Origin of the sequence: Okeania sp. KiyG1 (assembly GCF_014132355.1) — a bacterium.
In the GTDB taxonomy this organism is placed as follows: Bacteria; Cyanobacteriota; Cyanobacteriia; order Cyanobacteriales; family Microcoleaceae; genus Okeania.
Genome location: NZ_BLZO01000085.1, coordinates 1 through 201,975, shown reverse-complemented (window position 1 = coordinate 201,975; position 201,975 = coordinate 1). Strand labels below are relative to the sequence as shown.

140 protein-coding genes, 2 tRNA genes and 7 pseudogenes are annotated in these 201,975 nt (G+C 35.1%); 79 read left to right on the top strand and 70 right to left on the bottom strand.

The features are described 5' to 3' along the window. Window positions 1–387 precede the first annotated feature (387 nt). From SAGCYANO_RS19035 to SAGCYANO_RS19020, 3 genes are all read right to left on the bottom strand, one after another. Window positions 388–2,136 carry a diguanylate cyclase gene (locus SAGCYANO_RS19035; RefSeq protein ID WP_237396343.1) on the bottom strand — a complete coding sequence of 583 codons (1,749 nt, stop codon included), beginning with the start codon at window positions 2,134–2,136 and terminating at the stop codon, window positions 388–390. 887 nt (window positions 2,137–3,023) lie between these two features. Beyond that, the gene (locus SAGCYANO_RS19025; protein WP_202221497.1) at window positions 3,024–3,182 is read right to left on the bottom strand and encodes a hypothetical protein; all 159 of its coding nucleotides are present in this window, start codon (window positions 3,180–3,182) and stop codon (window positions 3,024–3,026) included. A gap of 884 nt (window positions 3,183–4,066) precedes the next feature. After that, on the bottom strand, window positions 4,067–4,783 hold the full coding sequence (locus SAGCYANO_RS19020; RefSeq protein ID WP_202221505.1) for a Crp/Fnr family transcriptional regulator: 717 nt from the start codon (window positions 4,781–4,783) through the stop codon (window positions 4,067–4,069). Between the two features lie 89 nt (window positions 4,784–4,872). On the opposite strand from SAGCYANO_RS19020, the gene SAGCYANO_RS19015 reads away from it, so the two are divergent. The 7 genes from SAGCYANO_RS19015 to rnc all read left to right on the top strand — a co-directional run bounded on the left by SAGCYANO_RS19015 (window position 4,873) and on the right by rnc (window position 9,605). After that, entirely contained in the window at window positions 4,873–5,907 is a 1,035-nt protein-coding gene (locus SAGCYANO_RS19015) for a DALR anticodon-binding domain-containing protein (protein WP_202221496.1), read from the top strand. Between the two features lie 46 nt (window positions 5,908–5,953). Further along, complete coding sequence (locus SAGCYANO_RS19010) at window positions 5,954–6,385, top strand: thiol-disulfide oxidoreductase DCC family protein (RefSeq protein ID WP_202221495.1); 432 nt, start codon at window positions 5,954–5,956, stop codon at window positions 6,383–6,385. A gap of 452 nt (window positions 6,386–6,837) precedes the next feature. Beyond that, window positions 6,838–7,074 (top strand): HNH endonuclease, encoded by a 237-nt coding sequence (locus SAGCYANO_RS19005; protein WP_202221494.1) that lies wholly within the window; start codon window positions 6,838–6,840, stop codon window positions 7,072–7,074. A gap of 192 nt (window positions 7,075–7,266) precedes the next feature. Further along, complete coding sequence (locus SAGCYANO_RS19000; protein ID WP_202221493.1) at window positions 7,267–7,908, top strand: Swt1 family HEPN domain-containing protein; 642 nt, start codon at window positions 7,267–7,269, stop codon at window positions 7,906–7,908. Between the two features lie 17 nt (window positions 7,909–7,925). Then, window positions 7,926–8,090: a ribonuclease III domain-containing protein gene (locus SAGCYANO_RS18995; protein WP_202221492.1), complete on the top strand. Its 165-nt coding sequence runs from the start codon at window positions 7,926–7,928 to the stop codon at window positions 8,088–8,090. Window positions 8,091–8,180: 90 nt separating this feature from the next. After that, on the top strand, window positions 8,181–8,492 hold the full coding sequence (locus tag SAGCYANO_RS18990) for a putative dsRNA-binding protein (protein ID WP_202221491.1): 312 nt from the start codon (window positions 8,181–8,183) through the stop codon (window positions 8,490–8,492). Between the two features lie 414 nt (window positions 8,493–8,906). Further along, the gene (gene rnc, locus SAGCYANO_RS18985; protein ID WP_202221490.1) at window positions 8,907–9,605 is read left to right on the top strand and encodes a ribonuclease III; all 699 of its coding nucleotides are present in this window, start codon (window positions 8,907–8,909) and stop codon (window positions 9,603–9,605) included. Window positions 9,606–10,412: 807 nt separating this feature from the next. Here the strand turns inward: rnc and SAGCYANO_RS18980 are convergent. The 7 genes from SAGCYANO_RS18980 to SAGCYANO_RS44945 form a co-directional block, all read right to left on the bottom strand. Continuing rightward, the gene (locus SAGCYANO_RS18980; protein ID WP_202221489.1) at window positions 10,413–12,356 is read right to left on the bottom strand and encodes an SBBP repeat-containing protein; all 1,944 of its coding nucleotides are present in this window, start codon (window positions 12,354–12,356) and stop codon (window positions 10,413–10,415) included. A gap of 889 nt (window positions 12,357–13,245) precedes the next feature. Beyond that, window positions 13,246–14,241: a sulfurtransferase gene (locus SAGCYANO_RS18975; protein WP_202221488.1), complete on the bottom strand. Its 996-nt coding sequence runs from the start codon at window positions 14,239–14,241 to the stop codon at window positions 13,246–13,248. Between the two features lie 571 nt (window positions 14,242–14,812). Beyond that, window positions 14,813–16,366, bottom strand: a complete 1,554-nt coding sequence (crtH, locus tag SAGCYANO_RS18970; RefSeq protein WP_202221487.1) for a carotenoid isomerase — start codon at window positions 16,364–16,366, stop codon at window positions 14,813–14,815. 1,909 nt (window positions 16,367–18,275) lie between these two features. Beyond that, window positions 18,276–19,157 (bottom strand): Ycf66 family protein, encoded by an 882-nt coding sequence (locus SAGCYANO_RS18965; protein ID WP_202221486.1) that lies wholly within the window; start codon window positions 19,155–19,157, stop codon window positions 18,276–18,278. 968 nt (window positions 19,158–20,125) lie between these two features. Next, window positions 20,126–20,245 (bottom strand): photosystem II reaction center X protein, encoded by a 120-nt coding sequence (gene psbX / locus SAGCYANO_RS18960; RefSeq protein WP_124146589.1) that lies wholly within the window; start codon window positions 20,243–20,245, stop codon window positions 20,126–20,128. Between the two features lie 124 nt (window positions 20,246–20,369). Continuing rightward, window positions 20,370–21,002 carry an IS200/IS605 family accessory protein TnpB-related protein gene (locus tag SAGCYANO_RS44950; RefSeq protein WP_237396342.1) on the bottom strand — a complete coding sequence of 211 codons (633 nt, stop codon included), beginning with the start codon at window positions 21,000–21,002 and terminating at the stop codon, window positions 20,370–20,372. After that, window positions 21,003–21,665, bottom strand: coding sequence for a hypothetical protein (locus SAGCYANO_RS44945; protein WP_237396341.1), 663 nt, complete (start codon window positions 21,663–21,665; stop codon window positions 21,003–21,005). Between the two features lie 334 nt (window positions 21,666–21,999). On the opposite strand from SAGCYANO_RS44945, the gene SAGCYANO_RS18950 reads away from it, so the two are divergent. Beyond that, on the top strand, window positions 22,000–22,284 hold the full coding sequence (locus SAGCYANO_RS18950; RefSeq protein ID WP_202221485.1) for a YggT family protein: 285 nt from the start codon (window positions 22,000–22,002) through the stop codon (window positions 22,282–22,284). 314 nt (window positions 22,285–22,598) lie between these two features. Here SAGCYANO_RS18950 and accC read toward each other — a convergent pair whose 3' ends face one another. Next, on the bottom strand, window positions 22,599–23,957 hold the full coding sequence (gene accC, locus SAGCYANO_RS18945; RefSeq protein WP_202221484.1) for an acetyl-CoA carboxylase biotin carboxylase subunit: 1,359 nt from the start codon (window positions 23,955–23,957) through the stop codon (window positions 22,599–22,601). 227 nt (window positions 23,958–24,184) lie between these two features. Here accC and SAGCYANO_RS18940 point away from each other — a divergent pair. Further along, a tRNA-Leu gene (locus SAGCYANO_RS18940) sits at window positions 24,185–24,265 on the top strand. Window positions 24,266–26,044: 1,779 nt separating this feature from the next. Beyond that, window positions 26,045–27,190 (top strand): GTPase, encoded by a 1,146-nt coding sequence (locus SAGCYANO_RS18935; RefSeq protein ID WP_202221483.1) that lies wholly within the window; start codon window positions 26,045–26,047, stop codon window positions 27,188–27,190. A gap of 7 nt (window positions 27,191–27,197) precedes the next feature. Here the strand turns inward: SAGCYANO_RS18935 and SAGCYANO_RS18930 are convergent, their stop codons facing one another. Both SAGCYANO_RS18930 and SAGCYANO_RS18925 read right to left on the bottom strand, forming a co-directional pair. Then, the gene (locus tag SAGCYANO_RS18930) at window positions 27,198–27,551 is read right to left on the bottom strand and encodes a hypothetical protein (protein ID WP_202221482.1); all 354 of its coding nucleotides are present in this window, start codon (window positions 27,549–27,551) and stop codon (window positions 27,198–27,200) included. Window positions 27,552–27,714: 163 nt separating this feature from the next. Beyond that, window positions 27,715–29,349: a hypothetical protein gene (locus SAGCYANO_RS18925; protein ID WP_202221481.1), complete on the bottom strand. Its 1,635-nt coding sequence runs from the start codon at window positions 29,347–29,349 to the stop codon at window positions 27,715–27,717. A gap of 482 nt (window positions 29,350–29,831) precedes the next feature. Here SAGCYANO_RS18925 and SAGCYANO_RS18920 point away from each other — a divergent pair, with 482 nt between their 5' ends. Together SAGCYANO_RS18920 and SAGCYANO_RS18915 are read left to right on the top strand one after the other, a co-directional pair. After that, window positions 29,832–30,458 carry a chorismate lyase gene (locus tag SAGCYANO_RS18920; RefSeq protein ID WP_202221480.1) on the top strand — a complete coding sequence of 209 codons (627 nt, stop codon included), beginning with the start codon at window positions 29,832–29,834 and terminating at the stop codon, window positions 30,456–30,458. Window positions 30,459–30,649: 191 nt separating this feature from the next. Further along, window positions 30,650–30,916: a hypothetical protein gene (locus SAGCYANO_RS18915; protein WP_202221479.1), complete on the top strand. Its 267-nt coding sequence runs from the start codon at window positions 30,650–30,652 to the stop codon at window positions 30,914–30,916. Window positions 30,917–31,241: 325 nt separating this feature from the next. Here SAGCYANO_RS18915 and SAGCYANO_RS18910 read toward each other — a convergent pair whose 3' ends face one another. Both SAGCYANO_RS18910 and SAGCYANO_RS18905 read right to left on the bottom strand, forming a co-directional pair. Next, window positions 31,242–31,424, bottom strand: a complete 183-nt coding sequence (locus SAGCYANO_RS18910; RefSeq protein WP_202221478.1) for a hypothetical protein — start codon at window positions 31,422–31,424, stop codon at window positions 31,242–31,244. A 609-nt stretch (window positions 31,425–32,033) separates the two neighbouring features. Then, entirely contained in the window at window positions 32,034–33,479 is a 1,446-nt protein-coding gene (locus SAGCYANO_RS18905; protein WP_202218496.1) for an NF041680 family putative transposase, read from the bottom strand. A 76-nt stretch (window positions 33,480–33,555) separates the two neighbouring features. Here SAGCYANO_RS18905 and SAGCYANO_RS18900 point away from each other — a divergent pair, with 76 nt between their 5' ends. Continuing rightward, window positions 33,556–33,813: a hypothetical protein gene (locus tag SAGCYANO_RS18900; protein ID WP_202218497.1), complete on the top strand. Its 258-nt coding sequence runs from the start codon at window positions 33,556–33,558 to the stop codon at window positions 33,811–33,813. 41 nt (window positions 33,814–33,854) lie between these two features. Then, window positions 33,855–33,983, top strand: coding sequence for a hypothetical protein (locus tag SAGCYANO_RS47735; protein WP_255502437.1), 129 nt, complete (start codon window positions 33,855–33,857; stop codon window positions 33,981–33,983). Between the two features lie 109 nt (window positions 33,984–34,092). Here SAGCYANO_RS47735 and purF read toward each other — a convergent pair whose 3' ends face one another. Further along, on the bottom strand, window positions 34,093–35,583 hold the full coding sequence (gene purF, locus SAGCYANO_RS18895) for an amidophosphoribosyltransferase (protein ID WP_202221477.1): 1,491 nt from the start codon (window positions 35,581–35,583) through the stop codon (window positions 34,093–34,095). A gap of 1,346 nt (window positions 35,584–36,929) precedes the next feature. Here purF and SAGCYANO_RS18890 point away from each other — a divergent pair. The 5 genes from SAGCYANO_RS18890 to SAGCYANO_RS18870 all read left to right on the top strand — a co-directional run bounded on the left by SAGCYANO_RS18890 (window position 36,930) and on the right by SAGCYANO_RS18870 (window position 44,345). Further along, complete coding sequence (locus SAGCYANO_RS18890) at window positions 36,930–37,466, top strand: cyclic nucleotide-binding domain-containing protein (RefSeq protein ID WP_202221476.1); 537 nt, start codon at window positions 36,930–36,932, stop codon at window positions 37,464–37,466. Between the two features lie 1,488 nt (window positions 37,467–38,954). Next, window positions 38,955–40,067: a bifunctional diaminohydroxyphosphoribosylaminopyrimidine deaminase/5-amino-6-(5-phosphoribosylamino)uracil reductase RibD gene (gene ribD / locus SAGCYANO_RS18885; RefSeq protein WP_202221475.1), complete on the top strand. Its 1,113-nt coding sequence runs from the start codon at window positions 38,955–38,957 to the stop codon at window positions 40,065–40,067. Between the two features lie 1,043 nt (window positions 40,068–41,110). Further along, the gene (locus tag SAGCYANO_RS18880) at window positions 41,111–42,424 is read left to right on the top strand and encodes an AAA-like domain-containing protein (RefSeq protein ID WP_202221474.1); all 1,314 of its coding nucleotides are present in this window, start codon (window positions 41,111–41,113) and stop codon (window positions 42,422–42,424) included. Then, window positions 42,391–42,750, top strand: coding sequence for a diguanylate cyclase domain-containing protein (locus SAGCYANO_RS18875; protein WP_202221473.1), 360 nt, complete (start codon window positions 42,391–42,393; stop codon window positions 42,748–42,750). The genes SAGCYANO_RS18880 and SAGCYANO_RS18875 overlap by 34 nt, the downstream gene beginning before the upstream one ends. 806 nt (window positions 42,751–43,556) lie before the next feature. Then, window positions 43,557–44,345, top strand: a complete 789-nt coding sequence (locus SAGCYANO_RS18870) for a DUF6816 family protein (protein ID WP_202221472.1) — start codon at window positions 43,557–43,559, stop codon at window positions 44,343–44,345. A gap of 1,001 nt (window positions 44,346–45,346) precedes the next feature. On the opposite strand, the gene SAGCYANO_RS18865 is transcribed toward SAGCYANO_RS18870, so the two are convergent. Further along, on the bottom strand, window positions 45,347–45,574 hold the full coding sequence (locus SAGCYANO_RS18865; protein WP_202221471.1) for a hypothetical protein: 228 nt from the start codon (window positions 45,572–45,574) through the stop codon (window positions 45,347–45,349). A gap of 101 nt (window positions 45,575–45,675) precedes the next feature. Here SAGCYANO_RS18865 and SAGCYANO_RS18860 point away from each other — a divergent pair, with 101 nt between their 5' ends. Next, entirely contained in the window at window positions 45,676–45,927 is a 252-nt protein-coding gene (locus SAGCYANO_RS18860) for a hypothetical protein (RefSeq protein WP_202221470.1), read from the top strand. A 272-nt stretch (window positions 45,928–46,199) separates the two neighbouring features. Here the strand turns inward: SAGCYANO_RS18860 and SAGCYANO_RS18855 are convergent, their stop codons facing one another. From SAGCYANO_RS18855 to shc, 5 genes are all read right to left on the bottom strand, one after another. Continuing rightward, complete coding sequence (locus SAGCYANO_RS18855) at window positions 46,200–49,454, bottom strand: pentapeptide repeat-containing protein (RefSeq protein ID WP_202221469.1); 3,255 nt, start codon at window positions 49,452–49,454, stop codon at window positions 46,200–46,202. Window positions 49,455–49,657: 203 nt separating this feature from the next. Next, window positions 49,658–50,749 carry a hypothetical protein gene (locus tag SAGCYANO_RS18850; protein WP_202221468.1) on the bottom strand — a complete coding sequence of 364 codons (1,092 nt, stop codon included), beginning with the start codon at window positions 50,747–50,749 and terminating at the stop codon, window positions 49,658–49,660. A gap of 275 nt (window positions 50,750–51,024) precedes the next feature. Beyond that, entirely contained in the window at window positions 51,025–54,066 is a 3,042-nt protein-coding gene (locus SAGCYANO_RS18845) for a pentapeptide repeat-containing protein (protein WP_237396339.1), read from the bottom strand. A 459-nt stretch (window positions 54,067–54,525) separates the two neighbouring features. Continuing rightward, window positions 54,526–55,668: an RNA-guided endonuclease TnpB family protein gene (locus tag SAGCYANO_RS18835; protein WP_202221465.1), complete on the bottom strand. Its 1,143-nt coding sequence runs from the start codon at window positions 55,666–55,668 to the stop codon at window positions 54,526–54,528. A gap of 77 nt (window positions 55,669–55,745) precedes the next feature. Next, entirely contained in the window at window positions 55,746–57,641 is a 1,896-nt protein-coding gene (gene shc, locus SAGCYANO_RS18830; RefSeq protein ID WP_202221464.1) for a squalene--hopene cyclase, read from the bottom strand. Window positions 57,642–58,469: 828 nt separating this feature from the next. On the opposite strand from shc, the gene SAGCYANO_RS44940 reads away from it, so the two are divergent. Beyond that, window positions 58,470–58,913 (top strand): endonuclease/exonuclease/phosphatase family protein, encoded by a 444-nt coding sequence (locus SAGCYANO_RS44940; RefSeq protein ID WP_237396337.1) that lies wholly within the window; start codon window positions 58,470–58,472, stop codon window positions 58,911–58,913. A gap of 189 nt (window positions 58,914–59,102) precedes the next feature. Continuing rightward, on the top strand, window positions 59,103–59,258 hold the full coding sequence (locus tag SAGCYANO_RS44935; protein WP_237396336.1) for a hypothetical protein: 156 nt from the start codon (window positions 59,103–59,105) through the stop codon (window positions 59,256–59,258). A 1,045-nt stretch (window positions 59,259–60,303) separates the two neighbouring features. On the opposite strand, the gene SAGCYANO_RS18820 is transcribed toward SAGCYANO_RS44935, so the two are convergent. Both SAGCYANO_RS18820 and SAGCYANO_RS18815 read right to left on the bottom strand, forming a co-directional pair. Further along, on the bottom strand, window positions 60,304–60,507 hold the full coding sequence (locus tag SAGCYANO_RS18820) for a hypothetical protein (protein ID WP_202221463.1): 204 nt from the start codon (window positions 60,505–60,507) through the stop codon (window positions 60,304–60,306). Between the two features lie 1,288 nt (window positions 60,508–61,795). Then, a complete protein-coding gene (locus SAGCYANO_RS18815) occupies window positions 61,796–62,329 on the bottom strand; it encodes a Dps family protein (RefSeq protein WP_202221462.1) in 534 nt (177 codons plus the stop codon). 280 nt (window positions 62,330–62,609) lie between these two features. Between SAGCYANO_RS18815 and SAGCYANO_RS18810 the strand changes: the two genes are divergently transcribed. The 16 genes and pseudogenes from SAGCYANO_RS18810 (at window position 62,610) to SAGCYANO_RS18735 (ending at window position 77,915) form a co-directional block, all read left to right on the top strand. Then, complete coding sequence (locus SAGCYANO_RS18810; protein ID WP_202221461.1) at window positions 62,610–62,855, top strand: Asr1405/Asl0597 family protein; 246 nt, start codon at window positions 62,610–62,612, stop codon at window positions 62,853–62,855. A 407-nt stretch (window positions 62,856–63,262) separates the two neighbouring features. Continuing rightward, on the top strand, window positions 63,263–63,937 hold the full coding sequence (locus SAGCYANO_RS18805; protein WP_202221460.1) for a (2Fe-2S) ferredoxin domain-containing protein: 675 nt from the start codon (window positions 63,263–63,265) through the stop codon (window positions 63,935–63,937). Between the two features lie 400 nt (window positions 63,938–64,337). Next, window positions 64,338–64,487: a hypothetical protein gene (locus SAGCYANO_RS18800; RefSeq protein ID WP_202221459.1), complete on the top strand. Its 150-nt coding sequence runs from the start codon at window positions 64,338–64,340 to the stop codon at window positions 64,485–64,487. Between the two features lie 176 nt (window positions 64,488–64,663). After that, complete coding sequence (gene galE / locus SAGCYANO_RS18795; RefSeq protein WP_202221458.1) at window positions 64,664–65,665, top strand: UDP-glucose 4-epimerase GalE; 1,002 nt, start codon at window positions 64,664–64,666, stop codon at window positions 65,663–65,665. A 411-nt stretch (window positions 65,666–66,076) separates the two neighbouring features. Then, window positions 66,077–66,376: a hypothetical protein gene (locus SAGCYANO_RS18790; RefSeq protein ID WP_202221457.1), complete on the top strand. Its 300-nt coding sequence runs from the start codon at window positions 66,077–66,079 to the stop codon at window positions 66,374–66,376. A 312-nt stretch (window positions 66,377–66,688) separates the two neighbouring features. Then, the gene (locus tag SAGCYANO_RS18785; protein WP_202221456.1) at window positions 66,689–67,324 is read left to right on the top strand and encodes a hypothetical protein; all 636 of its coding nucleotides are present in this window, start codon (window positions 66,689–66,691) and stop codon (window positions 67,322–67,324) included. Window positions 67,325–67,491: 167 nt separating this feature from the next. Then, window positions 67,492–69,044 (top strand): annotated as a pseudogene (locus SAGCYANO_RS18780) (asparagine synthetase B family protein). Between the two features lie 1,294 nt (window positions 69,045–70,338). Beyond that, on the top strand, window positions 70,339–70,542 hold the full coding sequence (locus tag SAGCYANO_RS18775) for a hypothetical protein (protein WP_202221455.1): 204 nt from the start codon (window positions 70,339–70,341) through the stop codon (window positions 70,540–70,542). Between the two features lie 298 nt (window positions 70,543–70,840). Further along, entirely contained in the window at window positions 70,841–72,046 is a 1,206-nt protein-coding gene (locus SAGCYANO_RS18770; RefSeq protein ID WP_237396330.1) for a decarboxylase, read from the top strand. An 11-nt stretch (window positions 72,047–72,057) separates the two neighbouring features. Continuing rightward, window positions 72,058–73,374 carry an MFS transporter permease gene (locus SAGCYANO_RS18765; protein ID WP_202221453.1) on the top strand — a complete coding sequence of 439 codons (1,317 nt, stop codon included), beginning with the start codon at window positions 72,058–72,060 and terminating at the stop codon, window positions 73,372–73,374. A 170-nt stretch (window positions 73,375–73,544) separates the two neighbouring features. Beyond that, on the top strand, window positions 73,545–73,835 hold the full coding sequence (locus SAGCYANO_RS18760; protein WP_237396329.1) for a hypothetical protein: 291 nt from the start codon (window positions 73,545–73,547) through the stop codon (window positions 73,833–73,835). 32 nt (window positions 73,836–73,867) lie between these two features. Next, window positions 73,868–74,875 (top strand): MFS transporter permease, encoded by a 1,008-nt coding sequence (locus tag SAGCYANO_RS18755; RefSeq protein WP_202221451.1) that lies wholly within the window; start codon window positions 73,868–73,870, stop codon window positions 74,873–74,875. Window positions 74,876–75,045: 170 nt separating this feature from the next. Beyond that, window positions 75,046–75,336: a hypothetical protein gene (locus tag SAGCYANO_RS18750; protein ID WP_237396329.1), complete on the top strand. Its 291-nt coding sequence runs from the start codon at window positions 75,046–75,048 to the stop codon at window positions 75,334–75,336. A 32-nt stretch (window positions 75,337–75,368) separates the two neighbouring features. Further along, the gene (locus SAGCYANO_RS18745) at window positions 75,369–76,376 is read left to right on the top strand and encodes an MFS transporter permease (RefSeq protein ID WP_202221451.1); all 1,008 of its coding nucleotides are present in this window, start codon (window positions 75,369–75,371) and stop codon (window positions 76,374–76,376) included. 190 nt (window positions 76,377–76,566) lie between these two features. Beyond that, window positions 76,567–76,842, top strand: coding sequence for a hypothetical protein (locus tag SAGCYANO_RS18740; protein ID WP_237396328.1), 276 nt, complete (start codon window positions 76,567–76,569; stop codon window positions 76,840–76,842). Between the two features lie 68 nt (window positions 76,843–76,910). After that, window positions 76,911–77,915 carry an MFS transporter permease gene (locus SAGCYANO_RS18735; protein WP_202221449.1) on the top strand — a complete coding sequence of 335 codons (1,005 nt, stop codon included), beginning with the start codon at window positions 76,911–76,913 and terminating at the stop codon, window positions 77,913–77,915. 2,901 nt (window positions 77,916–80,816) lie between these two features. Here the strand turns inward: SAGCYANO_RS18735 and SAGCYANO_RS18730 are convergent. Continuing rightward, window positions 80,817–82,547 carry an asparagine synthetase B gene (locus SAGCYANO_RS18730; protein WP_202221448.1) on the bottom strand — a complete coding sequence of 577 codons (1,731 nt, stop codon included), beginning with the start codon at window positions 82,545–82,547 and terminating at the stop codon, window positions 80,817–80,819. A 2,135-nt stretch (window positions 82,548–84,682) separates the two neighbouring features. On the opposite strand from SAGCYANO_RS18730, the gene SAGCYANO_RS18725 reads away from it, so the two are divergent. The 5 genes and pseudogenes from SAGCYANO_RS18725 to SAGCYANO_RS18705 all read left to right on the top strand — a co-directional run bounded on the left by SAGCYANO_RS18725 (window position 84,683) and on the right by SAGCYANO_RS18705 (window position 88,245). Next, window positions 84,683–86,086 (top strand): cache domain-containing protein, encoded by a 1,404-nt coding sequence (locus tag SAGCYANO_RS18725; RefSeq protein ID WP_202221447.1) that lies wholly within the window; start codon window positions 84,683–84,685, stop codon window positions 86,084–86,086. After that, window positions 86,011–86,349 (top strand): histidine kinase dimerization/phospho-acceptor domain-containing protein, encoded by a 339-nt coding sequence (locus SAGCYANO_RS18720; RefSeq protein WP_307785928.1) that lies wholly within the window; start codon window positions 86,011–86,013, stop codon window positions 86,347–86,349. The genes SAGCYANO_RS18725 and SAGCYANO_RS18720 overlap by 76 nt, the downstream gene beginning before the upstream one ends. Next, a pseudogene (locus SAGCYANO_RS50470) lies at window positions 86,273–86,677 on the top strand (ATP-binding protein); the annotation flags it as partial. The gene SAGCYANO_RS18720 and the pseudogene SAGCYANO_RS50470, both read left to right, overlap by 77 nt. A 138-nt stretch (window positions 86,678–86,815) precedes the next feature. Continuing rightward, window positions 86,816–88,102, top strand: a complete 1,287-nt coding sequence (locus tag SAGCYANO_RS44925; protein WP_375339959.1) for a response regulator — start codon at window positions 86,816–86,818, stop codon at window positions 88,100–88,102. Continuing rightward, on the top strand, window positions 88,102–88,245 hold the full coding sequence (locus SAGCYANO_RS18705; protein WP_237396327.1) for a hypothetical protein: 144 nt from the start codon (window positions 88,102–88,104) through the stop codon (window positions 88,243–88,245). Before SAGCYANO_RS44925 ends, SAGCYANO_RS18705 begins: the two co-directional genes overlap by 1 nt. Window positions 88,246–88,410: 165 nt before the next feature. Here SAGCYANO_RS18705 and SAGCYANO_RS50465 read toward each other — a convergent pair whose 3' ends face one another. Together SAGCYANO_RS50465 and SAGCYANO_RS50460 are read right to left on the bottom strand one after the other, a co-directional pair. Next, complete coding sequence (locus SAGCYANO_RS50465) at window positions 88,411–89,787, bottom strand: HEAT repeat domain-containing protein (protein WP_375339958.1); 1,377 nt, start codon at window positions 89,785–89,787, stop codon at window positions 88,411–88,413. A gap of 1,149 nt (window positions 89,788–90,936) precedes the next feature. After that, window positions 90,937–92,207 (bottom strand): annotated as a pseudogene (locus SAGCYANO_RS50460) (NACHT domain-containing protein); the annotation flags it as partial. Between the two features lie 943 nt (window positions 92,208–93,150). On the opposite strand from SAGCYANO_RS50460, the gene SAGCYANO_RS18695 reads away from it, so the two are divergent. Continuing rightward, window positions 93,151–94,002, top strand: a complete 852-nt coding sequence (locus SAGCYANO_RS18695; protein WP_202221443.1) for an aspartate/glutamate racemase family protein — start codon at window positions 93,151–93,153, stop codon at window positions 94,000–94,002. Window positions 94,003–94,419: 417 nt separating this feature from the next. On the opposite strand, the gene SAGCYANO_RS18690 is transcribed toward SAGCYANO_RS18695, so the two are convergent. From SAGCYANO_RS18690 to SAGCYANO_RS18670, 6 genes are all read right to left on the bottom strand, one after another. Beyond that, a complete protein-coding gene (locus SAGCYANO_RS18690; protein WP_202221442.1) occupies window positions 94,420–95,751 on the bottom strand; it encodes a dicarboxylate/amino acid:cation symporter in 1,332 nt (443 codons plus the stop codon). Window positions 95,752–96,877: 1,126 nt separating this feature from the next. Continuing rightward, window positions 96,878–97,540, bottom strand: coding sequence for a dicarboxylate/amino acid:cation symporter (locus SAGCYANO_RS47730; RefSeq protein ID WP_255502602.1), 663 nt, complete (start codon window positions 97,538–97,540; stop codon window positions 96,878–96,880). Between the two features lie 26 nt (window positions 97,541–97,566). Beyond that, window positions 97,567–98,157 carry a dicarboxylate/amino acid:cation symporter gene (locus SAGCYANO_RS47725; protein ID WP_255502601.1) on the bottom strand — a complete coding sequence of 197 codons (591 nt, stop codon included), beginning with the start codon at window positions 98,155–98,157 and terminating at the stop codon, window positions 97,567–97,569. Window positions 98,158–98,499: 342 nt separating this feature from the next. After that, entirely contained in the window at window positions 98,500–99,693 is a 1,194-nt protein-coding gene (locus SAGCYANO_RS18680; RefSeq protein ID WP_202221441.1) for a peptidoglycan-binding protein, read from the bottom strand. A 785-nt stretch (window positions 99,694–100,478) separates the two neighbouring features. Further along, window positions 100,479–100,967 (bottom strand): HEAT repeat domain-containing protein, encoded by a 489-nt coding sequence (locus SAGCYANO_RS18675; RefSeq protein ID WP_305081051.1) that lies wholly within the window; start codon window positions 100,965–100,967, stop codon window positions 100,479–100,481. Between the two features lie 2 nt (window positions 100,968–100,969). Next, a complete protein-coding gene (locus tag SAGCYANO_RS18670) occupies window positions 100,970–103,162 on the bottom strand; it encodes a HEAT repeat domain-containing protein (RefSeq protein ID WP_202221439.1) in 2,193 nt (730 codons plus the stop codon). Between the two features lie 1,391 nt (window positions 103,163–104,553). On the opposite strand from SAGCYANO_RS18670, the gene pip reads away from it, so the two are divergent. Then, entirely contained in the window at window positions 104,554–105,501 is a 948-nt protein-coding gene (gene pip / locus SAGCYANO_RS18665) for a prolyl aminopeptidase (protein WP_202221438.1), read from the top strand. 592 nt (window positions 105,502–106,093) lie between these two features. Here pip and SAGCYANO_RS18660 read toward each other — a convergent pair. Next, entirely contained in the window at window positions 106,094–106,882 is a 789-nt protein-coding gene (locus tag SAGCYANO_RS18660) for a class I SAM-dependent methyltransferase (RefSeq protein WP_202221437.1), read from the bottom strand. 276 nt (window positions 106,883–107,158) lie between these two features. Here SAGCYANO_RS18660 and SAGCYANO_RS18655 point away from each other — a divergent pair, with 276 nt between their 5' ends. The 4 genes and pseudogenes from SAGCYANO_RS18655 to SAGCYANO_RS18640 all read left to right on the top strand — a co-directional run bounded on the left by SAGCYANO_RS18655 (window position 107,159) and on the right by SAGCYANO_RS18640 (window position 110,192). After that, window positions 107,159–107,476, top strand: a complete 318-nt coding sequence (locus tag SAGCYANO_RS18655; protein WP_202221436.1) for a hypothetical protein — start codon at window positions 107,159–107,161, stop codon at window positions 107,474–107,476. Between the two features lie 132 nt (window positions 107,477–107,608). Then, entirely contained in the window at window positions 107,609–108,676 is a 1,068-nt protein-coding gene (locus SAGCYANO_RS18650) for an RNA-guided endonuclease TnpB family protein (protein ID WP_202221435.1), read from the top strand. 150 nt (window positions 108,677–108,826) lie between these two features. After that, window positions 108,827–109,753 (top strand): annotated as a pseudogene (locus tag SAGCYANO_RS18645) (adenylate/guanylate cyclase domain-containing protein); the annotation flags it as partial. Between the two features lie 193 nt (window positions 109,754–109,946). Continuing rightward, complete coding sequence (locus tag SAGCYANO_RS18640) at window positions 109,947–110,192, top strand: transposase (protein WP_202221433.1); 246 nt, start codon at window positions 109,947–109,949, stop codon at window positions 110,190–110,192. Here the strand turns inward: SAGCYANO_RS18640 and SAGCYANO_RS18635 are convergent. From SAGCYANO_RS18635 to SAGCYANO_RS18615, 5 genes are all read right to left on the bottom strand, one after another. Continuing rightward, window positions 110,182–110,688: a pentapeptide repeat-containing protein gene (locus SAGCYANO_RS18635; protein ID WP_307785925.1), complete on the bottom strand. Its 507-nt coding sequence runs from the start codon at window positions 110,686–110,688 to the stop codon at window positions 110,182–110,184. The two genes, SAGCYANO_RS18640 and SAGCYANO_RS18635, sit on opposite strands and share 11 nt — an antisense overlap. Window positions 110,689–111,141: 453 nt before the next feature. Then, a complete protein-coding gene (lspA, locus tag SAGCYANO_RS18630) occupies window positions 111,142–111,627 on the bottom strand; it encodes a signal peptidase II (RefSeq protein WP_202221432.1) in 486 nt (161 codons plus the stop codon). Window positions 111,628–111,900: 273 nt separating this feature from the next. Then, on the bottom strand, window positions 111,901–112,485 hold the full coding sequence (locus SAGCYANO_RS18625) for a biotin transporter BioY (RefSeq protein WP_202221431.1): 585 nt from the start codon (window positions 112,483–112,485) through the stop codon (window positions 111,901–111,903). 367 nt (window positions 112,486–112,852) lie between these two features. After that, window positions 112,853–113,944 carry a biotin synthase BioB gene (gene bioB, locus SAGCYANO_RS18620; protein ID WP_202221430.1) on the bottom strand — a complete coding sequence of 364 codons (1,092 nt, stop codon included), beginning with the start codon at window positions 113,942–113,944 and terminating at the stop codon, window positions 112,853–112,855. 69 nt (window positions 113,945–114,013) lie between these two features. After that, on the bottom strand, window positions 114,014–114,340 hold the full coding sequence (locus SAGCYANO_RS18615) for a hypothetical protein (protein WP_202221429.1): 327 nt from the start codon (window positions 114,338–114,340) through the stop codon (window positions 114,014–114,016). A gap of 302 nt (window positions 114,341–114,642) precedes the next feature. Here SAGCYANO_RS18615 and pstS (SAGCYANO_RS18610) point away from each other — a divergent pair, with 302 nt between their 5' ends. The 6 genes from pstS (SAGCYANO_RS18610) (at window position 114,643) to SAGCYANO_RS18585 (ending at window position 122,686) form a co-directional block, all read left to right on the top strand. Beyond that, entirely contained in the window at window positions 114,643–115,728 is a 1,086-nt protein-coding gene (pstS, locus tag SAGCYANO_RS18610; RefSeq protein WP_202221428.1) for a phosphate ABC transporter substrate-binding protein PstS, read from the top strand. Window positions 115,729–117,149: 1,421 nt separating this feature from the next. Continuing rightward, window positions 117,150–118,241 (top strand): phosphate ABC transporter substrate-binding protein PstS, encoded by a 1,092-nt coding sequence (gene pstS / locus SAGCYANO_RS18605; protein ID WP_202221427.1) that lies wholly within the window; start codon window positions 117,150–117,152, stop codon window positions 118,239–118,241. Window positions 118,242–118,938: 697 nt separating this feature from the next. After that, window positions 118,939–119,913 (top strand): phosphate ABC transporter permease subunit PstC, encoded by a 975-nt coding sequence (gene pstC, locus SAGCYANO_RS18600; protein ID WP_202221426.1) that lies wholly within the window; start codon window positions 118,939–118,941, stop codon window positions 119,911–119,913. A 186-nt stretch (window positions 119,914–120,099) separates the two neighbouring features. Next, window positions 120,100–121,062, top strand: coding sequence for a phosphate ABC transporter permease PstA (gene pstA / locus SAGCYANO_RS18595; protein ID WP_202221425.1), 963 nt, complete (start codon window positions 120,100–120,102; stop codon window positions 121,060–121,062). Between the two features lie 619 nt (window positions 121,063–121,681). Continuing rightward, a complete protein-coding gene (pstB, locus tag SAGCYANO_RS18590) occupies window positions 121,682–122,503 on the top strand; it encodes a phosphate ABC transporter ATP-binding protein PstB (protein ID WP_202221424.1) in 822 nt (273 codons plus the stop codon). A 3-nt stretch (window positions 122,504–122,506) separates the two neighbouring features. Beyond that, the gene (locus SAGCYANO_RS18585; RefSeq protein ID WP_202221423.1) at window positions 122,507–122,686 is read left to right on the top strand and encodes a hypothetical protein; all 180 of its coding nucleotides are present in this window, start codon (window positions 122,507–122,509) and stop codon (window positions 122,684–122,686) included. A 390-nt stretch (window positions 122,687–123,076) separates the two neighbouring features. Here SAGCYANO_RS18585 and SAGCYANO_RS18580 read toward each other — a convergent pair whose 3' ends face one another. The 3 genes from SAGCYANO_RS18580 to SAGCYANO_RS18570 form a co-directional block, all read right to left on the bottom strand. Continuing rightward, on the bottom strand, window positions 123,077–123,397 hold the full coding sequence (locus SAGCYANO_RS18580; protein WP_202221422.1) for a MazG nucleotide pyrophosphohydrolase domain-containing protein: 321 nt from the start codon (window positions 123,395–123,397) through the stop codon (window positions 123,077–123,079). Beyond that, a complete protein-coding gene (locus tag SAGCYANO_RS18575; RefSeq protein WP_202221421.1) occupies window positions 123,390–124,871 on the bottom strand; it encodes a response regulator in 1,482 nt (493 codons plus the stop codon). The genes SAGCYANO_RS18580 and SAGCYANO_RS18575 overlap by 8 nt, the downstream gene beginning before the upstream one ends. Window positions 124,872–126,849: 1,978 nt before the next feature. Further along, window positions 126,850–129,048: an ATP-binding protein gene (locus SAGCYANO_RS18570; RefSeq protein ID WP_237396324.1), complete on the bottom strand. Its 2,199-nt coding sequence runs from the start codon at window positions 129,046–129,048 to the stop codon at window positions 126,850–126,852. A gap of 1,122 nt (window positions 129,049–130,170) precedes the next feature. Between SAGCYANO_RS18570 and SAGCYANO_RS18565 the strand changes: the two genes are divergently transcribed. Beyond that, on the top strand, window positions 130,171–130,386 hold the full coding sequence (locus SAGCYANO_RS18565; RefSeq protein ID WP_202221420.1) for a hypothetical protein: 216 nt from the start codon (window positions 130,171–130,173) through the stop codon (window positions 130,384–130,386). 973 nt (window positions 130,387–131,359) lie between these two features. Here SAGCYANO_RS18565 and SAGCYANO_RS18560 read toward each other — a convergent pair. Beyond that, entirely contained in the window at window positions 131,360–131,542 is a 183-nt protein-coding gene (locus SAGCYANO_RS18560; protein WP_202221419.1) for a hypothetical protein, read from the bottom strand. 120 nt (window positions 131,543–131,662) lie between these two features. On the opposite strand from SAGCYANO_RS18560, the gene SAGCYANO_RS18555 reads away from it, so the two are divergent. Both SAGCYANO_RS18555 and SAGCYANO_RS18550 read left to right on the top strand, forming a co-directional pair. Then, window positions 131,663–131,926: a hypothetical protein gene (locus SAGCYANO_RS18555; protein WP_202221418.1), complete on the top strand. Its 264-nt coding sequence runs from the start codon at window positions 131,663–131,665 to the stop codon at window positions 131,924–131,926. A gap of 388 nt (window positions 131,927–132,314) precedes the next feature. Beyond that, window positions 132,315–132,866: a DUF2854 domain-containing protein gene (locus SAGCYANO_RS18550; protein WP_202221417.1), complete on the top strand. Its 552-nt coding sequence runs from the start codon at window positions 132,315–132,317 to the stop codon at window positions 132,864–132,866. Window positions 132,867–134,301: 1,435 nt separating this feature from the next. On the opposite strand, the gene SAGCYANO_RS18545 is transcribed toward SAGCYANO_RS18550, so the two are convergent. Then, on the bottom strand, window positions 134,302–134,559 hold the full coding sequence (locus tag SAGCYANO_RS18545) for a chlororespiratory reduction protein 7 (protein ID WP_202221416.1): 258 nt from the start codon (window positions 134,557–134,559) through the stop codon (window positions 134,302–134,304). A 341-nt stretch (window positions 134,560–134,900) separates the two neighbouring features. Between SAGCYANO_RS18545 and sir the strand changes: the two are divergent. From sir to SAGCYANO_RS18535, 3 genes and pseudogenes are all read left to right on the top strand, one after another. Beyond that, window positions 134,901–136,685 (top strand): annotated as a pseudogene (gene sir / locus SAGCYANO_RS18540) (sulfite reductase, ferredoxin dependent); the annotation flags it as partial. A 2,498-nt stretch (window positions 136,686–139,183) separates the two neighbouring features. Further along, window positions 139,184–139,378 carry an RNA methyltransferase PUA domain-containing protein gene (locus tag SAGCYANO_RS49340; protein WP_307785924.1) on the top strand — a complete coding sequence of 65 codons (195 nt, stop codon included), beginning with the start codon at window positions 139,184–139,186 and terminating at the stop codon, window positions 139,376–139,378. After that, window positions 139,375–139,941: an RsmE family RNA methyltransferase gene (locus SAGCYANO_RS18535; protein ID WP_307785926.1), complete on the top strand. Its 567-nt coding sequence runs from the start codon at window positions 139,375–139,377 to the stop codon at window positions 139,939–139,941. Before SAGCYANO_RS49340 ends, SAGCYANO_RS18535 begins: the two co-directional genes overlap by 4 nt. Before the next feature lie 1,769 nt (window positions 139,942–141,710). Here SAGCYANO_RS18535 and SAGCYANO_RS44915 read toward each other — a convergent pair. Beyond that, window positions 141,711–142,769, bottom strand: a complete 1,059-nt coding sequence (locus SAGCYANO_RS44915) for a transposase (protein WP_237396323.1) — start codon at window positions 142,767–142,769, stop codon at window positions 141,711–141,713. A 996-nt stretch (window positions 142,770–143,765) separates the two neighbouring features. On the opposite strand from SAGCYANO_RS44915, the gene SAGCYANO_RS18525 reads away from it, so the two are divergent. Then, entirely contained in the window at window positions 143,766–144,875 is a 1,110-nt protein-coding gene (locus tag SAGCYANO_RS18525) for a lipopolysaccharide assembly protein LapB (RefSeq protein ID WP_202221415.1), read from the top strand. A 1,002-nt stretch (window positions 144,876–145,877) separates the two neighbouring features. Here the strand turns inward: SAGCYANO_RS18525 and SAGCYANO_RS18515 are convergent. Continuing rightward, the gene (locus tag SAGCYANO_RS18515; RefSeq protein ID WP_202221413.1) at window positions 145,878–146,327 is read right to left on the bottom strand and encodes a hypothetical protein; all 450 of its coding nucleotides are present in this window, start codon (window positions 146,325–146,327) and stop codon (window positions 145,878–145,880) included. A 992-nt stretch (window positions 146,328–147,319) separates the two neighbouring features. Further along, window positions 147,320–148,278, bottom strand: a pseudogene (locus SAGCYANO_RS50455) (IS1 family transposase). A gap of 312 nt (window positions 148,279–148,590) precedes the next feature. Between SAGCYANO_RS50455 and SAGCYANO_RS18505 the strand changes: the two are divergent. Continuing rightward, window positions 148,591–149,220: a triacylglycerol lipase gene (locus SAGCYANO_RS18505; RefSeq protein ID WP_202221412.1), complete on the top strand. Its 630-nt coding sequence runs from the start codon at window positions 148,591–148,593 to the stop codon at window positions 149,218–149,220. A 250-nt stretch (window positions 149,221–149,470) separates the two neighbouring features. Here the strand turns inward: SAGCYANO_RS18505 and SAGCYANO_RS18500 are convergent, their stop codons facing one another. The 3 genes from SAGCYANO_RS18500 to SAGCYANO_RS18490 all read right to left on the bottom strand — a co-directional run bounded on the left by SAGCYANO_RS18500 (window position 149,471) and on the right by SAGCYANO_RS18490 (window position 151,290). Next, entirely contained in the window at window positions 149,471–149,728 is a 258-nt protein-coding gene (locus SAGCYANO_RS18500; protein WP_202221411.1) for a hypothetical protein, read from the bottom strand. 449 nt (window positions 149,729–150,177) lie between these two features. Beyond that, window positions 150,178–150,555: a glyoxalase superfamily protein gene (locus SAGCYANO_RS18495; RefSeq protein ID WP_202221410.1), complete on the bottom strand. Its 378-nt coding sequence runs from the start codon at window positions 150,553–150,555 to the stop codon at window positions 150,178–150,180. Window positions 150,556–150,852: 297 nt separating this feature from the next. After that, entirely contained in the window at window positions 150,853–151,290 is a 438-nt protein-coding gene (locus SAGCYANO_RS18490) for a VOC family protein (protein ID WP_202221409.1), read from the bottom strand. A 488-nt stretch (window positions 151,291–151,778) separates the two neighbouring features. Here SAGCYANO_RS18490 and SAGCYANO_RS18485 point away from each other — a divergent pair, with 488 nt between their 5' ends. The 4 genes from SAGCYANO_RS18485 to SAGCYANO_RS18470 all read left to right on the top strand — a co-directional run bounded on the left by SAGCYANO_RS18485 (window position 151,779) and on the right by SAGCYANO_RS18470 (window position 156,449). Next, complete coding sequence (locus tag SAGCYANO_RS18485; protein ID WP_202221408.1) at window positions 151,779–152,576, top strand: TIGR00297 family protein; 798 nt, start codon at window positions 151,779–151,781, stop codon at window positions 152,574–152,576. A 350-nt stretch (window positions 152,577–152,926) separates the two neighbouring features. Beyond that, complete coding sequence (locus SAGCYANO_RS18480; protein ID WP_202221407.1) at window positions 152,927–153,691, top strand: peptidylprolyl isomerase; 765 nt, start codon at window positions 152,927–152,929, stop codon at window positions 153,689–153,691. Window positions 153,692–154,555: 864 nt separating this feature from the next. Next, window positions 154,556–155,314, top strand: a complete 759-nt coding sequence (locus tag SAGCYANO_RS18475; RefSeq protein WP_202221406.1) for a class I SAM-dependent methyltransferase — start codon at window positions 154,556–154,558, stop codon at window positions 155,312–155,314. Between the two features lie 514 nt (window positions 155,315–155,828). Continuing rightward, complete coding sequence (locus tag SAGCYANO_RS18470) at window positions 155,829–156,449, top strand: hypothetical protein (RefSeq protein ID WP_202221405.1); 621 nt, start codon at window positions 155,829–155,831, stop codon at window positions 156,447–156,449. Window positions 156,450–156,706: 257 nt separating this feature from the next. Here the strand turns inward: SAGCYANO_RS18470 and SAGCYANO_RS18465 are convergent, their stop codons facing one another. From SAGCYANO_RS18465 to SAGCYANO_RS18455, 3 genes are all read right to left on the bottom strand, one after another. Further along, on the bottom strand, window positions 156,707–157,048 hold the full coding sequence (locus tag SAGCYANO_RS18465; protein WP_202221404.1) for a XisI protein: 342 nt from the start codon (window positions 157,046–157,048) through the stop codon (window positions 156,707–156,709). Next, window positions 157,036–157,368 carry an element excision factor XisH family protein gene (locus SAGCYANO_RS18460; protein WP_202221502.1) on the bottom strand — a complete coding sequence of 111 codons (333 nt, stop codon included), beginning with the start codon at window positions 157,366–157,368 and terminating at the stop codon, window positions 157,036–157,038. The genes SAGCYANO_RS18465 and SAGCYANO_RS18460 overlap by 13 nt, the downstream gene beginning before the upstream one ends. 620 nt (window positions 157,369–157,988) lie before the next feature. Further along, the gene (locus tag SAGCYANO_RS18455) at window positions 157,989–158,588 is read right to left on the bottom strand and encodes a nitroreductase family protein (RefSeq protein WP_202221403.1); all 600 of its coding nucleotides are present in this window, start codon (window positions 158,586–158,588) and stop codon (window positions 157,989–157,991) included. Window positions 158,589–162,174: 3,586 nt separating this feature from the next. Here SAGCYANO_RS18455 and SAGCYANO_RS49335 point away from each other — a divergent pair. Next, window positions 162,175–163,647 (top strand): SUMF1/EgtB/PvdO family nonheme iron enzyme, encoded by a 1,473-nt coding sequence (locus SAGCYANO_RS49335; protein WP_202221402.1) that lies wholly within the window; start codon window positions 162,175–162,177, stop codon window positions 163,645–163,647. Between the two features lie 595 nt (window positions 163,648–164,242). Here SAGCYANO_RS49335 and SAGCYANO_RS18445 read toward each other — a convergent pair. From SAGCYANO_RS18445 to SAGCYANO_RS18420, 6 genes are all read right to left on the bottom strand, one after another. Next, entirely contained in the window at window positions 164,243–164,818 is a 576-nt protein-coding gene (locus SAGCYANO_RS18445; RefSeq protein WP_202221501.1) for a Uma2 family endonuclease, read from the bottom strand. A gap of 1,133 nt (window positions 164,819–165,951) precedes the next feature. Continuing rightward, the gene (locus tag SAGCYANO_RS18440) at window positions 165,952–166,836 is read right to left on the bottom strand and encodes an SDR family oxidoreductase (RefSeq protein ID WP_202221401.1); all 885 of its coding nucleotides are present in this window, start codon (window positions 166,834–166,836) and stop codon (window positions 165,952–165,954) included. A gap of 360 nt (window positions 166,837–167,196) precedes the next feature. Continuing rightward, window positions 167,197–167,982 carry an exodeoxyribonuclease III gene (gene xth / locus SAGCYANO_RS18435; RefSeq protein WP_202221400.1) on the bottom strand — a complete coding sequence of 262 codons (786 nt, stop codon included), beginning with the start codon at window positions 167,980–167,982 and terminating at the stop codon, window positions 167,197–167,199. Between the two features lie 659 nt (window positions 167,983–168,641). Beyond that, window positions 168,642–171,086 (bottom strand): GH116 family glycosyl hydrolase, encoded by a 2,445-nt coding sequence (locus SAGCYANO_RS18430; protein ID WP_202221399.1) that lies wholly within the window; start codon window positions 171,084–171,086, stop codon window positions 168,642–168,644. A gap of 487 nt (window positions 171,087–171,573) precedes the next feature. Beyond that, window positions 171,574–172,485, bottom strand: coding sequence for an alpha/beta hydrolase (locus SAGCYANO_RS18425; RefSeq protein ID WP_202221398.1), 912 nt, complete (start codon window positions 172,483–172,485; stop codon window positions 171,574–171,576). Between the two features lie 389 nt (window positions 172,486–172,874). Next, window positions 172,875–173,504, bottom strand: a complete 630-nt coding sequence (locus SAGCYANO_RS18420; protein ID WP_202221397.1) for a hypothetical protein — start codon at window positions 173,502–173,504, stop codon at window positions 172,875–172,877. 409 nt (window positions 173,505–173,913) lie between these two features. Between SAGCYANO_RS18420 and SAGCYANO_RS18415 the strand changes: the two genes are divergently transcribed. From SAGCYANO_RS18415 to SAGCYANO_RS18405, 3 genes and pseudogenes are all read left to right on the top strand, one after another. Continuing rightward, window positions 173,914–174,273: a hypothetical protein gene (locus SAGCYANO_RS18415; protein WP_237396321.1), complete on the top strand. Its 360-nt coding sequence runs from the start codon at window positions 173,914–173,916 to the stop codon at window positions 174,271–174,273. Between the two features lie 119 nt (window positions 174,274–174,392). Further along, a pseudogene (locus SAGCYANO_RS18410) lies at window positions 174,393–174,940 on the top strand (GIY-YIG nuclease family protein). Between the two features lie 447 nt (window positions 174,941–175,387). Further along, the gene (locus tag SAGCYANO_RS18405; protein ID WP_202221395.1) at window positions 175,388–176,332 is read left to right on the top strand and encodes a tetratricopeptide repeat protein; all 945 of its coding nucleotides are present in this window, start codon (window positions 175,388–175,390) and stop codon (window positions 176,330–176,332) included. 642 nt (window positions 176,333–176,974) lie between these two features. On the opposite strand, the gene SAGCYANO_RS18400 is transcribed toward SAGCYANO_RS18405, so the two are convergent. Next, the gene (locus tag SAGCYANO_RS18400; RefSeq protein ID WP_202221394.1) at window positions 176,975–178,087 is read right to left on the bottom strand and encodes a geranylgeranyl reductase family protein; all 1,113 of its coding nucleotides are present in this window, start codon (window positions 178,085–178,087) and stop codon (window positions 176,975–176,977) included. Between the two features lie 580 nt (window positions 178,088–178,667). On the opposite strand from SAGCYANO_RS18400, the gene SAGCYANO_RS18395 reads away from it, so the two are divergent. The 3 genes from SAGCYANO_RS18395 to SAGCYANO_RS18385 all read left to right on the top strand — a co-directional run bounded on the left by SAGCYANO_RS18395 (window position 178,668) and on the right by SAGCYANO_RS18385 (window position 179,580). Further along, window positions 178,668–178,931: a Uma2 family endonuclease gene (locus SAGCYANO_RS18395; protein WP_202221393.1), complete on the top strand. Its 264-nt coding sequence runs from the start codon at window positions 178,668–178,670 to the stop codon at window positions 178,929–178,931. Further along, window positions 178,921–179,061, top strand: coding sequence for a hypothetical protein (locus SAGCYANO_RS18390; protein ID WP_202221392.1), 141 nt, complete (start codon window positions 178,921–178,923; stop codon window positions 179,059–179,061). Before SAGCYANO_RS18395 ends, SAGCYANO_RS18390 begins: the two co-directional genes overlap by 11 nt. 186 nt (window positions 179,062–179,247) lie before the next feature. Then, a complete protein-coding gene (locus tag SAGCYANO_RS18385; protein ID WP_202221391.1) occupies window positions 179,248–179,580 on the top strand; it encodes a Uma2 family endonuclease in 333 nt (110 codons plus the stop codon). A 790-nt stretch (window positions 179,581–180,370) separates the two neighbouring features. Here the strand turns inward: SAGCYANO_RS18385 and SAGCYANO_RS18380 are convergent. The 7 genes from SAGCYANO_RS18380 to SAGCYANO_RS18355 form a co-directional block, all read right to left on the bottom strand. After that, window positions 180,371–184,699 (bottom strand): tetratricopeptide repeat protein, encoded by a 4,329-nt coding sequence (locus tag SAGCYANO_RS18380; RefSeq protein ID WP_237396319.1) that lies wholly within the window; start codon window positions 184,697–184,699, stop codon window positions 180,371–180,373. Between the two features lie 53 nt (window positions 184,700–184,752). Next, window positions 184,753–184,968, bottom strand: coding sequence for a tetratricopeptide repeat protein (locus tag SAGCYANO_RS44895; protein ID WP_237396318.1), 216 nt, complete (start codon window positions 184,966–184,968; stop codon window positions 184,753–184,755). A 2,761-nt stretch (window positions 184,969–187,729) separates the two neighbouring features. Next, window positions 187,730–187,873, bottom strand: a complete 144-nt coding sequence (locus SAGCYANO_RS18375; protein WP_202221390.1) for a hypothetical protein — start codon at window positions 187,871–187,873, stop codon at window positions 187,730–187,732. A gap of 726 nt (window positions 187,874–188,599) precedes the next feature. After that, on the bottom strand, window positions 188,600–188,743 hold the full coding sequence (locus SAGCYANO_RS18370) for a hypothetical protein (RefSeq protein WP_202221390.1): 144 nt from the start codon (window positions 188,741–188,743) through the stop codon (window positions 188,600–188,602). A gap of 577 nt (window positions 188,744–189,320) precedes the next feature. Further along, window positions 189,321–192,236: a tetratricopeptide repeat protein gene (locus SAGCYANO_RS18365; RefSeq protein WP_202221389.1), complete on the bottom strand. Its 2,916-nt coding sequence runs from the start codon at window positions 192,234–192,236 to the stop codon at window positions 189,321–189,323. 760 nt (window positions 192,237–192,996) lie between these two features. Beyond that, window positions 192,997–193,161 carry a hypothetical protein gene (locus tag SAGCYANO_RS18360; RefSeq protein WP_202221388.1) on the bottom strand — a complete coding sequence of 55 codons (165 nt, stop codon included), beginning with the start codon at window positions 193,159–193,161 and terminating at the stop codon, window positions 192,997–192,999. A 121-nt stretch (window positions 193,162–193,282) separates the two neighbouring features. Continuing rightward, the gene (locus SAGCYANO_RS18355; protein WP_202221387.1) at window positions 193,283–194,188 is read right to left on the bottom strand and encodes a calcium-binding protein; all 906 of its coding nucleotides are present in this window, start codon (window positions 194,186–194,188) and stop codon (window positions 193,283–193,285) included. 900 nt (window positions 194,189–195,088) lie between these two features. Between SAGCYANO_RS18355 and SAGCYANO_RS18350 the strand changes: the two genes are divergently transcribed. Beyond that, window positions 195,089–195,178: transfer RNA gene (locus tag SAGCYANO_RS18350), tRNA-Ser, on the top strand. Between the two features lie 373 nt (window positions 195,179–195,551). Here SAGCYANO_RS18350 and SAGCYANO_RS18345 read toward each other — a convergent pair. Together SAGCYANO_RS18345 and SAGCYANO_RS18340 are read right to left on the bottom strand one after the other, a co-directional pair. After that, window positions 195,552–196,799, bottom strand: a complete 1,248-nt coding sequence (locus SAGCYANO_RS18345) for an RRXRR domain-containing protein (RefSeq protein ID WP_237396315.1) — start codon at window positions 196,797–196,799, stop codon at window positions 195,552–195,554. 150 nt (window positions 196,800–196,949) lie between these two features. Then, on the bottom strand, window positions 196,950–197,894 hold the full coding sequence (locus SAGCYANO_RS18340) for a serine hydrolase (RefSeq protein ID WP_202221385.1): 945 nt from the start codon (window positions 197,892–197,894) through the stop codon (window positions 196,950–196,952). An 853-nt stretch (window positions 197,895–198,747) separates the two neighbouring features. Between SAGCYANO_RS18340 and SAGCYANO_RS18335 the strand changes: the two genes are divergently transcribed. From SAGCYANO_RS18335 to SAGCYANO_RS18325, 3 genes are all read left to right on the top strand, one after another. Further along, a complete protein-coding gene (locus tag SAGCYANO_RS18335; RefSeq protein ID WP_202221384.1) occupies window positions 198,748–199,470 on the top strand; it encodes a C40 family peptidase in 723 nt (240 codons plus the stop codon). Next, window positions 199,467–199,682, top strand: a complete 216-nt coding sequence (locus tag SAGCYANO_RS18330; protein ID WP_202221383.1) for a hypothetical protein — start codon at window positions 199,467–199,469, stop codon at window positions 199,680–199,682. Before SAGCYANO_RS18335 ends, SAGCYANO_RS18330 begins: the two co-directional genes overlap by 4 nt. Before the next feature lie 287 nt (window positions 199,683–199,969). Beyond that, a complete protein-coding gene (locus tag SAGCYANO_RS18325) occupies window positions 199,970–200,314 on the top strand; it encodes a hypothetical protein (RefSeq protein ID WP_202221382.1) in 345 nt (114 codons plus the stop codon). Between the two features lie 603 nt (window positions 200,315–200,917). On the opposite strand, the gene SAGCYANO_RS18315 is transcribed toward SAGCYANO_RS18325, so the two are convergent. Continuing rightward, window positions 200,918–201,403, bottom strand: coding sequence for a gluconokinase (locus tag SAGCYANO_RS18315; protein WP_202221381.1), 486 nt, complete (start codon window positions 201,401–201,403; stop codon window positions 200,918–200,920). A 33-nt stretch (window positions 201,404–201,436) separates the two neighbouring features. On the opposite strand from SAGCYANO_RS18315, the gene SAGCYANO_RS18310 reads away from it, so the two are divergent. Beyond that, window positions 201,437–201,904: a CYTH domain-containing protein gene (locus SAGCYANO_RS18310; protein ID WP_202221380.1), complete on the top strand. Its 468-nt coding sequence runs from the start codon at window positions 201,437–201,439 to the stop codon at window positions 201,902–201,904. The last annotated feature ends 71 nt before the right edge of the window (window positions 201,905–201,975 follow it).

Genomic DNA, 201,975 nt, shown 5'->3' with positions numbered 1-201,975 from the left:
AGTGTGGGAAGTGTGGGGAGATCGAGACACCTAGTCTGGCAAGTTTACGAACAAAAATTGATTGGTTTCGGTGGCGAGAGGGAGAATATATTAATTTGCCAATAGACAAACAGGGTATTATTAAAAGCGAAATTTTTCCTGGTTTATGGTGATCGCTTTCTAATTTAATTTCAGGTAATTTACTAGAAGTACAGTCGGAGTTACAAAAAGGTTTAAAAACATCCGAACATCAGGAATTCTTAGCACAGTTATAGCGCTATGGGCAAGTTATAAGTAAAAAGTCAAAAGTCAAAAGTCAAAAGTAATCTCTGATATCAAGTCTGATTAATTAGCCATAATAAAAATGTTTTCTCTGATAAATTATCCCTATTCCCTATTCCCTATTCCCTATTCCCTAAAAATGAATTTCTTGCTTTTGCTCCTAAAATTTATTATACATGAATCATCAATATAAACTTGATTTCTACCAGCATTTTTAGCATCATATAGAGCCATATCTGCTGCTTCTAGTAATATTTTAGGATTAGACTCAGTACAACAGTGACCATTTGCCACCCCTAAACTACTTGTCACCCACTTACTCACTGGCGAAGCTGTATGGGGAATTCTTAAAGCTTCAATTTGTCTTCTAATATCTTCTGCAACCTTCAGCGCTCCTTCTATAGGAGTATTTGGCAGTACAACCACAAACTCTTCACCTCCATATCTAGCAACAAAATCTCCTGCTCGTTTCACTGCTGCACTAATAGTTTGAGCCACCTGTTGCAAACATTTGTCTCCCTGCTGATGACCGTAAGTATCGTTGTACGGTTTAAAATAATCTATATCCACCATAATTATTGACATAGGAGCATTATCCCGTCTTAGTCTTTTCCATTCTTGGTCTAGTTTTTCTTCAAAGTGGCGACGGTTACAAATTCCTGTCAAACCATCAATATAAGCTATTTTCTCTAATTCTTGATTTAGTTTTTCTAAACGATGATAAAGTTGAGCTTGTTGAATAGCGATCGCTATCTGAGTTGCCAAGCGCTTCAATAGATCGGTGTCTGAGATTCGCCATTGTCGTTTATAAGTACATTGATGAGCTACTATTAATCCCCATGCAGTAATTTCCGAACCTTGTTTTTCCCCTTCTTGCTTAATTAAAATTGGCAATACCATACTTGCTTTAACTTGAAACTGTTTGAGTAGATCGACATGGCATTTGTTTACATTTGGATCTTCAACATCTTCTACTATACTAATATAACCTTGTTTATAGCGTTCTATAATATCTGTATTTGGGAAACATGGATCGTCAATAATTTCACCTAAAATTGGATTACTACCTGCTGCTACAGATTCTTTTTCTACGATACCTTTTCCATTTTCCAAAAAACGATAAATTAAGACGCGGTCGCACTCCAAAAAAAACCTTACTGAATCTACTGTAGTCTCTAATATTTCATCCAAATTTAAAGATTGATGAATTCGGTCTAGAATGAGTCCTAATAAACGCTCTTTTTCTCTAAGTTCCTCCACAGCTAACTCTGCTTTTTTACGATCTGTAATATCCAGCACTGTGCCAAATACGCCTATAGGTTCTGAGTTATTATCTACAACTAAAGTAGCCTGAATATAAATATACCTTAATGTACCATCTGGTCGAATGATTTCATATTCACATTCACAACTTTCTGCCTTTTCTAAGATGAAAATCACATTTTGATCCCATAATTGTTGGCTTTCGAGAGTAAACATTTCCAGCCATTCTGAATAAGTTGGTTCTGTTGTGCTATGGTTGAGACCAAAAATGCGAAATACTTCATCTGACCAAGTGATTTTTTGCGTCTTTAAGTCGTATTCCCAGTTTCCTAAATGAGCAATTTTTTGTGCTTCTTGTAGCTTCGCTTTGCTTTCTTTTAAAGCGTTTAAACTTTGACTCTTCTCATGAGTGTAGCGAATTATTCGATTTAATGTATATTCGTTAATTTCTGATTTATTCAAGTAATCTGCTACTCCTTTATTCATTAAATCCATCTCTAATTCTTGATTTTCTGTCTCTGTGAGTAATACAATTGGGGTTTTGCAACCTAGATTAATTGCTGTTTTCACTGTTTCTAATCCTTTTGTTTCTCCCAAATGATAGTCAAACAAACAAATATCATGTTGATTTTTTTCATTACTGTTAATCCTGTTTCATAAGTATTTTCCCAGTCTAGTAATATTTTTGGTGATTCTACCTGTGACAGCAAGTCATAAATCATAACAAAATCGTCTTGATTATCTTCTATTAAAAGGACTTTAATTAAATTTTTATTCATCGAAAAAATTAGTTTTTACAATTTTTTTAACAATATGAGCATTTAAAAGTTAATAAAAAATTATATTTTATCTTGACTAGAAAACTGGAAAAAGTCGCAGCTTGAGTTTCAGTTATATCATCAAGACCAAGTAATATCATGTCCAGTTGAATACTTACACTTTGGAGGAAGGAAGGCAGAAGGGAAGAAAAGATTTGAAGGGAAAAAGTCTTTTTCTCGTTAATTATCCGGACATGATATCAAATCAGATCGGGTTCGGTATAAAAAATTTTTCATCTTCAGTAAATGTACAAATCTTTCGCGCATTCTCTTCCCTCCTGACTCGGTCCTTCCCCTCCCCTCCTGGGAGGGGTTAGGGTGGGTTGGAAGGGGTAGGGGCGAGGGGTGGGTTGACTCCTAAATTAACTATCTAATTATACCGATGCTACCGGATTTGATATGATATAAGCTTGTTGTTGTGGTAGCAAATATGATTTGCTTGAAGTCTTTAATAATCATTGTTTGACTTTTAACTGCCGACTGTACATTTTAGATTATCTACTTTTTTCTAGTTATTATGGTGACTTATGAATGAAGGTACTGGTGATTTTTTGATCCTTATAAAGTGAGTCATTGAACTTTAATAGGGTGAGTGAGTCAACTCACTTCGAGTGAAGTAGATAAGTAAACTGTTGTGATAAGCATCATATTCTTCTCTATCTTGAATATATTTTTTATTTTTTATTTTTTATTTCTCGGCATTGCATAATTGCGAGATGATTTTGTCACCAGAGCAGAAACCATAATACCCGTGTCCGGTGTGTCTCCCTGTCCCCGTGGAGTGCCGAAATCATCCCAGTATTCAGCAACGCCTATTTCTCTAGATGGGGTGATGGGCACTTTCTCTGTGTCAAGTCAAATATTCGGTTCTTTTTGAAAAGAGGGAGTAGGGAGTAGGGAATAGAGAAATATTCGTGCCCTATTTGCGTAGTACTATAGGAGGGAAAAGGCAACAGCAGTAGGCTCTGTGGGGTGAGACAAACGTACTTTCCATAGCATTAATTATTCTATTTGTGTGAATAAAAAATAAATTATTTGGCAAGGAGGATAGGTAGGGAGACTGAGGAGGAGTTTTGATGATGCTTAATCAAAAGGACTTAATATTTCTAATTTAGGTTTGTGGAAGTACCCAAAGTCAAATTCCATCTGCTTGAACGCGATAAATATATTGATTGGAGGTAATAATCATAATGCGATAATTTGCTTAACTTTAGTATGGTCAACTCTTGATACATAATATTCAACTACTTATGTTACCGAAATATTGTGGTTTAAAGCCTCCCATTTTAAGGGGATAATAAATAAAAATTTTCCTGTTCGTCAATCCTCTTCTTTTCAAGGAGAGGTAATTATAAATTCTTAATTATAAATTCTTAATTCTTGAATGTTGCAGTTCTTAATATTTATTTATTATTTATATGCCCCCACTGTAAATACATAAAATTAGCTACAGGCGTTCATAAAAATACTTAATCGCCAGTAGATAATAAAGAAAAGAAAAATTCCAAGCTCTAACAGAAATTAGCATCAGAATAATAGAGTAGTAAGCAATAACAATCAAATTGTTTGATCTGATAATGAATGCTAACTAAATTAAGATTATTAATAGATAGCATTATCTATATTTAGCATAATATTATAATATGCAAAATAGCAATTTATGCTTAGGTATTAATACTATAGTTTGATCGTCACCCAGAACTAACTATCCAAAAATTATTTAACTATTGTGACTGTTCAGACTGTGTTGGTAAACAAATCAGATTATCATTCTGGATAAATATTAAGCCTTGCTGACGTAATTTACCCATTAGACGAGTCACAGTTACGCGGGTTGAACCAATAGCACTACCAATTTGAGCATGGGTCAAAGGCCAAGGTAAAAAATAACCAGTGGTTACTTCTGGTTTGTCTTGGGCGCTCCATGGTTCCCCATATTCTTCAATTAATAGCGTCAGAAATCCGAATAATCTGTCAATAGTGCGACGTTGGCCTAGGGTACTTAGCCACAGAAGTTTCCTTTGATGTTGGTATCTAAAGGCATCTAGGACTTCTCTGCGGAAGTGAGGCCAATTATCTAAGTCATGCCAATACATCCAAAGCACAGTTGTTTGCTCTGCATGAGCATAAGCTTGAAGAGTAAATGGTGACTGAGCTATAAGTTCAAATGGTTGACCTGCACCAACAAATCCCAGGAAAGCTTCGTCTGAAATATTACCTGTTTTTGACTGGCTAGACTTATTGTAACTGGCACTAATGTGGGCATTACCTACTAAACGAATTGACCCTTTTTGTACTAGATACAGTAAACCTGGACGGGCAGGAATACGTTCATCTTTGCTAAAAGCTCTGCTACGGTAGTGTTCTTCTGCCCAATCTATGATTAGTTGCCAAGTAAGAAATGGCCTACTGCTAGGTGCAGAAGTGCTGGTAGGTTGCATATTCAGTGACATTTCTGGTAGGTCTGGATGTGATGATAGTTGCATTGGTACTTTTTTGTAGTAATAATTGGCCTGTGGTTTAAATCATTTTGGTAAAAGGAATAGAAGCAGATTTTTATCTTTCTGCTTATACCAGTTTTATCCTTAGTTTCAGTGTAGCAAAAAATACATCTAATTCTGAATATTCCAGAGAAATTTTATTTTTTGAGGTGGTAATAATATTGACAAAATTATCATTTAGGTGTATATATATACAAATTTTACAAAAAGCTATAAATTTATACCAGGAGCAATTGAAATTATTTTACGGGTATGAAAATACATTAGAAGTTTGGGAAAAGAAGGAAGTAATTCCCATGAATCAAACTATAAATAATAGAGCAATTGTATATAAGTCAGCGATCGCTTTGAAATTAGCTTCGGTTTACCAACAACCAGCGATATATATTGCGACTGATTTGGTTAAATATTGTAGGGAAATAGTCAATACTGATACTAAGAAAGATACAGAAAATTTTGAGTTTGAGGTGATTTCATCTGGCATGATTTATTTTAATTTAACTGATTTGAGTATCGCTAATTGGTTACATTATCTAACTTCTTTTCCCCTGAATTTTGAGCAACAAGAATTACGGGTTGGTGTTGACTATAAATCTTTAGAAACTACAAATTTGTTTCCCATTCAGTATAGTCATGCTCGTTGTTGTTCGTTATTGCGGATGGGTATACGCGATCGCCTAATTAATCTTACTCCCACGGATGGAGATACCAGCGGTCAATTTTGGCAGTGGCAAAGTTCTAAACCTATATCCTGGCAACAACCGAATGGGCAATTACAGTTTTTACATGATGCTGAATACCAATTAATTGCTCAAATTGCTTCTACTCTGGATCGTATCTATTGTGTTTCTAGTAGCAAAAAACCTATAAATTGGCAAAAAGTAGCTGATGCTATTAGTGTAGCTTTTCAAAATTTTTACAGTCATTGTCGTATTTGGGGTGAAGTGAAGGTGAAAAAACCGGAGTTAGCACAAGCTAGGTTAGGTCTAGTTTTGGCAACTCAGTCTATACTTAGATTTTTATTAGAAGAAAGGTTAGGTGTGGAAGCACCTGTAGAGCTTTAATTTTGGTGTTACAATTTTGGTTGTATTTAAAATCAAACTAAGACGTATGAGTTATATTGTAATTTATGACGGCAACTGCAATTTATGTGTAACGTTGGTGCAGGTATTGGAAAGTATAGATAAAGGTGAGCTATTTGAATATATTCCTATGCAAGATTTAGAAAAGCTCAATCAATTTGGTATTACTGCTCAAGATTGCGAAATGGGTATGATTTTGATTGATGGTAATGCACCGGAATGTCGATGGCAAGGTAGTGATGCAGCAGAAGAAATAGGGCGACTTTTGCCTGTGGGGGATGTTTTTGTGGCAGCATATCGGGGTTTACCAGGGGCAAAATGGATGGGCGATCGCTTTTATGAACAGATTCGAGATAATCGTTATACAATATTTGGTAAGCGTTCTACTACTTATAATTCACCTTATCCATTTGGTTGTAAAGCTTCTTTAGACTTGCAGAAATCAGGGAATAGGGAATAGGGAATAGGGAATAGGGAGATGAAGGCTAGTCCAAAAAATAAATCTGAGAACCATTGACAAAAATTTTATTTCTTTGTTATACTACTCCTCAAGATAGCATAGAATATTAGTATCTATAGTCTGTTGTTGGCTGCTGTCTCATCGGTGGTAGATATATATACTCACTATATATATTTACCATTGATGAGACATTAGCTGAAGCTAGTACCACTTATATAGTGCTTATTTAGTTTGAGTAATGCTCATTTTATGAAATCCCCTGTAAAAAAGTATCTCAATATTATTAGTGAGTCAAAAGTGACATTAGTTGTCACTATTAACTCCTATTTTTTGGAAAGCTTCTATCAAGATAAGGGAGTTTTTTTGAGTAACTCACTATTTCACTATTAGTGATAGATATCTGATGTTCCAATGCTGTTGTTTGCAAACAACTTAAAGGAAATATCAGTAAAATGAATCCTAAACAGAAAAGAAAAAAGAAACAGCAACTAATAGAAGATTTTGGCTGTTATTGTTGGTGGTGTGGCAAATGTTTAATGCCAGAAAAGTTAACAATTGAACATTTACTTCCTCGTAGTAAAGGTGGATCTAATTCCAAGGAAAATCTACGACTTAGTTGTTTCAAGTGCAACAATAGTCGTGGTAATAGTCTTTATCCTCCTGGTTGGGAACAAGGAAAATGTTTTTAGGTAAAGTCTAAATATAAAAACCCAGTTTCTTTTCTATCTTAAAAGGGAAATTAACTGGGTTTTTGATAAAATTTATCTATTTATTATGTTTATACTTCAACTTTAATTAAGTACTATTAACCAAAGATTAGTCGAGACAATTAAAAAAATTACTTGATATAATTTTATAAAAAATGTAGGAGTAGACTTGACATGACTATCCATAATAAGCACGAGATAATTGGTAAAGCTTTGAATATTTTGAGTAAGAATTTATATCCATATATAGAAGATGTAATTAAGGAATTTCATCAAGAAAATTGGTTTCAAGTAATACAAGAGACATTAAAGGGTGAAATTAGACAACTCAAAAAGAAGAAAAGTATCGAAAAGGCTTTAATTGAAGATGTATCTCTACAACTTAAATTAATCAAGAAGCAGTGGGATAAAGTATTTAAAATAAAACTGGATAAAGCATTTTTATTAATAGTAGAAGAACTCATAGAAGTCAGAAATGACTGGGCACATGGCTCTCCATTCTCTGTAGATGACACCTATCGATATCTTGACAATATTACTCGGATTCTTAAAATTATCAATGCAGAGGAAGTGGAGGAAGTAGAGAAAGAAAAGCAAGAAGTATTACGACTTTTATCTCAACAACAATTTCGTGGTGAAACTCCTCATAGTTATTCTGTTTCTGAAGAAGAAGAAAGACAAATTAGAGAACAATTAAGCGAATTACTAGAAAAAAATTTCTTTCCAAGATGCTTCTCTTTTACAACTTGCTTTAATCCACCGGACTTATCTTTTTTGAAAATCCTACAGAAGTCAGCGTCGATAATAATCGTTTAGAATTTCTTGGTGATGCTTTGCTCAACTTTCTTAGTGGAGAATATTTATATCGTAAATACCCAAAAATGAAAGAAGGTGACATGACTCAAAAACGTTCCAGTTTAGTGGATAATCAACAATTAGCAAAATTTGCCATAGATTTAAACCTCGGACAATTTATTCTGCTAAGTAAGGGGGAATAATCACAGGGAGGGCGTGAAAATAATTCATTATTAAGTGATGCTTTTGAAGCAATTATTGGTGCTTATTATATTGATTCTGGTATTGAAGCAGTGCGCAATTTTTTAGAACCAATTTTTGCTGAAGCTCTGGAAAAATCTGTTGATTTAGAGCCGGAAAATGAATCTCTTAATATTGAAAATCCTAAAGGTTTATTTCAAGAATTGGTACTAAAAAATGGTACAGATGTGCCAAGATATAAAACTGAAAAATGTGGCGGTTCTGAACATGAACCAAGTTTTATATCTCGGGTATTTGTAGCTAATAGACTGTATGGCGAAGGTCAAGGAGGAAGTAAAAAAGAGGCTGAAAAATGTGCGGCAGAAAACGCACTATCTAAGTTGAGACAAAGAAGATTAATATAGATAAAGCAGTTTTCGAGTCTTGGAGGTACAAAATTTTATTCTTTTAGAGAATAGGGAATACTGGATCTGAGAATAGGTAATAAGAATTATAGATTAATTTTCAACTGTAGCTAACTATCCTAAAATTTGCTTGCTGTAAATACAGCATATTCGGCAATTAATCTGGTACAACTGATGGGGTAAATATTTGTTGCCCTATCCGTTCTTCCCTACTCCCTAAAATCATCAACATAAGTATTTCTAGAGAGTAGTAAACTGCTATTAAGTAGGAGGGTTTAATTATCCATAAAATCGTGATGGAAATTCAAAACTTAGAAAATTTCTGGAAAACTTCTTGCTGGCTTAATTTTCAGATTCTTCGTTTCAACATTTATTTATGCCCACCTAGCTTATCAAGAAATTAAAATTTATAATATGACAAATAAACTACCTGAATTTAAAAATCCTGAACTTCTAAAACAAGCTCTCACTCACCGCTCTTTTTTAAACGAAAATTCTGGAGAAGAAGATAACGAAAGTCTCGAATTTCTGGGCGATGCCGTGTTAGGTTTCCTAGTAGGAGAACTACTCTATAGACGTTATAAAGAAGAATATGATTTAAAGCCTAAAGAACTTACTCGTCTCCGTTCACTTTTAGTAGATGAAAAACAATTGGCAAAATTTGCAACTCAACTAGAAATAGGTGAATTAATGCGCCTTGGTAGAGGAGCAGAAAAAGATGGAGGTCGTCAAAACCCGGCCTTACTGAGTGATACTTTTGAAGCAATAATTGGAGCCTTTTTTTTAGACTCAACTTTGACGAAAGTTCGCCCATTTGTGAAAAAACTTTTTCAACCCGTTGCAGATGAAATTATTTTTCCAGATTCAGAAAGTGATGCACAAACAGATGATTTAGTAGATACTAAAGGTAAATTTCAACAGTGGGCATTGGCAAAATTTGGAGAAAATCCTCAATATGAATCTAATAATGGAGAAGGTCCAGATCATGCCAAAATATTCACTGCTGAAGTTAGAGTTAAGGGAAAGTTATATGGTGTTGGAAAAGGTCATCGTAAACAAGAAGCTGAAAAACGGGCGGCAGAAAAAGCTCTGAGAAAAGTAGGATTAATTTGAAGAAAAAATTAGGGTAAAAAAACAAAATTGGTGGTGGTGTATTGTAATAGACATCTGGCGAAAAAAATAGACTTTTTACAGAAGTAGGCAACAGGGAACAGGCAACAGGGAACAGGGAAGAAAATTTCTGAAAAAAAACACACAAAATGATCTATATGTGTAATTTCCACTCCTATGTCTAATGGTGGTCTATTAAATATCTGGTGAAAAAAATAGATTTTTTGTAGAAGTAGGAAAAAGGGAAGAAAATTTCTGAAAAAGACACAAAAATGATCTATGTGTGTAATTTCCACTCCTATGTCTAATGGTGGTCTATTAAATATCTGGTGAAAAAAATAGATTTTTTGTAGAAGTAGGAAAAAGGGAAGAAAATTTCTGAAAAAAGACACAAAAAATGATCTATGTGTGTAATTTCCACTCCTATGTCTATTGTAATTATTTTCTCAAGGGGAATGGCAGTGGGAGTATCTTGCTCCCTTGCACTTACGTTATTCTTCCCCATCTACCATTACTATGCACGACTATCAAAAAGTTGGCGTTGGTGAAGAGCGTGTATGATATTAATCTTAACTACTTAGGAGTCAGGAGTCAGGAGTCAGGAGTCAGGAGGAAATAAAGAAGAAGAAAGAGAAAGTTTTTTGGTCGCGTAAAGGTCACGGAGTTCTATCGAGTTCTTATCCGGACAGAATATCATACCTCTTTTAACCAACGCCAAAAAATTTACCCCTATCTGTAATTAGACATCTCCAGAAAACAGGGAACAGAGAGAAATAATTGATTTGATTTTTAATTTTCACGCCTATCAAATTAAGCAACCCCTTGACGCCCTTCAGTTTGACCAAACCGAATATAATGTTCTAACCCATTGATAAACAAACCATTTGCCACTGCATCAGCAACTTCTGGGTAAGTAGTCAGATAAAAATCTTCATCAAAAGCAAACTGAGGCGATCGCCCTTCTAAAAATCCAAATTCTAACCAATGTTCAAACCCGTTACTAAATACACCATTTGCCACAGCATCTGCTACAGCGGAATTTTCTAGCAAGTAAAGATTTTCGTTGAAACTGTTAGGAATATTGGGAGAGGGAATATTTGGAGGTTGACTATTAGAGCTTAGTTTGGCAACAAAAATATCGCTCGCTGTACTACTAGCACCTGGAATAAATTCAGGAAAAGCAGTGGAGTTGCTGGAACCGACAATATAAGCGTTGCCAATTTCGTCTACTGCAATGTCATTGCCAAATATACCCAAATTATTGTTGCTCTCAAAGGAAATTGAATATTCTACAGTTCCACCATCATTAGATATTTTTCTGACAAAAGCATCGGCAAAATTATCGTTACCAATAATATAAGTATTGCCGACTGCATCAATATCAATACCCTCAATAGACTCGAAATTTGCTCCACCTAAATAAGTCGCATATCCAACAGAGCGATCGCTATTGACTTTAATCAAAATTCCATCACTTTCACCCCCACCAAAATTATCTTGCAAAGCATTAACAGTGGGAAATTCTCCAACTGGGGGTACTACTGCATCACCTCCAATAATTTGACTACCGGAAGCTCCTCCTACATAAATATTGCCCAATTCATCTACAGCAATGCTATTACCAGTATCTCCATCTACCGCACCATAGTAAGTGGAAAAAATTAGGTTGCTACCGTCACTATTAAGTTGGGTAATGAATATATCTCGGTCTCCACCTAAAGAATTTTGTACTGCACTTTCAGTGGGAAAGTCCACGGAGCGAGTATCACCAGTTATATAAGCATTGCCACTACTATCTATAGTAATATCGTTACTTACTTCCGTATCATTTCCACCCAATAAAGTTGAGTAAATTAACTGACTACCATCAGTAGATATTTTACTGACAAAAGCATCACGATTAAATTCATTAATTAAAGTATTTTGTAGTGCATTCTCTGTAGTAGGAAAGTCGCCAATACCAGTAAGAGGGACGATGGGAAAACGGAGTAAAGCACCCGTATCTCCTGTTATATAAACATTGCCATTATCATCTAAAGCAATACCGCTACTAAAATCGTTATCTTGCCCACCTAAATAAGTAGAATACTCAATATTACTACCATCATCAGATAGTTTAACCACAAAAGCATCCCCTGAAAATTCACCGCCACCATAAGTATTTTGCAAAGCATTTACTGTCGGAAAATCAACAGAATTAGTATTACCTGTGACATAGATATCTCCACTTTCATCTACTTCAATATCTGTACCAAAATCATCACCACTCCCGCCTAGATATGTAGCATAAATCAGAGTTCCATCAGGAGAATATTTAGCCACAAAAGCATCGCCAGAACCAAATTCATTACCTCCAGCAAAACTATTTTGTACAGAATTTGCAGTTACTGGAAAATCTATAGAGTTAGTACTACCTGTAATGTAAATATTGCCTTCTTCGTCAGTAGTTATGCCTCGTCCATCTTCAAAACTACTACCTCCTAAAAGGTCAGAAAATTCTATATTTGGGTTATTATTTGAGGGAATTTGGGAATCGAAATTTAACCCTTGATTACTAATCAAAACTATATCATTAGTTTCTGGAAAATTTTCCACTGGAGTAATTACATCTGGAGAAACTTCTGATGGTGGTGGTGGAAAATCTATGTTTGCTGATATTATCTCTGGAGAAACTTCTAATGGTGGTGGCGGTAGAAAATCTGGATCTGTTAATGTTGTCTGCGACTGTTCAGTTATCAAGTTTAATTCATCCATAATTAGCACCAAATTAAATTCAAAATTTACTGGGAAATTATTTTTGTTATTATACAGCAATATGATTTTAGTTGTGAGATATTGGAGACTTTTGTTCTAGGGAATAGGGAATAGGGAATAGGGAATAAATGAATATATAAGAATAAGAAAACTGCTATATTCTATGCTTTAAAGGAACACTTCAATTCTCACATCTGATTCCTGATTGCTGTACCGCAATAATTGCTTAATACATGGTTATTTAGTCAGTATTATTGCCTATTTTTTTATCTAAATATTAGATATAACAATTCTCAAAAAGCGTGAGGTACAAAATTCCTTTGTTTTAGGGAGTAGGGAGTAGGGAATAGAAAAGAAGAAAAACAACTGTACCCCAGTAACTTGAGAAACCCTATACTATTCAATTTCATCTCTAAGCACTTAAGCACTAATCATTAATTTTTTTCTTTTGAACCTATCCCACTATTTTTAACAAGTTTATTTGTTTAAGTAAAATGTGTTTGAAAAGCTGAATTTTTCGTTTTTAGCTCTCAAAATATTTAGGGTTTTTAGCAAAAATTTTATTACAGCGGTTTTCATTTCAGTAGACCACAGTAGGGACGTTGCATGCAACATCCCTACAGGGTTTTGGTTATGGCGATGTGGTTCATCAAGAGCGAAAAGCGCTGTAGTAGGATAGGTTTTTTTTCTTTTGGATTTAATAGCAATTCTCAAAAGTAATGCTATACTTAGGTGGCACTTCAGTTATTAAATAATTAATACAGACAAAGTCCCTTTTTGTTAATTAGCAGCTCAGTTAATGTTAATTATTCTTATGTTTATTTCTCCCCTACTCCCCTACTCCTCTACTCCCTCACTCCCCTACTCCCTACTCCCTACTCCCTACTCCCTACTCCCTATCCAAAGGATAAATATCTGCACTACTCGCCGACCATTCCCACATAGAACCAGAATAATTTTTTACCTTAAATCCCAAATCTGTCAATACAGAAGTAGACCAAGCAGAACGTACACCACCCGTACAATAAGTCACAATAATTTTATCTTTTGTAATTCCCTTTTCTGTCAACATTTCTAAAATTTTCTCCCGCGATAATAACATCCCATTATTATCTAACCAATACTTAAAATAGATATGAATTGCTCCAGGAATATGACCGCCACGTTGTTCTCCATAGGGTGTTTTTCCAGCATATTCTTGTGGCTGTCTAGTGTCAATAATTACTAAGTTATCTTTTTCTAAACTTGTTTTTAATTCATTCTGACTCATAAGCCAATTTTTATTCCGATTAACAACAAAATCTCCTCTAAGTGGAGAATTATTTTTCGTAAACTTAACTGTAGGAAAACCCGCTTTAACTAAAGCAGCAAAACCTCCATCGACTAAAAAGGATTTTTGATGACCTAAAGTGCGTAACATCCAAACTATTCTGCCATCTTCTCCCCAACCATTTATGGTATTGCCAAATACTATTACTGGTTTGTTATAAAAAATGCCTATAGATTGTAATTTGTCTGTCAAAATTTTGTCATCTGTAAGTAATTTTCCTTTAAATGGAGATTGAGACTGAGAAAATTCTTTCCAACTTATACAAGTTGCATTTAACAAACTTTGAGCATTCAATATTTTACAAGAACGAGCATCTAAAATTGTTGCTCCTTGTGCAACTAATTCCTGAGCTTGAGCAGAGCTAATTATCCATTGATTATTTAAGATTTTTTGAGAAGATTGATTAAGAACAAATTGAGAATTAATAGATTGATTCTTAACAATTTTGGCAGTTTTAATATAATTAGCGATCGCTAGTGTAGAAATTAATCCAAATATCATCAATCCTGCCACTGCAATAATTTTAAGTGTACTTAAATTAAGGCGATTAAACATACAAAAATTTCCTCGTCGAGCGGGTACATTTTGGCAGTAGAAACCAGGGAAAAAATAGTAGGGAATAAGGAGTAGATATTATAGAACTTTTCACCCTTGGTAGACCATAGAAGTTCTATGAAAGTACAAGGATTTTTCTTCTTATACTAATTATCAAAAATCACGCTATACCTGGGTGAAACTTCAATTATTAAATAATTAATAGACATCTCCGGAAAAGAAGGAGTAAGAGGAAATAACTGATAATTTCTGTGCGATAATTGATTTTATTTTTGATTATAGGAGATGTCTAATACAGACTGAATTACCTTTTTGATAATTAGGGTTGGCTGAATAAATATAAAACCATTGACAGATAAAGGTTTTAGCATTTTTGGGTCTAAAAAAGTGCCAGCTTTTCAGCAAACCCTAATTATTCTGATGTTTACCGAATAATTTAGGTTTAAAGCCTCTCCTTTAAAGGAGAAAAAAGCGGTCGTTAGTGAAGCTTCCCGTAAAGTGGCGCGTCAATCCTCTTCTTTTCAAGGAGAGGTAATTATTAATTATTAATTATTAATTGTTGAAAACTCCCCTACTCCCCTTTTTTTAATCCTAAATCAACAGCAACTTTATGAGCGCAGGCAAAACCAGAAAAAGCCACAGCATTTAAACCTTGACCAGGAAATGTACTATCTCCAACACAATATAAACCAGGTATTGCAGTACGATTAAATGGCATTGCTAATAGACCTTGTAATTTATGACTAGGAATAGGTCCATAAGTGCCATCTTCACGATTTAAAAATCTTTTATGGGAACGAGCTGTTCCTACTTCCATATAATCTAAACCAGCATCTAAACCAGGAAAAATCTTTTCTAATCTATCAATAACTCGCCCCGCAGCTTCTTCTTTTTTTGCTTCATATTCTTTGATTGTTAATCCTTGCCAATCTTCTATATAACTAGGTGTAAAACTATGAACTATATGATAACCTTTTGGCGCTAAATCTGAGTCTAAAAGTGTAGGAATAGAGACAAAAATAGTACCTTCTGATTCTTCCATTTTCTCCCAATTTTCTAAGAGAATATGATGACATTCTGTACCTTCTGGAAATACAGAAGCTTCCACTCCTAAATGTAAACTTAAAAAACTTGGTGACTTTTGATAATTACTGCGCCATTTTTTCTCACTTGACGGTATATTTTCTGCTGGAATTAACTTGCCAAAAGTATCCCATCTCGTCGCATTAGAAATAACCCGTTTACCTCGATAAACCTTTCCATTAGTTAACTTCACTCCTACCGCTTTTCCCTTTTCGATAATAATTTCTTGAACGCGAGACTTATATCTAATTTCTCCCCCTGTTTTCTCCAAACCTTCTACCAATTTTTGAGAAATTTTACCCACACCACCTTTAGGATAATTAATACCACCATAATGGCGATCCGAAAACACCATTCCTGCATTAATCATTGGTGTCAAATCTGCTGGCACTACTGACCAACAATAACATTCCATATCAATAAACTTTAATAATTTTTTATCGCTAATATATCGACGTGCAACATCACCTACATTTTGAGGCAAATACTTCAATAAACCCAGACAAGAACCAGGATTTTGAAAAAATGATTTGGAGAGATATTTTAACTCTTCTAGAGATAATAACTCCATAGAATTGAGATAATTAAACACTGTCCAACATTCATCATAAAATTGACGAATTCCTTTTTTTTCATGGGGAAATATTTGAATTAATTCTTGGATAAACTTTTCATATTCTTGGTGAACTTTTAACTCTAAATTATCTGGTAGATGATAATGTATTTGCACGGGGTCAGGGATTGTTTCTATGCTAACATTTACCGCATCTAAAGCACGAGTCAGTAAATTTGTTGTACCCTTCTTACCAAAACCAAATATCATTGATGCACCAACATCAAATGTGTATCCCTCCCTTTCAAAATAACCAGAGCTACCACCAGGAATAGTATAACTTTCTAATACTATAACTTTGCCTCCTTTAGCTGCAAGTTGAGTAGCTGTAACTAAACCACCAATACCAGAACCGATAACTATTGCATCATATTCAAGTATTGGAGGAAATTTGTCAGTTAATGACTGAGATGCAGGAGAAATTGTCATCGTAAAACCCTTGAAAATTTGCTAGATTTTAGTGTAGCGCTTATGATGTTAATAGTGTTTAATTTTAGTCAATCAAATTTAGGGCATTCCTCAATCAAGGGATGAATCTTTACACATCTCTAGAAAAGAGGGAGTAGGGAGTAGGGAGTAGGGAGTAGGGGGAAAGAATTGATAAATAAGAGTGGGATAATTGATTTGATTTTTTATTATTGGAGATGTCTTTTGGGGCAAAGGTAAATCTCATCTTTAATACTTCCCCTTTCTCCGAAACTAGAATTTATCCCTCAAATATGCAACGCCAAATTTAGTAGATATATATATAGTGTTTTTATTTGAGATATAAGTATAGATTGAGTTTTTTTATTAGAAAAAAAGCGCCCTTATCCATCCCCCTATCTCCGTAGCGATCGCTACTATTTAATGCTGTTTTCCCTCCTTTACTATTTTCTATTGCCTCTTTCATAGCATCTGGTTTTCACATCCCAGATCAATCAGTCGTCTTCTAATAACTATTAGCACAAGACTTAAAATTGATAGTACATTGAATTTCTCTATATTATTGTATTTGGAATTGGCTTTCAAATATTCTCTATATTAGCTTCACGCAAGCTTTGTAGATAAAATTATTAATAACAAGACTTACGCATAACCACTACAAATAGTAGGGGTTAACGGCCGTCAACCCCTACAAATGGTCTATAATTTCCTATGGGTGCTTCATTAATGGATAATTGATAATGGATAATTGATAATTACCTCTGGTTTTAACAGAAACGGAATTGAATATAAGGAAATATTATTTCTTCTCTTGGTCTTATGGGTATGGCGCAGGTTTCCTAGCCATCCCACCCAACGGGTGCGCTCCGCTACGACCGCTGTCTTGGTCTCATGGATATGGCGCAGGTTTCCTAGCCATCCCATCCTACGGACTGCTTTCCTTACGGAATGCTATCGCAAACGCAAACGACCGCTTTTTCCCCTTAAAAGGGGAGGCAACAGAGGCGCGAATTATTTAATTATTAATTAGTTAATTATTCGGTAAGTCCTAAAAATCATAGCAATAAGACTTTTGACTTGAGTAAAATAAATAACTTTTACTACTAGAATAAGTACCTTCTAATTTGAGGCTAATGTATGTGTATTCTGTATTCTTTACTAAATTGAAAACTTCTAAAATGTATACAATTGCATAGCAAATTAAACAATACATTTAATCAATTAGAGTTTCATTTTATAGCAGTCGAAGGAATTAATATAGACTTTAAAGCAGACTTTGGTAGTAAGTATAAATTATGCTTCAATTAGTAAAACTGTAAGCATTCAGCTATCAGCTTTTTAATAGACATCTCCTCCATGCATAGGGAGTAGGGAACCCAACCCTCGCCCCTCCCCTCCCAGGAGGGGAAGAATTGATAATTGCTGTGCAATAATTGATTTGATTTTTTATTATTGGAGATGTCTAATGAATAAAACAAGCATTCATTTAATTTCTACTACATTCTTAACCAGATATTCGTACTCTGAAGCTTTGATAAAATTGCTTTTTTATCCTTTAAAGGTAATAAAGCTGTTTGCGCAGCATTCCGTAGGAATAGTTGATAGCTAACTGCTGTTTGCGCAGCATTCCGCAGGAAATGCTTACGTAAAACTTTGATCTCAAACTAAAAACAATAGTTGTTTGCGTAGCATCCCCCAGGGAAGCGCTGAAGGCTGAATGCTTACCGAATAATTAAGGTTTAAAGCCTCTCCTTTAAAGGAGAAAAAGCGGTCGAGGGATGGCGAGGAAACCTTGCCATATCCATGAGACCAAGAGAAGAAAAAATTTTCGTTAATCCTCTTCTTTTCAAGGAGAGGTAATTATTAATTATTAATTATTAATTATTAATTGTTGAATATCTGCCTTCTTAAATTAACCATTAACATCACTATCAGCAGAATCCATAGGAGTATACTCTACATAATTTTCTGATGTTGCTCCTCCATCAGTAGATGATGCTTCTGGTGGACGACGTTTTCTAGTTCTAGGAGATGTTTCTTCCGAGTAGCTTGCTTCAGGACTAGGGCGACGAGTACGGTTATTGGGTGGCCTTTCTTCAGTAGTAGAAGTCTCCCAACTATCTCGACTACGAGGGCGAGGTAGTCTATCTTCTGGCCTATTAGTATCACTGACATTACCTCGACTGCGAGAAGTAGGTCTCTTATCTTCTAAATCTACAGAAGTTTCCCAATACTCAGAAGACGCTCTAGTAGAATAATCTTCTGAACGAGGACTACGCTTGCGCGGTCTTGGGGTTGTTTCCCCTGCTCTATCATAACTACTTCTGCGATTAGGAGGACGACGGCGGTAGTCATCCTCAAAATTATCTGGCCTAGAAGAACGATAATCTTGAGAACCTCTGATACGACGGTTAGCGGGATATTCTTCATAAGGTTCTAACTCATCTAAGTCTGATTCTGCATAACCATAAACAGGGCTTACCGGTCTTTCTTCATCTACAATAGGGGTACGTTCTCTAGCTTGCTTAGTTGTAAGACCTCTCATTCTGATAGATTCTGCTGCAAAAAATATGGCACTACCAGTTAACAAAAACTGACCGAAAGCTAAAATAGGGTCTAGTCTCCAGCCTTGGAATATAAGAATACCTCCACATAGTAAGCCAATTGCTGCAAAGAAAATATCGTGGTCTCTTGCTAGTTTTGGACGCCATGTGCGGAGGAAGTATAGTCCTGCTCCTGCTACGGCCAGGATTATTCCCAGCAAACTACTCCAATTTAATCCTAAGTTGACCATTATAAATCTCCTAAGTTAAGTAATAAATTAGTAATTCAAGTTTAAAATCTCTACCCTGACTTGGTATCTAGACTTGAAGTTACTTGGTAGATATAAAAGATATAAAGCTTATTTAATAGACATCTCCAGAAAAGAGGGAGTAGGTAGTAGGCAGTAGGGACGTTCCATGCAACGTCCGTACAGAAAAAGAATTGATAATTTCTATGTGATAATTGATTTTATTTTGGATTTTTGGAGATGTCTAATAGAGTTGTTGGATATTGTATAGCAGTCGCCATTACTATATTTGATATATAGCATTTCTTATAAAGATGAGGTACATTTACGATCCCCCATTATCCCCCTTAAAAAGCTATGCTTTATAAATATCTTTCTTAACATAAAACTTGACAAAAAGACAAGTTATTTGTAAGTCTGGGAGCGGCTTTTTCTGGAGAAAATTGTATTGAAAAATACACTATGAGTGAGGACTGTAGACAAAATTCTTACTTCCCACACCCCCCACCCTTCCACAAGGGTTTCAGGAGTTCCTTATAAGGGATAGCTTAAAAAGGGGGACGCGTGAAGGTTCCCCCCTTATTAAGGGGGGTTAGGGGGGATCTAAAACTGTATCTGACCAATTTGAGAAACGTTATATCAAAAGCTAAAAGCTCAGACAACGCCATATTTTTCCTTTTGCCTTCTGCTATATCATCAATTTAACAAAGAAAAACCTCAGCTTGTTAGGTTTGGACAATTATATCACTGTCTCCCCTATTCTATAGTCTGAGGCTTTCACTTTGTCTTTGTCGAAAAAATTAGCTGAAACTTAAACCAAAAATAGTTTGCTTTTCGGCTCTTCACATAACTGTTAAGTTATTGCAGAAAAAAGTTTATTCCTAAGAAGAATTCGTGATTGTTAGACTTCTAGGAAATGGTATTCTGACTTAACCTTTGCTCCAAAAAGGAAAATGTTTATTATTTAGGGTCTAGGAACGAGTAACTTTATCCTTTTGGCTGACGAATATCAGAAAAATTGTAGCAGGAATAACTACAATTAGAGTTCCCGCCAGTAGACTTAATAAGAAGTTTGATAAAGAAGGAGTCATGGATTATTGCCCTTTGCCACAAAATTTAATTTACTTTAATTTTAAATATTATAGCGGTTTGCGATTTTTTTCAGTACAAATTTTGTTAGTATTGACTACTCCCCGGACTTAAGTCACGCGGATTCTAAGCAGATACTACGCAACAGGATAAATCCGTGTTGCTCCGTTTCTTCTTAGCTGACCAAAGATACATTCTCTGGGGACAAGTCAAAGTGTCCCTACACAGTCGGCTTAAGTTTAACCCTAGCTTTCTGCTTACTTTTGTGATGATATTTGCAGCCCCATTACAGTCTGCATTCACACACCAATTATTGCCTGTTCTATACAAACCACGCTTGATTCTTTTTCCTGATGGTTTCCAATCATTGGGTTTCTCACCATAAATAGGCAGATTGTCACCATCTAAAAACGAAGCAATACTTGTATAGCTTTCTTCTGTTTCTATAAATATAATCCCATACTCATCACATAATTGAGCTATTCTTTTTTTCAATCTAGCTGTAGGAATTGGTACAAACTCAGAATTACTTTTCTTTCCTAATTCTATTTGATTTTTCTGACCTTTATTCCAACCAAAAACAATTGTACCAATAGATTTTTTTAAACAATGATTAATGACTATTCTGGCTGCTTTATTAATACCGTCACGAATTTGACGGTTACGCTTTTCTGTAATGGCAGCTAGTTTATTTGACCAAAATCCAGTCGGTTTATTTTCTTTAAGAGTTGATACTTGTTTGTTGTACCAACGATTCATTTATTTTATCTGTTTCCCATCTACAATTAAGCTTGTTCCTACATTAGATATACAGGTCAACCAATTATTTAAACCGTGGTCTATTCCTAAGACATTGTCTCGATCTAATTGAGGTTTAACTACTTCTTTTTCATAGATAAATTCCCAATAAAAACATTTGTTTCTTGGTAATAGCCTCAGTTCTTTGAGAGTAGAAAATGCTAGATTACTAGGCTTATGAATTAAAAAGCAATCCAAACCAAACCAGCGTTTACAGGTATTGCCTAATGGTACTCTGATTTGATTGCCTTTAAGTTTTAATGCTTGAGCAGGATAACTAACTGCAGCCATTCCCCCTTTTTTTCTGTAGTTAGGAATCCTTGGTCTGTCTGAGATTTTTCCTTCTCTGTAGGCTTGAATTAGACTATAATAAGACCTAAATGATTCCGCTACAGTTCTCAATATTTGTTGTGCTGCTTGGGAATATAAAACTTTGTAATGATAGTTGTGTTTATAAACTTTTTCCAAGTCAAACTTGCCCAGAGTTTTGTGAGACTTAAAAAATAATTGCCGACCATAATATATTCCCATGTTAGTAAGCTTGTGAGACTGTTCGCACAAGAACGTTAAAATGGGAATTAATTCGGGATTTTTACCTACTAAAACTTGCTGACAAGAGTACATTTGAAACGGGCGGAATGAAAAGTTATTGTCGATTATAGTAACAGAGGACAACTAAAGTTGTCTAGTCTCAACGATTCCCTTGTTTTTATCCCCACAGTTCAAACACGGGGGCCTTCAACGTTGCTTTTCGGTAGAATAAAATACATCGGATTAAAAATCCGACTCCTCGCCTTTCATCCATCGCTTAAAAGACGATGGCTTTCATGCTCCCGTTTTATTTAGGTAAATAAGTGAGGATGGAAAGCGCGGGTCTTTAACCAACGTTGAGATAATTTGAAATACAATCAATTAAAGCTAATTTTTACTTGACTAAATTTAATTTTTTTATTGTCTTATGGACTATCTGACATTAGCTAATTGGACTCTAGGCATTATCCTGGGGTTAATGACTTTCTTATTTATCTTCCGAATAGTTCTCACATGGTACCCCCAGGTAAATATTAATCAACTTCCATTTAATTTGATTTTTTGGCCGACAGAACCATTTTTAGCCCCCACTAGGAAAATTGTGCCTCCTCTAGGTGGAGTAGATATTAGTCCGATTATTTGGGTAGGTATTTTCAGCTTATTACGAGAGTTGCTTTTGGGCCAGCAAGGTTTATTGAGAATGATGCTGTAGCTAATGAAGGCAGGAGGCAGAAGGCAGAAGGCAGAAGGGAAGAGGTTTTAGATCCACTTTACTTTTTGTTACATACTTAGTTTTTTTTGCGTCAACTTACTTAGGGCTTGCGCTCAAAAGTCTGATGGTGATGATAGGGAACACTTAACTGGGAACAGTTTAGACTATCTACTACGGCCAAATTTTCTGATACTCAGGGGAAAAATATGAGCATTTTGAGACTAATTGAGCCAAAAACCTTACACCCCCTCAGCAATCTTTAACCCTGGAAGCCTTTACAGGTATTGATTACACTTTTATTCAGCAAGCCCTACTTATTTACTACTCTCAGGTTTCATCACAGTCTCAACAAAGTTTGTATATACTTGCCCCTCCAGAAATTCCGGAGTCTCTAAAATTCTTTGATGAAAGCTGATAGTTGTGGGAACTCCTGTCACAGCACATTCCCTGAGAGCGCGTTTCATCCTCTGAATGGCAGTAGGACGGTCTTGTCCCCAAACTATTAATTTACCAATCAAAGAATCATAATAAGGTGGAATCTCATAGTCTGTATAAACATGAGAGTCCATTCTCACTCCTAAACCTCCCGGTGGTAGATAACCACTAATGCGACCAGGATGGGGGCGAAAATTATGGTCTGGGTCTTCAGCGTTAATTCGGCATTCTATTGCATGGCCATTAAAATTTACCTGCTTTTGGGTTAGTCGCAGTTTCTCTCCTTGGGCAATTCTAATTTGCTCGGCAATTAAGTCAAGTCCTGTAATTAGTTCTGTGACTGGATGTTCTACTTGAATCCTAGTATTCATTTCCATAAAGTAGAATTCACCAGACTGGTCTAGGAGAAATTCTACAGTGCCAGCACCTATATAATTGATGGACTTGGCTGCTTTTACCGCAGCTTCTCCCATTTTATGACGTAGTTTAGGACTTAATGCTGGACTGGGAGCTTCTTCTAGTAACTTTTGATGGCGACGCTGAATCGAACAGTCTCTTTCTCCCAGGTGAATAACGTTTCCGTGACTATCGGCTAGAATTTGAAATTCAATGTGACGTGGACGTTCAATGAATTTTTCTATGTAGACTCCAGAGTTACCAAAAGCTGCTTCTGCTTCTCCTTGAGCTGCCTGAAGCAGTTTGGACAGTTCGTTTTCTTGGCGAACCAGTCTCATTCCTCGTCCCCCTCCTCCAGCAGTGGCTTTGATCATCAGGGGAACGCCGATTTTTTTAGCGATCGCTTCTGCTTCTTTTTCATCTGTGAGAATACCATCACTTCCTGGAACTGTTGGAACTCCAGCTTTTTGCATGGTTTCTTTGGCTGTAGATTTGTCCCCCATCGCCCTAATCCCTGCTGGTGAAGGGCCAATAAAGGCAATGTCGTGGTCAGCACAAATTTCTGCAAATCGGGCATTTTCTGCTAGAAAGCCATAGCCTGGATGGATGGCAGAGGCATCCCGAGTTAAGGCTGCTGAAATGATATTGGGAATGTTGAGATAGCTTTTGCTGCTGGTGGGTTCACCAATGCAAACTGCTTCGTCCGCCATTTGCACATGGAGAGCATGGCGGTCTATTGTTGAGTGGACGGCGATGGTTGCTATGCCCATTTCTTCGCAGGTGCGGAGAATGCGTAGGGCTATTTCGCCTCGGTTGGCTATTAAGATTTTAGTGAACCGCATTTTCTGCTTTTCGCTAGATATTCAGCTAGGATAAGACTTTTTGGCTTTTTAGGGAAGATGAAATGAAGAAGGTTGTAGGTTGTAAGTAGGTGAAAAAAGATATTTGCAAATCTGTTGTAGAAAATTCATGATTTTGTGCTACTATTATATTTTGTTAGGTAATATTCTCGAATCTAATGAATATTTTTAGGTTTGATTTAGTTTCTGGGATATTAATACTAATTTAAGCGGATGTGGCGGAATTGGTATACGCGCACGTTTGAGGGACGTGTGGCTTTGCCTTGCGAGTTCGAGTCTCGCCATCCGCATTGGAAAATGGTCGGGGGTTATTAGCTTAACCTCTGATTTTCTCTTTTTTGGACTCAGGAATTAATGTTAGATATGGAGAATTAAAACTATAGTGCTATAGCTTTAATGTTTGACCAGGCGAAATACCTCAAGTTGTCTTTTTGGGATGGGGCGATCGCCTAGCAAATTTTTCTGGCTAGATAATCGAAAATTATTCTAGTCAGGACTAAGGGATTTTTTCCGAGAAAACCACTATATGTACCATAGTGCTATAGTTTTTATCTACTATATATAGTACTTTGACCTAAGTCCTGTCTAATGAATAACTATAGTGCTATGTTGGTAACGCTCAGAATGATTGACTGGGGAGTGGAAGTATCTTAACTATAACGTTATAGTTTTTTCATAGCAGTCAGTTACATTTTGTGAGCCTCCAATTATTATGGGTAAAGGGGAGATTTTTTGCTACTCACCTACCTCACTCTCCATTTTTTGGTGGCGCTCAGAATGATTAACTGGGGAGTGGAAGTGTCTCAACTATAACGTTATAGTTTTTTCATAGCAGTCAGTTACATTTTGTGAGCCTCCAATTATTATGGGTAAAGGGGAGATTTTTTGCTACTCACCTACCTCACTCTCCATTTTTGGTGGCGCTCAGAATGATTAACTGGGGAGTGGAAGTGTCTCAACTATAACGTTATAGTTTTCTCATAGCAGTCAGCCACATTTTGTGGGCCTCCAAATATTGTGGGTGAAGGGAAGATTTTTTGCTCTCCACCTACCTCACTCTCCATTTTTTGGTAGCGTTCAGAATGATTAACTGGGGAGTGGAAGTGTCTCAACTATAACGTTATAGTTTTTTCATAGCAGTCAGTTACATTTTGTGAGCCTCCAATTATTATGGGTAAAGGGGAGATTTTTTGCTACTCACCTACCTCACTCTCCATTTTTTGGTGGCGCTCAGAATGATTAACTGGGGAGTGGAAGTGTCTCAACTATAACGTTATAGTTTTCTCATAGCAGTCAGCCACATTTTGTGGGCCTCCAAATATTGTGGGTGAAGGGAAGATTTTTTGCTCTCCACCTACCTCACTCTCCATTTTTTGGTAGCGTTCAGAATGATTAACTGGGGAGTGGAAGTGTCTCAACTATAACGTTATAGTTTTTTCATAGCAGTCAGTTACATTTTGTGAGCCTCCAATTATTATGGGTAAAGGGGAGATTTTTTGCTACTCACCTACCTCACTCTCCATTTTTTGGTGGCGTTCAGAATGATTAACTGGGGAGTGGAAGTGTCTCAACTATAACGTTATAGTTTTCTCATGGCAGTCAGTCACATTTTGTGAGCTTCCAATCAAAAACTATAGTGCTATAGCTGTTCTAATGTTTGAGCTGTAGAAATACCTCAAGGTGTGTTTTTGGGATGGGGCGATAGCTTATTTTTTGGGGATAGTCAGAAGATAAAAACTATGTTTTATGAAGATTAGAGCAGTTTTAACAATAACTTTTTTGCAAGCTGTCTTTCAAACATAAAAAATTGTTGAACTAAATAATTTAACACTTTAGCTTATTAGCATGATTGATGTTTAATGGGTTTACGAAAAAACCAGATTTTCGGAATCCCCTCCGTAAGTTATGATAGTAAAATTATTACACTTTTAACTTTTTCATTTGGATGTATTATGGATGAAAAATTGACATTTAACAGGTCAATATTTTCAAAAAGCCTGTAATAATTTAAACTTCGTACTTCTCACTGTTTTGATAATACTTAGAATATTAACTTAGGATATTAATATATGAACGGAAGCTATAGCTCTGAGAATCTTAAGGATTTTTTGGAAAAGTATTTTAAAGAAAAAGAAAAACAAGCTGTACCTAATATACTTGTTTGTGGTTATACGGGAACTGGAAAGACTTCAATAATTCAGAGTTTATTTGGAAAAGATACTGTAGATGATAAGTTAATTGGTCATGGTAAACCAATGACTCAAGGGTTTGAAAAATATAAAAATCCTAATATTAACGTTTGGGATTCTAAAGGTTTTGAACATGATAAAGCTCAAAGTGAGCTAACAGAAGAAACTAAAAAATGGATAAAAGCAAAAGAAAATAATCCTGATAGTTCTATTCATATGATTTGGTATACTATTCATGGGCCGTTGGCAAGAGTAACAGAGTCAGATACTGATTTTATTAAGAGTTTTAAAAATATCATTACTATTATTACTCAAGTAGACAGAACGAGTAAAAAACAACTTGAAGAGATGATTAAAACATTGACAGATGCAAATATTTCAAAAGAAAAAATTATTCCAGTTTTTGTTTATATACCAGAACCTTATGAGGCATTAGACTTTCTAAATGATGATGATGATGATAGTTTAAAATCTACCACTTCTGGCTATTCAGAGGCTATAGAAAGTGAAAAAAAGAAACAAAGCCAAAAGCAACTCAAAAAATTACTAAATCTAACTATAAAAATGATGCCTGATGCCTATAAGGAAGCTATTATGAATGCACAATTAATTGATTTAGAATCCAAACAGGGAAAGGCCCAAACTATCATTCATACAGCAGCAGTAGCTGCAGCAGTAGCTGCTGCTGATCCTATTCCACTTAGCGATTCTTTATGGATTACAGGAATTCAGTATGGAATGATAGCATCTTTAACTGTATTGTACGGTTTTACTGAAGAAGGAGTAAAAGCTTATTTTGCTCCTATGATTTCTCAAGTAGCAGGTACAATGCTTGCAACAAGTTTGACTAAATTAATTCCAGGGTTGGGTACGGTTATTCAATCTGGATTAGCGTTTAGTTTGACTGAAGCAGTTGGAAATTTAGTCAATGATTACCTAATTAAGTGTGCTAAGGCTCGGCGTGAAGGTGAGCCTATTCCGACATTTGCAGTAGATCCCTCTTATTTCAAAGGCTTTGCTGACTAGGTACAGCCTAAACTCTCAAACGCAAGCTGAAGTCATTATAAACAGGCCATCTGTAACACACTGTAATCTCATAACCCCTTTGAATTATTGAAGGGGGTTTATCGATAAAAAATTTCTTAATAACTAACTTCATAACTATTAATTGTCCCGTTCCGTATCTATTTCCTACTTCTAATTGCTCTAATCTAGCAGCATGAAATATCAACCTTTCCCCCTCTAAGCATATCGGCCATAAATAATTATTTGAAACAGGAAAATTCAGACTATTAACATCATCAACTTTCTTTAAACTCTCAAACACATATACTTCATCTGCTACCTGTAGAGAATTTAATTTATCTAAAATTTGCTCATCTTTCAATGTAACTATTTTTGTTTTTGTAGACGCTTTTACTCCCTTACTTACTCTAATTTTTTCGATTAAAATTTATACTTTTCCACTACTGCCATCTCTGTAAATATAACCTTGATAATCTTGGATAATAAATACAGAATCATCTAATTTTAAAACCCTATACTGTTGATTAATTTGAACTATACAATTTAGTTTCCAATTCTTGCAAAATTTGCTTTTTATCCTGACTACCTTTGAACATTCCGAAAATATCTAATTTCTGCTCTAATTTTCTTTCTCCACCATCACCAATTATCCAACTAACTTGATTAATAGCATTCATAATTCCACTATAAGCAACCTCCCCAGAAAAATTTCCCTCCTCAGTAATTCCTAATTTAATTTTCTCCTGAGTACTCATTTCTAAAGTTGAGGCGATCGCTGCTAAACCTACGGCCCCAATTAAAGCTTCTCCTCCTTTTAATACTTTTACTCCTGCTAATACTCCAACACCACCACTAACTACTGCATCATCTGCTTCCTCGATTAACATTCCTTTCTGAATGGCAATATTCCCGAAACTATTTGTAGTTTTGATTGGATTTTCTGCCTGTTTGACAAACTGTTCTACTTTCTTGAATTTGCTAAAAACTGAATAAAATTCTTTCCTGTCTAGCCTTTCTAATTCTATTTCTATTTCAAAATATCTTTCTCTTAGAAGTTGATATACAATCTTGCATATTCTCGGAATTTTTGCCTGAATAATTATCGCGTCTAAACTTTTTGAAATAAAATTATCTGCCACTTTTGCACCTTCTTTAATCTGTTGATAGAACGATAAATATTTCCGACGCTGATTATCATTTATTTCTGGGCTATTGTAAATCAAATCTACAATTAACATATCTATCCTTAACCCAGTTGATGTAGCACTTGCCAATAAATATTTATTTTTTAGTTCAGAAGCGATCGCTGAATTTAAAATCATTGCATTTAACTGTTGAAAATCATCTAATTTAGGCAAAGGATCTGCTGCTTTAATATATTGATAAATACTCTTGATTTGGTATTTTTTAGCTTCGCTTAAATTGGCAAACTCTAAAACTTCTGCCAAACTTTTATCAATACCTATCCACCGCGAATTTTCACTGGCAATTGTATAGCGTAAACCAATTAAAGAATCTATATTTGAAGAGTTAACAAGAAAATCTAATAGATTGAGTGCTGCTAAATCATAAACATATAAACCAGCATTAATTCTGTTATAAGCTTCTAAACATCTAGTTTTGCTTCTTTCATAAATTGATGAATTAATTATCAAATTATTCATCCGACGGTCTAGGTTAAATTCAGGATTATAAAAAGTATGTAAAACTAAAAAGGCATCATTTCCTTGTAAACCGCATTTTTTTAATCGTAAAGTAGAACCTTCAGTACTATTAGTGCGAATTTTCACATTATAGCTTTTACCTGATTTAAGAGTTACTTTTTGAGTACCTCCCTGACTAGCAACCTGATAAGCAACAAAGATATGATATATTTCTTCTTGTTCTAAATCATTTTCTATTTCTGGCGATGATTCAGAATTAGTTTGCTGTTTTCCCAAGGTAGATTCTTTAACAGTTTCTCTAAAAAAGTTATCAACATTTGATGTTTTATTACTGATAATTTCTTCCATTTCTGAAGCTTTACTTTTAGCAGTTTTGGCAGCTTTTTCACCGATCGACTTTCCCGCTTTAGATACTTTTTTACCAATATTTTCTCTGACTGTTGATGCCTTGTCAGTCATTGATTTCCATAAGGATGATGGTTGTTTTTTATTCATGATTTTGTATAAATTATCTCTCTTGTCTCATACTTAATGTCTGAGAATTAATAGTACAGGGGTTAGCACTAAGCTATACTCAAAATATCTGTAAAATTTTAGGGCTTAATACCTGTCAGTCTTGATTTTAATTTAATTGGTATTACTTCGTTTAATTAGGGCTTACTGATTAAATCTAAAAGCATTTATATATTAAAGATATTAGTCAAGGCGTTTACTAAAAAAGTGCAAGGTTTTTGCTCCCTTAAGTTGAAAATATAAGGATTTTGAGCAGACAAGGGCAGAAAAATTGAGGAACAATTATTCCTACTACATCCTCTGTAATTCCTCATTCCTCCTGAATTCTGACTCGGTCCTCCTGACTCCTACCCTCACCCATAAGACTTCCATCAGCAAACCCTAATTATTTTGATGCTAGTAGAAAGAATTGAGTAGGGACGCTATGATCGAAATCAATAAGTTAAGTTTTGTAAAGAAAAAAATTGACTGCTATTTCACCCAAAAGTCCTATTATACAACCCAAGCCTTGGTACTCCCTAGATCCGTTATGGCAAGGAGGAGAAAAAGTAGTTCGCCAAGGTCTACCCCACTCCCAACTTTCACCTGCATGGCAAATATTACTACTTGGAGATGGCTCTCCCACTCGTCACTTACAACTTTTGACAACTGAACCGACAGAAGTTGATGTAATTGATATGTCTCCCATTGGTATGAATCTTGATAATGCCCCTGACTTAATTAATGCTGTACCTGGTCCTAGACTGCGACGGCAGGTATGGTTAAGAACAACTTCAGGACAAAGACTAGCTTATGCTGCTTCTTGGTGGGAAGCGAGTCATGTGGATGAGTATTTGCAAAATCGGTCTTTGCCTATTTGGGCTAGTTTGGCTCGTTTGCGGACTGAATTGTATCGAGATGTCCAGGGAATTTATTATGGTCATTCTAGAGAATTAGAGTTAGCTTTTGAAGAGTTAGGACCATTTTGGGGACGACATTACTTATTTTGGCATCATGGCCAGCCACTGACATTAATTTATGAGGTATTTTCACCTTATCTTAGGAAATATTTAGGACCAACAAAGGTTACTGATGGGGATTTTACAAAGTAATATTTGTTATCATATTTAACTTTCAAATATTTTACAAATAGTTTCATACCTAGGTTATGTGAAATAATCGTTAGTATTAAGAAATTATCAAAAGTATAAAACTGTAAAAGTTGTATGAAATAATTTAGTAAGGCATTGATTAGAAAGGTTAAACTTCAAGTCTATAATTAACATAAAAATGGAGGAAAAATATGAGTAATCAAGAAGATAGAGAAAAATTTCAAGAGTTAATCAAGCAAGCCAAGGAGGCTAATAAAGACGATAATATTTCTGATAGTGAAGTCAGAAAAGAAGTTTATGATAATCTTGAAAATAAGAGTTTAAGGTATTTCCTGACAATTTTTGGTAAAGACGATTATGATGTTGATGATGATGAAATGGGGTTATTAGATTGGCTAATGAATGATTTATTTAAAACAGAAAATAAGGATGAATATAAAAAAGAATTGATAATATGAGCAAGTAATATAGCAATTTTCATATTGGTGAGGTAAAAAAATCGTTTGTTTTAGGGAGTAGGGAGTAGGGAGTAGGGAGTAGGGAGTAGGGAGTAGTAATTCGAGAAACAGGGGATAGAAAAAAAGAAAAACAACTGCATCTCACGCTTTTTGAGAAACGCTATATCATCTTCGGTTGAATACTTATAAATAACTGTTGTGAGGAGTCAGATGTCAGGAGGGAATAAAGGAGGAATGCTTATTAAATATTGGAGAAAAGTAAAGATAATTTCAGTATTTCTTTGGTACTGTAGGTACTGTCAGTCCTTAAATTTTATTTATAAAATCATGTCCGAACGTAATCGTTTGTGTAAACCCAAGGGTGAATATCTACAGGAAATTTAGCATTTTTTTCTTGCGAGGGTAGCCTTCCTCCCTCTTCTTCCCTCTTCCCTCTTCCCTCTTCCCTCTTCCCTCTTCCTTCTTCCTTACCTTTGCTATATAATACCGATGCTACCGGACATGACATAACTGATTATCCGAACATGATATAAATATTACTTTGGATTGAAAAAACCACTGCATAATCTGAAAAGAGGTGTAGTTTTTTTTCAGCAGATAAGGGCGGAAAAATCTAGGGACAAATATATCCGACTACCTCCTCTATAATTCCCATTTATCAAAATCATAAGGGTAACGCAACCCCGCCTTTTAGAGCTGATTTGTAAACTGAGTTGAAACACCTTTCTACTATGGGTTTGCGGAAAATTATGCCCTGGGGGCTTAGATAGTGTCGAACCCTTACACTGTAAAGCATTTATCCTCTTATTAATATTTACTTTATAAATCAGCTCTTAAGGCGCAATATTTTTGGAGCGAAGCTCAAATCCCCGTTACAAAAATGACTTATGTAGGGGCGAATGGCCACTTCTGACTTCGTTAACCTGACTCCTAACCTCGCTCATAGGACTTTTTCAGCAAACCCTAATTAACCAGACATAATACTATTTATTGGACTTTGGACAAAAAGAAAACAGTTAGCGTAATATTTACGCTAACTATATTAGAGAAATATTTCTCTGTCTCCAGTGAATTTAATCACTGAAAAATGGCAATAATTAAGAGTTGTCGCCCACTACTAAGAAACTTTTCGTTGTTTTTTGGATTTTTTTTTGCCTTTGATGATAACTTGATGACGAGTTCGTGGTGTTGTTTTATATCCTTTAATCCGTCCGGTAGAATAACCTCGACGTTTAGGAGATGTCGTCATTGTACCCAAAGTCGAAATTATTCGATAAAAATCTCTTTGAACTAAACTGGGAGTGATTTTAACTGATTTATTAGTCTTCAAATAATGTTCCCAAGGACGGGGTAAAACAATGGCTAAATTCCTAGCAGCCCATAAATTAACATAAGCAATTAATGTTAATTTGAACCAATTTTCTTCATGTTCAACATCAGGGGTTGAATAAGCTGTCATTAATAATCTTTGTTTACCAAATCGGAACAGATGTTCTATGTCATAACGTTGCCGATAAGATTCATAGCAATCAATCAAACTTAACTCTTGACGTCGAGAACCAATAACAATTAACCACATCGGTTTCCCAATCTGATTACCTACTTCATCAGTAATATTAATTTGTAGTAAAGTAAAAGGATAACGATTCATTTTATAGTTCTGAGTTCCTTTCATTAACATCTGGTTCCAACCCGAAATTGTTACTGTCAATTGACGACCTTTTCTAGTAGTAAAAATGGATTGACTAACCTCCGTAGGTTCATGCCAAGTATTCTCATCTTTCAGGTCAAATTTATCTCCATACCAACGGGGATGTCCTGAAGTAATTGCTTGGTGTTCTTTCCTGATAAATTGACGGTAAAAGACTCGATTGCTTCTCACTCGTGTCACGGTAATTAAGTTTTTATGCTTGACTTGTTCTCCAATAAAATTTCTTTGGCTGTAGAAACTGTCAGCAACTAAAACTGATAACTTCTCTCCAGAGAAAGAAGCAGTTTTAAAGATTTTTTCCAGTTGTTTATTACCAATGTTAGTAGCCTTTTCTGACGAGGGAACCCTTTCTCCTAATAAGGGAACAGCCCAAGGTACATTACCTGTTGCTATTCTCTCTGGTAAAGCGCATATAACTGAATAATAATGGCCAATACTAATGGGTTTATTTCCTTTAATTGGATTGGGATAATTGATAAAAGTTTTGTCGGCCAATGTAGCTGAAAAAGGACGTGGACAAGGAGTTGTATCAATTCCAAATAAATGAAAATGTCGGGAAACTGGAGTAGGAATTGTTTGAGACGCAGCCTCTAATAAGTAATTAACTTGTTGTGAGTAATTATCATCATTTTTATCAGGTAAAAATTCTTGAATTCCTTTATATAAACTGTTATAATTTCGTCGAAATAAAGGATGTTCAGACAATTCTACTACCGAACTTGCGATGGAGTTTGATGAAAGGGCATCTACTAATTCTATAATAGTTTCAATTCTTGCATTAACTCCATGATAAAGGTTTTGCCTCCAGGATAAGAACTCCTTGATTGATTGACTGTTTTCTTGATTTTCCATGGTTGTGAATAATACACCTCTGAATGTTAGTGTATATTTTACGCCAACATAAATCCTTTCTTAACTATTCAGTCTCATGTCTACACCGAAATCCAAGCAAACCACTCAACCTGCAGCCATTAGAGGGAAACAAATTCAGGGTTTAATCCGTCAGATGAAGCAGAAAATTAAGAAAATTGAACGAGAAGGAGAGGTGATTCCTCGTGAAGTTCATATCATCCGTTATCAAGTCAATAGAAATCAGAAACTTTACTATTATTATAAATTACAATCTGCTTCACCGATTTTTCCTATGGCTACTGATAGTCAGAAAAAACTAAATATAAATATTTAGGCAAAGCGGGTAGTGAAGCTCATATTGATGCAGTTGAAAAAATGAGTCGAAGGAATCTTATTGATGAGTTGGAGAGAGTTGTTCATTCCCTTCAAGAAAGTTATTTAGATATTTGTTTTGGTGGAGAAATTGAACCAGACCCATCCTATGATCTTCGGGATGATAAATAATGTCAAAAACAAAGATAATTCCAGTATGAATTCGGTCTTTAAACCTTAATTTTGGTAGTTAGTGTAACTATTACGCTAACTACTTTTTTTTGTCCAAAGTCCAAACTATTTAAACTTGAACTGGATTTTCTAGCATTAATTTTGAACGCTTCAATTTTTCTGGTAAAGGAATAGGATAGTCACCAGTAAAACAGGCAGAACAAAAAGTCTTAGGATCTTCATCCGTTGTTCTTAACATCCCCTCCCAACTCAAGTATGCTAGAGAGTCAACACCTATTTGTTTGGCAATTTCTGCAACTGATTTTGTGGCTCCAATTAATTGCTCCTGGTTATCTGTATCAATGCCATAAAAACAGGGATGAGTTACTGGTGGAGAAGAAATTCTCATGTGAACTTCTGTTGCGCCAGAATCTCGCAAAGCTTTAACGATTTTTTTACTGGTGTTGCCACGCACAATGGAATCATCAACTATAATCAATCGCTTACCTTCTAATACATCTCTAAGAGGGTTAAGTTTCATTCGGATACCTGATTCTCTCATATGTTGAGTTGGTTGAATAAAGGTACGACCAACGTAGCGATTTTTGATTAATCCTTCAGCATAGGGAATGCCTGATTCTTGAGAAAAACCTATGGCTGCTGGAATACCAGAATCAGGAACGCCTATTACCATATCTGCCTCTACTAAAGATTCTCTTGCTAACTGGCGTCCTATTTTTAGTCTGTAGCTGTATAAACTACCACCTTCCATCAAGCTGTCAGGACGGGCAAAATAAATCATTTCAAAAATACATAGCTTCCTTTGTGGTTTCTGATTCCAGTGGAACGAAGCCATACCTTCTTCTGTAATCCAAACTAATTCTCCAGGTTCAACATCTCGGAGATATTCTGCTCCAATAATATCTAAAGCACAGGTTTCTGAGGCGAGGACATATCTTTTTGGGTTGGTATCTTCTAAAGTACCAATCACGAGGGGCCGTATACCGTGGGGGTCGCGTACTCCCATCAGACCTTCTGGAGTACCAATTGTTAAACTGAAAGCTCCTTTACATAAATGAAAAGCACTAATAGCAGCTTCTAGCCAGCTTTTACCAGTTTTAACTTCTGTGGCGATCGCTAATGCAATCATTTCTGAATCTGTGGTGCTTTTAAAGTTACATCCACGGTTGATTAGTTCTTTTTTTAATGCTTGTGTATTGACAAGATTGCCATTATGTGCTATCGCCAAAGGTCCAAGAGGAGTCTCAACAAGAGCAGGTTGAGCATTAATAATCTGGCTAGATCCTGTAGTGGAATAACGAGTATGACCAATTCCTATATTACCAGGCAACTGCTGTAAGATGGACTCATTAAATACTTGAGATACTAGCCCCATTCCTTTATGTATGTAAACTTTATTGTCTTGAAAAGTAGCAATTCCTGCAGACTCTTGACCTCGATGCTGTAATGCATATAAGCCAAAATAGGTGAGTTTAGTTACATCTTCTTCTGGGGCGTAAATTCCGAAAACACCACAAGCTTCTTCTGGTTTATCTGGTTTATCTATCTCAAGATAATTTTCTAAATTTTTCTCAGTAGTTGAAGGGTAATTGTAAGTCATGGTTATATTTTAACTCCTTATCAGGATTATTAGTTTTTATAACTCTTTTCAAAGTGGTAAATTATCTGGTCTATGGATAGACTAGGAAAAAGTTAACCTCATCTTAAACTATAGTAACTAACTTCGTGAAGTATTGTAAACTAAATATCTAAAATATTAAGCTCATCAGGGCGATCAATAATTTATCAAGCCCTTCGATTTACAAAATTACCGAATAATTAATAATTAACAATTATTAATTAAATAATTCAGGTTAAAAGCCTCCTCTTGGCTACGCCGCGAGCTGTCGCTCTAAAAGGGTAAAAAAGCGGTCGTTCGCGACAGCGGAACGGAGTTCTATCTTCGGAGCTTTCCGTAGGGTGGGATGGCTCCGAAACCTGCGCCATATCCATGAGACCAAGAGAAGAAATAATATTTCCTTATATTCAATCGAGGACGGTTTTAACCAGAGTTCAAGAATTAAGAATTTAGAATTACCGAATTATTAATAATTAATAATTAAATAATTCGCGCCTTGAAGCCTCACCTTGATCGGGGAAATAAAGAAATAATATTTCCTTATATTCAATTCCGTAACGGTTAAAACCCGAGGTAATTATCCATTATCCATTATCAATTATCAATTAATGAACTCTCCTTTAAAACGGATAGGATTGACTCAAAAGAATTTTTTCTTTTTATCCCCTTAAAAGGGGAGGCTTTATACCACAATTTTTCGGTAATTATCCATTATCCATTATCCATTATCCATTAATGAATAGGAATGGTGGTGGCATTCTACTGGAGCGTGGTAAAGGCAAAAAAGTTTTCCTAGTAGTTATTTAGTACTAATTGTTGGCTTAAACAATTTCGTAAAAAGGTAAGGGAGAAAAAAGAAGAAAAATGAATGATAGAGATGAGTTCAAGAATTTAGAATTAAGAATTAATAATTTAGAATTAAGAATTACCTCTCCTTGAAAAGAAGAGGATTGACGAACAGGAAAATTTTTATTTATTATCCCCTTAAAAGGGGAGGCTTTAAACCACAATATTTCGGTAAGAAATATGACGATCGGCCTCTTAGTAGGCATAAAATTCCAAATTCCTTTTTATAGTATCATTTTCGATCATTGGTATTAATATTGGTAAAATCTGTATAGTAAGAATAAATCGCCGTTTCAGGTTTAATGTATTATGTCCAGTTAAATATTTAAGTTCAGTCATTAGACATCTCCAGAAAAGAGGCAACAGGCAACAGGCAACAGGCAACAGGGGGAAATAATTGATAATTTATGGATAAGAATTGATTCTATTTTTGATTTTTGGAGATGTCTATTGAGAAATATGTATTATTAAACAAATATCCTATGAGTAAAGTGTTAGCTATTTTAGGGGAATTAAGCAATGGTGACATTGATTGGATGATTGCTAATGGTAGTAAGGAAAAAATTACTACTAACACTGTATTAATCCATGAAGGTCAACCAATTGATGCTCTTTATATTGTACTTGATGGCACAATGAAAGCTTATGTAGCTGGTGTGGGAAATCAAGAAATAGGTATTATTACTTCTGGTGAAATTTTGGGAGAGATGTCTTTTGTAGATGGTCGATTACCATCTGCTACTGTAAAGGCGATAGAAAATACTTTAATTCTGTCTATCCCTAAACAAAAATTAAATGAAAAGTTAGAGCAAGATGTATTATTTTCTCTAAGATTTTATCGAGCAATTACTAAATTTTTATCGACTCGATTACGAGGTACTGTAACTCGCTTTAGCGAACATCAAGATTTGCTTTATCAAGATAATTATAGGAATGATAATACTGAAAAATTAACAGACAATAGTGCAGTAGCTAAGTCTAGATTTGAAGCATTAATGGAGCGTCTTAAAAATAGTTAAAGAAGCACTTCAGCAGTCAGCTTTTCCTGGGGAATGCTGCGCAAACAGCAATCAGCAGATTTTTTTTGAGACACCCTCCCTTACGCAATAATTAAGGTCTGCTGAAAAAATTGGTTGGCGGGGGTAGGACAGGGGGACGCACCAGACGCGGGGACGGGTCGATTTGTGAGGAACAGGAAATGGTTTCGGCAATTTTATGTGAAGAAATTTTCTTGAATTTCAGCAGAAAATTTCAGTAAATTAATGCCAAAGTAGCCAATAACTTAGGAGATAAATTGAATATAAAAAGCTTCATTACTTTAGCTATCCTGACTTTTAGATTTATGAGCGCAAGCCCTAATTAAGGTTTGCTGAAAAAGTCTTTTTTAAGGAGTAGGGGACCCACCCTCGCCCCTCCCCTCCCAGGAGGGGAAAAGGGGAGTAGGGGAGTAGGGTAGGGACGTTGCATAAGGGCGTCCGTACGGGAGTATTTTTTTGCCCAACTCTGGCCCAAAATACGCTCTTTCTTTGAGCATGAAGGGCTGAAAATCAGGTACAATTTCTAGACCTAAAAAGTCTAAAACCTTTACCTGTAAATGCTTTGAGATTTATTCAGCAAGCCCTAATTAAGGTAAAATGCTTCTCCTTTAAAGAAGAAACAAGCGGCCGTTTTGCTTCGCATAACTACGTTAACGGCTGTCGCCGACATGTTTGCGCAGCATGACAAACGGAAAAAGCGGAGCTTCCCGTAGGGTGGGATGGCGCAATTCGGAGCGGCTCTGTCAAGAGCTGGTCTCCTCGTCATATCCAATCGACCAAGAGAAGAAAAAATTTTCATTATTAGTCAATCCTATCGTAAGCATTCAGCTATTAGCAGTCAGCTATCAGCTATCATGATGAGGTTTTAATGAATATAGACTGTTTCAGCCAGCTTTTATAGTTAAGTATAAATTCTGCCTAAATTAGTAAAGCTTTTATCTAAAACTAAAAGCTTTATTAATTGTCTTACTACAAAAGTTGGCTCCCTAGCTCTTAAAGTCTATTTTAATTTAAACACTGTCCCATAAGAAAGAGTCTTGTTGCTGAAGTCCGCAGTTCCGACCCAGGAGGCTAGCTGACAGCTAATAGCTGTTTGCGCAGCATTCCGCAGGAAATGCTTAGTTGACATATAAAAACAAGTGCCTTTTTGGGGCCTTTAAAAAGTGCACCTGTTTCAGTCTAAAACGCTCAAAAAGTTAGTATTTTAGACGCATAGTTGAACAGAAAAATCAAGGGAAAATTCTTACTTATACCTCCTCGCTAATTCCCATTTATCCTGTCTCCTGTCTCCTTTCTCCTGCCTCATAACACGACTAAAAGACTTTTTCAGCAAACCATAATTATTAATTATTAATTATTAATTATTAATTGTTGAAGAAGCATTCCGGAACGGAAAGGAGATTTCAACTCCATTCCCTGACTTTTGCAAGAAGTCTATTTAATTTGTACTTTGAAGCTAAAAATTTGAAGATGTCAGAATTAGATCGAAGTGAAAATCAACAAAAATTTGACCAGGTAATCATGGGTTATTGTCTAGAGCTGGCCCAACGTGCTTTAGGTAAAACTGCCCCTAATCCCATGGTAGGTTGTGCGGTCGTTCAAAATGGCCAAATTGTGGGAAAAGGGTTTCATCCTGGCGCAGGTCATCCTCATGCAGAAGTTTTTGCTCTCAAGGAGGCAGGTGAAAAGGCAAAAGGAGCTACTGTCTATGTAACTTTAGAACCATGTAATCATTATGGACGCACGCCACCTTGTACGGAAGCTTTAATTGCAGCAGGTGTGGCAAAGGTTGTGGTTGGAACGATCGATCCGAACCCTTTAGTTGCAGGTAGTGGTATCGCCAAATTACGAGAAGCTGGTATTCAAGTGGTGGTTGGAGTGTTAGAAGCTGAATGTCGTCAACTCAATGAAGCTTTTATTCACCGAATACTCCACCAAAAACCTTTTGGAATTTTGAAATATGCTATGACTCTTGATGGCAAAATTGCTACTACTACAGGTCATAGTGCATGGGTGACATCACCCGCAGCGCGGAGTGAAGTACATAAGTTACGGGTTGCTTGTGATGCTGTGATTGTTGGAGGTAATACGGTGCGTCGAGATAATCCACTTTTGACGAGTCGCAGCAGTCAAACTGATAATCCTTTGCGGGTGGTGATGAGTCGCAGTCTAGATTTACCTACAGAGGCTAATTTATGGGATGTTGATGAAGCTAATACTTTAGTGTTTACAGAAGTAGGGTCTAATCGAGAATTTCAGCAATATTTGAGGCAAAAAGGGGTTGAAGTAGTAGAAGTTTCATTATTGACTCCGACAAAGGTGATGGAAAATCTCTACAATCGCGGATTTCTTTCTGTACTTTGGGAATGCGGGGGGACTTTGGCAGCAAGGGCGATCGCTGATGGTGCGGTGCAGAAAATATGGACTTTTATTGCTCCTAAAATTATTGGTGGGAAAGGAGCACCTTCACCTGTGGGAGATTTAGGATTAATTAATATGACGGAAGCTATTGAGTTAGAAAATGTTAGTATTCGTGCTGTTGGTTGTGACTATTTATTGACCGGTTATATTTTGTTCGACTGAATACTAATAATTTGATGGCAGCAAGACAGGAGGAAAGAGTGGAAGGTAGAAAATAGTTTGTTCATTATAGATTTTTATTAGACATCTCCAATAATAAAAAATCAAATCAATTATCGTACATAAATTATCAATTTTTCCCCTCCTAGGAGGGGTTAGGGTGGGTTCCTTTTTCCCCTCCTAGTAGGGGTTAGGGGTGGGTCCCTACTCCCTACTCCCTCTTTTCTGGAGATTTTTATACCATTTTCAAAAAATATTGCTACATTGGTTGATTTCTAGATGTTAGGTGTTAGGTGGTAGAAATGAAAGAGAACAAGTGTAAATGTTCCTATGCTTTTGCACGGGACTTTACTGTAACAATCTTTCTTGAATTTGGTATTATTCAAAATGTTTGAATAATCGATCTTAAAATATATAAATCTAAGCATTCAGGCGTCAGTTATCAGCCATCAGCCAGCCTCCTGCGGAGGAACTACGGACTTCAGCTATTGCTTTTTTTTAGTTCTAGATAAAAGCTTTACTAATTGAGTCTGAATTAAATTCTACTATAAAAGCTGGCTGAAACAGTCTATATTAATTAAATTCGCCTCATGAGAGCTGAGAGCTGACAGCTAATAGCTGTTTGCGCAGCATTCCGCAGGAAATGCTTACATATAAATTATCAATTTTCCGGTAGTATTAGTATTATTAAGTATTTAGTAATAAAGACAAATATAAAATTAGATATTGAGTTAAATTGAGAATGTAAATACGAAATCAAATAGTATGAGATTTATACAAATAAAATCAGCCTTAGATTTGGAACTGTTAGAGAATATCCATATAATTTAGGAACTATAAAGCAAGGGTAGGAATTACAAAAAATTCACCTATTTTTGAGTTTTTCACGATTCATTTAAACTAGCTATATCTGAATATAAATTAGAGCAGTTTTCAGGAAGATAGAATACTCAGTAAAAACTATAATCCTTGTAGAGAGCTGATATAGAACTGTAGTCTAATAAAGCTAAAATTGCTATAAATGTATACAAAATCTTTTAAATCTGATGACATATATTCCTCACTCAGAAAGTATAGCTCCTAGGCCAGATCGTCCCGGAGCACCTATAGCACTTAACTCCAGATTTTATATTGAGCGATCGCCTTGCGAAGAACATGCATATCAAGAAATTGCTACTCCAGGTAGTTTGATTAGGATTAGAGGGCCGAGGCAAGTAGGAAAAACTTCTTTCCTACTACGATTGATTAACTATACTAAAACTTTAGATTACCGAATCATCACTATAGATTTTTTAGAGACTGATACAGCAGTTTTTGAGAGTACAGAAAAATTTTTACGTTGGTTTTGTATTAATCTTACTAGACAGATAAAATCTACTTATAATATAGATGATTATTGGGACGAAGATATAGGATATAAAGTATGTTGTACGATTTTTGTTGAAGAATTATTACATGAAATTGATACTCCTGTAGTGTTGATTTTTAAAGAAGTTAATTGCGTCTTTAAATATACTAAAATTACTCAGGATTTTTTACCATTATTACGATTTTGGCATGAACAAGCTCGGATAGTAGAAATTTGGAAAAAACTACGATTAGTGTTAGTTCATACTACTGAAATATATGTTTCATTAAGTGTGAATCAATCGCCATTTAATCTTGGTTTAGCCATTAAATTATCTGAATTTACACAAGAACAAGTTAAAGATTTTGCTCAACGTTATGGACTGAAGTTGCAGGAAGAACAAATACAAGAACTGATGAATTTAGTAGGCGGACATCCCTATTTAGTACATCTAGCTTTAGATAATTTATATCATCACAATTTAACTTTTGAAGAATTATTAAGAGATGCTCCTACTCAAAGAGGAATTTATAGTGATTATTTACGCAGTTTATGGATGGTATTGCAAAAACAATCAGCACTGGCAGCTACATTTACACAGCTAATTACAGAACCAACAAATATTCAATTGGAACCGATTATTACTTATCAACTAGAAAATTTAGGATTAGTCAAAATAGATGGAAATATTTGTGTTCCTTGCTGTAAGTTATATTCTCTCTATTTTCAAGGGCAAAAATTAGGGGTTACAAGCGGTAGAACTGTGACAGAAAAAAACAAAAATCAAGACGATCTACATCCACAAGTTTTTACAAATATTAATTCTGTAAAAATGAGTAATCATGATTTTTTTAACTTCTACACTAAGATAGAATGGGATAATATAGTCGCTGAAAATTATCCTATTGCTTTGATTTTAGGTGAAATAGATAATTATACAGTTTATCAAAATCAATATGGAACTAAATTTAGTCAGAATTGTTTACAAATTATATCAAAAAAATTTCTCTAATTTTACAGGATATTAAAAATATACATTTCAACAAAGAAAACGAACAGTTTATAATAATTTTGCCGAAAATAGATGGCGTAAAAGCAATTTCTATTGCTGAAATAATTATTCGGGAAATCAAAGAACTAACTTTATCTCCTGATAGAGATATATTGACTAATTTACCTAATTCTATAGTAACTATGAGTATGGGAATTGCTTGTACAATTCCTAGCGAAAATGAACCTAGTAGTCTGTTTTTAGCAGCAGAAGAAGCCTTATTTGAATCTCAAGAACAAGGAGATTGTGTTACTTTAAGTTCATTTTTAAATTATCAAGATACTTGAATATAATTAGGTGGTAGGTGGTAGGTATTGAGTGGTAGGTATTGAGTGGTAGGTTTAGGTATTATATCAATTTAATAAATAACTGTTTTGAGTCCTCAGGAGTCAGGAGGAATGAGTCATTTCAGTTATCAGTTATCAGTTATCAGTTAGCCTCTTCCGGAGGAGCTACGCTGTTCAGTCGCGGAGCGTTAACGGAGTTGTGCAGTAGCAAAACAGTACCTCTGTAATAAGGAGCTTGACATAAGGAATAGTCTCTTTTCTCTTGGTCCATGGTCGGCCAGTGAGGAGACCTCGCCATATCCAATCGACCAAGAGATAAAAAATTTTCATCTCTTTGTCAATCCTCTTGTTTTCAAGGAGAGGTAATTATTAATTAGGGCTTGCTGATTAAATCTAAAAGCATTTACAGATAAAGCTTTTAGCCTTTTTGGGTCTATAAATTGTGCGCCTGTTTTAGCTCTTCATGCTGAAAAAGTGAGGATTTTGGGGTGAGGGGGGCAGAAAAATCACTCTTGCTATCATTAACGATCACCTTCTCTATAACTCCCCGTTCCTCCTGACTCTTAACTATTCCCTATTCCCTATTCCCTATTCCCTGCCTCAGCAAAAAGACTTTTGAGCGCAAACCCTAATTATTAATTATTAATTATTAATTGTTGAACCCTACTCCCTCTTTTCCGGAGATGTCTAATAAAAATGGTACACTAGGAAATTATTCAAAAAATAATCTCGACTATAATAATGCAAAAATCTAGAAAAATCATCAAAAATTATGGCAAGTAATTTGGAGTTTATGTTTAACTACAATGATTTTGCTGAGGGCTAATAATGCAATAGCAGAAACGCTTACTTCCAGAATTAATGATTTTCCTCACTGGGAAAATAAACCATCAATTAGCATTGCTAAAGAAGACTTAATTTATCCAGACTGGATGGCAGGAAATTGGAATGTTAAAAGTACTTTAATAGATATGGTTGCACCGTTAGCCCCAGAAATTGTTACGCCAGGCTTTGAAAATAATCGTAAATATTTGCATAAATCAGTAAATTTTCAAGTTCGATTTCTTAAGTTCGAGCCAAACTTGAATATCGAAGAAATATCCCCAAAAAAATTAATTAATTTGCCCATATATTGGTCTACTGAAAAATCAGACTTACCCCCAGAAGCAGTTATTGCAGATCGAGAATTTAACGGATTAAATATTGGCAAAGCACTTTTGGGCGACGATGCAATTTTATCTGTAAAAATTGACCAAAATAATCCTAATCGTCAGACAACTATTTTGCGAGATAATCTAGAGTTAGTTTCAGTTATTACCAATAGGGCAAGGGAACAATTAAACCTAGATAATTTTATTACCTGCGAAATAACTCAGCAACTATTTCAGGGTGAGACTATGATTTACTTAAATGAGGTAGAAACAACTACAGATTATCATCACATTCTCGATGAAAATCAAGGAGAAATAATTGAGGCAAATCAGATAACTGCTATTTATTTATCACCTCAAGACCCTGATTATTTTGTAGCAGGTAATCATCCCGTAGCCTTGTATCGTTATCAGTTAGAATTATTCCCTTTGGTAGAAGAATAATATCATGTCTGCTTGAATACTTATAAATAATGGAGTAGGGAGTAGGGAATAAGGAGCGAGAATAGGGATTTGCAACTTAATAAAGTACCGATTATTAGTGTATAAAAAGTTCCGTGGCTGTCCGAATCGAGGCGGTAACATGAGACTCAATCTCAATCGGAAATAGTCAAGCCAGCCGAAGCAATCTCTACTCTATCAATTAGCTGGTAGTCTATTTTTTTGCTAGTCCCATAATAGGGATATTTGCCCTGTATAATGAAGTATAGGTTTTTTCATCACTAAGATATAATTCAGAATTTAGGAATCAAAAGATTTGAAAGAATTTTTTTACTGCTTTTTATAGAATTGATGTCTCTAGGGGTTAAAACACCCTAGATTCTAAGTTGATTCCACCCAAAAACTACTGTACCCATTTGATGCTAAATGAAGCAGTTGATAACAAATCTGGCTGCTTTGTTCACATTATCCCGCATAGGTTTGAGTTTTGTTAGACCATAGTAGAGACTTTCCATAGAGGGTCTCTACAAAAATTGCAGTTCTTAGTCTGTGTTTCATTGTTATGAAAACCACTATAATTTTGCGCGATCGCCTCTTGAAGTTGAGATTAAAAATTTTGATTGGCGATCGCTCTAAGAACAAAATTATAGATCGAGCATTATCTGGACATTTCTGACATATTTTATCTTGAAGTAAAATTTTTTTTTACCCTATAAAAAGAAATCTGTCAATGGCTATAATTGCTTAAGCACTAATACCTATTCAAAATTTGTTTTTTTGAGATTTATTCAACCGTGGAGAAAGTATAAATTTTTGCACTCTATATTTACGAAAAATAGAAGGTTGTAGCTTTTTTTAGACAAAATTTCTTATTTTTAAATACAACATTGGCACAATAAGCTATGTATCAGTATGATACCAAATTGCTGAAATAACGCAAGTTCGTGAAATATTTTGTAATGATTTGGGAAAAATCAGGACTTGTTTAATAAGAATAAACAATTTTAATAGCTTACTTGATAAGTTAAACCTATACTTTTCTTCTTGTCTAATTTTTGCTTTAAAGCTACTTTTTGATAATTAGCGATCGCTTTCCTGAGAAGAAAGTGAAAATTTTGGTAGCAGTTGTGAAAGGTTAGAGATTTTGGTTGGCGATCGCTAAATTTAGTAGGCATTGCATAAATGCGGGATGATTTTAGTAGTTTTGTGGAAACAGTGTCACGACACCTCATTGAAAAGCCACATAAATATATAGAGGGATTAAAAGTAAGTCTGAAGTTAGTAGGAACTCTCTCTAAAAAATACATTTATTTAACCACGAGGTAAGTATTTTATGAAGCAAAAGTTTCCGGTCTGGCAACTGACCTTACCACTTTGCGGAGTTCTCATTTTTTCTATTGGAGCTTTAACCACAATTCACATGATTAACGGTCGATATCTTTTTCATCTTGAAGTAACTCCTAAAGGATTGAAAATTACGACCGATGTAGATAAAAGAAATAGTGATAGTGATTCTGTTAAGGAAATTAAGGTTGATATTCAGGAAGAAGTTAAGGAGGAGGGTAAAGCCACAGTTCTTGAGTAATTAAATGAGTTTTGTTTATTGGTTAGCTCTCTCAAGATTCTGGGAGAGTATTTTATCCAGAAGTTCGGTAATTTTGGAATTGATTTAGAAATTACTTTCTTTTGCTTCTGATTATCAAGTCTGCTAGATATCTAATCAGAAAAATAGTTTCTTGTATATTTAGTTGAAAAACTTAGATTGCTTCCCAAAGATTAACTCAACAAATATATTTTTTGTTGAGCTAAACCTAATTTGTCTAGCTACAACATCATTCCGCAGGAAATGCTTACATCTTAATCAACAAAAAATTCTTTACCCCTTGTTTTTTGCTTCTCATAATAGTCAAGCTTTTCTTCAGTAAATAAACCTAAATCCTCATAAACTAAGCGATCTATTTTTTCAATCCAATAATTTAGTAAATCGTCTGATTCTGCTCTTTCAAGTATTTTTTCCATTTGTTCGGCTTCATGTTTAGATAACTCTGAGAGATTTGTCAATTCATAATAATGTTGAAGTAGACTTTTTTGCTTTGAAGCGAGGCGTTTAAACTTTTCAGTTTCAATAGACGATAATAATTTGGTCAAACCACCCTCAAAATTGGCATGAGAAATTTGTAAACTTTGCCAACTAGGAGGTATTTCTGCGGAATTTTGACAAATAACTGGCAACCAACTCGCACCAGGAAATTTATCTTCTATTACTTGTAATTTTTCCCTCGCTTGTCGCACAGAAATATATAGAGATTTTCCACTAGCAAATAACTCTAGAAAATCCTGTAAAAATTTATGGGTAACTATATCTGGCCCTTTCTCTCTCATAACAATAATTGCCGGAATATGTAACCTAGCAAGTTGTCGAGCTAAACCTAATCCATCGCAAGAATTAAAAATCGCTAATTGTAAACCTTTACTAATAGCTGTTGCCAGGGATTGTTCTAATTCTTCAATTGTCATTTTTGTTTCATTTCCTAAATAAAAACATCCGGTACTGCCATCAGCTTTACTTTCACTATGACCAGAAAAACAAATAATATCCCAACCTTTTTCATCCCATAATTTTTGGTCTAGTTCTTGGCGACTTGGTTTAACTAGAGAAACAATTTCTGCTTCTCTGGATAAACTAGATAAATATTGTTTATCTGCTTCAATATTTATCCCTTTGTCATCTCCAAAAATTGCTAAGATGCGGATTATTCCCCTAGCAACATTAAACTTTTCGACTCGGTTAGCTTCTGGCAAACCTATAGCAGTTTCAGCAAATAGATAATCTGAGAAAAAGTTCCATAAGTGCCAGGGAAGACGCTGAATTAAAATATCTTCAGATTGGATAATTAACCTTACTTTGTCTGAGGGATTAAATTTAGTTCGTAGCTCCTTTTCTATGCGGTTAAAATTTGGATCGTTCAACCAGTTATTAAGGAGCGATCGCCACTCTTTCTCTAATTCCCGAATCTGACTAATTATTTTCTGAGCTTTCTTCTCTATATCTTTTTTGGAAAAATTTGTTGTCTGTTCCTTCTTCATTTTAATTCTAGGAAGCAAGCCTAAATGACTATGTAATTCTGTTAATTGTTCATATTTTTCTCTCCAGTCTTGATATAGCTGAGGAATTTCTAATTTGGGGGTTAGGTTACCCCTAAAAGAAATTGGTAAAGGATGAGAGTCTGACCAAATATTTGCTCTAATAACTGGAAAACCTGTTTCAAAATTTCCCGCTTCAAAATTGAGAGTCACCAAATAATTAGAAGATGTTGATTTTTGAAATATCTGGTCAACCAAAGACATCATGTAATTCTTTTGCTCTTCTGAACGAACATTTTGTTTCTTTATTTCTGCCAACTCTATCTGATATTTTCTCTCTATTTCTGCCAACTCTATCTGATATTTTCTCTCACCTTCCTGAATATTTTGATTTATCTGTCGTTTGATTTCTTGCAATTCTTTCTGATATTTTTCCTCTAGCACTCTCAAATTTTCATCATATAATTGCAGAAACTCCCGATGTATTTTTTCTTTCTCCGTTTCTGGGGGGACATCAATTCTAATTACCACTACTCCATCACCTTTATTTTCCATACTTTGAATTCTCATCGGTATGCCCTCTTTTTCCACTTGTATCTGTTGGAAAGATGACACAAAAGCTTTAGCATCCACCCCATTTCGGAAAATTAAATCCACAGTATTCAAGACTTCTGTGAATAATTTTGTAAAGTCTCCCGGTTGAAAATATCCACTACTAGGGCGACGCTCTCTATCGCAAGTTTCTGGTAATGGTTCCTCTAATAAATAGATATATTTTGATTCAATATAATCGAGGATAGTAGTGTAGTCAATATTCCAAGCTTCTAAGCAAGTTCCTGACATTTGAGCGTTGGTAAAATTAGTGCCTATTGCTGATACTTCTGTTAAATTTGCATTGTTTAAACAAGCAGCTTTTAGGGAAGCTTCCCCTAAGTTTGCTAGTTTTAAATTGGCGTTACTCAGATCGGCACACATGAGGTTTGCCCCTCTTAAGTTTGCTCCTATATATTGTTGGCCTCTTCCATATCCAGTTATTAATAATTCTCTGACTTTTATATCTACTAATATAGTTGCTTCGACTCTGGCAAATTTTAAATATTTGGTTTCTCGCCAGAATGTTCTAGTAGTATTAGCAAATCGAAAATTTGTGCTTTTGAGAATGGCATGACTAAAGTCGGCATCGGTTAAATTAGCATTTTCAAAATTGGTGCTTCCTATAGTTCCAATGGCAACAGCTAATTGTCGGATAAAAATATTTTTTTCGTCTTCGGCTAATATCTTTTTTGCCAGATATTGAGCTATTAATATAAAAGTTAAGGAGATACCTACAGATAGGATAATAGCTACCCACCAAAGAGTCATATTATCTCGGTCATAGTCGTGCAAAATTTTAGTAATAATTCCTCCAATAGACAGAGTAACTGTTCCAATAAACACTATATTTGCCAACCACTTACCAGAAATAATTTCAGCTAAAGCTACTGCTAAACTAAGACTAAAAATTAATACAAAAATTCCTAAAAAGCTTAAACATCCTCCAAAAAAAATCAACCATTCCATAACTTGATATTCAGGCACGCCAAATACTGCCAATATTGGAATTGTTATTATCATTAGAGAAATTACAGGAAATAAATATCCTATAGCTCTTTGAACTCCTTGACGAATTGCGACTACTAATAAGCCAATACTTCCAAGTTCTTGCAGAATTAAAAGAACTAAACTGATATAAATAGGAATTGATTGGTTTATTTGATTAAGAATAAATTTGATCGGAATATAACCAGCAACATATACAGCCATAGCTGCAACTATAGATAGGATAACTACCAAAATAAAAATAAGTCTAGTCTGAGGTTTTGTTAATCCTGCTAAAGCATAGTTGAACTTAGCATCCCTAAGATTTGCCCCAGTAAAATCTGCTCCTCTAATATCTGCATAAGAGAAATCTGCACCTCTCAAATCTTGATTTTTAAACGAACGACTAGAAAGATTTCTGCGTGGTTGTTGAAATGAATGATTTAGCATTGGATTAACTCCTATTTCTTTCGTCTCAATAATTTCTCTATCCCCCCCAATATTTTTTCAGACTAACTAAACCTTAGCTTTTCTCAATCACCACCACCAAATTCTTTAGAGATAGAAGAATATCTTAACTGTATACAATATTTATTTTAACTAATCCCCTTTAACCTTCCGTATAATTAATTGAGTTGTACTAATAATTTTCTCTAAAACGAATCTCGTAATTTTTGTAAAGCTCTTCTTCCTTTTTGTCGAACCCTATCGACCAACTTTTTCTCATCATCTAAATCCTTAATAATTAATTCCTCAAAATCAGCAATGCTTTTTGCCACTTCTTTCCATGAATATTCTTCAACCTCTCTCAACCACAAAATAACTTTTTCTACTTCACTTAACTTTTCCCAACCCTTACCTAATAATTTCAGGTTAGGCTCTGTTGCATATATTAAATCTTCTTTTGGGTTAGTTAGACTGCTTTTGTTTTTTAGTTTAGATTCAGCGAATTTTCCAGATTTTGTCTTTTTGGCAAAATTTCTAATGACGTTAAAACAGATTTTTCTGAACCAAGCATCAAAATTTTCAACAACTATTTTCCCAGGTATAATTTTTCCTAAAGCAATTTCACGAGCTTTTAAAACTACGTCCATCAAGTCATAATAAAAATCTAGCCTATATTGCTTGAGCTTGTGGTCAATAAATGCCAGAAAATATTCAGACTTTAGCATCCTGTATATCTCGCGGTTGACTTCTTTAGTTTTATTTTCTACGAACTTTTGAGACTTTGTTTTTTTGGCAAGATTTCTAATAACGTTAAAACAGATTCTCCTGAACCAAGCATCAAAATTTTCAACTATTTCTCCAGATATAATTTTTTCTAAAGCAATTTCACGAGCTTCGACAACTATATCCATCAAGTCATAATAAAAATCTAGCCTATGTTGCTTGAGCTTGTGGTCAATAAATGCCAGAAAATATTCAGACTCTAGCATCCCGTATATCTTACTGTTTACTTCTTGATTGAAGTCATTAGTTTTATTTTCTACTAATTTTTCAGACTCTGTTTTTTCCTCAAGATTTTTAATAACACTCAAACAAATTCTCTTTAAGCAAGCATCAAGCATTTCTCCAGATACAATTTTTTCTAAAGCAATTTCACGGGTTTTGACAACTATATAAATTGCATCATAATAAGAATGTAATCTAAATTGCTTAAGCTTTTTATCAATAAATGCCAGAAAATATTTAGAATCTAGCATCCTGCCTATCTTACTGTTTAGTTCGTGATTTAAGTCATCCATTTCTAATGCTTTTTTGGTAAAGGTCTGGGTTTTGTAGATTATTTTACTGTAAGCACCTTTTTGAAATTTGGTGTTGCAGTACTATACTTTCTAGTCTGACTAAATTTTCATAATAGAAATGACTTAGCGCTCCACAGTACCTCTACCTATATTTGTGTCTAACAATAGTAAAAGTGTGACAATATTATTGACTCTTTATAGTCCTATCAAATTTGGGCAATTAGTTATTATCTGATTTAATTGATAAGCACCTACTGATAATTAATAAAGGTACATTACTGGCGGGCAAGATGCCCGCACTGGAATGACGGAGATATTTCTGCAGAATTTTGACAAATGACTGGCAACCAACTCGCACCAGGAAATTTATCTTCCATTACTTGTAATTTTTCCCTCGCTTCTCGCACAGAAATATATAGAGATTTACCACTAGCAAATAACTCCAGAAAATCCTGTAAAAATTTCTGGGCAACTACATCTGCTACTTCTTCTCGCATCACAATAATTGCTGGAATATGTAACTTAGCAAGTTGTCTGGCTAAACCTAATCCATCGCAAGAATTGAAAATTGCTAACTGTAGACCTTTCCTAATAGTTTTTGCCAGAGAATTTTCTAATTCCTCTATTGTTATTTTTGTTTGATTTCCTAAATAGAAGTATCCGGTACTCCCATCAGGCTTACTTTCACTATGACCAGAAAAACAAATAATATCCCAACCTTTTTCATCCCATAATTTTTGGTCTAGTTCTTGGCGACTTGGTTTAACTAAAGGGAGAATTTCTGCTTCTGTGGAGAAACTAGACAAATATTCTTTATCTGCTTCAACATTTATTCCTTTGTCGTCTCCAAAAATTGCTAAGATGCGGATTTTTTCCCTGGCAGTATTTAACTTTTCTACTCGGTTAGCTTCTGGCAGACCTATGGCAGTTTCAGCAGATTTATAATCTGAGAAAAAATTCCATAAATGCCAGGGAATGTGCTGGATTAAATTATCTTCAGATTGGATAATTAGTCGGACTTTATCTGAGGGGTTAAATTTAGTCCGTAGTTCCTTTTCTATGTGATTAAAATCTGAATTGTTTAACCAGTTGTTGAGGAGAAGCTGCCATTCTTTCTCTAATTCCCGAATCTGAATAATTATTTTCTGAGCTTTCTTCTCTATATCTTTTTTGGAAAAATTTTTTGTCTGCTCTTCCTTCATTTTGATTCTAGGAAGGAAGCCTAAAATTCGATAGTATTCTCTTAATTGTTCATATTTTTGGCCCCAGTATTGATAGAGTTGAGGAATTTTTAAGTTTGGGGGTAAGTTACTGGCAAAAGAAGTTGGTAAAGGATGACCGTCTGACCAAATATTTGCTCTAATTACTGGAAAACCTGTTTGAAAATTTCCTCCTTCAAAATTGAGGGTAACTAAATAATTGGCAGAGGTTGATTTTTGAAATATCTGATTAACTAAAGACATCATGTATTTATTTTGTTCTTCTGAGCGAGCATTTTGTTTTTTGATTTCTGCCCACTCTATCTGATGTTTTATTTCACTGTCCTGAAGATTTTGATTTATCTGTCGTTTGGTTTCTTGTAATTCTTTTTGATATTTTTCATCTAGTACTCTGAGATTTTCATCATAGAATTGGAAAAACTGCTGATGGATTTTTTCTTTATCTGTTTCTGGGGGTACATCAATGGTAATTACTACTACTCCATCCCCTTTATTTTCCATACCTCTAATTTTCATGGGGATGTCTTGGTTTTCCCCTTGTACTTCTTGGAAAGATGACATAAATGCTTTGGCATCTACTCCATTTCGGAATATTAAATCTACAGTATTTAAGACTTCTGTGAATAATTTTGTAAAGTCTCCTTTTTGGAAATATCCACTACTGGGACGACGTTCTCTATCGTCTGTTTCTGGTTTTGGTTCTTCTAATAAATAGATGTATTTTGATTCAATATGATCGAGGATAGTAGTGTGGTCAATATTCCAACCTTCTAAACAAGTTCCTGACATTTGAGCGGTGGTAAAGTTAGTGCCTATTGCTAATGTTTCGGTTAAATTTGCGTTGTTTAAGTTGGCAGTTTTGAGGGAAGCTTCTCCTAAGTCTGCTAGTTTGAAATTGGCGTTACCCAAGTCGGCACTCATGAGGTTTGCTCCTCTTAAGTTGGCACTTATATATTGTTGGTCTTTTCCATATCCGGTTATTAATAATTCTCTGACTTTTATATCTTCTAATATAGTTGCTTCGACTCTGGCAAATTTTAAATATTTGGTTTGTCGCCAGAATGTTCTAGTAGTATTAGCAAATCGAAAATTTGTGCTTTTAAGGATGGCATGACTAAAGTCGGCATCGGTTAAATTTGCATTTTTAAAACAAGTGCCTCCTAGAGTTCCAATGGCAACAGCTAATCGTCGGAGAAAAATATTATTTTGGTCTTCAGCTAATATCTTTTTTGCCAGATGTTTAGCTATTAATATTAGAGCTGAAGAAAAAGCTATATATACGATAATAATAATCCATGAACGAGGACGACTTCTAAAATAATTTGAAACAGTAGATACTCCAGAAATTACTGCTAATATTCCTACTACTGCTGTATTTTTCAACCATTTTTCAGCAATAATTTCAGCTAAAACCACTGCTAAACTGAAGGTGAAAATCAATACAAATATGGCCGCTATAGAGATAATCATAGTGACAATTGTATCCACAACCGGACTTACATCTCTATTACTATTTAACAGATCATTTGCACTTCTGATAATACTGCTGCTACTTCTGAACACTGTTAATTTTCCTGTTAATGAAACAACCCAATCTGGTGCTTCTGAAATTCCGAAAAAACGGAAAACTCTATCAACTTTTTCCTCCTTCATCCCCAACTGTGTAAGTATTGGAATTGTTAGTATAATTAGAGAAATCAGGTAAAAGAAATATTTTATTGTTTCTGAAATTCCTTTGCGAATAGTAATTACTAATAAACTAATATTGACAAATACTCGAAGTGTTAAAATGACTGCAACAATAGAATTTATTTCATCTGATTTATCAGGGAAAAAATGTGAGGAAACATAGACGGCAATAAATGCTGCAATACCCGCAGTTAGAAATAGGATAGCTGTAATAATAAATAGTCTAATAACCTGAGATTTTGTTAATCCTGCTAAAGCATAATTGAACTTAGCATTCGTGAGATTTGCTCCAGTAAAATCTGCTCCTCTTATATCTGCATAAGAGAAATCTACACCTCTCAAATCTTGATTTTTAAAAGAACGGCCTTGATAATTTTTGCGTTGTTGTTTAGATGAATGAATTAGCATTGGATTTGCTCCCTGAAAGTTTAAATGATTCTTTTTCATCCGCCAAGAAATTCATTTATTAGCCCACAGCAGAGGTCATCTAAAGATGGCTAATAACTATTAACTGATAACTGATAACTGTTAACTGTTATTAAACCATGCTGATAATTTAATTTTGTCGATTTTCGACAAGGTGTAAAAATTTTGTTGTCGATATTACCTAAATTAATGCTGAATATATTGCTGTACAATGATTTTGGAATTTGTCAAAAAATGTCGATCTTTATTGTCGATCATCGACAAGATGTACAAATGAGGAAAGCGTTTGAGTATCAGAAAGCATATTTTTGTAATAGAAAAGTTTCGCAAGACAAACCTTTGAATGTCTGACTCAATTTTCTCAAAAGAGTTACTTAGCACTTGAGAGTACCTGCTTCATAAAACCGATATAAAACGTCATAATTAGTGACATTTTAATGTTTACTTCCTGCTTCCACCGGAACTGTCGGCAGCACTCCGTCCACAGGCATTCACGGTCAAGCCGACCGCATTTCTTAAATTAATTGAGGCGTTCAAGTCTCGGTCAATTGATAGGCCACATTCTGGGCAGTCATAAGTTCTGATATTCAAAGGCATATCCTGTACATGACCACAACTAGAGCAAGTCTTAGAAGATGGAAAAAATCTGTCTACTACTACTAATTCACCGCCATAACATTGACACTTGTATTCTAGCTGTCTTCTAAACTCGTAAAATCCTTGGTCGGCTATAGACTTAGCTAGCTTATGGTTAGCTAACATTCCAGATACATTCAAATCCTCAATCACAACAATGCCGTGGTTTTTGGCTAAATATGTTGTCAATTTATTAAGTGCATCTCTACGGATATTAGCTACTCGTCTATGTTGTTTGGCTAGCTTGACTACTGCTTTGTACCAATTGCTTGAATGCTTAACTTTCCTACTTAGTTGTCGTTGTAATTTAGCTAATCTGTTTTGCGCTTTTTTGTAAGGCTTAACACTCTCGAAGACTTCACCTGTACTTAGTGTTGCTAGTGTCTTAATTCCTAAATCTACACCTACAACTTCTGTAGTTTTTGGTGTTGAAGTCGGAGTAAATTCATTCGTAGGGGCGAACGGCCGTTCGCCCCTACAACTTAAATACCAATCACCAGCTTGTCTGCTGATAGTTATTTTTTGAGTTGTTGCTTCAATGGGTTCATAAGTTTTCACAATACCAATAAAAGGTAATTTGTGACTCCATCCGTTTAATTCTATTGGTTTTCCACAATTATCAATTGTGAATGAATCAGACTTACCTTTCTTCTTAAACCGTGGGCGTTTACCTAGACCTTGAAAAAACCTTTTAAATGCTTCACCCAAGTTAATAAAAGCATATTGATAAACTTTAGACGATAAGTTTTTCATCCAGGGGTAGAGGGGTTTTGTGTGATTGGTAAAAACCTTTCTGAGCTTACGGGCGTTTGGCTTATAACCATCTTTGTAAGCAGCATTCCACAAACTTAAACCCCAGTTATAACACCAGCGTGAATAGCCAGCGTGTTGAGCCATCAGAGTTTTCTGTTTATTATTAAGTTTCAGCTTTGTTCTAATGGATTTCATTCCTGAGTGAGTGCAGCCTGTCTAAAAGTATGCTTAAATAACTATTGTATCATTATTCTCTGATTAAGTCAATGCTCCTAACTCAATAAATTCTCATACTTCCCTAAAGCCATCAAAGGAAAATATTGCGGATAAAAATGATATTTAATATAAAAATGACAGGGAAAACCAGTACCAGTAAATTCCGACTCCGCCCAACTCCCATCATCATTCTGAGTCAAAACCAAAAAATCAATTCCCCTATCAATAATATCCCTAGCAAAATTACCAGTCACCTCCCCCGCAGCCAATAACCCTATCAACGCCCAAGCAGTCTGAGAGGCCGTACTTTTCCCCATCCCCTTCAACGAAGGATCGTTATAACTCCAACAACTCTCTCCCCATCCCCCATCCGAATTTTGACAACCAACCAACCAAGTTGCCCCCATCTCAATAAAACCTCGGTGACTTTCCCCTGCCACAACAGCCAAAGCCGAAATTACTCCACTCGTACCATATATATAGTTAACTCCCCACCGACCAAACCAACAACCTTCCCCTTCCTGCTCCCTTTCCAAATAAGCGATCGCCCGTTTCACCCGCCAACTATCCATAGACAATCCACAACAACCAACCATTTCCAACACCCGCGCCGTCACATCCGCCGTATTCGGATCTATCATGGCCTTTAAATCTCCGTAGGGGATACCATTCAACCAGTCTTGATTATTATCCACATCAAAAGCTGCCCAACCCCCAGGTTCACATTGCATCGAAGCTACCCATTCCATAGCAAGAGCGATCGCCCGACTTTTCAATTCCTCATCCGGCAACTCCACAGCATCCAAAGCCATAACCACCACTGCCGTATCATCTATATCTGGATAAAAACGATTGATAAATTCAAACGCCCAACCCCCCGGTTTACCCAATTTATTCTTAACCGCCCAGTCACCATAATCCAAAATTTGTTGTTCCAATAACCATTCCCCAGCTTTAACCACTGCGGGATGACTAGGAGGAATACCAGAATCAACCAACGAACGTATTACCCAAGCAGTATCCCAAACTGGAGAAACACAAGGTTGTACCCAATAACTATCCTCAGTTTTTATACCAAACCTATCTATAGCCTCCAACCCCCGCACCACCACAGGGTCTGCCACATCATATCCTAAGCACCGCAATGCCAACATAGAATTTAACATCGCCGGAATAATACCTCCCCAGTCACCCGTAACTTCTTGCCTTGACAAAATCCATTTTTCTGCTGCTTTTAATCCTTCTTCCCGCAAAGGCATTAAATTAAAATTTTCTGCAAATTTAAAAGCTTTATCTAACCCCAAAAATAAATCCGTCATATCGTATTGACGAGGTAATTCAAAAGTAGCATTGTTAATTCCTTCGGCATAAAGTTCATCCAGATTAATTGTGGGGTTGATGGAAAAAATCGGCTTTTTATCAAACACAATTAAAAGTGGAACAGTGCTACTTCTTGCCCAACTTGACATTTCATAAATAGTAAATGGAAAATCTTCAGGAAGTAGCATTATGCCAGGAGGAATAGAAGGAATACCCTGCCAATTGTAGCATCCAATTAAAGCCAGATGTAATTTAGTAAAAATTCGACTACAACTAATACCTCCTTTTTTAATAATAAATTCTTGTGCTTTAAGCATGATTGGATCTGCTTTTGCAACACCTAATAATCTCAAAGCCATATAAGCTTCAATAGAAGTGCTTAAGTCTCCCCCATCCCCATAAAATAATTCCCAACCTCCATGTTCTCGTTGTTGGGAAATTAGATAATTTTTTGCTTTATCAAAAGGTCTTTTATTATCAGTTTGCCAAATTTTATGTAGTAAAACTATTTCTGCTGTTATTGTTACATTTGACTCTAATTCACCCCACCAGTACCCTTCTGTTTTTTGCAGATTCAATAGATATTTTTGACTAGCTAAAATTGATTGTTGAATTTTGTTTTTTGCTATCATTTTCCCAAAAACTCAAAATACTTATTACTATCTTTAAAGTCATAATTCACTAAATAAATTATGCCTATTTATTTTCGATTATATTTAAGCATTTTGATAGAATATAAATGAAAATTTAAGAAATTTGAGTAGTTAGGGAACCTTACCTAAAATTTATTGTCAGAAGATAACTAGATTCTGTATAGATAGATCGGCCTCACAGTGTTGCTATTGCTCTCTGAGAGGCTTTCCTTTAATAATTAATAATTAATAATTAATAATTAATAATTAATAACTAATAATTAATAAATAGACAGTGCAAAGTTCTTGGAATAACTATTGCTAGCTAAGGCTTTCAGTGATCTAAGGGTTAAAAACTCTTTATTCAAAGCTGTAAGTACTGTAAGCTTTTTCCAGTCCTTGGAGACTAATTCCTCCTTTGGTGTGATAATGGGCTAATAACTCATAGCTGATAGCTGATAGCTGACCGCTAAATACTTACCGAATAATTAATAATTAATAATTAATAATTAAATAATTCTGGTTTAAAGCCTACCCTTTTAAGGGGAAAAAAATAAATATAGCAATCCTATTTTATTCGTGTCAAAAATCTTACTGCTTTTTAGGGAACAGCGGTCAGACCCCGCGTCGCCGTTAGCTCGCTTGCGGAATGCTGACCAAGAGAGGGAACAGGGAACAGGTAAGAGTTTCAGTTTTTTTATCTACTTTTTGATTTGTCGCAACCTATTTAGGATTGCTATAATATTTCCTTATATTCAATTCTGTAACGGTTTTAACCAGAGGTAATTATCAATTATCCATTATCAATTATCAATTAATGAAAAAACCATGGGAATCAAAATTATTACTTTTAATATTCGATATGATAAACCCGACCCTGGAAATTATCGATGGGAGGTCAGAAAAAATGCTGTAGCTAGCCTAATTTATGAATATGCTCCAGATATAATTGGCACTCAAGAAGTTAAAGTAAATCAGTTATTAGATTTACAGAAATTATTGCCTAATTATTACAGTCTTGGAGGTGATAGAAGAGGTACGGGTGATGATGAACACTGTGCAATATTTTATAAGAAAGATAGATTAAATTGTCTTGACCATGGAGATTTTTGGCTGAGTGAAACACCAAATGTACCAGCTAGTATTACTTCTAGTTGGGGAAATCATTTACCTAGAATAGCTAGTTGGGCAAGATTTAATATTGTTGAAGATAATCGGCAAATAGTTATTATTAATACGCACTTGGATTATGACAGTAAAAAAGCTAGATAATTGGGTGCTAAATTAATCTTTGATTTCCTACAAACAGAAAAATTAAATCCTGACAAAGAATCATTTATTTTTGTCACAGCAGATTTTAATGACCAACCAGGATCGACCGCACGAAATACTTTTTTAAATCCTTTGAAAAATGCATTGTATTTATGAGATGTTTTATCTGATTTAAAATTAAATAAGCAGATGACCTATAATGATTTTACAGACAAAGCTTTTCTGCCTATTGATACTATTTATTATGACAGTAGATTAAATTTGCACAGTGTAAAAGTAGAGAATAAAAAATATGATGGAATACTTCCTTCAGACCATTTTCCAGTAGTAGTAGAATTTGATTAATTTAGATGTCAATATAAATATTAATTTGTTTTATTAAAACTTAAATCCCACATTCCGCACTTCAAGAGCGTAACATAAAAATTAGTATAAAATCCGTAGCTTGCTTAGATATTTATACTGTATAAATTATCTTCATTTACCTCAATCGAGAGTCAAATTCTCAGATTACTTATGCCAGCATAAACACTTACCGAATAATTAATAATTAATAATTAATAATTAAATAATTCGCGCCTTGAAGCCTCCCCTTGATCGGGGAAATAAAGAAATAATATTTCCTTATATTCAATTCCGTAACGGTTAAAACCCGAGGTAATTATCAATTATCAATTAATGAATGAATCCTTGACTCCTATTGACCACTATAATTTACTTCTTACTTCTTACTTCTTACTTCTTACTTCCTTCTTAATGCATGACTTTTGACTTATTTTTTATACTACATTTTGTGGTGCGGAATGTGGGTTAAATATATGTTAGGTGGGTTACAGCGGACAGTTAAGATTTTGGGGAGCGGCTCATAAGTATTGTCGCCTTTTAATGTTGTGCGATTCTTAACCAACCCTACTGGACTGTTTCATCTAAAATAGTGCGTTAAATGGGGAGGGTGGGAAGTGTGGGGAGTGTGGGGAGAAAAAGACATCTATAAACAAAAATAAGAGTGCATAGTTTTAGCTGTGGAGCGTCTACCACACCTGGATTTAACATTCCTTTTACAACAGTCTCTTGGACCGAATCTCATTAATTAGACATAATAAAAAAGCTCTTCTAAATTCTCTCCATCGTCTCCTTCCCCTACTCCCTACTCTGGTCTCCCTCACAACTTTTTTGATTTGTGAGTATTGATTAAGATACATAATATTTATTGCAAATTCATAATTGATAATTAATTAATCAATATTTAAAGCGTATTCTTTTCATAAGAAAAAGTTAACAATTTCTTCGGCTATATCAATTTTCTTCCTTTTAGACAAAAGTAATTATTAATTATTCACGTTTTAATTATCAATTGTTGAACCTTTCTTACTTATTGAATACTAAAATGCTAGTCAACAAGTTTTATCCAACCACGGCGGAGGTTATAAAATAACCTATTAATGATGGCATACTCATCATCATTCAGATAACCAGCTAATAAGATGTTCTGAATTTGCTGGCGTTCATGGGGAGTAATAACACTGGAACACATTATTTGAGTAAATAATTCTTCAAGCGCTTTTTGTTTGGATGATATATTGAGTAATTTCATACAAATTAATTAACTAATGACTAACTAAAGCTTTCATTGCTTTCATTTTTATTATTAGATGTTTGACAATTAAATAAAGTGATTCAAGTAATGTTTAGTTTATAATTGTTGTCAACTCAATTTGTAGTTAATATCATCTCAAAATGTGAGTATATTTTTGTGTTTTTGTGATTTGTGTCACTTAGAGCTGATTTATAGCGCTATAAGACTTTTAGTTATTGAACACCTCCTGCAATTTGTAAATATGCCAGCGCACATTGCTATATCAAGTAAATATTAAAACGCTGAATAGCTTGCTATACTTAGGTTTGATGATCAATTGTCCATTCAACCCCAAATTACTAACAGCTAGGTAATATAAGACTTTTAGCGAAGTTTACAAATCAGCTATTTATCAAAATAATATGGGTCTAAAACCCAAATATCCTCTCAGAGCAAAAAGGACGCTTATTGGCTGAAAAATCGGCCTTCCTTCTTCCTTCTTCCTTATCTTCTCTATGCAATATCGATGCTACCGGACATGATATAACTTAATATTCTCTGACGACAAAGAATTAGCCCTGCCTCCCAGGAGGGGAAGTCAATCCACCCCTAGCCCCTCCCAGGAGGGGAAGGACCGAGTCAGGAGGAGAGAGAATCACTTTGATGAGCATAGTTATGACAATTGAAGATTTTTTTATGTCCAATTAAAAGGATTTGATATGACTCCTAATTTTTCATACTATATTTTGAAGTTCGGAATGTATAATAGAAGCTCTTAAGGTTTTTTTGTCACTAATTATCCGGAAATAATATATAGCAGTCGAAACAAAGGTTAGGGCAGATCGAGAAGCTCTAAAACTCAGACAAGGTAATACTTTTCCTTCTTCCTTCTTGCTTCTTTCTTCTTCCCTCTGCTATAATTCATAATTCAAAAATCAGTAACTAATTTTACAAAAATTAAATTTTATTCAGGGTAGTTGCAAAAATTTTGCAACAGGGGTATACTTTGAATTAGTGAGTAACTACTTATCTAGCAAAAAAAAATTTGACAGAGAAGATGGGTGTATCTCTCTGCCAACTATATTCTCGTGTTCTATATCTATCTAAGTGAAAGTTTTGTAGGCAATTAAAGTTTAAGAAGTTGAATTTCTCAAGCTTTGCTTGCAAATACCTACTAAAATAGAGTTTTTTGCTAGTGTATTAAAGATTGTAAGACAACAAAAGTTTAGGTGTTGCATCTACCAGCTTCTTTTGTATAGTTCATTTTCCCAGAAATGCTTGAATTGCTACCTATAAGTATTGAAATCTAGTTCAAAACTACTAATGTATCTGGAGCAAGGAAATGGTCTAAGTGATATGCACGCTCTTCAGTTTTGAGTAAAATTTGCTCATAGAGGTAGCGAGTAGCGCGATCGCCTAAACTTTCAGCTTGTCCAGCAAGACGACGTAATAACTTAATTACTTCCTGTTCTGCTCCTAGATCGTGTTCGACCATAGCTCTAGAGCCAAAACTTCCATCTTCTTCAGGAGTAAAGCAGCACATTTCAGCCAACTTAGCAAAGCTAGCAACTGGAACGCCACCTAGACCATTTAAGCGTTCTGCCAAGTCATGGACATGACCTCTGACATCATCATAACTTTCTTGAAAGAACTCATGGAGTTGATAGAAATCAGATCCTTCCACAACAAAATGATGTTTCTCATATTGGAGATATAAAGCTTGGAAACTGGCCAAGGCAGCGTTCATACCTTCACATACTGGTGTTGTCACCTCTTTTTCTAATCCAACTGGATTATCCTTAACTTCACCAAATGCTTGTACTGGAGTAGCTGTAGTCATTTTAATGTATTCTCCTTTCAATTAACTTAATTTATTGCTAGTTATCTAGCTTGATTTATTGCTAACAGTTTTAAGTCTATCACAGTTAATAGGAGAGTCAACCTGAGCCAAGACCGCAGATAGAAGATATTCTAAGTTAGCAAATTTTTTCTATTGAACTATTGAGAAAATTTGGCAGCTACTGTATAGTCAAAAATATAGGTACTCTGGTAGAGACACATCAGGACTACTAGAATCCTTAAGAGTAAATTTAGTGCTAATATATTGCAATTGTAAAAAAATGAGTACATTTAATCTAAGGCCAGACACTAGAGAAATTTTACAAATAAGCTCGGTAGACCGATGGGAAGTCTATAAACGCTTACAAGAGTTAGATATTCATTGTTGGTGTGAAGCAGAAAAGCCATTGCGGGTACAGCTCAAAAACACAAATGAAGCTACCCAATTAGAGAGTGTTTTAAAACAATTCACTGCTAATCGTTGCGAATTGGTGCAATTGTTACAACGCTGTTGGCAGGTTAGCTAATATGCTGATTAATACCATAAGTTAGAGAGGGGCAAAAGTAATGTATTTATCAGTAGAAATACAAAACTTTTAGTAATACCATTTCAGTTATCAGTTATCAGTTATCAGTACCTCTGCCTGTTTGCGCAGCATTCCGCAGGAAAGTAAAGTGAATTGAAATATTGAACTTTATTTTTTTTCATCCCCTGCCTTAAAAGGGGGAGGCGCATACCCACAATTTTTCGGTAACTGATGAAGTCAAATAATAAGCTGAAATTACTGTAGAGTAGAGGTTTTAAGTACTTAAAATATAACTTCTTACTTTTGACTTTTGAATGCATGACTTTTGACTTTAGTGAAACGGTAGTAAGTATTTAAACCGACCCCTAGCCGCATCGATGACCATAACCAAGCAAAAATAACCAACAATGTCTAAATCCAAGAAGCAAATGACAAAATTTATCTTAGAAGGACAAATACAAGAAGTTACCGTTAAAGACGGCTACAAACTGAAATACATTAATGTAGAAACACCAGGGGGTAATAATTATACCGTTAAACTTGCCAAACCTTTACGGAAGATTTTTGCCTCAGTATTAATACCTGGTTTAGGAGTAAAAGTAACTGGAGAAAGAACAGTTTATCGGAAAACTGGTGAAGAAGAACTAAAGGCTTTAAAGATTATACCAGATTTTAGCAAAAATGCAACAACACCATGTCAGAATCATAGTGTGGGATTAGTTGAAACTTTATCTAGCCAACTAAAAGAGCAGAAGTTGTCTGAAACTAAACATAGTTGTAGTAAATCTCCACAAGAAATCACTGGAAGTAATTCTAAATGTGCAGCGAAAAAAGCTCAGATTTTGGTATGCCAAAAATCAGATTGCCAAAAAAGGGGTGCAGGCAAAGTTTGTCAAGCATTATCAGAAGCATTAAGTGATCGCGGCTTACAAGACCATGTGACCATTAAGAAGACTGGATGTCTCAAAAAGTGTAAAGCAGGACCTAATCTAGTAATTATGCCTAACAAAGCCCGTTATAGCCGGATTAGTTCATCAGAAATTCCTGATGTGATTGAAAAACATTTTAGTTTAGAAGCATAACATATAAAGATTGCTAATTTGTAGTAAGTTTCTCTAGTTCCAATCTCTTGTTGGGGATTGGAAATATTCTGCTGTTTATTTGTAATATAGAAGCTATAGTCATTCTGGTTTAGATTGAGACGAGTTTTTCTTGCTGTGAAAGGGTTTGAGCTGAAAAAGTGCCCCATTCTTATTCAGAATAACTATATTTGGAATATTGGCAAAGGTAGGAGTTTTTGACAAAAAAATCAGGGGTCAGGATATCGATATTTAAGTAAATAAATAGAATTTTCCAATAATAAAAAATCAAATTAATAATCATAACTCTTATTCATTAATTCTTTCCGCCTACTATGTACGGACGTTGTATGCAACGTCCCTACTCCCTCTTCTCTAAAAATGCCTAATACCAATTTGATAAGTGTTTGTTACAAATAGTAGAAGTAAGAAAGAAGGAAGAAGGAAGAAGGAAGAAGGAAGAAGGAGGAAGAAGGAAATATTGAAAAAAGGTAAAAACGATATAAATAACTATCTAAAATCCACGATGGCCACTATTTTTAAGCATATCTGATAGAGTGGCACTTTTCATAGCATTCTTTTTTCAAATTGGTATAACAGCTCCCAAATGAGTTCTATAAGGACTAAAATAGTCTAGGGTGAAGACAAAAAAGTTATTTTAAGCCTACCGAAGATTAATTTGAGGACGGCTAATAACTAAATTAATAGCAATTAAGGAAGACTAAAAAAGTGTCACAAACTAAGCCAACTATTTTAGTGACTGGGGGAGCGGGATATATTGGCTCTCATGCAGTGCAGGCCCTACAAACTGCAGGTTATGAAGTCGTAATTCTGGATAATCTTGTCTATGGACATCGGGATATAGTAGAAAATGTCCTGAAAGTAGAGATGATTGTCGGAGATACAAGCGATCGCTCTCTATTAGACAAAATTTTTGCCACTCACAATATAGCAGCAGTAATGCATTTTGCTGCATATATTTTTGTTGGAGAGTCAGTTAAGGACCCCCAAAAATATTATCATAATAATGTAGTAGGTACGCTGACATTATTAGAAGCAATGTTGGCAGCATCTGTGAAAAAATTTGTATTTTCTTCTACTGCTGCTATTTATGGGGAACCACAGAGTAGTCCTATTCCTGAAGACCATCCCAAAAATCCGATCAACCCTTATGGGGCGAGTAAATTGATGGTAGAGCAAATACTTTCGGACTTTGAGGTTGCTTATGATTTTAAGTCTGTTTGTTTTCGCTACTTTAATGCAGCAGGGGCGCATCCTAATGGTTTAACTGGAGAAGATCATAATCCGGAAACTCATCTAATTCCACTGGTTTTATTGGCAGCATTAGGTAAGCGAGATGCTATATCAATTTTTGGTACAGATTATTCTACCCATGATGGGACTTGTATTCGGGATTATATTCATGTATGTGATTTGGCGGATGCTCATGTTTTGGGGCTAGAATATTTATTGAATGGTGGTGATAGTGAAGTATTTAATCTGGGTAATGGTAATGGGTTTTCTGTCAGGGAAGTGATAGAAACGGTTAAGGATGTAACTGGGAAAGATTTTAAAGTAATAGAATGCGATCGCCGACCAGGAGATGCACCTGTTTTGGTAGGAAGTAGCGACAAGGTAAGGAAAGTATTGGGTTGGTCTCCTAAATATCCAGAGGTTAAAGAAATTGTTAGCCATGCTTGGCAATGGCATCAGCAGCGACATGGGAAATGAAAGTTAAAAGAATGAAAGTCAAAAGTCAAAAGTCAAAAGAATGAAAGTTAAAAGTTAAAAGTCAAAAGGCAAAAGTTAAGAATAAATGCTTGGGAAATGAAAGTTAAAAGTCAAAAGTCAAAAGAATGAAAGTTAAAAGTCAAAAGTCAAGAGGCACAAGTTAAGAATAATGCTTGGGAAATGAAAGTTAAAAGTCATATAGTCGTGGTTACAATTCATCTTTATGATGGAGGTTATTTGTCTGCCCTTATATATAGCTTTGTATCAGAAAGCTGATTTTTTACCTAAATAAAAGTCGTTGTTGCGCTTTAGCTCTCCCAGATATATTTAGGGGGCATCCAGCGCAACTATAAACAAATAAATTTTTGATAATTCAATTGCTGCATATTTGAATTGAGAAAAATAAAATCAATGGTTATTCCAGAAATTCCTGATGCTTGGAAATATGTTATTAGCTCGTTAGTTGGTGGAGGCATCGCGATATTTGTCACTTTCTTAAATAATCGTTATCAATTGAAGAAAGATAGCAAGAGTTGGGAAAAAGAAAAATTGTGGGAAGGTTATCAAAAGTGTATTTCTAATTTAAACTTAATTGATGGTTTATTGACTGATTTGAGTGCAGGAAGTGGAGTAAATCATGTTTTTAAAATAGGAGACAGAGAAAAAAATTTACCCTATATTCAGAAATATTCCCTTATTTATATTGGATAATATATAATTATCTAAATCCCCAATCAGAAGAAATAAAAGCATTGAAATAAATAATTGAGGAAGAGAAAATAAAAACAACTAAATTGATGAAAAAACTAAATTTTTTAATTTCTAATCCTAAACTTTTAAATCCTATGAAACAAGAGCTTACTAAGTTAATGGTTAATGACCCTAGAGTTTCAAAATTATAAGTAATATTTAAAACTTTTTCCACATAATTAATATAGTTTAACTATTGAAAACTAAACTTTACTTATAAATAGTTATTTTGCTTATTTTTCTGCGCGTTATAATTTTTCTAACTTAATATTTATGACAGAAGAACGACTGACACAAGTACAATTTACTCAACTGGTGGCAGAAGTTGAGCAATTATCTAGACAGCGCGACGAAGAAATTGAGCGAGAGCAGATGCAGCAGATTTTACAAGAGCTAAATCTCCCGACTGATTTAGTAGATGAGGTAATAATGCAGTTGCGAAGGCGAGAAGCACTGGCAGTAGAGAAAAAGCGGAATAAATTGATTACTGTGGGGGTGTTTTCTGGGTTGCTAGTAGTTATAGCTGCTAGTTTCTTATGGTTTGAAACTCAAAAACAAGTATTAAATAATGTCTATACTAATTCAGGACAAAGTCAGTTGACATTTGAAACAAATAGTGGTAGAAAAAGTTTGACTATAGTAGATAGTCAACAAAATCCAGAAGTATTTTATTGGGTAACTCTACAAGATGCACCAGTAGGAAAAAAACTTTCTTTAGGGTGCAACTGGATTAATTCTAATGGTGACATTAGTCATCAAAATAGTTACCAAACTAAGCAAATTAATAAAGCAGTTTGGCTGACTTATTGTAAGTATAAATTTCATTCTGGTTCACCTGTGGGAAATTGGCAGGTGGAGATGTATTTAGGCGATCGCTTTCTTAGTAAAACTGAGTTTACAGTTAAGTAAAATTTTGTGATTAAGTGCAATATCAATTTATTGGTTATTGGGGATTTGGTTCCCCATCAGAATTAAATACTATTCTCACCAAGATAACTGATGAAAAAAAGACAAAAGTGTTTAATTTTCATCAGGGAATAACTGTTGGTGGAATTAGTTATATTGGTGGGGAAGAAATGGAATTAGCCAGGGGTGAGACTTTAATTGCTTCTTTATCTGCTTCTGGTTTATCTGATAGTATTGATGCTTGGGTTAAACAAGAAAATAATCAATTAATTTTAGGTAGGGAACCTTTTGGAAGAGTGCCTTTATATTGGGCAAAAATAGAAAAAGTTATTTGGTTTGCTTCTCAATTCAAGTTATTGTTACCTATTATTTATGAGCCATCTATTAGTATTCCTGGATTTTATGGTTATACTTGTTTTTCTTATGTACCAACTCCACTCACTCCAGTGGAGAATATTTTTGCAGTACCAGCAGGAACAGAACAAATTTTTTTGGAGCCAGAAATACAAATTCAACGTCATTATGACTGGCGAGAAAATCTCATACAAGTTGAAGATAAAAATAATGCAATTACACAGTTACAAACCCTACTTAAAAATGCGATTAATCGGCAAATTATTGACTTAAATTCTGAACCGGTAGGAGTTTTTCTTTCAGGAGGTTTAGATTCTTCAATAGTTGCAGCTTTATTAGTACAAGAGGGAATAAAAGTGCGTGCATATACTCTAGATTTTGGGAAAAATAGTTTTTCAGAATGGGAATATGCAGAAAAAGTTGCTCAACATTTAGATATACCTTTAATGAAGGTATCTGTAACTCCAAAGCTAATTAAAGGTGCTTTATTAGATACAGTTAAGGCTTTAGATTTACCTTTTGGTGATGGGGTGACAGTACCTTTATATTTATTGTGTCAAACTGCAGCTCAAGAAGTTTCTGTAATTTTCAATGGGGAAGGAGGAGATCAATTATTTGGTGGGTGGACGAATAAACCAATTATTGCTGCTGCTGTTTACAATAAACAAGAAAATTTCATTCAACAATATTTGCAGACTTTTCACAAATTATGGGGTTATGAAGAGAAAGTTTTTCAACAAAAAATTTATGAAAAAGTACAATATATTTCAGCAGAAAAGTGGGTGGAATTTGCTTTAGATGAAACTTTTTGTACGGGATTAATTCATAAATTACGTCGCGCTAGTTTGATTTTAAAAGGGGCACAAAATATTCATCCCAGGGCGACAAATTTGGCATTTAGTAATGGGTTAGTTGTGCGATCGCCTTTTTGTGATTTAGAGCTAACTGAATGGACTTTTCAAATACCAGGAGAATTTAATTTAAAAGGTTCAAATGAAAAATATATATTGAAAAAGCAGTAGAGTCTTGGTTACCACCGGAAGTTGTTTGGCGAGAAAAAAGGGGGATGGGAGTACCTTTAAGTTATTGGTGTTTAAATGAATTATGGTCAGAAATTAGGCAATGGTTAAACCCAGAAGTTTTACAAGCAGAAGGTAGATTTATTTCGGATTTAGCTATTACGATAATTCAAGGAAAATTAGGGGGAAAAATTAGGAGTAGACGGGTGGGTGAAATTCTCTGGTTATTGATGATTTGGGAAATTTGGCGAGTAACAATTTTAGGAGAATCTACTATTAGTAATTCTGGGTATAATCCTTTATTATTACCGCCTTGGTGGTGGAGGTGGGTTGAGCAAGTTAAAAGTTAAATTTGATCTGATAAAAATTTTCAAGAATTTAGAATTTAGAATTTATAATTTAGAATTACCGAATTATTAATTATTAATAATTAAATAATTCTGGTTGAAAGCCTCCCCTTTTAAGGGGAAAAAAGCGGTCGAGGGATGGCGTTTGCTATCGCAAAGCTGCGCTAAAAGCGGAGCGGCTCTGATAAGAGCGGTCTCCTCGCCATATCCAATCGACCAAGAGAAGAAATAATATTTCCTTATATTCAATTCCGTAGCGGTTTTAACCAGAGGTAATTATCAATTATCAATTATCAATTATCAATTAATGAACTCTCCTTGAAAAGAAGAGGATTGGGTTAAAAGGAGTTTTGTTCTTTTTTCTCCATGAATGGAGAGGCTTTATACCTTAATTTTTCGGTAAGTACTTAAGCAAAATTAATTACTTAATTTGTAAGCATTTCCTAGGTCATGCTGCGCAAACAGCTATTAGCTGTCAGCTATCAGCAATAAGACCCTGTGCTTAAGGACAGAGTTTAAATGAATATAGACTTTGGAGTTAACTTTTGTAGTCAGATTTTTCGTTTCTCAATTAATAAAACTTTTATCACCTACTAAAAGAAATAGCTGATAGCTGATAGCTGACGGCTGAATGCTTACCTTAATTTTATTCTCTGTAATTTTTACAACATAAACTTTAGAGCTTTAGAGTATGTGTAATTATAGTAGTTGCCATTACTGTATTTGACATATAAACAGCTTAAAACTCAGACAACGAAAATTTTTATTTTTTCCTTCTTCCTTCTTCCTTATTTCTTATTCTTTGAATAAATTATGATTAAAAACAAAATTTATTTTAGAGAAGAATATTTATACAGCCATAATTTACTTGAAACTGAGTACATAAAACGACATAAAGAAGAATATTTAGACCACAGAAATAATGATTTCCCAATTAACCCATATTGAAACTATTTAAAAATTCTTAAATACTTCCAATAAATTAATCAATATAATCTCAGCCATGCAGCTTCTTTTACAAAAAGAATAAAAGCTCAACAGAAGGAATGGAAATATTGCGAAGCTGTCATATCTGAAATGATTATTTACCACAAATATCTTCCACTAATTAGAGAGAAATTGGTCAAATATTTATCATTATAAACTGATGAATTTGATGTTATAGTTGAGCGTTGTGATATCTCTAAATATTACCTCGAAGTTTTTTGTATAATGCCATTTTAAAGAAGATGAGGATGGAGTAATAAACATTCAAACTCATACACAAGAAGCATTTTTATCGGTCATAAAAAAACTCTTGAATAAGGCTGATAAACAAAGACAATTTTCAACAGAAAGAGAGAATTTTGCAGTTATAGAATTAAATGACAGACGTATAGCTAGTGATTTTACAATTTTGTCTTCTTTATCTGATGGCTACAAAATAAAAATTGATATAGACAAAGTGACAAATGTTGATGAAGGTTATGACTGGGAAACTTCAATATTTGAATCCCCATAAACTCGTTTTATTAAGGGAATAATGTGGTTTCACTTGGGAAATTACCAGGATAGAAAAATATTGATAAATCCTTTCTATAAATAATGATAAAAAGAGGAGTAATAAATCTCTTTATATAAACTAGAATTGGTATAACGAACTATCGCTGCTTGACATATGGATAAATTATAAGCTACTTCTTCAAACCAGATTTAGTATGATTAGTTGATACTAAAATATTAGCCAATGGCATACTCTCTACTGATAACATAGATTATAATCTAGACTGTTACTCGTTTAGTTAACTATGGTAGAAAATATGCCAAATTTTGTTACTCTTTTTTCTCTGGGATTTGCCTACGAATTACTAGAAAATTATGGTTCTCCTCTCTATGTTTATGATAGTGAGATTCTGATAAAAACGATAAATCATATTACTGAATCTATTCCCTATCCCCACACAGAATTTCATTTTGCCAGCGTAACTAATGGCAATGTATCTTTATTACAAATTTTTCAAAAGTATCAATGGGGTCTTCATGCTAATACACCGGGGGATGTTTTTCTGGGATTAAAAGCTGGTTTTTCCCCTGAGAAAATTGTCTATAGCGGGAGTAATTTAAACGCTCAAGAATTTTCACGACTATTAAATTGGGGTGTAACTACTTTTAATTTAGATAGTGTGAGTCAACTACAGTTATTTTGCGATATATATATAGATAAATTTGCCAAAGAAATTACGCCAAAATTAGGCTTGAGACTGAATTTACCAGAACTAACGGGAGAAGGTCGAATTGGTGTTCGACCAGAGGAATTTTCCCGGGCAATTCAAATTACAAAGTCAGTGGGTTTAAAGTTGAGTGGTTTACATTTTTATCGAGGTACTGGCACAAATGCTACGAAAGCTTTTACTCAAGTAATTGAACCAATATTAGCAACTGGTAAATTTTTAGCCGACTGGGAATATTTAGATTTTGGTGGTGGTTTTGGTTATCCTTATAATCACAATGGGATAGCTTTTGACTGGCAAACTTTTGGCGCGGAGTTAACAGCAGTGATAGAAAAAGTAGGCAGAAAAATTAAATTAATTATTGAACCTGGTCGAGCTGCTATTGCTGGTTCAGGTCAAATTTTAACTAAAGTTATTTCTGTGAAATGGCAGGGAGATAAACAAATAGTTGGAGTTGACACAACTGTGGCTAATTTATCTGTGCCATCCGTCCATGGGGGTTATCGAGAAATTGTTAGTTTTCGGGAAGTAAATAAGTCAGATTTATATTTGACGGATGTTTGTGGCAATACAACTTATTCCCGTGATTATTTGGGTAAAAATTGTCAGTTACCTACTTTAGAAAAAGGAGATATTTTAGCTATTTTGGATACGGGTGCTTATGGTTATGCAATGTCTTCTCATTTTTTACATAGACCTCGCCCTGCTGAAGTTTTGTTAGAAGAAGGTAAGCATAGATTAATTCGTCAGAGAGAAGATTATAATATTTTATTGAATGGTCAAATTTTTAGTTAAGGAGTAAATAGATGAAATGTGTAATATGTGGAATGGATAGTAATTTAAAAGAAAGAACAAAAGCTGGAGGTAGATGTAGAAGTTGTCATCATCGTTTTGTTTTTGACCCACAATTAGGCAGTAGATTTACAGATATATTTTTCAACAATTCTATTAAGACTATTTCCTCTGAAAATACCTTGTTTTTTACCCCTAAACAGTTGTGGTATTTCTTAGAAAAGTGTTTGGTGAGTAAAAGTACTTCATGGGGAACTTTAGGTGTTTTAATTATTGTGAGTACATTGACAATTTTTATATCCCCTGTTGTTACTCTTATTATAATTACGCTCGTTATATCTACAAGTAAATCTACAAGTAAATCGGAAAGTCCTAAAATCAGAAGAGATTTTGCCAGAGCTATGCAAATTCTTGGAGGATTAATTATAGTTGCTGTTTTAGTTTGGTTTTTTAAATTCTCCACCGTGACAAATACAGCATTTTTCTTATTTTTGTTAGGTATTGGTTTAGGAATATTCTTAATTTATTTTGGTACGCGACAACTAAGTATTCAATATAAAATACCCCAGTCACTTCAGTTTAAGCAAAGTGAAATTACCCAATGGTTGAGTCGTTGGGAAGAAATTAATGGTGAGGTGACAAATGTTTTAGCTCCCTCCAAAGAAATGAGCGAACCTATGCAAATTAATTCTGAAGTTACAGCTTATAGTTTTGACCGAGTTATTGTGTGTGACACTGCCGAAATTGCTCAGTTTTTAATAGCTAATAATTTCCACTTTGAATATAATTGCGCTGTACTAAGTATTGGTGGATATCCCGAGAATATTTTTAGTACAGTAATGCAAATGTTAAAACAAAATCCAGACTTAAAAATTTATGCTTTTCATAGTGCTACCCCCCGTGGAGTTACGATGATTAATGAACTGCGAAATAGTCCTAATTGGTTTGGCGGAAATAATCTAATTATTTATGATTTAGGATTATTGCCACGTCATGTATTTGCTAGTAAGAATATGTGGATTTTAAAATCAGATGTATCAGCAGGACGAGGGCGAAAAATACCTACAGCAGTTAAGTCAACTTTATCAAAAGATGAACTAGAGTGGTTAGAGTCAGGATTTTATGTAGAATTAGAGTCTTTTTCTCCTCGTAAATTACTACAAGTAGTTTCTCAAGGTATTGCTAAAACTCAAGCAGTTACTAATGGTTATACTTCTGCTTCAGATAATAGTTTAGATTCTGGTGATAGTAGTAATGATGGGATAATTTTGATTGGTATTGATGATAATAATCGAAATGTAGGTTTTTTTGCATCTGATAGTTTTGGTTGATACAAGTTTCATCTAGTTAAGCTAGAACTAATTAGGATTGGAGTAGTCAGAAATCAACAGTTTGAAGGCAAAGAAGTAGGAATATTGATATATAAGATTATTTTAGAAGTATTGAAGAATATTTTTTTGATTAAATCAACTTTTAACTGAGGAGTAAATAGATGAAATGCGTGAAATGTAACACAGATAATAATTTAAAAGAAAGAACAGAAGCTGGGGGTAGATGCAAAAATTGTAATCATCCTTTTGCTTTTGACCCAAAAGCAGGAAGTAAATTTACAGATATATTTTTCAACAATTCTATTCAGACTATTTCCTCTGAAAATACCTTGTTTTTTACCCCTAAGCAGTTGTGGTATTTTATAGAAAAGCGTTTGGTGAATAAAAACAATATTAACCCATTTGGATGTTCAGTTTTTCTCATTATTTTCTTAGGATTTTTAGTTTGGGTTTTCAATTAGAAATAAGAATATATTTATCTATAGTATTTTTAGTGTTAATATTACTTTTTACTTCTGGTAGTCAATCACAGGATTATCAACCTAAAACCAGAAGAAGTTTTGCCAGAGCTATGCAAATTCTTGGAGGATTAATTCTAGTTGCTGTTTTAGTTTGGTTTTTTAAATTCTCCACCGTGACAAATACAGCATTTTTCTTATTTTTGTTAGGTATTGGTTTAGGAATATTCTTAATTTATTTTGGTACGCGACAACTAAGTATTCAATATAAAATACCCCAGTCACTTCAGTTTAAGCAAAGTGAAATTACCCAATGGTTGAGTCGTTGGGAAGAAATTAATGGTGAGGTGACAAATGTTTTAGCTCCCTCCAAAGAAATGAGCGAACCTATGCAAATTAATTCTGAAGTTACAGCTTATAGTTTTGACCGAGTTATTGTGTGTGACACTGCCGAAATTGCTCAGTTTTTAATAGCTAATAATTTCCACTTTGAACATAATTGCGCTGTACTAAGTATTGATGGATATCCCGAGAATATTTTTAGTACCGTAATGCAAATGTTAAAACAAAATCCAGATTTAAAAGTTTATGCTTTTCATAGTGCTACCCCCCGTGGAGTTACGACGATCAATGAACTGCGAAATAGTCCTAATTGGTTTGGCGGAAATAATCTAATTATTTATGATTTAGGATTATTGCCACGTCATGTATTTGCTAGTAAGAATATGTGGATTTTAAAATCAGATGTATCAGCAGGACGAGGGCGAAAAATACCTACAGCAGTTAAGTCAACTTTATCAACAGATGAATTAGCATGGTTAGAGGCAGGATTTTATGTAGAATTAGAGTCTTTTTCTCCTCGTAAATTACTACAAGTAGTTTCTCAAGGTATTGCTAAAACTCAAGCAGTTACTAATGGTTATACTTCTGCTTCAGATAATAGTTTAGATTCTGGTGATAGTAGTAATGATGGGATAATTTTGATTGGTATTGATGATAATAATCGAAATGTAGGTTTTTTTGCATCTGATAGTTTTGGTTGATACAAGTTTCATCTAGTTAAGCTAGAACTAATTAGGATTGGAGTAGTCAGAAATCAACAGTTTGAAGGCAAAGAAGTAGGAATATTGATATATAAGATTATTTTAGAAGTATTGAAGAATATTTTTTTGATTAAATCAACTTTTAACTGAGGAGTAAATAGATGAAATGCGTGAAATGTAACACAGATAATAATTTAAAAGAAAGAACAGAAGCTGGGGGTAGATGCAAAAATTGTAATCATCCTTTTGCTTTTGACCCAAAAGCAGGAAGTAAATTTACAGATATATTTTTCAACAATTCTATTCAGACTATTTCCTCTGAAAATACCTTGTTTTTTACCCCTAAGCAGTTGTGGTATTTTATAGAAAAGCGTTTGGTGAATAAAAACAATATTAACCCATTTGGATGTTCAGTTTTTCTCATTATTTTCTTAGGATTTTTAGTTTGGGTTTTCAATTAGAAATAAGAATATATTTATCTATAGTATTTTTAGTGTTAATATTACTTTTTACTTCTGGTAGTCAATCACAGGATTATCAACCTAAAACCAGAAGAAGTTTTGCCAGAGCTATGCAAATTCTTGGAGGATTAATTCTAGTTGCTGTTTTAGTTTGGTTTTTTAAATTCTCCACCGTGACAAATACAGCATTTTTCTTATTTTTGTTAGGTATTGGTTTAGGAATATTCTTAATTTATTTTGGTACGCGACAACTAAGTATTCAATATAAAATACCCCAGTCACTTCAGTTTAAGCAAAGTGAAATTACCCAATGGTTGAGTCGTTGGGAAGAAATTAATGGTGAGGTGACAAATGTTTTAGCTCCCTCCAAAGAAATGAGCGAACCTATGCAAATTAATTCTGAAGTTACAGCTTATAGTTTTGACCGAGTTATTGTGTGTGACACTGCCGAAATTGCTCAGTTTTTAATAGCTAATAATTTCCACTTTGAACATAATTGCGCTGTACTAAGTATTGATGGATATCCCGAGAATATTTTTAGTACCGTAATGCAAATGTTAAAACAAAATCCAGATTTAAAAGTTTATGCTTTTCATAGTGCTACCCCCCGTGGAGTTACGACGATCAATGAACTGCGAAATAGTCCTAATTGGTTTGGCGGAAATAATCTAATTATTTATGATTTAGGATTATTGCCACGTCATGTATTTGCTAGTAAGAATATGTGGATTTTAAAATCAGATGTATCAGCAGGACGAGGGCGAAAAATACCTACAGCAGTTAAGTCAACTTTATCAACAGATGAATTAGCATGGTTAGAGGCAGGATTTTATGTAGAATTAGAGTCTTTTTCTCCTCGTAAATTACTACAAGTAGTTTCTCAAGGTATTGCTAAAACTCAAGCAGTTACTAATGGTTATACTTCTGCTTCAGATAATAGTTTAGATTCTGGTGATAGTAGTAATGATGGGATAATTTTGATTGGTATTGATGATAATAATCGAAATGTAGGTTTTTTTGCATCTGATAGTTTTGGTTAATAGCAGTTTCATCTAGTTAAGCTACAAATAATTAGAGTTGGAGTAGTTATTTCAGTTATCAGTTGTCAGTAATCAACAGTTTGAGGGCAAAAAAGTAGGAATATTGATATATAAGATTATTTTAGAAGTATTGAAGAATATTTTCCTTGATTAAATCAACTTTTAACTGAGGAGTAAATAGATGAAATGCGTGAAATGTAACACAGATAATAATTTAAAAGAAAGAACAGAAGCTGGAGGTAGATGTAAAAATTGTAATCATCCTTTTGCTTTTGACCCACAAGCAGGAAGTAGATTTACAGATATATTTTTCAACAATTCTATTCAGACTATTTCCTCTGAAAATACCTTGTTTTTTACCCCTAAGCAGTTGTGGTATTTCTTAGAGAAGCGTTTGGCGAAAAAAGGAGATATTGGTCCAGCAGTTGTTTCCTTATTTTTCTCATTTTTTTATTACAATTTATAATTCCTGTTAGTGTAGCAATACAGTTACATCTTTTATCACCTATTATAATAATTATCATATTTGTACCCGTGATTTTATACTTTATTTGGGCAAGTAAATCTAATAATTATCAACCTAAAACCAGAATGATTTTTGCCAGAGCTATGCAAATTCTTGGAGGATTAATTCTAGTTGCTGTTTTAGTTTGGTTTTTTAAATTCTCCACTGTGACAAATACAGCATTTTTCTTATTTTTGCTAGGTATTGGTTTAGGAATATTCTTAATTTATTTGGGTAAGCGACAACTAACTCTTCAACATAAAATACCTCAACGACTTCGGTTTTATCAAAGTGAAATTATCCGATGGTTGAGATGTTGGCAAGAAATTAATGGTGAGGTGACAAATATTTTGCCTCCTTCCAGAGAAATGAGCGAACCTATGCAAATTAATTCTGAAGTTACAGCTTATAGTTTTGACAGAGTTATTGTGTGTGACACTGCCGAAATTGCTCAGTTTTTAATAGCTAATAATTTCCACTTTGAACATAATTGCGCTGTACTAAGTATTGATGGATATCCCGAGAATATTTTTAGTACCGTAATGCAAATGTTAAAACAAAATCCAGATTTAAAAGTTTATGCTTTTCATAGTGCTACCCCCCGTGGAGTTACGACGATCAATGAACTGCGAAATAGTCCTAATTGGTTTGTGGGAAATAATCTAATTATTTATGATTTAGGATTATTGCCACGTCATGTATTTGCTAGTAAGAATATGTGGATTTTAAAATCAGATGACTCAGCAGGACAAGGGCGAAAAATACCAACAGAAGTCAAGGAAACTTTATCAAAAGATGAACTAGAATGGTTAGAGGCAGGATTTTATGTAGAATTAGAATCTTTTTCTCCTCGTAAATTACTACAAGTAGTTTCTCAAGGTATTGCTAAAACTCAAGCAGTTGCTAATGGTTATACTTCAGCTTCAGATAATAATTTAGATTCTGGTGATAGTAGTAACGATGGGATAATTTTTATTGGTATTGATGATGATAATCGAAATGTAGGTTTTTTCATATCTGATAGTTTTGGTTAAATATTGTAGGTTGGGTTAAGTGAAGCGCAATCCAACAAAAAATATATATCTATATCTATAATTGTGAGGTTTTTCCTGTGGATAAGCTAATACTATTTGACTAAAGTAGGTTTTTCGCATCTGATAGTTTTGGTTAAATATTGTAGGTTGGGTTAAGTGAAGCGCAATCCAACAAAAAATATATATCTATATCTATAATTGTGAGGTTTTTCCTGTGGATAAGCTAATACTATTTGACTAAAGTAGGTTTTTTCGCATCTGATAGTTTTGGTTAAATATTGTAGGTTGGGTTAAGTGAAGCGCAATCCAACAAAAACATATATATCTATATCTATAATTGTGAGGTTTTTCCTGTGGATAAGCTAATACTATTTGACTAAAGTAGGTTTTTTCACATCTGATAGTTTTGGTTAATGTAGGTTGGGTTAAGTGAAGCGCAATCCAACAAAAAATATATATCTATATCTATAATTGTGAGGTTTTTCCTGTGGATAAGCTAATACTATTTGACTAAAGTAGGTTTTTTCGCATCTGATAGTTTTGGTTAAATATTGTAGGTTGGGTTAAGTGAAGCGCAATCCAACAAAAACATATATATCTATATCTATAATTGTGAGGTTTTTCCTGTGGATAAACTAATACTATTTGACTAAAGTAGGTTTTTTCATATCTGATAGTTTTGGTTAAATATTGTAGGTTGGGTTAAGTGAAGCGCAATCCAACAAAAACATATATATCTATATCTATAATTGTGAGGTTTTTCCTGTGGATAAACTAATACTATTTGACTAAAGTAGGTTTTTTCATACCTGATAGTTTTGGTTAAATATTGTAGGTTGGGTTAAGTGAAGCGCAACTCAACAAAAAAATATATATAGCAATATGATTTGAGTTGTGAGATATTGGAGACTTTTGTTCTAGGTATGGAGGGAATAGGGAATAGGTATGGAGGGAAGAAACGAATACATAAGAATAAAAAAACTGCTATATTCTATGCTTTAAAAAACACCTCAATTCTCACATCTGATTCCTGATTGCTATATCTATATCTATATCTATAATTGTGAGGTTTTTCCTGTGGATAAGCTAATACTATTTGACTAAAGTAGGTTTTTTCGCATCTGATAGTTTTGGTTAAATATTGTAGGTTGGGTTAAGTGAAGCGCAATCCAACAAAAACATATATATCTATATCTATAATTGTGAGGTTTTTCCTGTGGATAAACTAATACTATTTGACTAAAGTAGGTTTTTTCGCATCTGATAGTTTTGGTTAAATATTGTAGGTTGGGTTAAGTGAAGCGCAATCCAACAAAAAAAATATATATCTATATCTATAATTGTGAGGTTTTTCCTGTGGATAAGCTACCATAATACCGTTTCACTAAAGTAGGTTTTTTCATACCTGATAGTTTTGGTTAAATATTGTAGGTTGGGTTAAGTGAAGCGCAACTCAACAAAAAATATATATAGCAATATGATTTGAGTTGTGAGATATTGGAGACTTTTGTTCTAGGTATGGAGGGAATAGGGAATAGGTATGGAGGGAAGAAACGAATACATAAGAATAAAAAAACTGCTATATTCTATGCTTTAAAAAACACCTCAATTCTCACATCTGATTCCTGATTGCTATATCTATATCTATATCTATAATTGTGAGGTTTTTCCTGTGGATAAGCTAATACTATTTGACTAAAGTAGGTTTTTTCGCATCTGATAGTTTTGGTTAAATATTGTAGGTTGGGTTAAGTGAAGCGCAATCCAACAAAAACATATATATCTATATCTATAATTGTGAGGTTTTTCCTGTGGATAAACTAATACTATTTGACTAAAGTAGGTTTTTTCGCATCTGATAGTTTTGGTTAAATATTGTAGGTTGGGTTAAGTGAAGCGCAACTCAACAAAAAAATATATATAGCAATATGATTTGAGTTGTGAGATATTGGAGAATTTTGTTCTAGGTATGGAGGGAATAGGGAATAGGTATGGAGGGAAGAAACGAATACATAAGAATAAAAAAACTGCTATATTCTATGCTTTAAAAAAACACCTCAATTCTCACATCTGATTCCTGATTGCTATATCTATATCTATATCTATAATTGTGAGTTTTTTCCTGTGGATAAGCTAATACTATTTGACTAAAGTAGGTTTTTTCGCATCTGATAGTTTTGGTTAAATATTGTAGGTTGGGTTAAGTGAAGCGCAATCCAACAAAAACATATATATCTATATCTATAATTGTGAGGTTTTTCCTGTGGATAAACTAATACTATTTGACTAAAGTAGGTTTTTTCGCATCTGATAGTTTTGGTTAAATATTGTAGGTTGGGTTAAGTGAAGCGCAATCCAACAAAAACATATATATCTATATCTATAATTGTGAGGTTTTTCCTGTGGATAAACTAATACTATTTGACTAAAGTAGGTTTTTTCATACCTGATAGTTTTGGTTAATGTAGGTTGGGTTAAGTGAAGCGCAATCCAACAAAAATATATATCTAATATCAAATTCAAAAAAGGTCGTTACAGTAAAAAAGAGGGTAGGGAGTAGGAAGTAGAATAGCCTTTTGTCCCTACTGATGATAGAAATTATATTAGGACTTGCTGATTAAATATCAAAGCATTAACAGATAAAAGTTTTAGCCTTTTCAGAGTGAAAAAAAGTGCAATTTTTTCAGCTTGAGAGACCAAAAAGTTAGGATTAAAGGCTAACTATGGCAGAAAAATCGAGGGATAAAATATCCGACTACCTCCTCTAAATTTCCCGTTGCTCCTGACTTCTGACTCCTGACTCCTAACTCCTGACTCCTACCTCTATCATAGATACTTTTTCAGCAAACCCTATTTATAAGAATAGGTAATTCTAAATTCTTAATTCTTAATTCTAAATTCTTAAAGATTAACTTGTAGCCAAATTTCTAAACTTACTAATAACCATAATTTAATACCATAACGCTGCCAAGTATCCCCACGATAATTTAACCAATCTTTGATTAAATCTTGATTGAAGTAAGGAGCGATCGCTGCTTTTTTACTTAATAATAAATTCCTGGTTCGACGTTGCCATATTTGTCGAAACCAAAAGTTAACAGGTACCATCATTCCACTTTTTGGACGAGTTAATATTGTCTCTGGTAATAAGTCTGCCACTGCTCGTTTTAAGACTGCTTTTTCATCAGCACCAGATAATTTATATTCTGATGGAATTTCTAAACTTAGTTCCACAATTCTTTGGTCAAATAATGGGGAAAGTCCGATTAAGCTAGTCGCCCTAGTCATATTATTTACCTTAGTTAAAATATGGTCTGCTCCCTTAAATTTAATATTGAGTAACATCAAGCGGTTCAAATAATCAGCATCAGAATTTAAGTCAGATTCAAATATATAAGGTTCTGTTTTTACAGCTTCCCAAATATCGGGTTTTAACAGCTTAGGTAAAAAGTCAAAACATTTATGGAAAGAACTCAGATAAGACGAAACAATATCTGGCTTTCCTGACTGCAAACCACCATAAATATTATTTAATAACATCGGTTTATTTTTCGGTCCGCCAAAACAAGGGTCTCCACCTTCACCATTCAGAATAACCCCCACATTTTCTGCTGCTAAATTTCCTAAAAGATAGTTAGGAACTGTTAAAGGGTCGCCAATAGGGTAATCTAAATTTGCCATAGTAATTGGCAGATTATTCCACATATCATCCGGTGTAATTTCTAGGATGTGATGTTGAGTTTGACAATGTTGAGCAACTAAACTAGAAAATTCTAATTCATTGGGTAATTCTGCACCAAAATGTATTGAATAAGTATGTACTGGATAATCATGATTTTTTGCTGCTAATGCCACAATACAACTCGAATCTAAACCACCCGATAAGTAAGCTCCCACTGGTTGATTATTTGGTAAATATTCAGGAATAATTTTATCTAGAAGAGAACGTAATTTTTCACCGTGATATTCTAAAGGTCGGTCGGCATTTTTAACCTGTACTTGTGGTTGCCAATAAGACATTGGTGATGGAATTTTCAAATCATTAGTAAAATGGATAAAACTTCCCGGTCTTAATTCTTTTACTTCCTGCCAAAGAGTACGTTCCCCAGGCAAAAAAGCACAACAAAGATAATCCCGTAAAGCAATTAAATCTAAATCATTAGAATGATAGGGAGAAAGAATTTTTAATCTAGGAGAAATCCAAATAGTTGAGTCAGTAGTAGTGTAATATAAAGTCCGTCCACCCACGCGATCGCGTCCAATCCATAATTCTTTTTCTTCTCTATCCCAAACAGCTAAAGCAAAAATTCCTTCTAACAACAAAAAAGTTTTTACCCCATAACTTTGCCATAATTCAGCAACTATTTGAGTAGCAGTAAGAGAAGCAGAAATATCTAAATTTTTTTGTAATTGTGACAGATTAGTTAAACAAATATCCCCCACAACAACAAACCTTTCATTAGAGCTAAAAGTAGGTTGAACTTGGTGAATAAAAAAGTGGCGATCGCTCCAAGAAATATCTGTCTTTATCTGGTCTATTTTTCCCCAAGCAAGATACCAATTAGGGCTAACTAAAATTTTGTTTGTAGGAACGGATGATTGTTTATTTAATGATAAAAAATTAAACTTCATATCTACTAATAAGGTAAGGAAGAGGGAAGAAGGAAGAAGGAAGAGGGAAGAGAGAAGAAGGCTTAAAAGCTTGAAATAACGTAAATTTTCTGTATAACTTTTTTGATTATTAGTAACCCAGTTATTGTTAATTATTCTAAGGAAGAGGGAAGAAGGAAGAAGGAAGAGGGAAGAGGGAAGAGAGAAGAAGGCTTAAAAGCTTGAAATAACGTAAATTTTCTGTATAACTTTTTTGATAATTAATACCCCAGTTATTGTTAATTATTCTAAGGAAGAGGGAAGAAGGAAGAAGGAAGAGGGAAGAGGGAAGAGGGAAGAGAGAAGAAGGCTTAAAAGCTTGAAATAACGTAAATTTTCTGTATAACTTTTTTGATTATTAGTACCCCAGTTATTGTTAATTATTCTAAGGAAGAGGGAAGAAGGAAGAAGGAAGAGGGAAGAGGGAAGAGAGAAGAAGGCTTAAAAGCTTGAAATAACGTAAATTTTCTGTATAACTTTTTTGATTATTAGTACCCCAGTTATTGTTAATTATTCTGATGTTTACCGAATAATTAATAATTAATAATTAAATAATTCGCGCCTTGAAGCCTCCCTTTTTAAAGGGAAAAAAAGCGGTCGTTTTGCTGGCGCATAACTACGTTAACGCTACGCGACATGTTTGGGGAGCATTCCATAGGAAAAAGCGGAGCGCACCCGTTGGGTGGGATGGATGGGTTTCCTAAGCATATCCAATCGACCAAGAGAATAAATAATATTTCCTTATATTCAATCAAGGACGGTTTTAACCAGAGGTAATTATCAATTATCCATTATCAATTATCAGTTAATGAATTCTCCCCTACTCCCCTACTCCTCCACTCCCCCACTCAAGATAATATACTGGAATTTGAGCAGAAAACCTATAGCTTAATTCCAGATGAATTTTTTGAAGAATAAGTGGCATATTTTTTTGACTTTTAATAGACATCCCCAATAATAAAAAATAAAATCAATTATCCCACAGAAATTATCAATTTTTTTCCCCTACTCCCTACTCCCTACTCCCTCTTTTATAGAGATGTCTAATATAGGAATCCTAAATTGGTTGTGACAATTTTTATAATAGTTAACTTGAACTGAAAAACTTTAAAATTATGACTCCTTAATCCTGACTCCTGACTCCTAACTCCCACCAAAATATTACAATTTAAATAGGATTGATATATTAAATTTCATTGTCAAAATTTTTTTATGACCATTGATTACATCTGTTTTTAATTAGTAGATAACATTTCTCAATAACATGAGGTAAAGTAGTCTTTTCCCTCACTTTTGTCTATTGCCTATTCCTCAAAACCTAGAATTTTGTAGCTGATGCTTTTTGGGAATTGCTATAATCTAAAATACAGCAGATTTACGACTAATGTAGTAAAGCTGATGGGGTAAATATTTTATGCTTGTTCACTACCCTAATTCCCATCTTCCCTACTCCCTAAAAATCAGTATATGTACCTCTTAACAAAGTCAGAAGTCAGAAGTCAGAAGCGAGTGTGTAATTCTGAGGTCCCCTCAGCAATGTAAGACACACATCTGACAGTCAGAAGTGATTTTTGTAATGGGGATTTGAGCAACTCTCCAAAAATATTGCGCCTTAAAAGGCGGGGTTTTAGACCCACATTATTTTGATAACTTCGGAAACTGCTGTATGTAGATAAAATTGAGTCTAATAAACATCTCCAAAAATTCAAAATAAAATCAATTATTATCCATAAATTATCAATTATACCAATTCCTAAAAGTAATGCTATACTTGGGTAAGACTTCAGTTATTAATTAATCAAAACAGGTATAATCGCTTTTTTGCTAAAAATAGCCTAGTTAATGTTAATTATTCTTACTTTTTACTTCTCCCCTACTCCCCCACTCCCTTACTCCCAGGCTCAACAAAATGTAGAAAAGTTTTTGAGAAATGGTATTATTTCTCCCTATTCCCTATTCCCGAAAAATTATGGTTTAAAGCCTCCCCTTTTCAGGGGATAATAAAGAAAAATTTTCATGATTAGTCAATCCTCTTCTTTTAAAGGAGAGGTAATTATTAATTATTAATTATTAATTATTAATTATTAATTATTAATTGTTCCCTATATTTAAAGACTATGGCATCTAAAAATCAATATTTATCAATCGAGAATACTAGAAAAAGTTCCCTGCGCAACGTGTTTATCGTCCCTTTTATTTTACAAATATTAACAACATTTGCATTAATTGGTTATCTCTCTTTTAGAAATGGAGAAAAAGCAGTTAATCGATTAGCAAGTCAATGGGAACATGAAGTTACAAACCGTGTTGAAGACCACCTAAATCATTATCTAGAATATCCTCATATTATTGTTCAAAGTAATATCAATGCTATTCAACTCGAACAACTAAATACCAGAAATATTGATACCTTAGCCTTTCATTTCATTAAACAAATTCAATTGTATAAATTTGTTTCTGCTATTTATTTTACAGGTGACTATGAAAATGGAGAATATGCTCAAGGCAGACGAAATATAGATGGTACTCTAAATATAAAAGTATATGAAGATTTTCCCAATCGTGTTGATTACCTCGTAAATAAAGAAGGTCAACGTATTAAAAAACTGCAAACTAGAGACTTTTATCCCCAAACAAGACCTTGGTATCAAGCTGCAATAAAAGCACAGAAACCAACCTGGAGTGAAATTTATAACTTTGTTGGCCCTGGTGAACTAGGCATTACATTTTCTGCACCTGTGTTAGACAAAACCGGGCAATTCAGGGGAGTAATTGCTGTAGATTTGATTCTGAGTGATATTAGTGATTTTCTCAGAAAACTAGAAGTTCCCCTTAATAGTCAAGTTTTTCTGTTAGAAACTTCTGGAGATTTGATTGCTAGTTCCACATCAGAAAATCCCTATTTTTTATCAGAAGAAAATCAAATTCCACAGAGGATAAAAGCAGTAGCTAGTCAAAATAAATTAACTCAAGCAGCTGCCAAATATTTGAGCCTAAAAATAGACAACCTTTCCGAAATTAAAACAATTCAAGAATTTAAATTTAAAGTTAATGGCCAAGCTCATTTTCTTCATATTGCTCCACTCGAACTTCAGCAAGGTTTAGACTGGATACTTGTAATAACTGTCCCGACTTCTGATGTAATGGGAGAAATTCATGCTAATACACGCACCACCATATTACTTTGTATTGGAGCTTTAACTGTAGCAATTGTAGTAGTAATTATGACAGTAAGTTTAGTTACCGCACCTATTCTCAAACTTAATTCTGCTGCCAAAAAAATTACTCAAGGTAAATGGGACACTCAACTCAATATTAACCGTAACGATGAAGTGGGAGAACTGACTCACTCTTTCAATTGTATGGCAAACCAACTGAAAAATTCCTTTAAATCTCTAGAAGCAAACAATCAACAACTCAAGCAACTCGATCGCCTCAAAGACGAATTTTTAGCCAACACTTCTCACGAACTACGAACCCCCCCCTCAATGGTATTATCGGTATCGGTGAATTCCTTCTAGAAAGCAATACAGAAAAATTAAATTCAGTCACCACTGGCAACTTAACAATGATAGTTTCTAGCGCTCGTCGTCTCTCCAACCTTGTCAACGACATTCTTGACTTTTCCAAAATCAAACACCACACACTAGCATTAGACTTTAAACCTGTTGATGTTTATGGAGTAGTAGAAGCAGTAGTCATCTTAAATCTTTTACTCAGCAAAAAAGAAAAATCTCAAACTAATAAATGCTATTCCTACAAATTTACCCCCTGTCTATGCTGATGAAAACCGTCTACAACAAATTCTATATAACTTAATCGGTAATGCTATTAAATTTACTGAGTCTGGTCAAGTCAAAATCTCAGCAGAATTAGTTGACAATCATAAGACAAACTCCGCTCGACAACCCTGCACCCAAGACCGAGATATAGATAAATCTAAACAACTGATAATAGTCGTCTCCGATACTGGTATCGGTATTCCCGCTGATAAACTAGAGCGCATCTTTGAATCATTTGAGCAAGGAGAAGGTTCCACAGTTAGAAAATATGGAGGTACAGGTTTAGGGTTAGCAGTCACAAAACAATTAGTTGAACTCCATAACGGTCAGATATGGGTTGAGTCTGAGGTCGGTGTCGGTTCTCATTTTTGCTTTACCCTACCCATTTCTCAAAAACCTGTAACTGACTCCCCATCTCTTCCTACTCATAAAATCAACAGTATTCGTCATTCGGTCGAGCAAGTAGAAATACCTGTAGAAACTGAACACAAGGAATGTTATTTAGCTGATGGTGATTTCCACATTTTAATTGTTGATGATGAACCAATAAATATTCAAGTTCTCAAAAATCACTTAACAGCAAATAACTACAAAGTTACCCAAGCATTAAATGGAAAAAGTGCTTTAGCTGCTTTAGATAAAGAAGAAAATATAGACTTAATTTTGCTAGATGTAATGATGCCTAATATGTCTGGTTATGAAGTTTGCGCTAAAATTCGGGAAAAATATCCTGCCCAAACTTTGCCAATTTTAATGTTAACAGCTAAAAATCAAGTAGCTGATTTAGTCATGGGTTTTCAATTTGGTGCCAATGATTATTTGACTAAACCTTTTGCCAAAGATGAATTATTAACTAGACTTAAAACTCATCTTCAATTATCAAAAATTACTAATGCTTACGGACGTTTTGTCCCCCACGAATATGTAAAATTACTTTCTAAAGAAAATATTATTGATGTTAATTTAGGCGATCGAGTTTGTAAAGAAATGGCAATTTTCTTTTCTGATATTCGTTCTTTTACTACCCTATCTGAGAAGATGACAGCTCAAGAAACTTTTGCTTTTGTTAACGGTTATTTACAACAAGTTGCCCCAGAAATTCGCGATCGCAATGGTTTGATTATTAAGTTTATGGGAGATGGCATTATGGCAGTATTTCCGAATGGTGTTGATGATGCTCTACAATCAACTATTTCTCAGCTTCATAAATTACATAAATATAATCAAACTCTACAAGATCAAGGTTTATTTCCCATTAAAATTGGGGTAGGTATTCATTGGGGTCACATGATGGTGGGTATAGTGGGAGAGAAAACTCGGATGTCGGGAGACGCACTTTCTGATAATGTCAATTTGACAGCTCGTTTGGAAGGCTTAACTAAATATTATGGAGTTTCTTTGTTAATTTCTGAATCAGCTTTTCAGGGTTTAAAAAATCCAGAAAAATATCAAATTAGGTTTTTAGACCGAGCATCTGTTAAAGGTAGAGATGAACCAATTAATGTTTATGAAGTGATGGATGGTGAAATTGATGAAGTGCGAGAATTAAAGTTAATAACTCAAGCAGATTTTGAAAGTGCTACAAAATATTTTTGCTCTGGAGATTTTGTTTCAGCTAAACTTTATTTTGACAAAGTATTAGCGGTAAATTCTTCAGACCAAACAGCTAAACTTTATTTAGATAGAATTGATAAATTAATATCTACTGGTATTCCAGAAAACTGGAATGGAGTTTGGGCATTTACTCAGAAGTAATGAAGAAGGAAGAAGGAAGAAGGAAGAAGGAAGAGGGAAGAAGGAAGAAGGAAGAGGGAAGTAGTGGCGTGACACGCTTAAAATGGTGCAATAGTAGGGGCGGGTTTAGCGTTAAATTAACGGTATTACAAATAATCTTATGAACCCGCCCCCAGCCCAAGGATATAATGAACTATTTTAGCTGTGTCAGTCCAGTAGGTTGGGTTAAGCGACAGCGCAACCCAACAAAAGCGAAAAATCTGACCAAAAAATATAGACAGAGGTACTGATAACTGATAACTGATAACTGATAACTGAAATGACCTGGACTAATTCTCTAATCGTCGCAATTTCTTTTTTGCCCACTCCCGCAGTTGTTCGTCTGCGTCATTTTCTGCTCTGTCTTGTAATAGTGGGAGGGTTTGCGGATGGTCTGGGTAATGTTTGACTATTGCCTCTAGTGCTGTTTGTCGAGGGTTATCTTGATACTTATGTTCACGTTGAAAGGAGTCATTGAGGGCGGTGTGATAAAACAATTCAAAAATTCCCGACTCATTTTTCCAACCAGTAGCAATTTGTCTGAGCGCTTCACTTCGCACATCCGAATTCTCATCAGACACAACCCTTTGTTTGAGTAATTCAAAAATTCCCGACTCATTTTTCCAACCAGTAGCAATTTGTCTGAGCGCTTCACGTCGCACATCCGAATTCTCATCAGACACAACCCTTTGTTTGAGTAATTCAAAAATTCCCGACTCATTTTTCCAACCAGTAGCAATTTGTCTGAGCGCTTCACGTCGCACATCCGAATTCTCATCAGACACAACCCTTTGTTTGAGTAAATCTAAAATTCCCTCTTCATTTTTCCAACCAGTAGCAATTTGTCTGAGCGCTTCACGTCGCACATCCGAATTCTCATCAGACTCTAACCTTTGCTTGAGTAAATCTAAAATTCCCTCTTCATTTTTCCAACCAGTAGCAATTTGTCTGAGCGCTTCACTTCGCACATCCGAATTCTCATCAGACTCTAACCTTTGCTTGAGTAATTCTAAAATTCCCTCTTCATTTTTCCAACCAGTAGCAATTTGTCTGAGCGCTTCACTTCGCACATCCGAATTCTCATCAGACTCTAACCTTTGCTTGAGTAATTCTAAAATTCCCTCCTCATCTTTCCAACCAGTAGCAATTTGTTGCACCGCTTCACTTCGCACATCCGAATCATCATCAGACACAACCCTTTGTTTGAGTAATTCCAGAATTCCCTCTTCATTTTTCCAACCAGTAGCAATTTGTTGCACCGCTTCACTTCGCACCAACCCATGCTCATCAGACACAAGCAATTGTTTGAGTAATTCCAAAATTCCGGGTTTGTGTTTCCAAAAAATACCAATTTGTCCCACCGCTTCACGTCGCACATACCAATCATCATCAGACACAACCAATTGTTTGAGTAATTCTAAAATTCCGGGTTTGTGTTTCCAAAAAATACCAATTAGTCGCAGCGTTACACGTCGCACCTCCTCATTATCATTAGACACAACCCATTGTTTGAGTAATTCTAAAATTCCGGGTTCGTGTTTCCAAAAAGTAACAATTAGTTGCACCACTTGAATTCGCACAATCAAATTCTCATCAGACACAACCAATTGTTTGAATAATTCAAAAATTCCCGGTTCATGTTTCCAACCAGTAGCAATTTCTTGCATCGCTGTAGCTCGCACATGCTGACTATAATCAGACTTTACCCATTGTTTGAGTAATTCTAAAATTCCGGGTTCGTGTTTCCAACCAGTAGCAATTTGTCGCACCGCTTCACATCCCACATACCAATCATCATCAGACTCTACCCTTTGTTTGAGCCATTTATACGTTAAAGGGTCATCCCTCCAAGTTGTAGCCACCACTTCCACCGCTTGAGTACGAATTTCACGAACTAGCTTTGCTTCATCGCGATAAGATTCATAATAATAACCAAGATCATACCCAGTCAAATCTTTTAACCTATTTAATAACCGATACCTCACATCACCAATACTATGACGACTCCTAACTTCAAACAAACACTTACCAGCCAAAAATAAATTCAGAAACTTTTCCTCTTCCCCATCTTGTTCCATCAAATAACTAATAACCTCCCCCACAAACTTCGCATCAATCATCCCAGAAATTAACCGCAACACCTCATGCCATTTTTCATCCCGCCAATGCTTACCAAAAACATCCTCAATTAACTCTTTTTTAGAAATTTTCTGTTCCTTTTCAAACTGCAAAACAAACTCCCTAGCACAAAAATATTCCAAAAAAGTTCGATGCACAAAAGCATAATATTCAGCTCCAACAAAACATAAAATAAAATTCCGACTCCGCAACTGTTCCATCAACGCCCTAGCTAGAGTTCTCACATCATTAATATCTACACTTTTTAGATACTCAGAAATAATCCTTTCTAAATTATCTCCCAAAATCAAATTCCCAGCTAAACCAGCAGTATTCCCCTGCATAAAAAAAGCTACCCGACGCAAAATTGCCTGCTTATCCTTATAATCAATAGTAATTGGGTCAATCTTGGCATCAACTAACGCTCTTTCCATATCCCATTGATGTAATAAAACCCGCGAAGCTTGATTATAAAGTTCGGCTCTATCTCTCGGCAATTCTTGATTCCGATTTAGAATAGCCATCATAGTTAATAACAGAGGATTTCCCGACAATTCTTTAATAGCTGGAGAATCCTTAATTGCCCGTTTTAACCTTTCCCTTTTTCTCTCTTTTTCCCCCTCATCCAGATAAGTCAAATTATGCCAACGTTGAATAAAATCCTCAATTTGTTCCGCTGACAAATCTTGCAACATAAAATGATAAAACTCAGCATCCCGGAGTTTTTGTGGCTTATAACCAATCACCCGCGAAGTAACAATAACCCGCAGATTTTTATAGACATTAGTAAACCGATGAATATCAGTAATTATTTCCTCTCGTTTAGCAGGCTCGAAAACTTCATCCAATCCATCAAACATCACAATAGCATCGCCATTTTGTAATTTTGCATGGAGTTCCTGTTGAGGTAATTGACAAGTTATTCCGCTACCTTTTTCCAAAAAATCCAGAAAGTTTTGGCATTTATTAGCATCATTGTTCCGAACATAAGTCCGTAGTTCAATTAATATAGGAATAGGCTGTAAAGGTAAATCTTTCAGAGGTAACTCTGCCCATTGGAGAGCGATATATTGTAATAAAGTAGACTTGCCAGAACCGGGGTCGCCCAGAATCACTAAATATTGATAATTGCTATTTTCAATTAACTCTAAAACCGAGCGAATCTGCTGTTCAAAATATCTCCGTCTGAAACCTTCCAATTGTTCTTGAGAAAAATCTTCTCCAAACTGCCCAGTCTCCTTTAATCGCTGCCGATATTCTTTAGGAATTTCATGTACTTGAGGCAGAAATTCCTGAGATTCCCGGACATTTTGAGGAATAAACATTCGCCATAATTTCAATTGATTATAAGCATAACCACTCGTATCTAAACTCTCTAATTTCAGATTCCCATATTGTTCAACAATTCCTTCTCGATATCTTTTGAAGTCAAAATCTGGCTTAATTTCAGTTTGATTTGCCCAATTATCCAGATTTTCTGAATCCAATATTTTCCGTAATTCATCCCACTCTCGAATAATCTTTTTCACCCTTCTCTGATATTGCTTGGCAACTAATTCCCAGTCAAAATCATCTGGTAAAGGTGGATTAATTTCGTTCCAGGTAATAGCTAATTTATTAGTATATAAAATTTTTATATCATTATCAAAAGCACTAATCAAAACTTCTAAAATAGACTGATTTTTAATAAACTTTTTAAGGGTTTAGTATATTCCTTTAATTCACTTTCACTTAGTTCAGCACTTTCTAACTCTTGCTTTACCAAATATAAAAAATCTTTAATTGCTTGTGCCGTAGCTTTTTGTAAAATTTGGCCATTTCTTATCCCACCAATAGCATCAGAAATACCTTGTGTTAAAGATTTTTTAACATAGTTTTCAGCGACTTCCTTACCTAATTCTCCAATAACTTCCTGAGCAATAAATTTAACCGCTTCACTACTCCCCCAAGCAATTAACCATTCAATCATAATTATTTCATCTGTTATGTATTAGTTATTTTGTAAGCATTCAGCTATTAGCCATCAGCTATCAGCAATAAGACCCTGTGCTTAAGGACGAGGTCTAAATGAATATAGACTTTGGAGCTGACTTTTATAGCAAGATTTTTCTAGCTCAATTAAATATTACTTTCATCACTCACTAAAAGCAATAGCTGATAGCTGACAGCTGTTTGCGCAGCATTCCGGAGGAAATGCTTACTATTTGGTAATGGTTGAAGATGGAACATTTTTTGATACCGAATTAAACAGATTTGATATCACTTTTGACTTTTGACTTTTTCAATCTCCCCAACTCCCTTACCGAAAAATTGTTGTTTAAAGCCTCCCCTTTTAAGGGGATAATAAAGAAAAATTTTTATTATTAGTCAATCCTCTTCTTTTCAAGGAGAGGTAATTATTAATTATCCATTATCAATTATCAATTAATGAACCCCTTACCTGATGAAAATCACTCAAATTTCATTTTTAGATCGCCACCACCAGAAATTAGGAACATGATTAAAGTATAATAGTTATAGCACTGTGCGCAAGCAACAGCTCATCTGACAACAGGGGGAATAAAAAACTGATAATATAAGACTTTTTGCTATTAGACATCTCCAAAAATCAAAAATAAAATCAATTCTCACACAGAAATTATCAATTCTTTCTTCCTACTGCTTACCGAAAAAATGTGGGTATGCGCCTCCCCTTTTAAGGGGATAAAAAAGAATATATTCCATATTTGAAGCCTCTTGCTTTCCTGCGGAATGCTGCGCAAACAGCTAGAGGTACTGATAACTGATAACTGATAACTGATAACTGAAATGACTCCCTCTTTTCTGGAGATGTCTATTGGACAGTTATTGTAATTTGTAAATATGCCAGCGCACATTGCTATAGATAAAAAAATACGAAAAACCAAATCATTATGAAACAGGCAATTCAGCAAAAAGCAATTCCAGGAATTATTGGCGGGTTGGGGCCACTTGCTCATATTGAATTTGAACGTCGGTTAATTGCCTTCAATGCTGAACGAGGTATTTCTTGCGATCGCGACCATCCCGTTTGGATTTTAATTAATGCTACAGATGTTCCCGACCGTACTCAAAGCTTGCTGGGAAATGCGCCAAGTTGTACTCCTTCCCTAGTGAAATACGGGAAAATGCTACAAATGGCAGGAGCAGATTTTTTGGTGGTTACTTGTAACACCGCTCATGGATTTTACCAAGCAGTGCAATCTCAATTAGATATTCCCTGGATTCATCTGATGGATGTAACGGCAGCATTTATTCAAAGTAGTTATCCTGAAAGTTCTAAGGTTGGTGTTTTAGCAACCACAGGAACGTTGCAAGCTAAACTGTATCATCATAGTTTAAGTGCTTTAGGGTTTACTGTGATTGCACCTTCCTTAGAAGATCAATTGCAACAGGATATTATGAATGCAATTTACCATCCCGTTTGGGGAATTAAAGCTACAGGAATCGAAATGTCTCCCACCCCTATTGCAATTTTAGACAATGCTATGACATGGTTAGAAAAGCAAGGAACAGAAATAGTCATTGCTGGTTGTACAGAAATATCAGTAGTCTTGAAGCAACTGAAATACAATTCTATAGTTGATATTGACCCCCTTGATATTCTTGCTCATCAGACTTTAGATTTAGCATTTGGTCATCAAGACATTCCGATTATTAGACATCTCCAGAAAAGAGGGAACAGGGAACAGGGAACAGGGAACAGGGAACCCACCCCTCGCCCCTCCCAGGAGGGGAGTAATTGATAATTTATGGATAGTAATTGATTTTATTTTTCATTTTTGGAGACGTCTATTATATAGAATCCGCTTGAATACTTATTATATGAGATGGGGGATGGGGAGATGGGGAGATGGGGAGATGGGGAGATTGAAGGCGAGAAAGTGTGGATAGAATTATATACATATACTGTATAACCGGATTCTATATTAGACCCAAATAATACCATTTATCAAAAACTTTTCTACATTTTGTTGAGCAGGGGAGTGGGTAGGGACGTTGCATGCAACGTCCGTACAGGGAGAAGCAAACATAAGAATAATTAACATTAACTTAGCTAAAATTAGCAAAAAAGTAATTTGGCTTGTGCTGATTAGTTGACAACTGAAGTATTGCCCAAGTATAGCACTAATGCATGGGAATTGGTATAATCTGGTTCAAAATTAGACTTCTAATCTTTGAGATTCAGAGGCAAATGTTGGTGATTGTTTGGAATTGGAATCAGCGATCGCTGCTGTAGCAGCAATTGAGGTGTGAACAATTCCTAAAGTTCGGAAGGGATCGATAATTGGGTCAATGGCAATCAATAGTAACAATACAGCTTCTAGTGGTAAACCCAAGGGTTTTAACACTAAGTCCAACACAGTTAAAGTCACAATTCCTGTTGCTCCTGCTGTTGCCATTCCCGCTAAAATTGAAGCAATGATAATAATTAGGCAACTAGATAAGTTTAATTGATTATGATAAAGTTGACCTACAAAAATAGAAGTTGCTGCAAAATAAGCAACTGAACCAAATCGACAAACTGTCATAGTTAAAGGAACTACTAGATTAACTGTTTGTGTATTAAAGTTTAGGGATTCAGCTAAAGCAGAAATAGAAGAAGGTAAGCAAGTAAAACTACTTCTAGTTACCAAAGCTAAAATTGTCGGTTTTTTTAAACTAATCAAAACTTGCCATAAAGAACAACCCGCTCTTTGCCAAATAACAAATGTACTAACTAGATAAATAATAAAAAATATTAAAATTGTCACGATTACAAAATTTTTCATAGCAACTAAAACATCAAAACCAGTAGTTGCTATTTGGCTAGCTAAAAGAAAGCACAAACCTATGGGCAAGAATAAAATTATCCAATCAATTAATTTGTTAGATGTTTTAAATACAACTTCTAAAATATTAAATACATCCTCTTTATTAGATTCTTCGAGATTTCCCATTGCTGCACCAAAAACAATGGCAAAAAAAAGCGTTGCTAGAGCATTACCCTCACTTAAAGACACAAAAATATTTTCTGGAACTAAATTGAATAAAAAAGATATTAAAATTTCTTGTTGATTCATAACATCCCCATTAGGAGATATATCCAAATCTAATTCTGATTTGTTCACAACTAGACCCAAAGTTGTTAAGGTTGAATCATCGAAACTTCCTCCAGGATTAGTTAATGCTGTAACTATCTCTCCAATTATACTTACACCAACCAATCCAATTAAAAATACAATTAAAATACGTTTGATGTACTTATTAGCCTCATTACTACTCATCAGTCTGCCTACACTCATAGTTATTGCTGAAAACAATAATGGTAAAACACACATTTTCAATAACCTAAGATACAAATCTCCATAAGGAGTTAAAGCCTGACTAAGATTCTTTTCATAAATTCCTAAATATAATCCTAGTAAAATTCCAGGAACAATAGACCATGGATTACCCAATACCTTGATTAATGAATAAAAATTAAATCCATTAAATACTTCGTTTTTAATCATAATCAAAATGAATTTTTTTGATTTTAATTCATAAATAGTTTGCAGAATATTCTATTTTGATAAAACTTTATCAGAAGAACAACAATTCCGAAAACAACCAGGTTCAATAATTGATAATTGATAATTGATAATTACCTCTCCCTAGAAGGAAGAGGATTGAATAAAAGGAAAAAATTTATTCTCTTGGTCGATTGGATATGGCTAGGAAACCCATCCATCCCTCGACCGCTTTTTTCCCCTTGAAAGGGGAGGCTTTAAACCTGAATTATTTAATTATTTAATTATTTAATTATTTAATTATTAATTCTTCGGTAAATTTTATAATTAGATGTTTTTTTAAAGAATTAGTAACCATTCAGCAGTCAGCTATCAGCTATTCCGTTTGTCATGCTGCGCAAACAACTTTATTACCTTTAAAGGAGAAAAAAGCAATTTTATCAAAGCTTCAGAGTAGGAATCTCTGGTTGAGAATATAGTAGAAATGTAAGCATTCATCCATGAGATTCTTCGCCTCCACAGGCCAGAGTAGATTTCCAGACATCATCTTAATATCATAAACAACTGATTTTGTCAATTGTGCAGACAAAATTTTTGACATTTTAGATAATCACTAACAATAGATTGTACTGAATCTGGCGATCGCTAATACCAATTTGATAAATGTTTGCTACATTTTCTTAAGTGGGGGAGTAGGGGAGAAGTCATTTCAGTTATCAGTTATCAGTTATCAGTTATCAGTACCTCTAGCTGTTTGCGCAGCATGACCCAGGAATGCAAGAGGCTTGATATAAGGAATAGTCTCTTTTTTTATCCCTTTAAAAAGGGAGGCGCATACCCACAATTTTTCGGTAAAAACAAGAATAATTAATAATAACTAGCTAATAATTATTAAAAAGTTATTCAGTTATGAGATGAGAGAGTCTTGTTGCTATTAGCTATTAGCTAATAACTGAATGCTTACAGTTCTATTTTGTCAATTTTTATGTTAAGAAAGATGTTTATAAAGCATAGCCTTTTAAGGGGATAATAAAGAAAAAATTTCATGATTAGTCAATCCTCTTCTTTTCAAGGCGAGGTAATTATTAATTATTAATTATTAATTATTAATTATTAATTATTGCTGGTATTAGACTTCTAGTTGAGCTTGAGAGCTCAATGCTGGCGATCGCTTATAATCAGCAACTGCTGCTGTAGCTGCAATTGCGGTGTGAACAATTCCCAAAGTTCGGAACGGATCGATAATTGAGTCTACCGCAATCAATAACACCAGTATTGCTTCTAGTGGTAATCCCAAAGGTTGCAGTACTAAATCTAATAATGTTAAAGTTAAAATTCCCGTTGCTCCTGCTGTTGCCATCCCTGCTAAAATGGAAGCAACAATAATAATTACAAAACTAGATAAGTTTAATTGATGCTGATAAAGTTGGGCTACAAATACGGAAGTTGTGGCAAAATAAGCCACGGGACCGAATCTACAAACAGTAATTGCCAGAGGAATCACTAAATTAACTGTTTGTTTATCAAATTTCAGAAGTTCAGTTAAAGCAGAAATAGAAGACGGTAAACAGGTAAAACTACTCCTAGTTGCCAAAGCTAAAATTGTTGGTTCTTTTAAACTAATTAAAACTTCCCACAAAGAACAATTTGCCTTTTGCCAAACAACAAGTGTACTAACTATATAGATAATAAAAAATATTAAAATTGTCACGATTACAAAATTTTTCATAGCAGCTAAAATACCAAAACCTGTCGTCGCTATTTGGCTAGCTAAAAGACAACATAAACCCATAGGCAAGAATAAAATTATCCAATCAATTAACTTTTTGAAGCTTTAAATATAGTTTCTAAAATATTAAACACTTCTTCCTTATAAGATTCTTTGAGATATCCCATTGCTACGCCAAAAACAATAGCAAAAAAAAGTATTTCCAGAGCATTACCCTCACTTAAAGATGCAAAAATATTCTCAGGAACTAAATTAAATAAAAAAGATATTAAATTTATTTCTGGCTCCACCACTTCTTCAATAATTTCACCAGTAAGAGATACCTCTAAATCTAATTGGGATTTGTTAACAATTATACCCAAAGCTGTTAAACTTGAATCGTCTAAATTCCCTCCAGGATTAGTGAGTAACGTAACAATTACTCCAATTAAACTTACGCCAATAAGTCCCATTGAAAATACAATTAAAATACGTTTGACATATTTATTAGCATCCTGACTACCTATTAGCCTGCCTACACTCATTGTTATTGCCGAAAATAACAAAGGTAAAACACACATTTTCAAAAGCTCAAGATAAAGATTTCCAAAAGGAGTTAAAATCGCAGCTATATCTTTTTGAAAAATTCCGATATATAATCCTAGTAAAATTCCAGGTACAATATACCATGGATTACGCAAGACTTTAATTAATGAATAAAAGTTGAATTCTTTATTTTTTTCATCATAAATAATTATAAATTTTTTTATCTTTTTCTTTTGGGTTTAATACCTCACCATCTACACGGTGTTTACAATTGGTTAGGATTTGAGTTACCCATCCACTTTTTTCTTCTTCGTTCTTCCTTCTTACCTAATAATTAATAATTAATAATTAAATAATTAAATAATTCTGGTTTAAAGCCTCCCCTTTTAAAAGGAAAAAAGAAATAATATTTCCTTATATTAAATCAAGAACGGTTTTAACCAGAGCTAATTATCAATTATCCATTATAAATTATCAATTAATGAATTCTTCCTTCTTCAATTAAATTTATCTGCACTAGATGTTTCTAATAACTCAGAATACTCATCCAACAAAGTATTAACACTATAATGATTATTAGTAATTTGTAGATATAAATTAACAAATTCTAACAAGTGATTACTAGACCATGGCAGAGCAATTGCTATAGGATCTTGAGTATCTTTCAGAGCAACAGTTTTAAAATTCAAAGCCACATTTGGTTGATTTATAACAATCTTTTTTACTTCTAATTCATCCCGGTATGCTGCTAATATATCTCCTCGAATAGCACCTTTCACTACCTCTTCCCAACTCGTATATCTCACAATTGTAGCCTTAGGAAATTTCTGTTTGGCAAATCCTTCATAGGAAGAACCATCAATTACTCCAATCTTCCCTTCAAAATCCTTCAAAAATTCTACTGTCTCTTTATTTTTAGCTGCCTTAGTTAATTGTACTCGGTTGAGTAATAAACCCTGGCGCATGGTCAAATAAGGATGAGAAAAAGAAATTATTTTAGCTCTATTCAAAGTTTGACTAAGTTTAGAAATAGCTAAATCTGCTTGACCTAGATCGACAATTTCAACCACTTCATTAAAAGTTTTAGCACTACGATTAATCCGAAGTTCAACCCCCAAAGCTTCAGCCAAACCTCTGGCAATTTTAATATCTAATCCTTCCAATTCACCCCTTTTATTTTCAACAAAAAAAGGTGAATTATCATACTCTGTCATCACAACAATTAACTCACCTCGGTCAACAATTTTTTGTATATCCGGAGAGAGCAACTGTACTGAGGAAGATTTTTGGGGGAAGCTGTTAGTATTTCCTTGAAGCAAAGTCCAAGTTTTTTCATCAACTATTGCCGTTGCTTCTAACCCCAGACTAATTTGAAAGTTATAAACAGCCTCCTCAGTTTGTTCTCCATAAATTCCATCTATAGCTCCGGGATAATAACCTTTTTGTTTTAATCTAGTTTGTACCTGAATAACATCATATTCTTCACTATTTTCAGTTACTTGTGAATCTAAAGTATTAACATACTGGATACCTTTTGTATTTCTAATTTCAGCAATTTTTTCAGCTGCTTCGATGGAAACAGAATTGGCAGAATATTCTGTTTTAATAAAAGTTGTACAAATAACAATTATTCCGAAAGCAACCAGGGTTAATTTGACAATTAAATATATTCTTTTAGAGAATTTATTCATGGAATCTTTACCTGACAAAAAATAGGGTCTCAAACCTCTAAGTCTCTCCTTTCAAGGGGATGAAAAAAGTAAACTTAAGTATTCCAAGCCTCTAGTTTTCCTACGGAATGCTACGCAAACAGCGGTCAGTACTGATAACGAAGTTCCGACCATAGGAGGCTAACTGATCACTGATAACTGATCACTGAAATGGCTCCTAACAATATTTAGTAATACCAGAATTTTTGATATCTTCTAATACTAACCTTCATAGGTAAGCATAGATTTTCAGACATTATAATCTGGCACTACCCATCATAAACAAGTGAACTTGTCAACTTTCCGGAAAAAAGTTTTATAGCGCGTAGCGCCAGGGAATAGGGAATAGGGAATAGGGAACAGGGAACTGTCACAGGACTTACGCAGTGCCGCTACATATAGTGTATAATTTGGTCATTATTGCGGATTTAACCACTATAATTAGTGCCGTTGCGTAAGTCCTGTGTAAAAGAGTTTTAGGATTGAAAAATGTCCTAACCAATTCTTGTAGTGCTATAGGTGAGGTATTTTATATGAAATACTAAAATTTTTGCTACAAATACTTAGGCTGTTTCTTAGGAGTCAGTTTTTTAGGAGTTAGGAGTCAGCAGGAATAGCCTATATATCATTTATAGGACTTACACATAAGCGCTATTGGTAGTGGAGTGGCACACCTAAAATGTTGCAATTGTAGGGGCGGGTTTCGCGCTATTGTTAATTGCTCAACATTAAATTTAGATGAACCCGCTCCCTCTTGCTTAGATTCGCTAAAATCCTTTTAAAATTTTCAGAGCAAACTTTTGTACTTGCTCATCTAAATCATTTTCAGTTCGATCGCTCAATATCTGAAAAATCTGAGTATTTCCTTGATATTGTTCGATAATTGCCTCTAAAGCAGTTTGGCGCGGGTTATCCTCCCATTCTTCCTCCCGTACAAATGGATCGCAATAGGCTCGATCGCAGAAAAATTCAAACATCTCTGGTTCATCATGCCAACCTAAAGCTAACTGCTGTATTGCCGAACGTCGTACATAAAAATTATCATCAGACTCAGCTAATTTTTTGAGCATAATAACCGCACAAGGATCGTTTTTTCCCAGCAGAGCAAATAATTCTAAAGCAGTTTGTCGCACATAAAAACTACGATCGCTCATAGCTACTTTTTTGATAATTGCTATTGTCTCAGGGTCATGTTGCCAACAAATACCCAACTCAACCACTGCTGTTTGTCGGATGCACACATCCTCATCAGAAATAGCTAATTTTTAAATAACCCTAATATCTCAGGGTCATCTTTCCAACCGAGAGCTAATTGCTGCATTGCTGCTTGTCGTACTTCTCGTTCATCTGTAGACTCAACCGTTTGTTTGAGAATAGTCAAAGTATCGGGGTCATCTTTCCATCCGAGAGCTAATTGTTGCATTGCTAGCTGTTGTAAATCTGGGCATTGAGCCGATACTGCTAGCTTTTTGAGAGCAGATATGGTCTCAGGATCATCCTTCCAGGTAGTAGCTAATTGTAGGACTGCTGACTGTTGTAGCTCAGAACAATTGCCAGACACAACCAGTTTTTTGATAATATCTAGAGTGTCGGGATCGTCTTTCCAGTCTGTAGCTAACTGCTCCATAGTTGCTTGTTGCACATCAGAAGAGCGATCGTCAACTGCTTGTTGTTTCAACCAAGCTAAGATATTAGGGTCATCCTTACCATCATTGCCTAATTTAACGACCGCTGCTACTCGCACATCAGAACATTGATCGGATACAGCAATTTGTTGCAGAGTTGCCAAAGTATCATGGTTATTTTTCCAAGTAGTAGCTAACAATTCCATTGCTGCTATGCGTACTTCTGAAAAATTATCGGACAATGCTGCTTGTTTAATAGTAGCGATCGCCTCTGGGTCATCTTTCCAACCTGTGACTAACATCTCCATTGCCACAATTTGTACATCGTGGCGATCGTCAGACAAAGCAACTTTTTTGATAACTGTCAAGGTATCAGGATCGTCATGCCAAGTAGTAGCTAGTTGTTCAACTGCTAACTTCCTAGCGTGCCAACAATCATCATTGAAAACGACTTGTTTGAGAATACTCAAAGTATCAGGGTCATCTTTCCAACCGATAGATAATTCTCGTATTGCTGCCACTCGTGCATCGGAGTTAGACAGAGCCAATTTTTTCAGCAGAGCTAAAACACTAGGGTCATCTTTCCACCCAACAGTTAATTGTGCTACGGCGATCTCTCCCACTACCCAACATTCAGGAGACTCCACTTGTTGTTTGAGAAAAGTCAACACATCTGGGTCATGTTGCCAAAATGCGCCCAACTGTACCACTGCCAGTTCTCGCATCCGCCAACATTCATCTGACTGCACAACCTGTTTCAGAATAGCTACTGTATCAGAATCTTTTTGCCAGTTTTCGATCAAGTAACCCATTGCTGCTTTTCGCACTTCTGAAGCTGTGTCTGATATAGCCAACTTTTTCATAATAGCTACTGTATCAGAATTTTTCTTCCAATCTGTTATTAACTGTTCCACTGCTGCCAGTCGGACATGAGAACATTGGTCAAATTCTGCCAGTTGTTTGAGGGTTGATAACGTATCTGGATCGTTTCCCAAATTTTCTGCTAGTTGACTCATCGCAGCTCGTCGTACCTCTGAAGCTTCAGCAGACAAAGCCAACTGTTTCAGAATAGTTCCAGTATCAATGTCATCTTTTGCCAGTTTGGCTAACTTGAATACTGCTTCTGAAGCCACATAAGGGCTTGGATCGGACATTGCCATTCCTTTGAGCCAAGCTAAAGTCTTATGGTCGTACTTCCCATCTTGATTTAATTTTTCTATGATGATTAAACGTACTCCCCAATGTTTATCTGATTCCGCTCTTTGTCTTAGCCAGGTGAGAGTATCTATATCTTGCCAACCTTCAGCTAAAAGCTCTACTGCTGTTTCCCGCAAAGCTTCATCAACATCGGAGACAGCTCGTTGTTTCAAGAATGCTAGTGTATCTGGCTCATTTTGCCAGTTTTGGGCTAACTGTTTGAGTGCTGCATAACGTACATTTGAGGAACGATATTGGTCTGCCAAAATCAGTTGTTTCAGGAAAGCGATCGTATTTGGATCGTCACGCCAACCTGTAGTTAATTTTGTAAGTATGGCTTCTTGCACCCACCAATATTCGTTGTTAGATACTACAAATTGTTTGAGAAAAGGTAAAATATTAGGATCGTTTTGCCAACCTTGGACAAGATATTCTGTTGCAGCTCTCCGCACATCTGGACATCCATCGGATATAGCTAATTGTTTAAGAATAGCTACAGTATCCGGGTTATTTTTCCATTCTATGGCTAGCTCTTCCAATGCTGCTATTCGCTGTTCTGGGTCTTCGTCAAACACTACTTGACGTTTGAGGGAAGATAAAGTTTGAGAGTCATTTTTGAGCATTATCATAGTGGCCTATTGTAAGTTAATAATTTTTTTAGCTTTATCTGTATACTGGATACTTGTAGGGAAAGTTTCACAGACTGAATCTATTATAAGTCAAATTACTTATAAATTAAATTGAAGAGAATTGCATCCTGAATAGATTTTGTATAGACTAATAATTGTACAGGTTATGTCTAGGTAAATTCCTGAAATTCTAGAATTCACAAAGATATGTCCAGCTAGTTGCCTATACATCAATTTTGCCTATAGGTTAAACAGGAAAGATATTACTTAGTATAAACACCTCTAGAAAAGAGGGAGTGGAGTAGGGAATCAGGAGTAGGGAGTAGGGAGTATGCGGAAAGAATTAATCACAGGACTTACGCAAATTTACCTTAAAAACGCCAGATGTAGGGGCGAATGACATTTGCGTTCCGCAAAGCTCCGCTTTATATGTTGCGGAGCAAAACGCCCTCACTTAATTTAGTGTCTGTGCGTAAGTCCTGAATGATTTATTTACGAAAATTAATTTTATTTTTTATTATTGGAGATTTCTACTAATGACATCAGGAAATTTATAAGTAAGTGATAGGTATCACTCCTTGAAAAAATCAAAATATAAGTATCGTATGCTATTCTGTGAATAATTGCAGAAACGCGATCGCCGATCTAAGGCAGGGGAGACATCTACTAACGACGCTTTAGTCGCTAACACTTTTAGGACTTACGCAGTATAACCTATTTTCGTCATTGGGAGCCACAGGTAAGCCACCTCAAATCCTAGTTTTTCCTGCTTCATGTGTAAGTCCCGACTCTGTTTTTGAGTTATAAATTCTTGATTTTTTGACTTTCCCGATATGAATCTAGGGTTGTTTCAAAAATCTTTAATTTATTGCTGAAACTTTAGTAATTTTAGAGAGTGTTTGTCAAATAAATATTATATCCCATAATAGGGTTTCAAGCTTGTTACCGAAGAATTAATAATTAAATAATTAAATAATTAAATAGTTCAGGTTTAAAGCCTCCCCTTTCAAGGGGAAAAAAGCGGTCGAGGGATGGCTCCGAAACCTGCGCCATATCCAATCGACCAAGAGAATAAATTTTTTCCTTTTATTCAATCCTCTTCCTTTTAGGGAGAGGTAATTATCAATTATCCATTATCAATTATCAATTATTGAAATAACCCACGTCTCCCAAAGGAAGGAGAACGAAGTTCTATCCTTAATTCCAGAAATAGTAAGTGTGCCATTACACCTTACTTAATCTGAAACTTTAGTAATTTATTAGGACTATTCACCATAATATATTACTTTTTTCATACTAAAAATTATTTTAATTAATAATTAACAGTTGAAATAAATATTATTTATCCTAAATTTTTCCTAAAATATCAATATAAATCTTTAAATATAACCATGCGAGAACTTTATCCACCCATTCAACCCCATCAAACAGGCAATCTCAAAGTTTCCGATATTCACACTATTTATTATGAAGAATGTGGCAACCCCCAAGGTAAACCAGTAGTCTTTTTACATGGTGGACCAGGTGGTGGAATTATACCTGTTTATCGTCAATATTTTGACCCCAAAAAATGGCGAATTATTCTATTTGACCAAAGAGGTTGTGGTCGTAGTACTCCCCATGCTGAACTATCTCAAAATACTACCTGGGATTTAGTCAGCGATATAGAAAAACTACGAGTTCATCTCAGTATTGAAAAATGGGTTGTATTTGGAGGTAGTTGGGGATGTACTCTAGCATTAGCTTATAGTCAAACTCATCCAGAAAATTGTATAGGTTTAATTTTACGAGGTATTTTTATGGTACGCCCGAAAGAAATTTCTTGGTTTTATCAAGAGGGTGCAAGTAATATTTTTCCTGATGCTTGGGAAGAATATTTAAAACCTATTCCTATAGAAGAAAGAAGTGATTTAGTTAAGGCTTATTATCAAAGATTAACCAGTGATGATGAAAAAGTTCGATTAGAAGCAGCACGCGCTTGGTCAATTTGGGAAGGAAGTACCAGTAAATTAATTCCAAATTCAAACGTATCACAACAATTTGGGGATAGTTATTTTGCTTTAGCTTTTGCTAGAATAGAATGTCATTATTTCATTAATAAATGCTTTTTTGAACATGAAGAACAGTTATTAAAAAATGTCGATAAAATCCGCAATATTCCTGGAGTAATCGTACAAGGAAGATATGATGTTATTTGTCCGATGGTCTCAGCTTGGGAACTACATAAAGCTTGGCCGGAAGCTGAATTTATTGTAGTGCCAGATGCCGGACATTCAGTTTCTGAACCAGGTATTATAAATGCTTTAATTAGCGCAACTGATAAGCTGGCAATTCTATAAAAAAATAGGGGCAGTTTATTTGATAATTGCCAGTATTTATCCCTGTTAAACTCTAAAACTCCTAGGTTTTAAGTGGTGGGTTCATTTCAGTTATCAGTTATCAGTAAGCTTTTTTCACCCAAAGCCTAAAACCTTATTAAATTTAACTTTCACAGGACTTACCGAAAAATTGTGGTTTAAAGCCTCCCCTTTTAAGGGGATAATAAGCGGTCGTTTGCGGAGCAGTCCGTTAGGATGGGATGGATGGGTTTCCTAACCATATCCAATCGACCAAGAGAAGAAAAATTTTCATCTCTTTGTCAATCCTCTTCTTTTCAAGGAGAGGTAATTATTAATTATTCATTATTCATTATTAATTGTTGAAGCACGCATATCAAATAATACACAATTTGTAAGAGGTTAACGGCCGTTAAACCCTACTAGATGTGGTAGTTATGCGTAATTCCTGTTTCAATAATTCAAATCATTGCTGAAAATCTCTACTTTTATTCTGAAACATTATAATATTATTGGTAATAAAAAATTGGGCATGATTTTGTAGTTTATTTCCTTATCAGTATATTAATAAATGATATTAAACACAGAAATCATTCTAAACAAAACCACCAAATACTGCCAATTTATAATATTTCCAAGGTACAGCTACAGGTACAAAATTGGCAGTTGTTAACATCTCCAAATGAGCAGACAAACTAGCTAATTGGTCTTGATTAGAAGAATAACCATGAGGGTTGCTAGTACCCATTTGGGCACGAACCTCTGCTAAAGTAGTTCCTTGACTTATTGCCCACTCCTGCTGTATCTCTTTAAACACCTCTGCTAATTCTGTAGTTGCAGGCAAAACAGGATCGGCATTCCAAAAACAGCCTCCATAATTTAAGCTTTTGTTAATCTTTTGAAATAACTTTAATTTCATACTATCACTCAGATGATGAATAGCCAGAGATGATACACAAGCATTAAAACCATCACTAATAGGGGATAATAAATCAGCGTTATTTGCCCACTCACCAAAATCCATTTCTATTTCAGTCCACCTATTTGTATACCCAGCAGCATCAATCTTAGTTTTGGCAAATTCTAGCATTCGTGGAGAATAATCCACCGCTACTATCTGTGCATTAGGATATTTATGTAATAGCTTTAAACTTAGTTCCCCAGTACCACAACCAAGTTCCAAAATGCGATCGCAATTTTTTGGTACACAACGCACTATGACATCCAACATTTCATCATATCGTGGTAATAAATGTCGAATACCAGTATCAAAATTAACAGGATGACTGAATACCTCTCCTGGAAAAATATTTTGCTTTTCTAAAGGTAAATCTTGAGAGTCGAAAAAATTTCTCAAGTTGCTTTCTGGATTAAGACTTTCCATCAGGATTAATTAATATGAGACTATAGCTTTAGATATCTTAACAAATTCTGTTTTCTAGCTATAATTGATTAAAAACATTTAAGTGTATTTAATACTAATTCAATAAAATAATGTTACAAATTAATGACTGGAAATTCTTGTCAGGTATAGACCTTTCCATAGCAGTAATTTTGAAAATTGGTATAACAGGTTTTTAAATTAGATGAGGTACACCAGCGTCAATAAGTGCGAGGATGTCATCTCATAATGTATAAAACCTTAAGCATTTTGGCTGATATGGCGCAACGAATTTTTTTTAGTTTGGGTATTATGTGTAAACTCATTCATAGAGTAAAAACTTTATTCATCCAACAACTCTACAAACGTACAGCATTAGTGTTAAGCATAATGTTCTGCATAGGTATTGTTGCTGGTCTGTGGAATACACATCTTCTCTCATCTAAGCTAATTAAATCAAAGGTACTGCAAAATGCCAGCCACTATGCCCAGACTATCCAAGCAGCTCGTACACTTTATTCAGAAGTAGCAACTCGTGCTAAAACAGTTGAAGGTATTACTATCACTCACGACTATAAAAATATAGAAGGGGGCTAACTACTGAAGCAGAATAACTTGACAAAGTTAGACAAATGTTAATAAATATTTAAAATATGCTGATTGTATGCTATCATATATTAAAGTTTGACTGTATTATCAAAGACTTTCTTTCATAGCTTACCAGTTCAAATGAAATCAATTAAGACCAAGTTAAAAGTTAACAATTACCAAAAAACCATACTTGCCAAACACGCAGGTGTGGCTCGTCATGCTTATAATTGGGGATTAGCTACTTGTATTACTGAGTACGAAGCCACCAAAAAACGCCCTAGTGCTATCACTTTGCATAAGCGTTTAATTGCTGAAGTCAAAAGTGAGAATCCTTGGTATTACGAAGTATCTAAATGTGCCCCTCAACAAGCCTTAAGAGATTTAGAAAGGGCATTTAAAAACTTTTTAACTATTCCCAAACGTGGGTTTCCTAAGTTTAAGAAAAAAGGGAAAAAAGATAGTTTCTATCTAGAAGGAAGTATCAAAATCCAGAAAGGAAACTACATAAAACTACCAAGAATAGGAATAGTAAAAACTTATGAAGTCTTACCTTCTGTGCCAGTGAAAAACGTGATAATCTCAAAACGTGCGGGTAATTGGTATATAAGTTTTAAATATGATCATCAATCAAATCCTACTACAAAAGAACGAGATATTATCGGTGTAGATGTGGGTATAAACGCCCTAGCAACCTGTAGCGATGGAACAAAATTTGCTAACGTTAAAGCCTACAAACAAAGTCAAAAACGACTAACTCGTTATCAACGCCGTGTCAGCAAAAAAAAGCGAGGCTCCAAAAACCGAATTAAAGCCATCAAAAAACTAGCAAGACTGCACAAAAAAGTGGCTGACATCAGAGCTGACACACTCCATAAACTCACAACATGGTTAGCTAAAAACCACAGCACCATAGTGATAGAAGATTTGAATGTAAGTGGAATGCTCAAAAACCATAAACTAGCAAGTGCTATAGCAGACTGTGGGTTTTATGAGTTTAAGCGTCAGCTTATATACAAGTGTGAATGGTACGGCACTGAGTTAGTAATAGCAGATAGATTTTACCCAAGTTCTCAAATATGTTCTCATTGTGGGCATCAACAGAAAATGCCTTTACATGAGAGAACTTATAATTGTGCTAACTGTGGATTTCAAGCTGACAGAGACTTTAATGCTGCTGTTAACCTAGAAAGCTATGTGAATAAGTAGGTGAAGTTCTCACCGATTTTAAGCCTGTGGAGAAGATAAGTTACAGACTGCGGTCAGTGGTCTTCTGTGAAACAGGAAGCTAGCTCCAAAGCTCATGCAATCATTCATGGGTAAGTTTGGGTAAGTTTAGTAGAACGGCGTCCTTCATTTCGATATGCTCAAGCAGATATTATGAAACCAAGTTGCGTTAGTTGTCATAATAACCACCCAGATAGTCCTAAAAAGGATTGGAAAGTCGGAGATGTTAGAGGTGTTTTGGAAATTACTCAACCACTCGATCGCATCATTAAGACAACTAATGCGGGATTACGAGATACATTTTTGACCTTAGCAGGATTGTCTGTATTAGGAATTATTGGCTTGACTTTAGTAATTAGCAAACTTCGACAGACTTCAAAAGAATTGGAGAAACGCGTAATTGAACGCACAGCAGAATTAGCAACAGAAAAAGAAAAATCAGAATCTCTACTACTAAATATTTTACCAGAACAAATAGCGCAAAGACTAAAGCAAGGACATCATCAAATTGCTGACGGATTTGCAGAAGTGACAATCCTATTTGCTGATATTGTTGGTTTTACTCAACTGTCAGAAAAAGTTCTACCAGAAGATTTGGTAATGTTGCTCAATAAAATTTTTTCAGAATTTGATAAGTTGAGCGATCGCCACGGGTTAGAAAAAATTAAAACTATCGGAGATGCTTATATGGTTGCTAGTGGTCTACCTATTCCACGATCAGACCACGCCGAAGCTGCCGCAGAAATGGCTCTTGATATGCAGCAAGAAATCAGCAAATTTAATTTACAGCATAATTTTGAACTCTGTATCCGCATTGGTATTAACACCGGACCTGTTGTTGCTGGGGTCATTGGCACGAAAAAGTATATTTACGACCTCTGGGGTGATGCAGTGAATACTGCCAGTCGTATGGAATCTCATGGAATTCCCGGCACGATTCAAGTTTCTACAAAAACTTACGATCTTTTACATAATCGGTATATCTTTCAGGAACGTGGTGCCATAGCAGTTAAAGGCAAGGGTGAAATGAAAACCTATTTATTGATTGGCAGAAAATAATTAGGGTTTGCTGAAAAAGTCTTATGGTGATTATAGGGAACAGGGAAGAGGGAACAGGGAAAAGTTTAGACTATCTACTACGGCCAAATTTTCTGATACTCAGGGGAAAGATATGAGGATTTTGAGACTAATTGAGCCAAAAACCTTATACTTTTTCAGCAATCTTTAACCCTGGAAGCCTGAAATTGAAGTTGTGTATGAAAAAACAAATCACTCACAAATACATTCAACATCTGTAGCCGGAATAGACTTAGCGATTGACAGTAAGGTAGCTCTATCTACAAATAAGCCTGGTATCAAACCACTGCTGATTAACGGGAAGCCACTAAAAAGCGTCAATCAACTATATAACAAGCGTAAAGCTAGGTACCAAAGTCACCTCAGGAGAAATAGGAGATTAAAAAAGAACCTCAATGTCTCAAAATTAATTAGAGTTTAGGAGGACACCCCAAACTATCGCGGGTACCTACTCCTGTAATAGGATTAATTCCTGAAGCATTTTTACACATTAATTTTACCTGATAGCGGTCTACTATTGCTCCAGAAAAATCTGCTCCTGTCACCACTGCATTACCGAAGGTGCTACCACTCAACATGGCATCTGTAAAAATAGCATTAGTTAAGTCAGTCTGATCGAAAGTGACTCGATCTGCAAAAGTATCAGTAAAATCTGCTTCACTTAAGTTTGCCCGAAGAAAGTCTCCTTTAGTGATAATTGTTCGTTGCATATTTGCTCCTTGAAAATTTGCACCCCGCATTTCTGCACCTGCAAAGGAAGTACCATGCAAATCTTTATTAGAAAAATCTCGATAGTTTAAATCTGTGAGAGTATAGTTTACGGTATTTTCCTGTGCTTGGGCTGAATCAATATGAATCGGCAAAATACCTACGACAGCCAATATTAAGACCAATACTAAAAATCCTGTTTTCACCACTACAATTACTCCTCCCAAAGTTGAGTATAACTAAACAATTAATATACCAAATTAGAGACAATCTTAACGAAGTCAGAAGTTAGAAGTTAGAAGTCAGATAGGCGTAAGGGAAGCGGTTAACGAAGTCAGAAGTCAGAAGTTATATCATGTCCGGATAATTAGTGATAAAAAAACTTTCTCCTTATTTTCTTCTTTCTTCCCTTCTGTTTGCGGAGCATTCCGTAGGAAATTCTGAGTAGTTTATTTATAACTGTTCAACCGGACATGATATTAGAAGTCAGAAGTGGGAAGACTTTGTAGAGGCGATCGCGCCCTTTAGAATTTAACCGTATAAAAGTCAATTTACAGCAGTCGCCATTACTACATTTGATATATCAAACGCCAAATTTTTAGTTATCTAGGAGAGAAGGAAAAATTTCTTCCTTCTTACTTCTTCTTTCTTACTTCCTTCTACTATTGCGGTCTACGTTTTGGTCTTCCACTAAAAAATGTAGCAATGAGTAAACAAACAATACCAATATTAATCGAAACATCTGCCACATTGAACACGGGAAAATCTATGAGGCGAAAGTGTATAAAATCTACAACATAACCCAAAATGAACCGATCAATACCATTGCCCAGTGCCCCTCCTAAAATTAAACCGTAGCCCAGTTGTTCCCATTTCTCAAATCTCGGCCCAAATAAAGCCCAGGCCATGAGGCCAAGACTAACAATCAAAGACAACCATCGCAGCCAATATACTCCACCATTGCTAAATAAACTAAAAGCTGCTCCGGTATTAGTAACATAGGTAAAGTGAAATACACCAGGCCACAAAGCCAGACTTTCTCCCAGTTGAAAATTTTGTACCACCCAAAATTTAGTCAAGTGGTCTAGCAAAATGCTAATAATAGCAGCTATCCAGAATAAAAGATTTTTCTGAAAACGTAATTTCAAGGTTAACGATTACTATATTTATTTTAATTTCCCTGACAATTTAGCAAGAACTTTTTAAGTCAGCATTGATATTATAAATTTATTTTTGGTAAAAGGGAACATATATAAATATTTTTGTAGTGGAAAAAAATTTAATCTTTTTGATTTTATAATGCTACATATTTAATAGACATCTTCAATAATCAAAAAGAAAATCAATTATTGCACATAAACTATCAATTCTTTCCTCCTACTCCCTACTCCCTACTCCCTACTCCCTCTTTTCTGAAAATTCTAATAAAATAGTAAACGTCGTAGTAAATAAGCCATCACTGCTACAGCACATATAATTCCTAGTTGTCCTGGTAAAGGAAAAATAGAAAATCTATAGATAGCTTCAAATAAAGATAATGAACCTGCATCTTTCCAGCCGAAAATACTGCTAATAATTAGATAAGTTAATCCAGTTACATGAATACTTAACAAACCAAGTAAACAACTAAAAGTTAATGACTCTAGCTTGGGATATATTTGAAAAGCTAAATTTCCACATATCCATGCTCCAGGAATAAAACCCAATAAATAACCAAAACTAGGTTCTCTCAAATAGCCTATACCACCGCCTTGACTAAAGACGGGTAATAAAGTTAGACCTAAAAATATATAAGCAATTTGAGAAATAACAGCAGCATTTTTTCCACCCAAACAACCGACAAACAAAACAGCACCAACTTGGTAAGTTACTCCTAACGAAAAAGTTTTAACTTCTTGTTGTTCCCAAATCCAAGTTGGACTTGCAAAAGAGGCAGGTAAAAATGTTGCAGCAATTGTCAAGAGTAAACCTGTAATTGCCCAAAGTAATTGAACTGTAATTGTCACGGCAATTAACAATTATTTCTTAAATATAAATAATTATTCTACCAGATACATCAAGCCCGGAAATTCTTGGTAAAACCAGGTAAAACCGTTCATAGCAACGTGACGGTGCGAAGCCATCAACGCAGGCGGTATCTCGCAATGCTTTGAGGAAAATCCCCAAAGCGCTATTTTTTGACCTATTTATGGCCTACTCACATGAGTATTTATTTTGCGCTTTCTTTTTCAAGACTTGGCAACCATTAGGGATGACTCAAAGTCGGGATCGAAATAAGGCGATACTCAGTTGTCAGTTATTTTCTAACTTCTATCATCACACCATTTTAAGGAAATTGCCAGGGATTCTAAAATCTAGTAATGCACCTCAAACCTAATTAGTAGGAATAGGAGCTTCCCCACCTTTCAGTCCTAGAGATTCAAGCATGGCTTGGTCTGTTTCTGGAGGTTGGCCAAGAGTTGTCAAATAATGGCCAATCAACATAGCATTAATACCAGCCTTTAAGCCCAAGGCTTGCAATTCTCCCATCACAGCCTCCCGGCCGCCAGCATAGCGAATAATTTGCTCTGGTAAAATCAGACGGAAAATAGCGATCGCCTTCAAAGCATCGTAGGGGTCTAATCTAGGCAGTTCACCTAAAGGTGTACCTTCACGAGGGTTTAATAAATTTAAGGGTACAGACTCAACCTGCAACTCTCGCAATGCCAAGGCCAAGTCTATCCTGTCTTCCCAAGTTTCTCCCATACCAATAATACCTCCCGTACAAGCCTGAATACCTGCTGCTTTGAGGTTTTTCACTGTTTCTACTCGGTCATTCCAGCTATGAGTAGTTACTATTTCGGGGTAAAACTGTTCGGAGGCTTCCAAATTATGGTTATAGCGAGTTACTCCTGCCTCTGCTAATGCTTGAGCTTGTTCTGGTGTTACTTCTCCCAAAGCACAACAAGGCTTAATATTTGTCTCTGCAATAATTTGCCGTACTGTAGCCAAAATTTGCTCAAATTCTGTAGATTTAGGACTGTTATATTTAATACCTCTACCCTGAGATACTAAGCAAAATCTTTTAGCCCCACCAGCTTCTGCTGCCTTTGCTTGAGCTAATATTTCTTCTGTGGATTTGAGGCCATAAACTGGGGAAGCTTCTCCAGGATGATGAGCTGACTGGGAACAGAAGCTACAGTTTTCTGAACAGCCTCCTGATTTGACATTAATGATGCTACATAGGTCTACAACGTTACCACAGCAGGCTTTACGGACTCGATCCGCTGCTTCACAAAGTAGGAGTATATCTTCTTGTCCTGCAATCTGGGTCAGGGTAATGGCCTCTTCTCGGTTAAGACGATACCCAGAAATAATTTTATCGGCCAAGTTTTGTAGCCATGTCTCTAGATGCTGTTTCGTATCTGGTAAAGATAGGAAATTAGTATTAGTTTCTGTATTAGTTGATAGGGGTGCTTGAACCACAGCTAGCCTTATTAATTACAATATTTTTAATTCTGCGCTATTTTACCATCTTTTCTAATTTCTACGCCATTATATTGACTGCAACAAATTTATATAGCAGGGAAAAGGGAACATTGGCAAAAGCTTTTCTTTACCCCTACGTTGATGAGCCTTAGAAGTACGTATTGATTTGACTTGACCAGTTATTGAATCTAATTCTTTTAGCGCACCACATCCAAGTAATTCATCACCCTCCCAAGCAGACCATAAAGTAATTTCAGGCGAGCATAATGCCTCTAAATAATAATCAAAATCGTGAAAAATTATAGAAGGTATAATTTCTTTAATTTCTTCAAGATGTTCCCGGAGAAAGTCAGTAATCTTTTGACCTGTCAGGTCGTCTTCGCGAATTTCCAATCAATTGTTCTCCTTGAAAATTTACTTCTATTTCTGAGGTGAAGTATGGAGCAACTAAAAGTAAGTTAATCAGGAATTATGCAAAGGCACTATTTATAGAGTTCAGTAACTATTGGACAATAGTATTGAACACTATATATAGCTTATCTGCGTAAGTCCTATTAATTTTAACTTGGTATCTTCACTAATAAAATTTGTTAACTTTTATTTAACCTATTTTTTACCTATTTTTTACCTTTATATGTTCAACTTGCATTAATGTTATGTCTTGTGTTTAAAGTCAATATCACAAATTAATAGTTATGCCATCTAGTATCAATTTTAGTCAAATAATTCGTAATACTTCCAAAGTATCCTTAGTAGCTCTAACAATTGGTCTAGCTACTACAATTACAGGAATCAAATATGGCCTTGCTCAACAAAAAGTTTCCCTAGTTGGTGCTGGTGCGTCTTTCCCAGCTCCCCTATATCAGCGCTGGTTTGCCGATATGAGAGATAGTCGTTCGGATCTTCAAGTAGATTATCAATCAGTAGGTAGTGGAGCTGGTGTCGAGAGATTTACTAAAGAATTGGTAGATTTCGGTGCTTCTGATGTCGCAATGAAAGATGATGAAATTGCTAAAGTCAGTAGAGGGGTAATTATGTTACCTATGACAGCAGGTAGCGTTGTTTTGGCTTACAATGTACCAGGCGTATCCGACTTAAAATTATCCAGGGAAGCTTATGTAGATATCCTTTTGGGTAAAATTACAAAGTGGAATGACCCCAAAATTGCTTCTGCAAATTCTGGTGTGAGTCTACCAGACCTACCAATTACTGTAGTTCATCGTTCTGATGGTAGTGGTACAACCGGAGTTTTTACTAAGCATCTGAGTGCTATTAGTCCAGAGTGGAAACAGAAAGTAGGCGAAGGAAAAACAGTTCAGTGGCCTACAGGTGTTGGTGGTGCCAAAAATGATGGTGTAGCTGCTTTAATTCGTCAAACAGAGGGTGGCATAGGTTATGTAGAATTTGGCTTTGCGAAGAATGCTGGTCTCTCTACTGCAGCTTTGGAAAATAAATCTGGCAGTTATATAAAAGCTTCTTTGGAGTCTGCTAAGTCTACTCTATCCGCAGTGAAATTACCAGGAAATCTCCGGGCTTTTATTAGCGATCCAGAAGGTAGTGGTTCTTACCCTATTGTTACTTACACTTGGATGCTAATTTATGGCCAGTATGATGATGCGGCTAAAGCTCAGGGTATTGAGAAAATGATTGAGTATGGCTTAAATGAGGGTCAAAAGGTAAGTGCTGATTTAGGTTATATTCCACTCCCTGACAATGTTCGTCAGACAGTTGCATCAGCAGCGGATAAAATTAGCTCAGGTTACAAAATAAGTCTCAAGTAATTCCATAGCAGGGAAAGGGGAACAGGGAACAAGCAAAGGTGGGAAAAGTATTTCTCTCTTCGTAAGCATTCAGCTGTCAGCTATTAGCCAGCCTCCTAGGTCGGAACTGCGAACTTCAGCTATTGCTTTTAGTTTTAGATAAAAGCTTTACTAATTTAGGCAGAATTTATACTTAAGGAGCCATGATTGAATAAGTTGTACAAATTTTATCTGGGATAAATTGTGAAATATAGCTTCCATTAAAAAAACTGTTCAAGTTATTTTTACACGACTACTAACTATAAAAGCTGGCGCTCAACAGTCTATATTCATTAAAACCTCATCATGATAGCTGATAGCTGATAGCTGACTGCTAATAGCTGTTAGCTCCGCATTCCGCAGGAAATGCTTACCTCTCTTCTAAGAGTAAAATTGAAAATACTTGCCACTAAATACCCGAAATATCCCTTGGCAAATAATTGCTAATTTTTCAATTATTCAACCCTTATTGAAGATTTATAAGGGTTTATTTTCCCTAAAATAAACAGCCCCACATCTTAACGAAGTCAGAAGTCAGAAGTTATTTTTTTCAATAATTGATAATTGATAATGGATAATTGATAATTACCTCTCCCTAAAAGGAAGAGGATTGAATCAAAGGAAAATTTTTTCTTGTTTCTCCTTAAAAGGAGAGGCTTTAAACCTTAATTATTCGGTAACGAGGAAGTGATAGTTCAATTATTAAGTAATTAACACCCTAAGTCAATTACTTTTTTGATAATTAGCACCCTAATTATTGTTAATTATTTTTACTTCTCCCTTACCAAAAAATAGGGTCTAAAGCCTCCCCTTTTAAGGAAAAAAATATTTGATTCAGTATTTTCAAGCCTCTGGCTTTCCTGGGTAATGCTGCGCAAACAGACAGAGGTACTGATAACTAATGACTGAAATGACTCCCCCGCCCAATAAAATGTAGCAAGCATTATATCAAATTGGTATTAATATCAAATCCGGTTAATTGCACATAAAAAAATTCTCCAATCATCATAAGTAGGCTCATCTTTGTAATTCTCTCTCCTCCTGAGTTAAGCATTCTATAACTGTTTAACCGAACTTGATATAATTTAGGCTAGATGACCTACTACCATCACAACTTAATATTAACTATTTCCTATTTTTTAGCCAATTATTATCAATAATAGCCCTACGCATTTAGGTGTTTGATATGAATAAAAGCAGCAAATTCTTTTGTCTTTATCTGTTGCCTATTGCCTCACAGGAGTGCGCATTCCCTCTCTTGGTCAGCATTCCGCAAGCGAGCTGTCGCCTGTTGCCTTGTGCGTAGCGCTATATTAAAAACTATTAACCTTTTCTTAACCTGAGTAGGTTAAGCTTTCATCTATTCCTTTTAACGTATAGAGAAATATAGAAACCTGATAGTTATGCAATGTAATCTAAATCTTTTTGGAATAACTCGTATTATTGCTAAAATCTCTGCAGTAGCTTTGACAATTGGTTTAGCTGCTTGCGGTGGTGGCGGTGACACTGATGGTACAGGTGGAGGTGTTCAAGTAAACCTCGTTGGAGCAGGAGCTTCTTTTCCAGCACCTATCTATCAACGTTGGTTTCAAGACCTGAGTAATAGTGACCCTAACCTACAGGTAGATTATCAGTCGGTAGGTAGTGGTGCTGGTGTTGAGAGATTTACTCAAGAATTAGTAGATTTCGGCGCTAGTGATGTGGCAATGACAGATGAAGAAATAGCCCAAATAGGTCGGGGTGTCATTTTGCTACCGATGACTGCTGGTAGTATTGTATTAGCTTACAATTTGCCAGATGTTTCTGGTCTGAAGCTTTCTAGGGAAGTTTATGTAAATATATTGTTGGGTAATATTACTAACTGGAATGACCCTCAGATAGCTGCAATTAATCCCGATATAACTTTGCCAGACCAAACAATTACGGTTGTATATCGTTCTGATGGTAGTGGTACAACCGGAGTTTTTACCAAGCATTTGAGTGCTATTAGTCCAGAATGGAAAGAGAAAGTTGGGGAAGGTAAAACTGTTCAATGGCCAGTAGGTATTGGTGGTGCCAAGAATGATGGTGTAACTGCTAGCATCCGTCAAACTGAGGGAGCAATAGGTTATGTTGAGTATGGGTTTGCTAAGAATGCTGGTCTGAATATGGCTTCCCTGGAAAATAGTTCTGGTAATTATATAGAAGCTACTGCTAAATCAGCAACTGCAACTTTAGAAGCAGTAGTATTACCTGAAAATCTACGAGCTTTTATTACCGACCCAGAAGGAGATAATTCTTATCCAATTGTGACTTATACTTGGATGCTTATTTATGGTCAATATGATGATGCAGGTCAAGCTCAGGGAATAGAAAAAATGATTGAATTTGGCTTAAATGAAGGTCAAAAAATTAGTGGTGAAATAGGTTATATTCCTCTACCTAATAATGTACGTCAAAAAGTTTTAGAAACTGCCGATAAAATTAGCCCAGATTACAACATGACTCTCAAGTAGCATCAAATGAATTAAGGTGTTAGGTGTTAGGTAGGGGCAGGTTCCAAGCTATTCTTAATTGCTCAACATTAAATTTAGACGAACCCGTCCCTCCCCCCTAAAATTTGATGGGTTTTAAACCTCACTCATCGAGCAAGTGTTCTACACCTATCACCTGTGACGTTCTCCCTCATTAAGCTAGCGCTATAACGAGGGGTTCCCTCCCTCACAGAAAAGGGCTTCCTGCTTCCAAGGTTGAGTATCCTCTTAACCTCCACAGGCAGCAACGATGAGACCCACCGCCGTTTTGTACTTTCCAGTTATGTACTCACCTAGCTACCTTACTGTGATTTTATCAACTAATCGGAAATTACTAGGACTTCTGAGTTGAACCCCATATCTTGAGTTTCTCAGTCCTGAAGTCAGGTGCGTATTACCGCTACTCCTGATGGCATTAGTTATAGCATAATTTTTGTTACTTTACTCTAGAGGTGAGTTTTTTTGCAGGTCGCGATTCCCCTCCCATTAAATGGCTCGATTATAACGGGAGACCTAGAGCGACATTTAGTTGGATAATTCAGAATTATAAATTTAGTTCATTGCACTAATTTTGAGATAATATAACATCAAAATTGGTCTGATAAAGTCCCTGAAGTTGACTCAATAATTCCTTGAAAATGTATATACCTATTTGAGGTAGATAGAGGTAAAGAATTTTATGGTTGCACAATCTCAAGTTAAAAAATATAGTCGTTCTCGGACTAATACAGAAAGAAAGTTTGATGATGGTTTTATTACTGTTACTAAAGTTTTTGCCTGGAGTATTGCAGCTATTTTAATATTGATAGCTTTAACAGTAGCTTCGCAAGCTATACCAGCTATTAATGAATTTGGCTTTAGCTTTCTATTTAAAAGTGTTTGGAACCCTGTTGCTAATGATGGAAAAGGAGATTATGGCGCATGGCCAATGATTGTGGGAACTTTAATTAGTTCATTTCTCGCCTTATTTATTGCAGTTCCCCTTGGTCTAGGTACAGCGATATTTTTAAGTGAAGGATTTCTGCCTCCAAAAATTAGTACTCCTTTAACTTTTATGGTGGAATTATTAGCAGCTATTCCTAGTGTAGTTTATGGTTTATGGGGTATTTATGTTTTACTTCCTTTTATCAAACCAATTGAGGCTTTTCTAGGTAATTATTTAGGCTGGATTTTTATTTTTTCTCTTCCTAAAGGTGTAAGTGCAGGGGGTCCGGGAATGTTCCCGGCAGCGATCGTTTTATCCATTATGATTTTACCTATTATTACAGCAATTTCTCGTGATTCTCTTGCTAGTCTTCCTCCCGATCTACGACAAGCTTCTATGGGTATAGGAGCTACTCGTTGGGGTACTATTATTAGGGTATTAATTCCAGCAGCTTTTTCGGGAATTGTTGGTGGAATAATGTTAGGTTTGGGTCGAGCTATGGGAGAAACTATGGCTGTAACAATGTTAATTGGTAATGCTAACTCGATTAAACCTACTCTTTTTGCTCCGGCTAATACTATTGCTTCTTTGATGGCTAACCAATTTGCTGAAGCTTCTGGTTTACAACTTTCTGCTCTGATGTATACAGGGATAATTCTATTTATTTTAACCCTACTGGTAAATATATTAGCTAATTGGATTGTTAATAAAATTAAGGCAAAGTATTAATTACTGCTACATGAATACAAATTGATTTGAATCTGAATTAATAACTACTTTTATTACCGAAATATTGTGGTTTAAAGCTTCCCCTTTTAAGGGGATGATAAATAAAAATTTTCCTTTGAGTCAATCCTCTTCTTTTAAAAGAGAGGTAATTCTAAATTCTAAATTCTTGAATACCTTGAATTAATCATGGCAGACATTACCTATAACCAACAAAACTCTGAATCTATTGTTGTGAGTTTGAAAAGAAACCCAAGCAGACCAAGGGAAATATTCAATAAAGTGATGACTGTACTATCCAGTGCTTGTATTTGCATCACTCTTATTCCTCTATTTGCTGTATTAATTTACGTTTTTATTAAAGGAGTATCTCGTTTAAATTTAGATTTGTTTACTAAGTTACCACCTGCTGCTGGTCAAACTTCTGGTGGTATTGGTAATGCAATTTTAGGCACAATTATGGTAGTAGCAATTGCTAGTTTAATTGCTGTACCTTTTGGTGTTTTAGCAGCAGTTTATTTATCAGAATTTAGTGATGAGAAAACTGCCAGTCCAATTCGATTTGCTACTAATGTTTTGAGTGGTGTACCATCAATTATTGCTGGGGTATTTGCCTATAGTTTACTGGTACTATCTATGGGGCAATTTTCAGCATTTGCAGGTGGAGTTGCTTTAGCGGTTTTAATGTTACCGACGATTATTAGGACTACTGATGAGGCTTTACAAATAGTTCCTAGGGATATTAGATGGGCATCGGTGGGAGTTGGTGCTTCTAATTATCAAACTGTTTTACAAATAGTTTTACCGGCTGCTTTACCGGGTATTATTACAGGTATTACTCTTGCTATTGCTCGTGCTGCTGGAGAAACTGCTCCATTACTTTTTACTGTTGTTTATTCCAATAATTGGCCTCCCATTCTTAGTATTGAATGGGTTTCTTTAGTACCATTTTTGGATTTTCTGAAAGTACCATTACCATCTTTTGTATTTTCTCAAACAGTACCATCTTTGGCTTATTTAGTATATGAGTTTGCTCGTAGTTTTGATGTTGTTTTACAGGAGTTTGCTTGGGCGGGTTCTTTAGTTCTGGTTTTATTGGTTTTGATTACCAGTATTCTTTCTCGTTGGGCAACGAGTCAGAAAAAGTTTTGATTGAAGAAGGAAGAAGGAAGAAGGAAAAAGGAAGAAGGAAGAAGGAAGAAGGTCTAATTGCTTATGGACTCAAACCTTAAATAATATTCAATAAGGCAGAAGGCAGAAGGCAGAAGGTCTAATTGCATGGGTATTCAACACCCTAAACAATTTTAAGCACCGTGTAGTACGTTTGGGTACTAAACCTACCATAGAAAAGATAAATAATAGTGACTAATTAATGATGCTTTATTTATTATGCTTTTTGTCTATAACACGGAAGAGTGAAAAAATGTTTCTCCTTATTCGATTCATTATTATTCTATGTCCTAACCAATTAAATATTTGATATCGTAATATTACTTCTTTTGGTTAATTCATGAAATTAAATTATGCATTTCTAAAAAGCGTAAATTTTGTACCTCAATTTAATTAATTAAGGCGATGTTCAGCAATTAATAATTAATAATTAATAATTAATAATTAATAATTAATTATTACCTATCCTTGAAAAGAAGAGGATTGATGCAAAAGGGAAAATTTTTTATTTTTTATCCTTTAAATGATTGAGGTGAAGCTGATAGTTATAAGTAACAAATACACAAATAATTTTTAGACTAAATTTAGGAGGTAATATCTAATGCCAGAACTTCAAAAAAATGTTTCTAAACAAAAATCTGCCCCTGCTCTTTCAGCAGAAAATGTCAGCATTTTTTACGGAGATTTTAAAGCAGTTAAAGATGTTTCTATGGAAATTCCCAAGAATAAAGTAACTGCTTTTATTGGACCTTCAGGTTGCGGTAAAAGTACATTATTACGATGTTTTAATCGTCTAAATGATTTGATTAGTATTTTTCATTTAGAAGGTCGTATTCTTTATCATAATCAGAATATCTATGATTCAGATATTGACCCTGTAGAAGTACGCCGACGTATTGGTATGGTATTTCAAAAGCCTAATCCTTTTCCTAAGTCAATCTACGATAATATTGCTTATGGGGTGAGAATTAATGGTCTGGCTAAGTCTAAAGAAGAAATGGATGAGATAGTAGAGCGATCGCTACGACAAGCTGTTCTCTGGGATGAGGTTAAGGATAAATTGGGACAAAGTGGTTTTGCTCTTTCTGGGGGTCAGCAACAACGTTTATGTATTGCTCGTGCGGTTGCTATTAGTCCGGATGTGGTTTTGATGGATGAACCTTGTGCTTCTCTTGACCCTATTTCTACTATTAAGGTTGAGGAGTTAATTAATGAGCTTAAGGAAAATTACACTATTATTATTGTGACTCATAATATGCAGCAGGCGACTAGGGTAGCGGATGTAACTGCCTTTTTTAATGCTAAAGCTGCTGAGGGTGGTAAACGTTTTGGTTATTTGGTTGAATTTGACGAAACTCACAATATTTTCCAGAACCCAAAGGAAGAAGCTACTCAACAATATGTAAGTGGTCGTTTTGGCTAAATATTGAAGAAGGAAGAAGGAAGAAGGAAGAAGGAAGAAGGAAGAAGGAAGAAGGAAGAAGGAAGAAGGAAGAAGGAAGAAGGAAGAAGGAAGAAGGAAGAAAAAATGGATGGGGACTCAAACCTCAACCAATTGTCAACACTGTGTAGATGGTGGGGTATTAAACCCAAAATAAAAAGATAAATTTTTATCATTATTTTTTCTGGATTTGATACTCATCAAGTCCGGTTTTTTTATTAATCTCATGTTCGGTAGAACAGTTATAATTAGGCTCGTAGTTGGGCTTTAACCCTAATAGCTAATACCAATTTTATATGAGGTTGCATAGAATGATGAAATTCATTAAATCGATCTATCTTTATCTACGCTTACTTATGGTCAATTCTGCTTGAAATATTATTCTATGCAGCTTCATTTCAATTTGGTATAAGTATTGTAAAGGCTAAAGCCCAACTACAAACAAACATTTTATTATAAGTAATTATCCGCAATTCGTAGCTCCCCCCGGAGGGAGAACATGATATAACAAACTTTTTGAGGTAATTCTAAATTCTAAATTCTAAATTCTAAATTCTAAATTCTTGAATCCTCTGTTTTAGTAAAGCGTTTCTGCATTTTATCCAAAGAAGTTTCTACGATGAAATCCAAATCAATTTTATAGTATGAAGCAATCATACTGATGCAAAGTAATACGTCACCTAATTCCTCAGATAATTTATCTACAGTTTCTTCATCAGATTGAGAATTAAAAATCAGGTTTTTTTTAATTTCTTTCTCAACCTCTCCAGTCTCTTCAGCTAATGCAATTGCCCAATGCAATCTCTTAATTAATAGTGTTTTTTCAGCATGAAGATTATCAAAAATTTGGAATTGATTAGATTGATATTTATTCATCAAATTTCATTAAATTTAGGTTTTTTTCTTGCTCAATTACCTTCCTCCCTCTTCCTTCTTCCTTACCAAGTTTTTCCCGGCAACGTTCAACATATAAACTGGCAATACTATCAGTATAATTTTGCCTTGTCACTTGTTGAAAATATTCTAAAGCTGCTGCAAATTTACCTGCCTGCCAACCCTTAACTCCTTTCTTGAATATTGATAAGTTTGAAATTTTTTCTGCTTCTATAATATTATTTTCACTCCCCAATAATTCATAAATATTTATAGCTTTCTGCTTTCCACGAAGCGTCACTCGATCGATCCATCTATAATAAATTTTCTCAGAATATAAATTATTATTATTCTGTAACTTAGTGTCTGAATATTCTTCTTTATTAATTCTGCTACATTTATCTTCTATATATTCCCCTGTTTGACAGTTATTTTTACATATTTCTATCTCTGAAATTACTGGTTCACTTACAATAATTGAGCAACCATAAGTCTTCGTTAAATTTTCTAAACGTGATGCAGTATTTACCACATCTCCAATGACTGTAGAATCCATTCTTTTTTCAGAACCCAAAGTACCAATAACCCCCATACCTGTATGAATACCAATACCAATTTTTACAGGTTCTTTAAGATTGTATTTTTCATAATTAGCATTAAATTCTTTTAAATTTTCCTGCATCATCACAGCAGCTTTTAACGCATTAAAACTATGGCATTTATGTTTGTCAAATACTGCCATAATTGCATCGCCTAAGAATTTATCTATAAATCCTTGATGGGTAGAAACACAAGCACTCATTTGTTGAAAAAAAGAATTTAACCATTTAAAAGTATCTCGTGCATTTTGTGATTCAGCTATTGCAGTAAACCCTCTAATATCACAAAATAAAACTGTTAATTCTTCTTCTGTCGCATCTCCAAGCTGAATAGAATCTAATCCTTGAGGCGCTATTCTTGATAAAAATTGCTCTGGTACAAAAAGTTTAAATTTTTCCGAAATATGCTGATAAATTTTTTCTGATGCTAATAATTGAAGATTACTTTGTCGATTTGTCTGTTGAGTATTTTGAGATTTATTAGCTTGATAACGTATTTGATTTAGCTGCAAAATATTAGCGACTTTTGCCAGAAGTAAACGACTATTGAATGGTTTTGTAATATAGTCATCTCCCATCAATTCTAATCCTTTCAATTTGGAATTTTCATCATCCAATGCCGTTAAAAAAATGATGGGAATTGTTTCTAGTTGCGGGCTTTGACGTAGACGGTTACAAACTTCAAATCCATCAATTTCAGGCATCATTACATCAAGTAAAATTAAATCAGGATGAGAATTGCTGGCAGCTTCTAATGCTTCTTTTCCACCATTTGCTGATATAGTGACATAGCCTGCTGATGTTAATAGTTCTTCTAATAGAGTGACATTATCTGGCTCATCATCAACTACTAGAATAGATGACTGTTTGTTTGACATATAATTTAGTTAAATTGATTAGATTTGATGATCTAAAATTTTTGGATTTAATTTTTTATTTTGAAAGTATTTTGAAAGTAATCTGATAATATTCTGGGATTCAAGAATGCGCGAATTTAGAATGCGTGAATGCGCGAATTACCTCTCCTTTAAAACGGAATTGATTGACTAATCATGAAATTTTTTCTTCTCTTGGTCTCATGGATATGGCGTTTGCTACCGCAAAGCTTCGCTAACCGCGAAGCGTCCCGGAGGGAACGGAGACCCGCTCTTATCAGAGCCACTCCGAATTGCGCCATCCCACCCTACGGGAAGCTCCGCTACGACCGCTTTTTATCCCCTTAAAAGGGGAGGCTTTATACCACAATTTTTGGGTAAAATTTCGCAAGTGTAATGTAATTGAAAATTTATAAGTTGGATATTTTTATTTAGAACACTTGTTATCTAGTACTGAATAAATTTTTGAGATGCTCTAAGGAAAAATCTATGCTTTTAATAATTTTACTTTTGTGCAAAATATATAGCAATTCCCAAGAAGCGTGAGGTACAAAATTCGCAATTTTTAGGGAGTAGGGAGTAGGAATTTGGGAAACAGGGATTAAAGAAGTCAGAAGTCAGAAGTCAGAAGTCAGAAGTTAACCCACCCCCAACCCCTCCGAACCCACCCCTAACCCCTCCGGTGGAGGGGAGGGGAAGTAGGGGATGCGTGAGCAACTCTCCAAAAATATTTCGCCTTAAAAGGCAGGGTTTTAGACCCAATTATTTTGATAAAAAATAAGAAAAACAACTGTACCTCAGTAACTTGAAAAACGCTATATAATGTGACTAAATATTTACTATTTTTAGTTTAGCTTTTTTAACTAAATTCTCATATATTCAAAAAATGGTAATTAATTCTAGATATAATTTCTGATTTTTTTACAAAAGCATCTTTTTATGGTATTTAGATATAAGTTTTACTGAATATTTGGATTTGAGATTAATTGAACTTACACAAAACTGAGAGAATAGCAAAAAATCAATTATCTAATTCTTGGACTCCCCTTATACCATTTCTCACGCAAGAATGCTATGTATGATTGGGTGGGGAAGTGTGGGAAGTGTTGGAGGTGGGGGAGGGTTTAAAAGTAGGAAAAATAATTACTAACCGACTAATAATTGTCAAAAAAAGACTTTGAATCTTGGTAAATATTTGACTGTTGAAGTATAACTGAAGTATAGCATTACTTTTGAGAATTGGTATTACTCCCTACTGGACTGACACAGCTAAAACTGTGCAATAGATTGTTATTTCTATGTGTCTTTATCTCCACACCCTCCCCACACCGTGACTTGAGTCCGGGGATTAGTAAATTACAGCAGCTTCCATCAGGCGTGAGTTACGCCCATAGCAGTCAAGATATTCCTATTGCAGGCAAGAGGCCCACACTGTAGAAATTCCTTTGTTAATATCTGTACTTCATATACGACCGAATCTGCTGTAAAATTCTCTAAGCGATTAAGATATCCTCAAACCTATACAGGGAAATTTGTTGAGTTCAAAAATGGCTTCAGCTATTTTTGAGGTAATCGATATTTTATTCTTAATACTAATAATTGTTGTCAAGAGAATTCTTTAAACTTCCAACTAATTAATTATCTTGAAGTATAAATATTTTAAGACCAAATTGTAGGGGTTTTCAAATAAGCCAAAATATTCTCCTACTCCCTACTGCCTACTCCCTACTCCCTAACCCAAAATTATTTTGATAAAAATTACCGAAGAATTAATAATTAAATAATTAAATAATTAAATAGTTCAGGTTTAAAGCCTCCCCTTTCAAGGGGAAAAAAGCGGTCGAGGGATGGCGAGGAAACCTGCGCCATATCCAATCGACCAAGAGAATAAATTTTTTCCTTTTATTCAATCCTCTTCCTTTTAGGGAGAGGTAATTATCAATTATCCATTATCAATTATCAATTATTGAACTCATCTTTACTAAGTAGTCAGTAAAGATTTAACAGTAGAAATCATCTTTTCAATATTCAAAGGCTTACTAAGATAAGCCGATGCACCAGCATTAATACATATTTCTCGATCGCCAGTCATTGCCATAGCAGTTACAGCAACTACTGGTACAGACCCCCATGTGGGATGAGCTTTTATTGTCCTAATTAATTTCAACCCATCAACTTCTGGTAACTGAATATCCATCAAGATTAAATTAGGTAAATTTGGAGGAGTAACTAGAGAAGAATTAATTGTATTCAACATAGTTTTACCATCACTAATCAACTCAACAGTATAACCCTCTAACTCCAATACTTCAGAAATTAAAAGTTGATTATAAGGTTGATCTTCAACAATCAAAATCCTAGCAAGTCTTTCAGATTCTAGTTCTTTTTCCTCAATATTTTCAACCAATACTTGAGAACTTTCTTCAGTTTCAAAATTAACAATTAACTCCTGGCGCATCTCTGTTAATGGCAACCAAACACGAAAAACACTACCTTTACTAACCTGAGAACTTAAAGAAACAGTACCCCCATGTAATTCAGCCAATTTTTTCGTCAAAACCAAACCCAAACCCGTACCTTCATGTCTCCTAGATAAAGAAGAATCAACCTGTTGAAAAGGACTAAATAACATATTCCATCTATCTTCAGGAATACCAATTCCAGAATCTTTTACCTCCAAACATAAATAAGGAGTGCTAGGATTAATTGGAGAACAATCAGGTCGATAATCACCTTGAATTTGACTACCATAAGCTAAACGTCCACTAAGTTTAACTTGCCCTCCCTCTGGTGTAAACTTAACAGCATTAGACAATAAATTAATAATTATTTGCCTTACCCGACGTTGGTCTAGAAAAACTTGAGATAAACGATAATCTAATTCTAGAGATAAAGCTAACCTTTTTTTATCAGCTCGTGGCTGAATCATTTTCAAACAGTCAGTACAAAGTTCGTGAATATTTACTGACTCTAAATTTAGCTCTGTTTTTCCAGCTTCAATTTTGGATAAATCGAGAATATCATTAATTAACTGTAGTAAATGCTGACCACTTTTTTGTATTAGTCGAACTTGGTTAAGTTGGCGATCGCTTAACTGCCCAGATGTTTGTCGCTGTAGTAAATCAGAAAACCCTAAAATACTATTCAGTGGAGTTCTCAACTCGTGGGACATAGAAGCGAGGAACTCTGACTTTAATTGAGAAGAACGCTCTAATTCCTCATTTATTTGACGTAGATGTTCTTGAGACTGCGCCCTTTCTATGGCCACTCCTAGAGTGCGACAAGCTGCAAACAACATATCTTCTTGAGGAGCTTCTTGTAGTTTTTGCAGATTACGAGATTCTAGAGTTAAAACACCAATAATTGTCCCATCTGTGGCAGGAATGGGAAAAATTCCTAATTGACCAATGGCGGGATTACAAAATCCGGGTATAGCTTGAGGGTGAGAAGCATAATCTTCAACATACATAGGTTCACCACTTTCAACTACTTGCCACAAAAGTCCTTGGCCATAAGGAATGCCCTGTTTCAACAAACCTTCCATTTCCATTACTGCAGGTTCACCATAAGTGGCAATAAATTGAGAAGTAATTTGATTAGATATTGGCCCTGCTTGGCGATTTTCTCCTTCTCCGCTAATAACTTTGACATCTCCAAAAGCAGCATTCATTACCTCTACCAAATAATTGAGGGCAAATTGGGCAATTTCTCTTAAACTGTCCGAGTATTGCAGTCGTTCGTTGAGACCCAAGAGAAATCTTAATCTCCTCAATTCAGCATTCAGGCTATTTTGGGACTTTTGATGAGCAGTCACATCTCGAAAAGTTAATAAATGACCCCCATCTGATGTGAGAGTGCAGTCCACATTGAGACAAATATCGTTAGCTTGTTCTATATCTAGGAATAGATTTTCTGTTTCTGTGTTGAGTAGACAGTCTTTTAGTTGTTGACATTGTTTTGTTGACCAATAGCCTTGAGCAACTATTTCGGCAAATATAGTATCACAATGAGGCTTTTGAGCAAGCCACTCTGGCAATAGTCCCCAAATTTCAGCTAGTTTTTGATTAAATAAAATTAAGTGATGGGATTTATTAAATAGGGCAATGGCATTATCTATTTGGTTAAGGATAAGTTCTTGTTCTTGTTTTAACCTCTGTAAATCTATTTCAAAATTCTCCATTTTTATGACTTATTATTTTTTCCATTGCTAATTAGACAAGAAGGTCATTTCAGTTATCAGCTATCAGTACCTCTTTCAATAAGGAGGCTTTAAATCTGAAATATTCTCTTTTTTATCTCCTTAAAAGGGGAGGCTTTCGACCATAATTTTTCGGTAAGTTGAAGTTTCTTTACATAAGCTTACAAATATTTCTACTATTGAATAGTGATAGTGATTAGATTGTATGTGTGATTCTAAGCACACTCAAATAATTTTTAAATTGGTTGCTAAAATAAATATTAATAATATATAACTAGGGAAAGCTTGATTAAATAAAATATGAAACTAACTTGTCGCTGCCATGACTACTAAAATCAAACTTCAACCTTTAATATCAAGTCCGGTAGCATTAGTATTGTAAAGTAAGGTTCATTAATGAATAATGGATAATGGATAATTGATAATGGATAATGGATAATTGATAATTGATAATTGATAATTACCTCTCCCTAAAAGGGAGAGGATTGACTAAAAAGAAAAAATTTATTCTCTTGGTTGATTGGATATGGCGAGGAAACCTTGCCATCCCACCCTTCGGGAAGCTACGCAACGACCGTTTTTTCCCTTTTCAAGGGGAGACTAGCAAAGCTGAATTATTTAATTATTTAATTATTTAATTAGGGCTTGCTGATTAAATCTAAAAGTATTTACAGATAAAGGTAAGTGCCTTTTTGGAGCCTTTAAAAAGTGCCTAGTATCACGTCTAAAAACCTCAAAAAGTTAGTATTTTAGGCTCATAGTTGAGCAGAAAAATCATTCTTACAAAACGCCCGCTCCTACCTCCTCGCTCGTACCCATTTCTCCTGTCTCCTGTCTTCCCCTCCTGGGAGGGGTTAGGGGTGGGTTGTCTCCTGTCTCCTACCCTCACCCATAAAACTTTTTCAGCAAACCCTAATTATTTAATTATTCGGTAAGGAAGAGGGAAGACCGAAATTGGAAGAAAGTTTAAAGCTGAAAAAACTTAAATTGTCTGTAGATATTCCCGTTGTGCTTTAGGCGAACTATAAAGTACGGACATGATATAACTTGACTGTTAAACTACTATACAAATACTGATAAATTTGCTAAATCAAAATAGTACTTATGGATAGTCAAAATCTTGCCAAGTATATAGAAAAAACTGACAGTATTTCTAAGCCTTGGCTATTAATACAACTTCGGATTCAAAAATTAAAAGAGCGTCGTGCAGAACTTTCTCCTGAAGAATATACTCAAAAATTAGCTGATATTCATCAAGATTTAATGAATTTAGGAGAGTGGTGGGTTGGTATTGAAGATGAAGTTTTTGGTGTAAAATAATGAAAGATTCTCAGTTGTTTGGCATTTAAACCATATATTCAATTTTTGTCAAAGCTAACAACGGTGCAACTCGGCGTCGGCGATAGAAACAAAGGAATATAGAATCTAAACAATTCTTAGCGTCTATGAGTACAATAATTTTTTATACCATAGAAGTCCTTACTTAAATTGTGTGAAAATATCTAGCAAACAAGGAAAAAATATATCTGGAAACAAGAATAATAATTTCCTAATTTTGATATATTTTTTGATTTTTTACAAACGATTTAGGATTGCTATATATCCGGTTTACCGAATAATTAATAATTAATAATTCTGGTTTAAAGCCTCCCCTTTTAAGGGGAAAAAAGCGGTCTAGGGATAGCGTTTTGCTCCGCAACATATAAAGCGGAGCGGCTCTGTCAAGAACAGGTCTCCTCGCCATATCCAATCGACCAAGAGAAAAGAAATAATATTTCCTGATATTCAATCAAGAGCGGTTTTAACCAGAGATAATTATCAATTATCCATTATCAATTATCAATTAATAATCTATTTAGATAAACCGGATTTTTTCTTACATACTAACTGTCAAAGTGAACTATAAATCTGCTCCTGTATTTTCTAAGGATAAAAATCAGGTAAATTTTAACTATGTTTCTTAACTTCATAGCTTTTCAATAATTGATAATTGATAATTGATAATTGATAATTACCTCTCCCTAAAAGGAAGAGGATTGAATAAAAGGAAAAATTTATTCTCTTGGTCGATTGGATATGGCGAGGAAACCTCGCCATCCCTCGACCGCTTTTTTCCCCTTGAAAGGGGAGGCTTTAAACCTGAACTATTTAATTATTTAATTATTTAATTATTAATTCTTCGGTAAAAATTTTAATTAAATAAATTCAAGATATGAAATCAATAATTTCATCCCCCTATTCCCTATTCCCTATTCCCTGAAAACTGCTGCGAAGTCTAATGAATTGAAGAATGCTAATTATTCTCTGAATCTGGAAAAGTTCGTTTTAATTCATCAATCAAGTCATCAATCTCTTCTAGAGCTTGATTAATATCAATTCTAAGCGTACCCAAATCTGGTTTTTCTAGCAGCTTAACTAGAGATTCCCGCTTGCTCTCAATATTAGCCAGTCTTGCTTTGATTATCTGTGAGTCCATTTTAAATTCCTGATATACTCTTGTTAATACGATATTTTAGTTTAACTCAATAGTTAAATCTATAAATCTCAAAAATCTCTGGCTGTTGAAAAAATCATCTATAGATACTAGATACTAAAAATGTCTAATTTAGATCCAGAAAAGGAAGCTACGAAAATTGATAAGGCAATGTTAAAGCGAATTGATTCCCTAAAACAAGAGGATGAAAGACTATACAATATTTTAGCAATAGATGTTTGGGCACTAGCAAAAACAATGGATGAATTTCAACCTGGATTTTGGGCAGCTTTTATGAAAAATAGAGATAAAGCTTTGAAAAATTTTATGTCTGATACAGTTAAAAATAAACAAAAAAATGATGGTCGTCCACCTTTCCTTCATTAATACATACTGAATACTATTTAGGGGGAATTTAGATAACTTACTTAGTATTTAATACATCTCCATAGGTCTGATTTTTTGCTATTTTAAGTATGTTTTTGGAGACATAAATCAATCAGTAAATAGTAAATATATATAGAAACTCAAATCATTTATTCAATATTGAAAATTACTAGAATATGCCTAATTGCAGAAGTTAATCTTAAATATTTTTTATACCTCTATTCCTTATTTGCCGTTCCCGACTTTAAAAGAAGTATAAAATAACGAAAATAATAGTTGACCTCGAACTCATGGTGAGGGTAAGATATATTGACGAATACTAAATTTATAGTTACAGAGCATAAAACAAGCAACTGACTATCTATAAATATTATATATTTTTAAAGATATGCTAGGTAAAACTTCATTAGCAACAGTAGGATTAATTGTAGGTGGAATTATTTCTGTGATTGGAACAGTAGCTTACTTTACCGATCATCCCACACTTAATTTAGCAGGATTCTTTTACGGAATCCCCCTGCTTCTGGGAGGACTTGCTCTCAAAGCAGCTGAACTTGAACCAGTAAATTTTACACAACCAACTACCGAAGAGATTCTAACTTTGAGAGAAAAACAAGCTACTCCCATTCAAAATCAACTACGCAAAGATGTGACTCGGTATAGATATGGCCAAAAAGTACACTTGGAAGAATCTCTCAATCTCTTAGGTTTAAGTCCCACAGATGAGGAAACACCAATACTTAAGGGATTAAGGGAAATAGATATTAATGATAATTATGCCTTAGTACTGGAATTTTCTTCTCCATCAATTCCTTTAGATACTTGGCTTCAGAAACAAGATAAACTATCAAGCTTTTTTGGACCAAATATCAAAGCAGAGGTAAATCAACCTACAGAAGGAAAGATTGATTTAGCTCTGATAACAACTCCAGAAGTATAAAATCATCAAATCTACGAACTTTAAATCAAAAATAAATTAATCTTTGATAGAAAATCGTTCAATTGATATTTTTAGAAGATATTAACTTTATTTTCTTGTGTAGAAGTATTGTCAAAAAGTAATCTTTTAGTTAGATAGTTGCATCGGCAAGTTGAAGAAAAAAATATTCTTTTTAAAGACCGTCAAATGTAGCAAAATTAATAAATTTGCATAAAGCTGAAAAACAAAGACCTGCTTTTGAATTAATTAACAGTGAATATTGGTTTTCCTGGGTCGTAACTACATTAATAGCTTTATAATAGGTTAGTTAAACAGTTATTAGGCAAAAGTTACAGTAGATTTCAGACTATAGAAATCTTATTTGATTTGTGAGATATTGTAGATTTTAGGGAATAGGGAATAGGGAAAACCGGAGCTGGGAATGAGAAACACTGAAGCAATATAAATTATCACAAATAATTTAGGGTTGCTATAAATAATATGGTACAACTGACGGGGTAAATATTTTGTGCTGGTTCACTACCCTAATTCCCATCTTTCCTACTCCCTACTACTCCCTAAAAGTATCAACATAATTACCTCTTGAAGAAGACAGAAGGCACTTATGCAGAAGGGAAAATTGCCGATCAATTCAAACCCCAAGCAATTTTAAGCACCACCATTGACGATGGGTTATTAAACCCGAAAAAGACAAGATAACTTCGGAAGCTGCTGTATCAGTTATCAGTAAATGGTTTGGGGTTGAAACTTTACCTCCTAAATTTGAGCTAAAAGAATTCATATCCTTATACCCGTATCCTTATACCCGATACTCCTTATCCTAATCCACCTCAAATATTTAATATTAAATCCATTAATTAGCCAAAAAAATGGTCTATTGGAGTGGGAAACTGATAACTAAGATAACTAATTAGGGGTTGCCGATCTAATCTCAAAGCACTGCTAAATATAAATAAAGGTTTTAGCCTTTTTAGAATCGAAAAAACTGTGCCTGTTTCAATTCACTTACCCTCAAAAAGTGAGTATGCGTGGGGTGAGGGGGCATAAAAATCTCTCGAACAATTATTCCTCCTACTTTCTCTGTCTTCCCACACTTCCCACACTCCCCACTTCCCCCACACTTTGCTTTATTCAGCAAACCCTAATTAAATAGTGGGAGTCAATTACCGAATAATTAAGGTTTAAAGCCTCTCCTTTTAAGGAGAAACAAGAAAAAATTTTCCTTTGATTCAATCCTCTTCCTTTTAGGGAGAGGTAATTATCAATTATCCATTATCAATTATCAATTATTGAAGAAGCCGTTAAAAACATTAATCTATAACTGATAACCGATAGAACTCTGTTGCGCTAAACGAAAGAAAAGATGTTATTGAAAAAATTCCCTTAGCTGAGGGTAGATATATGATAATTGAATAAAAATCTTAATGGTACAAACTTACTTTTCCAAACGCACCACATACCATTGTATAAAATTACCATTGCTTAATTCATATTCACAATAGGTATCTCTCAGTTGTTGAGCTTGAGCATCTAGAGAAGATAACTTTTGTAAATCTCTAGGTACATTATGTTGTTGTTGAGCTAAAATAGAGCGCAATTTTTCTAATAGTTCTAAACCCGTCATAAACTGCTCGGGTTTATTTGATTCTAAGACGACGTAGTTTTCTTCTTGGTACATAAGTGAATTAGGCATTTTGAGAACAAAAATAGTTGAACGTGACTAATACGGAAAATTCTATAATCAAGAAAAATCAAACACTGTATATTTTCAAGGGGAAAAAAATATCAGTAAAAAGACAAATCATTATAAGGTTGACAAAATACGGATACATGAGGGTATAATAAAGAACTAATGAGTTACTTGTAAATTAATGGTAAATTATTATAAATGCTAAGAATCAAAGGATTAGTAAAAATAAACATAAAGTGAATTATCAATAAATAAAATCAAGCAAAGTATATTCCTAATTATGAGATTAAAGCAATATTCAATACAGTAACTCTACTCAAATAGTAGCTATTAGCAACTTTAAAATGATAACTACACCTCAAAATTTAGCACACAAAGAGCAAAAACCTTCTAAGCTAGAAGGTATAAAAGAAAATAGTAACTTCTTGCGGGAACCCCTAGCAACTCAACTGCTCGAAGATACAACCCACTTTAGTGAAGAAGCTGTTCAAATACTCAAATTTCACGGTTCTTACCAACAAGATAACCGAGATAACAGAGTGAAAGGGCAAGAAAAAGATTATCAAATGATGCTTCGCACTAGAAACCCAGGTGGCTTTATTCCGCCACAACTTTTTCTGACCTTAAATCGTTTATCGAATGAATATGGTAATGATACACTTCGTGTAACAACCAGACAAGGTTTTCAGTTGCATGGCATCTTAAAGAAAAATCTGAAAACTGTTATATCCTCCATCATAAAAAGTATGGGCTCGACCCTAGGAGCTTGTGGGGATCTAAATAGAAATGTAATGTCTCCTCCAGCTCCATATAAAAATAGTCGCGAATATCAATATGCGAAAGACTATGCGAATAGAATAGCAGATTTATTAACACCACAGACAGGTGCATATTATGAAATTTGGCTAGACGGGGAAAAAGTAATTAGTGCAGAAGAAAATCCTGAAGTAAAAGCTGCTAGACAACTTAATAGTAACGGCACAACATTTACTAATAGTGAAGAACCTATTTACGGTACTCACTATATGCCAAGAAAATTTAAGTGTGCTGTAACAGTACCAGGAGATAACTCCGTAGACCTATACACTCAAGATGTTAGCCTAGTCGTAATTACCAATGAAGCAGGAGAATTAGAAGGGTTTAATGTTTTAGCAGGAGGTGGTCTAGGTAGAACTCATCGAAAAGAAGAAACATTCCCTTGTTTGGCCCAAGAGATTGGATATGTGGCCAAGGAAGATATTTATGAATTAATCAAGGCCATAGTAGCCACTCAGAGAGATTATGGCGATCGCAGCAACCGTCGCCATGCCAGAATGAAATACTTACTCCATGACTGGGGACTAGAAAAATTTAAGGCCAAGCTAGAAGAATACTTTGGTAAATCCATTGCCCCCTTTAAACCTTTACCAGAATGGAAATATTTAGACTTTCTGGGATGGCACGAACAAGGAGATGGCAAGCTCTTTTTAGGAATTTCTGTAGAAAATGGCCGTGTAAAAAATGAAGATTCATTTCAGCTAAAAACAGCACTGCGGAAAATTGTTGAGTTGTTTCAACTACCAATGCTGTTAACACCGAATCACAACATAATTCTCTATGAAATTCAACCACAGCAGCAACAAGCAATAGAACAAATTCTGGCTCAACATGGTGTCAGGAAAGAAAAAGATATTGACCCCTTAGTGCGCTATAGCATGGCCTGTCCGGCTTTGCCAACTTGTGGACTAGCAATTGTAGAATCAGAAAGGGCCTTACCTGGTATACTGGGACAAATTCGGTTATTGTTGGACAAGGTGGGACTAGAACAGGAGCATCCTGTGATTAGAATGACAGGATGTCCCAACGGTTGTGCTAGACCCTATATGGCCGAATTAGGATTTGTCGGTAGTGCTCCTGATGCTTATCAGATTTGGTTAGGGGGTTCACCCAATCAAACACGACTGGCAAAAACTTATGTTGACAAATTACATATCAACGATCTGGAAGCTGAGTTGGAATCGATATTTATCTATTTCAAACAACAGCGCCAACCAGATGAGAGTTTCGGCGATTTCTGCAATCGTGTCGGCATTGAAGCCATCCGTCAGTTCGTAACTAACTATCAATCTAGTTTCTCAATGAATACAGATATTAACAATTCAACGTTGACCTCAATCAACTCTGAAAACAATAATCCAGCAGTTACTAATGTTACTGAGACAACTCCAGAAAATAAACCTGAAGAAAAAGAGGTAACTACAAATCAAGAAAATGATCGGGAAATGAATCTGATTAATACTCCGGTAAATACTCCGGTAAATTATCCCGTTAATCCTGAGAGTACTCCGTCGGTAACTACATCAACAGCAAGTGAAACTCAGCCAGTAAACACTTCTGTCTCTGGCGAAGTGGCAAATACTACTACAACACCACTTCCTCCTGTGGGTCAAGAAGCTAGTCAACCAACCCCTTCTAATCTTTCTCCAGAAGTTGCTCAACCAACCCCTTCTAGTTTTGGTCAAGAGGTTAGTCAACCAACCCCTTCTAATTTTTCTCCAGAAGTTGGTCAACCAACCCCTTCTAGTTTTGGTCAAGAGGTTAGTCAACCAACCCCTTCTAATTTTTCTCCAGAAGTTGGTCAACCACCCTCTTCTAGTTTTGGTCAAGAGGTTAGTCAACCAACCCCTTCTAATTTTTCTCCAGAAGCTGGTCAACCACCCTCTTCTAGTTTTGGTCAAGAGGTTAGTCAACCAACCCCTTCTAATTTTTCTCCAGAAGCTGGTCAACCAAACCCTTCTAATCTTTCTCCAGAAGCTGGTCAACCAACTCTTCCAGAAAAGCCAAAAGATACGAGTAAAATGCGACATCGGGTTAGCGTTAGAGATGAAATCTATACCAAGCTAAAAGAAGAGTCAAAACGTCAGGGTAAACCAGTAGTTCAATTGGCAACTGAAGCAATTGCAGAATACCTGGAGAAAATCAGGAATAGCGAAAGTTCACCTACTGCTGATGAAACTAATTTTAAGCAAGAATAGTGGATAGATTTTTCACCGGAAAAGTGGGCCTGAAGTCTCCCCCTGAAAGGGGGACTTTTGCTAAGATTTCTGTAGCATACTTTCTGCTACAGTCTTTAAATTAGTGCCGGGGGACACGCCTCCTCCCGATAGGCTGCGAATTGCGGAAACTTTAAACAGATATGGAGGGAAGTGTAACCCACCCCCATCCCCTCCTGGGAGGGGAGCAAGAGGGGTGGGAGCAGTACCCAGCGTCAACCCGCTGAGGAACTAAGGTTCGGTAGCTATTCCTGTGCCTTTAGGTCGGGGAGGATATCAATACAATAATATTGAAAGGTTGTGGGAGATAAGGGGTAGTAATTGTCCTCTAATTTTGAGTTAGAGGCAGATAAAAAACCCCTCCCACCAGATAGTTTTTCGGGGTTGCATAGTGACGAATGATTTGAGATTGTTGATGAACAGGATTTTAGATTTTATAATTACTATAATGATTAATATTAGGTTTTTTTAGTCAAAGTCTAAACTAATTTTTGGCAATATTGTTCAATAATTTGCAACCTCAGTTTTTCAGTATTTCTAGGTTAGAAATATGATGTGGTAGTGAATCTAAAATTTCAATTTCAAAGAACTGTAATAAATTTACTACCCAGTGAAATAACTCGATTGTTAGAACTCTCCAAAAATACCGATTTTGGTACAGTAGGATGAGGGTTTCATAATCTTTTCTGGAGATGTTTATTGGCATTGTCTGTTTAATAATTGATAATTGATAATGGATAATTGATAATGACCTCTCCCTAAAAGGAAGAGGATTGAATCAAAGGAAAATTTTTCTTGTTTCTCCTTAAAAGGAGAGGCTTTAAACCTTAAATATTCGGTAACGAACTCAGCTTCTGAAAATTTACTTGATAAATCAACTTAGATTAATAATAGATATCTGGTTTAAACTAAGTTTTTGCTGAAGTATTATATCAAGTCCGGATAAGAGCGCGATAAAAAAACCGATCTTCTTGCATAGAGTAAATCTCATTATTATCCCTACTTCCTTATCGATCAATATTCAACCGGACGTGATATGACAAGGGTTTAAGATTAACAATCGCCAGAAGTCTATTAGACATCTCTAACGATCGAGAATAAAATTAATTAGGGTTTGCGCTTCACTAGTCTTATGGGTAAGGGTAGGAGACAGGAGACAGGAGAAATGGGAATTATAGAGGAGGTAGGAGGAAGAATAATCAAGGGATTATTCTGCGCAACTATGAGCCTAAAATGCTAATTTTTTGAACCATTACGACCATTAAGCTTGGACTTTTTTTAACTAAAAAATGCGCTCAACCTTTATATGTCAATGCTTTTAGATTTAATCAGCAAACCCTAATTATTAGACATCTCCAATAATAAAAATAAAATTAATTATCCCACAAAAATTATCAATTATTTCCCTCCTGGGAGGGGTTAGGGTGGGTTCCCTACTCCCTACTCCCTACTCCCTACTCCCTCTTTTGGAAGAGATGTCTATTGTACATAAATCATTAATTATTTCCCCCTACTCCCTACTCCCTACTCCCTCTTTTGGAAGAGATGTCTAATGTAAGAATAACCAAGTTTGAACGATTAAATTTTTTTCTAATATGGCTAATTTGCAAAGATTAGCGATCGCCCCCCACCAAATTGAGCAACAGAAAGTACATCTAAATCCTGAACAACAACATTACTTAAGTCGAGTGTTGCGACTAGGGGAAGGAGACCAACTTATTGTAATGGATGGTAAAGGTAATTCTTGGTTAGCGAAACTTGAAGCAGAAACCTCTAAAAAAGTACAATAAATGTAATTTTAGAGAAAGAAATTTTTATTCAAAATGAACTACCAATAGAACTGATTCTAATTTCTGCCTTGCCCAAAGGAAATAATTTTGATGAAATTGTTCGGCAAAGTACAGAATTAGGAGTTACTAATATTTTGCCAGTTATAAGTTCTAGAACTTTACTAAGACCTAGTCCGCAAAAGTTGCAAAGGTGGCAAAAAATTGCCCGTGAAGCTGCTGAACAATCAGAGCGTCAAGTAGTTCCAATAATCAGAGAAACTATGGAATATTCGGCAGCTTTATCATTATTTGATGGTCAAACTTTATCTAATTCTTACAAATATATATGTGTCGCTCGTAATAACTATTCTTCTTTACTGGAAAATTTATTGGATAATCAACTACCAGAATCAATAGTAATAATGATAGGTCCGGAAGGAGGTTGGACTAATGTGGAAATAGAAGCAGCGATCGCTACAGGTTTTCAAGCAGTTTCTCTAGGTAAACGTATCCTTAGAGCAGTTACAGCTCCTTTAGTTGCATTGTCTCTAGTTGCTGCTGTATTGGAGAAAAGAAAAGTATAGAAGCCATTTGGAATATGAGCCAGCGGTATGTACTTTTAGCTACTGAAGTCAGGAAGACTGGCTCAGAAGTCAGGAAATTCAGGACTGAAAATAGAGGAAAAAGCGAATGCGACCCTGTGACAACGACAGCTCCCTTGCGCAACGCTGACCAGGAAAGGGAACGCGCACCAGCAGGTAGAAAAATGTGTAGTCCTCCTCCCATGGTATACAAAAACAAGGGATGCCTGGCATGGGAGCAAGATGCTCCCACTACGCGATAAAACTACGTTTTGCTGACGCATAGCTCCGCTAAACCCTGGCGCGATAAACTCCGTTCCGCTACCCGATAAAACTACGTTACACTAGCGCGATAGAACTCCGTTCCGCTACGCGATAACTACGTTTAGCTGCGCTATCGCACTTCTACTTACTAATTCTCTTGTTCATTTTAGTAAGCCCCTAAGCAGAGCTAGCCACTTAACTCAAAAATACACGAAATTTTCTTCACAAGCAACCATCCTGTAATTCTTATGTATCAATACTTTGAATAAATGGCCAATAAAAGCCTGATCGCACTCAAATTACCCCCATTTTTCGCCCTAAAAAGCTCATTTGAACTTTTTTGGAAAAATTGAGTTTAAATTCCAAATGTATTTAGTAATATTCTATAACTTTAATTTATGAGTTATTTTTTTACCAATTCAGGACTTACGCAAAGGCACTATATATAGTGTGTTAGTATGTGAAGCTACCGCTAACAAACCCTACTAATAGCGTTTATGCTTCATTAATTAATAATTGATAATGGATAATTGATAATTACCTCTGGTTAAAACCGAGAGGATTGAAGATAAGGAAATATCCTAGCACTTTTTTTCCCTTTAAAAGGGGAGGCTTTAAACCAGAATTAGGTAGTGCGTCAAGGAAGTGTGGGGAGGGTGGGGAGTGTGGAAAGTGTGGGAAGTGTGGTCTGGGTAGGGAGACAGAGAAAGAAAGTAGGAGAAATAATTGTAGGATGTATCTTTAATTGTGCTTGTCTGCCAGCCGTCCTAACTTTTTGGTCCAAGAAGCTTAACAACTCGCACTTTTTTCGCTCCAAAAATGCGCTCAACCTTTATATATCAGTGCTTTGAGATTACATTGGGCTGCCCTACTTACTTATCCCACACATTATGCGCTCTGCACAACCCAGAATTATTTAATTATTAATTATTAATAATTCGGTAAGGACTGCAATTATTAAACCTTAAAAAGCTTATACCAATTTGATAAATGTTTGCTACAAATAGTTAGGCTATTTCTGAGGAGTCAGGAGTCAGGAGTCAGGAGTCGTATGGGAATAACTTCAATACCAGTTTTGAGCTAGTAAATTCTATTTTTTGTCAAAGGAAGACCTGCTTTCAATAATTGATAATTGATAATGGATAATTGATAATTACCTCTCCCTAAAAGGAAGAGGATTGAGTAAAAGGAAAAAATTTATTCTCTTGGTCGATTGGATATGGCGCAGGTTTCGGAGCCATCCCTCGACCGCTTTTTTCCCCTTGAAAGGGGAGGCTTTAAACCTGAACTATTTAATTATTTAATTATTTAATTATTAATTCTTCGGTAAAGTATTTTTCTCATGCTTATTATTCGTAACATTCTTTTTTCATGCATGGTATTACAGATAAAGCTTTTCAGAAGAAAAAACAGGAAGTATATTTTCTATAGATGTTTAATTTTGACATTCTAGGGACTAAAGTCGCGTGGATTCTTAAGGCGAATAAATTTGACGGACTTTCCTCACGTCAAATTTTACCCTTAATAGCATAGCCAAAGATGCCTAAGCGTCTGTCCGGGGTAAACCCATTCAGGTTACTTTTGATTCTAATATTTGCAGCACCATTACAGTCAGCATTTATCAATTTTCCTTGCTTAGTTTTATACAAACCGCGCTTAATTCGTTTGCTACTAAAACTATATTCACTTGGGTTATCGGCATTGTAAAGAGGTATCCGATCGCCGTCTAAAAAACTAGCTTTAGAGGTATAAGATTCTTCTTGTTCTATATAGGTTAATCCATATCTATCACACATAGTTTTTAGCTTCAACCTGAGACTATGGTGTGGTATTTGTACAAACTTTTGGTACCCACCCTCTTGCTCCCCTCCCTGGAGGGGATGGGGGTGGGTGATATTTTTTTTCATCCCTGGATTAACACCGACAACAATAGTATATATTTGGTTTTCACTACACCAGTTGATTAAATATCTAGCTGCTTTATTCAGATAATCTCTAACTTTATTGTTCTGATTTACCGTAATGCTAATTTGCTTTTTCGTATTACCTTTGATGCTTTGTCTATCTTTTATGGACTGTAATCTCGAATTTTCCTTGTTGTACCACTGGTTGATTGATTTCAGTTTTCTACCGTCTAAAATAAATGATGACCCAATATTTGATACACAAGTTGCTAGATTGTTTAGACCAAGGTCTATTGCTAAAGCATTGTCAGATTTTACTTTTGGTTGTGGTTGTTCTTCTGTAATAAATTCCACTGCCTCCTGTGGAGGAGCTACGCTTTTAAAAAACCTAGCATCATATCTAGGAATTATTCTAACTTCCTTCAGGTTTTTACCTACTAATCTTTCTGGAAATGTGATTTTAACTGCACCATATTCAGTCTTAAATTTTCTTGACATTGGGATATTAAAATACCCATTTATTACCTTAATTCGAGGTATGATTAAAGGAAAATATCCTTCTTTTTTGAGGTATCTAGGTATTCGTATTTGTTCCCAACGATATAGACTTTCCTGAGCTTTTTGGATTAAGTTGAAAAATGACTTAAAAGACCTATCTACCACTTTTAAAGTTTGCTGTGCAATATCAGTTTGAAGTAGTTGGTAGTTTGCCTCTTACAGAGGAGCTTTCCTACGGAATGCTACGCAAACGCTTTCGTTATCTTTGCAGTAATGGTAGTTTGATTCATATCTCAGGTATCTGTATCTGCCTTCAGAAAAATAGAACTGTCGTACAGCAATATTGCCCTACGTTGTACATATTTTTAGATAATTTGCACAATTGCTTTAAGGCTTTAAACTCCTGGCTAGACAGGTTTCTAATTTTGTTCTTTTGGGTAAGATACATAATTATTTTTCGCTGTATCATAGATATGATAGCGAAAACTCCTAGAGATGTGAACGTGACTACGGGTTAAAACCCGTCGCGTCGTTTCCATCCACCGCTTAAAAGACGGTGGTTTAGGACTTACCGAAATTTTACCGAATAATTAAGTAATTAAGGTTTAAAGCCTCTCCTTTTAAGGAGAAACAAGCGGTCGAGGGATGGCGAGGTCTCGGAGCCATATCCAATCGACCAAGAGAGAAAAAATTTTCCTTTGATTAAATCCTCTTCCTTTTAGGGAGAGGTCATTATCAATTATCCATTATCAATTATCAATTATTGAAGATGACTATTTTCTATGTCAGAATAGCAATGATAGTATAGCGATTTCCACATTGGTCAAGTACAAAATTTGTTGGTTTTTAGGGAGTAGTAATCCGGGAAACAGGGGATAGAAAATAAGAAAAATAACTGTATCTCATGCTTTTTGAGAAACACTATATCTTGATTAAAAAGGCAAAGTAGAAAGCAGAAATATTAGAATAGATTTGGAAAAAGTACCTTTTGATAACCAGGTAAAGAGAATTCTGTATTTTCTTGTCTCCTTATTGCAGAGGTACTGATAACTATTAGCGTAGCTCCGACCACAGGAGACTAACTGATAACTGATAACTGAAATGAACTGTTATTGTCTTTTTCCGAGATATTTTCTGGCAGCTTAAATAGGACTATTATATATGAAAGAAATAAAAGAAGTTGCTACTTTACTAGAACAAAAAAACTATCAACAGGCAGGCAAATTACTAAAAAAATTACAAAAAGAACATCCTCAAAATTTGTGGGTGCAACTTTATATTGGGCGGTGGTATGAAGAAATAAATAAATTAGAATCAGCAGAAAAATTCTATAGAAAATTGCTGAAAGATGCAACAAATCCACAAGTAGTTGCCCAAGCACGTCAAGGTTTACAAAGAATAGAAACCATAGAGAAAAAACGCCAGCAACAAGCGATCGCCACTGCTAAATCTGACCCTAAAAATACCGAACCAGGATTACTTATTATTGAAGCTATTAGTAAAGAAAATAAACAGGAAGCTGCTAAAAATCTAGCTAGAATTATGAAAATTGACCCCTATACAGCGAGAATGCAATTACAAAGTAGAGGTTGGCGAATTTATCGTCTTGGAGCTATTGGGGAACTAAAAATTTATGGTGAAGAAATGCTCAAAGCAGGCATTCCTGTATTTTGGGCAAAAATATCAGATATTGAGAAGATAAATATATTTAGAGTTCAATATTTTCAATCTATTTCTTCTTCTGAAGCAAGTATTGTTTGTCTAAATGAACAAGATAAAATGGGGAGTTTAAATTTTCAGTGGTCAGAAATAGTAGATAAAGTTGAGGGATTATTGCCTATTTTTATGAATGCTATGGATTACGACCCTAGGCGACGTTCCGAAAAAATTCGTCATAAACAAATGACTCAAGATTATGCCAATATATTAGATTTACATCTTCCTAATCGCCGTAGTATTATTAGATTTTGTGACCAAAATTATCAATATCAAAAAGGAATTACTCATGTTATATCCGATCCGAAACAATCTCCATCTGAATTACAAACTACTAATAGAACTAAATGGAATGAGTTAGTAAATACTATAGAGCAAAAACTAGGTAATATCAAAACTTGGTCTGATTTTACTCCTTTTGGAGAAGTCGCAAGTCGAGATTACACTCAATTATTAAGTCGTCTCAAATATCACATTGATATATCCCGTAAAATAGAAACAATGTGGGACCCAGCTTTTCATCTATATAGTACATTAGTATTCTTAAAAAATTAGGGGCTTAACATAGCCAATATGCAAAGTTAAAAGCTAATTTTTTACCCCTTTATTTTTAACCTACATTCCGCACTTCAAGAGCGTAATATTAAAAGTAGTATATAAATTCGTAGCTTGGTAGGTATTTATACTATGCAAATCATCTCAATTACTTTTTTCGTCGATCAAATTCCGAGTAAAAAATTTACGCATAAATACTTGCTTGATTTGTTACTAAATTACAGTAGCTATGGTTTTCTCCCAAATTCTGTCTCCTGACTCGGTCCTCCTGACTCCTTCTTGGGTTGCTACATTTTGTGGTGCGGAATGTGGGTTTTAATATCATGTCCGCTTAATCAGCAATATAACTCAGTTGTGCTTAAACGTTAACGCAGTTTTGCCCAAGCAAACAAAAAACTTTCTTCATCCTTCTCCTACTGATATATTCTTTTTTCCACTATTTATCCCTTCTGAGTTCTCCCTAATTAAGGTTTGCTGATTAAATCTAAAAGTCAGGATAGCTTACGGTAATGGAGCTTTTTATATTCAGTTTATCTCCTATGTTATTGGCTAGTTTTGCCTCAAAACACTGAAATTTTCTGCTGAAATTCAAGAAAATTCCTTCACATAAAATGGCCGAAACCGTTGCCTGTTCTCCCACAAATCGACCCGTCTCCGCGTCTGGTGCATCCCCGTGTCCTACTCCCACCAAGCAATTTTTTCACCCGTACCCTAATTATTTAGGACTTACCGATCAAAATCTAAAAGCACTCTTTTGATAAAAGTTTTAGCCTTTTTAGGTCGAAAAAAGTGCTTGGTTTTCAGTTGAGTTAGCTTAAAAAATTAGCATAAAAGGCAGAATAGTAGCAGAAAAATCACTCTTACAAATATATCCAACTATCTCCTAATTAATTTCTCGTTTCTCCTAACTACTTTCTACTCCCCTACTCCTTAAAAAGACTTTTTCAGCAAACCCTATTTATTACTGTTCATCCGGACATGATATAAGTTCTCGATCTAATACTATCTTGGCAGATTTAAATCCTTAGCCATACCACGAAACATACCCATGCTAGGACCAGGACGACGACGTTTTGCTGTAGGCTTTGGCATTAAAAAGTTAGGAGCAAATAATACTAACTCTTCTGGTTCCTGGGAAACTTTAATATTAGTTACAGGAGGTTGTGGCGTTGCCACTGCAGGAGTGCCATTTTCAGCTTCAGCTTTTTTAGCAATTTTTTTAGCCTCAGAAAGTTTGGCTTTAGCAATTTTTGGAGTTTCAGGACTAGCAGGTTTAGTTTCTTTTTTTGTAGTAGGTTCTGGTGCTGCTACACTTGCTTGAGTAGATTCTTGCTTGGGTTCATTAGTGTCCTTAGCATCGTCAAATTCTAATAAATAATTAGACTTCTTTCCTAGCAGATTTCCCAGGACACCAAATACCCCAGCGAACAATCCTCCAATAAAAGCTAACATTATTTTTATCTCCTAAATGATTTTCAATGATTTTCTGTAAACAATTTTACAGTTAAATTTTTGATTATGTTTAAATTAAAAGCTAGCGTAAATTTTGTCTATATTTATTTATAAAACTTTACATTAACTAGAATAGGTTAATCGTAAAATTCGCAATTGGAGAAAATCAGAAGCAAAAAAATTTGTAATTGTTTACAAAAACGTGCAGTTGAAAGCCAAGAGGCTTTAGCCCTTGGATGAAAACAAGTTGTGGGAATTTATTCCCAAGTATCCCAAAATGTGGGATAATAGCAATGAATATGAGTAGGAACAAGGTTTGTCCCATAGACTCAATGCTAGTAGGGTGAAACTCCCGCCAGTAAGAAACTAGTAGCACTGTTCTACCAAGACGCTTGGCACAGGCAAGTAGGCAGCAGAGATAGGGATTTATGGCTCACTCCTTGAGCAAAACCACTCTGAAAATAAAACTAAAAAAGTAAAGGCAATGTATGTGGCATTTTTGTCAGCAGATCTGAGTCTGTAGGTGGTATATGAGCTACCACCACTGGGAAGATTAAGTCCAGTGACAGCTAGTAGGTGTGACGAACCGTGTTTTTAAACCGATTTGGAACAACTCCTTAGAATCACCCGTACTTCAGTCGGGTGAGAAGTCAAAAACATCTCATAATTAGGGAATAGGGAATAGGGAATAGGGAACACCGGAGCTGGGAATAGGGAATAGCGAATAGGGAATAGCGAGTGTAAAAGGTTTTTTCCTGCGGAATCCGTCAGGAAACAGGATTGAAAAATGTCTTAACCAATTCTTGTAGTGCTATAGCAGTCGAAGGAAAGGTTATATCATGTCCGGTTGAACAGTGATAAATAAATAACTACGGAGTCCTCAGGAGTCAACCCACCCCTAACCCTCCCAACCCACTCCTAACCCTCCCTGGAGGGGAGGGGAAGTCAGGAGTCAGGAAGAAAGAGGGAAGAAAGAAGAAGAAGGTAGTGCATCAGTAAAGTGTGGGATAAGTAATTAGGTCGTTCCAACTCCAAGGAGCGATACAGAGTAACGCAACGCTCCGCGAACGCCAACTCAGCTGTTTGTGCAGCAGTATTTTCTTTGCGAGTATGAACCCAAATCCAATTGAAATAGGCGATACAGAGTAACGCCACGCTCCGCGAACGCTAACCTCACTGTTATCTCTGTCTGTGCCCAGACTTTACCAAATTTATTCTGGGGTGCGATGCCACCTACCTATGTGCTGTCTGACAATCCCGTTAGGAAAGCTCTAACTGCTGTGTCTGGTCTTTGCCAATAATGTGCTTTACTTCTGGAGGGAGAATTTGCTCTAACCCACCCCAATCATCAGTATGCCACTGCCAGTCAGTTGGTTTTCCCTTCTGTGTTGGCAATTAATTCTGTAATGAACTGGTCAGTGTGTTTGCCGACACGAGTGGCCAAAATCAATCCACGTTCTGGATGCTTGAGTCATCCCAATCCAACAATCACATAAGTGTCCATTCATTCATCCGACAATGTTTTTGTGTCTTGAGTGCGTCTTACATTCTGGGGAGACCCCAGAATTACGCACTCGCTTTTTTTGGACGAATGACCAAAATTCGTCACTACTGATTTGTGAGGTTTCTATGTTTTGTACATAGGCATTATGAATCATTTGCCCTTTTTGAGAAGCTGCTAGATACCAAACTAACTACTGTATTATAAGCTAGGTTCACTGTGCGACTAATTCCTCTCAAGCTACTGCCCTCAACATGAGCCTGTAGAACCATGGGCATTTTTTCTGGTTCAATTTGCCGACGATAGTATAGAGTGTCAAAAGTTGAGCGTGTTTGCGCAGCATTCCGCAGGAAAAGTTTGTCCACATTCGGGACAATAGTATCGTTGAGTTCCAATGCTTGTTTTTCCGTGCTTATGGGGTTTGTGATGACCACACAGAGGACATTCCATAATTATTTCCACAATTTAGGGACTATATTTATCTGATCATTCCCACACTTTCGCACAGGCACTACCAAGAAGAACTGGAGTTGAAGGAGAAAGTTTTTTATAACTAATTATCCGGACATGATATTAGGACAGATCAAAAGCTTAAAACTCAGACAACACAATATTTTTCCTCCTTCCTTCCTCCTTCTTCCTTCTTCTTTCTTCCTTCTTCCTTCTGCTATACCAGTAAAAAGATTGTCCTACTCAACATCAAGAAGAGCGATCGCTACACTCTAAAATTTAGAATGAAGATAAGCACAATAAATCAGGAATATGAACCGTTTAAATAAACCTAATCCGGTATTACTAATCCACGGAATTTTTGACACTATTAGAATATTTGATCGAATGTCTCGATACCTCAAAAACTTAGGTTGGGATGTCTATTCTCTGAACTTAGTTCCTAATTACGGTATTTTAGGGTTAGATAAACTAGCTAAACAAGTCGATGATTATATAAACAAAACATTTCCTCCTAATCAAACCTTAGATTTAATAGGTTTTAGTATGGGAGGAATAGTCAGTCGTTACTATGTTCAAAGATTAGGAGGTATAGAAAGAGTAGAACGTTTTATTACCATTTCTTCTCCACACAACGGCACATTAACAGCTTACGCTTTAAATTTAGCAGCACCCAAGCAGATGCGTCCGAAAAGTGATTTTCTGGAAGATTTAAACCAGGATATTGCTTTATTAGAACAGATAAATTTCACCTCTATTTGGACTCCTTATGATGCGATGATTTTGCCTGCTAGAAGTTCTCAAGTACCAGTGGGGAGAGACATCAAAATAAATGTTTTACTTCATGCTTGGATGGTGTCAGATGAAAAAGTTTTCAAAGTAATTGCTGAGGAATTAAAAGCAGAATATAAGTCAAGAAAAATCAATAATTTTATCGGTTGATTTGAGCGAGTACGCTATATTACTTGTTGAAGTAAGTGTTTAGAATTTAATAAATTTTGTTCTTTATTCTGACTATTTTTGCAAATTTTCCAAAGTAGTCTTGCTTTTGATAAATTTATAATAAACTGCAAAAATTCAACCCAATTATTTAACAAGGGAATTAGGTTAGAAAAACCTATATTCCCTACTGCTAGTTATGACAATTGATTGAAAATATTTCCTCAAACCAAAAGTAGAAAAAAAATCTTGGTTATTGAGACTGTTTTTCCCATTCCTTAAGCACTTCTTCCATATCTATCTCAGCACCAAATTTTTCCTTTAATTCTTCTAAGATTTTGTTTTTATCCTGTTCCCAAATATCGGCAGCATAATTAGCTTCCATAAAGTCTTGCCAAGCATTAGTTTCTGCCAAGGATTTAACTATCTTGCAGAAGGTTCCTTCTGGAGGCATTGCACTCAAAATACCTATTAGTAAAGATACAAATTCTTCAGTTTTTATGCTTTTCATGTTCATCTGCTTTCCTGTAAAGATAATTAACAAATTTAGAATAACACTTTGCACCCTATAATTACAAGGTAAGCATTCAGCTATCAGCATTCAACTATCAGCAATTATTAATGAATAATTACTTCTAAGGTTTTGTCCTCGGACGCATGGCAGTAACTTTTTATCATTTTTCAATTTCAAAGGTTGCTTTTACGCAGACCCAAAATTAATAGCTGAAGTCCGCAGTTCCGACCTAGGAGGCTAGCTAATAGCTGACCCCTGTTTGCGCAGCATTCTGGAGGAAATACTTACGTTCATAAACCCAAAACTTACCTGGTTTTCTATCTGCCTTCTGCCTTTTTCAATTAAGTTGATTAGTTAGAATTTTTATCCATTTGTCTACTATGAATTTTTTCCATTTTTTCAGAACTATAAACAATGTACAGTAATTGCCTAAATTAACAAAAATATTATTTATCGGTTGATTCATTAAACATTATTTTATTGCCAAATGGATCGATGACAATCATTAATCTAGCGCCCCAGGAAGCATCTTCTATTTGAGGGTTCATAAAGGGATAATCACGACAAGAAATTTCTTGATAGTAATTGTCTATTCCATTCATCCAAATAAATACTGATGACCCTGGACAACAATCACCGTGATTCTCTGTAAGATGTATTGAAAAATCTGCTTTTGAGACTTCCATATATACTGGACCTGCTTCATCGGAGCGATATTCCCACTTGAGTTCAAAACCTAGAAATTTTAGGTAAAATTCTTTAGCTTTATCAACATCAAAAATTCTAAACTGAGGGATGACATGATTGAAAGTTATTTTTGTCATTTAGGATTCTCCAGACAATTAACTATAGCAGGGAACAGGGAACAGGGAACAAGGAACAGGGAACAGTGGGAAAAATATTTCCCTGTCTAAACATCAAAAATCATATATGAATTAAAGCTTTTTTAGGCAAAGCTTTCATAACAATAAAAATATCAGTAAAAACTACTTATACCAATTTGAAAAAATAATTTGTTTGAATAATAAGTAAGCATTTCCTGCGGAATGATGCACAAACAGCTGAATGCTTACAATAAGTCTATTTTTGAGACCTTTCCCATGTCTAACAAGCAGACTAATTTAAACTTCTACAACATCGCCAACTTTTTGATGTTCATTGCAGCCAAAAATTGCTTCTGAATGACAATAATATTTGAACTCTAGCAAATTATGAAATGGGTCTTCTAAGAAAAAAGTACGATGTTCCAAAGGAGAATTTGTAAACCTCCGTTTAGGTTGTTGATAAAATTTCAAATTATTTTTTTCGGCACGTTCTAATAAAGCTTCCCAGTCACTTTCTAGAGTAAAAACTAAACCAAAATGTCTGGGATAAATTCCTTTTTGCGGTTCTAAAGTGTCTTTAGCAACATGAGCAACTATTTGATTACCGTAAAGATTTAAAATGACAGAATTTGGAGATTCTCGACCAATTTCACAACCCAAACCATCAGCATAAAATTTTTTTGTTTGAGCAATATCATTAACGGGAAAAGCTAAGTGAAAAAGAACTTGATTCATGGTTAATTCCTAGTAATAGACAAATATATTTTTGACTAAAAACATCTGATAAAATTTAAACAAAAAGGAAGAAGAAGCATTCCGTTATGGATTTGAGTTTCTTCAAGAAGTTGGGGATGTTTTACCGAATAATTAAGCTTGAAAGCCTGTCATTTAGTCATTTAAAGGATCAAAAAGAAAAAAAAATCCTTAATCGTCAATCCTCTTCTTTTCCAGGAGAGGTAATTATTAATTATTAATTGTTGACCCTTACCCTTTTTCCATACTCTTCTTCCTTTCTTGAAGTTAAAATTGCAACAGATGTTTCTAATGAGTAGATAGTATAGTAATCAGAAATCAGTTGTGAGAATTTGGCTGTTTCTTGAAAGGATAGAATATAGCAGTTATCATATTTATCTGATACGTTTTTTCTTCTTCTCTGTTCCCTTTTCCCTGTTCCCTGTTCCCTAAAAGTTTCCAATATCTCATAACTTAAATCATATTGCTATATGTTTTCTGCAATTAATTCTATAAATCCCTGGTTAATAGCTATCAGCTTAAATACTATCTTACTCAGTCTCGTTTATTTTGCCCCTAAAAAATTGTTAACCCCAGCAGGAATACTTCATGCTTGGATATTAGGAGTAATAATTTGGGGTAGTTTGGGTTGGCCTGGATATCTAGTGGTGGCCTTTTATTTTTTAGTAGGGTCTGGTGTTACTCGCATTGGAATGGCCCAAAAACAGGCAGCCGGAATTGCAGAAAAGCGAGAAGGAGCTAGAGGGCCAGAAAATGTTTGGGGTTCAGCTCTGACTGCTGCTATCTGTGCTGTGGGAGTTTGGGTAATTGGTCTGTTATACCCGAATAATCCTCCCATAGAAAATTTACCATTTTTACTAATATTGGGTTATGTGGCTAGTTTTAGCACTAAGCTTTCTGATACTTGTGCTAGTGAGGTAGGAAAAGCTTACGGTAAGCGGACCTTTTTAATTACAACTCTACAACCAGTGCCACGAGGTACTGAGGGTGCTGTGAGTTTAGAGGGGACTTTAGCTGGTATTGTAGCTTCCGTGGCGATCGCTCTGGTTGGTTGGTCTGTAGGTTTAATTAACTTGACAGGAATAGCTTTTTGTGTATTAGCAGCCTTTATTGCTACTAATTTAGAAAGTGTGATTGGGGCAACTATACAGTCTCAGTTTGAATGGTTAACCAATGAAATAGTAAATATTATCAATACTTTAATCGGGGCGATCGCTGCAATTTTATTAGCGATAGTTTGGTACTATGCTCTAACTTTGGTAGTTTAGCTAAAAATTTATTATCTTTTGATTTTGGGTTTAATACCAATTCCCATGCATTAATGCTTTTCTTGCCAGAAACTTCAGTTATCAGGTAATTAACACAGGTTTAATAACTTATTTCCTAATTATTAGCCAGTTAATGCTAGTTATTCTGATGTTTGTTTCTCCCCTACTCCCCCACTCCCCTACTCCCTACTCCCCTACTCCCCCACTCCCCCACTCCCCGCTCCCCCGCTCTTCCTTCTTCCTTCTTCGAGAAAATTGAGTAAAGATTTAGTAAAGGCAGATTCAAAAAATGATCGGTTGAGATAGACTAAAACCTGGAGCAAAATTAGCTAAAGAAAGGAATATTAAAAATGGAATCTAAACCACTATTAACTATAGGTGAAGAACAATTATCTTGGGGACAAGGTTTAAGATATTTACAAGCATCTGGGAAATTACAGTCTTTTGTCACAGAAATTGTACGTCAATATGTGATAGATAAAGAAATGCAATCTAGGGAAGATATTAATGTAAGTCCAGCAGTTATTCAACAGGCTATGATTGATTTTAGATTGCAAAGAAAGCTGGAAGACCAACAAAAGTTTCAAGAATGGTTACAACAAAATAGAATTAACTATAATGCTTTAGAGTCACAGATAGAAAATTCTTTTAAACTAAAGCGATTAAAAGACTCAGTTACTGCAGAAAAAATAGAAGCATATTTTAATGAACGGAAAGCAGGTCTAGATTATGTAATTTTATCTAGAATTGTGGTGGAAGATAAAGAATTAGCAGATGCTTTGCGTCGAAAAATTGTGGAAGAAGGCAGCAGGTTTGAAGATTTAGCTAAGGAATATTCAGTGACAAATGATAAAAATTTTAATGGCATTATGGGTGCTGTTAGTTTAAGTAGTTTGCCAGAAGATTTGAGAAATAGTATTAATTCAGCTAATCCTGGCGATCTTTTAGGACCATTTCAGACTAATAAGTTTTGGAGTTTATTTAGGTTAGAGCAGTTACAAGGTGCTTCTTTAGATAATCCTGAAATTAGGAAAAAATTAGACGGTGAATTATTTGAGCGTTGGGTATCAGAGAAACTTCAAGATAGTAAAATTACTCTTCATGTTAATGATTAAATTAACCTAAGCATTTCCTGCGGACTGCTACGCAAACAGCGGTCAGCTATCAGCTATCAGCTATCAGCTATTGTTTTTAGTTTTAGATAAAAGCTTTACTAACTGAGTCAGAATTAAATCTTACTACAAAAACCAGCTTTAAAGTCTATATTCATTTAAACTCCTTCCTTTTGTTGAGAGCTGACAGCTAATAGCTGTTTGTGCAGCATTCCGCAGGAAATGCTTACAAATTAGCAGTATAAAGAGTGGGGAGTTTTATTGAGGGAAGAGTAGGGAAGTTATAGAACCCCTGAGTGGATCTATTTAAAAATATAGGGAGAGTGTGGGGAGTGTGGGGACCCACCCTAACCCTCCCTGGAGGAATGTGGGGAGTGTGAGGAGATGGAAGCAAATTTCAACTTGCTAGGGTTGCTACCAAGTGCGGCTAACGTCGTCGCGGAGTCGCATATGCTTGCCTCCCCTATTCTCGTTCCTGAATTTCGCTCTTCACTCCTCAGTCGTCGGGTCGGACTTCTGCCAAAAGCACATACCGCGTATAAAGATACGATCGGGGATTCTATATGGAACTTTCCTACAAAAATATTTGATTTATAACTAAGTATCCAAAAATGATATTCTGATTGAAAATAAGAAGAGATTAAAATTTATTCATCATTTGCAGTAGATATCTCCAATAATCAAAAATAAAATCAATTATCGTACATAAATAATCAATTATTCCCCTCCCAGGAGGGGTAAGGGGTGGGTTTCCTACTCCCTACTCCCTCTTTTCTGAAGATGTCTAGTAATGTTGTCGCATTAAATTAGATGAGCTTTTCCAATACCTGAAAAATGCAGAACTTTTAGAGAAAATAAGGAAAAAATATGAGTGATGAAAATAAATCTATTCATGAGTTTGATTTGAAATTAATCTACGAATATTATTCGACTATAGAACGACAAGGACCAGGGAGTCCTGAAGTAACTATTAAAGCTTTAAGCTTTATTGATAATCTGACAAATGAATCAAAAATTGCTGATATAGGTTGTGGAACAGGTGGTCAGACGATGGTAATAGCTAATCATACGTCAGGACATATTACAGGTATTGACCTGTCTCCCATCTTTATAGATTTATTCAATATTAATAGCCAGAAACTGAATCTTCAAAATAGAGTAAATGGCATTGTTGGTTCAATGGACAAACTTCCTTTTCAGAATGAAGAATTAGACTTAATCTGGTCAGAAGGAGCAATCTACAATATTGGATTTGAACGAGGTATAAATGAATGGTATAAGTTTTTGAAGAAAGGAGCTTTCCTTGCAGTTTCAGAAGTATCGTGGTTCACTGAAGAGCGACCTGTGGAAATTGATGAGTTTTGGAATAATGAATATCCGGAAATAGATACTATTTCAAATAAAGTGACACAAATGGAAAAAACTGGATATATTCCAATTGCTACTTTTGTGCTGCCTGAAAATTGTTGGACTGAACATTTTTATGCTCCACAAGTTTCTGCACAGGAAAAATTTTTGCAAAAATATGTAGGTAATAAAACTGCTGAAGAACTTGTAGAAAATCAACGGCATGAAGCTGAATTGTACGATAAATATAAAGAGTTTTATGGTTATGTTTTTATATAGGAAAAAGATTTAAATCATTTCACTCTCTATGGTATAAAGCAGATGCTATACATCGAAAAATTGTAGAATACGGTGGAAGGTTTGAAAATTTAGCTAAATAATATTCAGTTGCAAATGATAAAAATTTTAATGGCATGATGGGTGCAGTTACTTTAGCTAGCTTGCCAGAAGATTTAATAAATGCAGTTAATTATGCTAATCCTGGCGATCTTTTAGGACCATTTCAGACTAATAAGTAGAGCGAGGAATTGGGTTAAGGGAAGATAGAGAAAAGTAGGAAAGTTTTATCAAATCTACGGGAATTTACGTTCTATTTCATATATAGATTATTATACTGCAATACGGTTCAGCTCAGACAAAAACTCATTGAGCTTTTCAAATTACAGAACTGCCAAAAAAATCCTTAACTGAACCGTATTCGTATATACTACAATTGACTTGCGGTAAAATTATATGTTAAGCTTGTACTACCTTTTTCCAAATAATTAATGCTGAAAATTTAGGTAAATACAAAATGAAGAAAATAATTCTTGGTGCAATTAGTCTGACGGTAGCATTAAATGCAGGTGAAGCATCTGCATTTTCACTTATTAGTGGAAACCAAATTACTCCAACAACAAATCTTCAATCAATTGGTAGTTTTACAATAGATGAAATTGCTGACGGAATCACAGCAGATGGACTTTTCCCTAGTTTTCCAGGACCTTTCAATGGATTTGCTTCTAATGCATCAAGTGGAACTATTACCCTTGAGCTAAATGGTGAATTTAATCTAAACAGTTTCATTCTCTGGAATGATATTAATGTTTTTGAGGAAGGAATCAAAGATTTCCGTTTAGATTTCTTTAACGATTCAAATGGGTTAATTGCTTCTTCTCCTACTTTCCTAGCACCTATCACACAAGTTGATCCACGAGAGTATGTATTTAATAATCTCATTCTTGGGGTAAGCAAAGTAGATCTCGTTGTTCTGAATTCTAATCAAAGCAGTTTGGGTATCAACCGTATTGAAATTCGTGAGGTAGCATTTACAGGTTCTCCTACAGCAAAGACGCCTGAACCTACCTCCATGTTTAGTGCAGTAGTAGCTGGCCTAGGAATTTTGCTGCTCAAGGGAAAGTCAAGGGCTAACTGAACTTAGTTGATTAATCTCAGCTAAAGTACCTTGGCGTCCCTAGCTATTCAGTGCAGCGGACGGGGGCGATCGCTGTAAGCCTTGCCAAGATATTCCTTGCCCGCGGCTGACCTAACCCGTTGGGCTACCAACTTGTAATAAAATGCTTGCCTTTCTGTCTGAGCCCTTGGGCTAATTATCCAACCATATGTCGCTTTTCATATCCCGCAGCGAAACACAACCGACTAGACCGACTATTATTGGATAAACCAAATTCTCTAAACAATAGCAAACTCAGTTAACTTACGAGATTCAGGATCGTGGAAAGCTAAAACAATATCTTCTTTCGGTACATTTTCCCCTAATAATTCATTAGCAATTCCTTCCTCCGTCCAATCTTCTTCAATATAAATCTTCTCATTTTGAATCCGAATATAAACAGAAATTGCTTTAATTCGTCTATCATTTTTCCAGCCAATATTAAACCAAAGATATTGACTTCTTTGGTCATCAAATATTAATACCTCATCTATACCAGGGTCAGGAACTTGTGCTGATATGTTTTGATAATTAGTTAGAATTTGTTTGATGATATTTTGATAATGAATTAGCTTATCCATTCAATAATTTCCTCTTTTTTAATGTCAATCACTAATAGTAAAACTTGATATTTTTGTAGAATTAATTCAATTGCAACTTGTGCAAAAAACTTTTCATGAATTTTGTTACCAACTGCTAGATAAACTTGATAATTAGGATGAGTAAGAGAAAGGAATGTTTGATAAATTAAATATTGTCCCAATGCTGTTTCAAATTCACGCATTGGAGAACAACTCAGGAAACTTTTAATTTCAATCACAATTTGTTGCTCTCCTCTTGTTGCAGAAATTGTTTTTTCACCAGCTATATCGGCCAATAATTTAACTTCTTCATATTTAATAGGATAAGGGTAATTTCAGTTATCAGTTATCAGTTATCAGTTATCAGTTATCAGTTGTCAGTTGTCAAAAGTATAGGAATCAGGAATCAGTTGTGAGAATTAAAGTGTTCCTTAAAAGTACAGAATATAGCAATTATTACATTCATAATAATACGTTTTTTTCTTCTTCTTTGTTGCCTGTTGCCTTCCGGAGCTGTTGCCTAAAAGTTTCCAATATCTCACAACTCAAATCATATTGCTTTAATTGTTCAATTATCTTTAATTAAAGGATTTTTGAGAGCTTGATGATAAGTGTCTTTTGCTGGCATTATTTCTAGAAGAGGGAATAGGGAGTAGTGCTGCTGCGCGGAAGTTAAAAGTCAAAAGTTAAAAGCGAGTGTGTAATTCTGAGGTTTCCTCAGAATGTAAGACACACTCAAGACAGTCAATCATTTTTGATTTGTAATTGTTTGAGGATTTTGTAACTGGTAAGTTATTTCTGCCATCCTGCACTAAGGAGTAGGAGAAAATAATTGATTGATTTTAGTAACCAATCTTGTAGTAGACTGACACACTTTGTTCGTCCACTACAAGTTTTGCTATTGAATACTATTGCCAGATACCGATCGCTTCTTTAAAAACTAAATAAATGAAGCAGTCTTGCCAAATTCTCCAGTAAACACAAAAGAACTCATAGGTTTACGACTGCGGGGAGAAAGTTCCCTCTCTCGTAAAGACTCAGGCAAAATATCGGGTTCTGCTGGATAACCAATAGCTATAGCTGTTACTGGTTCATATTCTGCTGAAATTTTATATAATTCCCGTGCTTGATCAACATGAAAACCCCCCATTTGATGAACTCTTAAACCCATTTCTGTTGCTTGAAAAGTTAAGCTGGCAACTGCTAAACCTACATCGTGAAAAGCGTGTCTATTTGGATTATTATTTCTGTCAAAAGAAAGTTTAGCAACGGATAACATTAATACAGGAGCAAGACCTGCCCAAGGTTGATTTCCTTCTACTATACAACTGAAAAGGCGGTCGTATTCAGCAGGGTTTTCTTTAGTAGCAACAATGAAACTCCAAGGTTGTTCATTGAAACAAGAAGGAGACCATCTTGCTGCTTCTAGAAGTGAAAGTAATACTTCTGATGAAACCATTTTGTCAGTAAAAGCTAAAGAACTCCAACGTTGTTTTAGTAAGTTATTAATTGGATATTTATTTTCCGTGTATTTTTCCATTTTTTGAATTTTGAATAACTACTTGAGATATCTCAATAATATCAAAATTTGTTACTGTTTATATCATCTTTAGTTGAATATTACATTAGTAGGGTCTGGTTCGACGTTAAATTAATGGGGTTAGAAATGATTTAGATAAACCCGCCCCCCACCAATAATAAAACACCAAATTAACTGTTTCGGTCTAGTATTAGGGTCTGGTTCGACGTTAAATTAATGGGGGTTACAAATGATGAGATAAACTCGCCCCCGCCCCAATAATAACTGAGCAAATTAACTGTTCCGGTCTAGTATTAGGGTCTGGTTCGACGTTAAATTAATGGGGGTTACAAATGATGTAGATAAACCCGCCCCCGCACCAATAATAACTGAGCAAATTAACTGTTTCGGTCTAGTATTAGGTCTGGGTTCCACGTTAAATAAATGGGGGTTAGAAATGATGAGATAAACTCACCCCCGCCCCAATAATAACTGAGCAAATTAACTGTTCCGGTCTAGTATTATGGCGGGGTTCCACGTTAAATTAATGGGGGTTAGAAATGATGAGATAAACTCACCCCCGCCCCAATAATAACTGAGCAAATTAACTGTTCCGGTCTAGTATTATGGCGGGGTTCCACGTTAAATTAATGGGGGTTAGAAATGATTTAGATAAACCCGCCCCCGCCCCAATAATAACTGAGCAAATTAACTGTTTCGGTCTAGTATTAGCGTCGGGTTCCAGATTAAATTAATGGGGTGACAAATGATGAGATAAACCCGCCCCCGCCCCAATAATAACTGAGCAAATTAACTGTTCCGGTCTAGTATTATGGCGGGGTTCCACGTTAAATTAATGGGGGTTAGAAATGATTTAGATAAACCCGCCCCCGCCCCAATAATAACTGAGCAAATTAACTGTTTCGGTCTAGTATTAGCGTCGGGTTCCAGATTAAATTAATGGGGTGACAAATGATGAGATAAACCCGCCCCCGCCCCAATAATAACTGAGCAAATTAACTGTTCCGGTCTAGTATTATGGCGGGGTTCCACGTTAAATTAATGGGGGTTAGAAATGATTTAGATAAACCCGCCCCCGCCCCAATAATAACTGAGCAAATTAACTGTTCCGGTCTAGTATTATGGCGGGGTTCCACGTTAAATTAATGGGGGTTAGAAATGATTTAGATAAACCCGCCCCCGCCCCAATAATAACTGAGCAAATTAACTGTTTCGGTCTAGTATTAGCGTCGGGTTCCAGATTAAATTAATGGGGTGACAAATGATGAGATAAACCCGCCCCCGCCCCAATAATAACTGAGCAAATTAACTGTTCCGGTCTAGTATTATGGCGGGGTTCCACGTTAAATTAATGGGGGTTAGAAATGATTTAGATAAACCCGCCCCCGCCCCAATAATAACTGAGCAAATTAACTGTTCCGGTCTAGTATTAGGTCTGGGTTCCAGATTAAATTAATGGGGTGAGAAATGATTAGATAAACCCGCCCCCGCACCAATAATAACTGAGCAAATTAACTGTTTCGGTCTAGTATTAGGTCTGGGTTCCACGTTAAATAAATGGGGGTTAGAAATGATGAGATAAACCCGCCCCCGCCCCAATAATAACTGAGCAAATTAACTGTTCCGGTCTAGTATTATGGCGGGGTTCCACGTTAAATTAATGGGGGTTAGAAATGATTTAGATAAACTCACCCCCGCACCAATAATAACTGAGCAAATTAACTGTTTCGGTCTAGTATTAGCGTCGGGTTCCAGATTAAATTAATGGGGTTAGAAATGATTTAGATAAACCCGCCCCCGCCCCAATAATAACTGAGCAAATTAACTGTTTCGGTCTAGTATTAGCGTCGGGTTCCAGATTAAATTAATGGGGTTAGAAATGATTTAGATAAACCCGCCCCCGCCCCAATAATAACTGAGCAAATTAACTGTTCCGGTCTAGTATTATGGCGGGGTTCCACGTTAAATTAATGGGGGTTAGAAATGATTTAGATAAACCCGCCCCCGCCCCAATAATAACTGAGCAAATTAACTGTTCCGGTCTAGTATTAGGTCTTGGTTCCAGGTTAAATTAATAGGGTGAAAAATGATTAGAGAAACCCGTCCCCCACCAATAATAACTGAGCAAATTAACTGTTTCGGTCTAGTATTATGGCGGGGTTCCACGTTAAATAAATGGGGGTTAGAAATGATGAGATAAACCCGCCCCCGCCCCAATAATAACTGAGCAAATTAACTGTTCCGGTCTAGTATTAGGTCTTGGTTCCAGGTTAAATTAATAGGGTGAAAAATGATTAGAGAAACCCGTCCCCCACCAATAATAACTGAGCAAATTAACTGTTTCGGTCTAGTATTATGGCGGGGTTCCACGTTAAATAAATGGGGGTTAGAAATGATGAGATAAACTCACCCCCGCACCAATAATAACTGAGCAAATTAACTGTTCCGGTCTAGTATTATGGCGGGGTTCCACGTTAAATTAATGGGGGTTAGAAATGATTTAGATAAACCCGCCCCCGCCCCAATAATAACTGAGCAAATTAACTGTTTCGGTCTAGTATTAGCGTCGGGTTCCAGATTAAATTAATGGGGTTAGAAATGATTTAGATAAACCCGCCCCCGCCCCAATAATAACTGAGCAAATTAACTGTTTCGGTCTAGTATTAGCGTCGGGTTCCAGATTAAATTAATGGGGGTTAAAAATGATTTAGATAAACCCGCCCCCCACCAATAATAACTGAGCAAATTAACTGTTTCGGTCTAGTATTAGCGTCGGGTTCCAGATTAAATTAATGGGGTTAGAAATGATTTAGATAAACCCGCCCCCGCCCCAATAATAACTGAGCAAATTAACTGTTTCGGTCTAGTATTAGCGTCGGGTTCCAGATTAAATTAATGGGGGTTAGAAATGATTTAGATAAACCCGCCCCCGCCCCAATAATAACTGAGCAAATTAACTGTTCCGGTCTAGTATTATGGCGGGGTTCCACGTTAAATTAATGGGGGTTAGAAATGATGAGATAAACCCGCCCCCGCACCAATAATAACTGAGCAAATTAACTGTTTCGGTCTAGTAATAAGATTTAAAGGTAGTAGCTCGTCTAAACTAAAATTGTGAGTAAAACCCAACGCTAAAATCCCCCCGAACCCCCCTGGGAAAGGGGGGAGAGGTCTATATTTTCTATCTACCCACATTTTTAAGCTAGGCGAGCTAGTAGAATGAGTTGACTACTCCCCTGGCTAAAGCCGAGGGGATTCTAAGTTGATACTACGCAACGGGATAAATCCTTGTTCCTTCGTTTCTCCTTAGCTGACCAAAGATATATTCTTTGGGGACAAGTCAAAGTGCCCCTACACAGTCGGCTTAAGCGAACGGCCGTTCGCCCCTACAGCTTTCTGCTTACTTTTGTCTAAACGTTTGTATATCCAGATAATAGCACAGGACAACTAAAGTTGTCTAATCTAAACGACTCGCTTGTTTTCATCCCCCGGTTAAAACACGGGGGCTTTCAACGTCGCTTTTCGGTAAAATTTGGTTTGAATTTTCAGGGAAAAGTTAATCTTTATATTACTAAAGAATAAAAGAATGAACGGACAGTTAGAAAAATCTATTGTTTTAATTACCAGTGCTAGTGATAACTCTATGAAAGGAAATGTTATTGGTACTGGATTTGCTTTTTATCAAGAAGAAAATTATACTTATTTGCTGACTTGCGCTCATGTTGTTGAGGATGTGGGTGGTGAGGAATATGTATTGGTAAATAATATTTCCGCAGAAGTTGTGGCAATAGGAGATACTCAGGGTTTTGATTTGGCAGTTTTGCGAGTCAAAGAACTTTTGTCTGTTCTTCCTTTAGGATTAATAATTTTACCTGAAGAGCTAGAAATAAGTTTAAAAATTTCAATTCCTGGTTATTTTCTGTGGGGTGAAAATAAGGTGCGTCGTCGCAAAACAATCAAAGGAATTATGATGGTTGAAGCTGGTGAAGAAAAGGCTTTCCAGATTATCAAAAATGTGGGAGAAGAAGTTGCTATTGGGAAGCTAAAAATAGAAGCTGGTAAATTGCAAAAAGGTTATAGTGGGGCACCTGTTGTTGATTTAGAAACAGGTTTTGTTGTGGGGATAACTACTCACATGGAGGGGAAAAATGAAGAGGAAGGAAAGGAGGGAACGGCTATATCTATTGAAGCTTTGAAGAAGATTTGGCCGGAAATGCCTCCTGATGTTTTTCATTTTTACTTGGAAAAATTTGACGTAATAACTGTAAATATAAAAGGGGAAGAAATTAATCGTCATTCCCACAAAGCAGCATTTTTCACTGAAGATTTGGGTAATGGTGTGATGTTGGAAATGGTGGCTATTCCTGGAGGTACTTTTATGATGGGTTCGCCAGAAAATGAAGCAGGAAGACGCGATCGTGAAAGTCCGCAACATGAAGTTACTCTGCAACCTTTTTATATGAGTAAATATCCTATTACTCAAAACCAATATAAAATAATTATGGGTAAAAATCCTTCTGATTTTAAAGGAGAAAATCGTCCAGTAGAATGTGTGTCATGGTACGATGCGACAGAATTTTGTCAAAAGCTATCTCAGAAAACTGGGAAAAACTACAGACTACCGAGTGAGAGTCAGTGGGAATATGCTTGTCGTGCAGGTACAACCACACCTTTTTATTTTGGAGAAACTATAACGTCTGAGTTAGCTAACTACAATGGCAATGATATTTATGGCAAGGCACCTAAAGGTAAATATCGAGAAGAAACAACAGATGTAGGGAATTTTCCTCCTAATGCTTTTGGTTTATATGATATGCACGGCAATGTCTGGGAGTGGTGCGCTGATTACAGGCATAAAAACTATGAAGGTGCCCCTACTGATGGTAGTGCTTGGCTGGAAAATGATGGAAAAGAACATTATCTCGTACTGCGTGGCGGTTCCTGGCTGATCATTCCTGATGGCTGCCGTTCCGCGTATCGCAACTACAACGCTGGGCGCGACATCCTCAACTACAATTTTGGCTTTCGTGTAGTATGTGATGGCGGGAGAATTACATGAAGCCAGTAGGGGCGAATGGCATTCGCCCGCACAGAAGTCAGAAGTTTACACTTGATTGTTCCTTCAGAAAACTAAGGGTTAAATATGATAAGTGAAAGTAATAGTATTGTTGCTCAGAAAGCTTATTAATCTGCTATTAGAATTGTCAAAACTTGTAAATACTTAACTGAGGAAAAAAAGAATACATATTATCCAAACAACTGTTGAGAAAAAGCTAATACGGTGGAGTTAGGTCGGGCTTGCTGATTAAATTTAAAAGTTTTTACAGATAAAGTTTTTAGCCTTTTTTGGAACGAAAAAAGTACCTGGTTTTCAGTCTAAAACGCTCAAAAAGGAGCGTATTTTAGGCGCATAGTTGGGCAGAAAAATCATTCTTACAATTCTTACTCCTACTTCCTCGCTCATTCCCATTTCTCCTGTCTCCTGTCTCCTGTCTCCTGTCTCCTACCCTCACCCATAAGACTTTTTCAGCAAACCCTAGGTACACCCATAGTGGGCAAGATGCCTGCACTAGAAAGATTTAATTGTTAATATCTGTACTTCATATACTTGGAATCTACTGTAACTGAATAAATGTTAGCTGAAAATACTTTTATTACGCTTCAAACTCGACTTTATTGTAAATATCTGCCATAGTTATCTGGAAGGAAATTGAATTAAGAGAAATAGTTTCACTGGCTTCATTATATTCTGAGAAAATCCACTGTTTCTGAGCAGTTTTATAATATTGTTCTACTTGCATTGTGTATTGGTCTATGAGTAAATATTCTTGAAATGTAGGAATAGTTCTATAAGCTGCAAATTTTTCGTCTTTGTCATAATTCCTAGTAGATTTTGACAATACTTCGGCAATTATTAGGGGATTGAGAATAGTATCTTTTCTTCCTGTTTGTAATTGCAACTCTCCTGAAGTAACCATCACATCATGATAAGTATAGATACTTTTATTCGGAATCCAAAGTCGTTGGTCTGCCACAAAAACTCGATATGATTGATTTTTGAGAGAAAAATTTAAAGCAGCGCTGAAGTTGAGAGATATCTGATTATGATTTGGAGTACCGCCAGTTATGGAAATAATTTCACCATTGATATATTCCTGTCGTTGTTGTGAGTTAATTTCAAAGTTTAAATATTCTGTCGGAGTATAGTTTTTTTGTTGTTGAATTTGCATAGTTTTCAGTATATGTAGGGGCGAATGGCATTGACTAACGTCAAGCTCCGCTAACGCCCTCATTCGATTTAGTACCTTTGCATAAGTCCTGATAATATTATTGGTAATCCTGCATAGTAATTATTGGTAGTTCTGCATATTAATGTTAGATAGGAACAATCAATGTTTAGAGGGAGTACGGGAGCAAGATGCTCCCACTGTTGTGCTTCCTAACAAAAATAATTACAATGCAGAACCATCCCTATTTTTTATTGTTAATATTTTCATGACTTACGCAAAACCAATATATCTAGGGCAAACGGCTAAATGCTTACTAAAGTCTCTCCATTTATGCAGAAATAAAGAGGTAATTCTAAATTATAAATTCTTGTATGGGATGTTGTGCTTCCTAACAAAAATAATTACAATGCAGAACCATCCCTATTTTTTATTGTTAATATTTTCATGACTTATGCAAAACCAATATATCTAGAGCGAACGGCTAAATGCTTACTAAAGTCTCTCCATTTATGCAGAAATAAAGAGGTAATTCTAAATTATAAATTCTTGTATGGGAGCAAGATGCTCCCACTGTTGTGCTTCCTAACAAAAATAATTACAATGCAGAACCATCCCTATTTTTTATTGTTAATATTTTCATGACTTATGCAAAACCAATATATCTAGAGCGAACGGCTAAATGCTTACTAAAGTCTCTCCATTTATGCAGAAATAAAGAGGTAATTCTAAATTATAAATTCTTGTATGGGAGCAAGATGCTCCCACTGTTGTGCTTCCTAACAAAAATAATTACAATGCAGAACCATCCCTATTTTTTATTGTTAATATTTTCATGACTTATGCAAAACCAATATATCTAGAGCGAACGGCTAAATGCTTACTAAAGTCTCTCCATTCATGGAGAAAAAAAGAGGTAATTCTAAATTCTAAATTCTTGTATGGGAGCAAGATGCTCCCACTGTTGTGCTTCCTAACAAAAATAATTACAATGCAGAACCATCCCTATTTTTTATTGTTAATATTTTCATGACTTATGCAAAACCAATATATCTAGAGCGAACGGCTAAATGCTTACTAAAGTCTCTCCATTCATGGAGAAAAAAGAGGTAATTCTAAATTCTAAATTCTAAATTCTAAATTCCTGGATCTCCCATTTTTCGGCGAATAAAACTCTCTACAGATTCCATTTTCATTTCAAATATTGTCTCTAAATTCTCAATTTCTTCTGGAGTGCAGAAAAATTCATTCGCCAATAATACTCTTAAAGTACCGAGACTTTTTTGTAATTCAGAATTAAATAATCCCACAGTATTTCGTAATCCATCAAATACAAATAAAGGCGGATTAATAACTATTGGTTCCCGGTTAAAAACTCTACTAAATATCTGAGAAATTTCTCCTCTAGAAATAATTTCTGGTCCGCCCACAGGCAAAGTTTGATTACAAGCAGCTTCTACAAAAACAGAATCCACAGCAATTTTTGCCAAATCATCTGTACTAACTATTGAAGTGCGATTTTTGTCATCTCCAATAAGTAGATAAATTCCTGTATCTTTAAATCTTTCTGCCAATGGTAATAAATTAGAAGCAAAACCAGAAGGTTGCAAAATAGTATAATTCAAACCACTCGTTTTGAGATATTTTTCTACCTCTCTTTTTGCCTTAAAAGTAGGTGAATCTTCATATCCTCTTTCTGCTCCCAAGACAGAGATAAATACAAAATGTTTAACACCAACTTTCACCGCAGAATCTATCAGTTCAATATTAGCTCGGTAGTCAATTGCTTGAACATCACCAGCACCACCATGAGCACTAATAATATATTCAATTCCTTGACAAGCTTTTTCAATATCCTTGTCTATTTTTAAGTCGCCTATGAAGATTTCAGCACCACGATTTTCTAATTCAGAATAAGAAGAATTTAGTCTGGCAAAAGCACGGACTGATATTTCTCTTTCTCTCAAGATTCTGATTATTCTTTGCCCTAAGTCTCCGGTTGCTCCTGTTACTAAAAACATAATTATTTTTTGTTGGTTATTAATAGTTCAATTGAAAAAATTACAGCATATTTCGGGGAAATGAGGTACAGGGTAAATGATTAAAATATTGTAGTGCGGGCATCTTGCCCGCGATAAGTGTACCTCATAACAACGGGAAACGCTATATCATATCAAATCCGGTTAAACAGCCATAGAATGGTTAAGTTAGGAGGAGTCAGGAGTCAGGAGGAGAAAGAATTACAAAGATGAGCGTAGTTATGACGATTGGAGAATTTTTTTATGTCCAATTAAACGGATTTGATATCAAATAAAAAGCGAATTTCATCTCAGTTAGGTACAGTACTGGCGAGCAAGATGCTCGCACTGGATGCACTTCTTTCAAAATTCCACAATAACTGGTGTATGGTCGCTAGGTTTTGGTAATTGTCTTGGAGATTTGTCAATTATACAACTTATGGCTTTTTGAGAAAGGGGCAAACTCAGATAATGATGGTCAATACGCCAACCACGGTTACGGCGAAAACCTGCTGCTCTATAGTCCCACCAACTGTAGTGACCTCCTTCGCTGGTAAACTGGCGAAAAGCATCTACTAATCCTAATTTGAGAATTTCTTGTAAAGCTTGGCGTTCCGCATCTGATAATCCCACAGAATTTTTACAACCTTCTGGATCGTGAATATCTCGGTCTTCTGGGACAATATTAAAATCTCCACACATACACAAGTTGGGTGATTTGTCAAGAATAATTTTGATATATTCTTGCAAAAGTTTCAACCAATGAAGTTTATAGTCATATTTTTCACTACCAACACTAGCACCATTAGGAACATAAAGATTCAGAATACGGATATCATTTACTACCCCAGTAATTAACCGTTTTTGTATGTCAAAATCTCCCACTTTATCTTCACCTAAAATAGGTGCAAACCCACTACTAACATCTTCCATTGGGGAAAGACTAAAAATTGCTACACCATTATAAGATTTCTGACCAGAAATATAAGTATGATAGCCTAATTCTTCAAAGGGCGATCGCGGAAAATCTTGGTCAATAACTTTGGTTTCTTGTAAGCAGAGAACGTCTACAGGATTTGTTTGTAACCATTCTATAACTTGTTCTTGACGAGTTCTAATTGAATTGACGTTCCAAGTAACTATTTTCATAATTTAAAGAATTTAGAATTTAGAATTTAGAATTTAGAATTTAGAATTTCCTCTTCTTATAAATAAGACAAATTTGAAAAAAGAATGCTACAAAAAGGTAGACCTTGATTGGATATGCTTAAAAATAGCTAATCAAGTTCATTTTAGATAGTTATTTATATCGTTTTTCCATTTTTTTAAATATTTATCCCCTCTTCCTTCTTCCCTCTTCCTTCTTTCGTACGGACGTTGCATGCAACGTCCCTACCATTCGTAACAAACATTTATCAAATTGGTATAACTCCTAAATTCTAACTTTTGACTTTTGACTTTTGAATTTCAAAACCTCCTAAATTCTAAATTCTAAATTCTAAATTCTAAATTCTAATTATTAGAAATCTCCAGAAAAGAGAGAACAGGGAACAGGGATTATGAATTGAAAAATTTAATAGTTCAAATACCTCCTGACTCCGAAATTCTAACTTTTGAATTTTGAATTTAAAATTCTGACTCCTAACTCCTAACTCCAAAATTCTAACTTTTGAATTTTGACTTTTGACTTTTGAATTTCAAAACCTCCGAAATTCTAACTTTTGACTTTTGAATTTTTAATTCAAACTTTTGACTTTTGAATTTCAAAACCTCCTAAATTCTAAATTCTAAATTCTAAATTCTAAATTCTAAATTCTAAATTCTAAATAAATCGCCCAAATTGCCATTGCTCTGAGATAATGACTAGCTCGAAAAGTTCTGTCAGCAGTAATAGCTTCTGGGGTGCGAAATTGTAAACCATTTTCATAAATTTGCCGCACCACCGCTTCAGTTATTTCTAAAGCTTTATCCTTCATTCCCATTTGCACCATAAAAGCAGCTAAACCAAAATTAATTCCCGTCCAAACTTCTAATGGATGGGTAGCATCAGGATTTTCTGGAGAACCATCAGGTAATACTCCATTAACTGCTCCAAACTTGCCATTATGAAACTTTTTAAAACAAGAATTATAGACAGTATTCAAAGCAGATAAAGCACATTCACCAGGTACAATATCCGGCAAATTTAATAACCTAGCATAAAATTGACCACATAATTGGTCAGCCATAACCACTTCCGAATTACTATCACTATCCAAACGATAATATTCCCCATTCCATAACTTCTCTTGATAAACAACTAATCCTTTTTCCAACCAACTTTGATAAACAGAAATTTGATTATTAATAGCATCCACAGAATTTTTATCGACCTCAGACTGAAAACCTTGAGGTGGATAATAAGGAATTTCCCTCGGATGCTCAATTAAAACCTTCCCAATAGCGATCGCCCCTTCCAAAGCAGCTAACCATAACCCACCACAATAAGCACTCACCCCCCGCAACTGCCAATCATCAAAGGTTTGGTCCGGCGCTCCCTCATTTTCAGGAATACCATCATTATCCTTGTCAAAAGCCTTAAGATATGCCATTGTCTCCACCACAGCAGACCAACATTCCCAGAGAAACTCATAATCATCTGCACCAGTCAACAGAAAATCCCGATAAACCTGCAACACAAAATCACTAGATAAATCCTTCCATTGATTGCAGTCCTGATAACTCGTATAATTAGTCCTTTCCCAAGGATGCTCATTGGGTGCACCCAAATCATGGGGAGTTGCTCCTGCCTTTTTTCTGACTGCCGACGCTTGATTGTAACCAATAATTCTCGGTGTATCATCCGCAGTTGAAATCGCCCGTGCAAAAGCTAACAACACCGACTTTTCCAAATCCGGCCACAACATCAACAGAGCAAAAGAACCATATAATCTTACATCCAAACTCTCATACCAACGATAATCCAAACATTCCAGTACAGCAAACTGACCTTTAGGGTCGCGATCGTCAGCAGCACTCCAGAGAGTACCCCCACTGGTGAGGTCGTAAAGTTCGTTAAACAAAGCCATCTTAAACCAACCAGGCAAATCTTCCCGTTGCAAAATAGGGTTTTGCCAAGTCTCAATATTCTCGCGCCAAATCTGATAGTGTTTCATCGCAGTACGAACTATCGACCAAGCATTTTTCCCATTGCGACCATAAAAATCTGTATAACGGCGATAATATGAAACTCCAGCGCTAAACTCAGTTAAAGGTAAATCCCAAGCTAAGAAAAAAGGTATTTTCCGAGTTTTCCCCGGTCTGAGAGTAAAACGAACAGACATAGCTACCCCAATTTGCTCTCCCTCTGTTGCAGGTAGTTCATTGTATTCATCTATGATTGTGCCATCTATTGCAAAGTAGCGCCAGACTTCCTCTCCATTGCCCGCAGGATTCCAGCGTGTATGATAATTAACTTCCACAGCAGCATTAGTAAAAGTTCCGATCGCCATTTGACCTTCTCCTTCTGCGGGGCGATCGGCAATGCTCAACTTCGTCATTGTGCAACCGATACGATGGAAATCTTCCACTAATAAATTAAAGTTGTCTGTACTTTCTCCCCACCTTGGTTTGTATTCATAAACTGGACTACCATCATCTCTAACTTGTACTTGTGGTGTTTTCACAGAATTGCTAAACCAACCGATGGTATTTTGCCAGGTGAGCATAATGCTGAGAGTTATGGGTTCATCAGTAGGGTTGTGAGCGACCCATTCAAAGATAGCAACAGGGTAACTGGTCTCTTGATAATTACCTGCCCAAATTGGGGAAAATTGTTCGCAGCTTAATTGTGCAGTAAATACATTTTCATAGACAAACCAACTACGAGGATAAAGAGCATGATAAGTGCCAGTATGTAACTCTGCTTTTTGTTTCGGGTACCACTGCCAAGTTGAGAGACTGCCATCTGTTGGTGGTTCGGTACATAGAGCATAAGCTTGTTTGTGGCCTTTAGTTTCTTCAAAAATGCTAAATTGACAGGCGGGTAAATTTTGATAAATGTGTTCGCCACCGTCGAGATGCCAGAGATTAAAATCCCCTCGTGGAGAGCGACCAATTGCTCCTGCACCGAAGCCACCGAGAGGCATTCCGTGCCAAGGACCGTCATCGAGGTTACTGCTGTAGCGGACTGTGTAAGGGTTGTCCCAGTTAAGACCAATGGGACGGTTCCAGGTACAGGGGGGAATATTAGGGGTAGAGTTTTGTTTATTCATTGGATTTGAAGGTCATAGGTTGTAAGTCATGTATGAGAAAAATTTACCTAATACCAATTTCATAAAATATTGCTACAGTGGTTTTCTCTGCTGGTCGGAATTTAGAGATTAATACTGTAACGACCTTTTTTGAATTTGGTATAACATCTAAGAGGTTGTCTAAGAAGTCCCATTTGCTACATCCCTCGCCCCCGCGCATCCCCCGTTCAACAAAAAGCGCAGCATCCTCTGGCTTCCCATTCAACAAAAAGCGCAGCATCCTCTGGCTTCCCATTCAACAAAAAGCGCAGCATCCTCTGGCTTTCCCCCTTCCCAAGGGGGACGGGAGGGGGATTCCAAGGGGGACGGGAGAGGGATAAAAAAGGGGGACGGGAGGGGGATAAAAAGAGGGACTAGAGCAAGCAAATTGACTCCTGTTCCCCCCAAAGTTGGGGGGTTAGGGGGGCAAAATTCAGTATCAAAAAACTTTTCAGATATCCTCTAACACCTAATGAATAAATTCTTGACTAACACTAGAACTATCCTTGACGATCCAATCAAAAAATTCTTTGATAGTTGCTATGTAGCGATCGCTATCTACTTGAGCAAGATTGTCATGTGCCGCATTTGGTATTAAAAGTAATTTTTTCGGTGCTGCTGCTGCTGCAAATAATCTTTGACTCATTGCTGCAGGTACGATTTCATCTTTCATTCCATGAATAAATAAAACGGGCATTTCCAATAATTTTACTTTGTTAATGAAGTCAAATTTTTGGGTGACCAGTAAGTTGAGGGGAAATATCTGGATTCGACGTCTGTGTCTGTATTTAGCCATGTCTTTCATGGAAGTAAAGCAACCTTCAGCAATTAATCCTGCTGCTCGTGGTTGTTGCAGACAAAGATTAGCAGCGACTGCTCCTCCAAGAGAGTATCCATAAACAAAAATTTCTTCTGGTGTAAAATTTTTTTCTTGAGTTAAATAATTCCAAGCTATCAATGCATCTTCATAAACGCTAGCTTCTGTGGGAAACCTTCCTTGACTGTTACCGTACCCCCGATAGTCAATCATAAATACCGAAAATCCCAATTGATATAGTTTAGCAACCCGCTCGAGATTGTAACTATTTTTCCGATATGCCATGTTACCTTTAGCACCCTGTAGAAAGAGAATAACTCTAGAATTCCTCTTAGTTTGAGGAATCCACCAACCAGATATTTTTTCTGTTTGTTTGTGAGAATTTGGAATTGATAACCAAACTTCTTGATATGGAAGATTAACAGTAGCAGGAGTTGCTAATACCAATGGTGCAGGTTCAAATATCAATCGGTTTTGTAGCAATCTTAGCAATACAAAAGCAGAAGTGTAGATAGTTGCTAAACTTATTAATAGAAGTTTCAAGAAAGTCTCAAAAATAGTCATTGGTTAAAAAGTGCATTTCTGATTTACAATAGACCTCTCTGGAAAAGAGGGAGTAGGGACCCACCCCTAACCCCTCCGGTGGAGGGGAAAAAGGGAGTAGGCAGTAGAGAGGAGTAATTGATGATTTATCTACGATAATTGATTTGATTTTTATTATTGGAGATTTCTAGGGCGTGTCAGCTATTGATAAAAGAATTTTTCTAGAATTCTATAATTGCCTTTTCTCTAGCTCTCCCCAAGTTTTTTAATGATAATTTTGCCATAAATATAAGCCATAAATATAAGCCATAAATATAAATTTAATTGCTCCCCAGCTTACAGGAAAAAGGTTATACAGCAAGGAAAATCAAAACTTATTTTTAACTGTCTATTTTCTCACAGTTTAATTACTAAGAATCGAGCATTTTATGTAGTTGTTTGACTGCACGAATTAAACGAATAAAATATGGTCTAACTATATCTCGATTTAAGTCTTGTAATGTATTCACTTGTGCTTGTAATTCCTCAATTTTATTAGACATAGAAGCATTGTTTATTGATTGTAAGTTATTTCCTAAATGCTGTTGTAAATCTGTAGTTAAATCTTTTAATGATTGTAATTCCTCATCAATATCTGAAAATTTAGTATTTATTGTGTCCCAGTCTTCTTTTGTAATTGTATTAAATTCAAAATCTGATTGATTTTGAGAGAAATTTATGGGAGATTCTGGGGTTAATTCAGTAAATTTTTCTGGTATTTTCTCTGGATACCCATCCACTGAATCAATATCTATCCTTAGTTCTTCTACATCATTGTTAATATGTGTTTGTATTTTTTCCTCAAATCTTTTTCTATTAATTGAATTCAATACTAATGCCAGTGTTATTGGGGGTGCAACAAACGAAATTTTTTCCAGTACCAATGCCAAACCTGAACCAACAATTGAAGCCCCTAAAGCAGTATATTCTGCTATTTGTAGCCAATGAGGCTGACTTTGGGAATTATTTGAAACTGTTGACGATGTTTCTGTGTCTTCCATAAATCGATATCCCCATTGAAGATGTTAAGTTTAATAGTTTAATACTAGATAACACAATTTTGATCTAAAAATTATATCATAAATTATTAAATAAAAATGCATTTTAATAAATCTTTATATTTATTTAAAAGTAGTTGAGTTGAATCAAACAAAGAGTAATATTAAGTAAAGGCAATTTTCTGTTTGATAGCAATAAGCAATACTATTATAACAGCCATAGCCCAATTTGATAGTAAGCATTCAGCAGTCAGCTATCAGCTATCAGCTATCAGCTATTAATTTATTATCTTAGAAGGAGAATTCAAAATTACGTTTGCTTCCGCATTCCGCACCGAAAGAAAAAGGTAACAAGCTAACTTTAGTAAGTCCTGTAAGTTCATGCATTTGTTTGCGGAGCATTCCGTAGGAAATGCTTACATTCGATCAATATAGAAAAGGAAAAAAAGTGGGTCTAAAAATCATTGAAAGCTTTGAAAGTAGCTTTACGTTAGAACAAAATGCTCAACAAATGTTGTTCAATTTATTAACAAGTGAAAATTTTGTTCAACAAATTACTTCAAAATTACCATGTCAAAAATTAGAATTTACTGAATTAATATTTCAACCAGTTCCCTACAGCAAAGAAACACCTAAAGGAATGGCAAAAGAATTTGAGAAGTATCACGAATCCAGTGACTATATTATTATTAACGTTCCGCCCAACTTCATGTTTAAAGCTAAAATATTTCAACCAAGTCGTCTCTGCGCCATCTATAAAATCACCTTGTAAGCATTTCCTCCGGAATGCTGCGCCAACAGCAGTCAGCTATCAGCTAGTTTATGATCGAAGCTTTTTTTATCTAATTCCTAATTAATTAACACTACCCCTGAACAGGAAAATTTCAAACAATGACTAATACTCAAATGCAAATCCCAGAATTGTCTAAATTAGAATACTTACCTTATATTAATTCTCAAGGAAAATTACCAATTTCTTTACAAGGAAAAATAGGTGTTTATGGAATTTTCGACCAGGATAAAAATTACTATTTGTAGGTTATTCTCGTGATATATATCAGAGCATGAAACAACACTTAGTCCGTCAACCTAATAGTTGCTATTGGCTAAAAGCACAAACTACTGAACGTCCGAATCGTACTATATTAGAAGGTATAAAAACTGCTTGGATTAATGAAAATGGTTCTTTACCTATAGGTAATGATATTGCAGAAGCAAAGTGGAATCAACCAATAGATGCTAAACAAGAAATGACAGAAGCAGAAGCAATACAATATCACGACCCATTAATTGATGAAGTTGCTAAAGAAAAACTCTTAAAAAATATATCTAGGCGAGTTGAAGCTAATATTTTAGAAATATTAAAAACTAGAGGTTTAGAAGAAAATATTCGTTTTAATCCCAAGTTAAAAACCAGTGGATTATTAGATTTAAAATAATTGATAAAATTTTATATAGCGTTTCTCAAACTAATGAGGTACACCTATATTTCATTAATGGATAATGGATAATGAATAATTACCTCTGGTTAAAACCGTTACGGAATTGAATATAAAGGAATCTGATTTCTTTTTTCTCCTTAAAAGAGAGGCTTTAAACCTAGATTCGATTAATTATCAATTATCAATTATCAATTATCAATTATCCATTGGTAATTATTTCTATTCCCTATTCCCTATTGCCTGTTCCCTAAAACATAAGTAGAAATCTTTGAATATCAAGACCATAATGATTAAAGCTATTTATCAAAATAATTGGGTCGCGCAACCAGGCCTTTTAAGGCGAAATATTTTTGGAGGTTTGCTCAAATCCCCATTACAAAAATAACTTCTGATTTCTGACTTCTGACTTCTGACTTCGTTAATTCTTCTCCCTTGAAAAATGAAATGGATGGACGAATAAAAATCTCCCCAGATGATTATCAGAGCTGGTACAATATGGGAGTAAATTTTAGTAAATTGGGGAAGCATCAACAAGCTATTACTGCTTTTAATCGGGCAATAAAAATTAAGCCAGATTACTATGAAGCCTGGAATAATCGAGGTAATTCCTTGAAATTAATAGGTAGATTCCAGTCAGCTTTAAATAATTTTAATCGTGCGATAGAAATTCAACCAAATTCTCATTTAGTTTGGTATAACCGAGGTAATTTACTCAATAATTTAGAACAACATCGGGAAGCGATAATTTCTTTTGAGAGAGCCACAAAAATTAAACCAGATTTATATCAAGCCTGGTACAATGCTGGAAATACTTGGAGTAGTTTAGGACATTATCGAGAAGCAGTTGAAAATTACAAACAAGCAATAAAAATTAAACCAAGTTTATACCAAGCTTGGCATAATCAAGGCAAGGCATTATTTGAATTAGGAAGGTATCAGGAAGCCTTGAATTCTTTTGAAAAAGTTATTAAACTTAAGCCTAATCATTATATAGCTTGGAATTTTCAAGGAAAAACTTTATTTTATTTGGGGAATACTAAAAGAGAAATTATTAGTTATGAAAAAGCCATAGAGATTAAAGTAGACTATCAGGAAGCTTGGAATAATTTGGGTCAAGCTTTATCCAATTTAGGAGATTGGGTTGAGGCGATCGCTTGTTTTGACCAAGCCATAAAAATTCAGTCAGATTATTCTTTGGCTTACTATAATAAAGCTCGTTGTTATGCTTTGCAGGATAAGCCATATTTAGCTATTGAAAATTTAGAACAAGCAATTAATTTAGGTGCTGGTCAGCCATATAGAGAGATGGCAGAAACTGATGCTCATTTTTTTAAAATTAGCTCAAATCCTAAGTTTAAAGCTTTAATTAAAGATGATTTAATTTATTAATTAGGGTTTGCGCTCAAAAGTCTTTTAGTAGGGGGAGGAGACAGGAGACAACCCACCCCTAACCCCTCCCTGGAGGGGAAGACAGGAGACAGGAGAAATGGGAATGAGCGAGGAGGTAGGAGTAAGAATTGTCCCAAGATTGTTCTGCCCAACTCTTACCTAAAATACTAACTTTTTGAACGTTTTAGACTGAAACAAGCGCACTGCAATTAGACCCCAAAAAAGCTAAAGTCTTTATGTGTCAATGCTTTTAGATTTAATCAGCAAGCCCTAATTAGCTATTAGCATTCAGCTCTCAGCTATCAGCTAAAATTGATAGGTATAATACTCAATATCGAAAGTTTTACTACATCTTATAGCGCTTTTCACATGGATAGACTACAGTTAGTATGGGCAACCCAAAAGCATTTTTCTACTCCCTACTCCCTACTCCCTACTCCCTACTCCCTACTCCCTACTCCCTACTCTAAGCGCCAAAAATAATTTTGTGGTCTACTCAAATGAAAAGCGCTGTAATATCATATTCGGACAGGCCAGTTATAAATAAAATTTAAGAACTAACAATACCGAAGAAATGCTCAAATTATCTTGAGCTTTCTCCTTTTTTTCCTTATGTCTTCTGCCTTCATTTAGAATAAATTTTCATCTTTGCCAAAGTTTTCGTAAAGCAGAACCTACCACATCTGAATAACTTAATTCTCCAGACAAAATTTTAGTCATAATAGTAGTAGCGCGAGGTCGCTTCACACCTACTTGATAACCAATATGTGAAAAGTGAGAAAATCCTTGGGCTAAACGTTGTGCCCAAACCATATCTTTACCCCATTCTTCATTAACTACTTGACTGTATTTTTCTAAAGCAAATAGATCGCCATTTAGGGAATTATTAATTGCTGCGGCTGCTTTAATACCTGTAAATATAGAAGGGCGAATTCCTTCAGCAGTAAAAGGGTCAACAATACAAGCTGCTTCTCCTGCTAAAACTGCATTTTGTGTATGTAATTTTTGATTGCCATTCCACAAACATAAAGGATGACCAAATTTCTGAACATTTTGAATATCTACCTCAAACATTGTGGCATATTCTGTTAATAAAGCTCCAAAATTTTGACCATGTTTTCGCCAAAATGTACCGACTCCTATTGAGTATCCATCAGCTTTGGGAAAGTTCCAAACATAGCCGTTATTTAACATTCCAAATTCAAAATAAGCACTATCAATTTGTTGATTTTCAACTGGTACTTCTATTTCCATAGCACCACCTGAAAAGTGTTTACGATTGTTAAAACCTAACCATTTAGCCATGGAACCTTTAGCTCCATCAGCAGCAATTAAATAACGACTGATAAATGATTGATTATTGGTATTAACTTGCCAGTTATTGTGCTTAAATTCTATGCCTATAACTTTAGCTTTATCTCTAATTTCTGCTCCCTGTTTTTGCGCTTGCTGAACGATAAAATAATCAAAAACTTCTCGGCGTACCATCCAAATTGGTTCTTGATTTTTTAGGTTAACTTCTACTAGATCGCCTTTTTTCCAAGTATAACGAATAGAGTTTATTTTCAGAGAAATAGCTGGTGTAAAATCAAAATCAAACCACTGTTGAACAATGGGAGAAACTCCACCTCCACAGGGTTTATATCGAGGTAAAGATTCTTTTTCTAAGACTAATACAGAACGTCCGTTTTTTGCTAGATGATATGCGGCACTTGCTCCTGCGGGTCCAGAGCCAACTATAATACAATCAAACATATAATTTAGTAGTTTTAGTGTTTTTAGTCATTATCTTAAAATAGAATCATCGGGAAAAAGTAGATGCCAATTCATTAAATATAGGAAAAAATTGAATTGTTACTTTTGCTAAAAGTCTAATATAATCAAGACTTACGCCAAAGACGAAATTATACATCATTTGTAGGGGTTAACGGCCGTTAATTCCTACTGTCTAAATATTATGGAATAAAACATAAAACAAGTGAAGATTCCTAGTAACTTAACAAGAACCTTGAGTAGTGTTTGACAAATGAATTTAGTATAACAGATCGTTTTGCTTCAGTCCTAATAAATTCATAAGCAAAATTAATTACACATCCTATTGACTTCCTGTTTCCTGTTCCCTCTTTAAACTAGGAAATTTATTTTGCATGACTACTTATTTATTAGCAATAGACCTCTTGTTTATTAGCAATAGACCTCTTGCAAAGGTGTTACTTACATCAATTCAATATCTGAAATCAACAATTTCATCCCCCTATTCCCTATTCCCTATTCCCTATTCCCTATTCCCTATTCCCTGACTTCTGCAAGAAGTCTAATACTCTTGGAAAAAAATATGCAAATTCAGACACACGAGAAAGTATATACTCCAGAAGAATATTTATTATTAGAGGAAAATTCTGAAGATAAACATGAATATCTAGATGGAGAAATAATATCAATGACAGGTGGAACTACTAATCATAATGAAATTGCCAGTAATTTTTGTGCTTACTTAAAGTTTGCTTTAAAAGGCAAAAATTATCGTGTATTTATCGGTGATGTTCGTTTATGGATACCCGATTCTTATTTATATACTTACCGAGAAATTGTGGTCTAAAGCCTCCCCTTTTAAGGGACAAAAAAAGATAATTCCTTGTTTTCTTGCCTCCTTATACCAATTTGATAAATGTTTGTTACGAATGGTAGAAGTAAGAAAGAAGGAAGAGGGAAGAAGGAAGAAGGGATAAATATTTTAAAAAATGTAAAAACGATATAAATAACTATCTAAAATTAACTAGACTAGCTATTTTTAAGCATATCCGATCAAGGTCTACCTTTTTGTAGCATTCTTTTTTCAAATTGGTATTACTGCAAAAGTACTGATAACTGATAACTGATAACTGATAACTGATAACTGAAATAACCCCGATATTATGATAATTGAAGATAAACCAACCTATCATCAAAGTCGTACAGATACAGTTACTAATCCCTTAATAATTGTTGAAGTATTATCAAAATCAACAGCAAATTATGACCGAGGAGATAAGTTTAAATTTTATCGGTCAATTCCTGAGTTTAAAGAGTATATTTTGATTGACCAATATCAGTTTTATATCGAACAGTATGCTAAAACTTCTGAGGATAAATGGGAAGTTACATATTATGAATTTGAAGAGTCAAGATTAAAGTTAACTGCTCTAGATTTTGAAACAGGATTTAGTTACCTTTACGAAAAAGTTGATTTTAATAATCAAGATATTTGAATAATCTATGAATTTTATTTTTATACCAATTTCCAAAAGTTCCTATTTAAGGTTTGCTTATGGAAAGTCTTTTTGCTGGGGTAGGAGACAGGAGACAGGATACAGGAGACAGAAGACAGAAGACAGGAGACAACCCACCCCTAACCCCTCCCAGGAGGGGAAGAAATGGGAATGAGCGAGGAGGTAGGAGTAAGAATTGTAAGAATGATTTTTCTGCCCAACTATGAGCCTAAAATACGCCCCTTTTTGAGCGTTTTAGACGTGATACCAGGTACTTTTTAAAGGCCACAAAAAGGCACTTGTCTTTATATTTCAATGCTTTTAGATTTAATCAGCAAACCCTATTTAACTCCCATATCTTCAGCTAACTTAAATTACAGGTTCAAATCCCACATCTATCAATTCATGTCCAGATGTAATGGTATAGCAGAAGGAAGAAGAAATAAGGAAAAATTTTACCGAATAATTAAGGTAAAAATCCTCTCCTTTAAAGGAGAAACAAGCGGTCGTTAGCGGAGCTTCCCGAAGGGTGGGATGGCGTTTGCTATCGCAAAGCTGCGCTAAAAGCGGAGCGGCTCTGATAAGAACGGGTCTCCTCGCCATATCCAATCGACCAAGAGAGAAAAGATTTTCATGATTAGTCAATCCTATCCGTTTTCAAGAAGAGGTAATTCTAAATTCTAAATTCTTGAAGTTGTCTGAGTTTTCAACTTTTGAACTGTTCTACTATTCCTCTTCCCTCTTCCTTCTTCCTTCTTCCTTCTTCCTTCTTCTTTCTTCCTTCTTCCTTTTAAATCAAACTAGGACATTTCAAATTCACCATTCCCAGTCGTACATGAGAACCATCTTTGAGAATAGCTTCTAAGGAAATTTTCATCTCTGGCGCAAATTCAATTACTTCTAATTCTCCCCAAAAACCAGAATGTTGAGCATCAGGATACTCAGGATGAATTTTACCTACATCTGGACGATGTAAATTAGCAGGAACTTCTCGTAAAACTTTACCTGATGTAGTTAAGGAAATTAGTTTGACTGTTACTGGGGGATATTTTTTTCCTACTACCCACCCACCTATACAAATAGAAGTAATATTTTGCTCTATTCCTGGTTTGGGTACATCTATAGAACAACCAACTATTTCTGCATCTTTTTCATATAAAGAAATACCAACTTCGACATTTGTGTTAACCCTTAAACTGAAGTCTTCTTGTTGTCGAGTTAGATGAGGGTTATAACAAGGATCTTCATCTATTACATATTTCCACCTTTGCTTCATCTTCTGAATTTCTTGTTGGAAACGTAATTGTTTTTCTCCTGTATTTTCTACTCCTCGACTTTTCGATTCATGGTGATACAAAACAGCGTGAGGTACATAAATATTTCGATAGTCTTTATCTAGCATTTTCAAACATAAATCTACATCATTAAATGCTACGGCCAATTCTTCATCAAAGCCTCCAATTTCTTCAAAAACTTTTCGCCGACACATTAAACAAGCGGCAGTTACAGCGGAATAATTATTTACAGAAATAATTTGACCATTATATCCACTATCAGTGGGAGAAAAACCACGATGACTATGGTCTGCTACGCTCCGCATTCCTAATACAACTCCGGCGTGTTGAATTGTATTATCTGGGTATAACAATAAGGCACCAACTGCTCCTATTTTTTCTCTTTGTGCTTGTTCGACCATTGCTTCTAACCAGTCAGGAGTTTTTACTTCTGTGTCATTATTTAAGAATAATAAATAATCACCTTCTGCTTTTTCTGCTGCAAAATTATTGAGCTTGGAAAAATTGAAAGGAATATCATATTCATAGCATTTGAAACGTTGTGGTTCTTGATTTTTCCAACCTTCGATAATATCTTTTGTTTTTGATTCGTCGCTGCCATTGTCAATCAATATTACTTCGTAATTTGGGTAAGTTGTTTTGCTAAAGATTGACTCTAGACATCTATCTAATATTTCTCCTAAGTTTCTGGTGGGAATGATAATACTGACTAGCTTTTTCTCTGGAATTTGATAACGAACTTGATAGAAACCAGGATGTTGAGGCAGGTTATAAATTGTTCCTTTTTCTCCTCGTCTTTCTAATGCTTCTGCTAATGCTTTTTTGGCTGTTTCTGTTGAAATTGTCTGATTTATGGCTACTCCATTTTCGGAAATTCTGCTGTGATAAAGTATTTTGGGAATGTGGAATATTTTTTGACTTGTTTCGCTTAACCGCAGAATTAAATCATATTCATAATTATTTTCATATCCTGCTCGAAAACCGTTCAATTTTTCTATTAATTCTCGGCGATATATACATAAATGACCAGTGTACATTCGAGATAAAAATGAGTCGGGACACCAATCTGGTTTAAAGTATGGTTGAGTTAATTTCCCTTCTTCAGTTAATTTATCTTCGTCTGAATAAATCATATCTGCTTGGGGATATCGATTTAGCAATTTCACCATTTCATAAAGAGCATCTGGTGTTAAGATATCCTCAGAATTTAAGAGGGTGACAAAATCTCCTGTTGCCAATGCTAAGGCAGTATTTAAGTTTGTGGCAATATCTCCACTTTCATCTTTCAATACTAATTTTATTCTGCTTTCTGTTTCTAGATTTTGCGGAAGTTTATCGGCAATATAACAGATTTCCCAGTTTGGATAAACTTGATTTATAACTGATTCAATAGTCTCTTGGAACTCTGGAGATGCTGTTTTTTCTGGCAAGATAATACTAATTAATGGTTGATATCGAAAAGTGTCTAAATTTTCCGACATCTTCTTTAGTTTTTCTGAACTAGGTAAGTTTGCTTTTAGCCATAATTGATAGGCATCTTCTTTTTCAACTACAGAAGAAGTCGAGGGAGAAATAGCAACACTTGTTTGTTCCTTATTTACTATTTCCTTTTCCCTTTTCAAAAGAGCGACATTTTCCTGTTCACTTTTCAAAAGAGTGACATTTTCCTGTTGCCTATCCTCTGTCTCCTGTTCCCTTAAAACCTTTTTTTTAGGTAATATCTTTTCTAACTGGGCTTGAATTTCAGGGTCATCTGGATTAATTTGTAAACCTAACTGATAAAAGGCGATCGCTCCATGAGTTTTCCCTTTTTTTACTAATGTATTGCCTAGTTGTAAATAAAGTTTGTGGTCTTCTGGTTTTATTTCTAATGCTTTATGATAAAGCTGTTCATTTTCAGGATTATTTTCTATGGCTTTTTCGTACCATTTTATGGCTTCATCTAAATCTAATTGAGCGCGTTTTTTCAGAGCATCCCCTAATTTTTGATAAGCTTCCGGTAGGTCTGCTTTTAATTCTATGGCGCGACGATATGGGTCTATTGCTTCTTGCCAATTTCCAGTTGACCACAAAGATTTTCCTAAGTTAATATGAGACCAAGTAAAGTCAGGATTTAATTCTATTGCTTTACGATAAGGTTCAATAGCTTCTGACCATTTTTCTAGTTTTAATAGACAGTCTCCTAAATTATTATGAGACCAAGAAAAATCAGGATTTAATTCTATTGCTCGACGATAAGGTTCAACAGCTTCTGACCATTTTTCTAAATTCTTGAAAGCTTCTCCTAAACTATTGTGATACCAAGAATTATCTGATTTTATTTCACTTGCTTTTTTATATACTTTGACAGCTTCTTCCCATTTTTCCTGTTGTGAGAAAATTTCCCCTAGTTTTCCATAAGGAATATCAAATTCTGGATAATTTTCCGTTGCTTTACTATAAGCTTGAACTGCCTCTTCTACTTTTCCTTGTTCTTGGAAATCTTCTCCATATCTATAATAAATTTCTCCGATTTTTTGCTTGATTTCTGTATTATTCGGTTCTAGTTTTTGAGCCTTTTGATAATTCTGTAAAGCCAGCTCTAACTGTCCCTGGTTGAATAAACCATCTCCTAATTTTTGATAAGCTTCTATATTATTTGGATTTGCAGATATGACTCTTTGATAACAAGCAACTGCTTCTGACCACTGCTCGTTTTGAATTAAAATTTCTCCTAATTTATAACTAGCTTCTACTAACTGCGGCTTTAACTGAATTGCCCCTTGATAACAAGCGATCGCTTGTTGTAATTGACCACTTTCATTCAGAGTATTTCCAGTAAATAAAAATTCTTCTGCTGTAGCTTTTCCTGGTTCTAGTCTTAATACTTGATATAAACATTCTGCCGCTGCTGCTGACTGATTAAGTTGAGTATAAATTTTGGCTAAATTACGATATGCTCCGGCAAATTCTGGTTTAATTGCAATTGCTCTTCGATAATATTGTATGGCTTTTTCCCACTGTTGTTTTTGAGCAAATATAGTGCCTAAATTTGCATGAACTTCTACAAAATCTGGTTTAATTTCTAATGCTTTTTTGTACCAATCTAATGCTTCTGGTAATTTCCCCATAGCTTGTAAAGAATTACCTATTATTTTATAAGCTTTGGGTTCTGGTTTAATTGAAATAATTTTCTGACTTACAGTAATTGCTTGTTGCCATTTTTTCTGATTCACATAAGTCTCTGCCACCATCATATAAGTTTCTATATCTTCAGTATTAATGGCAGTTGTTGGTTGAGGTGGAATATTATTTTTCTGTTCTGCCGCAGCTAGAGTATCATTAGCATTTTCTTCGTGGTTATTTAAACTGCCTACTAAAGTATCTTTCGGCTCTAATTCTTTACTAGAAACTAAATTATATTCATTAGCCCTAATATCTGTTGAAGTTTCTACTTTTGTCTTGGTATTAGTTGCTCTAAGTTCGATAGCTTTGCGAAAACAAACTGTCGCTTCATCTAAATTTCCTTGCTGTTTTAAAGCTTCTCCTAAATTTTGATAAGCTTCTACAGAATTAGTATTTAATTTAATAGCAATTCGGTAACAAGATATTGCCTCGTTTAAACTACCCTGTTGCTGTAGATTTTTACCTAAATTAAGAATTTCTTCTAGGGTAGCTTTTTCAGGTTCTAGAGAAAATGCTTTGTACTGACAATATGTAGCAGATTTTTGGTTACCCAAACGTAACCATACTTTCGTCATATTACGATAAACTCCGGCAAAATCTGGCTTCAAGTTTACAGCTTTTTGATAATAGGATATTGCCTCTTGCCATTTTTGCTGCATGGCGTATAAACTGCCGAGATTAGCATATATTTCCGGCCAATTTGATTTAATTTCTAACGCTTTTTATAATAATTTTCTGCTGTTTCTAATTTTCCTTTTGCTTGCCAAACATTACCTAAAGTTTTGTAAGCTGGAGCATAATTTTCTTCTATTTTTATAGCTAATTCACAAGAAGCGATCGCCTCATCAAATTTATTTTCGGCTACATAAGCTTCTGCTTTTTGGTGGAATTTTTCTGCTGCACTTTCTGGAGGATTTGTTGATGTCATTGTCTCTGTTTTGTTTCCTATGATTAATTAAGATTTTACTGTCTAATTTGAGATGGCTTTTAGATTGCGAATCGCAAAATCATCTCTGTCTAAAATATCAAATGAATAATATAGTGATCGGGAATAAATTATGAGAATTTCACTTTTATTTGCTCTCTAAAATTATAGAGTCTCTCACAACTCAAATTATCTGGCTATATCTAGACTCAAACCTTGATTTTTCATTTTCTTTCTTCCTTTTTTTTAGAAAGCTTATGCACTTTCTGAAGGAGATGATTAATTAAGGTTTTACTGTCTAATTTGATATGGCTTTGAAATTGGGAATCGCAAAATAATATTAGTCCCAAATCTCAAATCAACAATATAGCGACCGGGAATCAATTATGAGAATTTCACTTTTATTTGCTCTCTAAAATTATAGAGTCTCTCACAACTCAAATTATCTGGCTATATCTAGACTCAAACCTTGATTTTTCATTTTCTTTCTTCCTTTTTTTTAGAAAGCTTATGCACTTTCTGAAGGAGATGATTAATTCAGGTTTTACTGTCTAATTTGATATGGCTTTGAAATTGGGAATCGCAAAATAATATTAGTCCCAAATCTCAAATCAACAATATAGCGACCGGGAATCAATTATGAGAATTTCACTTTTATTTGCTCTCTAAAATTATAGAGTCTCTCACAACTCAAATTATCTGGCTATATCTAGACTCAAACCTTGATTTTTCATTTTCTTTCTTCCTTTTTTTTAGAAAGCTTATGCACTTTCTGAAGGAGATGATTAATTCAGGTTTTACTGTCTAATTTGATATGGCTTTGAAATTGGGAATCGCAAAATAATATTAGTCCCAAATCTCAAATCAACAATATAGCTATCGGGAATCAATTATGAGAATTTCACTTTTATTTGCTCTCTAAAATTATAGAGTCTCTCACAACTCAAATTATCTGGCTATATCTAGACTCAAACCTTGATTTTTCATTTTCTTTCTTCCTTTTTTTTAGAAAGCTTATGCACTTTCTGAAGGAGATGATTAATTCAGGTTTTACTGTCTAATTTGATATGGCTTTGAAATTGGGAATCGCAAAATAATATTAGTCCCAAATCTCAAATCAACAATATAGCGACCGGGAATCAATTATGAGAATTTCACTTTTATTTGCTCTCTAAAATTATAGAGTCTCTCACAACTCAAATTATCTGGCTATATCTAGACTCAAACCTTGATTTTTCATTTTCTTTCTTCCTTTTTTTTAGAAAGCTTATGCACTTTCTGAAGGAGATGATTAATTCAGGTTTTACTGTCTAATTTGATATGGCTTTGAAATTGGGAATCGCAAAATAATATTAGTCCCAAATCTCAAATCAACAATATAGCTATCGGGAATCAATTATGAGAATTTCACTTTTATTTGCTCTCTAAAATTATAGAGTCTCTCACAACTCAAATTATCTGGCTATATCTAGACTCAAACCTTGATTTTTCATTTTCTTTCTTCCTTTTTTTTAGAAAGCTTATGCACTTTCTGAAGGAGATGATTAATTCAGGTTTTACTGTCTAATTTGATATGGCTTTGAAATTGGGAATCGCAAAATAATATTAGTCCCAAATCTCAAATCAACAATATAGCGACCGGGAATCAATTATGAGAATTTCACTTGAATTTTTCTCTAAAATTCTAAAATTATAGAGTCTCTCATAACTCAAATTATCTGGCTATATCTAGACTCAAACCTTGATTTTTCATTTTCTTTCTTCCTTTTTTTTAGAAAGCTTATGCACTTTCTGAAGGAGATGATTAATTCAGGTTTTACTGTCTAATTTGATATGGCTTTGAAATTGGGAATCGCAAAATAATATTAGTCCCAAATCTCAAATCAACAATATAGCTATCGGGAATCAATTATGAGAATTTCACTTTTATTTGCTCTCTAAAATTCTAAAATTATAGAGTCTCTCATAACTCAAATTATCTGGCTATATCTAGACTCAAACCTTGATTTTTCATTTTCTTTCTTCCTTTTTTAGAAAGCTTATGCACTTTCTGAAGGAGATGATTAATTCAGGTTTTACTATCTAATTTCAGATGGCTTTTAGATTGCGAATCGCAAAATCATCTCTTTCCAAAATCTCAAATCAACAATATAGCAGTCGGGAATAAATTATGAGAATTTCACTTGGATTTTTCTTGAAAATTAGAGAACATCTCACAACTCAAATAATCTAGCTATATCTAGACTCAAACCTTGATTTTTCATTTTCTTTATTCCTTTTTTTTTGAAAGCTTATGCACTTTCTGTAGGATTTATTGATTTCATTGTCTCTCTTTTGTTGGCGATGATTAATTCAGGTTTTACTATCTAATTTCAGATGGCTTTTAGATTGCGAATCGCAAAATCATCTCTTTCCAAAATCTCAAATCAACAATATAGCAGTCGGGAATAAATTATGAGAATTTCACTTGGATTTTTCTTGAAAATTAGAGAATATCTCACAACTCAAATAATCTAGCTATATCTAGACTCAAACCTTGATTTTTCATTTTCTTTCTTCCTTTTTTTTGAAAGCTTATGCATTTTCTGGAGGAGATGATTAATTCAGGTTTTACTGTCTAATTTGATATGGCTTTGAAATTGGGAATCGCAAAATAATATTAGTCCCAAATCTCAAATCAACAATATAGCTATCGGGAATCAATTATGAGAATTTCACTTGAATTTTTCTCTAAAATTATAGAGTCTCTCATAACTCAAATTATTCAGACAAAGCAATATTTTATCTTCTGCCTTACCCCTTTCAAAGAGGTGTTGATGGGATGCCTTTTGCCTTCTTCCTTTACATAAAATTCTGCTTTTTGATGGAATTTTTCGGCTACACTTTCTGTAGGATTTATTGATTTCATTGTCTCTCTTTGTTGGCGATGATTAATTCAGGTTTTACTATCTAATTTCAGATGGCTTTTAGATTGCGAATCGCAAAATCATCTCTTTCCAAAATCTCAAATCAACAATATAGCAGTCGGGAATAAATTATGAGAATTTCACTTGGATTTTTTCTTGAAAATTAGAGAACATCTCACAACTCAAATAATCTAGCTATATCTAGACTCAAACCTTGATTTTTCATTTTCTTTCTTCCTTTTTTTTTGAAAGCTTATGCATTTTCTGAAGGATTTATTGATTTCATTGTCTCTCTTTTGTTGGCGATGATTAATTCAGGTTTTACTATCTAATTTCAGATGGCTTTTAGATTGCGAATCGCAAAATCATCTCTTTCCAAAATCTCAAATCAACAATATAGCAGTCGGGAATAAATTATGAGAATTTCACTTGGATTTTTCTTGAAAATTAGAGAATATCTCACAACTCAAATAATCTAGCTATATCTAGACTCAAACCTTGATTTTTCATTTTCTTTCTTCCTTTTTTTTAGAAAGCTTATGCACTTTCTGAAGGAGATGATTAATTCAGGTTTTACTGTCTAATTTGATATGGCTTTGAAATTGGGAATCGCAAAATAATATTAGTCCCAAATCTCAAATCAACAATATAGCTATCGGGAATCAATTATGAGAATTTCACTTGAATTTTTTCTCTAAAATTATAGAGTCTCTCATAACTCAAATTATTCAGACAAAGCAATATTTTATCTTCTGCCTTACCCCTTTCAAAGAGGTGTTGATGGGATGCCTTTTGCCTTCTTCCTTTACATAAAATTCTGCTTTTTGATGGAATTTTTCGGCTACACTTTCTGTAGGATTTATTGATTTCATTGTCTCTCTTTTGTTGGCGATGATTAATTCAGGTTTTACTATCTAATTTCAGATGGCTTTTAGATTGCGAATCGCAAAATCATCTCTTTCCAAAATCTCAAATCAACAATATAGCAGTCGGGAATAAATTATGAGAATTTCACTTGGATTTTTCTTGAAAATTAGAGAACATCTCACAACTCAAATAATCTAGCTATATCTAGACTCAAACCTTGATTTTTCATTTTCTTTCTTCCTTTTTTTTGAAAGCTTAAAACTCAGACAAAGCAATATTTTTCCTTGTTTTTATCCCCCCTTTCAAAGCTATCCCTTACCCATAAGTCTTGAAACCCTTGTGGGGAGAAGGGGAGAAAGGAGAAAGAATCATAGTAGCTAAATAAAACTACTGAAGTTGTCTAAAAAAAGTGTACGGAAAAATACATTTTTTCTGCTAAAAAAGCCTAACCAAGACTCACCCATGACTTGTCTATTTTGTCAAATTTTATATTCAGAAAAATGTGGGTAATGGATAGCGCATCATCGGGGGATAGGGGGAATGCCTTCTTCCTTCTTCCTTCTTCCTTCTTCCTTCTTCCTTTTAAATAATACCTACAGCTTTAAGCATTAAATTTAATGACCCTAAATTCACAAAAATATCTTCCACTAAAGAACTTTCATACATTATATTTCTAATTGGATAACAACTAAATGCTTCACCAATTAGATAGTAATGCTCTAGTCCTAATAATTGACTAATCTGCCAATAATAGTATCTCAGATAGTGGGGTGAAAAAATTTCAATAATTTTTGTCCCTGGATTACAGAATACTATATTTGTTAAACCACTTCCATGAGGAGCTACTATAATCTTGGCATTGGTAAAAGTAGCAATCTGATTTTCTAGGGACATTGACTCTGGAGTAATATAGGTAAAACCAAATTGCGATAATATCTCTACTACCTCTGCTTCGTTCATTATTCGCCGATATCTAGCATTCCCTCTACCTATATATATTCTTTCTGAAAAATTCGACTTACTATTACTATTACCTAGAACTTTGAAAAATTCTTCCCTCAAAAATTTTAATCCCCACGGTTGTAACCATCCTAGATAACTAGAGTACGAAGGTACAACCAACTCTTCTGCTTGAATATGAGCATGGCGATCGCTTGCCAAAATTTTCTCTTCAGGAATGCCCAGAATTTTTAAAGTCTCCTGCTGAAAAGGTTGTTGATAATTATTCACCAAAAACCAATCTATCTCTTCTAAATTTATCCCCTGACGTAATACCTCTATTCTCGGCAAAAGGTCTACCATCCAATGAAAATACACATTTCCCGACAGTACCGATAATACTGCCACTTTACCATGAATTTTCTCTAGATACGGAAGCTCTTCCAAACCAAATATTCGATGTTTACTTGGGTCATGGTTCCTACATCCCGGTAACGGGGATGGATACTCCCTAGAAACATCTGCCAATAAGTAATTATCTGGAGTCATAATCGCGATCGCGTAACATAGTCTCCAGTAATTTTTCTTAGGCATCATCCAAGCTCTTCCCTCTCGTACTATTGTTACGAAATTGGGAGTCTGGGAAATTTTCAGAAAGTGAGAGAAATCTGCTTTACTACTTTTTGCATCTCCCGTCAATAAGGGTCTATCCCCTTTTTTTAGTGGTTTGAGGGAAGAGCTTTTTTTGTCTAAACCCTCACTCAAAAAATCCGTATCTTGGCTAAACCCACTCTTACCATTCAGACTATAAACTGCTGGAGCAAGGTATTTAGGTTCAAAATACTGATAAATTTCCCATAAACATTTACCACAATTTAACCCAAGACATTCTAAATTTTTCTGCTCATTTTTAGAGCTTAAATCCTGAATTGAAAGTTTAGTAATTTCTTCTATCCCCCTTTCAAAGGGGAGTAGGGGGGATGCCTTATCTTCTGCCGTAGATTTTTCTAATTTTACCTCTATATATTTTGGCAGTTCGTTCTTACTGTCTAATCCTTCTATCCAATCTTTTGTAGATAAAAGTAATCCTTCTAATTGTCGATCAAGCTGAAAATTATTGTTAAATATCTGCGAATCTAATATTGGTTTTTCAGACAAAACTTTACCATAACAATCTATCGCTTGCTCCCATCGTTGTTGCCTTTCCAGAACCTTTCCCAAATCAAAATAAATACTTATCGTCTCAGCAACTCTACTTTCACTTAATAATAATTGGATAGCTACCCGATAACTAATAATCGCTGAATTCAACCGTTTTTGCTTAACCAGACAATTCCCTAATAAACAATAAACATCTGGTAAATTTCCCTCAACTTGTAAAGCCTTTTGATAAAACATCTCTGCATTAGCATAAGACTCATTTTCCATCAAAACATTACCAAAATGAACATAATATTCAAACAAATATTCAGATATTTTCTCATACTGCTGCTGAAAACTTTCCGAATAACCATCTAACTTTTTCAGCTCCCTAATAAAATTAAAACCAGCTACCTTTGTCAAATACAATTCATCAGATACTATCCCCTCCGCATTCCCTAACTTAGACGCCCATAACTGACAAAAACCATCCACAAACTGATGATTAATAATCCCCTTTTGTAAATAAACAAAAGCAGCCTTAAACTTACCCATAGCCATCAAAGAAAAAGCACAATCACTATAAGCTAATACATTATCTTCCTCTGACTTTAGTCGAATAACCTCTTCAAAACATTTTACCGCCCACTCATGCTCCCCAATAACCTGTAATACCTTACCCAAATTATAATGCGCCTTAATCAAAGTAGGATTTAACTCTATAGCACGACCATAAGCAGCGATCGCTCGTGCCGGATTTTCCCTTGATAAAGCATGACCAATATTATTATATAAATCTGCTGAATTTGGCTTTAAACCTAACGCCTCCTGATAAACTTCAACAGCTTCCTCAGTTCGATTCAAATCAGCTAAAACACCAGCCAAATTATTATATGCTTCTACAGAATTAGGCTTAATTATAATAATTTTTCTATAAATATCAACTGCTGCTTGATAATTTCTTTGCAACTCAAAAACATTACCTAAACTCAAATAAGCCTTAATATAATTCGGGTTCAGAATAATAGCCATTTCATAACATTCAATAGCAGCTTCCAAATAACCAAATTGATGCTTTATATTACCCAGATTATAATAAACTGCCGGCCATTTTAACCCTAAATTAATCCCTTGTTGATATTGACTTGCTGCTTCAATCAACCACTTTTTCTGACTATATAATTGACCAAGATAAACATGAACTTCCGCCAACTCAGGCTTAATCTCCAAAGCCTTTGTATAAGCATACATAGCTGCCTGAAAATTGCCTTGAACTTGATAAATTTCTCCTAATATTCTGTAGGCATCCTCAGAATTTGATTGTAATTCTAAAACTTCTTGACAAGTTGCTATAGCTTGACCTAATTTACCTTCGCTCAAGTAGAATTTTGCTAATCTGAGATATTCTGTTATTCCCATCTTTATACCTCCAGGAGAATCCCATTATAGCCAAGCTTAACGGTGAAGGGAATAGAGGTCAACAAATAAATTTAGCACTACCGCGAATCCTTCTTAAAAGCATAATTGTATCCGTCATTTTTGTGCATAAGAGTTAAGTATTTGGGGTGAAAATCGAACTTTTTTTTTCAGGTAGTTGGATAACAAAACTAAGACCGAACCTAATCGCAATTCTGCCTATATAAACTCCTGGAAATTTACCTTTAGGGATTGATGCTGAAACCAAATCTCCTGTTCAAAATCCCTGAAATAATTTAGTTCTAACGGTGGGTTTGTTACCCTTAGCTAATAGTTAATTAGGGCTTGCTGATTAAATATAGAAGCATTGACTGATATTGGTAAGTGCCTTTTTAGGTCTTGAAAAAGTACAAGGTTTTCGGTGCAAAAAGCTCAAAAAGGAGCCGATTTTGGACTGACTATGGTAGAAAAATCAAGGGATAATTCTTCCTACTGCCTCCTCTAAATTCCCTATTTCTCCTGTCTCCTGTCTCCTGTCTCCTGTCTCCTACCCTCACACATAAGACTTTTGAGCGCAAACCCTAATTATTGAATATTTAGGTTTTTATCTCAAATTTCAAGCTTATAGCAGTCGAAGAAAACCTTCAACAATTAATAATTAATAATTAATAATTAATAATTAACAAACACCTCTCCTTGAAAAGAAAAGAATTGACGCGGAGCGTGAAAATTTTTCCTTTTTTCTCCTTTATAAAGAGAAGCTTTAAACCTTAATTATTCGGTAAGGAAATATCAAAAGCTGAAAACTCAGACAACACCAGATTTTTTCTTCTGCCTTCTGCCATATAATATTGAAAAGTACATTTTTTTGAGAACTGTAGACAAGATTTTTACTCCCCACACCACCCACACCACCCACACTCCCCACACCTCCCAAATATGCAACGCCCTAAAAATTTATCCCCCCTAAAATTAGGTTAGGAGGGAACAAAAATCTTCATTCTTGGGTAATACCCATATTTAAAACCGCATCTATATATTAACCAGACTTAGAAGATTTCAAAGTCAGTGTTGTCTAATGGGGTATTCGGAGCAACCCGAAGAATTTGATCTTCATCACCAATAGTTCCTGTTGGGTTATAGTAGACTAAACCACTAACAGGGTCATATATAATTGCTGCGGGGTTGTCTCCTTGAGTTCCAGGGACGAAGTTCTCAACCACTGCAAACTCATTTGCGGGCAACTGACCTCCTGCTGAACCACTTAGAGCATTAAAGCCGGCGTCCTCTGGAATAGTTGGACCAGCAGCTAGAACTATCTTATCTTCTCCTCCATTAAAGTCTGTTAGAGTGTCAACTCCATAAGTACCATTTTCACCATAGAAGAAGAAGAATGTATCAGCTCCATCGCCACCAGTTAAAATATCATTCCCTCTTTCTCCTGATATGAAGTCAGCCCCATCACCACCATCAAGACTATCACTGCCTTTACCTCCTTGAAGAGTATCAGCACCTCCATCTCCCTGTAGGAAATCAACACCTAGATTACCTCTTACTAGGTCTGCTCCTGCTCCACCTCTGACTATATCATCACCGCGATCGCCGAAGAGAATGTCATTATCTGCACCACCATCTATAGTATCATCATCTCTTCCACCTCTGAGGCAATCATCTCCTGCACCTCCGAGCATGGAGTCAGCTCCTCGGTTACCTTGGGCAGAGTCGTTGCCAGTACCACCAGTTGCAGTATCAGAACCTCCACCTAATGCAACTACATCATTACCACCACCTGCTGCCACGAAGTCATCACCTGACAAGGCTGAAATATTGTCCGCTCTATCTGTTCCCCCTATACGGTCTGCTCCTGGAGTTCCGATTCGGATACGCCCCCCATCATCGACATCAGTGTTAGGTATATCTACTGATGGTGTGGTTGGATTTGGTATTTGTGTCACTTACTTACCTCGTTTTTTAGAATTTACTATTGCTGATTTATCTGTGATTTGCTCAAAGAGCTAACTTTTAGATTCTGTATAGATGGCCTTTTAGTTCATTTATATCTTCGTTTATAGGGAAAAATTAACCCTTGTGAACCAAGACATTACAAGGATAATGATTGTTCCCGATACTATTTTCGAGCCATTTGCTCACAATGCACAGCAAGTGAGACCTACTGAGGGGGTATCTCCCAATGTCTAGAAGAAAACCTGTAGACGCTTTTAAAAACTTACGTTGCCTTGGTTCTCGGCGGTCGCAGAAGTTTTAATGACTTAACCATACTAGGGGTAACTTATCAGGATAGCGGTTACATAGTGGTCTGGTGAGCGCACCACAAACTTTTCTGTTTGTCAGAATTTAGCATAATGTATACAACTTGATATACAGTTAGACCAGTATAACTATATCAATATATGTTAACTATTATTAATTCATATTAATAAATCAACAATAGTTAATTAACCTCAAAAATTTTAACATAGTATAAGCTATTGTCAATTGTCAAATTTGCCTATTAATTTGAAATTATGTAGTTGCAAGTTAACTTTTGCCTTGAATAACTGCTACAAATTTAGTTTGTTCATATCATGCTAAATTAGTGGCATTGCTGAGGGGCGAATGGGAATATAAGTAGTAAGTGGGGGTAGGCATCCTGCCTGTCCCGAAAATATCAGGAACGGGAAAATATTAGGAACGGGCAAGATGCCCATTCCACTTCCACTTCCACTTCCACACAACTATTAAAATCCCAAGCGCATTTATGCAACCTCCAAAAACGACTTCTGACTTCTGACTTATGACTTTGTTAAGATAGACTTGCCATAACCGACAAATATCTGTTATAGTAAATAATCATTGGAGAGGTGGCTGAGTGGTCGAAAGCGGCTCACTGCTAATGAGTTGTACGGGAGAACCCCGTACCGAGGGTTCGAATCCCTCCTTCTCCGTTATCAGGAAAGGCAGAAGGCAGGAGGCAGAAGGCAGGAGGTAATTGTTCTTCCTCTATATTGATCAAAATAATATGGGTCTAAAACCCCGCCTTTTAAGGCGAAGTATTTTTGGAACAGGTCTAAAATCCCCGTTACAAAAATAACTTCTGACTTCTGACTTCGTTAAAGTGGCAGGTTTAATACTCCACCATCTACATAGTGCTTAAAATGTATTTGGGGTTTGTAGACACTGAGTGGCGTGTTGAAGACTATCCTTATGGAATTTTCCCTTCTGCCTTCTGTCTTCTTCAACAGAAGCAATTGAGAGCCTGGAATCCACCTCTTTTTAAAGGGTGGAGGAAAGGCAAACGGCGGTTTCAACCCCCGTGACTTAAACAACGCACAGTTTATTAGACCTACGAATCAGTTGGACTTTCTGAGGAGAAAACTGCCCCATTCGCCTCCAGTTATGGTTATAAACACTGATATTTTTAGTCTTACCATCGGTAAAACCTCCAACCCATCCAATGTAAATTTTTCCAGCTTTTTCAGCAAGGACTTTATCGCCTAAGCGTACTTTAAAAGGAGTAATTGTTCCACCTTTACGTTTGCGGATACCGCCTTTTTCCGCATTATCAAAGTGCAAGGCACGGCGAAAATAAGCCGATCTGGTTATTACTCGAAAAACGCCAGGACTGATGTTAACAGAGCCTTTCCAACCCCAGGTATCGCAGTTTTTTCTGGGAGTTACTCCATAACGAACAAATTCGCTGGCGGCTAAAGCAATGCCATCTACTGCATGAGATTCTGGCACTTGGGCTTTTTTATCTTTGACTTTTTCTAACCCTAAATGTTTACGAAAGCGAAGCTCCTCTGCAAGAGGCATTTGACTTGTGCCGTTATTATTTTTTTGCCAACCGTATTTGGTTTTGACTGGCGCAATAGATTTTAGTTTTTCAACACACCAGTTTTGCCCAACCATAACTGGAGAAAATCCTTTACCAGAACGCGCTCCTTTTCTACTGCTGGTTAAATCTACATCGGCTTTAACCAGTTCGTAAACAATAGTAGTAATAGGGAAAACTTTAGAAAGTTCTGTTATTATCCTAATTTCCATTTCCCTAGATGCTCGAATAGATGGAGCTAGCTTACCTTTTTTGCGACGATTATCAAATCGCTTTTGTCGGTGGGCACGTTGATTAAAAGGCACTTTTCTGTTAATTCTTCTCCCGCGCCTCACCCGACGTTGCAATGCTCGACCTCTAACATTTTTAATAACTTTTCCTTGCTTGATAACAGCAGAGCCAAGTCGTTCTTTAACGCGCTCAAAAGGTAAAACTAAATGCGCGGTGTAAAGGGTTAATTTTGCTGACTGTACTGCAATTCCCGTATAGTTTTTGCCTGGGTCGCAACCAATTACTATTTTCTGGGTTTGACAACCTGATGGTTCAGCTACCAGGCGAACATAGTATAACCCGGCATCGTTCCAGTGTTCAGTAGCTTTTCCTTCCTCGATCCAACGACGTACCCGTGATGCTTTGGTGGGCATTGCAGGGGAACCATTGGGATTTTGGACAGGTACTCGAATCATAAGAGATAATCCTTTTCGAGAAAGTTGTGTGTTCCTATGACCAACCAAAAACGTTGTGTCTCCCAATTACGGGATGCCTTTACCCAAAAAGGCCAACAGATAATCCAGACTAGGAAAACATCTGGAAGTGTTATCGCTTTTGGCTCATGGTAAGCGTCAACTCTTAGTTAAACGTTGGGTCGTTCAAGCTGCGTGGCTTCAGCCCGCAGAAGTTAACTCTAATTTTTTCATTGCCTCTACAAACTTTTGGGAAATATAAGGCATTATCCGTTCATTTTGGCTAAGATTCTTACCTTCTGTAAATACAACCAAAAGATATGGCTTAATATTTGGTAACTCAATATAAGCAAAATTATGACGCACCTGGGAATCTCTGATTCCCTTGCTCCAGACATTAGCATCTGGAGGTAGACTATCATCCAAAAATCCTATAGCTTGTTCTTTACCTCTATCTCTTAACTCATCTTGGCCAGAATTTTTCTTGAACAAGCTCATCATTTTCTGTGAAGCTAAAGGAGATACTGCAACCCCACCTACAACACTATGTAACAAACGAGCTGTGCTATGAGTAGTCAGTATATTCCGATTTTCCATCAATAGTCCTTGAAACATTCTTTCTCGACCATAAGGACCATCACACCATGTTTTTTGATTAACATTAATGGATTTTAACTCAGGCCACTTCAGAGATTGAAAATAACGATTGACAAAGTTACGTTGATATTTCCAGGTTTGAAAAGGTCCTGATGAAATTTCAGGTCCACTGGTAGTTCCAGTTAAAACATCTACAACTAGACCAGTAGCATCGTTACTGGAATAAACGACCATATCTCGAATTGCTCTTTCTAATTCTGCTGAGGTTTTGACCATTCCTTTCTCTAACCACTCATAGATAGCTATCAGATAGAATAAATGGACCATTCCACCAGCATACATCCGTTCATCGCCGCGATCGCTCCAACCACGCACTTGCTGTTGCCAAAACTCTGTAGGGTTCTTGATATTTCCTGCCATTGGTAAATCGTAGACTAACCAAGTTATAGCAATTTGCTCATTAGTTAATTCCGAAAATTCTATCTTGATTGCCTCTATAATGTCTTTACCCAGGATATTTAACTGTTCATCTCGATTGAAAAAAGTCATATAGAAATTAAGGAGTTAAATAGTAAAAATCAGGTATAGCAGAAGGAAGAACCGAAGGAGCAAAGGACTCAAGGAGCGAAAAATATTGCATTTTCTGGGTTTTAACCTCTCTATCTGTCTGCGCCCTTTCCTTCTAATGCTATAATCTTTAGAAAGAACTCATTCTTGTCCGTATTGCGGTATTGTAATAGACGGCAACTTGTTTGCGTAGCATTCCGTAGGAAATGTGGCGATAAATATAAAAAATAGGGCGGCAGGGCATTCCGTTCTTAAAGCTCGTGGAGCCTGATGCAATGGCAGGGCTAGGAATCGAGAAGCCCACACTATAGCGGCAGCTTAGTGTGGGAGTATGTCACAAAAGAGAAAAATACTTAATTTAATAATATACAGAATAAGTGAAAAATTATCTGTTAATTATTCCATAGTTATTGAAAATCAAAGCTATCTTTAAGTAAGCATTCAGCTATTAGCTGTCAGCTCTCAGCTCTCATGAAAGGGTTTAAATAAATATAGACTGTTTCAGCCAGCTTTTATAGTAAGTATAAATTCTGACTCAATTAGTCAAGCTTTGATCTAAAACTAAAAGCAATAGCTGTTTGCGTAGCATCCAGCAGGGAAGCGCTGAAGGCTGTTTGTGCAGCATTCCGCAGGAAATTCTTACATCTTTACAATAATAGAAACCTCCAATAATAAAAAATCAAATCAATTATCGTACTCTTATTCATCAATTCTTTCCCCCTACTCTCTACTCTCTCTTTTATGGAAATGTCTAATAGTGATTCTGATAACTAAGGCTATAGTTTATACATATAAAATATTTTAATTACTCCATAAATTATCCAGGGGAAATTTAGTGATCGACCGCCAATTATCTAATGTTATTGAATATCAGTGCCAAGATAATATCAATATTTATGATTCTTCTGAATGTAATATTTTGGCAACTCAAGCCGCTATTGGACGAAATTTACAAGTTATCCAGTTACAGGAAAAATTCGACAGTGCAATTTTGGTCAAGTTACAAGAAGATGATTATCAAGGGTGGTTAAAATATACAGACATTGATAAGATTCAACCAGCTAAAACTCCTTTTCAACCTCACATTTTTGGCGAGACTGAAATTAGAGAGAAATTACCAGAAATAATTGCTTTTACTTATAAAGCTATGAGCATTCCTAACTATTATCTCTGGGGAGGTACAGTAGGGCCTAATTATGATTGTTCTGGCCTTATTCAAGCTGCTTTTGTTTCTGTTGGTATTTGGTTGCCTAGAGATGCTTATCAACAAGAAGATTTTTGTCAGAAGATTTCTCTAGATAAATATCAATTAAATAATCAACTCATAGTCGGAGATTTAGTGTTTTTTGGCACTGGTGAAAAAGCAGATCATGTAGGATTATATCTGGGAGAAGGACGTTATATTCATAGTTCTGGAAAAAGTAAAGGTCGTAATGGTATTGGCATTGATGTGTTGTCTGAAGTGGGGGATGAAGTTAGTCAAAGATACTATCAACAATTTCGGAGTGCAGCAAGAGTGGTTAGGAGTTATCAACCGAGAAAGTTTTGTGGTTTATGAAAAAAGTTTTCTCGTACCTAAAACCTTATCTACGCTGGATTATTTTGGGGGGAACTTTATTTTTTTTAGCTACAACTCTCAAAGATAATTGGCAACAAGTTTGGGAAATTAGGATTAGCAATTCTGGGTTTGTCAGTCTGACGGTTGCTTTTTTTGTGACTATTATGGCTCACATTTGGTCGGGATGGGTATGGTTTTGGATTATTCAATAATTTAATCAAACTGTTAATTTGTGATGGGCTATTATATCATGTCCGGTTGAATACTTATTATTAAAATAGTAGGGGAGCGGGGGAGTAGGGGAGTATGGGAGTAGGGGAGTAGGGAAAATAGAAAGATTTACTGTTTAAGCACTCATGATAAGTTTTTTCATCACTAATTATCCGGACATGATATTAGAGTATATCTACTAACAAATATTGCTAAGTATTTACCAGGAAATTTTTGGCATTTTTATGGTCGTATTGCTGCTACAAAACAAGTAGGAATAAAAGTTGAAGTGGCAATTTTAAGTGTTTTAATTGAACCTCTTTTAATGGCTGTTGTGGCTTTAGCGATCGCTCTAGTTACTGCGACTCAAGAAAGTTTGATTTTACAGTTTTTGTGTTTAGTAATTATTCTGAGTGGATTTCACCCAATAATTTTAAATCCAGTAATTAAATTACTTGAAAAGCTTAAGTTAAAAACTATAAAACCTTATTCATCTCGACCTCTGGAATTAAAATTAAAAGGCTATCCAATCAAGCCTTTTTTTGGAGAAATTTGTTTTGTTATAATTCGAGGTTCTGGGTTTTTGTTGACGATATTAGCTTTAAATTCTATTGAATTGAATCAAGTTTTATGAATATATGGTGTTTTTAGTTTTGCATGGCTATTAGGTTTAGTTATACCAGGAGCGCCTGGAGGAGTTGGGGTATTTGAAGCTACTACTTTAGCTTTACTGGAGCAAAAATTTTCTCCTGGTATTGTTTTAAGTGCTGTAGCACTCTATCGTTTGATTAGTATTTTAGCTGAAACTTTTGGTGCTGGTTTGGCTTGGTTGGAGCAAAAAAATAAAAATTAAAAGAAGGAAGGAAGAAGGCTTTAGTCCCGCTACGCGGAAGTTAAAAGTTAAAAGTTAAAAGTCAAAAGTGATGATGAAACTTAGATATATAAATAGGATTTGCTGATTAAATCTAACAGTTTTTATAGATCAAGGTTTTAGCCTTTTTAAGTATCAAAAAGTGCGAGATTTTAAGTGGTAATGCTTCAAAAATTTAGGATTTTGGTCAAGATTTAGGCAGAACAATTTTGGGACAATTCTTACTTCTACCTCCTCGCTCATTCCCATTTCTCCTGTCTCCTACTCCTACTAAAAGACTTTTGAGCGCAAACCCTAAATACTTTTCCTACTGTTGCCTGTTGCCTGTTGCCTGTTGCCTGTTACCTGTTACCTACTATAAAATTTCTACAAACTATTCCTAATAGAATTTACAATATATTCTGGAGATTTTACAACATCTATATCTATTATTATTGCTTCTTCTGGCTCTTCAAGATCGTCAAATTGACTTCTTAGCATTTCGACTTTCATGAAGTGATTTTCTCGTTCCCTTAGTCTTTGGGCAAACAAATCAAAAGACCCTTTCAAGTAGATAAGTTTAATATTTTGTGATTCTTTTATCAGTAGATGACGATAAGCTTTTTTCAGAGCAGAACAGGCTAATATAATATTTTTATTATTATCTAACCATTGCTCAATTGCATTTCTCATTTCTATTAACCAAGGAATCCGGTCTGTATCATTTAAAGGATTACCACTACTCATTTTTTTTATATTAGCTTGGGAGTGAAAATAATCGGCATCATAAAAGTCATAATCTAGAGATTTTGCTAATAATTTTCCAATAGTAGATTTACCAGAACCGGAAACTCCCATTATGATAATAATCATTGTATTAATTCTCAAAAGTTCTTAAATATTAAAATGGCAATAGAAATAGAACGTAAGTTTTTAGTTAAAGGCAACGGGTGGCGTAATCAAGCTGTGGGACAAGTTTATCGTCAAGGTTATATGTCTACAGAAGATGGCATAACATTAAGGGCAAGAATTGCGGGAGACCAAGGCTATTTAACTATTAAAGGACCTTCTGTGGGTAATTCACGGTCAGAATATGAGTATTCTATTCCAGTTGAAGATGCTCAAGAGATGTTGAATACTTTGTGTAGTTCACCGTTAATTGAAAAGGTTAGATATAAGGTTTCTCATGGTAATTTTATTTGGGAAGTTGATGAGTTTGCTGGAGATAATCAAGGTTTAATTGTGGCTGAAGTTGAACTTGATAATGAAAATCAAGAAGTTGAATTGCCAGACTGGATAGGAGAAGAAGTATCTCACGACAAGAGATATACTAATTCTAATTTATCTAAAAATCCTTGGAAAAATTGGCATTAAATAATTAATAATTAATAATTAATAATTAATAATTAAATAATTAAGGTTTAATAGAAAAATATCAGGAAAAA

Bases quoted from the DNA above. Each gene is read 5' to 3' on its own strand.
- accC (WP_202221484.1), bottom strand. From the start codon at position 23,957: ATGCGGTTCACTAAAATCTTAATAGCCAACCGAGGCGAAATAGCCCTA.
- SAGCYANO_RS18850 (WP_202221468.1), bottom strand. From the start codon at position 50,749: ATGGATGACTTAAATCACGAACTAAACAGTAAGATAGGCAGGATGCTA.
- pip (WP_202221438.1), top strand. From the start codon at position 104,554: ATGCGAGAACTTTATCCACCCATTCAACCCCATCAAACAGGCAATCTC.
- SAGCYANO_RS19005 (WP_202221494.1), top strand. From the start codon at position 6,838: ATGAATCCTAAACAGAAAAGAAAAAAGAAACAGCAACTAATAGAAGAT.
- purF (WP_202221477.1), bottom strand. From the start codon at position 35,583: ATGACTTACAATTACCCTTCAACTACTGAGAAAAATTTAGAAAATTAT.
- ribD (WP_202221475.1), top strand. From the start codon at position 38,955: ATGTCAGAATTAGATCGAAGTGAAAATCAACAAAAATTTGACCAGGTA.
- xth (WP_202221400.1), bottom strand. From the start codon at position 167,982: ATGAAAATAGTTACTTGGAACGTCAATTCAATTAGAACTCGTCAAGAA.
- SAGCYANO_RS18890 (WP_202221476.1), top strand. From the start codon at position 36,930: ATGAGTAAAGTGTTAGCTATTTTAGGGGAATTAAGCAATGGTGACATT.
- SAGCYANO_RS47730 (WP_255502602.1), bottom strand. From the start codon at position 97,540: ATGGGTTTATGTTGTCTTTTAGCTAGCCAAATAGCGACGACAGGTTTT.
- SAGCYANO_RS44950 (WP_237396342.1), bottom strand. From the start codon at position 21,002: ATGAATCGTTGGTACAACAAACAAGTATCAACTCTTAAAGAAAATAAA.
- SAGCYANO_RS18575 (WP_202221421.1), bottom strand. From the start codon at position 124,871: ATGTCAAACAAACAGTCATCTATTCTAGTAGTTGATGATGAGCCAGAT.
- SAGCYANO_RS18910 (WP_202221478.1), bottom strand. From the start codon at position 31,424: ATGTCATGTCCGGTAGCATCGGTATTATATAGCAAAGGTAAGGAAGAA.
- SAGCYANO_RS18805 (WP_202221460.1), top strand. From the start codon at position 63,263: ATGTCTAAATCCAAGAAGCAAATGACAAAATTTATCTTAGAAGGACAA.
- SAGCYANO_RS18670 (WP_202221439.1), bottom strand. From the start codon at position 103,162: ATGATAATGCTCAAAAATGACTCTCAAACTTTATCTTCCCTCAAACGT.
- SAGCYANO_RS44945 (WP_237396341.1), bottom strand. From the start codon at position 21,665: ATGTACTCTTGTCAGCAAGTTTTAGTAGGTAAAAATCCCGAATTAATT.
- SAGCYANO_RS18465 (WP_202221404.1), bottom strand. From the start codon at position 157,048: ATGGATAAGCTAATTCATTATCAAAATATCATCAAACAAATTCTAACT.
- SAGCYANO_RS18405 (WP_202221395.1), top strand. From the start codon at position 175,388: ATGGATGGACGAATAAAAATCTCCCCAGATGATTATCAGAGCTGGTAC.
- SAGCYANO_RS18690 (WP_202221442.1), bottom strand. From the start codon at position 95,751: ATGATTAAAAACGAAGTATTTAATGGATTTAATTTTTATTCATTAATC.
- SAGCYANO_RS18495 (WP_202221410.1), bottom strand. From the start codon at position 150,555: ATGACAAAAATAACTTTCAATCATGTCATCCCTCAGTTTAGAATTTTT.
- shc (WP_202221464.1), bottom strand. From the start codon at position 57,641: ATGATAGCAAAAAACAAAATTCAACAATCAATTTTAGCTAGTCAAAAA.
- SAGCYANO_RS18330 (WP_202221383.1), top strand. From the start codon at position 199,467: ATGAAAAAAGTTTTCTCGTACCTAAAACCTTATCTACGCTGGATTATT.
- SAGCYANO_RS18505 (WP_202221412.1), top strand. From the start codon at position 148,591: ATGAACCGTTTAAATAAACCTAATCCGGTATTACTAATCCACGGAATT.
- SAGCYANO_RS18480 (WP_202221407.1), top strand. From the start codon at position 152,927: ATGGAATCTAAACCACTATTAACTATAGGTGAAGAACAATTATCTTGG.
- SAGCYANO_RS18485 (WP_202221408.1), top strand. From the start codon at position 151,779: ATGTTTTCTGCAATTAATTCTATAAATCCCTGGTTAATAGCTATCAGC.
- SAGCYANO_RS18385 (WP_202221391.1), top strand. From the start codon at position 179,248: ATGATAATTGAAGATAAACCAACCTATCATCAAAGTCGTACAGATACA.
- SAGCYANO_RS18770 (WP_237396330.1), top strand. From the start codon at position 70,841: ATGCCAAATTTTGTTACTCTTTTTTCTCTGGGATTTGCCTACGAATTA.
- SAGCYANO_RS18660 (WP_202221437.1), bottom strand. From the start codon at position 106,882: ATGGAAAGTCTTAATCCAGAAAGCAACTTGAGAAATTTTTTCGACTCT.
- SAGCYANO_RS18905 (WP_202218496.1), bottom strand. From the start codon at position 33,479: ATGGAAAATCAAGAAAACAGTCAATCAATCAAGGAGTTCTTATCCTGG.
- SAGCYANO_RS18975 (WP_202221488.1), bottom strand. From the start codon at position 14,241: ATGTTTAATCGCCTTAATTTAAGTACACTTAAAATTATTGCAGTGGCA.
- SAGCYANO_RS18515 (WP_202221413.1), bottom strand. From the start codon at position 146,327: ATGTTAGCTTTTATTGGAGGATTGTTCGCTGGGGTATTTGGTGTCCTG.
- SAGCYANO_RS18545 (WP_202221416.1), bottom strand. From the start codon at position 134,559: ATGCCTAATTCACTTATGTACCAAGAAGAAAACTACGTCGTCTTAGAA.
- rnc (WP_202221490.1), top strand. From the start codon at position 8,907: ATGACAAATAAACTACCTGAATTTAAAAATCCTGAACTTCTAAAACAA.
- SAGCYANO_RS18790 (WP_202221457.1), top strand. From the start codon at position 66,077: ATGGTTATTCCAGAAATTCCTGATGCTTGGAAATATGTTATTAGCTCG.
- SAGCYANO_RS18725 (WP_202221447.1), top strand. From the start codon at position 84,683: ATGGCATCTAAAAATCAATATTTATCAATCGAGAATACTAGAAAAAGT.
- SAGCYANO_RS18655 (WP_202221436.1), top strand. From the start codon at position 107,159: ATGGCGCAACGAATTTTTTTTAGTTTGGGTATTATGTGTAAACTCATT.
- SAGCYANO_RS18695 (WP_202221443.1), top strand. From the start codon at position 93,151: ATGAAACAGGCAATTCAGCAAAAAGCAATTCCAGGAATTATTGGCGGG.
- SAGCYANO_RS18880 (WP_202221474.1), top strand. From the start codon at position 41,111: ATGACATATATTCCTCACTCAGAAAGTATAGCTCCTAGGCCAGATCGT.
- SAGCYANO_RS18820 (WP_202221463.1), bottom strand. From the start codon at position 60,507: ATGAAATTACTCAATATATCATCCAAACAAAAAGCGCTTGAAGAATTA.
- SAGCYANO_RS18550 (WP_202221417.1), top strand. From the start codon at position 132,315: ATGCTAGGTAAAACTTCATTAGCAACAGTAGGATTAATTGTAGGTGGA.
- SAGCYANO_RS18810 (WP_202221461.1), top strand. From the start codon at position 62,610: ATGAGTACATTTAATCTAAGGCCAGACACTAGAGAAATTTTACAAATA.
- SAGCYANO_RS18870 (WP_202221472.1), top strand. From the start codon at position 43,557: ATGATTTTGCTGAGGGCTAATAATGCAATAGCAGAAACGCTTACTTCC.
- SAGCYANO_RS18375 (WP_202221390.1), bottom strand. From the start codon at position 187,873: ATGAAATCAATAAATCCTACAGAAAGTGTAGCCGAAAAATTCCATCAA.
- SAGCYANO_RS47735 (WP_255502437.1), top strand. From the start codon at position 33,855: ATGAGTCGAAGGAATCTTATTGATGAGTTGGAGAGAGTTGTTCATTCC.
- SAGCYANO_RS18425 (WP_202221398.1), bottom strand. From the start codon at position 172,485: ATGACTATTTTTGAGACTTTCTTGAAACTTCTATTAATAAGTTTAGCA.
- SAGCYANO_RS18565 (WP_202221420.1), top strand. From the start codon at position 130,171: ATGGATAGTCAAAATCTTGCCAAGTATATAGAAAAAACTGACAGTATT.
- SAGCYANO_RS18475 (WP_202221406.1), top strand. From the start codon at position 154,556: ATGAGTGATGAAAATAAATCTATTCATGAGTTTGATTTGAAATTAATC.
- SAGCYANO_RS18935 (WP_202221483.1), top strand. From the start codon at position 26,045: ATGAACGGAAGCTATAGCTCTGAGAATCTTAAGGATTTTTTGGAAAAG.
- SAGCYANO_RS49340 (WP_307785924.1), top strand. From the start codon at position 139,184: ATGGCTAATTTGCAAAGATTAGCGATCGCCCCCCACCAAATTGAGCAA.
- SAGCYANO_RS18525 (WP_202221415.1), top strand. From the start codon at position 143,766: ATGAAAGAAATAAAAGAAGTTGCTACTTTACTAGAACAAAAAAACTAT.
- pstS (WP_202221427.1), top strand. From the start codon at position 117,150: ATGCAATGTAATCTAAATCTTTTTGGAATAACTCGTATTATTGCTAAA.
- SAGCYANO_RS18455 (WP_202221403.1), bottom strand. From the start codon at position 158,588: ATGGAAAAATACACGGAAAATAAATATCCAATTAATAACTTACTAAAA.
- SAGCYANO_RS18370 (WP_202221390.1), bottom strand. From the start codon at position 188,743: ATGAAATCAATAAATCCTACAGAAAGTGTAGCCGAAAAATTCCATCAA.
- SAGCYANO_RS18915 (WP_202221479.1), top strand. From the start codon at position 30,650: ATGAGTAATCAAGAAGATAGAGAAAAATTTCAAGAGTTAATCAAGCAA.
- SAGCYANO_RS18365 (WP_202221389.1), bottom strand. From the start codon at position 192,236: ATGGGAATAACAGAATATCTCAGATTAGCAAAATTCTACTTGAGCGAA.
- SAGCYANO_RS18555 (WP_202221418.1), top strand. From the start codon at position 131,663: ATGTCTAATTTAGATCCAGAAAAGGAAGCTACGAAAATTGATAAGGCA.
- SAGCYANO_RS18430 (WP_202221399.1), bottom strand. From the start codon at position 171,086: ATGAATAAACAAAACTCTACCCCTAATATTCCCCCCTGTACCTGGAAC.
- psbX (WP_124146589.1), bottom strand. From the start codon at position 20,245: ATGACTCCTTCTTTATCAAACTTCTTATTAAGTCTACTGGCGGGAACT.
- SAGCYANO_RS18785 (WP_202221456.1), top strand. From the start codon at position 66,689: ATGACAGAAGAACGACTGACACAAGTACAATTTACTCAACTGGTGGCA.
- SAGCYANO_RS19010 (WP_202221495.1), top strand. From the start codon at position 5,954: ATGAGTTATATTGTAATTTATGACGGCAACTGCAATTTATGTGTAACG.
- SAGCYANO_RS18730 (WP_202221448.1), bottom strand. From the start codon at position 82,547: ATGAAGTTTAATTTTTTATCATTAAATAAACAATCATCCGTTCCTACA.
- SAGCYANO_RS18420 (WP_202221397.1), bottom strand. From the start codon at position 173,504: ATGGAAGACACAGAAACATCGTCAACAGTTTCAAATAATTCCCAAAGT.
- SAGCYANO_RS18415 (WP_237396321.1), top strand. From the start codon at position 173,914: ATGCTTACATTCGATCAATATAGAAAAGGAAAAAAAGTGGGTCTAAAA.
- crtH (WP_202221487.1), bottom strand. From the start codon at position 16,366: ATGACAATTTCTCCTGCATCTCAGTCATTAACTGACAAATTTCCTCCA.
- pstC (WP_202221426.1), top strand. From the start codon at position 118,939: ATGGTTGCACAATCTCAAGTTAAAAAATATAGTCGTTCTCGGACTAAT.
- SAGCYANO_RS18560 (WP_202221419.1), bottom strand. From the start codon at position 131,542: ATGGACTCACAGATAATCAAAGCAAGACTGGCTAATATTGAGAGCAAG.
- SAGCYANO_RS18950 (WP_202221485.1), top strand. From the start codon at position 22,000: ATGGACTATCTGACATTAGCTAATTGGACTCTAGGCATTATCCTGGGG.
- pstA (WP_202221425.1), top strand. From the start codon at position 120,100: ATGGCAGACATTACCTATAACCAACAAAACTCTGAATCTATTGTTGTG.
- SAGCYANO_RS18705 (WP_237396327.1), top strand. From the start codon at position 88,102: ATGAAGAAGGAAGAAGGAAGAAGGAAGAAGGAAGAGGGAAGAAGGAAG.
- SAGCYANO_RS18310 (WP_202221380.1), top strand. From the start codon at position 201,437: ATGGCAATAGAAATAGAACGTAAGTTTTTAGTTAAAGGCAACGGGTGG.
- SAGCYANO_RS49335 (WP_202221402.1), top strand. From the start codon at position 162,175: ATGAACGGACAGTTAGAAAAATCTATTGTTTTAATTACCAGTGCTAGT.
- SAGCYANO_RS18845 (WP_237396339.1), bottom strand. From the start codon at position 54,066: ATGCTAATTCATTCATCTAAACAACAACGCAAAAATTATCAAGGCCGT.
- SAGCYANO_RS18580 (WP_202221422.1), bottom strand. From the start codon at position 123,397: ATGAATAAATATCAATCTAATCAATTCCAAATTTTTGATAATCTTCAT.
- SAGCYANO_RS18570 (WP_237396324.1), bottom strand. From the start codon at position 129,048: ATGGAGAATTTTGAAATAGATTTACAGAGGTTAAAACAAGAACAAGAA.
- SAGCYANO_RS18315 (WP_202221381.1), bottom strand. From the start codon at position 201,403: ATGATTATTATCATAATGGGAGTTTCCGGTTCTGGTAAATCTACTATT.
- SAGCYANO_RS18900 (WP_202218497.1), top strand. From the start codon at position 33,556: ATGTCTACACCGAAATCCAAGCAAACCACTCAACCTGCAGCCATTAGA.
- SAGCYANO_RS18380 (WP_237396319.1), bottom strand. From the start codon at position 184,699: ATGCAGCAAAAATGGCAAGAGGCAATATCCTATTATCAAAAAGCTGTA.
- SAGCYANO_RS18340 (WP_202221385.1), bottom strand. From the start codon at position 197,894: ATGACTTTTTTCAATCGAGATGAACAGTTAAATATCCTGGGTAAAGAC.
- SAGCYANO_RS18865 (WP_202221471.1), bottom strand. From the start codon at position 45,574: ATGAGGTGTCGTGACACTGTTTCCACAAAACTACTAAAATCATCCCGC.
- SAGCYANO_RS44895 (WP_237396318.1), bottom strand. From the start codon at position 184,968: ATGACATCAACAAATCCTCCAGAAAGTGCAGCAGAAAAATTCCACCAA.
- SAGCYANO_RS44935 (WP_237396336.1), top strand. From the start codon at position 59,103: ATGACCTATAATGATTTTACAGACAAAGCTTTTCTGCCTATTGATACT.
- SAGCYANO_RS18395 (WP_202221393.1), top strand. From the start codon at position 178,668: ATGCAAATTCAGACACACGAGAAAGTATATACTCCAGAAGAATATTTA.
- SAGCYANO_RS18855 (WP_202221469.1), bottom strand. From the start codon at position 49,454: ATGCTAAATCATTCATTTCAACAACCACGCAGAAATCTTTCTAGTCGT.
- SAGCYANO_RS50465 (WP_375339958.1), bottom strand. From the start codon at position 89,787: ATGCAAGAAATTGCTACTGGTTGGAAACATGAACCGGGAATTTTTGAA.
- SAGCYANO_RS18490 (WP_202221409.1), bottom strand. From the start codon at position 151,290: ATGAATCAAGTTCTTTTTCACTTAGCTTTTCCCGTTAATGATATTGCT.
- SAGCYANO_RS18500 (WP_202221411.1), bottom strand. From the start codon at position 149,728: ATGAAAAGCATAAAAACTGAAGAATTTGTATCTTTACTAATAGGTATT.
- SAGCYANO_RS18680 (WP_202221441.1), bottom strand. From the start codon at position 99,693: ATGAATAAATTCTCTAAAAGAATATATTTAATTGTCAAATTAACCCTG.
- SAGCYANO_RS18980 (WP_202221489.1), bottom strand. From the start codon at position 12,356: ATGGATGAATTAAACTTGATAACTGAACAGTCGCAGACAACATTAACA.
- SAGCYANO_RS18965 (WP_202221486.1), bottom strand. From the start codon at position 19,157: ATGGTCAACTTAGGATTAAATTGGAGTAGTTTGCTGGGAATAATCCTG.
- pstB (WP_202221424.1), top strand. From the start codon at position 121,682: ATGCCAGAACTTCAAAAAAATGTTTCTAAACAAAAATCTGCCCCTGCT.
- SAGCYANO_RS19020 (WP_202221505.1), bottom strand. From the start codon at position 4,783: ATGCAACCTACCAGCACTTCTGCACCTAGCAGTAGGCCATTTCTTACT.
- SAGCYANO_RS18650 (WP_202221435.1), top strand. From the start codon at position 107,609: ATGAAATCAATTAAGACCAAGTTAAAAGTTAACAATTACCAAAAAACC.
- SAGCYANO_RS18925 (WP_202221481.1), bottom strand. From the start codon at position 29,349: ATGAATAAAAAACAACCATCATCCTTATGGAAATCAATGACTGACAAG.
- SAGCYANO_RS18815 (WP_202221462.1), bottom strand. From the start codon at position 62,329: ATGACTACAGCTACTCCAGTACAAGCATTTGGTGAAGTTAAGGATAAT.
- SAGCYANO_RS19000 (WP_202221493.1), top strand. From the start codon at position 7,267: ATGACTATCCATAATAAGCACGAGATAATTGGTAAAGCTTTGAATATT.
- SAGCYANO_RS18470 (WP_202221405.1), top strand. From the start codon at position 155,829: ATGAAGAAAATAATTCTTGGTGCAATTAGTCTGACGGTAGCATTAAAT.
- SAGCYANO_RS18400 (WP_202221394.1), bottom strand. From the start codon at position 178,087: ATGTTTGATTGTATTATAGTTGGCTCTGGACCCGCAGGAGCAAGTGCC.
- SAGCYANO_RS18835 (WP_202221465.1), bottom strand. From the start codon at position 55,668: ATGAAATCCATTAGAACAAAGCTGAAACTTAATAATAAACAGAAAACT.
- SAGCYANO_RS18440 (WP_202221401.1), bottom strand. From the start codon at position 166,836: ATGTTTTTAGTAACAGGAGCAACCGGAGACTTAGGGCAAAGAATAATC.
- SAGCYANO_RS44940 (WP_237396337.1), top strand. From the start codon at position 58,470: ATGGGAATCAAAATTATTACTTTTAATATTCGATATGATAAACCCGAC.
- pstS (WP_202221428.1), top strand. From the start codon at position 114,643: ATGCCATCTAGTATCAATTTTAGTCAAATAATTCGTAATACTTCCAAA.
- SAGCYANO_RS18445 (WP_202221501.1), bottom strand. From the start codon at position 164,818: ATGCAAATTCAACAACAAAAAAACTATACTCCGACAGAATATTTAAAC.
- SAGCYANO_RS18765 (WP_202221453.1), top strand. From the start codon at position 72,058: ATGAAATGTGTAATATGTGGAATGGATAGTAATTTAAAAGAAAGAACA.
- SAGCYANO_RS18860 (WP_202221470.1), top strand. From the start codon at position 45,676: ATGAAGCAAAAGTTTCCGGTCTGGCAACTGACCTTACCACTTTGCGGA.